The sequence below is a fragment of the Blautia sp. HCP3S3_B11 genome (genome assembly GCF_052064435.1).
Lineage (GTDB): Bacteria > Bacillota > Clostridia > Lachnospirales > Lachnospiraceae > Blautia_A.
On record NZ_JBQHVP010000005.1, the window covers coordinates 1 to 194900 of the forward strand.

Sequence of the window (194900 nt, forward strand, 5' to 3'; positions counted from 1 at the left end):
CTTCAAAACCTGTAAGTCCATGCTCAACCTGATTGGAGAGTGTCACAGTTTATCTTATGATGCACTAACTGCTCACGTAGCAATTGTGTTTACCAGATATATGCTACTCGCAACGGAACAACGGCAGAACGAAGACCAGAGAACGCTGGGAGAGCTATTCTTTTTTCTCGTTGATGAAATGGCAGATATTACTTTCAGCAGATCACTTGGCATCCTGATGGATGCCTTAATGGCGAGCCTTCAGGAAATCCTGAAGCTGAGTGACGAGCAGCTTTCTGCCCTTATTGCTGATTTTGAATCCAGACTGCCAGAATATCTGCGTAATGCACTCCATCCAGGGACTGCGATGGCATAAATTGCTATTTTGTTAGCTGAAATATTGAATTTTCAAGGTGCGAAGCCCATTTGGGGTATGGGAAGTCTTAGTTATTAAAATAAAAATATCCTGAACAAGTTGCAGAGCCAGAAAGCCTTGTAACTGTCAGGATATTTTTGTTTGGTGCTGTCAGTTCTAAAAAACTTTATTTACCGACAGCCCCCGTTTTTTCACTTATTCACATATTCATAAAACTTAATACAGCCCCATAATTGCCAGCAAAGCAGTAATCACTACAAGGCTGCACAGAATGCTCACGCTGTTTGCACAGCTTGCCATTCCTTCATCACCGCCACACATTCCGGTGTAGGCTGGTGCCACTGCACTCATAGGAGCAAAGCACAGTAAAACAAGTGTCTGTCTGATAACCAGATCAAACGGTAAAACAAAATAGAAGATTACAGCACAGATTGCTGCAAAGATATGACGGATTCCGATCAGTTTGAAAATCTCACCCATGTATTCTTTCTTGAATTCGATATGGAACAGAAGACCTAACATCAGCATGGCAACAAATGTGTTGGCCTTTGCCATTGGCTCGATCAGTGTAAGAATAACCGGTGGTGTGTCAATATTTGCAACAGCTAAAATAAACATAACTACATAGGCTACCAGTGGGGGACTGGTAATCAGACGTTTTGCAAAGGATTTAAGATCAATTCCTTTTTTGGAACCGGAAGCTGCTGTATACTCTGCAACGAATGCATAAGTACCTCCGGTACACATAATACTGTTTCCTACATCGAACATACAGGCAGTAACACTCCCCATAGCCGGAAGGAAACTCTGCACAAACGGCAGACAGAACGCCCCAATGTTAAATGCCGGAAGACAGAGCATATTTAACGCCTGTTCTCCTTTGGATTTTCTGCGTGTGATCAGTGCACCTACTGCGATCATAATTACATTCAGAAGAATTCCAAGTGCTGCTATTATCAGCATGTTAAATCCCATATCCTCTATTGCAGAGAAATTAGTGATAATAGATGCAGGAAGTGTTACATAGATCAGGAATTTCTTAACCGATGCACCTGCATCCTTCGGCACAAAGCCTGTAGATTTCATTACAATTCCGATAATAATAATCAGGGTAAATGAAAAAGCCCTCATTAGTACTGAAAACATAAAAACCTCCCTTTCTACACCCGAAGCCGGTTTTTCACATATGAAAGGGAACGGTTCACGATCAGTTCCTCCGGAAAATCTACTTCCTTAAGAATTTTTTCTGTCCTGGTAAAATCACCTACATCCTCTTCTCTGTGTGCATCGCTTCCAAGCATAATCTCTACCCCATATTTTACACACAATTTCAGGATTTGTATATCATTTTCATATGCCTGAATACGAAATCCCCTTGGATTAAAGGAAGCATTGTTCAGTTCGATCAGCACATCCTGAGCTTTTGCCTCTTTTATCAGGGCTTCATAATCTGTTGGAAAATGTCCATCGTCCGGATGTCCGATTATCCGCACCTTTGGATGCTGCATTGCCTGAAGCAATGCATAGGTATTTTCTTTTTTAGTTCCAGGTACCAGACATGTGGTATGAAGACTTGCAATGCAGTAATCCAGATCTCTGTAACTTCTTGAATCCAGATCTGTTGTTCCTTTCAAGTCGATAATGTTCAGTTCTGCTCCATATCGCACTTCAATTCCATATTTTTCTCTTTCCAGAATATTGAGATTCTGGAAATAATACACATTTGTACTTCCCGGCATAGCCGGTGCATGCTCCGTAATACCTATTATCTCAAGCTTCTTTTCTGAAGCTGCACGTATCATTTCATTGATTGTATTGTATGCATGCCCGCTTGCCAGTGTATGTGTATGCATATCCGCAACATATTTCATATATAATACCCAGCTTCCTATTATGAAACTGTGTGGCTTCAGCAGACAGTCTGTAACCTGCCTGCTGTTCCACTTCTCTTAACTGCTTTATTTTTTATAATCAATCAGAAAACTTTTCCGTTCATGTCCCCAGCTGCTGCTTATTTTTTTCGCAGTCTGTCAGGAGACTTCTCTGATTCAGTTAGATTGCATATAAGTTCTTGCTGTGGTCTTCTCCGTAGATACCCCATTTTTCGATTGCAACTTCAAGTTCTTTGCATTCTTTTGCTTTTTCACGAAGCGGTACATCGTTCATGCATGCATCGATTGCTGCTCTGAAAGCGATCGCACCTGCTCTCGGTCCCATTGGATGAGCATGGATGCCGGCACCTACACCAAGGAGTACATCGTTTCCTGCATCGTTCATGAATTTCGGAACAAGGCCCGGAACTACTCCGCCGCCAACGAATGGAAGCATTGGTTTCACATCATACATTTTTGCCTTGGATGTGATCATGTTGATGATGTAGTTGTCAAATGTGTTGTCGAATTTTCCGTATGGCGGCTGTGTAAGGTAGATATCGCATCCGGAAAGTCTTGCCAGCTTGTTTACAACCTTGGAGCTCATGCCCTGGTATGGGGAACAGGTGAATGCTCCGTTGAAGCAGGAATGTCCCAGGATCGGCACTGTGATCTCAGGATCTTCTGCAAGCATTCTGACTGCTGCATATCCAACACCATGTACGTCAACCATGATACAGTTACCGCCGTTGTTGATAACCTTCATGGCGTTTTCTTTCAGTTTGCTCACGTCATCTGTGATATTGCAAGCGTATAATGTAGGCTCTCCTTTGATCTCCTGTGCTTTTCTTGCTGCTTCCATGTTTGCTTTTACTCTGTCTTCGATTCTGTTGAACTCGCGGTCTCCGCCGATCAGCTCATCATCCTTGATGATATCAACTCCGCCTGCTGCTGCTTCGAAGAACAGTTTCGCACCAACTTCAGGAGTATATCCTGTACATGGTTTAATCATGTTGTTTAACAGCGGTCTATTCTCTGCTCCAAGATATTTACGGATTCCTTCGATACCGAATTTCGGTCCCTGGAAATCTTTTACAAAGCTTTCCGGGAAGTCGATGTCAAGGAGTTTCAGGAATGGCATTGACATGATGTTTCCTGTGATCGTTGCAAGTAACAGCGGGATGTTGTTCTTGATGTTTACTACCGGATATCCGATTCTCAGGATATAGAAACGCATTCCGTCCGGTGCAACCTGGATATCTACGTTTGTCTGGTTCTCGAAAGCAGGTACTTCATAGATGCCGATTACTTTAGATGCGTATTTTGCTCTTACCTCATCTGTTTCTTCCGGTACATCTACCCAGGAACCTGTTGTCTGCTCGATACCGATGCTCTGTGCTTTGATCACGATCTCTTCGTCTTTCTTTGCGCCTACAAGGTATGTAGCTACACAAAGCTCGTCCAGATCAACACCTTCGTATAATGGGTTTAAAAGTGTTCCATACATTCTGTTCTGTTTAATCATCGTAAATTCCTCCTGTGATTTGAATTTTCTTAGTTTTTGTTATTGCCCCAGTCCATTTGTTCCGGGCTGTTTGTTTTTGTGTTCCTCTTGATGTCTTTACTATAATCGTTTCTGCAAGTATTTTCAACATTGAAAATATTTTCACATCAAATGGATATCCATTCCACGCAATCCTTGTCAAATTCATAACCCTATTTTCTCTGAATTGCGGCATATTTTTCAACACTGAAAATAATTTCACTCTTTTCCTGTTGGAAAATATTCTCAACATTGAAATATTTTTTCATTTCTTATATCATATAGGTATCATCAATATGATTCGAATACCGTAATTGTTTTACATATCTGTTCCAGACCGCAAAACAATTACACAGTCACACAATATCTTATATAATATCTGCAGCCACACCAGGCGCCTTGTAGCTGCAGGTATTTCATTAAACAAGGTATTTCATCAAGCAAAAGAACACAGGAGGTTTTTATGGTTAAATGTGCAGTAATCGCAGATGATCTGACCGGCGCAAATGCAACAGGGGTTATGCTTAAAAAACAAGGCTATGTAACATCTACGATCATGAATCTTGTAAAAAGTGAATTATCCAATCTTGGAGACTGTGAATGTATTGCATTCACAACAGACAGCCGCGGTGTAGACGGCGAAACCGCCTATAACCGGGTTTACAATCTGACCAAAATGTTAACTGATCTGAATCTTACGATTCTATGTAAAAGAATTGACAGCACTCTCCGCGGCAACCTGGGATGTGAAACAGATGCAGCCCTGGATGCAATGGGTCCGGACTATGTTGCTGTCGTTGTTCCATGTGCGCCTGCTTCCGGCAGAATCACAGTCGGAGGTTATATGCAGGTAAATGGAACAATTCTTAACAAGACAGAGGTAGCTCTGGACCCGAAAACACCTATCCAGGATGCACAGGTTGCCGAGCTTTTCCTCAAACAGACAAAGTACCGCGTTGCTTCTCTCTATATGAAGGATCTCAGCCTTGGCAAGGATCATCTTGTACAGAAGATTAAAGATTACGCGGCTTCTGGAACCAAGATCATTATCTGTGATGCCATCACACAGGAAGATATTGATCTTCTCAGCGATTCTGTGATCGCAAGCGGAATCAAATTTATCGCTGTTGACCCTGGTGCTTTCATTGCCACACTGACACAGAAAATGATCATTCCGGGAGAAGCCAGACATTCTCAAAAGATTCTCACTGTAGTAGGAAGTGTTAACCCTGTAGCAAAAGTACAGATGGAAAACTTATGGCTGTCTCAGCCCGTCTATAATGTTTTTGTCAAAACAAAGCAGTTTCTGGAAGGCGAAGAAGCACGTCAGGCAGAGATTGACAGAGTTGTGCAGGATATCTTATCACATGGAAATGAGGGACGGCTTTTCAGTGTGACCGGTGATGGTATTAACCCGGAAAACCGTCTTAATTTTAAACAGTATTCCAGAAAACTGAAGATCAGCGTAGATGATGTCAGCGATATCATCAATCAGTCTATGGCTGATATTGCCTACAATATCTTAAAGGCAGATGATTCTTTCACCGGACTCTATGCAAGCGGCGGAGATGTAACTGCTGCTGTATGTAAGAAGTGTAATGCTGTGGGACTGAATCTGATCGATGAAGTTATTCCACTGGCAGCCTGTGGTTCCTTTATGAAGGGAGATTTCCCACATAAGCTGATCGTCACAAAAGGCGGCATGACCGGTGATCCGGATGCGATCAATACCTGTATTGCCCGTCTGAAAACATTATTAAATATGTAGAATTGATTATGGAGGTTATATCTTATGAAACCATTAATAGCTGTACCAATCGGCGATCCTGCCGGTATTGGTCCTGAAATTGTAGCAAAAGCTCTCTGTGAACCGGAAGTATTTGAAAAAGCACTCTGTATTGTAGTCGGTGACAGAAAGATCATGGAAAATGCCATGAAGATCACCGGAAGCAACATGAAGCTTCATGTGATTCAGTCTCCTGCTGAAGCTGTGGACAATGCTGAGCTTATGAATTTTATTGATCTTGACAATATCGATATGAGCAGATTTGAATTTGGCAAGGTAAATCCTATGTGTGGCAGGGCAGCTTACGAATATGTGGAGAAATCTATTCAGCTGGCAAATGCCCGCGAAGTAGATGCAGTCACAACCACTACCATTAATAAAGAAGCCCTGAAGCTGGCAGGTGTTCCGTACATCGGACACACAGAAATCTTCGGTGCACTTACAGGTACAGAAGATCCCCTTACCATGTTTGAAGTTCATGGTATGAGAATTTTCTTCCTCTCCCGTCACGTATCTCTGAGAAAGGCCTGTGATATGGTAACCAAAGAACGTATCAAAGACTATGTAAAACGCAGTCTTGAAGTACTTAAAAAATTAGGGGTCAAAGACGGAACTATGGCAATTGCAGGTCTGAATCCTCACTGCGGCGAACATGGTATTCTCGGAACCGAGGAACAGACAGAAGTAATCCCTGCTGTGCAGGAACTTCAGGCAGAGGGTTATCCTGTAGCCGGACCGATCGGAGCTGATTCTGTTTTCCATCAGGCTTTACAGGGACGCTATAACAGTGTATTATCATTGTATCATGACTAGGGACATGTTGCTGCCAAGACACTGGACTTTGACCGTACCGTTGCGATCACAGGAGGTATGCCGATTCTTCGTACTTCTGTTGACCATGGTACCGCATTTGACATTGCAGGAACCGGAAAGGCAAGCGCAGTCAGCCTGATTGAGGCGATTCTGGTTGCTTCCAAATATGCCCTGTCATTTACAGGAAAAGAAAAATAATACTACGAGGTGATTTCCATGGCTATTGACAAATATCATCAATCTGTTTCACTGGTTCTGAAAGTTGCATACCTTTACTATATTGAAAACAAACCTCAGAATGAGATTTCTTCCATGCTGGGAATTTCTGTAACAACCGTTTCCCGGTTACTTAATAAAGCAAGAGAAGATAAAATCGTCGAATTTGTAATACGTGATCCATATATCGAATGTATCCGTCTTGAAGAACAGTTAAGAAATCGTTTTCATTTAAAAGACATCATCATTGCACCTGTAATTTCCAATGATGACGGTTCGGAATCAGAAATGGCAGAGGAAAATGCCAAGAAGCTGGTGGCCATGGAGGGAGCCCGTTATCTTCAGCGTGTGATCAAAGAAAGTGATATTCTGGGCGTCACCTGGGGCAGTACTGTTTACCATATGATCAATTACCTCAATCCTTCCCAGAAGGTAAATGCGAAGTTTGTCACTCTTCATGGCAGTATTGCCTGCTGTGAAAATGAACTGGATGTGCGAACTCTGGTATCCCGCATGGCAAAGGCTTTCTTCGGAGAGAACTATTATCTTCTCACAGACGCTCTTATGAGCAGCAAAGAAGCCTCCCGGATCATGAAGGAAGAAAAGAATAATCAGCGGGTGTTCAAGATGTTTGACCACGTTACAATTTCTGTAAGCGGTATCGGAAGTTTCTATCCAACAGAAGAATCCGTTCTTGCATCTCCGGACTTTATGCCTACCGAAGATCTGGAGAAACTGAAACAGGAAAATGTTTCCGGTGATATTGCCCTTCGCTTCTTTGACGATGACGGACAGGAATGTAATACTACACTTAAAGAACGCATGATATCAATCAGCATGGATCAGTTCAAAAAAATCGATCGCAAGATTTCCCTTGTATCAGGTGTGTCCAAGGCAAATGCTGTATTAAGTGCTTTAAAAGGTGGTCTGGTGGATGTACTGATCCTGGACTCCAATCTTGCTGAAGCGCTGCTGAAACTTAGTAAAGATATGCCTTCACAGGAGTAATATTTTATGCCTGTATCTCTATAAAATAAACAAGAACCCTTCTGCCGACAATTTGTCCACAGAAGGGTTCTCTTATTCTGTTACTGTTCACTCCGTTCACAGTAACCTTATTCTTCATCCGCATGATAAATCCCAACATATCCCTGCGGTTCTACTCTGACAATCTGCTCGACTTCCTCTGTTTTCTCCGGGAAGTCCGCTTCTGTATGAAATCTCACATAGGTTCCGCAGGAGGAGCTTAAATCTCTTGGGACCGGCATGACTTCTGCACTCAGATTCATTGCCTGGCAGTTTCTTCGAAACTGGATAGCTCCATAATGGGAATAGAAGGTTGCTATATATGTGATCATTTTGTAAGTTTCAGCAGGATATCATCTCCCTGCTCTGTTGCCTGTACCTGATATCCCTGATGTGTTGCAAATCTGGATACATTCTCTTTTGCAACTACGTTATCAACCAGGATCTCATATTCTTTGTCTCCGGATTCCATTGCATTCTTTGCACGGATCACTGGTTCCGGACAGGATAAACCTCTTGCATCTACTTTCTTCATTCTCTCTCCTTTTAGAGTGCGTCTAAAAAAATACTTTCCGCAAAGTGAGCGTATTGATTGCGGAAATAATGTCTGCATTCCGACAATCAGGCTTCTTCTTTTCTCATGGAGTTCACTGCCGCAATTACAGCAACTATCACAATCCCAATAATAACTGCGATCTTTCCGTTTGCTGTAGGACCTTCACCGGAAGATGCCAGTCCGAAGTTATGGGCAAAGGCAGCACCTGCCATCAGACCGAGAACGGTCACAGCGGAGTCTGTATTTCCCTCGCCTGCAAGGATCAGCTGACGAAGCGGGCATCCACCGAGGAGAATACATCCAAAGCCTGCCAGATACATTCCCAGTGCGTTCCACAGTCTGTCTGTATGTGCAATCGGCTGTCCCGCAAATCCCGAATTGAAATAGGATGTTCCTGTAACTGCACCGAGGATCAGATTCATTACCAGTGCTGTCACAAGAATTGCAGCAAAGCCGAACAGTAATTTATATTCTCTGAAAAGTACCGCATCACGGATACCGCCGACCATACACAGACGTGTTCTCTGAGCCAGGATACCAACAATAATTCCTGCTGCCAGTGCAATAATGATTGCAGCATGTTTTGCTCCAGGTCCACCTTCCGGCTCTGTGAAATGGATAAATGCAGGTGCAGTTGGACATAACTGGGTTTCTGTGATCGTTCCCTGCCACAGAGTTATAGGTTCAGACGGAAGTCTTACCGGTTATGCCGGAGGGATTGAGCGAAAAATCAGACTGATTAATATTGAACAGCCTGATTTTATCCGGACAATTCGTGAATTTTAACCAAAGTCAGTACCACCAGCTCTGCTGGTGGTTTGTGTTAGCCCTTCCAGGGCTTGATTGCGTTTCCGCCTAAAGGCGGTCTAACAAACCAATCTTATTGTTACTGGTGGCCGCTTAAAAGCGGCATCTTTCTATTACTTCTCGGAATCTCCTTGCAGTCGATCCCTTTCATATTGTTCTTCTATATATTGCTTTATTGTTGCTTCATTTACATTACCGACTGTTTCGCAATAGTACCCTCTTGCCCAAAAATGTCGATTATTTCTCTCCCTATATTCCGGATGCCTATCGAATATCATTAATGCGCTCTTCCCCTTTATCCGTCCTATGGTCTTTGAAACACTTACCTTGGGTGGAATCGATACATACATATGCACATGCTCCGGGAGCGTTGCTGCCTTCAGTATTGTTACTCCTTCCATTTTGCATACTTTTCCCAATATCTCACCTACTTCTTTACGCAACGCTCCAAACATTACTTTTCTTCGATATTTTGGAATAAACACAATATGGTACGTGCAATTATAACGACTATGTGATAAACTTTGATTATCCATGGATACCTCCGTTGTATTTAATGTGGTTTGCTAGACCTACATTTATTGTACAACGGAGGTTTTTATTATGGTACTACGTTTATCGCCCCTTGCGTCCACGAGTCTCCCCAGCTCTGCTGGGGGGTTGAAAATGTTTCAATCAAGCAAATCCCGCTCTCTGCTTTACTTGCTATAAGTTCAGACAACTGCCATTCTTTTTCTTCTGTCTTTATATGCCAGAAACAGAATCGTCAGAAACGTAACTGTCTCCGCTGCAAGCAAAGAGATCCAGATTCCATTTAATCCAAATAATTTCGCAAGTATAACTGCACAGATAACAATTGCAACAATTCCTCTCAGGAATGAACCGACAATCGCAATTTTCGGTTCATCTACTGCTGAGAAATATGCCACCAGTACAATGTTGATTCCTGCCACTATAAATCCAAGGAAGTACAGACGCAGTCCTGTGTGTGCATAATTCAATAACTGAACATTGTTTTCACTGTTGAAAATGCCGATCAGCGAGTCAGTTGCTGTCCAGATAATCAATTGGATCAGTGCTTCTACTGCAAGGCATACGAGCAGACTCCATTTCAGAAGTTTTTTTACCTGAATGGGCTGAACTTTTCCGTAGCTTTCACTGATCAGGGGCTGTGCTCCCTGAGCCAGACCGTTGAAAATTGCAAACGCTACGATAGAAAGGTTTGCCACAACTCCATAGGCTGCTACACCCATATTTCCCGCGATTCCCAGGATCAGAAAGTTAAATACAATGGCGATCACACCGGAAGACAGTTCACCGACGAATGCGGAAACTCCCAGCTGACAGCAGGAAATCAGGTGTCTGAATGACGGTTTTTTCCAATGGAATCCTACATGGTTTCTGCTGCTTCTGTAGTGTATGGTACAGACGCTCATTGTTACGATCGGACAGATTGCAGTAGCCAGTCCTGCTCCGGAAAATCCCAGACCGACCGGGAACATGAATATATAATCAAATATAATGTTAAAGATACTTCCACTGATGGAACCGATCATTGCAATAGAAGGCGCTCCATCGTTTCTTGCAAATGCAGTAAATGTATAATTTGACATGAAGAATGGTGTTGCGATCAGAATAATTCTCATATAGTTTCGTCCAAGTCCGATCAGTCCGGCATCTGCACCCAGCAAGGCCAACGCTTTGTCTGGAATAAAGATTCCGATCAGCATAAATGGAACTGCAGCCAATATACTCCAGGTTACTGACTGTACGAAATAATGTTCTGTATTTTTTCCTTTTGCCCTGCTTATGGCATATCTGGTAGCGGAACCAATCCCGATCATAGCCCCAATCGCATAAATCAGCCCATAAACCGGCAGGATCAGGTTCAAGATTGCCAGTCCGTCAGCACCGGAATATACAGATATAAAAAAAGTATCTGCCAGAATATAAACGGAAATCCCGATCATTCCGGCAACACTCTGGGTTACATATCTGGTGAATCTTTTCAGCATAATACTTCGCTCCTTCGTTATATTGTCAGCATTGTCTTCCTTTCATCTGCAGACTTATCTCACCATTATACCCATATAAAACAAAAATGCAACCACAAAAACTCCAGACATAAAAATCTCCTTAAGCAGATTTTCTAACGCTGCTCAAGGAGACTCCCGTTGATCTTATTTATGTTTATTTCTTTGTCTTTTCTCAAAATTTCACTGATAACAACGACTACTTTTCCTGTACATTAATGATTACTTTCATTGTAGTTTCACGATTATCATCAATGTACTGATATGCTTTTTTATATTCCTTAAATGCAAATGTTTTAGAAATCAGCGGTCTTAAATGCACTTTTCCTTCATTCACCAGTCTGATTCCATCTACATAATCATCATGCCTGTACATCATTGTGCTCTTGATATCAAGCTCATGATCATTTGCAACTGCCAGATCGATCTCAGCCATTCCCGCAAAAACTGCAACCAGCACAATCACGCTTCCTTTTCTTGCATATTTGATTGCCTGTCCCATTGTAATGTTATTTCCTGCACAGTCATAGATAACATCTGCCTTATCCGGTCCAAAGGCTTCTACCATTGCTTCCCCGAAATTTTTATCCCTTGTGTTGACACATACGTCAATTCCACACTCTTTTGCTTTTTCCAGACGAAGATCACTGACATCTGTGATCATAACTTTAGCTGCTCCCATCCCTTTTGCAGACTGCGCTACCAGATTTCCGATCGGACCGGCTCCTATCACCACAATATTCATTCCTGTTACATCGCCCATCTGTTTAACACCATGAACAGCTACTGCCAGAGGCTCGATCATTGCGCCCTCTTCATAAGACATATCTTCCGGTATCGGTGTTACTTTTGATGCATCAACTGCAAAATACTCGGATGCAGTTCCTGTTGTCTGGAATCCCATTACTTTCAGCTCTTCGCAGAGATTGTATTTTCCGTGACGGCATGGATAGCAATGTCCACAATATACCTGTGGCTCAATTGTTACTTTCTGTCCCACATGAAATTCTGTTACTGCATCACCTGTTTTTACCACTTCTCCTGATACTTCATGTCCCTGGGTTACCGGATATTTTGTAAAAGGATGTTTTCCGTGATATACATGGATATCAGAACCACAGATACCGATATTCATAATCTTAACCAAAACCTGGTTGTCTTTAATCTCTGGTACGGGAACCTCTCTGAAAATAATTTCTCCTGGATTTGTCATAACCTGCTGTAACATAATATTTTCCTCCTTGTTTGTTGAATGTACTTTGAACCTCTAGTTTTTTATTATCTTTTATTAAATATTTTATTAAAGTAATTACATTATTATTCAAGTCTCTAAATTTGTCAATAAACATTTAAAAATATTTCTCATTTCTACCAGTTGCACAAAGTATAGATTTTATTTTTATGCAGATGTTACTATAACGCTCCTTATAATTATCTGCTGAATTCCCGCACAACAACAAAATACCCTGATCACAACATTTCTTTGTTGTAATCAGGGTATTTTTTATATTCAGATATTTGTTTACTATGGTATATCAGCAGATCATCAGTGATTTAAAATGCCCTCGGCTATATCTTTCCGATAAAATCCTGCAGGAAATGCTTTGCTGCACCTACAGCTGAGGCTTCTTTTTTATAAGAACAGTTTTTCAGATATCTCAGATCATGATCAAATCCATTATACCTCATTACTTTTTCCCCAAGAGGTATCATATAATCTGAGAGATATCCACCCATTTCACCTCCAAGAATGATATCCATATCATATGCCATGCGAAGATTGGAGATCAGGATCGCAAGGTAGTCAAGATATTCCTCCCATTTCTTCTCTGCCTTTTCATCATTGTTTTGAAGCAGCTGCATAAACTGTTCCACAGAATCCTTTGACTCACCAACAAGTGCACCTGCAGCGCAATAAGCATCTGCACAACCTGATTTTCCACAATAACACTTGCGGCCCTGAGGTACAAGTATCATATGTCCAAATTCTCCGGCCTTCTGATTTTCTCCGGAAAACAATTTTCCCCCTATGCAGAATGCACCGCCAAGAGTCTGATTCAACGAAAGATAAATTGCATTCTGATAGGTGTTCATATCTTCCGCCATCATTGCTGCATTGGCATCATTTGAAAAATAAACCGGGACAGAAAATGCCTGTTCTAGGAAACTGAGACTATAGTTTTCAAGTTTCAGTGCGTGGGATTTTATCACCAGTTTCTGCTCCTGATTAATGATTCCCGGAATAGAGATTCCAACACCCAGAAGCTTTTCTTTCTGTTCTGCATCATTCATATGATCCAGAAATTCCGCCGCAAAATCTGCCACCTGACTGCAATATGACATATCAGGTACAAATTTCAGACGGATCCTCTCTGATTTCACGATCTCATACTTCAGATTTACCAGCACCATTCCCAGATGATTTGCAGTGATCACAATTCCCATTGCATAACGATAGGATGGATTGATTCCAATGCTTTTAGCCTTTCTTCCTCCTGTGGATTCATATTCTCCAGTTTCTATTATGATGCCTTTTTCCAATAAATCTTTTACATTAGACAGAACTGTTGGCATACTCAGATTCAGTTCTTTGGATATTTCCACTTTTGATGTGGATTCTCTATTTGTAATATAATTTACGATTTTTGATTTCGTGGCAAATTTCTTTTCCAGTCCGCTCATTCTGTTTCTACCTTCTTTTATGAATGTATTTATAAAAGAATGATACCTGTTATTGTCATATTTGTAAATAGCCATTGTCTCCCAAGAGTGTATTGCAACAAATATGCGTTACTGTTCACACGCCACTATCCCGCGAGGTGTTTTGGCATGAGAATGCCAAAATCCCGAGACATACCGCGCGAATTTATGCAAATAGCATAAATTCTGTGCATCGTGAAGCGTGTTACTGGGCACGGAGTGAACAGTAACAAATATGCGGTTACGATAACAGATAAACTTATATCATCCGGATAAAATATTATATTTCATTTTTCGTGTTAATGGTATAAAATTATCAATGTAAATATCAGGGCATATTCGAAAAATTATTCTTAATCTTTTCAAATATGCTCCGGAAAGGAACTTTTATACTAATGAAAACCAAGATTCAGGATATGACCTCCGGTTCACCGGGGCGGTTGATCATTCTTTTTGCAATTCCCCTGATGCTGGGAAATATCTGTCAGCAGCTTTATACAATGATGGATACCATGGTTGTTGGCCAGATTGCAGGTGTGGAGGCTCTTGCCGCACTGGGTGCTGTTGACTTTCTGATGTGGGTTGTCACAGGAATATCCACAGGACTCACTCAGGGATTTTCCATTCAGCTCTCCCAATATTATGGGGCAAAGGATTTCGAAAATCTGCGTAAATCTCTGACTCACAGTTACCGGCTGACCGCATTCATCGCAGCCGGAGTATTGATTCTCAGCCAGTCATTTGCCTCGCTGGTATTAACATGGCTGCATACACCTTCCAATATTATCGGAATGTCTCTGTTATATCTGCGCATCATTTTCTGTGGAATCCCGGCCACAGCAGCCTATAATATGTTTGCCTCTGCTCTAAGGGCTATGGGAAACAGTAAAACACCACTGACTGCAATGATCATCGCATCTGTGCTGAATGTCTCACTGGACCTCCTTTTTGTGGCAGGCTTCGGATGGGGTGTGGCAGGAGCAGCAATCGCAACTGTAATCGCACAGAGCTTCTCTGCTGTTTACTGTTTTCTGATTTTACGCAGAATTGATATTGTTCATCTGACCAGAGCAGATTTTATGCCTGCCTCCGGTATGAATGTCCGCCTGATGAAACTTGGTATTCCTGTTGTATTCCAGAATATCATCATCGGTGTGGGCGGTCTGGTAGTCCAGTATGTGATCAATGGCTACGGTTTCCTTTTTGTGGCAGGATTTACAGCTACAAACAAGCTTTATGGTCTGCTGGAAATGGCTGCTATTTCCTATGGATATGCCATCGTTACCTATGTGGGTCAGAATCTGGGAGCCGGAAAGATTGACAGGATCAGAAAAGGCGTCCGCAGCAGTATGCTGCTTTCCCTGCTTACCTCACTGATCATTTCTGCTGCCATGTTTTTATTTGGAAAAAATATTCTCTCACTTTTCATCTCAGGTGAACCGCAGCAGACACAGCAGGTACTGGCAATTGCTTTTAAATACCTCTCTATTATGGCTGCCATGCTCTGGGTTTTGTACTTTCTGTACGTGTACAGATCTGCACTTCAGGGGCTGGGAGATACCTTAATGCCTATGGTAAGTGGTATGGCTGAATTTGTCATGCGTATCAGTGCTGCACTGATTCTTCCCCATTTTATCGGACAGGACGGTATTTTCTTTGCAGAGATTGCAGCATGGAGCGGAGCCACTGTGATCTTATGCATCAGCTATTATGTACGGATGCATAAATATCATTAAAACAAAACAGGCACATAGTCCCGGATATCCGGTATATGTGCCTGTGAAGCGTGTAAAATTATGTAAGATTCTTAATCCATTTATATTTCTTATAATGTTTATAGACCACCGGCAGTTTAATAATCTCGTCCAGATTGAGTACAAAGTAGACAACCATAACCGGCAGTTTCAGGATAAATGCGCAGATGCATCCCAGAGGAACAATGATACACCACAGAGTTACAGAATCACACAGCATTCCAAATTTGGAGTCTCCGCCTGCTGCGAAGATTCCTCCTATTGTCATACAGTTTACTGATTTTCCTGCGATGTAATAGGAAGAGATCAGCAGCATTTTTTGCAGATATCCGCGGGCTGTCAGGGTGAGATCTACCATTTTTGTGATAAATGGGGATAAGGCGATCAGGACAAGACCTGATACAATTCCTGCAATAATCGCAGTTTTGGTAAGTGTCTCGCCTACCTCTTTTGCTTCCTGCAAACGGTCTGCACCAAGACGGTTTCCCACTATGATACTGCCTGCATTTCCAAGTCCGAGGCAGAAGCATACAACAAGATTTTTGGAAATATTCGCTATTCCATTGGCGGCAACAGCATCCGTTCCCAGATGTCCCATGATCACAGAATACATGGAAAAACCTATTCCCCATGCAAGATTATTGATCAATAACGGAACGACTTTCTGCCAGAAACGGCCAAATAACTTTTTCTCACAGCTTCTGAGACTGAATTTCACAGCTCTAATCCTGCACAATACATAACCAACACTCCACAGGAACTGCACAACTGTTGCAAGTACGGTTGCCAGTGCAGCACCTTTAATCCCCATCTTCGGGAAGCCGGACAGGCCAAAAATGAAAACAGCATTCAATGCGATATTGAGAATTACCATAACCCCATTGATCAGGGTACTCATATTTACTGAACCACAGTTCTTCATGATTGCCAGGAAAGTCTGTGCAATTCCCGAAAACACATAGGAAATGCCGATGACTCTTAAATACTCACTTCCCAGAACGATCAGAGTTTCCTCATTTGTCAGGATTCTCATGAGCTGTTCCGGAAAGAAAAGGGTTCCTGCCAGAAATACTACTGCAATACATCCACAAATCTTTGTCACAAGGCTGAACACCTGGGAAATACCTATGTAATCCCCTTTTCCATAATATTGTGCCACAAACATATTCTCGCCTGCCATAAATGCAAACATAAACAGATTAAATACAAAAGTAACCTGTGTAGCCAGTGATACGGCTGACATGGCATCCTGACTTAACTTTCCCAGCATGATCGCATCACATGCTCCGACCAGGGCTGTCATGAACTGCTGAAGTGCGATCGGAAGTGCCAGCCTGACTATTTCTTTTCTTAAACTTCGTTTACGCTCATCCATTATCTTTTTTGCTCCTGTATAAAATATTAGTGATACTCATCAGTCAATTTTCAGAATCATATTCAGGATTCTTCTTGCGCTGCGACAGATTTCTTCTTCAGTAATAAAACCTTTTTCGTAAGCTTCTTTTATGCGTTCCGGATATCCTGCTGCCATCTTGATATCGTTTCCTGCCTTTGTTTCACGGTAATGCTCTCCGAAGGTCCACCAGTCTGTTGTAACCAGTCCGTCGAATCCCCATTCATCCCGGAGAATACCTGTCAGGAGTTCTTTGTTCTCTGAAGCGTGGATGCCGTTGATCAGGTTATAAGAGGACATAATTGTATATGGATGAGCCTCTTTTACAATGATCTCAAACTGTTTCAGATAAATCTCACGGAGTGCTCTCTCTGATACTCTGGAATCAGAATCCTTACGGTTTGTCTCCTTATTATTGGCTGCAAAATGCTTCACACTTGCTCCGATATGCTGAGACTGGATGCCTCTTACCATAGCTGCACCTGTCTTTCCTGCAAGGTACGGATCTTCAGAATAATACTCAAAGTTACGGCCACAGAGCGGGCTTCTGTGGATGTTGCAGGCAGGAGTAAGCCAGATACTGATATTATTTTCTTTTACTTCTTCTGCTCCTGCTTTACCAACTTTCTCTACCAGTTCTTCATCCCAGGTGCTGGCAAGAAGTGTGGCACATGGCCAGGCAGTTGTGTTCACTCCGCATTTCGGAAGAATACGAAGTCCGGCTGGTCCGTCTGCAGTCATCACATTCGGGACTCCGTATTCCGGAAGATTTCCCATTCCAAATGTATTGGCACATCCTGTGTTTGGCTGTCCGCCAAGGAGATTGATACAGTCATCCAATGTCAGGATATCCATAAACTCATCCAATGTCATTTTACCATCTGCTACATCAGAGAAGCGAACTCCCTTGGAATCAAGAAAATCAAGAAAGTCTATTCCTTTTTGTCCTCTTGTATCAGGGCATGGAAGACCGATGGCATATTTATCCTGTCTCGGAAGTCCTTCTTCTTCCACATATTCACGCTGTGGAAGTTCCTCATAAGAACCGTCCGCAAGCATACGTTTCTGAAGATGATATGGCGCTGCTTTCCGGCTTAACTGCTCAGTTACTGTGTCTTCTTTTACTACATATGTAAAGTCGATCTTCGCTGCATCTCTTACATTTGTACCGATATAGATCGCATATTCTCCTGCCTCCAGAACATAGGCTGATCTGCATACTTTACCCAGATCATCGTAGGATGCCATCTGATTCACAGGAATTTTCAGGGTAAGGATCTGACGTTCACCCGGCTGAAGAAGACTGGTCTTTTTGAATGCCCCCAGTACTTTCGCAGGCTTTCCAAGTTTCCCCTGTGGTGCTCCGTAATAGAGCTGGATAACTTCTTTTCCTGCTGTTTTTCCTGTATTGGTTACTTCAGTAAGAACCGTGATCACACCGTTTTCTTCGGAAGCACCAGTCATCTTCCAGTCGAAGTCTGTATAGGAAAGTCCAAACCCAAACGGATAATTTACTCTTTCCGCTGCACCCGGAATTGTTTCAAAGTAACGGTATCCCACATAGATATCTTCTGTGTAATCTACATAGAATGCAGACTCATGGAAGTTTGCTGTGGATGGATAATCTTCCAGATCTTTTGCATAAGTATCGGATAATTTACCAGATGGATTAACATCACCACAAAGTATATCTGCTGTTGCAAGACCACCTTCCATACCGCCCTGCCATGCCATCAGTACTGACTGAATCTCATCACAGTCTCTGAACCATTTCGTGTCCACGATACCGCCAACATTCATCACTACGATTACATGTAGGAATGCTTTCTTTACTTTCTCTACCATGGCATTCTCTGCATTTGTCAGGCAGAAATCACCGTTTTCAAAAATCTTCGCTGACAACTCGGAGTTTCTTTTTTCCTCTCCGTCAAGAACGTATCCATCCTGTGCTGCTTCACATTTTCTGTCCCATCCTTCGCCTGAAAAACGGCAAATGGCAATTACTGCAGTATCTGTATATTCTCGCGCTTCATTCAGAAGTTCATCCGGGAGCTCCGGCTCAACTGTCATACCTGGTACTGCACCATCTGCGTATTGTTTCTGAATATCTTTTTCATAATATTTCGCAAGTTTATCGAAAACTTCTACTTTTCCCTCATCCTCTTTAATCTTCATGCCCTCATAAAGATTACGGATATATTCTACAGTTACATCGCCACTTCCTCCGCCGCCTTTTACGTAGTCTACAGTACCCTTACCAAAGAGTGCGACTTTCGTCCCTCTCCGGATCGGAAGTGTATTTTTCTCATTTTTCAGAAGGACCATTCCCTCTCCTGCTGCCATTCTGGAAAGTGCAATGTGTTCTTTACTTCCTGTAACTCTCCGTCCATCTTCTCCCAGCGGAAGCACCGGCTGAAAAAAGCTTCTCTGCCATTTTGCCATTATTTTAATCCTCCCTTAATTCTCCTTAATCAAGCAGATAAAATCATCCGCTTCGCTACTTGCCTGATTTGGTTAAAGTTCTTCCTTCAAAAATGCAAAAGGTTCTTCATCCCGAAGGAAATGCATAAGCTGATATGCACACATGATTGCTACATTTTCTTCACGCAGAATCCTCTTTACTTCTTCTCTGTCAGCAAGTACAACTTCAATTTCCTCTGTGTCTTCCTGTGCATCTTTACTGATTTCACCTTCCGCATATCCATAAACAGTTGCGCAGGATTCATCTGTCATGCCAACCGTTGTGAAATAAGGTTTCTCAAATGCAGGATCTACTTTCAGCGGTGTGAATTTCAGTCCTGTTTCCTCATACATTTCTCTTACTGCACCCTCATGGAATTCTTCGTTCGGTTCTACCAGACCTGCCGGGAATTCATAGATGTATCCGCCGATTGCATATCTGTACTGACGTACCAATACAACCCTGTCTTTTTTCTCTCCGTAAAGACTGTAAATAATTACACCATCCGGAGTATTTTTACCTGTTTTTATTTTTAATTCGTTAATACTCTTCGCACGGGATGCCACAAAATATGACACAGGAATGTTGTGAATGCTTGTTGCATTTAAATGATACAAATTCAAAAATTTACAGTCTGTCAGTTTCTCAATATTATGTATCTGTCCCATAATGGATACTTCCTTTCGCTATTCATAAACCTCACATTCTGATGTTTATATCGTCTGTTTTATCTTACCATATTATCGTATCTTTTTTAAGTCTGTCTGAAAATTTCCGTAATTATTTTTTGCACATAAAAAGAACAGCCACAGATTTTTCATCATACGACTGTTCTTCTTTTTTATTTATTGGATTGCCAATTTATTCTTTATCAGATATAAAATCAATCTCCCTTGAGAACTACACGGATTCTCTTATAGATCAGGAATACGATCAGGGATGTCAGAGCATATTTGAATATGTTGAATGGGAAAATGATCATTGCTGCAAATGTAAGAAGATTATTTACAGAACTGTGTACTGCACTTCCCATTTCGATAAATGCTTCTACCGGCATTCCAAAAGCCTTTCCGTATGCCGGAAGTAACACGAATGCATTGATAAAGCATGCAACTACTGCTGTAAGTACGGTTCCAACTGCCATTCCGATCACTGCATGTTTTCTGCTCTTAACAGATTTGTAACGGTAGATCAGACCTGCCGGAACTGCAAATGTACATCCAAAGATGAAGTTTGCCACATCGCCTACACCTGCTGTCATAGAGCCCTTTGTTACCAGATGCACAAGAATCTTCACCAACTCGATCAGTACACCTGCGATCGGTCCCATTGCAAATGAGCCAACCAGTACCGGGATTTCTGAAAAATCCAGCTGATAAAAAGTCGGTGCCAGGAAAGGAAGCGGAAACTCCAGATTCATTAAAATTCCTGCGATAGCGCCAAGCATGGCTATCTGTGTGATAGTCCTCGTCTTACTTCTCGCCATCGCATTTCCATTTCTTAATACCTGTTCACTCATACTGTTTCTCTCCTTTGAAATTATTCTTTATGGATATATCTCATATCCTGTTAAAAGAAAATTCCACAAGCTTTTTATATAATGAAGATTTTCTTCAACATATAAAAAACCCCGGATTATATATCCGGGGTAATGAGCACGTATGGTAAATATCGCGTGTTCTTCTCTCATCCAGACTATACTGTCGGTCCTGGAATTCCACCAGATCAGCCGCCTAAGCGGGTCGCGGACTATAACCGCCGGTAGGGAATCTCAGCTGATGCTGATCACCACAACCCCGAAGAATTTTCTTTTATCTGCGTCTGATTATACTACATACAGGCATTTATTTCAATATCATTTGTGATTTTTTTCTGAGTTTTACCAAACTTTGAACAATATCCGATATTTTTGCAATTACAATAACTGGATTATCCTATAGATATAAATCCTTTAAGAGCAGAAGAAACTTTCTTTTTATATGTTGCATAGCTGACTCTTTTTCCGTTAATCTTATATCCCTGTCTGTACGCCGGATCAAATCTTCCATAACGGCCATTAAGATATTCTGCTTCCAGTGATTTTATTGCACTCTGTCCTTTAATCTTATAGATATATAAGGAATTTCCACCTGTATTAGCTGTAGGTAATGCTACCTGATGTTTTTTCTTAGAATACTGTGCCCGCATATTATATCCTTTTCCTACGCTAACACTTTTTACACATTTCTTTTTACCTGTACTTACATTATATGTATATACTTCGTTAGCCCATTTTGAACTATTATATACTACTAGTTCCGGCACTCCGTTTCCATCGAGATCTACAATCTTGTAGTCTCCTCCAGACTGCCAGATCAACTGCCTGTAACTTGCAACAGCAGTTTTATATTTTGACGAAGCTGCCACTGTTGGTATTGGCATACCTAAACACATTATCAAGGATAATAATATACAACATATCTGTTTCATTTTCTTTCGCATAGTGATTTCCTCCCTGTTTGATCTGCAATTTATTCGCTATAAAAGAATTATAACACAAATCAAGCAAAAGAGTTTAATAAACTCACTCTGCCTGATTAATATTATTGACCTTGCAGTCTGCTAATACAACAACCTGCATTTCCCCGCCATTGGTATTCCCAAATAAACTTTTTCTCAACGGTAGACTGGTTACTTCTACCGTGTCATCCTCGAAAATATTATCCAGTTCTCCATTATAATAAACAGAATACTGCTGTTCTTTTTCATCTATCAGATTTCGCTATATCAGTCAATGGTCATCTTCCAATTCACTCATTCTTCATTACACTCATTATACCCTTCTCTTATCAGCTTTTCATTCACTGGCAGTATATGTTTTACGCCACAGCAACAATAATTTTCTCACTTATGAACAAATGTTATTTTTGTTCCTTACAGTAACGTAGCCAACTATCGAATATAAAATTTATAATCTTCTTTGATAATTGACGAACTCCTGAGAATATGCTTTAATGGGTTTAGCATAAATACTTCAGGAGAACAAACATAGTTCTCAACTACACTTCTACACCAATGATACATGTATCATATCTCATAAAAAGAAATGGGGGAACACACAAATGGGACTTATAGCTGTCAGTAGTCTGATGCTCTTGGGCGGTATGTATCTGATGATCGCATTCGCATGGTGGCTTCTGCAGATCATTGCCAACTGGAGAATCTTTACCAAAGCAGGAGAGGACGGATGGAAAAGTATTATTCCAATATATGGCGATTATATTTCTTATAAAATCGCATGGCAGCCCGCATATTTCTGGCTGACTCTCATCCTGGGAATCATATCTTCTTATCTGCAGGGAACTCTGGAAATAAGCGAAAGCTTAACGGTCTACATGCTTGTCATACTGATCAAAATCATACTTGTCATCATCAGTATTGTGTACAGCATTAAGCTTGCAAGAGCCTTCGGCAGAGGCACAGGATTCGCCATTGGCCTTATCTTCTTACCGCCAATCTTCATGCTGATCCTTGGCTTCGGCGATGACAGATATTATGGGGCAGATAAATAAAAATACGCATAATAAAAAATCCTCAGAGCTTATGTTCTGGGGATTTTTTCATCTCATACAGGCTACAGCCTATTATAAAGTTCTGTTATCAAAATACTCTTTTACCGTTTCACAGCAGAAATCAACCACCTCATACCTGTTACTCACATCTCCGTCAAAAATCGGTTCAAGTCCGCCTGCTGCCGCCTCGAAGAACAGTTTTGCACCAACTTCAGGAGTATATCCTGTACATGGTTTGATCATGTTGTTTAACCGAATCAAGTAAGTCCCCTGCTTCAATTGCGAGAAGCAATAAGCAGTGGGTGGGACTTGCTTGTATCAGGAGGGGTACAAGCCCCTCCTGATAAACTGCGGAGCAGTTATTCGGTTATGAGCAAGTAGCGAAAGCGGATTGCGAATATCCGATTGACCAGCGGTCTGTTCTCTGCTCCAAGATATTTACGGATTCCTTCGATACCGAATTTCGGTCCCTGGAAGTCTTTTACGAAGCTTTCCGGGAAGTCGATGTCAAGGAGTTTCAGGAATGGCATTGACATGATGTTTCCTGTGATCGTTGCGAGTAACAGCTGGATGTTGTTCTTGATGTTTACTACCGGATATCCGATTCTCAGGATGTAGAAACACATTCCGTCCGGTGCAACCTGGATATCTACGTTTATCTGGTTCTCGAAAGCAGGTACTTCATAGATGCCGATTACTTTAGATGCGTATTTTGCTCTTACCTCATCTGTTTCTTCCGGTACGTCTACCCAGGAACCTGTTGTCTGCTCGATACCGATGATCTGTGCTTTGATCACGATCTCTTCGTCTTTTTTGCGCCTACAAGGTATGTAGCTACACAAAGCTCGTCCAGATCAACACCTTCGTATAATAGGTTTAAAAGTGTTCCGTACATCGGACACACAGAGATATTCGGTGCACTTACAGGTACAGAAGACCCTCTTACCATGTTTGAAGTTCATGGTATGAGAATTTTCTTCCTCTCCCGTCACGTATCTCTGAGAAAGGCCTGTGATATGGTAACCAAAGAACGTATCAAAGATTATGTAAAACACAGTCTTGAGGTACTCAAAAAATTAGGTGTCAAAGACGGAACCATGGCAATTGCAGGTCTGAATCCTCACTGCGGCGAACATGGTATTCTCTGAACCGAGGAACAGACAGAAGTAATCCCTGCTGTGCAAGAACTTCAGGCAGAGGGTTATCCTGTAACAGAACCGATCGAAGCTGATTCTGTTTTCCACCAGGCTTTACAGGGACGCTATAACAGTGTATTATCATTGTACCGTAGACAGATGTATTTGTCTGTGAATATGTCCGGCTATATTTTCACAAAATCATAAAAATAGAATTAGCAATATATATATTTCTTAGTAGCATTATCACTTCATTTTTAATATGCAGCAATGTATGGGCTGTAATTCACTATCCGTTTATATTACAATTCAAAGATTTCCAGATCATCCGGGATAAAAAGATTTCCTTTATAATATGGTTTTCCTTCCTCTGTGTAGAGTTCTTTTCGTCTGGAGATATTTTTATCTTCTGTATGATACAAAATCAGATTGTCAACATTCAGTTCCTGTGCGAGCTGACAGGCATCCTTTACTGTGGAATGATGTTTCTCATAAGGTTTAAATTTATCTGCCTGTGAAAAGAGACAAAATGCCTCATGGAGAAGCCAGGTACTATTCACTGCATATTTATGTTCACATTCATTATATGGCTCATCTCCACAGCAGGTCAGTTTCTTTCCGTCTGCATATTCCATGCAAAATCCGAACTGTTTTGCTTTTGTAGAAAGAATATCAAAGAATATTACCTTGTGTCCCAGAATCATTCTTTCTTCTCCATCTTTTACTTCTTCCAGATGTACTTTCTCACCAATGTATTTGGTTTCTTTTGCAGTCAGAAGCATCTGGGACATCTGCTTCAGAAGGCAGATCACTTCGTCATGTCCGTAGATTACTACTTCACCATCAAACTGTCCTCTTGCCATTCCCTGGCAATACATACGGAGCATCCAGATAATTCCCAGCAGATGGTCGATATGTTTATGCGTAACAAAAATCGTACGGATATCCTTCCAGCTGATTCCGGCATCTTCCAACTGTTTCAAAATGGTGCTTCCACCGCCGCCATCTATCATAAAATATTCTTTATCCTCGTTTAATGTAAAACAGGTATTATAACATTTCGTTACTTTTGCATTTCCGGTTCCCAGTATTGTAAGCTTCATCTTATATAGTACCTCCTGGCTATTCGTCTGAATTCTGTTTCCCATGTAGTATAACATTTTTCTTCTTTAATATATAGTAATTTTTATATCTCTGTCAAAATCAAATTACATTACTGTTCACTTCGTTCTCAGTAACGCAGCCAAAATTCCAGATTGCCTACTGCAATGGAATTTTGGCTTATATGTCTCGGGATTTTGGCATATGCATACCAAAACACCTCGCGGGATAGTGGCGTGCGAACAGCAACCAAATTACAATATCTGGTTTAACTAACGCAAAAGATATGGTTTGTCGTAATTATGAAAATCCATATACAGCTAGTGTACCGACAAGTTGATTTCTTGAACAATCTTACGTCTAAATTTCTTATTTCCGCGTTGTCGTCGGTCGCCGTAGCCACCGCTACGCCTCTCTCCTACGCCTTGAAATAAAAAAATTTATCCTGCAAGATTGTTTCAAGAATCAACTTGTCGGCACACTGGTCACGATTTTCATAACATGACATAAAATATAGAGTAAACAGATTTATAATAATGAAAGGAAATGTTTATGGAGAATTATCACATGGGACGTTCATGCGGCCGACCGTATAACAGAACCTGTGGCATGAACAGACCTCAACCTGTAGACAGAAAAATGAATGATCAGGGATATTCCTGTAAAAATAGAGAAAATGAAACCAGAGAGAACTGTAATTGTATAATGCCTGGAAGTAATGGAAAAAGTCATGAAATGTTTTCTCATTTGCAGCATCTGGAACCTGCAATGGCCTATGTACCATGTCAGGAATTTATAGAAAATTATCCTTTAAAATATGCATTGAACGTGGGAACTGTTTTTCCACAGCTATGTAAGCCATTTTGCGGAAAGAGAGGTGCGCGCAGATGAGGCAGAATTGTTCAAAGCGACAGATGTTAGAACGAATTGATCAGGTCAGCTTTGCAGTAAATGATATGCACTTATATCTCGATACACATCCCTGTGATGAGAAAGCGCTTGTTTATTGCAGAGAACTTGTGCAGGAACGAAAAAAACTCTTAAAAGAATATGCTGAAATGTTTGGTCCTCTTACTATTGACAGTACAGACCAAAGTGAAGAAACCATCTGGAAATGGATGGAACAGCCATTCCCATGGGAAAAGGAAGGAGCGTGCAGATAGTTTATGTGGAATTATGAAAAAAGACTTCAATATCCGGTAAATATTACACAGCCGAACGCAAAAATCGCACAGTATATCATGAGCCAGTATGGTGGCCCGGATAGCAATACCCTATAATATAAAAATACCGAAAAATGATACAATATCTTGTTGAGCCAGAGGAGTAAAATCCTGTGGCTCTTTTTTATATATTATACAGGTTAAACAAGCTTTTTGAAATACCCTGCCGGAACAAATTCAAAAACAAACCCTTCTGTCGGATGCGGGATCCGGATGAAGTACCACTTCTTGCCCTTTACGGTTTCGGTGTATTTCATCACATCTACAACCGCATTCTTTTTAATCACCGGGAACATTTTCGCCTGAGTCTTTCCGGCTGCACTGTAGCATTTGCAATCCTTAGTAATTCTAGCTACATAAGCTACTGTGTTCTGTTTCTTCTCCACATCAGATGTGACCGTATCTCCGGCATAGCGCAAAATGCAATTCCAAGGGTAATTTCTATAGCTGCGAATCAGAAACTCTTTTCCGGTCTGATCTCCCGGCTGTCCGCCATGTGCGGTATCTTTCTCATTGATGGATGCTTCTACCTCTTTGCCAGCTCCACAGTACATTGCAACATGGTGAGCTTCGTTCAGCAGCACGTCGCCACGCTTTAACCCTGTTCCGGTTCCTCTGTTGACAGAAGCGGTAATGTCTTTGAATCCATTCTTCAAGAACACATTTTTCATATCTCCTGTGTATGTAGCACCACCAGACTTAACCGGAACTCCGGCGTTCTGCCATGCCTGGATCACAGCAGATGAACAATCGTAATCTCCCTTTTCTCCCCAGCGGTAGTCCTGATCGTAACCATGGGAGTCATCTTTCGCCCATGTCTCCATCTGTCTTATTGCTTTTTCTGTTTTTGTCATTTCAACACCTTCTTCCTTATCTATGCTATCAGCATATGTACGGATCATGTTTATGACAGCCTTCTGTCTGTCTGTGTAATCCCCTACCTGATTTGGAGTCGGGTCTGTAGGATCCTGACACAGTGTTGCGTAAATCTTGTCTACGGTGTATGGTTCCAGAGTCTTAGATAAGACTCTTTTCAGTGCATCAAAGCCACCCTGGTGCAGGATATTGATGCATTCCATCATGGCGCTATCTGGCATAATTCCGTAGGCTTTTTCAATAATCGGAATATGCGCTTTTATCTGGTCTTCCATGTACTCGTCCTGGCATTTCTTTCCCAAGTCAGTGCTGATGATACTAATAATGCACTGACCTTTCGCGGATTCTGCTGTCACGGCGTATGTATCCCAGTTCTTCATCAGAAGATCAGATTCCATCCCGGCATTGTCCATATCCTTAAACAGTTTCGGATTGGCTCTCTGGATCCTGTGTAACAGTTCTTTTGCTTCTCCTGCGTACCACTGGCCTGCCCCGATGGTAATTGCAGTCTCATTGTCGCAATTTGCCCCTGCACCGGCGAAACAAGAATAGTCCTGCCTACCATATATCTGATCTCCCGATTCCACTGCATACAGAATTTTTCTCAGAACGGTTATGTTTTGCTTGTCCATAAGCATTTCCTCCAAAAGGGATGATTCCTCATCCCCTATTCGTCTTTATTCACCTGTTTTACAATCTGGTTCACATATGTAGAAAGACCAGCAATCAGGATTCCCTGTGTGATTGCTGTAAAGATTGCCATTGCAATATCCTGTCCGGTACCGCAAGTGCAGGTGGCAAACACATAGATCGCGCAGATTGCAATGCTGATTCCGCCAAGGATAAGCGGGATATACTTATCTTTTACTGCCTGTGCCTGTTTGAGTGCCATTCCTACAAAATATAAAGCAATAGCTACTACGATGAGTTCCGGTTTTACATAATTTGTGATCTGTTCCATAATCATTCTCCTTTTCTTTCCAGGTCTTCTATTCTATGATTCGCAACCTTAATCTGTTCCTCATGTACACTCATTTTTTCTTCCAGAGCATAAGTTCTTTTGATAAGGTTATTGTGTTCATTTACTCTTTTAGTCAGCTCTTCCAGCTTGTACTCCATAAGAGTTCGTGTCTTTTCCTGCTGTGCATTATTGCTGATCACACATACAATTAATGTAACCGCCGCACTGATGCAGGCTGAAATGATTGTTTCCATCTCTTTTTCCTTTCTGGCAATTGCGCCGGCGCAATTTAAAAGAGGCAGTGCGTCCCTTATTTGCACCACCCCTTTTGTAACTTTCTCACGCCGCTTCCAGCGCATCCAGGCACTCTCCTACTACAGCACGGAGATTAAATAAGTTCGGCACCTGTTCTCTTGTGTATACCCCAGTAAGCACCAGAGATACCCATGTTTTTACAAGACCACTGTTCTTTGTAAACTTCATTTGCCAGATCCTCCTTTCTCCAGAATTTTATAAACAACCTCACGCAGGTTTCCGATGTTCGGAACCTGTTCTTTTGAGTATTGTCCGCTTTCTACTAATCTTACCCAGGTCTTTACAAGACCGCTGTTTTCATCAAATTTCATTCTGTTGTTCCTCCCATTATCTGAGCCAGCATGATGCTCAGCTCTCCGATCGCGCTGTCATTTTGTTCCTGCATCTGAGCTAACATAATGCTCAGCTCTCCGATCGCACTGTCATTCTGAATCTGCTTCTCTGTATCTTCTGCTTTTCTGGTCTTTTTCACGTCACGCATTAAAGTACCCCCATTCCGATCGCTCTTAAGGCAATCTCTCCTGTTGAGTTGTTTGCTGTAACCTTCACTCTCGCCGCAACAGCCCATTTCTCTGCGGCCTTTGCAGCGTTCTGAAATGTATGATTGCCCGCTGAATCCGGAGCGTAAGTCTCCCAGACCGGAGAAGCATCGTTCGCATTGTTTGCGACCCAGATCTCTTTTGTAACCTTGTCATCTGCAACAAGGTCTAAAAGAACAACCATCTTCTGTGCTCTGTCGGCAGTTTCCTGTGGATGTGTCTGTACGTCCAGAATAGTCCCGATGCGGATATGCACTGCAGATGATCTTGCTTCAGAGAGGCTTCCTGAGTCTGTTGAAACAACTCTCAGATATACTTCCCCGGATGCCCCGGTTACTTTTATTCTGAATTTAGTTCCTACATCTTCGTTCGATGCGGATGCTGCAGATATCCATTGCCCGCCTGCGTTTTTTTCAAGGCTCGTAAATTCCTGGCTGTTTGAGAATCCTGAGTTCCCGGACATCTGAACCTTGAGCGTCTGTGTATCCCCTTCAGAATCTGCTCCGATGTTGAATTCTACATAGAAGTCACTGTCCCGGCGTTCTCCGTTTGCTGGAGATATGATCGTCGGAGCAGCAGCAGGGCCGTTCTTCTTTGTGAAGGTGTACGTGACTGTTGTTGCCGCGTTCTTTGTGTCTGTCGCACTAATCGCCACAGTGTGGCTTCCGATACTTAATGCAGACCAGTATTTGCTTAGCACAAGTGAGAAGCTCCCGGAGGACTGGCTTTGGTAGGATTCCTTTTGTGTTCCGTCGATCTTTACGCTGATGTTGAATTTATCACCATCGGAATCATTTATGGCGTAGTCAATGTTTATTGGTTTGTTCAGTTCGCCGTAACTTTTGCTGGCCGGGGTAATCTTTGGGGCAGCGTTCAGAACTCGGAGGGCGGGGCGCCAGCCGACACGGTCGTTGTAATAGTTCGAACTGATGCTGTACCAGTAGCGCGCGCCATCGCAGCCACGATAAGCCCTGTATGAACTTCCATTTGTTGTTGTGTTCTGACACCAGCTATAGCAACTGGCCCAGTTCCAGATCTTATTGTGAGCTGTTTCGAAGTTGGCAGATGAGCTGCTGTTCTGAAGATCCTGACTCTGTGGTGTCGGAAGTCCAGAGAACTTTCCAAGATTTCCAATGTATTTGTCCCATTCGTTTGATGCTGTGGTTTCTGATTGCGCAGAGGAACTCGCTCCGCCGGTCAACATGAACAATTCATACTGCTGTCCGTCAATGGTTATTTTCTTACCGCTCCCTTTTGCTCCACAGAATCCTAATGCGTTCAGTCTGTCCCATGTAATGTTACGCAGTAAATTCCTGTCGCAGATCAGAATCTTATCACTTCCGTCGTTAATCTCCACCCATTGCAATTTATAGGCATCATTTGAATCTGTGTCTTTGATTTCAATAGCATTCGATCCGTTTCCGTAGTCTAACAGGTCTCCTGTGGACGGTGCGGATCCGTTTGTGCTGTACCATGGCTTCGTAGGTCTTGCTTTCTTTGCATTCGCCACATACAGTGTACCAAGTTTATGTATGGTTCCGTTTGCCATAGTTTCCTAACTCCTTTCTTTTCTTGGGGCTTATATCCCCAAATTTCCAATCTTTATCTTCAATCTGAATGTAATCATATTTCTCGAATATTTTCTTGGCCAGGTTGTAGCTGTTGCTGTGTCTGGCATGTCCAAACCAGGCGTTTACAGCCTGCTGTGCCTGCTTCTTTGTCAGCCTTCCAGATTGCACCTTTTCATCAATCTTTTTGATCCTGCGTTTCATAGCTGTCTTGGAGCTGTTTCTTACTTCCAGATGCGTTGTATGAATCCTGAAGCCAAGGGTGTTAATTCCTTGGGCTAACGGATAGATGTGAGTCTTCTCGTTTAGTTCAAGATCAAGATGGTCTTTCACGTATGTTCTGATCTTTGCAAGAACATCTCTTGCAGTCTCTCTATCCTTAACAATAATGCAGATATCATCCATGTACCGGACGTACCACTTTAATCCCAGGTACCGCTTACAGAACTGATCCACTTCATTTAGGTAGATGTTCGCAAAATCCTGACTGGTCACATTACCCAGTGGCAATCCTCTCTCGCCCTCCGGGCTGCTGTCCACGATCATGTCCAGAATCCGGAGAAAATCCTGTTCTGATTCCGGTATTTTCTTTCTGTATATTGTTTTAAGGATGTCCCGGTTTATGGAATAGAAGAACTTTCTCACGTCAATCTTAACAATGTAAGGTTCTTCATACTTCCACTGCGCCAGGCGCATATAGTGCTGGATGCGGTGCACTGCTTCATGCGTGCCTTTTTCTTCCAGGCAGGCGTAAGAGTCTTTTATAAATACCGATCTGTAAATCCCCTGAAGCACAGTATGTATTGAGAACTGAACGATCTTGTCCCGGATATGCGGGGCATGTACAAGACGTTTCTTTGGCTCAAATACATAGAATTCTATGTAGCTGCCGGAGCGGTACGTTTTGTCTTGAAGCTCCTTCTGAAGGTCTCTGAGCTTTCTTTCCTTCGACATCGCGAAGTAAATTGCTTCTTTGCGATATTTTCTTTCAGCGCTCTGTGTCCGCTTGTATGATTCCTCCAGATTTCTTATGTCGTAAATTCTTTCGTATAGTGACATTAAAGCTTCCTTTCGATTCGGTTTAATGTCTTTGTTCATGTGTTTACGCTTCTGGTCTGAAGCGATGGATTATGTCTCCCCTATTCTTAATTAATAAGTCACGCTGTCAAAGCCTTAACCTTAGCAGTCGTATGTGTAAGATAGTGCGGGGCGCCAGCCGATATTGTTGTTGTAATTGTTCGAATTGTTGTTGTTCCAGTTGCGCGCGCCATTGTAGCCACGATAAGCCCAAACAGACATAACCCAATGTTTTTATGCAGTTTTCATCAGACCGCCGGTGATTCTTCCGATCTCCGCGATGCTGTCTTGCAGCTGTTCTGCCTTCTTCTGCGTGATATATTTCTGACCTCGTGACACAGAAGTTAAAACAAGCAGGTATTTCAACTCCGCATCGATCTGTTTCAGGTAATAGAGTTTATCACGCTTCAGTGCTGTTTGATACTGAATACTCTCCCGGATCATTCTGTAACAGCTCTGTTTCATCTCCTGGCAGAGAGCAAACTTCTCACTTTTGGGGAAATGAAGCAGCATCGGATAGATGATCGTGTTCAGAAGAACCTCGCCCTTTTTCTGCAGTGATAGAGGTTCAATCATATATATACCTTCTTGTCAGCATAAGTTCCGGAGATAATCACAACGGCGTCTGGAGAATCTATCTCATCAATAGTTACTTGCGTCATGTCTGAAGAATCAATCAGATCTTTTAATTGCAGCTGAAATGTTAATTTCGCAATATCAGACATACTCACAGCTAAATTATTTGTGTTCTTTTGAATTTGATGTGTATATGTTTCAATCTGCACCTTCATTTCTTGCGTTGTCTGTTTGACAACCGCCAGTTCCCCAGTTATCGCCACCGCTTTGTCAATTTCACTTTCCTGCTCATAAAATTTTGTGTCCAACTGGTCAAGTGCTTCGTTAATATCACTAATGTCGGCAAAATCCTCGTAGTCAGGCTTTTTAAACTTAAAATGTTCTGTGTACTGCATTACAATACCTCTTCTTTCATCATGCGCCATGTCTTCTGTAGTGCCTGCTGCCATGTCAGATTTTCATTTATTTTTTTCCACGTGTTGTATCTGAGTGCTACGGATATCAAATAATCCAATGGTACCATCTGATCAAGCATATCAATCACGCTTTTCTGCATCCTCTTTCGCGTCAGCTCAACAAGGCAAAAGACAGTTTTTGTATTCAAGTTGATTTTTAATACATACTGGTTCTCTCCCAGAGTTGCGTCCATTTTTTGTCTTAGTACAGTTTCTGTGTACAGAGGGCTGTCGTACCATCTGAGAAGCACTTCCAATCGCCTGTCTTCTATAGAATCTGTATCCCGTGGATTAATCCCGAGAATCTTTTCTCTATGTGCAATGCCAGACTCTTCAGAAGATCGTATGCAGATATCGTTGTCCAATTCGAACAGTGCTCTTTCCAGAATATCTCCAACTTTATCTCCAGCATCAATTGCCGCTTTAACATCCTTTATATTTAGTATCACTTCCGGATACTCAACGTTTACGTGCATGTGATATCACCTCTTACCGGTACCGTGCCATTTGTAATCTGCAGATTTTGTTCTGAATCATTTATTGTTGTCCCAGCAACATCAATAACTCCATCAATCTGTACAATTGCTGACTCTATCTGTAGAATACGAACTACAATTGCATTACTATCTTCCCATTTTTTTCGAAGTTCCAAAAGATAGTTGTCTACTGCCTTCGTAATATAGCTTTTTAAATCTTCGTAAGAGTATCCGGAATCATAAGTTATTTTTGTCTTTATATTGACCTCTGTCTCTCCTACTCCCGAAATAATAACCCTATGCCCGATTGGTGCAATGCCAACTCCATCACCACTATTCGCCACAGGATCCACTTTCGTCTGAACCGTATTAATAACGTCACTTGAAGGTGTACGATAATCACTACCTATGATTGTTATCGCTATTTTATCTTCCGGCGCTGATACTCTGTTAAGTTTGCATCCGTATACACCGCTCATTTCTTTAATTCGGCTTTTATAATATTCCCGGTTTCCTGCAAAGCCGCGATAATTGTATGTGTTCAGAATCCTGGCCCTATAGCTTTCCACTTCTTCCTGATCTGTGGCCTCAAGAGTGCATTTCAGAATTCTTCCCCATTCAAATCCATCCACGAATTCAATTGGTTCTAAATCCCCCAGCATTCGGTTGGGTTCAGATCCAGGACTATCGCATCCGATTCGATATGTGTGTTCTTCCTCACTGATTACATTGAATACTGTGTAATTATATTCGTCATAATTCCATCTGGACCCTTCTGGCACTGCACAGTTGAACTGAGCAGTGAATTCAGCATATGTAGCTTCATTGATATATACACCTCTTTCATTTCCATTTCGTATCAAATGTTCTAAGTCGGCTGTATCTGCATACATATTCTGTTCAAGCCCGGACAGGAGCAGATAAGCTTCTTCCAGGCGTACCGCCTGTTTCGCACAGGCATTAAAGATCAAGCTGCCTTCTGATGTATCTACATCATCAGGCATATCTTCCATCATTTCGCGCATGATAGTTTCGTAGGTCATATCCTCATACATTTGTGCTCACCTCCCCGTCTCCAAGTGATGTTATAAGCGAAAATGATATGGTTACTTTCTCATCATTTTTAACACATGAAAAGTTTTCAATTCCCGTAATGTATGGATTTTCCATTAAGCATTCCTCTGTCATGCGCTCCAATTCTGACTGTATTAATTCCTGCGAATAGCTTTTTCCTACAAGCTCATCATATTCTTGACCGTAATCATCAGAATATATGTAATACCTATATCGTGCGGTATGTAGTGCAATCCATGCCCATACAAGTATGGCATCAAAACCTTCCACAATTTTCCCGGAAAGTTGTCCTGTTTCGAAGTTGATTCCATACTCTTTAGGAATGTATTGCTCTTCCTGTATTTCATTTTCTTCCGCATCTATAAAAGGAAGCATCATTCTGGTTCCACCACCTTTGCAATTAGAATGTATTTTTCATAATTGTATAGTTTTAACATGAGAACGATGTCTCCTTCTTGTAAAATATTTTTCTCATATTTTTCCATGGTCGTATTATGACTGTAATCCGTCATATACTCAGCTGACGATTTAGGTTTTAATGTGTGCAGGAATACTTCCTTTTCAGAATTCAGGCGCAAATTACAATCTATTAGATAATCTTCTTTTTTTAATGTCATTGTGTCTATTCTGACCTTTCCTGACTCCATCATAATTCCAAGTTGAGGTACCGGAGCGTTATAGAATTTTCCAGCTTTTCTCATTTGCTCTACGAATCGTTCATATGTATTTATAGGCCTTGATATCTTCCTCCGTTAATAATAGTCGTTACCCTTTGACCTCTCCATTTATCCACGTTTGGAAATCCATACACCATCGATTCCCATTCAATTACGTCTGCCTTTCCGCCTCCGAGGTCGTGTCCCCATTCTGTGTAATTGCTGTCGCCTGGGTTCTTCTCATCTGCGATCATGCAATTTATTCTTGTTCCGTTTGCCAGTACCACGCATACAATATCTCCTACTTGTCCAAATTTCTGTGTTACAGCAATCAGATAATAACCATCTATGGTTGCTATGTTTTCAGGGCTTCCAGTCTTTCCTTTTTGTCCCCATATTTCAGAAATTCTTCTTTGTGTTGTTCCTGCGTTCCATCTTCCATAGAATTGCGGATAGCATGTGTAATTACCGGTAATTCCTGTCTGTGCCACAGATGACGGTATATTAACAGATGTACCGGATATAGCGGATGTATTGCCTGACGATACCGTTGTTGATGGATAGTCAACATAACAGAATCCTAATACTGTGCTACAAGATGGTCCGTTACTTCTTTTTACAGTGTCGCTCAGATTTCCTTCGATTGACACAAAATCTCTTGGCCCCGTTCCAGTTACACTTTCCACGATTCCAATATGTCCTTCTCCGCCATAGATAATCAGGGCGCCAACTCTCGGTGTGCTTCCAAACTTTCCTCTTGCCTGATACCAGTCTTTTACTGTAAAACAATAAGCTTCTTTCCCTCCGCCCATGAAAAGGTCTCCATGATGATATTCATCAAGGACCAGAAGTGCTGGGTTTGAACCGTCTCCGGATTTTCCATCATCTTTACTCAAAGGCTTTATTGTGCTCTTCGTCCTGATGTGGGTTACGCTGTCCCTGGTTATCTTGAATTTCGTTCGCAATGGCGATCCTTGTAACATTAGCCCGGCTTCTCCGAATACGATCTTGGACTGTTCCCGTTTTGTTCCAGCTGTGTAGATTTCGTATACTTCACCGTTTTTGGTCGACGTGACTGCCGCCTCATAAAGAGCGATTCCTGCTTCCTCCTGGGACTTTGCGTTTTTTCTGGCAACTTCAGTGAAATACTTCTTGAATCTTCTTGCTCCGGTTTCTTTATGAACCCATCCGTACAGCTGACAGATTCGGAATTTCTGCCAAGAAGTCAATTCGATCGGTTTTTTGGCAAGCACGCCTTTACTGTGTCTGAGGAGTTTAAACCACTCCACAATGTTCTCCGCCTGTTGTTCATTCCAAATGTACGGAAAGTCCGGCTGTCCTATTCTGTTTACATCTTTCAAGAATCTTTCGCAAGCCCATTTGTGTTTCTGACCGCTTATAATTTTCCCGGAAATGCAGTCTTGTGCATAGGTTTTAATATCTTCAAGTATCATATTGCTCCAAAACGGTTTGTGATTTCTTCCTGCTGTTTATTTACCTTAGCCGTTCCGGCTTTCAGCCTGGAATCGATAGTAAGACCGCACAAGCTAGCAAACCGGCGCATCTCATCAGCATATCCTTTCTGGATGTCTACCATAGGATTTTTGACCACGATAATGCCGGTCCTGGTCTCTCTCTCCACATAAAATGTCTGCTGTGTCAGAATCTCCGTTGCTTTGATATAGTTTGCAAATCTGCAAAAACTTATGCTTACTGATTCCATATTTCTTTTCGCTCACAGGTCTTACGTTCCCCACCGGAATCACCTCTTCCTAAATTTCTTGCCTGTATTTCTGTCCCTCATCTCTGTGATTTCCAACCCATGCAGCCCTGCAACAGTATTTAATGCACGGAATATGTTGTAAATGTGCGTTGGCATTCTCGCAGATTCGCGAATTGCCTCGCCTGCTGTCGGATCCGGATATCCTTCTTGATTTCTTCCTGTCATTCTTATGTCCTCCCGCATAATTTTAAAAACCAGTTTCTTCGCATTTCCCATTCGGTCCATATTGGATCCTGTTTTGCAATGGCTGTATCTACCACTTCTATTGCATATCTATGACCAATTGCATAATTTCCATTTTGTCTCTGAACATGTTTCTTCCTCCTGAACTCTTCTAAGCTGATCTACCGCCCAGTATGCGGATATCCCAAAGAGGATATTAAACCAGACTGGGATGTCTACATATTTCCCTGCAAGGATGCAGAGGGCTATGATTATGTACTGTTTCATAATGCTTGTCCTTCTTTCTCCGCCTTAACCGGCGGCTTTTCTTTCGTAATTCATGCTCAGAAGAAGTTCATCCTGTCTCTGGATGAGCAGGCATTTGATTTCTTCTTCTGACATATCACTGGCTTTATGCTGAATTCCATTAATACGGATATTTCTTGTTACCAGTTTTAGTTCTGACATCTTCCTCACCTCTTCTTTATGGTATGGGAAATGATATGTATGGGTTACTGTTTATAAAAATTTAAGCAGTTTGTCGAACGACCTTTGTTGACTTCTCTTTGTTTCTCTCCTATTCTTGTATTACATGGCACTGGCATACTAAAATTTATCGAAAGGAGATTGTTATGATTGACTCAGCTTCCTGCTCCTTATTAAAAAAATTTCTTAAACACCAATGGTCACTGCGTGAAATATCCGCAAATCTTGATGCCGATCCTGCATTTGTTGCAGATTCACTTTCTTATTTACTCGAAAAACGTTATATCCGTAAAACTCTTGGGCATCTTTCCGAAACAGATATCTACTTAGATGACTGTTTTTGTATTACCCACTTCGGCCTAGTGGCTATTCACGAATATCAAAGATCGTCCTTGCATTTTATATTCAGCGAAATACGATCGTGGATCGCTTTGTTAATTTCTTTTGCTGCTCTTATGATTAGCATCATTGCATTAGTGCAATAATGCTAAATATGATAGCAGCTATGGAAAATACTATGGTTGCTATCTGTGCTGCTTCACGAAGTGCCCTACGAATAATTTCATCATCTTCTTCCCATTGAGTTTTCCTTGTTCTCACCTCTTTCTGGATATCCAAATCATTTCTTCGCTGCAAGAATGAAGTCTTCTGTTGTATGTCGAAGCAAAGGTTCTAATGTATTAAGAAAATCGCAATTGCATTCCGGCATATATTGGCATTGGCTGCACACTTCTCCAAAATCTGCTTCTCTGTATTCTGCACATTGGCGAAATAATGTATGTATGTGGCGAATTGCACAGTCAATTGCTTTTTTCCCCTGTACAGATGCTGATGAGTTATGAGATGCTACATTATTCATTTTAGGTTCATCAAATTTATTTACCTCCCCGCTTGCGACAAGTTTTCCGTCTTTTGTCCAATACTGGATTACTATCTGCATAGGAGCTCCTTTTATATTAATTTCTTTTGCCACTAGTTTAACTTTAACCATTGGCACTTCTTTTACGTATACTAAGCCTAGTTCACTCACTTACTTCCTCACCTCTTTTCTTTTATCATGGTTGCTTATTTGTCTCATTCTGGTCTGACAGCTATTGAAACTCTGCGCAATGTGAATTGGCAACTTTTATCTGCTGTTCAGATGAAGATTCTATTCAATCTACATTTAAAGCAATTAAGGCGCTTCGTGAGAAAATGCAATAAACTCTCCTACTTTCGTGTCCTGCGCAATTTTGGTCTTAACGCAATCTAAAATTGCGTAGGATTGTGACAAAGAAATTTCTTTTTTATGTAACAATCGAATTATTTCTTCGCATGTTTTATAGTTTTCTTCTGTCGCATGCATATAGTTCACTTATCTCACCTCTTTTCTTTTATCATGGTTGCTCATTGGTCTCATTTATGCGACAAACTGACTAAAAAAAATATCATTTACTTCGTCACGAGAGAGATTAAGCTCTTTCGAAATCAAATCAACTTCTCTGATGGTAAGTGTCTCTCCATCTGCATTGAATTTCCTGTATAAGGTCGTTCTATCAATACCTATCAAGTTTGCAAGCTCAGAAGTGTTCAAGCCGCATTCCACTATTTTCCCTCTTAGTTTATTTACATTTACCATTTTCTTGCCTCCTTTTTTCTCATATCTGCGACTACATTTGCAATATCACCTTAATATTTCTTTGTCAACCCTGTTTTCTCATTTTTGAGATTTTTTACGCATATTTATCACTTATATGTTGCAAATTTGCGAATCATATGTTATTATACAAAGCATAGGAGGTGCCGATATGAATACAGGAGATCGGATAAAACAACGTCGAATAGAACTTGGTCTTACAGCTGATGATTTAGCTCAGAAAATTGGCAAGTCACGAGCCACAATATATAGATATGAAAACGGAGATATAGAAAATATGCCAACGCCCATTTTAGAGCCTTTAGCCAGAGCATTAGATACTACTCCTGCTGATTTAATGGGTTGGGAATCTACTGCTGACGTTCCTATGGAAAGAGTTCCCAATAAGGTAGAATCTGTTCGAAACTCTTCCATCTCTACTCAGTGTAAGGAGATTATAGAAGTATGCAATCAGTTGTCTCCTCACAACCAAAGAAAGGTTCTCGCCTACTCTAAGAACCTTCTCTCCACCCAGCAGATGGAAGAAGATCTTCTTGCCGCCCATGCCCGAACGGATGTAGAACAGACTCCTGAGGGTGTTCAGCATGATCTGGATATTATGAATGATGATAGTAAATGGTAATAGAAGGGAGATGTTATTATGCTTTATCCATTTATGACGCTAAACGACAATACAGAGATTGTTCATTCTGAATCGCTTCAGAAGGACGGTAAAGAGCAGGTTGAAGTTCGCATCGAAAAGCCTGTTTACGGCGGATTCCATTCCGCTTCATGTTGGTTGCCTGATTATAAATGGGAAAATATTGATGGATTCTCTGATGAAGAAATTAAATATTTTCAGGATTATCTGGCATCTGTTGCTCACATTATTATGCAGTTAGCCCGCGAAGGAGGATTTGAAGGAGGTATGGATAATGCCTCGAGTTTTTAAGATTGGTTCTTATATCATATATTTCTGGGTAAATGAAAATGACCCTTTAGAACCAGTACATGTCCATGTATGTGAGGGAGTTCCATCTCCTACCGCAACCAAAATATGGATTACTCGAAACGGTGGATCTCTTCTTTGCCATAATAAATCAAAGATTCCCGCTAAGCAACTACGATTTATCATGCAGACTATAGAGGCTCGAAGCAAAGATGTTCTTGACCTCTGGTATGCCACATTTCATCAGATCAGCTACTATTGCTAATCTGCATTATTTACTTGAAGGTGTGATCCCAATTGAACTACGAACAGTTGCTGACTGCTGCCGCTCAGGAAGGATTGTGCGTCAAAGAGCAGCCGCTTACCGGGCATGACGGCCTGATCCGCGGCAGTCGCATAGCGATCCGAAAGGATATAGAAACACAAGCAGAAAAATCTTGTGTGCTTGCCGAAGAAATCGGGCATTATCGCACCAGCTCCAGAAGCATTTTAGACCAGAATAAGGTAGAAAGCCGAAAGCAGGAATATCGAGCTCGGCTTTATGGGTACAATCTAAAGATTGGACTTACCGGTCTGATCAGTGCTTATGAAGCAGGATGCGGAAATCTTTATGAGATGGCTTAATATCTGGATGCTACGGAAGAATATTTGAAGGAGGCTATTGATTGCTACAAGTCAAAGTACGGATTATGTACATCTATCGATAATTACATAATTTATTTCGAGCCATTAGCAGTGATAAAGCTAATTTCTATTGAATAGTCAAAATAGCCTACACATCTTTATAAAGAAGATATTTCATCATTCTCTTCATTATACTTGTTTATTACGTTTTATAGTAGTAAAATGATTTATCATACAAGTTTTCACATATATTAATGAATTAATTCGCTTTGGCGTTTTAATAAAATATTCCATTCAGGAGGATCAAAAGATGAAAAAGAGAATTTTTGCCATCCTATTAGCTGGCACGCTTGTCTTATCTTCTTCACCACCTGTATTTGCAGATGAAAAAGATGATAAGATTGAACAACTCGAAGCTCAAATCTCAGAAATGCAAAAAACAATAGATGAGCTTCAAAAACAACTTGACGAGGCTTCATCCGGAGCCAAATCTACTTCCCAAGATACATATAAAATTGGAGAATCATATGTAGTAGAGGGACAGTGGAAAATTACAGTTGACTCTGTTGAGACAACTGATGATCGCAATGAATACAGCGATAAAAATCCAGTTGCTGTTTATCTTGTAACATATACTTATGAAAATCTTGGCTATGACGATGATATCATGAATGGATTGTACATAAGTCTGGACGATGGAATTGTTGACAGCGCTGGAAAAATGGGATATTCATATCCTGGAGACATCTCAATGTATCCACAAGAAACGCCTGTTGGAGCCTCCTGTCAGGCTCAGGCATGCATCGGTGTTGATAATGCCGGAAGTTTCAAAATTAACTTTTATAATTACGACAGCAATAATCAAAAGCAATCAGCTGTTTTTGAAATTGATGTTTAATTTAACACGGAGGGGATAAAATGAAAACTTGGAAATTAGTATCTGGAATCTTATCAATTGTATTGTTCTTTATGGTTGCATTTCAGTCATGCGCTGCTGGCCTTAGTAATTCTTTAAGTGAAACAGGTGAAGTAAGCGGATCTGCCGGAATCATCGTTGCTATCATGCTTCTTGCTGGAGGCATTGTATCTATTGCAACTCGCAAAGGCAGTAAAGGCGGAAACATTGCTCTTATCGTATTATTCGGTATTGCTACTTTCTTCGGATACACATTAGCAGGAAGTTTCTCTGATTTAAAAATCTGGGCAACTTGGTGTTTAGTCAATGTTATTTTAGCAATTGTATCTCTTGTAAAACAAAAATAATAAACAAAAAATCGCCCCTGTGTTACCAGCACAAGGACGGTGATCAGGATCTCCGAAGAGATACCCCTATTAACAAAGATATTATATCATCTTCGGAGCAGTTACACAAGTCGAACATTTGTATATATGTGATCATATCAATGGATTAACGAAAGGAGTTTTCATTATGCCATTACCCAAAGAACGGATTTATACAATAGATGACATCTACGCTCTTCCGGATGGCGAACGTGCAGAGCTGATTGATGGACAGATCTATATGATGGCACCACCTAATACCAGGCATCAGGTAATCGTCGGTGAACTGTATGCTACTATCCGCAATTACATTAAAAGTAAAAGCGGATCCTGTAAACCATATGTTTCTCCATTTGCAGTGTTCCTGAATGAAGATAACAAGAACTATGTCGAACCAGACTTAACAGTTGTCTGCTCATCGGACAAAGTAGATGAAAAAGGTTGTCATGGTGCACCTGACTGGGTAATTGAGGTTGTTTCTCCTGCTACCCAGAGTAAAGATTACGGAATAAAGCTGTTTAAATACCGTATGTCCGGAGTCAGGGAATACTGGATCATTAATCCTATGAAGGGGATTGTAAACGTTTATGATTTCGAAAACGAATCTGGTACCGGATTATACTCTTTTGATGATGAAATTCCAGTATGCATATATCCGGATTTATCAATTGTGATCTCTGAATTATTATAATAAAAACCGCCCCTGCTGGTAACAGGGACGGATCAAGAATCTCCGAAGAGATCCAGTACTTTGGCAAAGATATTGTATCATCTTCGGAGCAGTTACACAATCAGAACGTTTGTGTGGCTGTTATTTTTGTACTTAAAATTACATATTTTATAAAACCGAGGTGATATTTATGAGTAGTAAAGTGGCATGTCTTTACATCCGCGTTTCGACAGAGGACCAAACAGAACTTTCTCCTGATGCGCAGAAACGTCTTTTGCTGGATTATGCTCAGAAGAATGATATGATTGTTTCCGGAGATTTTATCTTTACTGAGAGTGTTTCCGGCCGGCATGCACAGAAGCGCCCGGAGTTTCAGAAGATGATCGCCCTGGCGAAGCAGCCCTCTCACCCCATTGATGTGATCCTGGTATGGAAATTCAGTCGTTTCGCCCGTAACCAGGAAGAGTCTATCGTATACAAGAGTATGCTCAAGAAGGATAATGTAGACGTGATCAGTGTATCTGAGCCGCTTGTCGAAGGTCCTTTTGGCACCTTGATTGAGCGTATCATTGAATGGATGGATGAATACTACTCCATTCGATTGTCAGGTGAGGTCTTGCGTGGCATGAAAGAAAAAGCCCTGCAAAAAGGCTATCAGACATCTCCCTGTCTTGGCTATACTGCAGTTGGACATGGAAAACCTTTTGTGATTAATGAATCAGAATATGCCATTGTCTCTTATATTATGGACCTGTATGATAATCAGAACTTAGATGAGACAGCTATTGCCAGGCGTTGCAATGATCTCGGGTACCGAACAAAACGCGGAAAACTCTTCGAGCGGCGCAGCGTTGACCGGATTCTTGGAAATCCCTTCTATTGCGGGACTGTTGTCTGGAACGGAGTGGAATTTGAAGGAAGCCATGAGGTACGTCTTTCCAGGGAACGGTATGAAAAACGTCAGAAGCTGATCACTTCCCGGAAACGTCCGGTCAAGGCACGGAATGTCTCTGCCTGTAAGCACTGGCTATCCGGTCTTTTGAAGTGCTCTGTCTGCGGGGCCACGCTTTCTTACACCGGTAATAATAAGTGTCCTTATTTCCAGTGCTGGAAGTACGCAAAGGGATTTCATAAGACTTCTGTTGCCTTATCGGTCAAAAAGGCTGAAGAAGCTGTGATAAGTTATTTTGATCAGATCTTGGATGGAGCAGAATTTACATATGTATGCAAAAAGAAAAAGACTGATCATTCCCTGCAGATCGAGCAGTTACAAAAAGAGATTAGTAAGCTCACCATGAGAGAAAGCAGAATCAAAGAGGCTTATGAGGCAGGCGTAGATACTCTGGAGGAATATAAGAATAATAAGGACCGTCTGGTATCAGATCGGTTAGAATTGACTGCTGCCCTTTCACAGCTATTACAGGAAGAACAGGCAGAGCAGCCTGACACAGAAGAAATCCTGAAAGAGATCCGTTCTGTTGCGGATGTCCTGAAGAATCCAGACGTAGGTTATGAAGAAAAGGGAAATCTGATCAGAAGTGTTGTGGAACAGATCATATATGATAAGGAATCCGGAAAAATGTCTTTTGACATCATTATTTCCTGAATTGAAAATCCCGCAAACCCGCATAAACACTGGGTTTGCAGGTCTATTATAGGGTACTGCACTCCGGTGGCCCGGACGGTGAGATTGGCGCTTCCATGAGATATCTTTCCCAACGCTTCACCATGCCAAACCGCATGGCAACAGCCGTCCTAAACGACATCGGCACTGAGGAACTTTCTCATTTAGAAATGGTATCCACCATCGTGCACCAGCTTACTCGAGATCTTTCTATGGAAGAAATTGAGAAATCTGGATTCGGTCCGTATTATATCGATCATACTGTAGGAGTCTGGCCGCAGGCAGCAGGCGGAGTGCCATTTAATGCCTGTGAATTCCAGAGTAAAGGAGATCCTATTACCGACTTATTTGAAAATCTTGCAGCAGAACAAAAAGCCCGCTCTACTTATGATAATATTCTTCGGGTAGTACGGGATATGCCGGAGATTGCTGATCCGATTAAATTCCTACGTGCGCGCGAGGTGGTACATTTCCAGAGATTTGGTGAAGCACTTCGTTCTATTCAGGAAGAATTGGACGCAAAGAACTTCTACGCATTTAATCCAAGTTTTGACAACCCATGCACTGCATCCTGCGACGGATGCAAATGATTGCATAAAAATTGTCATATGTCAATAAATACTGTTTAACAAATCACAAAAATTTCATATTTACAAATACCCCTAACAGTGCTATAGTACCTTTGCTTTAGCAACAACAAAAGAACAAAAATATGATATAAACGGGGCTGTTTCACATATAAATGTTTATGTGACAGCCCCCTTATTGGAGGAATTATGCAAATAATTATTGTTGGGTGCGGTAAGGTTGGGCGTACCCTGGCTGAACAGCTTCAGGAAGAAGAATCTGATATTACCCTGATAGACGTTTCTTCTAACGTAATCAACTCTCTTCAGGATGATATTGATGCCATGGGAATCGTCGGAAACGGTGCCAGCATTAATACTCTGATGGAAGCAGGAATTGAGAACGCCGATATTCTGATTGCAGTAACCGGCTCTGATGAAATGAATCTGCTGTGCTGTCTGATAGCACAGAAAACAGGTCACTGCCACACGATTGCCCGCGTCCGTAACCCTATTTATGCTAAGGAAATCAGTTTTATTAAGAAACGTCTGGGTGTCACTATGATCATCAACCCGGAACTCGCAGCTGCTCAGGAGATTTCCCGTCTTCTGCGTTTCCCATCTGCGATCAAGATTGACACCTTTGCCAGAGGTCGTGTGGAAATGCTGAAATTCAAGGTTCTTCCGGAATTCGATCTGGATGGCATGGCCATTTCACGGATTACCGAAACTCTGAGATGTGATGTTCTGTTCTGTGCAGTAGAGAGCCGCGACCGCGTTTCTATTCCGGGTGGTAATTATGTTGTCCATGATGGAGATATGGTCTCTATTCTGGCATCACCGGTAAATGCCGCAGCTTTTTTCAAAAAAATAGGACTTAAGACCAATCAGGTAAAGAACGCGATCATCGTTGGCGGAGGAACTATTTCCTATTACCTTACAAAAGCTCTGTTAGATATGAACATTTCTGTTAAGATTATCGAACAGAATGAGGCTCGCTGCGAAACCTTAAGTGACCTGCTTCCAGAGGCAACGATTATCAACGGTGATGGTACTGACCGTTCTCTTCTTATGGAAGAAGGTCTTACACGCGCAGAAGCTTTTGTATCACTCACCAACATGGATGAGGAGAATGTTTTCCTGGCTCTTTTTGCCAAAACAATTTCAAAGGCAAAACTGGTTGCAAAGGTAAACAGACTTTCCTTTGATGATGTGATTGATAACCTTGATATTGGAAGTGTTATTTATCCTAAATATATTACCGCTGATTACATCCTGCAGTATGTGCGTGCCATGCAGAACAGTATCGGAAGTAATATCGAAACCCTTTACCACATTCTTGATAATCAGGCAGAGGCACTGGAATTTGCAATCCGCGAGAATTCACCGGTAGTCGGCACTCCGTTATCTGAACTGAACCTGAAAAAGAATCTTCTGGTCGGATATCTGAACCGAAACGGAAAAGTTAAGATTCCGCGTGGACAGGATACAATTCAGGTGGGAGATACCGTAATCATAGTAACTACTCACAAGGGTCTGCGTGATATTACAGATATTCTGGAGAAATAAAGGAGCCGGATTATGAACTATTCCATTATTATTTATATTATCGGGATGATTTTAAAGATTGAAGCAGCTTTTATGCTTCTTCCGGCAGTTACTGCCCTGATTTATCAGGAAACTTCTGGAGTTGCTTTTCTGATCACGATCATTCTCTGTCTGGCTATCGGATTTCCGCTCACGCGCAAGAAACCGACACGTAAAGCATTTTACACAAAAGAAGGCTTTGTAACCGTAGCGTTAAGCTGGATCGTTCTGAGTATTATGGGTGCGATTCCTTTTGTGATCAGCCGCAGTATCCCGAATCCTGTGGATGCTTTATTTGAGACTGTTTCCGGATTTACCACAACAGGAGCCAGTATTCTGAGTAATGTGGAAGCACTTCCTCATTGTGTGCTGATGTGGCGAAGCTTCACTCACTGGATCGGTGGAATGGGGGTTCTTGTTTTTATCCTCTCTCTTCTGCCACTTACCGGTGGATATCACATGAATCTCATGAAAGCAGAGAGTCCCGGACCTTCCGTAAGCAAGCTTGCGCCGAAAGTACAGTCAACCGCTAAGATTCTGTACACGATCTACTTTGTAATGACTGTTATTCAAATCGTTTTACTTCTGATCGGAGGTATGCCGCTCTTTGATACAATATGTACTGCTTTTGGTACAGCAGGCACCGGTGGATTTGGTATCAAGAATGACAGTATGGCAAGTTACAGCACCTATCTGCAGGTTGTTATTACTGTATTCATGATCTTATTTGGTGTTAACTTTAATGCATACTTTTTTATTATCACTAAAAAATTTGCCCAGGCTTTCAAAATGGAAGAAGTACGATATTACTTTGGAATCATCGGCGTTGCAACTCTGATCATCACCTGCAACATCTACCATATTTTCGGCAGTGCAGCCAGGGCCTTCCAGCAGGCAGCTTTCCAGGTTGGTTCTATTATCACAACAACCGGATATGCAACTACCGATTTCAATATGTGGCCGGAAATCTCACGAACGATTCTGGTGATGCTGATGTTTATCGGTGCCTGTGCCGGAAGTACAGGTGGTGGTTTCAAAGTTTCCAGAATCCTGATTCTGTGCAAGACTGTCAGAAAGGAACTGCATATTTTCCTGCATCCTAACGCCGTAAAGAAAATAAAAATGGATGGCAAAGCCATCCCTCACGAAGTCGTTCGTTCTACGAATATTTTCTTTATTGTGTATGTGCTGATCTTCGCATCATCTGTTTTTCTGATTGCTTTTGATGACTTTGACCTGATCACAAATTTTACAGCAGTCGTAGCAACCTTTAACAACATCGGACCTGGTCTTGAGCTTGCCGGACCTACCGGAAACTTTGGTATGTTCTCCTGGTTTTCAAAGCTTGTCCTTACTTTTGATATGCTTGCCGGACGTCTGGAGATCTTCCCACTGCTGTTATTATTTGTAAGAGATACTTGGAGGAAATTTTAATACATTGTTTTTTTATGATGTACGAGTTATATCGAGAAAATATTTTTTTACATTATGTTCATATTTTTTTCACATTTATTGGATATAATAATATTTAGAAAGACGATGAGTCTTTCTTATAAATATTTTTCTTTTTCATACGCGCCGGTACGAAAGTACCGGCCTCCTTCCATTTATGGGAGTTTTTTATTTTACAGCTTTTTTTCAACTCCCTCATAATCAAATGCCGGAATGAAACTCTCTCTGGCAGTTTCCCCATCCTGAAAGAATCCGTTTTCAATTCCAATTTCAAACGCATAATCCAGAACTTTTTCATACTCTCTTTTTGTCACACGCCTGTTTAATTCCGTATACTCCTTTTGTTTGAAAATCGGTGTATATTGATTCATGATACTGATGTAAATCTGGTTTCCATATGTCTGGTGCAGAACTGTCAACGCTTCTTTTGAATTCTTCGTATGTCCCGGCAATATAAGGTGTCGTACAATCGTTCCCCGCCGGATATAACCATTCTCATCAAACTGTGCACTTCCTGTCTGTCGTAGCATTTCACCAATTGCACGCAATGCTGTTTGTGGATAATCCGACGCATGGGAATATTTTCGTGCCAGTTCACTTTGCGCGTATTTATAATCTGGCAGATATACATCTATGTATCCCTCCAGCATTTTCAATGCTTCTACACTCTCGTATCCGCCGCAATTATAAACAACAGGAAGATTCACTCCCTTTTCCTTTGCAATTTTCAATGCGGCAATAATTTGTGGAATATAATGTGTTCCTGTCACCAGATTTATATTGGCGGCTCCTTTCTCCTGAAGTTCCAGAAATATCTCTGCCAGTCTGTTTATTGTGATCTCAAGACCACTGTCACCAATGGCAATATCACGATTCTGACAAAAGCAGCAGCGCAGATTACATCCTGTAAAAAAGACTGCCCCGGAACCTCTGCTGCCAGAAATACAAGGCTCTTCCCACATATGCAGAGCAGCCCTTGCCACCCGCACAGTCTGATCCATACCGCAATATCCTGTTTTTCCTGCTGTCCGGTCCGCATGACACTTTCTTGGACACAGGCAGCAATCTTTTAATATTTCCATATTCTCTCGTCCTTTGTGTAATGATACTCATAATAAGTATACTACATCAAACAGACAATGTCAGGTGTCAAAATATGCAATGCGGTTTCATTCATATTTTACGATTTCTTTTTTCAATCTTTTCATGATTCTTTTTTCCAGTCGTGAAATATACGACTGAGAGATTCCCAAAAGATCCGCAACCTCTTTTTGCGTTTTCTCCATGCCATTATCCTTTCCCAGTCCAAATCTCAGACGTATGATAGTCTGTTCCCTTGGAGAGAGCTTACCAATGGCTTTCGCAAGCAGAGTGATTTCTACCTCATCCTCAAGACGTTTGGAAATTACATCTTCATCTGTTCCCAGAATATCAGAAAGCAGCAATTCATTTCCGTCCCAGTCAACATTTAACGGCTCATCTATAGATACTTCCATCTTAGTCTTGCTGTTGCGCCGAAGGTACATCAGAATTTCATTTTCAATGCATCTGGAAGCATAGGTGGCAAGCTTAATATTCTTAACAGGATTAAACGTATTGATTGCTTTGATCAGTCCAATCGTCCCAATTGAAATCAGATCTTCTACCCCAACCCCGGTATTGTCAAATTTTCGTGCGATATATACGACAAGTCTTAAATTATGCTCGATCAGAACAGACTTGGCTTCTTCCTCCTGCCCTGTTCCAAGTTTCTGAAGTACAAATGCCTCACGCTGTGGCTCCAGCGGTGCAGGTAACACATCATTCCCGCCAATATAAAAAACATCTCCTGAACGGTTCATTACCATTCTTGACACTACCTGAAATGGATAACAGCCCATAGTCACAACCCCTCCCGTTAAAATAATCTGGAATTCAAAAGTACGTCATATTCCTTACCAAAAGCGGATGTTTCAAATGAAAACGCGAATACTGGTCTGTCCACACAGATAACTTCCGTCGGAGTCTGAATACAAAGCTTTTCCAGTGTGACAGCCAGCATCATCCCATGTTCCCTGCCTATACTGTGAAAAAAAATAAAATGAGGATTCAGGCCGGCAGTTTCGGCTTCTTTTAATTCCTCCGGATTTTCTTTCAGGTGTTTTAAACAGTTTACTGTTTCTTCTGAACATATTTCAGACAAAATCTCTGTCGTACCTACAGATACCGGTTTTCCGCTCACAGAATCTATGAGAAGATTTCCGGAATCATAAAATCCATAGAAGGAATATCCTTTTCCGCTGTAAAATATCGTTATCGGGTAGATATTCTTTGTCCGTATTCTTATAGAATCAGCCAGATATGACCATGCCGCGCTTCCAAACCATGTAGCTGTGCCAAGAATCAGAAACAGTTTAGGTGTCAGATTCTCTCCGGCAATCACTTCCCAAAATCCTCCGCATAAAAATGCAGCAAAGTATAATGTAAGAATTGCCTTTAGCAGTAAACCACCTTTTTTCAGATTACATCCAATCACCAACATCCCCGCAGCACAGCCACCATGCAGCAGTACCAGCGCTGGAAGATAAACTTCAGACTTCAGATAAAAGCGAAGATATATGATACCACAGGAAAATAACGCCCCCATAGCAGCACCTGCAAACGCACGTTTTCTGTTTCCCGCGCATTTGAATAACGTTCCTATAAATCTGAGTAATATGTAATCTACCAGGAGATTTGTAAAGAAAACTACATCTATGTATATTTCGTAACGCATTTTCTGCCTCCGTCCGATACTGTTTCTTTCTCGCATCAGCCGCATTCCCCTGCTGTCTAATGCAATCTGTCCATTTTCATTTTCCGGCTTCTCCTTTACTTCGGTAAGTAATACTCATTATACGGAATCACCTGCGCGAATTTTGTCAAAAGAGTGTATCTGAGGCTTATAATTTATCGCATTAAATCGACGAAATTTTCTCTTTGGTTTTCTTGACATATGATTTAACTTAGAATAAAATGATAGATAATTTCTATGTATTACATAGGTGAATTTTATGATATTAAAATAAACTGGAGGATTTTAACATGAGTACAATTACAGGTCATACAAGTCTTACTGCGCTTTTAGGAAGCCCTGTGGCACACAGTATTTCGCCCTTAATGCACAATGAGGCGTTTAGACTTCTCGGGCTTGACTATGTATATCTGTGTTTTGATGTAAATGAAGAGACACTTCCTGCGGCAGTTGCAGGATTAAGGACTTGCGGCATTCGAGGCTTTAACCTTACCATGCCGAATAAGAATAAGATTGTAGAACTTCTTGATGAACTCTCCCCTGAAGCTCAGCTGATCGGGGCTGTAAATACTGTATTAAACGATAACGGGAAGCTGATCGGATATAATACAGATGGTTATGGATTCATGCAGTCTGTACGTGATGCAGGGCATGATGTAACAAATAAAAATATCACAGTTATGGGCGTAGGTGGAGCTTCTATGGCAATCTGTGCTCAGTCTGCTCTGGATGGTGCCAGTTCCGTACATATCTTCGCACGCCGTACCAGCAGATACTGGAACCGTACTCAGAAATTTGCTGAGAATCTCACAGCCAAAACCGGATGCCAGGTCTGTCTTTTCGACAATGACGATCATACAGCTCTGAAGGATTCCATCGCACAGAGTTATCTGCTGATCAATGCAACTTCTGTGGGTATGGTTCCTGATATTGACGATACGATCATCAAAGACACATCTTTGTTCCGTCCGGGACTTGTAGTAGCTGATGTTGTCTATGAGCCGCAGGAAACCCGACTTCTCAGGGAGGCCAAGGCTGCCGGCTGCCAGACTTTCAACGGAATGTATATGCTTCTTCACCAGGGTGCAAAAGCATTTAAAATCTGGACAGGACAGGATATGCCTGTTTCCATCATTAAAGAAAAATATTTTTCTGTAAAATAATCCTTTTTATTATACGCTATAAAAATCGTCTAATAGAAACATGATTCTTATATATTTCATTTCATTTTGAAATATAGCTGTTTTCAAAGATAAAAAACGTCATAAAATGATACAAACTCCGATTAGGGATAATATCATTTTATGACGTTTTTCAATTAACTATTACACTGTTTTTTCCGTATTATTTTATCTCTGAATTTTCTAAATTCACATATTTCCCATTATTTTATCTTTTATAATTGCCAGAATTTCCCTTGGAATATATATCAGTAGTCTCCAGGAACGGTATCTGGAAGGAATCGGGTAAATTTCTTTGCATCCACATTTTCTGCCGATAGCTGTTCCGCGAAATACATGAAAGTTATTCGTGACAACTCCTACTGAATGATCCAGACCAATCAATGCCAGACTGAATCTCAGGTTCTCTGTCGTACTGGTGGATTTTTCTTCTAAGATCAGACGGTCTCTGGCAATTCCATGCTCTGTCAGGTAATTACACATTGCCTGAGCTTCCGTAATTGCTTCTCCCTCACCTTTTCCACCTGATAAGACAGCTTTCGTATCAGGATTCTCTTCCAGATATTGCAAAGCCCTCCTGGTGCGTTCCAGAAGGGCTAATGTAAGCCGGGTGCCTTCTACATGGGCACCAAGCACGATAATATATTCCAGATTCGGATGCTTACGCATTCTTTCCGCAGCAGTATTTATATTTTTTACCGCTTCCGCATGGACACGGATCGTTACGTCCGATTTTCTTAGCTTTTACAACTGTTCCTGATTTCTTCTGTTCAAGATACAGTTCTTTTCTCTTCTCAGGTGTAAAAATTGCATCCCACTGTGGCAGTTCATACAGCCAGTCAGCTCTTGCATCTACCATGTTCTTGTAAAGAAGTTCTTTGTCGAAACACAGAGAAACTTTTGTGTTCTCATCCATTGTCTCGATCGGGTTCGGGATCTTTAAACTGTCATTGATTCCATCAAGGAAACCAACCATTGTCAGAACTTCCTGTCCATATTTCTCAGCCAGTTCTTTAACTGTACCGGTTACTACTTCGTCCGGATTAGTAAGAAGCTGCTCATAAATTCCTTTTTCAATATTAAAATAATTTGCCCAAAATCTCTGAAGTTTATTACGGTCTGCCTGCTGATCATAGGCGATGGAACGCCACTGCTCTAAGATTGTTTTATCGCTCATTTCCTTTAATCCTCTTTTCCAATATTTCATAGGTATTATGCCTGTGTGGAAACATATGGAAAATTTTCCTCTCACAAGCTTTATTATTATACCATCTTTTTCATAAAAATACAAACCATATTCTTTGTATTTTTGGTGAATTTTATTTCACGCCCAGCTTCTCCAGTTCTACAGCTGCCTGTTTGAAAGACTCAAACTGAATCGCATGAATTCCCTGTTTACGTGCTGCTTCACAATTTTCTTTTCTGTCATCCAGAAATACAGATTTCTGCGGTTCAAGATTATAACGTTTGATGAGTGTCTGATAGATATCTGGCTCCGGTTTGATCTGTTTGACCTGGCAGGAGAATACTGCTCCGTCTACATATTTGAGAAATGTAAGTTCTTCCTCTGTTTTCTCCAGTGTATAAGTTGCATAGTTTGAAAGAATATAGACATGATATCCCTTATCTTTCAGATATCGTACCCAGGTTTCCGCATAATCCATTCTCTCAATTGTTTCACCGGAGCGGCGCATTACTTCACGGATATCATCTGCATATTCCGGTGCATCTTTTATCATCTTATCCACGTAATACTGCTCATCTTCACTGCTTCTGTCTCTTTCATTCCAGGTTTCACTCTCAAAAACCGCCTTCGCAATCTTATCTCTTTTCTCTTTCGGAAATCCAAAACTGTCCAGATATTTTTCCCATTCAAATTTTACAAGAACTTTACCTACATCAAAAATAATATTTTCCATATCAGATTCCACCACTTTCTTATTTTTATTCAATAGCTTATACACCATCCATATTGCATAGGCAAGTATGGGAACCATGATAGCCACTGCAAGAGAGGCTTTAAAATAGTTCTGGGAATTCTCCCCGCTTACAAATGCAAAAAACATTGGTAAACAGCAGGCAAGAAGCAGGATTACAATTGCAATCCATGCACCTGCTTTCTTTAATTTATTATTATCTTTCTTCATAATCCTCCTGATTTATTTCAAACAAATACAGACAATCCTCTTTTGCCACATATCTCTGTATAAAATACACGCCGGAGAACCTCCCCGGCGTATAGTCATTTTTTATTTATTTCTGTAAATAATATCGTCACGTCCCGGACCATTAGAAATCATTGTAATCGGGAATCCGATATGTTCCTCTACGAACTCAACATATTTTCTGCAGTTCTCCGGGAGATCTTCATATTTCTTGATTCCACGGATATCGCATTTCCATCCTGGAAGAGTTTCCAGAACTGGTTTTGCTTTCTCAAGCAGTGTAGTAGTCGGGAACTCTGTAGTTACTTTACCGTCGATCTCATATCCTGTGCATACCGGAATCTCATCAAGGTATCCAAGAACATCCAGAACTGTGAAAGCAACATCTGTTGTTCCCTGAAGACGGCAGCCGTATTTAGAAGCAACGCAGTCAAACCATCCCATACGTCTCGGACGACCTGTAGTAGCGCCGAATTCACCGCCGTCACCACCGCGTCTTCTCAGTTCATCTGCTTCTTCACCAAAGATCTCAGAAACGAATGCACCTGCTCCTACTGCACTTGAGTATGCTTTACATACAGTAACAATCTGTTTGATCTCGTATGGTGGAAGACCAGCTCCTACTGCACCGTATCCTGCCAGAGTGGAGGAAGAAGTAACCATCGGATAAATTCCGTGATCCGGGTCTTTCAGAGAACCAAGCTGTCCCTCAAGAAGTACTTCCTTACCTTCTTTTAATGCGTTCCACAGATACAAGGAAACATCACACACATATGGCTCAACCATTTTCTTATATTCCATCAGTTCTGCAAACAGTTCATCCACATTAAGGAGTGGTTTGTGATATAAATGCTCAAGAAGAATATTCTTTGTTTCGCATACACTTGTAAGTTTTTCTTTCAGATGTTCTTCATCAAAAAGTTCGCTTACCTGGAAACCGATTTTTGCATATTTGTCAGAATAGAAAGGAGCAATACCGGATTTAGTAGATCCAAAAGATTTACCACCCAGACGCTCTTCTTCATACTGGTCAAAAAGGATATGATATGGCATAACCATCTGTGCTCTCTCGGAGATAAGAATCTTCGGAGCCGGAACACCTCTGCTTACTACTTCATTGTACTCTTTGAAAAATACCGGAATATTCAGTGCAACACCGTTTCCGATCACGCTTGTAGTGTGATTGTAGAATACACCTGATGGCAGAGTATGAAGAGCAAATTTACCATAGTTATTTACGATTGTATGGCCTGCGTTTGCACCACCCTGAAATCTTACGATAATATCAGCTTTTTCAGCGAGCATATCGGTAATCTTACCTTTACCTTCGTCTCCCCAGTTAGCACCAACAACTGCTTTTACCATTATATATTTTCCTCCTGTTTTTTGCACAACAGCACCGGGGTCATACAGATCCCGGCACAGCAACATTTTATCTTTTTTATTACGATCGTGTCTATATATCAGACATTAATCTCAGCTTTAACTCCCAGAAGTTCTTTATGGGAATTCAGAATCGGCCGAACTACTTCATTCACAAATCTCTCAGTCTGCTCTTTGGCACGTCCGATGTATTTCTTAGGATCCATGGACTTCTGAAGATCTTCCAGAGAAAGGTTGAATGCAGGATCTGCTGCGATCAGTTCGAGCAGATTGTTATCCTTACCCTCTACTTTTACAGTCTTACCTGCTTCCATAGAAAGCTCACGGATACGCTCATGAAGTTCCTGACGGTCACCACCTGCTTTTACAGCGTCCATCATGATATTCTCTGTAGCCATAAACGGAAGCTCAGCCATCATGTGTTTCTCGATAACCTTCGGGTAAACAACCAGTCCGTCTACAACATTCAGACAGAGATCCAGAATTCCGTCGATTGCAAGAAATCCTTCTGGAATGCTCAGGCGCTTGTTTGCAGAGTCATCCAGAGTTCTCTCAAACCACTGAGTAGCGGATGTGATAGCCGGATTAAGGGCATCTACCATAACATAACGTGAAAGGGACGCAATACGCTCACTTCTCATCGGATTTCTCTTATAAGCCATTGCAGAAGATCCGATCTGGGATTTTTCAAATGGTTCTTCTACTTCTTTCAGATGCTGGAGAAGACGGATATCATTTGACATCTTGTGCGCACTTGCTGCGATTCCTGCAAGAATATTAGCCACACGAGTGTCTACCTTACGGGAGTATGTCTGTCCGGATACCGGATAGCATTCCTTGAATCCCATCTTCTTCGCGATCATCGGATCAATCTTATCGATAGTCTCCTGATCTCCGTCAAAGAGTTCCAGGAAACTTGCCTGTGTTCCGGTTGTTCCCTTAGATCCGAGAAGTTTCATTGTTCCAAGAACATACTCCAGATCCTCCAGGTCAAGAAGAAATTCCTGTGTCCAGAGTGTTGCACGTTTACCGACTGTTGTCGGCTGTGCAGGCTGGAAATGTGTGAAAGCCAGAGTCGGCTGTTCTTTATATTTATCAGCGAAAGCAGAAAGTTCAGCAATAACATTGACCAGTTTCTTGCGAACAAGCTTTAATGCCTCTGTCATTACAATAATATCTGTATTATCACCTACATAACAGGAGGTTGCTCCCAGATGGATGATTCCTTTTGCCTTAGGGCACTGTACACCGTATGCATATACGTGAGACATAACATCATGACGTACCTGACGTTCACGTTCTCTGGCAACGTCATAGTTGATATCCTCTGCATGTGCTTTCAGTTCATCGATCTGCTCCTGTGTAATGTTAAGACCAAGCTCTTTCTCTGTCTCGGCAAGTGCGATCCAGAGTTTTCTCCATGTGCGGAATTTCATATCCGGAGAAAAAATATACTGCATTTCTTTGCTGGCATAACGTTCTGATAAAGGACTTACATATCTGTCTGTACTCATCTTCACTCTCCTGTTTCTTAATAGGATTTTTATCCTTTTTATTTCTCTTCAATACACAGCTTTAAGTTTTTTCACTGCGTACGTTGAAATTATATAACATCATTCTTCTAAAAGCAACCACAAAAAACTCATCCCTGATGGAATTTTCCAAGAAATTCTTTCATTCGGGCATGTTCTGACGCAAATACCTCCTGTGGACTTCCCTCAACAGCGATCAGTCCTTTATCCATGAAAATAATATGATCGGAAATATCTCTCGCAAATGTCATCTCATGGGTAACGATTACCATAGTAATGTGCTCTGCCGCCAGATCCTTGATAACTTTAAGAATCTCTCCTGTAAGCTCCGGATCAAGCGCCGATGTAGGCTCATCAAAAAACAGAATCTTTGGATTCATGCATAATGCACGCGCAATGGAAACTCGCTGCTGCTGTCCACCGGAAAGCTGGAATGGATATGCATTTTCTCTGTCGGCAAGCCCCATCTGTTTCAGCAGCACTCTTGCCTGCGCATATACTTCTTCTTTCTTTCTCTTCTGCACTCTGATCGGCGCATCTGTAATATTTTTTAATACGGAAAAGTGTGGAAAAAGATTGAAATTCTGGAATACCAGTCCCACATCTCCCTGCTTGACGATCTCACCACTATCCGGTGTTTCGAGTCCTGTTGCACAGCGAAGAAGTGTGGATTTACCGGAACCTGACGGACCGATAATACTTAATACTTCTCCCTCTTCTACCTGAAGCGAAATATCCTTTAACACTTCAAGACTTCCAAAACTCTTTTTTATGTGTTTCATTTCAAATAATACCATGTCAAGTATTCCTCTCAAATATGATACTTCGTTACTGTTCACTCGTAACTGTTCACACGCTACTATCCCGCGAGGTGTTTTGGCATGAAAATGCCAAAATTCCGAGACATACAAGCTAAAATTCCATTGCCGCAGGCAATTTGGAATGAATTTTGGCTACGTTACTGAGAACGGAGTGAACAGTAACGTTCACTCCGCGCCCGGTGATTCAGAAAGGTTTTCTGTGAACAGGTAAGCTTTCTGATCAGCGATAATAGTTTAACTTCTTCTCAATCTTATCCATCACGATTGCAACCAGAAGATTGAAGATAAAATAGAAAACTGCCGCGATCACAAATGGCATCATCGTTGTCTGCGCACTTGCGATCTGCTTTGCAATCGTAAACATTTCGGCGACCGCCACAACGAAAGCTAAGGACGTATCCTTTACCAATGTGATAACCTCATTTGTCACAGACGGAAGAATTCTCTTTATCACCTGCGGCAGAATAATTCTGAAGAAAGTCTGTACCTTACTGTATCCAAGAATCTTCGCAGCCTCATACTGTCCTGCTGAGATAGATTCGATTCCACCTCTGTAGATTTCTGCAAAATATGCAGCATAGTTGATACTAAACGCGATAAATACAGCGATCAGGCTGTATCCCATAGAAATACGGATTCCAAAAATAAAATACGGTCCGAAATATACAACCATCAACTGCAACATTAACGGCGTTCCTCTCATAACAGATATGTAGGCAGACACGATCCCACGAATCACCGGATTCTTAGCCATTCTGCCAAAGCAGATCAGAAGTCCCAGTGGAAGTGAAAAAATCAATGTCACTACAAAGATCTCCACAGAAACTACCATACCACTGGCAAGCTGCTGCAGCATTACACTTAAAGACATATCTTTTCCTCCTAAGAAATTTCTCCTGTACAGTAAGAAAAGAGGGTGCACAAAATGTACCCTCCATTCCTTTTATAATACAGACAGCTCTGTACAAGTCTGTCCTCTTGTATCTTTATCAGCTACCATTCACTCCGTAAACAATCGCCTCTATCATTCACTTCATGAAAAATATTTTTTATTCAGCATCTTCTGCTGTATCTTCTTCAGAAGTCTCAGCCTCAGAAGTATCTTCCTCTGCTGCATCATCTTTCTTGTCTGCGGATTCTTCGTCATCACTTCCAATACAAAGCATATCTGCAACTTCGTATTTCTCTGCCAGTTTGTCAACTTCGCCAGCGTCATAAAGTTTAAGAACTTCAGCCCATACAGTGTCTTTCAGTTCATCATTGCCTTTTTTGAAGCCGATTCCGTACTGCTCGCTCTGGATTGGCTCATCAAGGATTACGTATTTACCTTCTTCTCTCTGAGAAAGCTGATATTTGGCAACACCGATGTCAACTGCAATCGCATCTGCCGCACCGGAATCCAGATTCATAAATGCTGTATTATAATCAGGGTTCTCTGTCAGTGATCCAAAGCTTGCTGTCAGATCTTTATTATCATCGCTGTTTAAAGCATCCAGTGCTGCGGAAGCTGCCTGAACAACAACATTCTTGCCTGCCAGATCGTCTAATTTCTCAATCTTAGAATCAGCAGCTACAACCATAACCTGTTCATTATTCAGATATGGATCAGACCATGTATAATCATCTTCACGTCCATTAATTGTGAATCCATTCCAGATACAGTCGATAGAACCAGAATTCAGCTCCATATCCTTAGAATCCCAGTTGATTGGTTTCTTTACAAGTTCCCATCCAAGATTGTCACATACTTCCTGTGCAAGATCGAGGTCGAAACCAACATAATCTCCATTATCGTCTTTATATCCGAAAGGAGGATACTCTGCGTCAAATCCTACAGTTAATGTCTTGCTGTCAGCATCTGCATATACAGAAACAACGCCTGTCATCATAGAAGCTGCCATAACTCCTGCCATGAGTACTGCTAAAGATCTCTTTTTCATGATAAATATCTCCTCTTCATCTGTTTTGTCATTTACCACACAGCCACTCTACCATGTGAAAGTATGTTTTAATCCTAACACACCCATCCACTCCTGTCAAGCGCAAGTTACTGACACTTTTCATTATCTTACCTTACATCATTATTGTACAAAGGATGATTCTCAGTCATTGAAAGCACTGCCTGTCACGATCCCGTACTTCTGTGATATTCTTTCATAAGTTTCTCCAGAAGTGCATCCAGATTCTCTTCATCTATCTTCTTCTCGGGTACACTTGCAAACGTCTTCATAGACTCCTGGATTTCCTCTTTGATATCTTTCTTTACTTTATCATCCACGCCAAGTTCTTCCATGACTTTATCATAGTCCGTCTTATCGTGAATGCTGGCATACGCTGTCACATACGCCTTCAGCACTTCTGCCGACTGGCTCTCTTTATATGCCTGTAAAAAACATTCCTGTGCCTTCTCCATCTGGAAAAGATAGCTGTACGCACAGCCAAGGTTATATCTCACTGCAGCCGAAAAACCTTTTCTCTGCTGATTCAGGTCATCTCTTTCCAGAATCTTCTGGTACACCTGGATTGCATTTACATACATTCCATTCTCTACCAGAGCATCTCCTTTTCTCTTCTGCCGGACTGCCTGGCGTTCTTTTCCAAAATCTGCAAGACAGATGTTAAAACTCTTCATCTCTTCGTATGTCAGATAATTGATTTCTTTGAAAATCGGATAAACCATATCTTCTATACTTACATTTCTCTCCAGATTCTGTTTCAGCTTCGCTGCCAGATGTGGAAGTTCCAGTTCGTCCCGGATCCAGCTGCATAATTCTTCATTAAATATCGTATGGTCAGCCAGGTAAAGATTATGATAAAGATAATAGCACAGTTCCTCTATAGAATAGATATTCATACTGATGTTTTCTATATAATAAGGACGTTCTGCTTTTTTTGTCTGGCATAAAATATATCCGCTCATTCGTCCATCTCCTTTACCATTCCACTGTCTCTGTCCAGGTCTTACCGTTGGAAGGGAACAATTCTCCAAATCCCAGATCGGTTACTGTCACTTTACATTCTGTTGCTGAAATATACTGTAATTCCAGCAACAGTCTGGTCGTTTTATTCGGGCGCAAAGGAATACCAGGCAGCATCATACCTACTTTTCTCTTCTCCGGTCTGTCATAAGTGCTTACCGTAAACACCAGTTCCTCTGTATCATCAAGAATAATTTCGCAAGATGATTTACTGTCATACCAGTTATTTCCGGCCTCGATCATCGGATAATATGTCGGAGATCCCATTACTCTCATTTCCATTCCGACATCGGCCATCACAAGGTTATCACTTAAAAAACGATAACCTTTCAATGCCTTATTTTCCGTTCTCTCTTTGCCGGCAGAGCACGCTCCTTTTGCAAAAAGATTATTTCCATAGAAAACTTTTCGCTTCTGATAACATAACAGTCTGACAGACTGCTCTGCCCAGTCCTGGGAAAATCCCTCTCCTGTGATCTGAATACTGGAGAACAAATCTTTTCCCAGTGTTTTCTGGACGAATTTACAGAATTCAGAATCTCTTTCCTGTCCGTCAACAGGAAGTGTTGTTTCCACAGCCTCTTCCAGTTTCACAGTCACCGGTTTTGTCGCACCATTCATCGTCATCTTACGGAAAGATACGCTGTCCGGTTTAAATGCATACCAGGCAACACTGCGGTTCCATGTTTCTCTTTTCTGGGATAACACATAGTAATAGAAACTTTCCCCGTAATCCAGAAGCATATATTTCTCATGTGGAAATCCCAGCGATTCAAATGCCTTCTGGAAATTCTCTACCTGAATCTCTGTCAGATGAGGCAGTGTCACTGCTACACATTTTATATTCTTGACCAGCTCTGCTACTCCAAGAAACTTAAGCATTCCCTGCAAAAACTGTGCAAGAATTTCCCATGGTGCAAGCTTTCTTCCTTCTGACAATACGAAATCTTTTTTCTCGCAGATTCCATAGACATCATCAATCATGACTCCGCCCTTTTCGCGGGCAAAGTATTCAGCCTCCAAACCCACACAGTAATCCTTCTGTTCAGGTCTGTAACATACACAGCTTGGGGCTTCATACTGATTTCCACCAGCCTTCATGGAAAGAGATCTTGCCTCATCTCCCTTGCGGTCATAATAACATATCTGAGAATATTCTTTACCAAAATCAATTCCAACGATTAAATCACGAATTTCGTTCATCTGTTCCTCCTGGTTTCAGGGTTATCTGTTCCTGTTCTTCTTTTTCGATCACGAACATATTCTGTACGTACTGTTCCTGGCGAAGATAATTCTTTACCTGAGAAAGCACTTCCTTACTCTTATCCAGTCTTCGTGCAGAAAGCATCTGGTTAATCATATGATACTTGCTCACAGGAGCACCCTCAATCTTACTCATAGTGATCACGCGTTCCTGTGTTTCATTTACCTGATCTCCCACTTCTGATCTGAAATAATATCTCAGAGTTTCGCCATAAAACAAAGTAAACGCCTTCGCAAAAATACCTTCATACAGATTGCGGAGCGGCTCTGTCTGGTATTTCACCTGATTTCCAAGCCCTGCATCAAGTGCATAATATAAGGTTACTTTTGCAGATGGGTCTGCATGATACTCCACAAAAGTCTTGTCATCCAGCTGATATGGACTGAGAATAGATACCGGAAGCTTCTTAAAGAACGCAAAGTACATATCTTTTTTTATACATTCCTGCAGGATTTCTCTGGCATTTTCCAGCTGTTTTTCTTCCAGGTTCTTCTCCTTTGAATATGCCTCCAACAGTGCAAGACTGCATACAAAGTCAACCGGACTCTTTTGTTCATATGCATTCTCCAGCTGACTTCTCACGAAAATGCTCATTGGATATTCTCTTACAAATGTTCCAAATGCCACCTGTGTAAGATATGCCCCTGCTATGTTTTCTTTTCCGCTGTGATGTACGTAATCTTCAAAGACTTTCTCTCCTTCTTTACGATAATCAGCTGTAAACATCAGTAACTGAAGGAGTTTTTCCTCAAGCTCATACGTATCCATCTCGAAGCCCTGTGCACTTTTCCAGACAGATATCAGCTCATCTATCGGACCATATCTGTAATCCATCAGATATTTCAGAATCACTTCGTCATATTTTCCATGTCTGTAAACATCAGATGCAAGTGCAATCAGTTCATCATCCTCTTTCATCTCACATCGTGTCAGCATTCTGCTGATAAGCTTCAACTGACTTTCTACGCGGATTCCCTCGTATCCAAATTTAGAAACTACCACCATTGCCTGCTGATACAGTCCCTTTGCGATCAGCACTTCCAGAAGCCCTGTTCTGTCCACCTGGGCATATTTTTCGTAATCCATTTCTCTCAGATACTCATCCGTCACATCATCTTTGATATGTTCTGAATAGTAAGAAAGTAGTTTCTCTCTGACAGCTCTCTTATATTCGTCTGAGAATTCCTCTGTATCCGGAATCTTCTGGAATGCTTTCAGATTATCCTGATTGACTTCGGTATTCTCACTGCAGTGAAGCACCAGTCCCGGTTCTTCTATATCAAAGGCAAGAACCTTATCTATCAATTCCCGTTCATCAAACAGTTTCTTGATATTATAATCTACTGTTGAAGCATATCGTCTCTGGTTTGCGTCTTGAAACAGGATCACAGCATCATCCGTATAAATTCTCGGATATGCCACACCCTGCATACATGGATAGATTTCTTCTGTCCGAAGCTGCTCATGACGTACGATTACATATCGTATTTTCTTGTCATCACAGTAAAGTCTATTCGTAAACATCTTTCCGGCAATCAGAGAGGCCTGTCCCTCTGTTTTTGGATTACTTAAAAATTCCTGATAAAGAACCGCATAGTTCTCATTCATCTTTCCTTCTTTTGCCTTACGCATGGCAAAGACCTTCATGTGATCGCTGTAATCCGCATATGTCTGTGGCTGACGTCCTCTGTTACCCACGATACTTGCATAAATAAATGCTTTTTTATCATCACCAAGTGATGTGTTATTATATGCGAAATACATCAATAGAGGTTTCGGGAGTTCTCTTTGATAGGAAGTGTCCATAGTCTCCACATAATACTCATATAATCTCGTCAGGCGGATTCCCTTCTCCACTGCCAGTGAAAACCATCTGAAATACTCTTGTTTTCTTGGGTTTCCAAGCATGATATATCTGCAGATAGCTTCCAGGGTATCATCTGATTCAAAAGCATCATAACCCATCGCCAGTGCTCTGTACATACTTGTGTTAAACTCTCTCTCATATCCTGTAAGATAGGCAAATCTCATCACAAGTTCTTCTGTCAGAAGACCTTTCTCTCCTGCAAACAAGAACACCTGTGTCCAGAAACTGCTCATCCTGTGAAGAAGTGAAGTATCACTGCTGATGTAATTCCATGCTTTCAGATACAGGAAAGGACTTCTGCATCCCTTCTCAAAAAGTTCTTCCATCATAAATACAAGTCTTGATGAAGAACCTTTCTCTTCAACAGTTATTTCCTGCCAGAGTTTAAAGAGCAGGAAACTATCCTCTTTCTGTAAAAAGAAGCTGCGCAGACGTCTTGCCGCCTGTTCTCTGTCTTTATGCAATCTGGTAAGAACGCAAAGGTAGAGATATACTCCTGCCAGTTCCAGATTTTCTCTGGAAAAATTCTGGTGTTTAAATTTCTTAAGGATTTCCTTTGCCTGTTCTTCCTCTCCTTCCATATGAAAAATATATGCTTCATACATCTGGTATTCCGGATAATCACAGCCCTCTTCCTTCAGCTGATTAAGTACAAATCTGCTGCTGCCGATCCAGGTCTTACCATCCATTCTCTTACAAGAATATTCCAACAGATCCCGCATCAGTTCCAGCTTGTGGCGTTTGACATGAATCTCTGTCTTAAGCTGCACCTGCGGCTCCATTGATGCGGTGATCTGATAGACCAGCTGCTGATAAGGACTCTTTACAATGATCTCACCAAACTGGCATCCTTTTTTGAGTTTCTCTTTGTGTATCACATATTCTACCTGATAGTAGCTGCCAATGAAATCTTCATCTGTAACCACATGTCTGGAAACTTCCAGAAAATCTCCCTTTGCCTCAACGTCCAGTCTGAGATGTCCCCATCCGTTCTTTCTTACAGCAAATGATTCACGTACAGATTCATTAATATCATAAAAGCTGTTATGGTCTGCCTTTAATTCAATTTTTACAGCTTCCTTCCTGCCCGTCGCAACAAGAAATTCCTCTACATTCTGAAATGTCACAGGCTGTTTGGAAAGTCCTTTATAAAGGGCTTTCTCCTTCCTGCCGACATCTTTTAAAAGAAATTCAAATTTATGATCTGTAAAAATACGATATGCCTCTTTAAAATCGTCTTTCGCAATATTGACAAACGTATCCATATCCGGTATTTCACCGGCTATGCTCTTAAGTTCTGTTTTCTCTGCCTGAATCACAAATGGAAGCTTATATTCTCCAATATTCGTAGTAAAACAAATCCATCCTTCGTGTCTCTCCCCAGGACACATTCCCATACCGTCAATCCCATACTGCAGTCTCACAGTCGTCCCCGAAAACTTCTCTGTTCCAGGTACAACACGCCTGTTGGAAGAAGTAATATATCCTCTGATCTTTTCGTTATCCTCTGTTCCGAAATACAGTTCTCCTTTATACACTTCTCCCGCTTTCAGCGTTACTTCTATCTTATCCTGTGAAAAAAGAAGCTGTGGCTGCTCATGTCTGAATTTTCCGCTTAATAGTTCTTCTATCGTCTTTTTCAAAATTGTCCACCTTATATCCTTGCTTAAATTACTAAGCTGCTGTTCGCTTTATGACCAATACATAGTTATTTCGAAAACGATGTACCAAGTAACGTCACAAAGCCTATTGCGTCTAATTATACACCACAAACTGTATCCGCGCAACAGCCCTCACCTTGGGATTTTCGTGAATAATTTTTATTCGTTACCGGATACACAGCAAATAGCAGCCGTTATTTTATTTATTATTGCACAAAGTCAAATCATCTTATATAATAGTTTATATCTTATAATTGAAACAGGCAATTCTTCTGAAAATATTACTTTTATCAGAAATAAATGTGTCAAAATGTCTGTTTCCTGCAAGCGGATGAATTGTCCGCTTAAATCATTTACTCAAAACGGAGGTGCTCTATGAAAAAGCTAAAAGTATTTTCTGTATCTGCAATTCTTATTGCTATCTGCTGCTCTCTTTTCTTTTCAGCTTCAGTTTTTGCAGCATCAAAATACCGCGACAAGTTTAACCGCAAACCCAGCGGAAATATCTACTACTATGATGAGTCCGGACATACCGTAAAGGGATTCGTTACGATCCGCGGAAAGAAATACTACTTTAATGAAAAAGGAATCCAGCAGAATGGCTGGCAGAAAATAAAAGGCGACTATTATTTCTTCCAGATTCGCAGCGGAAGTGCTGCTTCCATGGTAACTTCCCAGCGCGTCAATGGTATTTATCTTACCAAGAATGGAAAAGCACGTTATAACAGCGAAGAAAAGCGAAAACTGAATCTTATGGTCACTGCTAATCAGGTAATGCGTCACGTAACAACAAAAAATATGTCCAAACCGGAAAAATTATGGAGATGCTATCTGAAGGCTGTCAGCTACGGATACGGCGGAACCGGCAACGACTATGATTTCCGCTATTACTATTCAAACTGGGATGTCAGCTATGCAGAGGACATGTTCTATCGCGGTCATGGCGACTGCTTCGCTTTTGCATCCGCATTCGCTTACCTTGCAAATGCAGTTGGATTTGAAGCCAAAGTTATTTCCTCCGGCGGACATGGATGGGCAGAAATAAAAGGCGCAGTCTGTGATCCAAACTGGGCCAAAGGCACCGGAAATATCGAAAGATATTATCGAATGAGCTATGATCTAAGCGGAGTGGACGGACGCCCTTATTATAAGGGAAACAGAGCTTATGTAATTACAATCTAAGCATCAAAAAAGTTTCGGACAAACCTGTCGCCCAGGTTCTCCGAAACTTTTTATTATTAACAATGGAGATATCATTATGCAAATAAAAATAGACCAGTCACTTGCCATGCAGATCGTAAACACTGTTAAAGACGTCTGCGGACAGGATATAAATTTTATTGACCAATCCGGAATTATTTTTGCAAGTACAAATCCGAACAGAATTGGAACTTTTCATGAAATCGGTCAAAAATCCGCTGCCACCGGGAATACTATTGAGGTATCTTCCGATAACAGTTTCTATGGTAGCCAGAACGGCATTAATCTGCCAGTCTACCATAATCAGTCACTTCTCGCTGTTATCGGAATTACCGGATAACCAGACAATGTCAGAAAATATGCACATCTGGCAGAACGCATCACCAACCTTCTTGTACGTGAACAGGAACTTAATATGATCAGCCGTAACCAAAACGACAAAAGACAGTACATTATAGATTCTCTGATTCAAGTAAATACCAGATATAACATGGCTAACCTCTCTCTTCTGGAGCAAAAGGTAACGCAGATGTTTTCTATATTTCCACTGCCTCTGTATGCATTTCATTATCCAAATGAATATCTGGCAGTTGCAGACACTGCGCTTTTTGAAAAAAATTCGTTTATCTTAAAGCAATTTGCCGCAGATAATAAGGTACTTTTAAAAATTGCTGTAGGAAAAAGCACTTCTATTTACCAGCTTTCCGATTCTTACTCTTCTGCTCGCACTGCTTTAAAAAGCATTAATGATTCCACAGAGGATTTTGTAATGTTCGATGATTTTATGCTGGAAATCATTCTTTCCGGATTAGGTGAACAGGAAAAAAAAGAGTTCCTCTCCCAGACTATTGCAAGTCTCACAGAAGAAGAACTCAAAATTATCACTACTTATTTTGAACAGGATATGTCCCTGCACGACACCAGCGAACAATTATTTCTACATAAAAACACTCTCCAGTACAAGCTTAATCACATTTATAAGAAAACTGGGTTAAATCCACGTAAGTTTAAAGATGCGGTTCTTTTGTATCTGGCTGAAAAAATGTAATACATAATTACCACTACAATTGCACCGGAGTTCTTATTTTCTTCTTATGTTCATCAGACGAAATACCTGTTCCACAGTATCTGTCATGTTTGCTTTCGCGTTTTCAGATTTCATGGCTTCTTCTAGCGTTATTACCCCTCTGAGAATCGGGAAGAAGGCATCGATTCCATTCTGATTACATGCAACTGCCTCTTTTGTAACACTTCCTGCAAAAGCAATGACAGGAATGTCATGTTTTTTTGCAAGACGTGCTACTCCGACAGGAGCTTTTCCCATTGCGGTCTGTCCGTCTAATCTGCCTTCTCCTGTAATCACAATATCTGCATTTTCCATATATTTTTCCAGGCAAGTTTCTTCTAACACAATTTTAATTCCTGACTCCAGAACTGCATTTGTAAAGCTTAAGAATGCAAAGCCAAGTCCTCCTGCCGCGCCTGTTCCCGCCTGATTTGCATTGGCTTTTGTAAATTTTTTTTCAACCAGTTTGGCATAGTGTTTCAGCCAGTTATCCATCTGCATAATCATAGACGGAGTTGCACCCTTCTGTGGTCCATACACCGCACTGCAGCCATTCTCTCCACAAAGAATATTGGTGACATCACAGGCAACCCGGAACTCACATTCTGCCAGTTCAGGAAGTACATATTCATCTGTAATCTCTTCCAGTACCTCAAGTCCTCTTGCTCCAAAAGGAACCTGTTTTCCGTCTTTATCAAGGAATCCATATCCTAATGCCTGAAGCATTCCGACTCCACCATCATTGGTTGCACTGCCGCCAATTCCTATGATAAATCGTCTGCAGCCTTTGGCGATTGCATCTTTAATCACTTCACCAACTCCATAAGTTGTCGTGTAAAGCGGATTTCTTTTTTCATCCGGAACAAGGGTGATTCCCGCTGCTCCTGACATTTCAATTACTGCTGTATGGCTGCTTTCAATGATTCCATACTCACAATTTACCGGAGTTCCAAGAGGTCCTGTTACCATTACATTCTGTGCAACTCCACTCATACCGCTTACCAATGCCTCAACAGTTCCTTCTCCCCCATCTGCCAGAGGTCTTACTACGATTTCCGTATCCTGTCCATGAACTCTGCGGATTCCGTCAGCAATAGCATATCCAGCTTCCATGGAGCTTAAGCTTCCTTTTAAAGAATCGATTGCAATTACCGCTTTCATACTTCATCTTCTCCTTTTGCATTTCTTTGTGTACAATTTGTTTTGATGTACACAGTATAACTAATTTGGGCTTAAATTAATATGTTATGTCGAACATTTATTTTTTGATATTTTTATTTTATTGTTATTTGTACTATTTAAGCTTGTGAAATCACTCTCCATGATACAAAAAACTGACCAATGCCTCTATCACATTTAGCCAGTTTCCTTCAATTCCTTTGATAATATCTTACAGTCAAGACCAGACAGATTCCAAATTACTGTCTCACCAATCCTATTGTTTCCTATGATTCCTACTATCATGTCATGGAGTTCTTTTCATCCAATCAATACTTTCTTTCCCTGAAAAGCAAAACCGCAGCACCGTATTCTCTCCTGTTTTATCCCTCTTGCTTCCAGTTCACTAATATAATATTTATCCTGTATTTGTTTTTTTGCCGCTTTTACAGTGTCTTCCAATGTATGTTCTCCTGCTTCGCATACCTTAAATTCCAGTTTTATCTACAAGAAAGCAGTTATTTTCTCTGATGTATGCAAAATCCTGCGCTCCCAGGGATACCGTCTGTCTCAAAGTGATCACCTCCATTTGAAAATCATGTATCAGACAGACCTTTCGTATATCCGTTACTCATTTTATTTAGTTTAACATGAAGCAACAGGCAAAACAAGTTATCGTCAGTCTTTATAAATAAAATGTTACTGTTCACAGATAGTATCCCGATTTCCTGCATCGCGAAGCGTGTTACTGAGAACGCAGATTAAAACAACTCACTAATTACTTCCTGCACTGTCTCCAGCCGGTCTGCTTTCCATGCTTTCGCACCGCAGAACAACAATCCATCATCCACATTTCCTTTTACTGCATTGATCAGGCCATCTGTAATGCAGTATGGAATTTCTTTTGGGCTGCATTTTACCAGGCATCCATGACATGGGCTGTGTGGTATCTGTTCACCGCTCATCACACGTTTCATAAATTTGTTCATGATTGCACGTCCAGGCATTCCTACAGGGCTTTTTACAATGGCAATATCTTCTTTTCTGGCATTTAAGTGCGCTTCTTTGTACCGGATATCTGCATCACATTCTTCTGTTGTTATAAAACGGGTAGCTACCTGGACTCCATCCACTCCCAACGCAGCTACTTTCTGCACGTCTTCTTTATCGCAGATTCCACCAGCTACAATTACGGGAACTTCTGTCTGATATTTCTCCGCATAGGATTTTACTGTTGCAATTATTTTCTTTATCTCTTCTCTGTATGATTCTTCTGTATATTTTTCCAGTTCTTCTTTGTGAAACCCAAGATGACCGCCTGCCTGCGGTCCTTCAATCACTATCAGATCTGCAGTTCTTTTATATTTTCTGTCCCAGTATTTCAAAATTACTTTTGCAGATTTATCTGTAGAAACAATAGGTGCAATCTTTGTCTGACTGCCCTTGACCAGTTCCGGAAGTTCTGTAGGAAGTCCTGCACCGGATATAATGATATCTGCGCCTGCTTTTACAGCTGCTTTTACGTGGGATGCATATTCTTTCAATGCGACCATAATGTTATATCCTATGATTCCATCCGGTGAAATTACACGGGCTTTTTTCATCTCACTACCAATTGCCCTCTCATTAGCTGCTGCCGGATTTTTATCAAAATCTGCTTCTCTGTAACCGATCTGCGCCGTAGATATAACACCAACACCGCCTTCTTTCGCAACCGATCCGGCAAGTCTTCCCAAGCTGATGCCAACTCCCATTCCACCCTGAATCAGTGGAATTCTTGTGATTTTATCTCCTATTTTAAAATTCTTCATCTGTTTTCTCCTGTTCTTGTTTTGCTATTTTATTTGTCTTTAAAATATTTTGATATTCAAAGTATATCATAAATTCCATTCTTGTCAAGAAAAACTATTTAATATAGTTTTTAATACTATATATGTGTATTTCCGAATGTTCTTACATCATACTTCTCATATTATCAAATAAATCATAAAATGTAGAATTACTGTTCACTCCGTACCCAGCGCAGATCGTAAACCTTTTTTTTATATTCAGTTGACATTTTGTACTTTTATATGTTAAAGTAATATCCATACACAAAAATCGCAGGAAGGACATCACTATTATGAATTCTGAATTTTACGAAGAAGTACCTGGTCTCTCCAGAGAAGAGGCTATCGCCATTTTAAACACCCCGAATGATGAACTTGATACACTAATCGACCGCGCCAAAAACTTACGATATAAATATAAGGGAAACCGCGTAAGCATTCATATTCTTACCAATGCGCGCAGCGGAAATTGTTCACAGGATTGTGCTTACTGCGCACAGTCATGTCGTTCTACTGCAGATATTGATAAATATAAGTGGGTAAATGAGGACAAATTATATCAGGACAATGATTTTGTAAACAACTATCATTTATCCAGACATTGTATTGGTCTGAGCGGCATGAAATTTACAGATAAAGAAATCGAAGAACTTGCCCGCCGAATCCGCAAGATGAAGGAACATGGAACGCATCTTTGCTGCTCTATCGGTTTTCTGACAGAAAAGCAGGCAAAGATGCTCAAAGAAGCTGGTCTGGACCGAATAAACCATAACTTAAACAGTAGCCGTTCCTATTACCACAATATCTGCAGTACGCATACTTTTGAACAGCGCGTACAGAATATCCATATGCTTCAGAGACTTGGATTTGAAATCTGCAGCGGCGGCATCATTGGTATGGGAGAGAGCAAAGAAGATGTTGTTGATATGCTTCTTGAATTACGTGAAATACAGCCAGAAGCACTGCCAATTAACTTTCTTCTTCCAATTAAAGGAACCCCGCTTGGAGATGCCGATATTTCCATTCTGACAACAGAATATTGTATGAAAGTCCTCTGTCTTGCAAGGCTTCTCGTCCCGAAAGCAGATATCCGCTGTGCTGCCGGAAGGGAAGTTTATTTTAAAGATGAAGAAAAGAAATTACTCAGTGTCGTTGATTCCATCTTTGCTTCAGGCTATCTGACTGAAAAAGGTCAGGGAATTGAAGATACCCTGAAAACTATCACTGATGCAGGATTTACTTATGAGATTGAATCAGCATAACCTCTGTATCTTTCATCATCTAAAGTCAATCTGCTTATGTGATCCATATAAATCTTAATAATATTTTTAAGGAGAATTTTCTGACATGAACCAAGTTAAAAGTATTACCGTACCCCACAGCAAAACCTACGATATAACCATGACCGCACTGATGGCGGCCGTTACCTGTATTCTTGCCCCACTGTCTATTCCAATCGGCCCGGTTCCGATCTCATTCACTAATCTGGCAATATATCTGTCTCTGTATCTTCTTGGATGGAAAAAGGGAACCGTCAGTTATCTGATCTATCTGTTAATGGGGCTCGTGGGACTTCCGGTATTTTCCGGATTCACTGGCGGTCCTGCGAAGCTGGCAGGTCCTACAGGTGGATATATCATTGGATTTATCATCATGGCAGTCATTGCCGGACTGGTTATAGATAACTGTCACAAATCATGGATACAATTTGTTGGTATGATTGTCGGAACTATTATATGTTATCTTTTTGGAACAATATGGTTCTGTATCGTTGCAGATTACACTTTTAAAGCCGCTCTTGCAGTCTGTGTAATCCCATTTATTCCTGCCGATCTGGTAAAAATGATTATTGCTATGATTATCGGACCGATGATAAAGAAAAGAATCCGATAATATAAAAAGCGACCATACAAAAATGTAATCTTCCTGTATGGTCGCTTTCTTTACCGTTTATCAAACGGATACTCACAATCTGCTTTCGCTATGTGATTCTACACCGAATAACTGTCTTATTTTACCTGTTCATTATAACGTTCCGGTGATTTTCTCTGAATCATCATTGCTATCAATCAACTGCTCGCAGCTAAACAATTCCCTGACTACACTTTCATATACAACACATTTCTCAGTTTTTTTTATTTTCTTGGCATACTTTTTATTATTTGTAAACATCGGTATCAGATAAGACCACAACTCTTTCATGCGAAATAGAATATTTCTGTCCCCGGACAGATCTTCACAGTATTCATTATACATAATATCATGAAATCTGCGGATTTCTTCTTTTGAGGCAGGTACACCACCACGTATTTCTCTGGCAAGTGCAGGATTTCTTAGTGTTCCTCTGCCTGTCATGATACATTCTAGCGCTGGAAAACGTTCTTTCAGGCTAAGATAGTCCTTTGCTGTGACGATATCTCCATTATAGCACACCGGGGTCTTTGAATGTTCCAGTGCCTCCCCAAATGTTTCAAGACGTGGTGTATTTTTATAATAATCCTTTTGCACTCTTGGATGAATGATCAGTTCCTCCAGCGGATATTTGTTATAGATTGCCAGCAAGTCCTCAAATTCATCCGGTTCGTCCATTCCCAGACGGGTTTTTATGGAAATCTTCACATCGCATTTACGAAATATCTCACCCAGAAATTTATCCAGTTCATCCGGTCTGTCAAGAAAACCTGCTCCTCTGCCTTTCGTTACAACAGTCTTTGATGGACAGCCGAGATTCAGATTTACTTCATTGTAGCCATATTCCTGCAGCGTTTCCGCTGTCCGAATAAAATCTTCTGCATTCTTTGTCAGAATCTGCGGAACTGCATACATTCCTCCATTGTTCTCAGGCGCAATGTCCTTCTTCTCTCTTGTGCTGAGATGACCTTTTTGATTCGGAAGAATAAATGGAATAAAATATTTATCAAATCCTCCAAAGCACTGATGAAGTGCACGTCTGTATGTGTATCCTGTGATTCCCTCAAGTGGAGCTAAATATATTTTCATGTGTTTCTCCTGTTTATTATATTTTTATATACTCATCTTCATAATGCTGACTACTGCACTCTGCAACATTTTATCTCATTCATGCAAACAAAGGTCAACAATCAACAATTACTATATACGTTTTCTCTACAATTATCGTTTTCCATTCTATCGTTTTATCCAATTCCCGTCAAATCATTTCTGGGAAAAGCACAGACTCCCTGTCCGTTACATAAACTATATAGAAATCCCCTTCGAGGTAAGAATTTGAAGGCTTTTTTGAAACCTTTGTCCATATCGCAGGAAAAATATTATCTTCAAAAATATCAGGAGGGTGATTCTCAGGCTAAGAATATCCTGATTGAACATAATCTCCGGCTGGTGGCTCATGTAGTAAAAAAGTACCAGGGAACCGGTGAAGATACAGACGACCTGATTTCTATCGGCACGATTGGGCTGATCAAGGCAGTCACAACCTTTGATCCACAGAAAGCTTCACGCCTGTCTACTTATGCTGCCAGATGTATAGAAAATGAACTTCTGATGTTCTTTCGTTCTAAAAAAAAGCATTCGAGGGAAGTGTCTCTATATGAGCCTATTGGCACAGACAAAGAAGGAAATGAAATTAATCTGCTTGATGTGATAGAGAGTACACCTGTAGATATTGTGGAGGATTGTTACATCAGAGAAAACACTTCTTATCTTCTGAAATCCCTGAAAAAAATCCTGTCAGAAAAAGAATACCAGGTAATCTGTTATCGATACGGTTTGTTTGGCATGGAAGAAGAAACGCAGCGCGAAATCGCACGAAAACTCTGTATCAGCCGTTCCTATGTCTCCAGAATCGAAAAAAATGCCTTGCAGAAACTTCGCGGACTTTTTCCTCAAATGCAGTAAACGCAGCCAACGTTAATTTTGTTGGCTGCGTTTACTGTATCTATCTCTATTCAGCTCTTCTGAGCAGATCATAAACATCAATCTCTGTTCCCAGATCTACGAACAGCTTCTGCTGTGCATGAGGTGCACTCTCCATCGGATTACCCTCTTCATCATAAATTCCCTTTACAGTAACAGATACATTCTGTCCGTCCGGTTTCATGATCTCAATCGTCTCACCTACTGAGAACTTATTTCTCTGTGTGATCTGCGCATAGCCACATTCGTCAACAGCTTCTGCAAATCCCAGATAAGTATATTCTTTCTGATAAGTATTATTATCGTAAATCTGTGTATTCTCATCCGGTTTTCCATAGAAAAATCCGGTCGTGAACTGTCTGTAAGTACAGTTGGAAATCTGCTCCTGATACCATGGCATATTTGCCTGATATTTCTCAGGACTCTCCATATAATCATCAATTGCCTTGCGGTAGGTTCTGGCAACTGTCGCAACATAAAGAGCAGTTTTCATACGTCCCTCTATCTTCAGGCTGTCAATTCCGCTGTTGATCACATCATCCATATGCTCGATCATGCAGAGATCCTTTGAATTGAAAATGTAGGTTCCTCTCTCATTCTCAAATACCGGCATATATTCTCCCGGGCGTTTCTCCTCAACGATGGAATATTTCCAGCGGCATGGATGGGTACAGGCACCCTGATTTGCATCACGACCAGCCAGATAATTGCTGAGCAGGCATCTTCCTGAATAGGAAATACACATAGCACCATGAATAAATGTCTCAATTTCCATATCATCAGGAATATGTTCTCTGATTTCTCTGATCTCTACAAGGGAAAGTTCCCTGGCTGTTACTACTCGTTTCGCACCCAGATTATACCAGAAACGATAGGTTTCATAGTTTGTATTATTTGCCTGTGTGCTGATATGTCGCTCAATCTCCGGACAGATTTCCTTTGCATACATATAAATTCCCGGATCAGCAATGATCAGGGCATCCGGCTTCAGTTCTTTCAGCTCTGTCAGATATTCTCTGACTCCCGCCAGATCATAATTATGAGCCAGAATATTTACAGTTACATAAACCTTTACTCCATGTTCATGGGCAAAGGCAATTCCCTCTTTCATATCATCATGGGAAAAATTCTTGGCTTTAGCTCTCAGTCCAAAGGCTTCTCCACCGATATATACAGCATCTGCTCCGAAAATAACAGCAATCTTTAACACCTCAAGGCTGCTTGCCGGAACCAGCAATTCTATTTTTCTCATATTGTTTACTCCTGTTTCACACTGACCGTAACTCCGTCTCCCAAAGGAATGATCGAAGTTATCAGGGCTGGATTATGTTTTAGTTCATACAGATACTCGCGCATCCGTTTATATATAGTTCTGTTTCTGCGCTCCACCAGATAATGGGATTCTATAATATCCCCCTCCTGAAGCACATTGTCAGAAATAAGAACACTGCCCTTTCGCATAAGACGCATTACATCTGGAAGCCAGTTAATATACTGTCCTTTTGCCGCATCCATAAAAATCATGTCAAAAGAACCATCCAGTTCTTTTAATATCTGTCCGGCATCTCCCTCCAGCAGAGTAATCTGTGATTCACGACCGGCTTCTTTGAAGTTCGCTTTTGCAATAGGAATCCTTTTCTCATAATTCTCTATTGTCACGATTTCCAGATCCTTCGTTCCATATTCACACATAAGAAGTGTGGAGAAGCCAATGGCTGTCCCCACCTCCAGAATACGCTTCGGCCGGTTTAAAGCCAGAAACATTTTCATAAAACTCTGCATTTCTCTCCGGATGATCGGTACACGTTCCTTTATGGCATACTGTTCCAGATTCTCAAGGAACGGTGTATTTCCCATATCCAGTGAATTGATATAGGTACGCATTCGCTCGTCAACTATCACGAATCACTTACCCCTTCCTGTTCATCATCTCCTGCCAGAATTCCCATGATACGGTTCGGTGTATATGCTGTACTCAAGAGATAAGTTCCCGGCTGAAGCTGACCATGATAAGTGGAAAGTCTCTCCTGCACATAAAAAACAGGAGCGCTCTCGATCAGTCCTTTTTTCTGAAGAGTTTTGGCAATTTTGTATAAAGAATCATCTTCCTTAATTACCACGGTAACTTCCTGTCCTTCTCCAGGACTCATTGCATGCTGATTAAATACATCATGTCCAAACTGAAAAGAAGACTTCCCGATCCAGAAAAGCAACACTACCACACAAACATAAAGTGCGATTTTAAAAAACATGCCGACTACAACAACGCCAGCCGCACCTGCACGTTCTTTGGTATCACTCATAAACTATTTCCTTTCTGCAATTCTAATGTTTACAGCAACTGTTCCGTACTCTCATAAATCCAGATTGACAGACAGTTACTACTTACGCTACTGTGCAGGATATCACCTGTCGGATGATTTCCTGTAATTTACAGTACACCAGGGATATCCATGTCGATGCCTTCTGCCAGTTTTACGCAAATCTTCTGCATCATTTTGCAGAGAGCAAGCTCTGCATCCAGATATGCATTTACTTCCGGATGTCTGCGAAGCTCTGCAGATTCCTTTCCCATCTGTTCTACAACATCGAACAGATTATCTGAGCCACATTCATTCTGAACTCTGTAGTTATCTCCTCTGAAAGCATCCACTCTTTCTTTCAGTTCAGGTTTTTGCTTCAAAATCTCATTCTGTTTCTGAAACTCCACATATTCAGGACTCTCCTTAAGGGCTTCCAGAAGGCTGCTGATATTTTCATCTATTGTATTTGGTTTCATTTTATGCCTCCATAATGATCGGCAGGATCATCGGACTTCTCTTGGTACGTTTCCATAAGAATTCGCTGAGCGCATCTTTTACAACAGTTTTGATCTTGCCCCAATCTGTAATATTACGTTCCAGACAAGAATCCAGTGCATTCTCTACTACTTCTCTTGCGTGATCCATCAGATCCTCGGACTCTCTTACATATACGAAACCTCGGGAAACAATGTCCGGTCCTGCAAGAATTACATTGCTGTGACGCTCTAAGGTTACCACAACGATCATGATTCCGTCTTCTGCAAGATGCTGACGGTCACGAAGAACGATATTACCTACGTCTCCTACTCCAAGTCCGTCAACCAGGATAGCACCTGTGTGTACGGTTCCTGTTATCTGTGCGCTCTGGTTATCAAGCTCCAGAATATTTCCGGATGCAAGAACAAAGATATTCTCTTTCGGAATTCCCAGTTCTTCTACTACATTCTTCTGGGCTGTCAGATGTCTGTATTCACCATGAACCGGAATTGCATATTTCGGTTTAACCAGAGAATAGATCAGTTTGATTTCCTCCTGGCATGCATGTCCGGAAACATGAACATCCTGGAAGATAACTTTTGCACCCTTCATGGAAAGTTCATTGATAACCTTGGATACCGCTTTCTCATTTCCAGGAATTGGATTGGAACTGAAGATAATCGTATCATTCGGTTTAATCACGATTTTCTTGTGGATATTCGCTGCCATACGGGAAAGCGCAGCCATAGATTCACCCTGGCTTCCTGTTGTGATCAGCACCACCTGCTCATCCGGATAATTCTTAACCTGATCAATCTCAATCAAGGTCTGATCCGGAATGCGGAGATATCCAAGCTCTGCTGCAGTAGTAATAACATTTACCATGCTGCGGCCTTCCACTGCAACCTTACGGCCAAATCGATATGCTGTATTGATGATCTGCTGTACACGGTCTACATTAGACGCAAAAGTCGCGATAATGATTCTGTTTGTCTTATATTCATTAAAGAGATTATCGAATACATGTCCAACAGAACGCTCAGACATCGTAAATCCACTTCTCTCAGCATTTGTACTGTCGCACATCAGTGCCAGTACACCTTTCTTGCCGATCTCAGCAAAACGCTGCAGATCAATAGCATCTCCAAATACAGGTGTATAATCCACTTTAAAGTCACCTGTATGCACTACGATACCTGCCGGTGAATAGATTGCCAGCGCAGATGCATCCTGGATACTGTGGTTTGTCTTTATAAATTCAATAGAAAAATCTCCAAGATTGATGACCTGTCCATGTTTTACTTCTTTTAATTTGGTGGTGCGGGTCATATTGTGTTCTTTCAGCTTATTTGCAATCAGGGCAATGGTAAGCTTTGTAGAGTAAACCGGAACGTTTACATCTTTAAGAACATACGGCAGTGCACCGATATGATCCTCATGTCCATGTGTGATCACAAAGCCTTTTACCTTAGAAATATTTTCTTTCAGATAAGTCACATCCGGAATAACAAGGTCAATTCCCAGCATATCATCTTCCGGGAAAGCAAGTCCGCAGTCTACTACCACAATGCTGTCCTCATATTCAAATGCTGTAATATTCATTCCGATCTGTTCCAGACCGCCAAGTGGAATGATCTTTAATCTGGATGTCGGTTTCTTGGGTTTACGTGGAACACTCTTTACCGGATTCTTAAATGGTACCGGCTTTCCGCTCTTCTCTTTATCCGTTACAGCTTTACGATCCTGTATCAGTTTTCTTCCATGAGTATTTCTGTGCTGCGGTTTATATTTATAATCCTTCGGTCGGTTATATGGTCTTCTCTGGCCATGACCGGACTGTCCTTCATAATTTTCACGTGCTTCGTTATTATATTGGTTGTTATTTTCGTTATTCAAGCATTATACCTCCCGGCTACATTTCAAGGTCTACGTCATCTAACATCTGTTCAAATACTTTAAAAACTGCCTGCAGTTCATCCTCGTCCTCGACCATCTCATAGCAGGCTTCCTGACTGTCATCCTCTGACACATCTTTAAAAATATAGGCAGTTGCCTCATCATCCATAGAGTCAGATACCAGAAGATATGTGATTCCTCCGATTCTGGTCTGCTCTTCTACATAAAACTCCGCTTCTGTTCCGTCCTCGAGCTGAAATTTAATTTTATCCATTTTATCAATCTCCTAACAGGACAGGGAATCCAGATATCCCTGCAAAATAAAAACAGCTGCCAGCTGATCCAGATACTGTTTACGATTCTCTCTGCGCACACTGGCTTCCATTAAAGTACGATTGGCTTCTACTGTAGTCAGACGCTCGTCCCACATGATCACTTCCAGACCTGTCCGTCTCTCCAGCATTTCCTTAAACTCCAGCGATTTCTGGGCACGTTCTCCAATCGTATTATTCATATTCTTCGGATAGCCAAGTACGATCCGTTCCACCTGATACTCCGAAATAAGTTCTTCTATACGGGCAAGTGTCTGGCGCAGGTGATTCTCCTGCTTACGCCAGATTGTCTCCACTCCCTGTGCGGTGATTCCCAGCGGATCACTGATTGCCACACCGACTGTTTTTGAGCCATAATCTAATCCCAGGATTCTCATATCAGCGTTCCCAGGATTTATTCTTAATATACTCGTTTAAAAGTTCCTCTACCAGTTCATCACGCTCTACTTTCATGATCATGCTTCTAGCGCCCTTATGGCTGGTAATATAAGTAGGATCTCCGGACATAATATATCCAACGATCTGATTAACCGGATTATATCCTTTCTCATCCATTGCTGTGTAAACGAGGTCCAGTACCTCTTTTACCTGAAGCTCCTGGTCTGGTTTTGTTCTGAAATATTGGGTATTACCCAGATTGTTCTCTGCCATTTTTTTCACGTCCTTACCTGATTTATTTTCGCAGAACCTTTCAGTTATCGCATTGTCTCGTACCTTCACGCACTTCGCAATAATATTACTGTTCACCCCGTTCTCAGTAACACGCTTCGCGATGCAAGAAATATGAACCTCCTTGTGCAAAGCCCAAGGAGTATCGTTTGCTTCGCAAACTTAATTTATGCTAATCGCATAAATTCGCGCCGTATGTCTCGGGATTTTAGCATTTTCATGCCAAAACACCTCACGGGATAGTGGCGTGTGAACAGTAACGCAATAATTCATCGTTTCTGCTATGTATTGCAAATTTCGTATACAATACACATATATTCTTCTATATTTTAATATAATTCCATCTATTCTGCAACCGCAAATTTGTTGCAGTCATTAGCAAGTTAATAGTTACTGTTCGCTTTGTACCCTATTCCGTACACAGTACTCCGCCGGTCAATGTATGATTTTTCAGAAATCTCTCAGCTTTTACAGTAATTATGTCATTTACTCCATAAGCATCCTGTTTTCTTACTGCTGTTTTAATATATTCCTTGCTGTGACCGATATACCACTGTTCTCCATTAATCTCTACTTCTTCCTCAAGAAGAACTCTCAGTTCACTGCCAATCATGGATTCCTCATATTCTCTTTCATGTTCTTCATTTAGTGCAAGCATCTTATCGCTTCTGACAGCTTTCTGCGCTTCTGTCAACTGACCTGACATGGCGGCAGCCTTCGTTCCATGACGACGGGAATATTTGAAAATATGTGTCTCATAAAAATGGATACTTTCCACAAAGTCATAGGAAGCCTGAAAATCTTCCTCTGTTTCCATCGGAAAACCAACAATCACATCTGTTGTAAGTGCCGGATTTTTAAAGTATTTTCTCAGAAGATCACATTTCTCTGCATATTCTGTGCTTCTGTATCTTCGGTTCATTCTTTCCAGAGTTGTGTCACATCCGCTCTGCAAAGACAGATGGAAATGTGGGCACATCTTCGGCATAGAGGAAATCGTTCTGGCAAATTCCTCCGTAATGATTCTCGGCTCCAGAGAGCCCAGACGGATTCTCTCGACTCCTTCTACCTCATGTACAGACTGGATCAGTGAAAGCAGTGTTTCTCTTTCTTCTTCCGGGAAATCTACTCCATATGAACTTAAGTGGATTCCTGTGAGTACCACTTCTTTATATCCCTTGGCAGCAAGTGCACGGACTTCATCCATTACCTGTGCAATTTTACGACTTCTTACACGACCTCTTGCATACGGGATGATACAGTAGGTACAGAACTGATTACAGCCGTCCTGAACTTTAATATATGCACGCACATGCTCTGCTGTGTGATTGATCGCCAGTTCTTCATATTCTTTTGTCTGATTGATATTTAATACATGCTTCTGCTTGGTGTGCTGCTGTTCATATTCCTGCAGCACCTGGACAATATTTCCCTTCTGGTTATTTCCAAGGATCAGATCTACTGCCTCGTCCTTATCCAGTTTTCCCTCATCTGTCTGAACATAACATCCCGTTGCCACTACAATCGCATCCGGATTCATTTTCTTTGCTTTATGCAGCATCTGTCTGGACTTACGGTCTGCGATATTAGTGACTGTACATGTATTGATCAGATAAACATCAGCTCCCGGCTCAAACGGTACGATCTCGTATCCCGCTTCTTCCAGAAGCTGCTGCATTGCCTCTACTTCATAGGCATTTACCTTACAGCCTAAGTTGTGAAGTGCAACTTTTATTCCCATTCTTTCCTCCTGTTTCTTATCTAAATTTGTAATTCCTTGTAACTTTATGACTATTCCGCATTCTGCTATTCTGAGATATGCAAGTCAAAAACTCATTGTCAAAGCTACTTTTCAATGAATTTTGTTTGCAGAATAAACGCCTGTTCCCGTACAATATTGTTCATTTTTTACAAAACTATAGAAACTTTCGTCATTGTTATACATTTTCACTAAATCTTTCTGGAAATTTTATCCGTTTTCACCTTGACTTTTTGCAATACTGCCGTTAAGATGAAAACTGTAAGCTGACAGGCTATTAGGTCAGCAAATAACTATTATTAAGGGAGGTTCTCATAATGAAAACATGTAAAATTTCACTGAACTCTATCGATAAAGTGAAAGCATTCGTTAATGAAATCAGCAAATTCGACTGCGATTTCGATTTAGTATCCGGAAGATATGTAATCGACGCAAAATCTATCATGGGTATTTTCAGCCTTGATTTATCCAAACCGATCGACTTAAACATCCACGCTGATGGCGCTGCTCTTGATACCGTTATGGCAATCGTTAGCAAATACGTTACAGAATAATTTTTTCGCAGTCATTGAGGAACTGGTTTACAGTTCCTCTTTTCTTTTAGTCAATCTCAATAATCTCAACTGTCTCCAGCGCTGTTTTCATCAGCTCATCGATCTTCTCTTCCAGTTTTGTTTCTGAACGATGGATCACATTCAGATTTGGCTTTGTAACCGGATGTTTTGCCACAAAGATCGTACAGCAGTCTTCAAATGGCTGGATAGACGTCTCGTAAGTTCCGATTTCCCATGATCTCTCTACAATTTCCTGCTTGTCAAAGCCGATAACCGGGCGGTATACAGGAAGTGTGCAGACTTCATTGGTAGCGGCAAGACTCTGTAATGTCTGACTTGCAACCTGTCCGATACTCTCGCCTGTGATCAGGCCAAGGCATTTGCTCTGTTTTGCAAAATGCTCTGCAATACGCATCATATAGCGACGCATAATGATAGTCAGCTCATCATGTGGACACTGATCATAAATGTAAAGCTGGATATCTGTAAAGTTTACTACATGGAGATGAATCGGTCCACTGTATTTTGCTACCTGTTTTGCCAGATCTACGACTTTCTGTTTTGCTCTTTCACTTGTGTAAGGCGGCGCATGGAAATATACCGCATCAATCTTAACACCACGTTTTGCGATCATATAACCGGCTACCGGGCTGTCGATACCGCCAGAGAGAAGAAGCATAGCTTTTCCGTTTGTTCCGATTGGCATTCCGCCTGCTCCCTTGATTGTCTGGGAATATACATAAATCTTGTCACGGATTTCTACAGAAAGAGTAAGCTCCGGATCATGTACATCTACGCTTGCATCCGGGAATTCATCCAGAATACGTCCGCCAAGTTCTGCACTGACTTCCATAGATGTGATTGGATAGGACTTCTTTGCTCTTCTTGTATATACTTTGAAGCTTCCATTGTAATTTGGATGACAGTTCTTCATGTAAGAAACAACATCCTTTGCCATCTGCTCAAATCCCTGCTCCTCATAGATCACTACCGGGCAAATTCCGACAATACCAAATACATGCTGTAACGCATCTACCGTCTCATCATAATCATACTGTTTCGGGCAGAACACATAGATTCTTCCCTGTTCTTTCTTTACTTCAAACCCTCCCTCAATTTTGGAAAGTGCGATGTTCATCTGCTTTACAAGGGCGTCTTCAAAAATATATCTGTTCTTACCCTTGATAGCGATTTCTGCGTATTTTATTAAAAATGCGTGAAATATCATTCTATTCTCCTTTTGTTCTTTCTATCATCTTAATTACACATTGCCTGCATTGCAATGTATCTGTGGCAGCATGCATATCCTGTCACTTTCTGAGTTTCGCCAGGCAGCGATGCATTATTGTCCACTGATAATATCCTACCGTCAATCTGTTATCTGCGGGCGTATCGTTTCAACATTGGAAGCACTTCATTTAATACCTCCAGGCAGTAATCAACCTCTTCAAATGTATTCTCCTCCGAGAAACTGATACGCACAGTATTCTCAATCTGTGCATTGCTCATTCCCATGGCAGAAAGCGTGGCGCTTGGTTTTCTCTTATGGCTGGAGCATGCGCTTCCCGCAGATACAAAAATATTTCTGTCCTCTAATGTGTGAAGCAATACCTCACTTCTGATTCCCAGAAAACTTACACTCAGGATATGAGGCGCACCTTCTATGACAGGCATTCCATTAATCACTACGTCATCTATTTTAGAAAGCCCCTTTGCCATACGTTCTTTCAGCTGATAAAGATGTTCGATCTTTTCATCAAAATTCTGATACATCATCTTCGATGCCACGCCAAGACCTGCGATTCCCGGCACATTATCAGTTCCGGAGCGCATTCCATTCTGCTGTCCGCCGCCCAGGATCAATGGCTGCACCTTTGCTTTACTGTTAATGTAAAGAAATCCGACACCTTTTGGTCCGTGGATCTTATGTCCGCTGACAGAAAGAAGATGGATTCCCCATTTCTTCGGATAGATCCGATATTTGCCAAATGCCTGAATTGCATCTACATGATACAATGCTTTCGGGCTCTTCTCCTGAACCATAGCACCAATTTTTTCTACAGGCATCACTGCTCCGGTCTCATTGTTTACCATCATTGTAGATACTAAGATCGTATCCGGTCTTAATGCCTTTTCAAGTGCGTCAAGTTTTACAACTCCGCGCTCATCCACCGGAAGAATCGTCACTTCAAATCCTTGTTCCTTAAGAAAAGCAATCGGCTGACTGACTGCTGCATGCTCTACAGCAGTCGTGATGATGTGATTTCCACTTCTCTTATTTGCAAGCGCGCCACCAATCAGTGCCAGATTATTAGACTCTGTTCCACCGGAAGTAAACAAAATTTCTTTCTCTGTTACTTTCAGTATCTGTGACAAAATTCTGGCAGATTCTTTGACATACCCTTCCGCATCGACACCCTTCTGGTGCATGGCAGATGGATTTCCGAAATCTTCCATCATTGTCTTAACCACGATATCCTTTACTTCTTCAAAGCAGCGGGTCGTAGCTGAATTATCAAAATATGCTTCCATTTTTACTCTCTCTTGTTTCTATATATTATCCTGATGTTACTATTCTCAGTAACACCAAAATACCTGAACTTTTCCCTGATCATACAACTTCATATTACTGTTCCCGGTAACAATTAATATTATCTAAGAAAAACCGCAGGTTTTCATTTTCAACTGTTTCTTATTATAACTTACTCATTCTCCAACTGAAACATCAGTACAGACAAAATCGCAAGTCCTGCTGTCTCTGTTCTGAGGATGCGCCTTCCAAGTGTAATGGCATGTGCTCCTGCCTCCAGTGCCTTTGACACTTCTTCTTCCTCAAATCCACCTTCCGGCCCGATGAAAATGCCGATAGACTGTCCCGGTCGGAGCTCGTTCAGGATTTCTCTGGTTTCTTTCATTCCCTTTGCAAGCTCGTATGGAATCAGCTTCACGTCTAAATGTCCGGCAAATGCCAGCGCCTCTTTATAAGTCATAACTTCGTGAATCTCGGGGATCAGCATTCGCTTTGACTGTTTTGCCGCACTCTCTGCGATTTGCTGCCAGCGGGCTACCTTCTTCGCCGCTTTCTTCGCATCCAGCTTCACTACACATCGCTTTGTCTCTACAGGAATCACTGAGAAAGCTCCCAGCTCCACTGCTTTCTGAATAATGAGTTCCATCTTATCTGCTTTTGGAAGTCCCTGAAAAAGATAAATCTTGTTTGGAAGTTCATATTCCGGTTCCTGTGCATAAAGAATATGAAGTAAAACTTCATCCTCTCTCAGTTCTTCTACCTGACAATGATATTCCTTATTGCCGCCATCGCTGATCCAGACATCCTCCCCACATTTCATACGAAGTACGTTTTTAATATGATTCACATCTGTTCCATTGATATGAATACGATGCGTTTCTTCCTCGATCTGATAAGGTTCCACAAAAAAACGCTGCATAAGATCAGTCCTTTCTTGCTGTGACAGAAACCCATTCGCCCTGATGTGTTACCTCTACAACCGTCAGTCCTGCTGCCTTCACAGCTTCCACTACTACCTCTTCTTTCACATCAAGAATACCGGAAGTAATGTAGTAAGCACCTTTCTTCATCTGATTAACAATCACCGGTGTCAGCGGAATCAGAACATCTGCAAGAATATTTGCTGTGACAATATCATATTTTTCATAGCCTGCCTGATCCTGGATTGCTTTGGCATCGATAATATTTCCAATAACCATGTCAAAAGTCTCATCTGCGATCTGATTTGCTTCTTTATTCTCTGCAACTGCCGGAACGGCACATGGATCCAGGTCTGTTCCCAGCACATGTTTTGCCCCGAACTTGAGCGCAACGATACCAAGAATGCCGCTTCCGGTTCCGACATCCAGCATCTCTGTATCCGGTGTCACATATTTCTTTAACTGGCGGATCACAAGCTGTGTAGTCTCATGCATCCCTGTTCCGAAAGCTGTACCCGGATCGATATGCAGGATCATTTTGTCCTTGTCCTCTTCTTTTATTTCTTCCCAGGATGGAACAATAAGAATATCATCTACATAGAACTGATGGAAATACTGTTTCCAGTTATTGATCCAGTCCTTATCCTCTGTTTGGGACTCTTCGATCGTTGCTTCTCCGATATCCATGAAATTTCTTAAATCATCCAGTGCTTCACGCACATCCTTAAGAATCGCGTCTTTATCAGCATCTTCCTCCAGATAGAAATTCAGATATGCAACACCGTCATCTGCAGGACCTTCCGGCATAATGTCTACAAACATCTGAGCTTTATCTTCCTCTGTCAGTGGCTGCTTGTCCTGAATCTCCACACCTTCGATTCCAACCTCTGCCAGTGTGCTGATTACGATATCTTCTGCTTCTGTTTTCGTTTTTACTGTAAAACGGTTCCACTTCATATATTATTCTCCATTCTTAATTATTTTGTATAATTAACATTTATTCTTACGGTTCGCATACCACTTTATATCTTAGTACAGCGAAAATTAAGTTTCTGCCATATTGACGCAGGATGATTTCTTCATCTGCAAGGCGGAGGAATGAGGCGTAGCGGTGGCTACGCCGATTGACGACAACGCCGCAGACGAAAAATCAGACAAGTCAATATAGCAGTTACTTAATATTTGCTGTACTTAGTACAGCGTTTCACCAATCGTACAGACAAGTAAGTGATATAGTTATTTCGAAAACAATGTACCAGAAATCTTTTCAAAAAACTTTCTGAAAATATCATGGTGATTTCCAATGCTGTAAAATCTCCACGCCAGTTCCACCAGTCCTACTCCGGCGATTGCATCCACCAGATAATGCTGCTTAAGTACCTGCGTGGAAATAATGATCAGTATTGCAAATATCAGAGAAAAATGCTGATACCACTTCGGTATCTTCTCTGATTTTCTGACTCCCCGCCAGCTCAGCCAGCTTACATAACAGTGAATCGATGGAAATAAATTTGAAGGAGTACTTGCCCCATCTATCATGTAAACAAACTTAAGCAACTGTTCAGACCAGGTATTTCCCACAATCTCAGGTCTTATATTCGTAGTCGGCAAAATCAGAAAAAACACAAAACAGGCAAAATGTACCGTCAGATCTGTCGCTACAAACCGGTAAAAACCATCCCTTCCTCTCTGCGACGCCAGAATATAATTCACCGCCCAGAAAGGAAATGCCAGCACATAGATCCAGATAAACTGTGGAATCAATGGCACTGCCCTGTCCAGTGATGTGGTAAAATCAAAATGATATCTGTTCGCTGTCAATATGCCACTGCCCCAGTAAATCAGACAATTCAGCACAAAAATACTTATCAGTGGCAAGATTGACCACAACGGGAGATATTTCTCCCGAAAAAATCGAATTTTTTCTTTTTTAGTCAAATATCTCTCCATTTCTCAGGAATCCCTGTCCCTGCAACTTGTTGGTACACCACATGGTCATACATTATTTTCTTCTGTTTTTTTTGCCGTTACCTTTCAATATACACGACCACGCAAAAAAAGAAAAGAGGTTTGACCTCTTTTCTTTAATTTTCTTTCATTTTTCTTTTAAAATCCAATTTTCAAATATCTGAAAATCAGTCCTCAAAAGTCTCTTTTAACTTATCCATGAAGCTCTTTTTCTTCTTTTCGGATTTCTCTGTCCCTTCGGAAGACTCCTTCGGGCGGTTGCCACATGCCTCATCGAATTTACGCAACGCTTCTTTTGCTTCTTCGTTGAGATTGGTCGGAACCTGTACAACGAATGTCACATAATGATCTCCACGTACATTCCTGTTTCTTAAGGATGGAACACCTTTTCCCTTCAGACGGATTCTTGTATCAGTCTGAGTTCCCGGCTTCACTTCATATTCCACATCTCCATCCACTGTGTTGATACGGACAGTACCACCCAGTGCCGCCTGCGCATATGTAAGAGGCGCAGTGGAGAAAATATTCATATCCTGTCTCTGGAAAATCGGATGACGTGCAACATTTACTTCTACAAGAAGATCCCCTCTCGGTCCTCCATTTGTACCCGGTTCACCCTTCTCACGGATACGAATACTCTGACCATTGTCAATACCAGCAGGTACAGATACCTGAATCTTCTTTCTGGAAGAGGTATATCCTGTTCCGCGGCATGCGCTACATTTATCTTTAATGATCTTACCAGTTCCATGACAGTCCGGACAAGTCTGTACATTACGCACCATTCCGAACATGGACTGCTGTGTATATACGACCTGACCTTCACCGTTACATTTCGGACAGGTTGTCGGTGAAGTACCTGGTTTCGCACCTGTTCCATGGCAGGTGGTACATTCGTCCTTCAGTACGATCTCCAGTTCTTTTTCACAGCCAAAGACAGCTTCTTCAAAAGTAATATTTACGCGTGCACGAAGGTTTGCGCCTTTCATCGGACCGTTATTGGCACGTCTGCTTCTGCCACCGCCGCCAAATAAATCACCGAAAATGTCGCCGAAGATATCACCCATGTCAGCACCGTTGAAGTCAAAACCTCCGAAGCCGCCACCAGCACCGCCACCGCCGTTTTCAAATGCTGCATGACCAAACTGGTCATACTGTCTTCTCTTGTCCGGATCACTTAAGATGGTGTAAGCTTCTGTCGCTTCTTTAAATTTCGCCTCAGCCTCTTTATCACCCGGATTTACGTCCGGGTGATACTTTTTGGCTAACTTACGATATGCTTTTTTAAGTGTTGCGTCATCGGCGCTTTTGTCCACGCCTAAGACTTCATAATAATCTCTCTTATCAGCCATGATTTATTTATTCCTATGCCCTAATTTGCTCTAAATTAAACTTCTTTGTAGTCAGCATCTACAACATCATCGTTGCTTCCTGCTCCAGTGTTTCCAGCTCCGCCCATGTTGTTCATGTCCGGACCAGCCTGGCCGCCTGCCTGCTGTGTCTGCTCATACATCTTAGCGAACAGTTTCTGAGCACTTTCCATCATCTTCTCCTGAGCAGCTTTGATATCAGCTACCTGAGAGTCTGTCATCTCTTCTGCATTTGCAGTCTGGGACAGTAAGTCTTTCAGTGCATTCAGATCTGCTTCTACAGCAGCTTTATCGTTAGCATCAATCTTGTCGCCAGCTTCTTTCAGTGCATTCTCAACCTGGAATACCATGGAATCAGCGTTATTTCTTGTATCGATTGCTTCTTTACGTTTCTTATCCTGAGCTTCGAACTCAGCAGCTTCTTTGACTGCTTTATCGATATCAGAATCAGACATGTTAGAACCAGCTGTGATTGTAATATGCTGTTCTTTACCTGTTCCAAGGTCTTTTGCAGATACATTTACGATACCGTTTGCATCAATATCAAATGTAACTTCGATCTGCGGAACACCACGACGTGCTGGCGGGATTCCATCCAGACGGAACTGTCCAAGGGATTTGTTGTCTTTCGCAAACTGACGCTCACCCTGTACAACGTTGATATCTACTGCTGTCTGGTTGTCTGCTGCTGTAGAGAAAATCTGGCTCTTTCTCGTAGGAATAGTAGTATTTCTCTCGATCAGTCTTGTTGCGATACCACCCATTGTCTCGATAGACAGTGACAGTGGAGTAACATCCAGAAGAAGAATATCGCCTGCGCCTGCATCACCAGCAAGTTTACCACCCTGGATAGAAGCACCAAGTGCAACACATTCATCCGGATTTAAGTTCTTGCTTGGCTCTTTGCCAGTTAACTGTCTTACTTTATCCTGTACAGCCGGGATACGGGAAGATCCACCAACCAGAAGTACCTGGCCAAGTTCAGATGCTGTGATACCTGCATCAGAAAGTGCGCGACGTACCGGTTCAGCTGTCATTTCTACTAATTCATGTGTTAATTCATCAAATTTAGCTCTTGTAAGGTTCATATCGAAGTGTTTCGGGCCTTCTGCTGTAGCTGTGATGAATGGCAGGTTGATGTTTGTAGTTGTTGCGGAAGAAAGTTCTTTTTTCGCTTTCTCTGCAGCTTCTTTTAATCTCTGAAGTGCCATTTTATCATTGCTTAAGTCAACGCCTTCTGCTTTCTTGAACTCAGCAAGCATATAATCTGTGATCTTCTGGTCGAAGTCATCACCACCAAGACGGTTGTTACCAGCTGTGGAAAGAACTTCGATAACGCCATCACCGATCTCGATAACGGATACATCGAATGTACCACCACCTAAGTCGTATACCATAATCTTCTGTTCTTTTTCATTGTCAAGACCATATGCAAGAGCTGCTGCTGTAGGCTCGTTGATGATACGTTTTACATCAAGACCTGCGATCTTACCTGCATCTTTTGTTGCCTGACGCTGTGCATCGTTAAAATATGCCGGAACTGTGATAACTGCTTCTGTAACTTTCTCACCAAGGTATCCTTCTGCATCTTTTTTCAGTTTCTGAAGGATCATAGCGGAAATTTCCTGTGGAGAATATTTCTTGTCATCGATTGTAACACGGTAATCTGTACCCATCTCTCTTTTAATAGAAGAAATTGTTCTCTCTGCGTTTGTAACTGCCTGACGTTTTGCAGGTTCACCTACAAGACGTTCTCCTGTTTTTGTGAAAGCGACAACTGATGGTGTTGTTCTTGCGCCTTCTGTATTAGCGATAACTGTTGGCTGTCCGCCTTCCATTACGGCTACACAGCTGTTTGTTGTACCTAAGTCAATACCAATGATTTTTCCCATAATCTTGTTCCTCCTGTTTATTTTCAACTAGATTTGATATATTCTATATTTTCATGTAAATTAGTTGGCTACTTTTACCATACTGTGGCGGACTACGAAATCCTTGTAGGTGTAACCTTTCTGGAATTCTTCTACCACAATATTCTCACCGGCTTCTTCATCCTCCACATGCATTACTGCGTTGTGGAAGTTCGGATCAAATTCCTTACCCACTGCTTCAATCGGTTTCACGCCCAGCTCATCTAATGTGGTGATCAGCTGTTTGTAGATCATCTTCATGCCATCTGCAAAAGAATCTCCTTCAGGTGCCTGTGCAAGACCTCTCTCGAAGTTATCCACAACCGGAAGGATTTTCTCAACAATATCCTTGGCTCCGATGATGTACATGCTGGATTTCTCTTTCTCCGTTCTCTTACGGAAGTTATCAAATTCAGCCATGTTTCGTTTCAGTCTGTCTGTCAGATCTTCGATCTGCTGTTCAAATTTATCTTTTTCTTTTTTCTTCTTACCGAAGAAAGAAGTTTTTGATTTGCTGTCTTTCTTGTCATCCTGGGAAGCTTCCTCGTCTCCATCCTCTACCGGGATTTCTTCTGCTTCTTCTTCACCATTCTCTACAACTTCAGGTTCATCCTCAACAGTTTCTTCTGTTACAGGAGTCTCTGTTGTTTCTTCCTCCAAAGCTGTGTTCTTTGTTTCTTCTGACACTCTCTATTACCGCCTTTCTAACTCTCTTTCTTAATCAGTTCGTCCAGCTGGACTTTCAAAGCCTTCAGGCTGTCAACTACATTTGCGTAATCCATTCGCTTCGGACCGATGATACCAATGGTACCATGCATTCCTTTTCCAAGTTCATAGGTAGCTGTCACCACACTGCAGTCCTTCATAGTCTGCACCGGCATCTCATCACCAATGTACACCTGAATTCCTGTGTTCTCGGTATCAGACATTCTCTCTTTCACCAGATCTACCAGATCCTGCTTCTCTTCAAATGCTGAGATCAGCTCACTTGCTTTACTTGTATCTGCAAGCTCCGGATATTTGAAAATGTTTGTTGCTCCTGAAGTATATATCTGCATATCGTCTTCATCTACCTGAATGGTATCTGCCACTGCATCAAGGACTGTTCCAACTACAGAACTGTGTACACCTGCCTGTTCTTTAAGGCGGGCGATCATTCCGAGGTTAATGTCCTGAATCGGCACACCATTTAAGTTGGTATTGAGAAGAAGATTTAATTTCAGGATTGTCTGATCGTCCATCTCCTCATCCAGATTGATGATCTGGTTTCGGATGACGTTGTTATCACTAACTACTACTGCCACAAGCTGAAGTGGTGTCACGCGGGAAAGCTGTATGAATTTAATCTTGCTTCCGCTGTACTGTGGCACAGAAATCATTGTTGCATAATTGGTATTGGAGGCGAGTACCTTCGCTACCTGTTTAAGCATCTTATCCAGTTTATCTGTTTTCTCAATCATGAGATCTCTGATTTCCTGGACTTCTGATTCCTTTTCTTTCATCAGCTCGTCAACGTAGAGGCGATAACCTTTATCAGAAGGAATTCTTCCGGCTGAGGTGTGTGGCTGTACGATATATCCCATATCGGTCAGGTCTGACATCTCGTTCCGGATGGTGGCAGAGCTTACATTTAAATCTGCAAACTTGGAAATGGTTCGTGAACCGACGGGCTCACCTGTTTCCATGTAGGTTTTGATGATGGCTTTTAGTATTTTCTTTTTACGATCATCTAATACCTGATCCATGAAGTTCCACTCCTTTTCTGCCTTTGTTTTCAGGCTGTTAGCACTCAACTTTTAGGAGTGCTAACAGCTTATGTTCATAAGATAGCACTCTTGATTGGGTTTGTCAATATTATTTTGTGAATTTTTTGTTATTTTATGAACAATGGAGATTATTAAGATTATGTTATAGAAAGGGACGCTAGGAGAAATTATTAATAATTTCTCCCCGCTGGCTGTTCATGACGATTATACAGGCGGGGCTCTCGCCTGGGAGGCGAATCGCCTCTTCTATAGCAATCCTTGTAAATAATGCATTTAAGACAGTTCAGCAAAGTGTGAAAGACAAGGAAGATATCTGCAGGCGTGTTGACGCACGGCAAAGATATCTGACGCAGGATTTCACACTCTGATGGGCTGGATTAAGAAACATTATTTGTCCAGCGTATCCAGGTTCTTTTTCAGGTCGATCATTTTGTCGCGGAGTTCGGCGGCCTGTTCGAAGTTGAGGTCTGCTGCGGCGGCGCGCATTTGTTTTTCTACCTGGGCGATGAGTTTGGTGAGTTCTTTGCGGGTCATGGACTCTGGGTCTTTCTGGAGTCGGACCTCGGTTTCAGCTACTGCTTTAGATACGGCGATGAGGTCGCGGACTGCTTTTTTGATGGTGGTGGGGGTGATTCCATGTTCTTTGTTGTAGGCTTCCTGGATGGTGCGACGGCGGTTGGTTTCGGTAATGGCTTTGTACATGGAATCGGTCATGTTGTCTGCGTACATGATCACGTGGCCTTCGCTGTTTCGGGCAGCTCGTCCGATGGTCTGGATGAGGGAGGTTTCGGAACGGAGGAAACCTTCTTTATCTGCATCCAGGATTGCTACCAGGGTAATTTCCGGGATGTCCAGGCCTTCCCTGAGGAGGTTGATTCCTACCAGTACATCAAAGACATCCAGACGCATATCGCGGATGATGCGGGCACGCTCTAAGGTATCGATATCAGAATGGAGATAGCGGACCCGAATTCCTACTTCTTTCATATATTCTGTCAGGTCTTCTGCCATTCGTTTGGTGAGAGTGGTGATCAGAATTTTGTGTTTCTTTGATACTTCTTTGTTTACTTCTCCGATCAGATCGTCGATTTGTCCTTCAATGGGGCGGACTTCTACTTTCGGATCCAGAAGTCCTGTTGGACGGATGATCTGTTCTGCGCGGAGGAGTTCGTGATCATACTCATATTGTCCCGGAGTGGCAGATACAAACATGACCTGATCCAGTTTGGATTCGAATTCTTCGAAGCTTAAGGGACGGTTATCCTTGGCTGAAGGAAGTCGAAAGCCGTAGTCTACCAGCGTCTGCTTCCGGCTCTGGTCACCGGCGTACATTCCTCCTACCTGAGGTACTGTGATATGAGATTCATCTATAATAAGTAAGAAGTCATCTCCAAAATAGTCCAGCAGTGTGTATGGTGGCTGTCCGGGCTTTAATCCTGACAGATGTCTGGAATAATTTTCGATTCCTGAACAGAATCCAGTTTCTTTCATCATTTCAATGTCGAAATTGGTGCGTTCTGAGATTCGCTGGGCTTCCAGAAGTTTGTCTTCACTTTTGAAATACTCTACGCGTTCTTTTAATTCTTCTTCTATTGCTACAGCTGCTCTCTGGATCTGTTCTGCAGGCACTACATAGTGGGATGCAGGGAAGATGCTGATATGAGAACGCTGGCATTTGATTTCTCCTGTCAGTACATCAATTTCTGAAATACGGTCGATCTCATCTCCAAAAAATTCTACTCTCACGGCTGTGTCGGAGCTGTTGGCAGGGAAAATTTCCAGAGTATCTCCGCGGACACGGAAGGTGCTTCGGTGGAAGTCCATCTCATTTCTGGTATATTGAATGTCAATCAGCTCCCGAATCACCTCATCCCGGTCTTTGGTCATTCCCGGACGCAGGGAAATCATCATGTCAAAGAATTCCTGAGGGGAACCCAGTCCGTAGATACAGGAAACGGAGGAAATGACCACTACGTCTTTCCGCTCTGACATTGCGGCTGTGGCAGAGAGACGGAGTTTGTCAATCTCGTCATTGATGGAGGAGTCTTTGGCAATATAGGTGTCTGAAGACGGGACATAAGCCTCCGGCTGATAGTAGTCATAATAGGAGACAAAGTATTCCACTGCGTTCTCAGGGAAGAATTCCTTCATCTCGCCGTAGAGCTGCGCTGCCAGTGTTTTATTGTGGGCAAGTACCAAAGTTGGTTTGTTGAGCCGGGCAATGACATTCGCCATGGTGAAGGTCTTACCGGAACCTGTAACACCAAGCAAAGTCTCAAACTGGTTGCCTTCCTTGAAGCCCTTGACCAGTTTTTCGATTGCCTGAGGCTGGTCACCGGTGGGTTTGTATTCGGAGTGTAATTTGAAGATTTGTTGTGAATTTTGCACAAAAGCACCTCCTGATTTTTATAGCAAAAAAGTTCATCTATCAGGCAGAAATTCGTCGAAGCGCATTTCCTGATTTTACCCGAATACACCTCTCGACGAATTTTGTTCACCACCTGACATTTTATAGACTGGTAAAAAGTAGTAAAACTAACGTGGACGAATTAACACTCAAATGTAAAAAATATTATATCATGGAAATTTGAAATTGTATATATGATGTGAACATTAGTTCTTTAAAAATTTATCTACATTTATCATTGTATCCAGAACAATTTCTGTATCAAGCTCCTTCTTTTTCAGGAAAACTTCTTCCATATAAAAAGCAATTCAGGCGGGATCTCCTCAGCTATAATATTTCCATTATCTCCATACACATCCATAGTTATCAACTATATCTGTGATATGCATAATTTCTATGCTGTCAGAAACCATGTTAAATTCGTTCTGCAATTATACCGTTTATGGTATGGAAATCACCCATCCGGGTATCTGCCACGAATAATGAAGCCGAAAGGCTTCTAAGGAATTATATACGGAAACAGGCGCAGGCCATGACATTTAGAAGTTTTGAAAGTATCGATCATCTCTGTCAATGCATGAGCATGTTTGTTTTGATGCGCCTTGAAGATCCGGCAAATATATATGACAGAGTGTCCGGGATATTTGGATAAAGAACAGTAACTAAAAAATCTGAAGAACCAGCTACAGTCCTTCAGATTTTTACGTCATTCTATGAAAAAAATGATCTGATTTTAATTGTTTTTGTTCAATCTGCAGATCATAACTGCCAGATGTCCGGCACAATTTCGGATTTCTTCTTCTGTAAGTTTACCTTCTTTATATGCCTGGCGAATATTCTTATCATCATCCGGATTTCCAGGCATGATAATGTCATTGCCTGCTGCCACACATTTCCATGGAACGCTTCCATTTTCCGGAACTGTTGTGTTCCAGTCTGACATAATTGCTCCGTCAAATCCCCATTCTTTTCTGGCAACTGTCATGCACAGATCTTTGCTGTTCGCCGCATGAATACCGTTGATAAGATTATAGGAAGTCATAATAGAAACAGGATTTCCTTCTTTTACTGCAATTTCAAATCCGCGGAGATAGATTTCTCTGAGCGCACGTTCGGATACACAGGAGTCAACACCCATGCGGTTATCTTCCTGATTATTGCATGCAAAATGCTTGATTGTTACGCCACATCCTGACTTGCTCTGAACACCCCGGGTCACTGCTGCTGCCAGCATCCCTGACAGATATGGATCTTCTGAATAATATTCATAATTTCTTCCACATAATGGATTTCTGTGGATATTCATGCCTGGTGCAAGCCACAGATTCACATGAAATTCTTCCATTTCTTCTGCGATTGCTTTTCCAAACTCTGTCATAAGATCTGTATCCCAGGTCTGTGCCAGTGCTGTTCCTACCGGAAAAGCAGTACAGTACTGATAATAAGTATCTGCATTCTCATGATGCACACCAGGTTCCAGAATTCCATTTTCCAGTGAACCAAGAACTCCCATTTCATAGATGCTGTCTGTCTCTTTATCTACCTCATACCACTGTCTGAGGCGGATTCCTGCCGGACCGTCTGCCATAACAAGAGACGGGATTCCATCCTCCTCCAGAGCACCACTGGTCTCACCTGCTGATCCCGGTACGCGGATTCCCGCTGCACCCAGAGTGCTAATATTCTCTGAAATTTTTCCATAAAGCAGAGGAATCAGTTCTTCAGCAGATCTGCCTTCCAGAACAGAAACAAATCTTTTTTCTTCCTCTGTCAGATTTTCCTGATTTTTTCCGGCATTTTCCGATTTTGCCGGTATCATCGCAGGTTTAAAATAATATTCCGGAACCTGCGCTGTTATCAGTTTTTCCTGTCTCTGCACAGATTTTTCTTTCAATTCTTTTGTCAAATGAATCTGTTCCAGTTCTTCCTGAAGCGGACAGATTTTATCCATCTGTTCCAGTACTGTATCATCTGAAACTACCAGAACTGCTTCCAGTTTCAGTTTGTCTGAACTGTTTCCGACCAGAATGCCATATTTGCCTTTTTCCACTATCCATGTATGTGTTTCCTCATTGAAAGAAGCCAGTTGTTTCTGTGGAATCTCAACAGTAAGTGTTTGTGTTTCTCCCGGCTTCAGAAGTCTGGTTTTTGCAAAACCTGCCAGTCTCTTATACTCTTTTTCCAGTTCTGTCTGCGGAAGCGTAACATAAATCTGTACCACTTCTTTACCAGCATATTCATTTCCTGTATTTGTAACCTGAACCTCTGCTCTGATCTTACTTTCTTCCATATTTATGCTGCAACACTTCATCTCAAACATAGTATAAGAAAGACCAAACCCAAACGGAAACATCACCTTTTTGTCAAAGCTGTCAAAATATCTGTAACCTACATAAATACCTTCTTTGTATTTTTCCTTTTCCAGATTGCCATTCAGATACCCATACTCTTCTGAAACCGGATAATCCTCGTATCGCCTTGCCCAGGTTGTTGTCAGTTTACCGCCCGGCACTTCTTTTCCCAGAAGTACATCAGCCAGGGCATCTCCCCCTTCCTGACCAAGCTGAGAAATATTTAAGATTCCTTTTATATTGTCTGTCTGTTCCAGAATATCTGTCAGCTCCACAGGACCACCTGCATTAAGAATAAGGATCACAAGTTTGTTCATTTCTGCAAGATAACGTAAATCTTCCTCTTCTCTCTCGCTTAAATAGTAATCTCCCTTTACTTTGCGGCGGTCTTTTCCTTCTCCTGAAATACGACTGATCACATAAATCACCACATCTGCTTCACAGATATCTTCCTCTGCCACCTTACGTCCCAGCGGCATTGCAAAAGGATTCTCTGCATAGGCATCAAAAGGATTATCTACTTTCTTAGCTTCTTCCAGAACTTTTTCTTTCCACGCCTCTCTCGCCTGCTCATAGCGATTGTGATAATCGCTGATCCAGTCTTCGCTTACAATTTTTACTCCTGCTTCTTTCAGTCCCTGATAAATAGAAATATTCTTTCTGTTGTTAACATCTCCAGAACCAATTCCACCCTTTACGGTTTTCTCTGCTCCATACCCAAGAAGTGCAGCAGCTGTATCTTTCTTTAAAGGAAATCTTTCCTAAAATCATGATCTTTCTGTTTTTTTATTAGTATTTTTGTATAAAAAGTACCATTTTTCTATAAATCAGCCAGATGAATATTCGTAATCTGATTCATTACCTGCTCATATATTTTTCTAAAATTGTGTTATTTTATGTCATGATTCTGATACTTACTTCATGTTTCTTATTTCCGAAAGATCTCAGTTCCGATATAATTTCCATACAATATTTATGGAAGGAGAAAAATGTTGAAACATATTAAGTTTATTGATAATCATGGAAGCTTTTGTGTGAACAGACCGGAAAATACCAGTTATCTTTATTTTCCTCTTGCATCAGAAGCAGGTCTGAAAAGTTCCGTTACACCAGTGCTTGGAGGTGACAGCAAAATTGATCAGGATACCTTCCTGCTGGAACCGGTCAGTTCCGAAAATCTTCATAACAATCGTTCTTCCAGAAATTTCTGGATCGTAAAAGAAGGACACATTCCTTATTCAGTAACAGGTTCCTCTACTCAGCAGGAAGCCGACCGTTTTACTGACAGGCAGGAAGACAGTGAACTAACCGCCGGATTCATGTGGCAGACTTTGAAAAGGACTTCCAGAGAACTTGGGCTCATCTCCACAGTTACTTCTTTTATCCCCAAAAGTGATAATGTGGAGATTATGTATGTGACGGTTGAAAACCAGACAGATACTGTACAGAAATTTACTGCGTATGGTGCAATTCCTGTTTACGGAAGAAGTGCGGATAACATTCGTGATCATCGAAATGTCACTTCCATGCTCCATCGTATCAAGACAACAGAACATGGAATCAACGTCTGCCCCACCATGTCATTTGACGAGCGGGGACATCAGCCAAATCATAAAATCTATTATGTAAATGGCTGTTCCGGAAAGGGAGAAAATCCGATTTCCTATTATCCGACTGTAGAAGATTTTATCGGAGAAGGTGGTACCTATACACATCCGCGCACAGTATATGAAGGATATAAAGGAGTTCCCGCACACAGTCTGGCAGCAGGAAAGGAAGCAATGGGTGCTTTCTGTTTCTCATCTTTCACACTGGCTCCCGGTGAAAAAACAGACTTTATTTTATTATCAGGTATTGCCGACAGTAAAGAAGAAATTGAAAATATTTTTGAAAAATACAATACTTCCGATAAAGTGAAAAATGCACTGGAAGAAACCAGAATTTACTGGAAAAAACAGGTAAACGTTGACTTCCACACACAGGATCCTGACTTTGACAGTTATATGAAATGGGTAAGTTTCCAGCCATTCCTGCGCCGTTTATTTGGCTGTTCTTTCCTTCCTCATCATGATTACGGACGCGGTGGACGCGGATGGCGTGATCTGTGGCAGGATTGCCTTTCTCTTCTGCTGATGAATCCTCAGAATGTAGGTGCCATGATTGAAAAGAATTATGGCGGCGTACGTATTGATGGTACAAATGCTACTATTATCGGAGACGGTGACGGCAATTTTATCGCTGACAGAAACGGAATCGCACGTGTATGGATGGATCATGCACTCTGGCCGCTAATCACGACCAGTCTTTATATTAATCAGACCGGAGATATAGAAATCCTTAAGAAACAGGTTCCTTATTTTAAAGATGCACAAACCATGCGTGGCACAGAAATTGATACTCTCTGGAATGACGCATATGGAAATAAACAGCGCACCGAAGACGGTCAGGTATATACCGGAAGTGTTCTGGAGCACATTCTGATCCAGCAGCTTGCCGCTTTTTATGATGTAGGTGTTCATAATATTTACCGTCTCCGCGGAGCTGACTGGAACGATGCCCTGGATATGGCAGCAGAAAATGGTGAAAGTGTTGCCTTTACCTGTGCTTATGCGGGCAATCTCCACACTCTTGCTTCCATATTACGCCTTATGGAATCTGCAGGCGAAACCAGTATCCCGCTGTCAGAGGAAATTGAAATCCTGCTGAATGACCAGACAGATATGTTTGACAGTGTATCTGAAAAGAAAAAGATTCTTACTGAATATGCCAAAAGCTGCAGGCATAACCTGAGCGGCAGAAAGAAAAAATTCTCTCTCTCCACACTTGCTGCCAACCTGATCCAGAAATCCAACTGGCTGACAGATCATATCCGTTCACAGGAATGGATTGATGGCAAAGACAGCGAAGAAGGATGGTATAACAGCTATTACGATAATCATGGAGAGGCAGTGGAAGGTTTCCACCATGAACAGGTGCGTATGATGCTCACGGGCCAGGTTTTCTCTATTATGGGAAATGTTGCCACTGATGTGCAGATCAGAAAAATCGTAAAAAGCGCAGATCATTATCTTTACAGAAAAGAAATTGGCGGTTACCGCCTGAACACAGATTTTCAGGAACTGAAGTTTGATATGGGACGTATGTTCGGTTTCGCTTATGGCGAAAAAGAAAACGGTGCTGTTTTCTCTCATATGGCAGTTATGTATGCAAATGCCTTATATCAGAGAGGCTTTGCAAAAGAAGGCTGGAAAGCATTGCGTTCTCTGTCTGATACAGCTCTCGACTTTGATACCAGCCATATTTACCCGGGAATTCCTGAATATTTCCGTTCAGACGGACGTGGCATGTATCATTATCTGACAGGTGCTGCAAGCTGGTATCTTTTTACCATGATCACAGAAGTCTTTGGTGTCCGTGGAGTTTTCGGAAACCTTCTGGTTCATCCAAAACTTCTGGCAGAACAGTTCGATGAAGCAGGAACTGCTTCTGTCTCTGTTACTTTTGCAGGAAAACAGTTCCATGTTACCTACCGAAACACAGACAGAAAAGATTATGGTTCTTATCATATCGCCGCTGCGGACTGCGACAAAACAGCAATAGAAATCGCAGAAGATTCCCATATTATGATCTCCAGAGAATTTATTAACAACCTCTCTTCTGATCTTCATGAAATTACAGTGACACTTGCCTGAAAACAATAGCTGCTCAGCCTCCATAAAAGCAGGCGACAGGCAGTTATAAATATTGTTCTGACAGAAAGGATTTACTATATGAAATACGGATATTTTGACAATGAAAACCGAGAATACGTGATTACTAATCCGGCAACACCTGCACCATGGGTAAACTATCTGGGTTCCCCGGAGTACGGTGCAATCATTTCCAATAATGCAGGGGGCTACAGTTTTGCAAAATCCGGTGCAAACGGACGTATCCTGCGCTATGTTTTTAATAACTTTGACCAGCCGGGACGTTACATTTACATTCGCGATGACAGATCATCAGACTTCTGGTCTGCATCCTGGCAGCCTGTAGGCAAAGATCTGGCTCAGTATAAGAGCGAATGCCGTCACGGAATCGGTTATACAAAAATTTCTGCCGACTACAGCGATATTCACTCAGAAGCCCTTTACTATGTTCCTCTTGGAAAAAGTTATGAAGTATGGGCATTATCTGTGACCAATCATTCTGATCACGAAAGGAATCTGACTCTCAGCGGATATGCAGAGTTTACCAACCACAACAATTACGAACAGGATCAGGTTAATTTACAGTACTCTCTTTTTATTTCTCGTACACTGTTCGAAGGAAACAGGATTACTCAGCAGATTCATGGAAATCTTGATGCAATTCCTGAAAATGAGAAAGTAGATGAGAAAAATGTGACAGAACGTTTCTTTGGACTTGCAGGTGCTGAAGTTTCTTCTTACTGTGGGGACAAAAATGAATTTCTCGGAAGTTACCATGGATATGGAAACCCTGAAGGTATTGTCTGTGGTGATCTTGGTGATAAGACAAGCTATAATGAAAACTCCTGTGGTGCTCTCTCCTGCAAAATAACTCTTAAAGCAGGTGAAACCAGAACAATTGCTTTTCTTCTTGGAATGAAACCGTCATCTGAAGCTGCTGAAGTAATCAGATGTTACGAAAATCCGGCTCCAACTGTAGCAGAAGAACTGGAAGCATTAAAAGCTGACTGGAACAGTAAGCTTGATAATCTTAAAGTCAGCACTCCAAGTCCGGAATTTGATACTATGATTAATACCTGGAACGCATACAACTGTTTTATGACTTTCATCTGGTCCCGTGCAGCTTCCTTCATTTACTGTGGACTCAGAAATGGATACGGATACAGAGATACTGTACAGGATATTCAAGGAATCATCCATCTGGCACCGGAAATGGCACTGGAAAAGATTCGTTTCATGCTGTCTGCGCAGGTAAATAACGGTGGCGGACTCCCTCTTGTCAAGTTTACTCACACACCTGGAAAAGAAGATACTCCGGATGATGCTTCTTATGTACAGGAAACCGGCCATCCGGCTTACCGTGCAGATGATGCATTATGGCTTTTCCCAACTGTATATAAATATATTTCAGAAACCGGAAACACTGCTTTTCTTGATGAAGTGATTCCTTTTGCCAACAAAGATGAAGCTACTGTATACGAGCATCTGAAACGTGCAGTTTCCTTCTCCCTTGATCACCTTGGACCTCATGGAATGCCCGCCGGACTTTATGCAGACTGGAATGACTGTCTCCGTCTGGGTGCAAACGGAGAATCTTCTTTTGTTGCTTTACAGTTCTATTATGCAATGACAATCCTGAAAATCTTTGCCGAATATAAAAAAGATACAGAATATGTACAGTATCTTGAAGAAACTCAGAAAGCATTTGGCGAAAAAGTTCAGGAACTGTGTTGGGATAACGACCGCTTCGTACGTGGTTATACAGAATCAGGAGAAAGAATCGGCGAAGCGGCTGCTCCTGAAGCAAATATGTGGCTGAATCCTCAGAGCTGGGCTGTCATCAGTGGTCTTGCCAGCCCTGAACAGGGAGACGCTGCACTGAACAATGTATACGAACGTCTAAACACAAAATATGGTGCGATCCTTATGGATCCGCCTTATCATGCACATGCTTTCGATGGTGCACTGGCAGTTATCTATAATCAGGGTACAAAAGAAAACTCCGGTATTTTCTCCCAATCCCAGGGCTGGCTGATTCTTGCTGAAGCACTCCGCGGTCATGGAGAACGTGCTTTTACCTATTTTATGGAAAATTCTCCTGCTGCGCAGAATGACTGTGCCGAAATCCGTCGTCTTGAGCCATACTGCTATGGTCAGTTTACAGAGGGAAAAGCAAGCAAACACTTTGGACGCTCTCATGTTCACTGGCTGACAGGAACTGCTTCTACTGTAATGGTAGGATGTGTGGAAGGTATCCTCGGGCTTCGCCCTGATCTTGAAGGACTTCGACTGTCTCCTTCTGTGCCAAAAAGCTGGAAACACTTTGAGATTGAGAAAGTTTTCCGTGAAAAACAGCTTCATATCTCTGTAGAAAATCCAGACGAAAAAGAATCTGGCTGCTGCAGTCTGGTTCTTAACGGACAGAAATTAGCAGATAATTATATCCCTGAAAAACTTCTTCAGGATAAAAACGAAGTCATATTAACTCTTTAATCCCCCGATATTACCAGATGAAAATAAGCGGCCGGCTTACAGAAAATTTATATTTCCTGTAAGCTAGCCGCCTGTTTTACTTATCTTAATATTTTGATTAATCCTGTTCTTTTTTCAGTTCCGACTCTGATGCGACACAAAGTTCTTTTTCTATATCCCAGTGTATCATATAATGTTCATCCCTGTATTTGCCCGGTGTCATTCCCGTAACTTCCCGAAACTGCTGGATGAAATGACTCTGGGAAGAAAAGGAAAGACGGTTTGCAATCTCAATGATCGGATAATCACTGTACTGCAAAAGATTTTTCGCCATTTCTATCTTCTGTCTGCGGATATAGGCACTGACCGATATTCCTGTTTCTTTTTTAAATAATCTGGAGAGATAGCTCGCAGATACTCCAAGTGAATCTGCAAGATCTTCTATTGTAATTCGTTCTTTGATATGAGAATAAATGTATTCTTTACTTGCATTGATATGTTTAGAATAAGTGTTGTCTCTGAAATATCTGCGCATTTTTTCAGTATAATCCATCACCATCTCATCATGAAGGCTCTGAACCTCTTCTACTGTATGAATGCCATCCAGCTTTTGAATATAAAAATCACTCAAGCGAAATGCCTGTTCCATCTCCATTCCATTTTGTTTACAGAGTCTGGTTATCATTGCGGTAGTGATAACAAAATGATATTTCATATTTGTGACCGCATTCTTTGACAGTACTCCCACACCATCACACTCTGTAAATCTCTGCTGTTCACAATTCTTCTTAACAGCTTTTATATCTCCACTTGCAACTGCACGATAGAACAATAATTCCTCTATCGGTTCTCTGTGCTCAATTTCATCAAACTCATCTTCTGCCTCAAAAAGAAGCCATTCATTCTGATAACTCATTTGTTTCTCCTATGCCAATGCCAGCAAATATTATTGTTCACTCCGCCTGCTTAAAACCCCACAAATAGTCTTCTCAACTTTTTCTGCATCAACACTTCGCTCATTCCGATACCTGTATCAATTACCTGAGTCCGTATCCGCACATAGTCTTTCCTGTCACAGTCAAGCTCTGTGATCCTTATGGTAACTCTTCCCCCTGAAGCTGTATATTTTACCGCATTACTGATCAGATTGAGGAAAATTTCCCTGTTCTTCGTCTCATCGCAGATTACGTGCTCATGCTTGACATCGTATTCCATCTTAAGGTGAATACATTTTTCTCCGCTTCCGTCTGGAAAATTTTGTAAATTCCCTGATAAATATCTCTGATCTTCACATAATCTTCATCCAGTTCCACCTTACCGCTTTCAATCCGGGCCATGTCCAGCACATTATTGATAATAGACAGAAGCAGATTTCCGGACTGTTCCATCTTCTCCTGATAATCCAGAAGTTTCGGATCAGTCAGTTCCCTTTTTATCAGCTCACTGTATCCCAGCAGGGCATTCATGGGTGTCCGGATATCGTGAGACATATTGAAAAGGAAATCTGATTTGGCGGCATTGGCCTTTTCTGCCTGAATCTTGGCTTTTCTCGCTTGTATCAGCAGATAAACTATAATCCACACAATGACCAGGACCACACTTACAAACCAAATGGAAACTACCCGCAGATTATCCTTTATGTATTCTGCCAGAGTAACCTTGCCAGGTGCGTTTTCATATACGCAAAACTGACTGGAAAGTCTGGAAGCAGGCAGAGTCTGAATGGTTTTGTTCAGGATATTCATTAATGTTGTGTTTTCCCTGGTGACCGCAAAGCAGGAAGCGCCGGATTTCGTAAGAAAAATACTGCGCATTTTGCTGTCCTCCAGTGTCTTTAATGACTGTCCTGCCTTCGCAACAAAGCAGTCTGCCTCTCCACTTTGAACTGCTTTATCGGCCTCAGCAGATGAGTCATATTCCTTTATTTTCCAAAAAGGATAGTTAAAAGAAATATACCACTTTCCCAGCAGGTTATTCCTGCTCACTGCTACTGTATTCTCTTTATTTTCATCAAACTTCTTAACACCGGTGAGTACTGCAACATTGAATTCAAAAACAGTATTTGACAATATAACATCGTTTTGCTCAGCTTCATATGGATTCTGATTCATATGAAAAATCATATCAATCCTGCTATCCTTTAATGCCTGCAGCTCTTCCTCCTGGGAATCAAAGCCTGTCAACTGAAATTCTATGGCTTGTTCACCCAGATAACCAGATACCAGACTAATATAATCGTTAATAATTCCTACCGGTTTCTCTGACTCCGTATCCACAAGGCTGATACCCACATCATTTTTCAGATATCCAATCCGGACCGCCCCATGCTGTTCCAGCCAGTTCTGTTCCTCATCCGTAAGAGTTTCAAGGGAATTTGCAGAGATACCTTTTATAAAGATCGTCTGTATAAAAAGGATTCTCCCTCTCTATCTTCTGCATTACCTGATCCAGCTCTTCTTTCAAATCCGGGCGTTTTTTGCTGACTGCAAAATAGTTATAGGAGCCGCCGATCAGAAGAGCTGGTGAAATGTTGTCTCTTTCCCACTGTGGAGATTCATTTAAAACAAATCCGTCAATTTCATAATTTTTCAATTTCTGACGAACATCATCTGCACCGGTAATATCAACCTGCTGCGTGTTCACTCCATGGCTTTTCTCCCACTCATGAAACATCTCGGTAGAAAGTGTATCCGGCATCATCCCGATTCTCTTCTCATTTAATGTAGTCAGATTTGAAGCAGAAATGTCTGTATTGGATGGATTCACATAGAGATAATATCTATCCTCGCCCATAGGCAGTTCCGAAAAAAGCATGGAAGTGGAACGTTCCTCTGTATAGGAAATGCCTCCCAGCAGATCGATCTGTCCATTTTTCAGCATGCTCATCAGTTCTGCCCAGCTTCCCTCCACATATTCATATTTCCATCCGGTATGCGCAGCTACTGCCTGCTGGTATTCGTAGCTGTAGCCTCTCCTCTGACCGTCTGGTCCTGTGGTATTATAGGTTCCCTCATACCAGCCTACTCTGACAACCTTAGATCTGTCCTCCTGTGCTGATACAGAAAGGGGAAGCACAGTAATATATAAAATAAGGCATAATAAAATGCAGATGTAACTCTGTACATTTAACTTAAACTTTTTCATTTATCGGTTATCCTTCTCACGCTGCTTTAATACCAGTGCATACACATCCGGCCATTTTTTCTCCAACTGCTCATCCAAAAGCCGCCTGCGCTCCTCGAACATTGCCACCAGCTCTGGATGCTCTTTCAGCATCTGTTCCCGAAGCTTCTTTCGATGCTTCTCAAAACGTACAGTCAGTTCCTGTTCATCCTGTCCGGAAATCTTTACAATTTCCTTCATGTGCTCTTCCAGATGCTCAATCCATGCATCTGCATCAAGTTCATCCATATGATTCCACTGGCCATGGAGCAACTCCTGCATATTTCCGTTCTCTTTCAGCTGTTCAATCTGCAGATGGATCTGCTTCTCTATCTCTGCCTCAGAATCAGAACCAAAAGCCCAGACAAATTCCTGTACACTGTTGTCCACACGCTTCCTGAACGGAGAACGTTCTGTATTATCTACATTGCCCTTCAAAGGATAAGGATAATGGATTCCCATATCCTTCAATGCAACATGTATAGTCCGGCGTACACGTCCCTCTTCAATCATAAATCCAAGTCCCAATGCACGCATCTGTTCATTCAGCTCAGCGATATGCTCTGTTATGTAGAAACGAATTCCTTTTGCTTTCAGAGAACGGTACAGAATTGCAAGCCTGTCCGCAGCTGTAACATCAATGCTGCCAATGCCGCTGGCATCCAGAATTACTGCTTTGGTATCCGGCCCAATGGCATTCTCAATATCCTGCTGTAAAATATCTATATTTGCAAAAAACAGGCTGCTGCTGAATCGATAGATCACCACACCCTCAATCTCGCAGTTATGCAGGCTTTCCGTAAGATCCTCGAAATGCCTGTGCCCCGGCTGTACTCCCAGAAAACAACGTGCCGGTTTTGCAGTACGGATGATCATCTCTGCAAAGGAGAGAATAATACCGATCAATACCCCATTGATGGTACCAAACATCAGCACTCCCCAGAATGCGCCCCAGTAGATCAGGCATTCCTTTTTGCTGATTTTTCTCAGACGTACAGCCAGATCAAATTCCGTTGCCCCCAGAAGTGAGGATATCACAATTGCAGTCAGCATGGGAACCGGCAGATAAGCGATCAGCCCGGTTGCTCCCAGAAGCACCAGAATCATGGAGATTCCTGCAACAATTCCGGTCAACTGTGTTTTTCCCTGGTACTGTTCACTGATGGCGGTACGTGACACCGAACCGTTGATCGGACAACAGCCGGTCAGAGCTGCCGCCAGATTTCCCATGGAAAAGGCTACCAGTTCCTGGTTGGCATTTACCCTGTAACCATTTTTCTGTGCAAAGCTGTTCTCACCAAGCAGAGTTTCTGCCATGATCACTACAGCAATGGACAGACTGTAGATAACTGCTTCCTTCAGACCGATGGCAGAGAAGTCAGGAATACTCCATACAGGCAGCCCTGGTTCTACTGCATCCAGTGTGCAGATTCCCCAGTTGGAAATCGGGACGAAATAAGATAATAATACACCTGCAGCCATCAGAACTACTACCATAGGAAACTTAGGCATGATTTTTTTCATCACCAGAAGAATGACCAGAGAAACCAGACCTAAAATCAGGGAAGGCAGATTGATCTGTCCCAATGTAGTCCAAATATGCTCTGCCAGTTCCGGCAATTCCCCGGTTCCTGCAGTTCCGCCCATTAATTTGGGCACCTGCATGAGAATGATCGTGGTGCAGATACCTGTGATAAAGCCTCCCATTACAGGTGCGGAAATATAGTTTACCAGTTTTCCTGCTTTAAAAAATGCAAATATAAACAGCCAGACTGCCACAAAAAATGTGAGCACCGGCACAACCGCCATGGCCTGTTCCGAACCACTCTGGATTCCCATTTCCACCAGTGCCGCCCCGATCAATGCTGCAGGTGCTGCATCCACTCCGAAGATGAACTGAGGTGATGTGGAAAACAATCCAAACAAAATAATCGGGAATACAGAGCCGTACAGTCCATAAACCGCCGGAAGCCCCGCAATCTGTGCATAGCCCATGGAAATCGGGATCGAAACAGCCATGATGATCAGCCCGGTGAGGATGTCCTTTGATAAATTTTTTCTGTCGTAATTTCGCAATGTTTTGGCTAACTCAAGGTGCATTTGTTTTATGTTCCTCCGCTTATAACTGTTCTCTGACTAACATTAACGCATATCCCAGAAGATTGCTGCCTTTCCATTTACTTCGCTCAAACCTGTTTGGATCTCCCATGGATAAACCTATTCCCCAAATCTGATCTCTTACTGCGCATTCAGCTAACACAGCATCACCTGTATCAACAAGTTGTCGTTTTAAGTCTGTGTTTTGACTGAATTTCGCTTTTAATCCCTCATAAACAATAAGTTGCCTTACACCATTCCAGGCATTTTCATCATAGTCATGTACTTTACGACCTAATTTCTTAATCTCAGCAACATCATCTGTATGAAGTATGTCATTAGCTATTTTTTCATCATGAAAGCGGCATGCTTTCTGATACATCATAAACTGCTCCATTGACGAAAAATCTATTCCGTTGACTGTGAAATGACTAAGATACCAGTTACTTAAATAGCCATTTTCTTCATCTGGGTTATGGAAACATATAACGTTCATTACATTTCACCTACTTTCTTTTTACAAAATCATTTAATTTAGATAAACAACTGTTCTAATTTTCTCTATGAATTTGCACTGCTCTCAAACAACAAGTGGCTGTTCTCTGGCGCTGACTCCAGTTTGATTCCCCTACGAATTTGCACTGCTCTCAAACATGGAAGTTATTCCTGTTCTCGAAAGTTCCGTTTGATTCCCCTACGAATTTGCACTGCTCTCAAACAGATTCGTAGCTTTCCCGGATTCGTTCAAGGTTTGATTCCCCTACGAATTTGCACTGCTCTCAAACAGTACGCATCTCCAGTTGTTTTACTTTCGTGTTTGATTCCCCTACGAATTTGCACTGCTCTCAAACCAGGCAGCAGAATTTCCAGAGATGGAAGCAGTTTGATTCCCCTACGAATTTGCACTGCTCTCAAACAGAGGATTTGATTATATATGCGATGCCATGGTTTGATTCCCCTACGAATTTGCACTGCTCTCAAACTTAATAGCTATGGGTAGAAAGGATTTTTTGTTTGATTCCCCTACGAATTTGCACTGCTCTCAAACCTCAAATGTTTGAAATAAATGATCTGCGAATCACTTGTGCAATTTCGCAAGTTGTATTTACTCACCCCTATACTAACACAAAATGCAGAAATCTGCATCTACAATATGTCTGCATTCCCATTCAAGAATTGGATGTTCGCTACTTTCCAGTATCAGTATCTGTATATCTCTTTCTATTATATTCTGCAGAAATAAATTCATCTCTGCATCTGAAAGATAACTCCGCAAATTTACCAGGATAAATAATTTTTTTCCATCATATTCCTGAACTAATTCAAAATAATCCAACAGTTGTTCTCCCAGGTTGTCATAATCATCGTCTACACAAATTCCCGCAGCTTTAATCAACGTCTCAATTGATATTTTTGAAAATCCAAAAGCTCCAACCATATCCAATGATAATTTCATGAGATATTGCTCCCACTTTCCAAGCATTTACTTTGTTTCCAGATAATGGCTCTCATCTATCGCAATATTCTGCATCCTTGTCGTCATTTTGGTAATAAGATTTTTCTGATTCATATCAAATGGTACAAACCTTGTAATCAGTTCAATATGTTTTGCCATAGGCAGAACCTTATTATCTTCTGACAGCACACTTATTCCTTCTTCTCCTTGAACCTGATTAAAAATATCTCGAATCACACTATAAAATAGTTTTTGATTTTCAATAACTATGCTACAGCATCGGCCACCCGCACAATCAAATATATGATCAATCTCAGATAAAATTATTTTCATAATATGATCAGCCTCTCTTCCGAATCTATGATATCACTGGTATATTCCCCCACTATATAATCCATTTTTACAAATTGTTTCTCCGTAATAGTTATTGTCTGAATCAATCCCTTAGGTGGTTTATTATTATGTACCATATTTTTCATAGATTTTTCCATAGATGGACTGGTCATCATTTTACAGTAAACAGATTCCTGTAGCATAATAAAACCATTTTTGATCAAAACCTTGCGGAACTTCCTATAATTACGTTTATCCTCATTGGTCAGTGTTGGAAGATCAAAGAAAACTATCATTCTCATAAACCGAAACCCACTCATATCTCTTTCTCCAAAACAAGTCACACTATACTATAAAATTTAATTTCCGCAGAATCTTTGTCGTTAATCGCATCTAAAACACTTTTGGTATATATTTTGATAGCATTCATTACAAATTGATTCTGACCGTCAATCATAACTTTCTGATCCAATAGAGTCCACATAAAATGTTTTTCATCCTGTTCAAATTTTGTTGGCTGCATACTATACACCATACGGTCTACCAGAATACGAAATGGCTCCATAAAATCACAGGAGAGGTTGTAATGATTAAACATGTTGTTATGGAATATTCCAAGCTGTGTCAAATACCCATTTGCACTGACTTCCCGGTTAATAGCCGATAGAACTAAACTATATCCATAGTTAAGTGCAGCATTTGCAGGTATATCTGCACTTCTGGTAAAATCCATACCAAACAGTGCATTAAAATATACCTTTGCAGCATGTCCCTCACGATTAGTCGAATCTGCCAGTTCTACTTGTTTCACGTATTCTGACAACATACCTGCCTGTTGTATTTTTCCAATTTCCATCAGAAACTCTGACTGCTTGCGGATCTTTTCACTGACAATATCTCTCCAGATAATATCTTTAATGTTCTGTTCCCAGACAATCTGCGTTCGTATTTTTGCTGCACTGTCATGACATCCATGATGAGGCATCAACTCAGCTACTGGATTCCGTTTCCGATCGCAGAAAATAACTTTGATTTTTTTCTCTGTTAATGCTTCAATCAAAATCCCAGTTAATGAAACTGCAGGATTCTCTATTAGAAGAATTCCAATTTCATCAAGCAAAACCCTTTTGGTTTCTAATCCTCTAACGACCATATATCCCATTTTATAATCCAGTTTTGCCTGATTTTCAATTACTACAATTCTCCAACTCATAATAACTCCAATATATTTTCTGAACGCTTTTCCCATATTCCGGATGGTGACTGATCAATAATTCTGACATCTGAGTATAGCTTTTTCCAATTTGATATTGTTGAACTGAAATTAACTGTTGCACCGCTATTAGACGAACCACCAATCAATGACAAATCACAGCCACTTGTCATACGACCAAATACTGTTTGAATATTCATCAAAACCACACATTGTTCTTTAATATTCAATTTTTCAAAACGTTCCTGTCCATCCATGAGAATTTGTACTGGTGAATTTACGCGCTTACTAAAAATTGTATTCTGTAATTTTTCAATATACAGTTCATAAAGTTTTTGATTTTCCTCTACAGATACCTTATCATATTCTTTATCATATATAAAATCAGGATTCTTCTTAAATTTTTCAGTAAATTTTTCCAACTTCTTCATATAGCCTTTCCAACAATCCTCTGAAGAAAACTGCATTACCGACTGTGCCACCAGACATTTTCCTTTGCCTCCAGTTCCAGTAATACATACTCTGAATCCATCTAACGATAGCATTGTATTAATCTTCCATGGACGCATACCCAACGGAAATGAAATTTCATCTACCTTCTTGCCTAAAATACTTTTTAATCTGTTAAACGTATATTCTCTGGCAAATGTTTCATCTTCTAAAAAATGTTTTCCATGAAGCAATTCTACCGGCATAATTATAATTGCACATTTTTTCCTGATTTTATATTTGACAGGCATCAAAAACATTATACCAGCTTTATTATACCCACCATATTTTTCAGTAGGCAATCCCGCCTTTAAAGGAATCAAGCCGGTTCCTTTCTTAACTGGATTCTGGTCAAACAATCCTCCTGTTTTAAATGTAGCAAACTTCACAAAATGTGCTGTGTTCTTCTTCGCGATTTTCTTGACCTTTGCAAGCATCGACGCTCCATCCCAAACTATGGTTCCCTGGCAATTCACCGGATGAGAAAAAACTGTTTTTGTTTTTATACTATATTCTGAATCAACACTAAACCATTTCTTTGAAAATCGCATATTATAAACATTTCCTGCCACAATATTTAAATATGCATCCACTGCATGGTGCAAATCATTATAAGTTCTGGACTTTGGCAAATCAAATTCGTGTCGAAAATCAGAAACAAGTCCTGCCTTTACATAAACAATGTCTATGTTCGGAAATCTTTCCTTCAACAAGCCTGCTATTAACTTTGTAGATTGAGATGTCTCTGTAAGCTGTCGATTAATAAATCCATATTTTTCATTATCTGTAAACGGTGTTGACCTGATAAGACGCTTATATTTTTCATCACTGATCACTCCAATATGATGCCACCAGGTCCATTGTCCCTGCATTCTATTACGAATTTCAGGACTAATAGGGTATACATTACCTTTTGTTCCATTTATCTTTGATAATACCAATACTTTGTTATTAATAATACTGTCATCCTTTACATATGCCTGAGGATATATGTGATCTATGTCGTATTCTTTTGAGCCAGACATAAGCTTTTCCAGTTCTATAGGCATTCCACTGTATGCACATTTTCCAAACTGTATAAAGTACAGAAACAGATGCTCTCCCTGGAGCCGACTGTCCACACGCTCTCCCATAGATTCTAGTTGCTGTTTTAAATCCCGTACATCTTCTTCTCTACATTTAGCGTAAAGCTCAAGAATCTGTTGTTTTCTGCTTTTTGTTCTCTTTCCTTTCTGATCGGCCCATCCGCCACGCGTCATTTCTACAAATATCTTATCTGGCTTTCCAAATGCCTTTTCAATATCTTTTACAACAGCAAGAGTTCTGTAAACCGGACGCCGCACTGAATTGGAAACACGCATTTCATCAAGACGTTCTTTTAAACTCTGTTTTTTCCCAGTGTAATATTCCTGTGTAAATGTCTCCACAGCTTCCCGAAATGTATATTTATCCGAAAGTATTTCCATTAAATTATCATTGGTTTCCCACATTATCCGCAGAATCGTTGTCATCTCTCCATCCTGCTTATTGCATCCCTTTAATTCTGTTAAAAATGTTCTGGATAATTTTCCAAACTCTTTAATTTTGATTTTAGTGATGTAGCGAATATCATCCTGTGAAAGATCAGGATATTCTTTTCTAAGCCATTTTTTTACACGACTCTTGTCCTCTGCATAAGAAGCCCTCTCTATAATTTTTTCTACATCATTTTCAGATAAAATTTCTCTGCTCAAAAGATTTCGAAATGCATAATAAGATGACAAACAGGAATGCACTTGCTCATCAATTCCGCTTATCAGTTCTGTCGAACCCTTAGCCAGATAATTATTGCTTATAAGATATTCTTCAATATCCTTTCGCCGCACTTTCTTTTTCTTTTCAAATAATTCATGATAGATTCCCTGTTTTACTTCAACAGGGACTTTGCGCCCATCAATCTTAAGATTATTAAGTTCATTCAGCACCATAAATTTCTGATAGCATAGAGAATCTTTTGGCAAAACATCTTCCCCTGGCAAATAGGTGCATTTATTTGTCATCCTTTTGATAAATGCATTCTCACTGGCATCCTCGTCTATCATGTCTTTGTAATTCCATGGAGTAATCTTTCCGGCTTTACGTGAAATCCATGAAAAATCTGATTTCTTATTTAACGGTCCTACATAATACGGAAGTTTATACCTGAAAATGGATACCACTTTGTCCATCTCACTGATTCCATTCCTGACTTCATTAAGAAAAGGCAAATATAAGGATGCATTTTTCAAAATTCGAATCAACTCATATTCATATAATTGATGTGGTATTACACGATTATCAGTATTCTTTTGTTTAGGCAAAAAGATATTCAGCTTCAGACGTTCACACATATCCTCATATGACTGTAAATCTGTTTTCTCCGGCTTTATTGGACTCATAAGTTTCAAGACATATTTTGAAAACTCCTCTGCTTTTGCTTTCTTTTTAATCTGACTTGCAGTATCTTTATCCATGTGACCTGTGTAAGCCACATAATTATCAGCTTTTGCTTTTCTGAATACTTCATTGTATTTATCAGGTACATATTTACGGACAAAATATTTCAATATCTGTAAATCTTTCCCATGCTGCTCATATATCTGTACTTTTGCCATGGAAATCGTTTCAGAATGACCGTTTAAAATATCTGCCAGTACACTCCAGTCATATAGTCCACGTAATGCTATGAGCAGGTCATAATCCTCTCCGATATTGCCTGAAATTTCACCAAACTTCTCCTCGTCCATCCCCAACGATACTGATCCCAAATCCAGATATTCTTCTTTGCAAAAAACGTCCTTTAATTTACACTGCCCGCCTGCCAGAAGTCGTATGATACTGTCCTGGCTAAAAGGAAACTCTTCAGTTCCGGATTTTTCCGGCTTCTTTCCTTCCAGAAGAATATTTTGTAATTCTTTATTTTTTACCGTTACACCTGTTTTTTGTTTCAATACCTCTGACAAAGCACTTACATCTATTTCACCCCATGGTCTTCTGTATCCATTTTCAGTAAAATAATTTATAAAATTTTGATACACTGAGCTGATATCCATGATTTCATCCAGTTTTTCCACATTGAGATTATTAAGGAAATGTCCTCTGTGTGTTATCAGCCATGCGCAGGCCAGATATATCAGGCGCACATCATGAGGATTCTTATTATTCATTAATTCACAGATCAAATGGTGAATCGTTGGATATTCTCCCATATACTGAACATCTGTATATTCCTCATCATTGAAAAAAACATACCGGTCCTGAACATCCTCTCTCCAACGATAGCTTTCCGATAATCGAATAAAAAAACGATCATCTACCTTTGAAATTTCTTTAGCAAAAATTTCCTGCAGCAGATTTATTCTTTGCTGTCTCCTGTCCAGTCTTCTTCTTGCAGAACGATGACTTCTTCTTTCATCGCTCAAAGAAGCTGCATCAAATATAACACTGCCCCATACATCATCCCCATGAACTCTCAAAAGATTATACTGATCATCTGTCACAGCATATCCGACTGAATCAGTTCCAATATCAAGTCCCAGATAAATTTTTTTACTTTTCTTTTCCATTTGACATTTCTCCTCCCATATATTATTATAAAGATGCAAATCGTAGTTCCCCTACGGATTTGCACTGCGAGTTCAAATAAAAGTAAACTCAACTCACTGGTTTTTCCAGTTGCACAGTGTGTGCATTTAAAGACTTCATATTATGTTATGAGGTCTTTTTCTTTTTTCCAAAATAGAAATAGCTTTTCACATATCCACCCTTTACCCTCCTGATAAAGCAGTTGATCATGCAATGTTTATAATGAAATGCTATCTCCTTCTTCTGATAATCTTTACAATTCCAAAGATCAGCAGCAGAATCACCCCAACAGCCACAATACAGATTCCCACAATCGCTATTGCAAATTTATTTGGATGTTTTACCAGATTTATGATGTTTTTGCTGTTGTCTGCAACTTTTCTTTCGTGTGTTGTATTATAATATTCCGGCACATTTGCAATTCCGTCTTTGTTTGTGTCTTCAAAGGATTGCATATACTCTGCAATTGCAGCCCAGGCTTTCAGTTCTTTTTTTCCATCCATAACTGCATAATCTTCCAGATTCTCTATGGGATTGCCGTTTTTATCTTTGGGGACGATGGATATCAGACCATAGGATTTGTCCAGAACAGAGCCAAGCATACGGCCAGTGTACAGGTCGGTGACAACATGATATAATTTATCGTCCTGTATTTCTTCCCTTTCCCCGTCCTTGCCTGTCAGATAACAGTCTGTTATTTTATTTAAGATCATGCGGTGGGGATTATAGGTGAAATTCATTCCACTGCAATATAATCTGGCTATTGTCATAAAATCTGAAATTGAGGCATCTACCTCTGCCACTGTTTTCAGTTCTTTTCCCGTTAAATATGCACTGATCAGAGGATAACCTGCAAGTCCGTCCTTTCCTGTTCCCAGCGAGAAGGAATTATATACCTGCTCCACTGTTATATCGCCTTTTGTATAAGTATCTCTTACAGTTCCGGCAGGTACGATTGCAACATCTACTTTTTCTCCGTCAGAGTCTCCTGTATTCTCTACTGCATATACATAAGCATCTGATATGATATCTCCCAGATTTAACTCCTCATGCTTTGTTTCCATCTCACTGAGGCTGTTAAATTCAATGTCATTCTCTGCCAGAATTTCCTCTCTGGTGTAACCAAAATTGGAAAGATAATTGGTGTCAACAGTATCTGACAATTCATCTATTTTCTTCTGTGTGGCTTCATCTGCTTTGATTTCATCCGTAACCGGAACAAGCTCATAGGTATCCGTTTCCCACCGTCCATTCTCTTTCTGAGTCATGGAAAGTGTTCCCAGGTTTTTCCCATATTCTCCACAGGATACGATGCAGGTATATCCCTGCAGGATTGGTTCTGCCAACTGTGTGTGGGTATGTCCGCTGACGATCAGATCAATGTCCGGAACATTCTTTGCAAGGATTTCGTCCTCTGATACTTTTTCGTCCTCCCATGTTCCGCTGTGTGATACACAGGCGATCATGTCTACATCTTCGTTCTTCTTTATTTCCTCTACTGTTTCTCTGGCTGCTTCTGACGGATCTTTGAAAAGAAGCTCGCAGGTAGGAGCGCAATCCAGAGAATCCTTGCCGAAAACACCCAGTACTGCAATCTTTACATCGCCTTTTTGAATTACCGTATAGTCTTTTACTCCATATGTCTGAAATGCTTCATAAATCTGTTTCTGTCCTTCACTGAGTCCGGCTTTTTTCATTGCATCCCAGTCCACATTACACACAACCATCCCGGGAAGATTTTCGCCTGAACTGACTGCGGCGTTCAGCATATCTGCCAGACCATCGGAGCCGTAATCAAATTCATGATTTCCCAGAGTTGTCACATCACAGCCCAGATATCCAAGCATCCGCAGTTCGGCGGCCTCAGTGTCATATACAGTCTGTATCAGAGTTCCCATGGAGAAGTCTCCGCCATCCAATATGAGTGTATCTGTATTCTCTTTCTCGTGCTCATTGATCAATGTTTTCAGCCGGGCAAACCCGCCGGTCTCCTGCTGTGTCCCGTCTACAATCATTTGAAAGCTGTTCAAATGGGAATGCAGGTCATGGGTGAACAGGATATCCAGATGTTTTGGCTCCTCTGAGGCGTTTACCTGATATCCTGTCAGTCCTGAAACGCTCAGCATAAATATAAATGTGAATGCGAATGCTTTTTTTAATAATTTCATAAAATTCTCCTGTAATATCAAAAATGGTTTCGCAGTATCATTTATTTTCCCGCAGGATAATGATACCATGAAACCATTTTACAAAAAAAACTAATTTATCTTTCATCTCCCACAAAGAACAAGGCCATTGTTCCCGGACCTGAGTGAGCGCCGATGGTGGCTCCTACCTGATTCATGATAATCGTGTTGATCTGGTATTTTTCTTTTACTTTCTCTGCCACATAATTTGCATCTTCTTCGCAGTCGCCATGACTGATAAATATGGTATGGCAGGTGTCATGATAGCTGCCGATTTTCTCATCCATAAGCTTTACCAGCTCCTGAAGGGATTTTTTACGGCCGCGGACTTTGCCGATGGCAGTGAGTTTTCCGTCATTGTCTACATGAAGAACCGGTTTAATATTCAGCATGCTTCCTACTACTGCAGTGGTTCTGGAAATGCGACCTCCGCGGTATAGGTGATTTAAATCGTTGACTGTAAAAAGATGTACCATATGAAGCCTGTTCTCTTCTGCCCATTTCGCAACTGTCTCCATATCTTCTCCCTGCTCTTTCTTCTCCTGTGCAAGGTAAACCAGAAGCCCCTGACCAAGGGAAGCGCCAAGAGAATCTACCACGATGATCTTGCGGTCCGGATAGTCCTCCATCAGTTCCTCTGCTGCGATACGGCTGCTATTGTATGTACCGCTTAAAGCAGAGGAAAATGCAATATGAAGAATATCTTTTCCTTCTTTCAGGTAAGGCTCCAGCAGTGCTTTTGCATTTTCAGGATTTACCTGTGCTGTGGTTGGCATGGAACCATTTCTCATTGCCTCATAAAATTCATGCTCCGGAAGGAAATTTCCATGCGTATAATTTTTTCCATCCATGGAATAACTGAGATACATGCAGCCTACTCCATGGTCTTTGAGATATTCCTCAGGAAGATCTGAATTGTTGTCGGTGGTGATCACATATTCGCTCATGTTGTCGCCCTCTTTTTCTGATATTTTTCACTTTCTGCACATTAACTGTTCAGTGTCTTCGCAGTTACAAAGCAAATCCGCTGCCTGCTCAGCAATGGGCTTTTCATCTTATCTATCAAGTCAGGGGCAAAATACCTTTCAACCCTGACATCATATATACAGTATAACATCAAACTATCAGCCAAACAACTACTTTTCCTTCTCAACTGCCTTAATCGCTTCCTGCAGCTGATTATCCTCATCATGGGTGATCTCGTCTTTATTCTTATTCAGCAGGCTGGTATCCAGAGAAACCTCTATATCAGGTTTGATTCCTGTTTTGTTGATGTTGTTTCCTTTTGGAGTGTAGTAGTTGGCAACAGTCAGTTTAATGGCACTTCCGTCTGAGAGCTGGCGGATGGATTGTACCACGCCTTTTCCGTAAGTAGTTGTTCCGACAATCGTTCCAATACCATAATCCTGCACTGCACCGGCAAAAATCTCTGATGCACTGGCGCTGCTTTCATTTACCAGGACTGCAAGCGGAATCCGGAGTTCGTTTTTGCCATCACATTTTTCCTCTTCTCTGTTTCCGTCCTTATCTTCGGTGTAAACGATCAGTCCTTCCGGAAGGATTTTCCGCAGGACATCACAGACAGAATCAAGAAGTCCACCCGGATTATCGCGGAGATCCACAATCATTTTCTCCATTCCCTGTTTTTGCAGGTCATCAAAAGCTTCCTGATACTGTTCGCCGGTAACGCCTGTAAACTGTGTAATGCGGATGTAACCGATTTTAGAATCCAGCATTTCATGGAAAACAGACGGTAATTCCACATCTGTGACAGGGACTGTGATTTCCATGGCATCTTCTGCACCTTCTCTGTGAACAGTAAGCACCACACTGTCTTTATCTGAATTGCGGACAATGTCTGCAACATCAGATACTTCATCCTCTGTGATATCTTCCCCGTCAATGGCACTGATGATGTCCCCTTCCTCCAGTCCTGCTTTTTCTCCGGGACCGCCCTCATAGCATTCAACAATCTTTACTCCGCCTTCTTTGTTCTTCTCCATAAGAATGCCGATCCCCACATAGCTTCCCTCATTGGAAGAATTCTCAGAATCGTATTCCTCTGCTGTATAATATCTGGAATAAGGATCATTCAGCCCATAGAGAAGACCTGCATAAAGCCCTTCCTGAAGCTTTTTTTCATCCTTATCTCCCAGATAGTATCTGTCGATCAGCTCTTCAAGATATGCCAGCTTTGATGTACACTTGCGATCACCAAGAGCTGTTCCTTTTGCTGCAAGACCTGTTCCCGCAAAGGCACCTGTACCGATGCACGTCACAACCAGTGCTCCTGCTACTGCACCTTTCCAAAATTCTTTATTTTTCATGTCTGCACTCCTGTAAAAAAAGCCGCCGGTTTATGATATGATATCATTGTTCCGGCAGCTTCATGCTTATCTGCTTTTTATTATACTCTTAAATGCTTTCTTGTTGTAAAGAAACTTCCGATCAGTCCGATTCCGATTCCAAGTGCCAGTCCTATAGGAAGCAATGTCTGGTAAATCTGCCATACCGGGATAAAATCAACCACACCGGTCAGCACATTAAATTTGTTCAGAATATAAGATACCGCTGCATTATAGCAGAAATAAAGTCCGACCAACGGTATAGCAGCACCGATAACTCCCAGCACAATGCCTTCCAGAAGGAATGGAGCTCTTACAAATGCATCGGTCGCTCCTATGTACTTCATGATTCCGATTTCTTCCTTACGAACCGCAATACCGACAGATACTGTATTGCTGATCAGGAAAATAGAAATGATAAGTAATAATGCTATGATTGCAATGGAAATATAGGAAACCAGTTTATTGACATTTCCCAGTGTCTTGGCTGCTTCCTCGGACTGATTTACCAGACGTACATGTTTCAGCCCTTCTATATATGAAACCAGCTCTGACTGTTTCGTGATATCGTTCATGTATACACTGTAGTTTGCCTGGTTTGCAAGCGGATTGTCATCTTTAAATCCGTCTGCCGCTTCAGATCCCTGGAAATATGTCTCTTTAAATTCTTCCCATGCCTCATCAGCGGATGTGAATTCAATTTTCTCTACTTCCGGGCGTTCCTTAATTTTCTTACCGATTGCCTTGATCTGTTTGTTCGTTGTTCCTTCATCAAAGAATACTGTGATCGGGACTTCCTGCTCTACTTTATGAGCAACATTGTTTACGTTATTCACGATAGAGAAGAAAATGCCAAACAAAAAAATACAGGCAGCCATGGTAATGATAGATGCCAGGGAAAACATCCAGTTTCTCTTAATGTTCTTGATACCCTGTTTCAGGGTATACCATATTGTGCTAGGCCTCATGATATTCTCCCTCTTTCTCGTCACTTATTATGGAACCTTCATGCATAGTAACTACACGTTTCTTCATTGCATTTACGATCTCTTTGTTGTGTGTTACAACAAGGACTGTGGTTCCTCTGTCATTGATCTGCTCCAGAAGCTTCATGATTTCCTCGGATGTCTTAGGATCGAGGTTACCTGTTGGTTCGTCTGCCAGAAGAATATCAGGACGGTTTACCAGAGCTCTGGCCAGTGCTACTCTCTGCTGTTCTCCACCGGAAAGTTCATCCGGGAAAGATTTGTATTTGCCGGCAAGTCCAACTTCCTGAAGTACCTCAGGGACACGTTTGCGGATTACTCGTGTCGGGCGGTTGACTACTCGCTGTGCAAATGCCACATTCTCATATACGTTTCTGTCTTTCAGGAGACGGAAATCCTGGAATACTACGCCTAATTTTCGACGGTATTTGGCCACTCGTCTGTGTTTCATTCCTTCCAGACGTTCACCGCTTACGATTGTCTGGCCGGATGTGGAATCCAGTTCTTTCATAAGAAGTTTGATCAGGGTTGTTTTTCCTGATCCGCTGTTTCCTACTACGAAGACGAATTCGCCTTTATCTATATGTAAGTTCGCATGGTTTACTGCCGGAAGGCCGGGGCCATAGGATTTACTTACATCTATAAGGTCTATCATATGTTTTGTCCTCCAAAGGGTTCATGTTTTTGTAACAATATTGTAATGTATGTTTTGGGGGATTGCAAGAGGTTTTTGTGGGTTCATTGAATGTTCATAGTTTTAATGCTCTCTAATCCCAGATTTCAACTATACACTGTGTAAAGAGATTTGTAAAGTAACAAAATGCCTGTCACAACGTGTAAGCTGTGACAGGCATTAAAGTTTTGTTTCCATTACAGTATATTTGTATTAGTACTCCAGTGTCTCCATGTATTTCATGTATCGTACTACCATGAGTGCTATCTTGAATGTGATGGCATCTTCAAAAACACGGAGATCTAAGCCGGTACTTTTCTGGAGTTTGTCGAGGCGGTATACCAGTGTGTTTCTGTGGATGTAGAGTTGTCTGGATGTCTCGGATACATTCAGGCTGTTTTCAAAGAATTTATCGATGGTTACCAGTGTTTCTTCATCGAAGTCATCCGGGGATTTGCCACCGAAGATTTCTTTGATGAACATCTTACAGAGCGGGATTGGGAGCTGGTAGATCAGTCGTCCGATTCCCAGGGAGCTGTATGCGATTACTTCTTTGTCTCCGAAGAAGATCTTACCTACATCGAGAGCCATGCGGGCTTCTTTATAGGATCGGGATACTTCTTTCAGTTCGTTGACAATGGTACCGTATGCCATATGGGTCTTGCCATCGTTACCCATTCCGAGGGTATCAAGGATGGTGTGTGCAAGCTGATCCATTTCCGGATAGTTCTCACCTTCATCGAGTTCCTTGACAACAATGATGCTCTTCTCGTCTACGGCTGTGATGAAATCTTTGCTCTTACCACCGAAAAGGCTTTTCACGCTCTCCATGGAACTGTGGTCTTTTTCATGAGGCATCTCGAGGATCATAACAACGCGGCGTACATCTGCTTCTATGTGCAGTTTCTTCGCACGGTTATAAATGTCAACAAGGAGCAGGTTGTCAAGAAGAAGGTTCTTGATAAAGCTGTCTTTGTCAAAGCGTTCCTTGTAAGCTACGATCAGATTCTGAATCTGGAAAGCTGCGAGCTTGCCTACCATATAAGTATCTTCATCATCACCATGAGCAACTAATATATATTCCAGCTGATAGTCATCACAGACTTTAAAATACTGGAATCCCTTTACCAGCTGGCTGTCTGCCTGTGATTCCACGAAAGCCTGCACATCTGGTGTTGCGATGGAAAAATCTGCAAAAGTACTTGCGAGTACTTTGCCTTCTGTGTCGAGTACACAAAATTCTGTTCTGGAAATTTCTTTTAACCCTTCAAGAGTATTCTGAAGCACCTGATTCGATATCATCCAATTTCAATCCCTTCTCATCTATAGTATTGTTCGTGCTACCGTTCACTACGTTCTCAGTAACGTTATTCCGTTTTAACCATAAAACCTTATACCTGTATTGTATTTTAATATATATTTACCAAAAATAAAAGAGGAAAGATTAAAAAATTTACAATTTTTTGTATATTTTTTTGTGAGTGTTCACCTTATCTCTTCTTTTTCTACTTTTTCTCTATGAATCCTTCTCCATGGACTTCTCTGGCATCTGTCACGATCACAAAGGCTGTCGGATCGATCTCATCTACTTTTTCTTTTAACATTACGATTTCTTTTTTATTTACCACACAAAAAAGCATCAGCTTGTCCTGTCCGGAGTACATTCCTTTTACGTTGATGCCGGTTACGCCTCTGTCCAGGTCATTGATGATCATATTTGAAATTTCATCCGGCTTTCCTGTGATGATGTAAGCAGCTTTGGAGAATTTCAGACCTTCGATCAGACCGTCAGATACTTTTGTGACCAGGTATACTGCAATGATCGCATATAATGCTTTGTGGATACCAAATACGTACATACCAACCAATACAACGCCTGCGTCTATAATCTGCATAATCTGTGCAATTGAATAATGTTTCAGATATTTCTGTATAATTGCAGCCATCATATCTGTTCCGCCGGTCGTTCCACCGCCAAGAAAAACGAGTCCGATTCCCACGCCCTGGATCACACCGCCGTAAAGAGCCGCAAGCAGGAGGTCATCACCGGCAAGATTCCATACCGGCTGAAAGGCCAGCCATACAGACAGAGAAATTTCTCCTATCAGTGCTTTCTTTACAAAAGAGAAACCATGTATCTTCCATCCGATCAGAAACAGTGGAACATTCAGTCCAATATTGGTTACCCAAAGCGGGATTCCACCGTCAATGACTCCTTTTGTCCAGGCCTTTACGATAATCGCTACACCTGAAAAACCGCCGGTAACCATTCCTGATGCATCAAATACAGAATTGATTGCCAATGCCATCAGTCCGGTTCCCACAATAATCATTAAGTATTCCAGTAATTTAGATTTCTTTCCATTTGCCAACTTCATCTTTCGCCTCCTGTTTCTATCTCTTATTCACTTCGAGCACAGCGTTTGCATTGTATCTTTTTCAGCCAGCATTTATCCACAATTCAAGCCGATATTCTCAGGCCATTTTATACTCAAATGCATCTATGATGCCACTTTATCACTGCGCCGTATTTATTTCCCCGTAAACTACAAGAACGGCAGCAATCCACGAAGGACTGCTCCCGCTCTTATTCTTACCTTATTTTTCAGGCTTATTGATAAAATTTACAAAATGATAACTCTCCATTATCTGGAAGTATTTAACGATCCTTGGATATAAAGGCTCTGCCTTCTCCCCAAATTCGTCTTTTACCAGTGCAGCAATATCTTCCACTGTCTTCCTGCCATCTATGAGTGGCCAGATAAATGTGCCATTGTCATCCAGATGTATCTTCGTATATCTGGGTTTTCCAAACAGCTTCTGGGCAATCGTGTTAAACGCGCCCTTATTCTCTATTTCCAGCACCATTCTCCCCCTGATATCAGTATGCCAGCGAAGCTGTGCACTGCGCTCAGGAATGAGATCCAGATAATTGATCTGTAATTCTTTTTTCTTTTTACTCATTTAAATATTATCATCTCCGCCTGATCAGGCTTTCTTCTTGTTCCAGATACTGAATTTCAGAAGGCTTAAGATCATAAGTAACATCAGGATCACGCCGCCTGCATTACCAAGGTTAATGCTTCCGGAGAGATCAAATACACTGCTTACGTTTACTACTGCAAGGATTGCAAGAAGGATGCCTACAAGACCTTCACCTGCGATCATACCTGCACAGTAAAGTGTACCGTCTGTTGCCTGTTCTTCTTTTGTCTTATCATCAACATTCTTTCTTCCGTCAACGAACATACGAACAACACCACCGATCATGATAGCAGCGTTGAGGTAGATTGGAAGGTAAAGACCGATAGCAAATGGCATAACCGGAATTCTTAAGATTTCCAGACCAATTGCAAGGAATACACCGATAAATACCAGTGTCCATGGAAGCTTGCCGCCCATGATACCTTCTACGATCATCTTCATCAGAGTTGCCTGAGGAGCAGGTACTTCTGCACTTCCGTATCCCCATGCAGTGTTCAGAAGATAAAGAACTCCACCGATAGCAAGACCGGCAACAACAACACCGATAAGCTCACCGATCTGCTGCTTCTTAGGAGTTGCACCAAGAAGATAACCTGTCTTTAAGTCCTGTGAAGTATCACCTGCGATCGCTGCTACGATACAGATTACGGAACCAATAGCAATTGCTGCTTTCATTCCGTCGATACCGGTATTGCCTGATGCTTTGATAACCATTGTTGCGATCAGAAGTGTAGCGATAGCCATACCTGATACAGGGTTGTTGGAGCTTCCTACAAGACCAACCATACGGGAAGATACAGTTGCAAAGAAGAAGCCGAAGATTACGATAATCAGCGCACCGATCGGGTTAACCGGGATAGCAGGAACAAGCCAGATGATCGCAACCATTGCCACAATACCGATCAGGATAACGTTCATTGGAAGATCCTGTGCAGTTCTTTCTGTACTTGTATTCTTGCCACCTTTCATGCTCTTCATGGAATCACGGAAGGTTGTAATGATCAGAGGCAGGGATTTGATCAGGGAAATAATACCACCTGTTGCGATAGCTCCTGCTCCGATATATTTTACATAAGTACTCCAGATTTTAGCTGCTCCGCCTGCTGCATAAAGAGCAGAAATTGTTTCTGTTCCGGGATACATAACTGTATCAGCTCCGAACAGACAGATTACCGGAATCAGCACCATCCAGCCAATAAGAGAACCAACAAACATAAAGGATGCGATTCTTGGTCCTACGATATATCCAACACCGAGAAGTGCAGGATAGCATTCCATACCAATTTCACCTTTGAATCCTTTAAATGCTACTGCAACGTCTGCAGGGATTACCTTTAAACCGTCAACGACAAATTTAAAGATCGCTGCGATTCCCATACCTGAGAATACTGTCGCAGCGTTTGCACCACCCTCTTCACCTGCAAGAAGAACATCTGCGCAGGCAGTTCCTTCCGGATAAAGAAGTGTTGCATGCTCTTTTACGATCAGTGCGTTACGAAGTGGTACCATAAAAAGTACACCAAGAACACCACCGCAAAGTGCGATTAATGTGATTTCCACGATACCCGGCATTTCACAAAGTCCTTCTTCTGCCCAAAGGAACAGAGCTGGCATTGTGAAAATTGCACCGGCTGCCAGTGATTCACCGGCTGAACCGATTGTCTGGACCATGTTGCTCTCCAGAATGGAGTTCTTTTTCATGATCTTGCGAATTACGCCCATGGAAATAACTGCTGCCGGAATGGAAGCAGATACAGTCATACCAACACGCAGACCAAGATAAGCATTGGCTGCACCGAAGATGACTGCAAGGATAACACCCATGATGATGGATGTCACCGTAAATTCTGGTGTGATCTTGTCAGCCGGAATATACGGTTTAAACTCTTTGTTTTCGTTCATGATTTCCTCTCCCTTTTGTATTAATTTATAAACATAAAACATTATAGCGAAATTTGTACAAAAAGGCAAGGTGAAAAACTGGTTTTTTATGCACTTTACCATATTGACGTGCTAATCTAATAATTTCTTAATATATCAGCACGTTCAAACAGCATATTTTCGCCCTGTTTTATCTGTCTATTCATCCGAATCCAACTGTTTAATCAGGTATCTCCCAACAATTCTGGAAAAATTCGAAATATCCCGGATATATGCGAAATCTTTTCCAAATATCTTTTTTTCTGTGGATAGGTCCTTTTCTTCCCCTGCAAACACTCCCAGAACACTTACTCCAAGGTTTCGCAGATGCCGTACTTCTGTTGCAGTGTCATTGACTGCATATTTTCCCATATAAGGTTCCGGATTCTTTGCATGAGGTCTGTTTACGATCACATCGTATGGTTTTCCATCACTTAATACAATGAGGATTTTTTTCTCCTCAGATCTCTGAAGCAGACCGTATCCTGCGGTTTTGATGGCAAGTCCATCCCTGTTATTGGAAGAAGTTACATAATTAAAAATATTTTCATTAGCTGACTGTGGATCATCGTACTCGCGGAATCTGTGAAGGATCGTATAGTCCCAGAATGTGCAGAAGCTCATGACACGGTGAGGCAGGTTTACATTACTTAATGCTTCACTGATGATGTAAGCCTGTAATGCCACATCCCCCTGCCTGGACATCTGGGAACCGCTGGCATCGATCAGCACATCTACTACGAAATCAGATGCATCAGATTTCAATTCTCTTTTAAACAGATTTGCTTCACTGCTTCTGCCCACACGCCAGAGTCTGGACGGAATGATCGTTCCTCTGTCTGACAGTACTTCCTGCGTCTCGCTTTTCAGCACCAGTGTCTTTCGCAAAAGGTCTGTAAGGGATGCGATGTTCTGCTTTACAATCCTGTGTTTGTCATGGTAGAGCCAGATATTCTTATTCTTTAATCGCACTGCATATTCGTACTGATAATTTCGTTTCACCGGATTCTTGAGAATTCCTTCTGTAAAATAAAGGCTGCAGTCCCTGTGAAGTTCCCTGCACATCAGATAATTCATTCGCTTCTCTTCTGCTGGAGTGAGATAAGTTTTTCCGAAATTCAACTCTACATAGGTGTATGCTTTCTCGAGTTCCTCCTCTGTAAGAATTGTAATTTTGTGTTTGGTCTGGCGCTGTTTTTCCATTTCTTCAGTGACAGCAGTATCTTCCATGTCCGTGATTTTGTTTGTCATCTGTTCAATGTAACTCTCCAGAGCTTCCTCATAGAGTTCTTCTGTAAGAAAATCTTCCCAGTCGTATTCTGTCAGTTCTTCCATGGTGACTGCCATAACCTGTTCCAGTGTTCCATGATCTTTCTCAAAATTCGGATCAATAATGGTGTTATAAAGACTGTCAATAATACGGATCAGTTCTATAGTGTCTGCAGCTGTTCTGGCTTTGTAAACCATGTCGCGGATTTTTCGAAGACGCTCTTCTACATAATGGTTTCCATTCTGTAAACGGTCACGCAGGATGGCAATCTTCAATCGGCCAAGAATATCTCCGTATGCGGGCATCTGTTCAAACTCCTGATCCAGGATATCCTCGAATGCTTCCTTCTGCATCTCCCGGACTCCCGGACGTTCCTGACAGATTTTGTCCCCGATTGCTTCTTCTACACATAGCTGTGCTACTGCAGTCAGTTCTCCTTCTCCTGCCTGGCAGAAAACTTTTTTTACCAGATATAAACCCAGCAGATTTCTGTCATAATATTTTGCCAGAGCGCCCTGCTTGATGCCGTCATACAGAGCGATTGCTTTTGAGCGCAGATACAGAGAAACATCTACTTTCATATTTAATGTGTAATCTCCGCTGATAGTCCAGAGGAGATTGCGGATCCTGTTTTCCAGTTCCAGACGGTAATCGTCGATTTCTACGATTTTCTCATCTTTCATATACATCATCCCTTGTCCAGTCTGCCGGAATTCTGGTTTTCACAATATCCTCTACGATTTCTTTCTCAAAAATGTCAAAGGTCTTGTTCACCACCCCCATAGTAACTGCTTTTCTCGGAGAAAGTCCGGTTTCTACAATCTTCATGGCTGCAAGGAGACCTCGCAGATCCAGAGGTTTGGTGGAAATTTCACTGTTTGTGGCTTTGAGCTGAAGATCCAGGAACACTCCGATGAACTGTGTTCTGGCGTTTTCTTTTATATTCGGGAACATCCGGCGGAAAATAAATTCCAGGGATTCTTCAGTCTGAGCCGGCATGTCTATGACCAGAAATCTGGATACCAGCGCTTCATTGAGTTCTTTGGTTCCTGCATAACCGTAATTCATAGTTCCAATAAAACGGGCAGCCGGATGAAGATCAATTTTGTCATAGCCCGGGACATCGATGGAACGGCGATAATCCAGGGTTGCATGGAGAACGGAAACTGCATCGTTCTTTGCCATATTAATCTCGTCAAGGATTCCGAAACCACCGTATTCTGCACACTGATAGATAGTTCCTTTGCGAAGCTTAACTTCGTTGTCCACGAAAGTGTCTGTGCCGATCAGATCTCCACTGTTTGTGTTTACATGAAAGGAAACATTATATGCGGGACGGTTGAAAATATATGCCAGGTTCTCTGCAAGGATATTTTTTCCTGTTGCCTTTGGACCGGTGAGTAACAGGTTCTCCCCTTTGAGCAATCCGGCAATGGCCATTTCCAGAATGTCTTTTCCGTAAAATGGAATGGATGGTTTCACAATCCTGTCTGCGGTCTCCGGTGCCACCTCATACCGGCTGCGGAATTCTTCTACTCTCTTTATCAGTTCAGGAGCTACCTGCTGCTCCTCCAGAAATTTCAGTTCTTCCATTTAGTTCTCCTTTATATAACTATTATAGTCCAGTTTGTGTTATAGAAAAAGGCCGCTTATCTTTTACAGATTCACGACCCTTTCATTATAGCATTCTTCTTTATATTTTTACAACATTATACTTCAAATACAAGATCTCCATAAGAAGGCATCGGCCACATTTCCTTATCTACGATCATTTCCAGTTCATCCACCGGCTCACGTAAAGCTTCCATTGCAGGAACCACCTTTTCTCTGCAGAATACGGCTCTGTCCCGTCCCTCTGCATATTCCGGGATCTTCTCAACCAGTTTGCTCAGCTTACTCATGGCACTGTTTGCAGCCTTTAAGAGTTTTGATGCTTTCTTGAGCAGATCAAGCTGTACACTTACATCGATCAGTCCTTCGCCCGCTGTTTTCACTGTATTGATAGATTCGCCAAGAACAGTGGTATATCTGATAACTGCCGGAATGATCTGCTTGGTTGCCATGTCGATCATGGTCTTTGCTTCAATATTGATTGCTTTAGAGTAAATCTCATATTTAATCTCTGCACGTGATTCAAGCTCAGCTCTTGAGAATACATCAAAAGATTCAAAGAGTTTCACTGCCTTCTCTGTAGTAAGTGCAGGGATTGCATCCACCATGCTCGGAAGGATCGGAAGTCCGCGGCGTTTAGCTTCTTCCTCCCATTCCGGCGCATAGCCGTTTCCGTTAAATACGATCTTCTGATGATCTGTGGCATATTCTTTGATCAGGTCATGTACCGCCAGTTCGAAATCAGGAGCTTTTTCCAGGCGGTCACATGCTTCCTTAAATACTTCTGCTGTGATCGTATTCAGGACTACGTTACATGCGGAAATAGAATCTCTTGAGCCCACCATACGGAATTCAAATTTATTTCCTGTGAAAGCAAAAGGTGAAGTACGGTTACGGTCTGTGGCATCCTTCATGAAATCAGGCAGAGTCTTAACACCTGTTTCCAGCTTACTTCCCTTTTTACTGTGAGTTGCTGTTCCTGTGCTGACCAGCTGTTCCAGAACATCCTCCAGCTGCTCTCCAAGGAATACGGAAATCACTGCCGGCGGTGCCTCATGGCCGCCAAGTCTCTGGTCATTTCCCACATCTGCCGCAGATTCACGCAGAAGATCTGCATGTTCATCTACTGCTTTCAGGATACAGGTGAGGACCAGAAGGAACTGAATATTTTCATGAGGTGTTTTGCCCGGATCCAGAAGATTGATTCCGTCATCTGTGGTAAGAGACCAGTTGTTATGCTTACCGGAACCGTTCACACCTGCAAATGGTTTCTCATGAAGGACACAGCGCATTCCATGACGACTGGCAACCTTTTTAAGGATACGCATCATCATCTGGTTCTGGTCTGCTGCGATATTGACCGGTGCATAGATCGGTGCAAGCTCATGCTGTGCAGGAGCAACCTCATTATGCTGTGTCTTTGCAGGAATTCCAAGCTTCCAGCATTCTTCATTTACCTCTTTCATGTATGCGGAAATTCTCTGACGGATACTTCCAAAGTAATGGTCATCCATTTCCTGTCCCTTCGGAGGCATAGCTCCAAAAAGAGTTCTGCCTGTATAGATCAGGTCTTTTCTCTGAAGCCATTTCTCTTTATCGATCAGGAAATATTCCTGCTCTGCTCCTACTGACGGAGTTACTTTCTTAGAAGTTGTATTTCCGAAAAGTCTCAGCAGACGGAGTGCCTGGGTGTTGATTGCTTCCATAGAACGAAGCAGTGGTGTTTTCTGATCAAGGGCTTCTCCTGTATAGGAACAGAATGCAGTAGGAATACAGAGTGTTCCGCCTGCTGCATCATGACGGACAAATGCCGGTGATGTACAGTCCCATGCTGTATATCCTCTCGCCTCAAAAGTAGCTCTTAATCCACCGGACGGGAATGAAGATGCATCCGGTTCACCTTTGATCAGTTCTTTTCCGGAGAAAGACATCAGGACCTTGCCGTTATCCATCGGAGCTGTGATAAAAGCATCGTGTTTCTCTGCTGTCACGCCTGTAAGGGGCTGGAACCAGTGGCTGTAATGTGTGGCTCCCTTTTCAATAGCCCATTCCTTCATCTCATGTGCTACTACATCTGCAATCTCCATAGACAGTTCTTTGCCCTCTTCTATGGTTTTTTTCAATTCCTTGTATACCTTCTTGGGCAGACGTGCCTGCATAACAGAATCATTAAACACATCACATCCGAATGTCTCTACTACATTGATATACTCACCCATTTCATTTCTCCTTTTTATTTATTAACGGGGAAATTCCAATTGATCTGGTTTCCTCATTTTTTGTACTTTTCAGATACAGATTCAGTGCTTCGTGGCAGTTTTCAATCTCTATCTGTGTATGACTGCCGCCGTATTCACCGTCCAGAGTCCATGGTACCGGTTCTTCTGAGGTAATGGTCACCCTGGCTGATTTAAAAGAATGGATCAGATCTGTATTGTCCTCTGCTGTCAGCATTGCAGTCATGATCTCCTGCAATTCCAGCGGATTCTTCGGTCTTGTGATCATGGTGACTTCAAAAAGTCCGTCATTCATATCCACGTTCTTGCCTGTAAGGTTCTTGAACCCTCCCACTGAACGGGAATTGGTGATCATTCCAAAGATGAAGTCATCCTCCACAGTTAATTCTTCGGATTCAATTCTCATATGGTATGATTTGATATCAAAAAGGCGTTTCACTCCCTCAAGAAGATAGGCTACATGGCCAAGGATGTTCTTGAGATCCTGATCTGTCTGATAGGCTACATCTGTAAAAAGACCGAAAGCTGCTATATATGTAAAGCTCTGGTTATTGAATCTGCCGATGTCACAGTGATAAAGTTTCTCTTCCATAATCATGGAAGCGGCATCTGTCATGCTTTTCGGCATAAAGAGACTGTTTGCAAAGTCGTTGGTACTTCCTGCCGGAATGTATCCGATGGGAATGGAGCTCTTCTTTTCCATTACTCCGGTAACCACCTCATCAAGAGTCCCGTCTCCGCCGCTGCATACGATAAGATCTACTTTGGATTCGTATTCTTTGGCTTTCTCGTAGGCATCTTTTGGTTTCTGTGTGGAATAGATAATTACTTCGTAACCGCCTTTATTAAAAATGTCCACTATATCAAGCAGGTTTGCTTTGATCTTACCTTTGCCTGCTTTTGGGTTGAAAACAAAGAGCATTTTCTTATCCATTTTTATGCATTCCTCCTTCTTTTTCAGAGTTTGAACGCGTAGGTTTATGGGTACGCGGAATTCTATTTATATAATATAAAAAAAAAGAGGGGAAAAGTCAATGGGATTCATGGTGCAAAAAAAGTTTGGGGACGGCAGGAAATATTTTTGTTTTCAGGTGCGGTTTCGCGGGCTATGGGACTGCCGGGCTGTTACTGCTCACTTCGTTCACAGTAATGCGCCTTGCAACGACAGGCTATGCAGATGAGATTTCCTCACAGAACATTTTGCAGGATGGTAACGCATGAACCGGGACTGGTGAATAGTTGCAATTTTTCTAAATTTTTTATGGCAAGTTATATTTTGGCGTGATAGAATGAGAATTACATTTATTATAGAAGGAACTTATTACAAAGAGAATTTATAAAATAAATTTTTATAGAAAGGATTTCTTATTCATATGATTAAATTGATTGCTTCAGATATAGATGGAACTTTGGTAAAAGATGGGACTCTGGCGATTGACAGGGAGTATATGGAGGTTATCAGAAAACTGATTAATAAGGGGATTGTGTTTGTGGCATGCTCCGGACGGCAGTACAGAAGTGAGAGAAAACTGTTTGCCCCTGTCGCAGACAGACTGCTTTATATCTCTGACGGAGGAACTGTTGTACGGACTCCGAAGGAGATTCTGAAAGTGGATACTCTGCCGGACGAAATCTGGAAAGGAATGTGTTCTATGGTAAGAGAGAATATGCCTTCCTGTGATTATTTTATTTCCACACCTGAACGCTGTTTCGCAGAAGACGGAGGCAGCCAGATGTTTCACTGGCTGAGAGATTCTTACGGATATGATATCCATGAAGTTCCGGAAATGTTAAAACTCGAGGGGCAGCAGGTAAACAAATTTGCTGTCTACCACCCCAACGCCTGTGAGGAAATGTGCGCCCCTTTATTCACTCCCACCTGGAAAGACAAAACAGTTATGGCTGCCGCCGGCAAGGAATGGATGGACTGTACTGCCCCAGGTTCCGGCAAAGGTCCTTCCGTTGCTTTCCTTCAGGAATATCTGGGAATTTCACCTGACGAAACCTGCACTTTCGGAGATAACCTCAACGATATTGAAATGCTTCAGAATGCTGGTCTCAGCTACGCAGTCTCCAACTCCCGCCCCGAAGTCCGGGCTGCCGCCAAAAATACCTGTCCGCCCTACTGGGAAAACGGAGTTCTGCAAATTTTGAGGTCTTTCCTGTAAAAGATACGAATTACTCCAGTTCATACCAATACACAGCGCAGAAATATGTTTCTGCGCGTCCCCTTTTCAATATTTAAGCTTCCATTACCGCATCCTTCATAGCTTTCACATACTCTTTCACATACGGTACACAGTCCGCTCCATGTTCTGCACACAACTTAACAATAGCAGATCCCACAATAGCCCCGTCCGACTGTGTTGCCATCTTCTTCGCCTGTTCCGGCGTAGAAATTCCAAATCCAACTGCACAATGAATATCTTTCGCCTGTTTTACCAGCTTCACCATTGCCCCGATATCTGTAGTAATATTAGTTCTTGTTCCTGTAACACCAATAGAAGAAACACAATACACAAACCCTTCCGCATCCTTTGCAATCTGTGCGATCCTCTCATGAGAAGTCGGCGCGATCAGAGAAATCAGATCAATACCGTGTTTCTTGCAAACACTGTCAAATTCCTCTTTTTCCTCATACGGCACATCCGGCAGAATCAGACCGTCCATTCCGATTTCTGCAGCTGTTTTAATAAACCGCTCCGTTCCGTAAGAAAATACCACGTTTGCATAAGTCATAAACACCATAGGAACAGAACTGTTCTTTCTGATCTTTACCACCATGTCAAATACCTTGTCTGTAGTCACACCACCTGAAAGTGCTCTCTCATTTGCTCTCTGGATCACCGGTCCCTCTGCTGTAGGATCAGAAAACGGAATCCCAAGCTCGATCAGGTCTGCACCAGCTTCCTCCATTGCATAGACAAGCTGCTCTGTCACTTCCAGAGACGGATCTCCACAGGTAATAAACGGGATAAATGCCTTTCCTTTTTCAAATGCTTCTGTAATTCTCTTATTCATGAATATCCTCCCCTCTGTAACGCGCGATTGCTGCGCAGTCCTTATCTCCACGTCCGGAAATTGTAATGACCACGATCTGGTCTTTTCTCATCTGCGGAACAATTTTCTTTGCGTAAGCTACTGCATGAGCACTCTCAATAGCAGGAATGATTCCCTCTGTTCTGGAGAGATATTCAAATGCCTCTACTGCTTCTTCGTCTGTGACAGGTACATATTCTGCACGTCCTGTATCATAGAGATGCGCATGTTCCGGTCCGATTCCCGGATAATCCAGACCTGCGGAAATGGAATATACAGGTGCGATCTGACCATATTCATCCTGGCAGAAATAAGATTTCATTCCATGGAAGATTCCCAGTTTGCCGGTTGCAATGGTAGCTGCTGTCTCTGCCGTATTTACGCCACGTCCTGCTGCCTCACATCCGATCAGACGGACATCTTTGTCATTGATAAAATTGTAGAATGTTCCGATTGCATTGGATCCGCCACCTACACATGCAAGAACTGCATCCGGAAGTCTGCCCTCTTTTTCAAGGATCTGCTCTTTGATTTCTTTGGAGATCACTGCCTGAAAATCGCGAACAATTGTAGGGAACGGATGAGGTCCCATTACAGAACCGAGTACATAATGTGTATCGGAAATACGGTTTGTCCACTCTCTCATTGTCTCGGAAACAGCATCCTTCAGTGTTGCAGTACCGGAAGTAACTGCATTGACCTTTGCACCCAGAAGACGCATTCTGTATACATTTAATGCCTGACGTTCTGTGTCTTCTTTTCCCATGAAGATTTCACATTCCATACCCATAAGAGCTGCTGCTGTTGCTGTTGCCACACCATGCTGACCTGCGCCTGTTTCTGCAATGACACGGGTCTTGCCCATTTTTTTTGCAAGAAGTACCTGACCAAGTACATTGTTGATTTTGTGAGCACCTGTATGGTTTAAGTCTTCTCTCTTTAAGTATACTTTTGCTCCACCCAGATCTTCTGTCATGTGGGATGCAAAGTAGAGACGGGATGGTCTTCCTGCATATTCGTTCAGAAGCTCTGTAAGCTCTGCGTTAAACTCCGGGTCATCTTTATAGTGGTTGTAGGCTTCTTCCAGTTCGATGACAGCATTCATCAGTGTTTCCGGAATGTACTGTCCTCCATGGATGCCGAATCTTCCTTTTGACATCTGTATATGTCCTCCTTTTATGTATGTAATCCCTGGCCTGTCAGATGGTCGGTCAGAGTATTCTATGTTCTTTCTGAATTATTATCTTATTTCATATGCACCAATTGAACTGCCTTCAAAATCTTATCTCTGTCTTTCATTCCATCCGTCTCCACACTACTGCTCAGATCTACTGCATAAGGATGAATAGTCCGGACGGCTGTTTCCAGATTATCTGCACCCAGTCCTCCTGCCAGGAAAAACGGTCTGTCTATCTCCGGGATCAGTGACCAGTCAAAGGTCTGTCCGGTTCCACCGCCACCCTGATCAAGCAGTATATAATCTGCCGGACTTTTCAGGGCATTTTCAATATCCTGAGCTGTTTTTACGGAAAAGGCCTTTATAACCTGATGACCTGTATTCTTTTGGATTCTCCGTATATATACCTCATCTTCCTGTCCATGAAGCTGTGCAATATGGATAGTTCCGTCAAGAAGCAGTTCCTCCACACGCTCAGGTGCTGCATTTACAAAAACACCTACAGGGATAATGTCCGGATTAAGTTTTGCAGTAAGTTCTCTCACCAATGCACCTGTAACATTTCTGCTGCTCTTCGGAAATTCTATGATAAATCCACAGTAATCAGGTTTTGCTTCATTTACATAGGTAATGTCTTCCGGGCGTTTCAGACCACAGATTTTGATTTTGGTTCTTTGCTGTTGTTCTCTGGTCATATTCTATCCTCTCAGATAATATTCGATCTTTCAGCGTAACGGGCTGCCATTCAGGCTTTCCAGCGCTGCTTTCTTGTCCGGGCTTCGCATCAGTGTTTCCCCGATCAGTACCGCATCCACTTTATTCTCATAAAGAAGCCGGATATCCTCCGGGGTGCGGATTCCGCTCTCGGAAACAAAAACCACATTGTCCGGTGCCATTTTTCTCAGGCGAATGCTGTTGTTCATATCTACATGAAAGGTTCTCAGATCCCGGTTATTGACTCCCACGATCTCTGCCCCGAGATTTAAGGCCCTGTCCACTTCGTACTCATCGTGTGCTTCTACCAGTGCATCCAGTCCCAGCTCTTTTGCAAGCTGTCTGTATGCTCTTAATTCTCCGTCATCCAGGATGGCGCAGATAAGCAATACCGCGGAAGCACCAAGGGATTTCGCCTGATAGATCATATATTCATCTACTGTAAAATCCTTGCGGAGTACAGGTATCTGTACAGTGGCTGCGATTTCTCTCAGATACTGGTCTGCTCCCTGGAAATAAAAAGGTTCTGTGAGACAGGAGATTGCACTTGCACCTGCCTGTTCATATTCCTTTGCAATTGCCAGATATGGAAAATCCGGTGCAATCAGTCCCTTTGAGGGGGAGGCTTTCTTTACCTCGCAGATATAGGACATACCGTCTTTTTGTAATACCTGGAGAAATGTAATTCTCTTCCCTGCATTTTTATTTACTTCCTGAATCCGGTTCTCCAGCTCCGAAACAGAAATACAGGATTTTTCTTTTGCAATTCTTTCTCTTGTTCTGGCTGCTATTTCTTCTAATATATTCTTCATAATCTCTATGATTTTTCTGTAACTGTTCTGTATATCCACAGTCAGCAGATTACCGGACAGTTACAGATTTCCTTTACATTAGTAATTGGGGGTTGCTTTTTATTTATTTGTCTCTTCTACAAATTCTTCCAGTTTTTTCAGTACTGCACCGTTGTCGATGAGGGATTCTGCCAGCTTCACTCCTTCTTCTATGGAAGCGGCTTTTCCTGCGATATAGAGTGCTGCACCTGCATTTAAACATACCGCCTGACGCTTCGGACCTTTTTCCTCACCTTTCAGGATTGCTTTTGTGATCTCTGCGTTTTCTGCAGGTGTACCACCTGTCAGGGCACCCTTCTCACATCTCTCATATCCAAACTGTTCCGGTGTGATCTCATAGGAAGTAAATTTGCCATCCCTGATCTCACATACAGAAGTAGGTGCGCACATGGAAATCTCATCCAGACTGTCCTGTCCATAGACAACCATTCCTCTGTTAACGCCCAGATTTGCCATAACCTGTGCCAGTGGCTCCACCAGTGACTGATCGTAAACTCCCATCAGTTCCATGTTTGCACCTGCCGGATTACTTAACGGTCCAAGAATGTTAAATACAGTACGGATTCCTAGCTCTTTACGGATCGGTGCCACATATTTCATTGCAATGTGATAATTCTGCGCAAACAGGAAGCAGATGTTGATCTTTTTCAGGATCTCTGCACTGCGTTCCGGCGTCAGTGTAATCTTCACTCCCAGTGCTTCCAGAACATCTGCTGCACCGGATTTGGAGGATGCTGCCCTGTTTCCATGTTTTGCAACCGGAACACCGCCTGCTGCGATCACCAGAGAAGAAGTAGTGGAAATATTGAAGGAATTGGAACCGTCTCCGCCGGTACCCACGATTTCAAGCACATCCAGGTTGTGGAGAAGTTTGATACAGTGAGCTCTCATACCTGCTGCGGAAGCTGTAATCTCATCAATTGTCTCTCCTTTTAAAGCTAATGCAGTAAGATAAGCAGACATCTGTACAGGTGTTGCCTGACCGCTCATAATCTCGTCCATTACAGCTTCCGCTTCCGCATAAGCTAAATCCTGTTTCTTTGATAATTTAATAATGGCTTCCTTAATCATTTCTCACTACCTCCATAAAGTTCTCTATCATCACTCTACCATCCGGTGTCATTACCGATTCAGGATGAAACTGTACTCCGAACACAGGATATTTTGTATGTTCCACTGCCATGACCTCTCCGTCCTCTGACTCTGCTGTCACCTTAAGTTCTGCAGGCAGGGTATCCTTTAACGCTGCCAGGGAATGATATCTGGCTGCTGCAAAGGTATCCGGCAGGCCCTTAAAAAGCTGACTTTCTCCTGTTTTATACATCAGTTTTTTCTTTCCATGCATCAGCTCTTTTGCATAGGAAACTGTTCCTCCAAAGGCTTCGCAGATGGACTGATGTCCCAGGCACACACCCAGGATGGGGATTTTTCCTGCAAATTCTTTAATCACCGGAATACAGATACCTGCATCCTCCGGCCTTCCCGGACCAGGGGATAAAATGATGGCTTCCGGTTTCATCTCTGCGATTTCTTCCAGTGTACACTCATCGTTTCTCACTACTTTGATGTCCGGTTCCACTGCGCCGATGAGCTGATATAAGTTATAGGAAAAGCTGTCATAATTATCGATCAGTAATATCATTCTAATCCCTCCTGTGCCTGTTCAATTGCCTGTACCACAGCTCTTGCCTTGTTGCAGCATTCCTGAAATTCCTTTTCCGGTACACTGTCTGCCACGATTCCGGCACCTGAACGGATACAGATTTCTCCGTTTTTCTTATAAACCAGGCGGATGGCAATACAGGTATCCAGATTTCCTGCAAAATCCAGATATCCGATGGCGCCTCCGTAAATGCCTCGTTTGCTCTGTTCCAGTTCCTCGATGATCTGGCAGGCTCTGAATTTGGGTGCTCCGGAAAGGGTTCCTGCCGGAAGGATTGCGTCTACTGCATCCACAGCGTCTTTATCATCCCGGATGATTCCTGTTACTGTGGAGCCCAGATGCATTACATGGGAAAAACGTTCTACGCAGAGATACCTTTCTACTTTTACAGTTCCGATCTTGCTGATCTTTCCAATATCGTTTCTTCCCAGGTCTACCAGCATATTGTGTTCTGCCAGCTCTTTCTCATCTTTCAGAAGTCCCTCTTCAAGTTCTTTATCCTCTTCTCTTGTCTTTCCTCTTGGTCTGGTTCCTGCCAGAGGGAAGGTACTTAAGGTGCCATTTTCCAGCTTCACAAGGGTTTCCGGGGAAGCACCTGCCAGTTCAATGTCATCACTGGAGAAATAAAACATATAAGGAGAAGGATTAGATGCCCGAAGAACCCGGTAAGTATCAAACAGGCTTCCTGTTGCTTTCGCACGCATGGGATTGGAAAGTACTACCTGGAAAATATCACCTTCTCTGATGTAATGTTTGGCTTTCTCCACCATCTCTGCATATTTTTCTTTCGGAAATTTCGGCTGTATTTCTGACTGAAGTCTCAGCGGTTCAAATTCCATATGCTCCCCGTTTCGGATCAGCTGCGCCATTTCCTCCAATTTCTTTACTGCTTTCTCGTAGGAGGCTTCCAGATCATCTGTCATCACACCTGTGATCAGAAGTACTTTCTGTCTGAAATGGTCAAATACGATCACCTGATCAAAAAGCATTAAATCCATGTCCCTGAAATCCTGCTGTTCCCTGTCCTCCAGTTTCAGCTTTGGTTCACTGTATTTGATATAATCGTAGGAGAAATATCCTACCAGACCGCCTGTAAAAGGAGGCATCTTTTCCATTACCGGAGTTTTATATTTCCGGATGATTTCTCTGAGAGTATCACCGGGATGTGTGACCTGCCTTACGGTTTCCTCTGTTTTTCCCTCAGCATCGGTTGTCCGGATCTTCAATGTTCCGTCTGTACAGGTAATCTCCATGGACGGTTCATACCCCAGAAAAGAATACCTGCCCCACACTTCTGTCTGGCTGGCACTTTCCAGCAGGTAACAATGGCGGCTGGCTTTTCGCAAAATGCGCATTACCTCTACCGGTGTATATCTGTCTGCATAAAGTTCTCTGCACAGAGGAATACGACGATATTCTTTTGTCTGTGCAAGCCGCCTGATGGTTTCTAATGTTGGATACATGGGAACACCTCCTGTGATTAATTCAGTTTCTGCCAGGAACATAAAAAAGCCCGCCCTTGACAGAATTATCGTTTCTGTCAAGGACGAGCGTATATACTTCACCCGCGGTGCCACCTTGATTTACGGTTTGAACCGTACTCTTTGCGAAATACCTTCATATTCCCGGCAACTGACGTATGCCTCACGTCACAGGATACTTAGTCTGCTCTGTAATCTTCAACCTTTCACTGTGCCCTCAGCGGCCCATTTGGCAGACTGCATTTCCACCCGGCTCTCACCTTCCCGGATTCTCTGTGCGCGCATGACTGCTTTGACTTCCGCTTCATCGGTTTAATCTGTTAAATTTACACTTAATTTACCACTGGAAACTATATTTGTCAACCCTGAATTTCATTCAATAACATATTTTTATCATTATCAGTTACTGTTCACTGGTAGTATCGAAATCTCAACAGGCTTCACATCCAGACTTATTGTTCCTGCGCATTACAATGCCATATTTTTTTCTACTGCCTGCATTCTGTTCTCAAGATTTGCAACATGTTCTATCAGATAACTGGTCTGTACTGTATTCACATGATTATTATGTGCTGCTTCTACGGCTTCATTGAATTTTTTCACCAGATATCCATGATTTTCCGCTAAAATTGAAATATTTCTGTCAGTTACATTTTCAAGATGAAGTTTAACACCGTTTACTTCTTCTTTTAAATCGCAAATATCCTGCTGTAACGGTTCAATAGCTTTCTGAACAGTAGCTTCTACTGTTTCTTTTACCGTATCTTCCATCATTTCCCTTAACATTTTCATATCGTTTTTGTCCAGCATGTTTCTCACCTCCTGATCTGTTTACTTATCATTTCGTTCTTTTTCTGCTGATTATAACAAGTTCCGGATGTGAAGTCTATTCAATTTTCAATATTCCATGTATAACCATTTTCCATATTTACGTTTCTATAGTACATTTCATAATTCTTCTGTATCATAATTGTTTTCAGGGTAAATATCATAAAGAAACAATTTGTCAATCGGATATTCGCAATTGAAGCAGGGAACTTACTTGATTCAGTTAAATTGATTTATTCAGAAATGAAAAAAAGCCCACAAACCCCTATCCAGGTTTATAGACTTATCTTTCGTAATTAGTAGCGAGAGGGGGATTCGAACCCTCGACACCACGGGTATGAACCGTGTGCTCTAGCCAACTGAGCTATCTCGCCATTTTCTTTTAAGATATGGAACCTATAGGGCTCGAACCTATGACCCTCTGCTTGTAAGGCAGATGCTCTCCCAGCTGAGCTAAGATTCCATATTTGTTGGTAACAGATTTCTCTGTCAAGTAGCGAGAGGGGGATTCGAACCCTCGACACCACGGGTATGAACCGTGTGCTCTAGCCAACTGAGCTATCTCGCCATTTTCTTTAAGATATGGAACCTATAGGGCTCGAACCTATGACCCTCTGCTTGTAAGGCAGATGCTCTCCCAGCTGAGCTAAGATTCCATATTGTGCTTGTTTCAGGCGGCTTATTTGTTGTCCGCTCCGTAACTTGCTTTGCTATTATATAATGGATTTTGTCGGATGTCAACACCTTTTTTGAAACTTTTTTAATTTTTTTTATTTTTCTAATTGTTTATACATTTTTAATCCATCTTATCACCTGAATTTTCCAAAGAAATACAGGTAAATGAAACCCGGAAACAGAATTGCTCATGACAACAACTCTGATGTACCGACAAGTTGATTCTTGAAACAATCTTGTCGGTACACTAATTCCGGGCTTCTTCTTCAAGAACTGTCTTTTCATGTGTAGCAGAAATTTTTACTGATTCTGCCTCTATATAATTTTAACTGTATGGTTTTAGCTATATAATCTTTGTTTCTATTTCTTATTTTGTAATCTTTACAGAATTTTTCTGTCCTTTGCCCTTGAAAAGCTTCTGGTATGCACTTAATTTTGCTGCCGGAACTTTGATTACTGCCTTAGCAGAAATTCCCTTTAATGCAGATGCTCCTACTGTTTTGAGCACTTTAGAATTAACTGTAATGGAAGTCAGCGCTTTACATCCGTTAAACGCCTGTTTTCCAATTGTGGTTACTTTGGATCCTATCGTGACTTTTTTCAGTTTTGTGCAGCCATTAAATGCTTTATCACCAATTGCTGTTACATTAAATGTATAACCATTAATTTTTACTGTTGCAGGAACAGATGCACTTGTAAGAGTTTTCTCCTCTGCCGGAGCATAAACGCTTACTGTTCCATTCTTGTATGCGGATTTAGTTACCTTGTATTTCAGGTTTCCGGATGTGTATACCTTTCCTTTTGCCGGAATCTCCGCAATTTCAAAATTCTGGATCGCTGTGCCAACATAATTGCCTTTACCTGTAATGATCACAGATGCTGTGGAGCCGGCTTTTGTGTTATTTGCATAGGAAACGGTGTAGTCTGTTCCGGCTTTCAGTTTCTTGCCGTTTAAGGTTACTGTTACTGACGGTTTAAGCGCCTTACCTGCATAAAGTTGAGTCTTGATTGTAGAAATTTGTGCAGATGCGATGCTGTTCAGAGATTGACCTGAGAACTCATAGTATGCAGGAATCTCAACAGCTTTTATTTTCTCTTCATTTGTCCACCAGTCTACATAAAATAAACGATGTTTATTTCCATCAATTCCGGCTGTTAAACCTTCGAATTCATCCAGATGAATGTATCGGGGAAGTACTACTCCATATTTTTTCTCACCATTTACATCAAATCTAAACTGCGCCAGAAGTCTGTTTGTAGAATATTCTTCATCCAGACTAGCATTGACTGTAACAAGATTTATTTCTTCATTCTTGTATATTTTTGTAAAGTAAAACCAGTCATTATCCTCTGTCTCATCCCATGCATACCTATATGTTGGATCAAAACAGTCTTTCGATACAGGAACGCCTGCTGCCTGCGCTTCTTTTGTATCAAACTGTCGAACGATCAGATTTCTTGAATATGTCTCACCTTCCGTTTCATATGTACCAAGTTTCAATGCTCCACCTATATACAGCTGCGCTGTCTGTTTTCCGTTTGTTCCAAGATAAATCTGCGGAATTGCTGTCTGAGAGTATTCTGCACTGTCAATTTCACCAAATTTCAGATAAGCTCCCGGCTGTCCATAAATGGTTATTTCCGGATTAATCACTGCTTTCTCAAAATTCAGATATTCAGATACAACCAGACATACACCCTCTTCTGATGTCAGTTCTTTACAGTTCAGGCTCTTCACTACAGCATCCGCAATCTTAATTTTATCTGCTGTTACATTTGCATTTAATCTGGCATTCATAAGTTCCACTTCTCCAGAGCCTGTAAAGGTTAAAGTATTCGCCTTTACAAGAATCCTGGACAGTGACAGTTTCTTGCCTGCCGGAACATTTACAGAAGAAATTGAAGCCGGAACAAAATTATCTGTATCTGTGCTTTCGTCATAATTATTCTGTCCCTCTATCTTCAGTGCTTTCGCAGCACTTGGAACAGTAAGCGTTCCACTGATCTTGGTGTTAGCTTTCATATTCATCAGATAATAGCCACTGGCATTGTTCTTCTTCTGATATGCATTTATATATCTTTCCGCCTGTGCTGTCGGTGCGACATTAATCCACACACATCCTCCATCAGGGAATTCTGCCCTTCCGTGTGCCTCGAAAATCTCCTTTGCTGACATTCCTTCACAATCCCGGAATTCCTGAAGATCAACCGCATTATCTTTATCCGGATTCCAGATTTTTCCATTCATATCCTGAGTCGTACCATCTTCTGAATAGACCCAAATTCTGGAAAGCATTTCCACGATATCTTCATCAGACATATCATATTTCACTGCCTGTGTACCAGCCGGAACAGGAATATCTTCCCATTCACCTTTCTCATCTGATGTCTTATATATAATTCCAATTCCGTAAGGACTGCTCCACTTCTCTCCATTTTCATTTTCAAACTCGCCAGTACCCCAGTCAAATGTTTTATGGAATACCGGAGCAGTCTTACTGTTTATAATGTGTATAAAAAAAGCATTTTCATCCTGTGGATTGTTTTTGATATTATCCGTTTCATTGTAAATATTAAAAAATTCACTGGCACCAAATACCTGCAGATCATGGCTGTTATTTCTCAGATATATATTTTCTACTCCGGAAATACCACCTATCGCATTATTCTGCCCACAAAAGATCACTTTATCATCGGAACCTGTTCCTTTTAATACGCTTCTCATATCCTGACAGAAGAAAGTTGTCGTTCCTTTTCCTTCTTTGATTTCAATCGTCTCTGGCGGATCTATCATACCCCAGAATACGATGTTTCCGTTCGGTGTAATACTTCTGGCTCTTGCATTCTCCACCAGTACTATCATCCCTTCAGGAGCCACAAAGTCTGCTGCGTCTTCCAGATCCTGGACGCTTACAAAACAGTATCCTGTATTTTCTCCTTCGATACTGTTTAACGCATTTAAAAAAGTAGTGTCTTCTACTGTTTTCATGTCCACTTCCGGACGTTCTTCATTCTGCAGGGCATTATTGTACTGTTCCTCTGTTATATATGCCACTTCAAAAGATCCTTTTACCTGTTTAGCACCTGCTGCGTCTGTCGATGCCTCTGATTCTTCTGATGTAAATCCGTCCACTTCCGGCGCTTCGTCCGTATCAAAATCTGATACTTCTTCCCCGGATGTCCAGATTTCTGCCGTATCCTCTGCTTCGGCTTCTTCCTCTGTGCCCTGCATCTCTACAGTTTCTTCCCCCGAAGAAAATTCTGCGCCCATAACAGCTGCGCTTTCTGCCATAGGTGTTATGCACATAAGTGCTGCCAACAATAATGCAACTTGTTTTTTCTTCATACGTAAAACCCTCCTTTTTCTGGATTTGAGTGTAGTCAATCGGATATTCGCAATCCGCTTTCGCTACTTGCTCATAACCAAATAACTGCTTCGCAGTTTATCAGAAGGGGCTTGTACCCCTTCTGATACAAGCAAGTCCCCACCCACTGCTTATTGCTCTTCGCAATTGAAGCAGGGGACTTACTTGATTTGGTTAAAAAAAGCACCCTGCAAGATGTAATCGCAGCTTGCACAATTTGCGAGAATGATTTTTTTAGTACCTCTGTAATTTTATACACTGCCATCTTCATTTTTGACAGCGTTCAGAATCCCTTCAGGGATATCTTTCAAAAATATTTTACAGTAAAATCTCTTCCCCTATTTCATCCAGGAAGCTGTTCATCTCTTCTAGTGTCATCTTCTCTTCCAGTCCATAAATAATTGCTGCATCGTAACGTACGCGCGGATAAAGTCTCGGCTTCTGACCGATATCCAGAAGCCTTTGTGTATCCGACAGATCAAGAGAAAGGAGAAACGCACACTGCAGTAGTATTTTCCTTGTGGGGATTCGCTGACCGCCAAACAGTTTTCGTGCATAGGATTCTTCCAGATTCAGCTTTCGCACAATGTCTTTCTTTTTCATTCCACGCTCTTCGATTATATGCTCAAGATAAAGCCCTACCTCTACCTTGTTTCCTCGTTCCCTTGCAAAATATGCGGCGCCTTCCTCTTTTATCATTCCCATGATTTCTTCTGTTTCTTTCATTTCTTCTGTTTCTTTCATTTCTTCTCACACCTCTTTCCTGTTCATATCTCCCTTCTGCCAAAACCCGAGGTTATATTTTTTGATCTTTACCACTATCCGTTATCTGATGACTGATCCATAAGTCAATCGGATATTCGCAATCCGCTTTCGCTACTTGCTCATAACCAAATAACTGCTTCGCAGTTTATCAGAAGGGGCTTGTACCCCTTCTGATACAAGCAAGTCCCCACCCACTGCTTATTGCTCTTCGCAATTGAAGCAGGGGACTTACTTGATTTGGTTAAAAAGCAGATATGATACTGTTAAGTGTACCATATCTGCCCATTTTAGAGCGGGACAATTTTGTCCCTTTTTATGTATAAATTTCAAAATCAGGGGAAGAATCTATCTTCATGATTTCTTCTTTTTGTTCCTCTGTACAGTGTACCTCCGTCAGTCCCGAATGTCCAAACAGCGGTTCAAAATTTTTAATATCTGCATTGGAAATATCTATTACCTGCAGATTCTTTGCTCCTGTGACAGGAGACAGATCTTTCACCGGACTGAAACTCACTGACAGGAAATTTAATGAAGGAAACTGTTCGATTCCTTCCAACGAAGAAATCTGTGTTGTGAATGCAAGTGTCTCCAGCTGTGTCATCCCTTTCAATGGTTTCAGATTCTCCAGTATGGTACTATCCCCCCACATGAACAGCGCCTTTAAGGTACTCATCTGCGAAAGAGTTTCGGCAGCCGCCTCATTTACATCACACATGCACAGAGTATCCAGTTTCTTCATCTCTGTCAATGGCTCAAATATATTGTTTTCTACTTCCACATTACTCATATCCAGGTAATCCAGGCTCAGATTTTTCAGAAAGTCTATATCTGTCAGATTCATCCCCTGTATATTTAATCTTAAAATGCCTGTGCATTCTCCAATCACTGACAGATTCTCTGCCGGATTCTCCATAATACAGAGGGTATCCAGATCTATCAGATTCAAAAGCACAGAGAAATCTGTGATCATATTCTTGCTCAGATAAAGTTTTTTCAAAGGCAGCTCTTTTAGCCCGGAAATATCTTCGATTTTCTGGTTACACAGCGCAAGTTCCTCCAGATTTACCATTTGTGCCAGATCCGAAAGATCTGTAATATTTCCGCGCACAGATCCGAAGCTGCTGTCCTTTCCATCCACATGGTGGCCTTCACCCCAGAATGTGTCCTCATCATCAAGAATTTCTTTTCCGACAATGCGGAGTTTCCTTACATTCTCCAGCATAGAGGCAGTTATTTTGTCTGTCTTTGAAAGCCCCAGTTCCTTGCGCACGGCTTCTTCTATCAATTCTTCTCTGAAGGTTATCTCTGCCTGTATCTGTTCTTCTGCCGCACTCTGTTCTGCCGTTTCAATCCTTTTGTTTTCAATCACTGTGCCATCCGGGGAAAAAATTGCCAGTATATAACCTGCTGCAATCAGTCCAAAGACTGCGCCTGCCTTTTTATAAACCTTTTTTCTATTGTTCGCCTGACATTTCTCAACTGCTCTCCTTAATTGCGCAGCATCCCCATATCTTTTATCAGGCTCAAAAGAGCAGGCCTTCTCTATGATCTTTTTCATTCTCCGGCTCACTGCACACTCAGAAAGCTGATTCATTTCATAGCTCTCTGAAACCATATACAGCATTGTCTGTCCGATTGCATACACATCTGTACGCTGGTCTGTCTGTGTATAGCCATACTGCTCTGGCGCCGCAGTTCCTCTGGTACCCACCACAAAAGTATCACGCGACCCATCTTTTTTATAACTGCGCATAGTACCGAAATCAATGAATACCACCTCACCACCAGGTGTGACCACTATATTCTCCGGTTTTATATCCCGGTGTATCATAGGCTCATCCGGATTCTGAAACTGCTCTGCTGTCTGGCATATCTTCCTGCTGATCCTGCAGATTTCCGCTTCTGATATGCCACCTTTTTGCAGAACCATCTGAGCCAGAGACATTCCCTCTATATATTCCCTTACCAGATACACTTCGCCATTTTCTTCAAATATCCTGTATGCCTTTGGAATCCCGGACAATTTCCTGTCCGCCATTTTTTTCATGATTTCCATTTCATTGCGCAGAAACTCCGTCTGCCTGTTACGCCCCCATTTAAGCACGCACAGGATTCCGGTAGCTGTCTCTTTCACCAGGAAAGTGGATGAATCTTCGCTTTCCTTCAGACATTCATATACAGTCCAGTGTTCTTGCATGTCTTCTGGCAAATAATCGTTCCATATCTTGTTCTCTTTCATACAATCTCTCCTGCTTTGGTATAACCGATCGCCGACAATCAAAAATGGGTCACATTTTTTCGCGTCACTATGATAATTTTATATCAGTTTCCCGATAAATCGGATTGTCTGTCGCTTTTTATAGAATTACTATAGATTGTATCAGAAAACTTATGGAAATCCTATATGTTTTTGCACAAAAAAAAAGATTCCCTCTCCAGTTTTACCTGAAAAAGGAATCTCCTGTTATCTTTACTTATTCAGCGTCTTCTGCTGTGTCAGTTGTATCTGCATTTTCTTCTGCTGTGTCATCTGCATTGTCTGCGTCTTTGCTGTCTGCATCATCTGCATCTTCTGTATCTGTTTCTTCTGCATCTGAGCTTTCTTCAAAAGGAATTACTGCACCATCATATTTCTCATTGATAAAATCTTTAATCTCATCAGATTTCAGTACATCTACAAGTGCCTGAATCTTGTCGCTGTCTTCATTGCCTTCTTTTACTGCGATTACGTTTACATATGTCTTTGCTGCTTCAGAATCAGATTTCTCATATGCAAGTGCATCTTTCCCTACTGAGAATCCTGCTTCCAGAGCATAGTTTCCGTTTAATACCACATAAGCTGTCTCACCTGTAACACGTGCTACCTGTGCTGCTTCCAGCTCTACGATTTCTACATTGTGAGGATTCTCTGCAATATCCTTAACAGTTGCATTTAATCCTGCACCCTCTTTCAGTGTGATGATTCCGTTATCCTGGAGAAGAAGAAGTGCTCTTGCTTCGTTTGTGGTATCATTTGGTACTGCAATGGAATCTCCGTCTTCCAGATCATCCAGGCTGTCTTTTGTTCCAGGATAGATTCCGAATGGCTCATAATGAATGCCACCTGCATTTACAAGGTGTGTACCCTTCTCCTCATTAAACTGATCCAGATATGGAATATGCTGGAAGTAGTTCGCATCAAACTCTCCGCTCTCAACTACCTCGTTTGGTCTTACATAGTCATCAAATACAGTAACTTCAAGTTCATATCCTTCTTTCTCAAGAAGCGGTTTTGCCTCCTCAAGGATCTCTGCGTGAGGTGTTGCAGATGCTGCAACTGTGATGGTTTTGTCATCATCCTTTGCATAAACGCCTGTGCTTAATGTTCCTGCCACTAATACTCCTGTTAAAACTGCTGCCACTAATTTTTTCATAATAATTGTCCTCCTGAATTTTATATTTTAACTTTTTTCATAACCATTTTATAATCAACGATTTCTTAAAACTACTTTCTTCTGTCAATCTTATTTGCGATCATCATTCCCACTGACTGGAAAATCTGCACCAGAACTACCAGCAGAATAACTGTGACGATCATAATATCTGACTGATATCTGTAATATCCATAGCGGATGGCGATATCTCCAAGTCCGCCTCCTCCTACTGCACCGGACATGGCTGAATAACCAAGGATAGTTCCGATTGCAATCGTTGCTCCTGTGATAAGTGAAGTTCTGGCTTCTACCAGAAGAACCTTCACGATGATCCTTATATTGCTGGCACCCATAGCTCTGGCTGCCTCGATCACACCTGCATCCACCTCTTTAATAGAAGATTCCACCATTCGTGCGATAAAAGGAATGGCTGCCACTACCAGTGGCACTACCGTTGCTGTAGATCCATAGCTCTTTCCCACCACTGCTCTGGTAAAAGGAATCAACAGGATCAGTAAGATCAGAAACGGAATACTTCTCACAATATTTGCGATGGCATCCAGTATCTTATACAACACTGCATTTGGTTTCAGTCCCTCTTTATCAGACACTGCCAGCAGCACTCCCATAGGAAGTCCGAACAGGTATCCCAGAACTGTGGAAAGAACTGTCATGTAAAGTGTTTCTCCCACACCCTGGACGATCATCATTATTGTCTCATGATCCCACATATTCTGTCACCTCCCCGATTGCTAAACCTTTTTCTTTCAGATACTGTTTCATCATTTCTGTCCTGGTACTGCCCTCCATAAACTCCAGTATCATCTCTCCCTTGGCTACACCACCTACATTCTTGGTATCTGCCTTCAGGATATTTACCGGTTCTCCGAAGGTAAGGATCAGATTTGCGATCACAGGCTCAAAAGCTGAATTCTCAGAGAATACGATTCGTATCTTCTCACCGCTTTTAATCTCTGCCTGTCCTTTTTCCCTGCCTGCATCCAGTCTGCTGTCTGCGTCGATATCAGAGCCTGTATCCTTTCGGATCAGTTCTTTGGCAACCTCTGACTGAGGATTTGCAAAAATATCTGCAACCAGTCCTTTCTCAACCACTTCACCCTCATACATGATCGCCACATGTGTACAGATTTCACGCACAACCGACATCTGATGAGTAATGATCACTATGGTGATTCCAAACTGCTTATTAATCTTTTTCAGCAATTCCAGAATGGAAGAAGTAGTCTGCGGATCCAGTGCACTGGTAGCCTCGTCACAAAGTAAAATCTTCGGATCCGATGCAAGTGCTCTTGCAATGGCAACCCTCTGCTTCTGACCACCGGAGAGCTGTGCAGGATAAGCATTCTGCCTGTCTCCCAGACCAACGATCTCCAAAAGCTCTGCTGCCCTCTTTCTGGCCTCTGCCTTCTTCTTTCCTTTTATATAAAGTGGAAAACAGACATTATCAATCACCGACTTCTGCATCAGCAGATTAAAATGCTGAAAGATCATACCGATCTCTTCCCTCTGTTTTCTTAATTCCTTCTCTGTCAAATCTCCAAGAGCCTTCCCATCTATCAGAACCTGTCCCTCTGTAGGAACCTCCAGAAAATTCATACATCGTACCAATGTACTCTTACCTGCCCCCGACATACCGATAATTCCATATATATCACCGGAATCAATATTCAGGTTCACATCCTTCAAAGCCTCGACCACGCCATCCTTCGTGTCAAAAGACTTCCGGACCTTCTCAATCACAATCCCAGACATCTCATTCTCCCTCTCTCTTATTCCCCGCTCCGTTGAGCATGAACATACTATACCACTACACTTCTGATTATGCCAATTCATAATACCTAGTGCCAGTTATAGTTTAAAGCTATATTTTTATCGCTTTAACGCATTAAAATCTATATCTCTTGAATTTCTTTCAGCTTACAGAAACAATATTATTTTTAATCTCCAATAAAACAGTCATATCTAATTATTGTGGATTTATTCAGAAAAAAGCAGCAGGAGAAAGATCATATTCCTTTCATCCTACTGCTTATTGCTTTTCGCACCCCCCGCAAGGGACTTACTTGATTCGGTTAAAGACCATATTCCTTATATAGTTGCTCACGTCTTTTAGAATCTGTTGATACAATCGGGATTTCTTCAGTTCTCTGATCCTAAACCAGTCGAGTAATCAGGCTTCCCAGTCGAGCTTCTCCCTCTGCTTTAAGTCTTTCAGATTCCAATTCCAGAACTTTTCCTCCCATAATATCACCTATTCCCTTCCGAGCATTGTCATCTTCGCGGAAAATATAATCCGCAATTTTTATAATTAGTTTTGTCAAATCTGTATTTACCATTAATAATGGTAAATACAGACAAATAATTGATTTTCTCCGAAAGGCATCTGCAATTAGTGAAAATTGTAATTTTTAAATCCTAAAGTTAGCATCAACACTTGCCATCACAAAAAGAAAGGCGCTGGATTATACCCAGCCATCCATACAAGGAATGCTGTACATTAACCAGCGTTTCCATTATTTATCACAGACTATTTTTCATAATTTCCATATAGTTTTCCGGAAATCCAATCAAGTTCAAATCAATATCATCACTATACTCACTTATCACATTTTCCACGTTTTGAATCAAAGATTTTTTACTACTCTCATCTGGTAATCTTTTTAACAGGACAAGCGTATACGCAAATAATGAATTATTCTTTATTTCTGGATGTTTTCTCAAAAATGATGTTGTAAACTTTGCCGGAGGATTAAAATCTGTATTATACATTCTAGCCGCATGTGCACATTTATTTCGTAAAACCGATAAACAATGAAGATGATTTTCTAACGTATCTCTTCCAGTACCAACCATATGAGCAATAGCATCTTTTTCTGAATAATACATAGAACTATATAATTTAGACATATTAGAAAAAGACATTAATTCCACAATAACCCACAATGGCATTTTACTAGAGTATTTTATTTTATGATGCTTCACAATCAGACTATCTTTATAATAATTTTTCTCCCTGCTGAAATTTTCCATAAGAAGGATCTTGTCTGAATTGTAAAGCATAACCCGTAAAACGATAATAATTTACTCTTTTCAAAATATCTTTTGCTTTTTCTCTGTCTCTGATAATCATCCCATGGGCAGCTAACTTATCCAATTGCTCATCAAAGGTCAATGGCTTTTTCAAATCCATAAAATCACTCCTTAACGTAAAAAAGCTGAGCACAAGTCTCAGCTTGGTCCCCAATGCCAAAAAGGCTTCGGGCAACTCTGTTACATATAGTATATTCAAAAAGCCCCGAAATTGCAATAGTTTTTATTATTTTCATCAATAAAAATCTATAACATTGCATCTAAGCAGTTCATTACTACTATAGTAATTTCCTCAAATGCCTTAGTAGTCTAAACTGCAACAAATTCAATGCTTTCCGGCATATTCTGCCCCGTGGCGACCTTCACACTCAAAAAAGGGCGCTGCCCAAGCAGCCGCCCTTTCGTTAAATCATATCTTTTTTTAGAGACTATACTCTAATCTTCTTCACTTCCCACTTCACAACCTACCCAACCAGGCAAATCCGCAAAGTTAATACTCTCCTCCACACCACAATCCCAGCGCTCCCAAAAAGAAGCGCAAGGGTGGAGTCCAGAGGAGGGACAGCGCTTTCTGTCCTTCCTCTGGGAACCTTCCGTCTGGAAAATATTTTACTTAAAATATTCCACACCAGACTCGAATATTTTAATATCCTGCTCCCCATAGATATTAATAGCAACTCCGTCCCCGCGACGTTCGCTATGTGCCATCTTACCAAGGATACGTCCATCCGGGCTGGTAATACCTTCAATGTTCATATAAGAACCATTGACATTCCATTCTTCATCAACACTGAGCTGTCCATCCGGAGTTACATACTGAGTTGCAACCTGTCCGTTTGCAAACAGCTTCTGCAGCCATTCTTCATTTGCAACGAAACGTCCTTCACCATGTGAAGCCGGGTTACAGTATACACCGCCAAGCTGTGCCTTCTGCAGCCAAGGAGATTTATTACTAACAACCTTAGTATAAACCATCTTGGAGATATGGCGTCCGATAGTATTAAATGTCAGTGTAGGAGAATCTGCTTTCTGTCCGCAGATTTCACCGTAAGGTACAAGACCAAGCTTGATCAGAGCCTGGAATCCGTTACAGATACCAAGTGCCAGACCGTCTCTTTCATTGATCAGCTTCATAACAGCTTCTTTGATCTTCGCATTCTGGAATGCAGTTGCAAAGAATTTCGCAGAACCATCCGGTTCGTCACCTGCGGAGAATCCGCCCGGGAACATGATGATCTGTGCCTGATCGATTGCTTTCTCAAAAAGCTCTACAGAATCATGGATATCTTCAGCAGTCAGGTTCTTGAATACTTTTACATCCACTTCCGCACCTGCGCGTTCAAACGCACGTGTGCTGTCATACTCGCAGTTTGTTCCAGGGAATACAGGAATAAATACACGTGGTTTTGCAACTTTGTTCTTGCATACATAGATGCTGTCTGCACGATAAAGCTTCTCATCTCTGTCAGCCGCCTCTTTGTCATTCTCAGAAGAAACTGTCTTAAATACTTTTTCCAGAGTACCTTTCCATGCATTTTCAGCTTCGTCTACAGTGATCACTGTATTTCCATAGGAGAAGTTACCGTCAGCAGTTACTTCACCGATCACTGTATAAGTGATGGAAAGCTCACCAACCTTACCATCCGGAACTTCCAGGATAATATCACCAAATCCAGGTGCAAAGAAATCTCTCGGATCAAGGTTATGCTCGATCTTCACGCCCATGCCGTTACCAAATGCCATCTTTGCAACTGCAGCTGCAATACCATGGCGGTCAAGTGCATAAGCAGAAACAACTTTGCCGTCCTGCATATCTTTATGAAGTTTTTCATACTGATCCATGATTCCTGCATAATCCGGCAGATCATACTGATCCTTCGGTGCGCGAAGCCATACCAGTTTGTTTCCTGCTTTCTTTAATTCCGGTGTGATCACATCCTGGATCTTCGCAACGTCAACAGCGAAAGATACCAGTGTCGGAGGTACATCAATATCATTGAATGTACCGGACATACTGTCCTTACCACCGATGGATGGAAGTCCGAATCCCATCTGTGCTGCATAAGCACCGAGAAGTGCTGCGAAAGGCTGGCTCCATCTCTTAGGATCTTCTGTCATACGGCGGAAATATTCCTGGAATGTGAAACGGATTTTCTTATAGTCACCGCCTGTTGCCACGATTCTTGCAACGGACTCTGTCACTGCATAAGCAGCTCCGTGATATGGGCTCCAGGAGGATAAATACGGGTCAAAGCCATAGCTCATCATGGTTACAGTATCTGTTTTACCATTCTGTACCGGAACCTTGGCAACCATGGACTGAGTCTCTGTAAGCTGATATTTACCACCGTATGGCATAAATACGCTGCCAGCTCCGATAGAACCGTCGAACATTTCCACAAGTCCTTTCTGAGAGCATACATTTAAGTCTGCCAGAGTTTCCATCCATTTAGCTTTTACATCAGCTACATCCGGGCGCTCTTCAAAGAGGTTGCCTTCTTTGTTGGGGATTTCTACTTCTACAGTTGTTTCCTGATGTGCACCGTTAGTATCCAGGAATGCACGGGAAATATTTACAATTTCTTTTCCTCTCCATACAAGTACCAGACGAGGATCCTCTGTTACAACTGCGACAGGAATTGCCTCCAGGTTTTCTTCATTTGCATAGCCAAGGAAAGTATCTACATCTTTCGGGTCAACTACTACAGCCATACGTTCCTGAGATTCGGAGATTGCGATCTCAGTTCCGTCAAGACCTGCATATTTCTTCGGAACCTTGTCAAGATCTACCCTCAGACCTGCTGCCAGCTCACCGATAGCAACGGAAACACCGCCTGCACCAAAGTCATTACATTTCTTGATAATATGGCTGACTTCTTCACGGCGGAACATACGCTGGATCTTACGCTCAGTAGGAGCATTACCTTTCTGCACCTCAGCGCCGCACACTTCGATAGAAGCTTCTGTATGAACCTTGGAAGAACCGGTAGCACCACCGATACCGTCACGTCCTGTACGTCCTCCAAGTAAGATAATGATATCTCCCGGATCAGAGTTCTCACGAATAACCGCACGTCTTGGAGCAGCACCCATAACAGCACCGATCTCCATACGTTTTGCCACATAATTTGGATGATAAACTTCTTTTACATAGCCTGTTGCAAGACCGATCTGGTTTCCATAGGAGCTGTAGCCATGAGCTGCGCTTCTTACCAGTTTCTTCTGCGGAAGTTTACCCTTGAGAGTTTCTTTTACAGAAACAGTAGGATCTGCCGCACCTGTTACACGCATTGCCTGATATACATAAGTACGTCCTGAAAGCGGGTCACGGATTGCACCGCCAAGGCAGGTAGCTGCACCACCGAATGGCTCGATCTCAGTAGGATGGTTATGTGTCTCATTCTTGAAGTTGATCAGCCATTCCTCTTCTTTACCGTCAACATCTACAGGAACTACAATACTGCAGGCATTGATCTCATCAGATTCTTCCTGATCAGCAAGCTTTCCTTCTGCTTTCAGTTTCTTCATAGCCATCAGAGCCAGGTCCATCAGGCAGACAAATTTGTCCTTACGGCCTTTGTAAAGTTCTTCTCTGTCAGCAAGATATTTCTTGTAAGTATCTACGATCGGTGCTTTGTAATCACCTTCGTCAAATTTTACATCTGTCAGTTCTGTGGAGAAGGTTGTGTGACGGCAATGATCAGACCAGTATGTATCAAGTACACGGATTTCTGTCATGGACGGGTCACGTTTCTCTTCTTCTTTGAAATAATGCTGGATATGCTGGAAATCCTTGAATGTCATGGCAAGATTTAAAGAATCATAAAGTTCCTTTAATTCTGCTTCCGGCATTTCCTTAAATCCGTCAAAAATCTTAACATCTTCCGGTTCCGGGAAAACAGTTACCAGTGTTTCCGGTTTCTGCAGACCTGTCTCACGGGAATCTACAGGGTTGATGCAGTGATGCTTGATAGCATCAAATTCTTCATCTGTGATAGTTCCTTCAATTACATAAGTAGTTGCGGAACGAATGATAGGCTGTGCATTCTCATCCAGGAACTGTACACACTGAACAGCAGAATCTGCTCTCTGGTCAAACTGTCCCGGTAAAAATTCTACAGAGAAGATGCGGGAGCCTTCTGCTGCCTCAAAATTCTCCAGATATAAATCATCTACAGGTGGCTCTGCAAAAACAGTTTTGCATGCTTTATCAAAAACTTCATCAGAAATATTTTCTACATCATAGCGGATCAGCACACGTACTGCTGTTACAGATTTAATTCCCAGATAGCTGCTGACCTCATGTTTTAATTCCTTTGCCTGTACAGCGAAGGCCGGTTTCTTTTCTACATAGACACGTCTTACGTTACTCATAATATAATAGAAACTCCTTTCTTCTGTGTATCATATTCTCATACATCTGCTGTTGCAATCCTTCCTTCTGCGATCTGCATGCATCTCTCTTGTCAATCGGATATTCGCAATTGAAGCAGGGGACTTACTTGATTCGGTTAAATACACATTGCTGTATATAAAGCAATATACTTTTTACGCCTGCCATCACAGCTTGAACATTTGCTTTCTATATAGTATCATAAGAAATATCATTAGTAAAATTAATATATCTTATATCATTTATCTGTATATCTAATAAATATTGTAAACAATAAGAAAAGGAGTAAAACCATGGATATCAATCTGGAACTATATAAAGTTTTTTACTATGTTTCCACCACATTAAGTTTCTCCGAGGCCTCCAGACAGTTATTTATCTCTCAGTCAGCCGTCAGCCAGTCTGTCAAAACTTTGGAGAAAAAATTAAATCAGACACTTTTTATCCGAAGTACCAAGAAGGTAGTACTGACTCCCGAAGGTGAGCTATTGCTTCAGCATGTAAAACCAGCTTTGCAGCTTCTGGATGAAGGAGAGTCACTCCTGTCCGGCGATAATCTGATAAAAGGCCAGCTGCGCATTGCCGCCAGTGACACGATCTGCCGCTATTTTCTTATTGACTATCTGCAGAAATTTCATCAGATGTATCCAGATGTCAGGATCAAAGTTATCAACAGCACTTCTATCGGCTGCGTGGAGCTTCTGGAAAAAGGCCAGGCTGATCTGATTGTATGTAACTACCCAAATTCCAGGCTTGGCAGTCATTTTCGGATTCGTATATTAAAAGAATTTCAGGATGTATTTGTTGCAAACACAGACTACTTTCCTGTGCATATCGTACAGACTAAATTACAGGAGCTATTAAAATATCCCATTCTTATGCTCTCCCAGAAAAGCACGACCAGTGAATATCTGCACGAGGCATTTGCCGCCCACAATCTCAAGCTTCTTCCGGAAGTAGAGTTAAACAGCAATGACCTGCTTCTGGATCTGGCACGGATCGGACTTGGTATTGCCTGCATCCCTGATTATATGCTAAAAGAAAATGATCACCTGACACCTCTGTCATTAAAAGAGCCTCTGCCCAAACGCCAGCTTGTGCTTGCACAGCATGATAATCTATCTGTTTCACAGGCTGCAGAACGTTTTATAGAAATATTTTAGAGCGTATACACACTTTGTTTTATCAAGATAAATCCCCTGTCAGTTTGCAAAAAGCAATACCAAACAGGGGACTTGTCTGTATCAGATTATCTGATAACCATGATTAAATTTTTTAACAGCTGCCTTATTTCGGCATAACTGCCAAAGCATCTGTAATATACTGATTGTCAATTGCTGCAAAGAAACCGCCGTCTGCCTTTGTCGCATAGTCTATATCGATTGGCATTTTTCCAAGTACCGGAACGTTCAGCTCTGCTGCAATCTCGTCAATATGGCTCTCACCAAATACTTTGATCTCTTTTCCGCAGTCCGGACATTTCACATAGCTGTAGTTCTCCACGATTCCCAGTACCGGGATTTTCATCATTCCAGCCATGTTGAAGGCTTTCTTTACGATCATCTTAACTAGATCCTGTGGTGAAGTTACGATCACGATTCCTTCGATTGGCAGGGACTGGAATACAGTCAATGGAACATCACCTGTTCCAGGGGGCATATCCACAAACAGATAGTCTACATCGCCCCAGATAACGTCTGTCCAGAACTGTTTTACCATATTTGCAAGAACCGGTCCTCTCCAGATTACTGGAGTATCTTCTGTAGGAAGCAGAAGGTTGATGGACATTACCTTGATTCCGTTCTTCGTGATCATTGGATAAATGCCTTCATCATTTGCCATTGCTGCGCCTTTTAATCCATACATTTTCGGGATAGACGGACCTGTGATATCAGCATCCAGAATACCTACCTTGTATCCCTGAGCTGCCATCATATTTGCCAGAGAACCTGTTACGAAGGATTTACCTACGCCGCCTTTGCCACTGACTACTCCGATCACACGTTTTACATTTGAGTGAGCATTCATTTCCGCAAGGAAACTCTGTGGTCCGTTTGCTTTGGAAGAACAGCCCTCACAGCTTGATTTGTCACATGAAGTATTGCTACATTCTTTTGCCATAGTTACATTCTCCTTTATATTTACGTACCATGTAAGTACGCATATTACTTTTTATTCTGTCATTTTTCGATTTCTGTTCGCATGCCACTGTCCCGTCAACCATATTACTAAGAACAGGCTGAACAGCAGCTAACAGTTTTCAATAAAATGATACTCTCATCCATACACTGAAGCGACCGTTTATTTCATAAATCTATCGATTGCAATCTCAAGTTCCTTAATCGCATCTTTGTCACCATGTTCCACTGCATCTACAATACAATGCTCAATATGATCCTGCAGGATAATCTTGCCTGTATTATTAATGGCAGATTTTACTGCTGAAAGCTGTATCAGAACTTCACTGCAGTCTCGTCCTTCTTCTATCATACGTTTGATAGACTCCATGTGCCCGATTGCCCTAGACATACGATTCAATACTGCTTTTGTATGCGCATGACTATGGTGATGTACATGCTCTCCATGAGAATGCTCAACTACTGTACCATCCTCAAGCACATGTACATGTGTCTTTTGTTCTTCACCCATAATAGTTTCCTTTCTTTCTCAGAATAATCTGATTACGTTACTCTTCACTCCATTGTCAGTATCGGAATGCGAACAATAACCGGATTATCTATCAGACGGATCATATATTCAAAGATACAGTTCCATCTGCTTTACTGTCTGTACAGCATAAATATTACTGTTAACTCCGCGTCCAGTAACACGTAAATAATATTATACCACATTTATCAAATTTCTGTAAAGGAACAGCGCTGTTTTATTTGAGAAGTTATGATATCAAAAATAATCGTACCATCTTCCAGTACGGTTTTCTCGTAAGAAACCTCTTTACCCTTAAATTTGTTCTTAATGTATTCTTCCGGATCGTCCAGTTCCAGTTCTTCCACAAAAACATCCCGCATCTGATTGCGCGGACATTTATTAAAAATTTCCCATATTAATTCATATTCTTTCATTATCTTTCCACTTTCTGTATTTGAATATTTGTAATTTATTTTGACTTACAAATTCATAACCGAATAACTGCTCCGCAGTTTATCGGTTAAATTATATTGTTTGAAATATTTTTGTGCATCCATTTTGAACTCATTATAATTATTTTTAGATTTTTTGTCAAAAATAATTGCATGAAATCAAATTATAGCGTATGATAATCTATAATTATCAAAATAGCAAATGTTACTGTATATCTATTGCCGTCAGATTTTATTATCTTCCGGCATATTTGTTATATTCAGTAACTGCAAAATTACATATATAAAGGAGAGAAATCTATGAAACTTTTAAAAGACCGAATTCTTAAGGATGGAATTGTAAAACCGGGAAATATTTTAAAAGTAGACAGCTTCTTGAATCATCAGATGGATATCACTCTTATCAATGAAATCGGCAAAGAGTTCAAACGCCGCTTCTCTGACTGTCCAATTACCAAAATCCTTACAATTGAAGCATCCGGTATCGGCATTGCCTGTATCACAGCTCAGTACTTTGATGTACCTGTCGTTTTCGCAAAGAAAGCACAGAGTGTCAATCTGGATGGAGAAATGTACACAACTAAGGTAGAGTCTTTTACTCACAAGAAAGTATACGATGTTATCCTTTCCAGGAAATTCCTTGGTCCGGAAGATCATGTTCTTCTGATTGATGACTTTCTTGCCAATGGATGTGCACTTCTCGGTCTGATCGATATCGTTAAGAAATCAGGGGCTACACTTGAAGGTGCCGGCATTGTAATTGAGAAAGGTTTCCAGCATGGCGGCCAGCAGATTCGTGATATGGGAATCCGTCTGGAGCCTCTTGCAATCATCGATTCTATGTCTGACGATTCTTTAACATTCAGAGAATAATTTTTCTCCTGTAATTTTCATTTTTTTAGGGCAGAAAAGATAGTTTCTTCTATCTCTCCTGCCTTTTTATATTTCCCTATTAATTTTTGTATTACTGTACACAGAGTAGGCTGTAATATTTTTGCCACTTTCTGATTCGATGTTTTATCTGTTCTTTAATCTTTTGCCAGCTTCAGTGTAGTCTCCGGAGCTGGTGTTGGTGTTGTTTTCGCTTCCGAATCATCTTTCGACGAATCTTCCGGGGTTGATGTTGCTTCTGGTGTATCAGTTACCTCAGGGGTTGGTGTTGCCTCTGACGTTGGCGTTGCCTCTGGTGTCAGCGTTGGATCAGGCGCAAGTTCATCTTCTGTATAAGTTCCGTTATCCACCAGAATCTGATAGTTATCTTTATCGATCACCTGCGCTCCACAGGTAAATGTTCCCACAATTTTCATACCATTATCATACTGTGAATAATCTTTTACATCAACTTTCTCACCCGTCAGATAATCAATTGCCATCTGAGCTGCGCCCTTCGCAAGCTCTTCACGATCCATAAACATGGTAAACGACATCTTACCTGCTGCAATATCTTTTACTACCCGAACTTCACTGCCATAGCCAGTGATCATCGGCCATTCTTCGCTTCCAGATTCCAGATCATTATCGCTTAGTACTTCCTCTGCTGCATATGCAAATTCATCATACGCTGTACAGATAATATCTGGTGTTTTCTCTTCCATATAGAACTCTTTTATTATCGATTCCAGCTTTGACTTTGCAGATGTCTCACTCCATCTCATGATCGCAGTGTCATCAAATGATGTATTTCCTGATTTACATACAAGAGTTCCATCATCCAGATATTCCTGAAGTCCTTCCTGGATTCCATTGCACAAAAACAGCGCACTGTTGTCATCCGGAGATCCCATAAGAAATTCTATGGTATAAGATTTCTTATCTTCCCTTGCCTTATCCAGATCCATCTTCTTGACTATTTCAGCAGCAATATCTTTTCCGATTGCTCTGGTATCATATGAAGCATAATAATTAATATCTGCAGTATCGCGAATCAATGTATCATAGGAAATAACTGGTATCTCCTGCTCCTTTGCAGTTTTTAAGATATCTGTCAGGCCATATGGATCTACAGGATCAATAATAAGAGCTGAAACCTGCTCATCAATGAACTCCTGTATCTGAGAAATCTGAAGTGCTGAATCTCCGTTTGCATTCTTAACATCAGCCTCATATCCACCATCTGCAATCTGCGAAGTCATTGCCGCACTGTCAATCTTTGCATTCTCATCTTCTTCTGAAAGGAGCACTCCGATTTTTCCAGCCGGAGCTTCTGTCACCTCATCGTCTGAAGAATCGTCTGACTGATCCGAATTATTCTCAGAAGAATCCTTGCCTGCGGATTCGCTCTCAGACGCATCTGAATTCTTTTCTTCTGATTCTTCGCTGCCCTCTGTTTTGCTACTGTCATCAGCATCAGAGGTCTGTTTATTTTCTGCTTCTACTTTCCCGCCTTCCTCTGTTACCTCACCTACGCCCTCTTCTTCTACCTGGACACTTTCATTAGCTGCTTCTTTTGCATCATTCTTTTCACATGCGGACAGGAACATGGAGGATACCATTATTCCAAGCAGAATAGCAGTTGCTCTTCTTTTCATAACATGATCCTTTCTATCTTTATTTATCGGCTTATTTGTCAATTCCCTTATAATCCCTCGCAATGTTTTTGAGATAGTCACGATAGGCAACGGCCACTTTCTTAGGCTTCAGGATATGTACGTTTCTGCCCATTGAAGCCAGCCAGCCAAATAATGCCTTGTCGACTCCTGCCTCGACTGTCACAGTAAAACTATCTACTCCTTTTTCCTTGTAGACAACTTCCGGACCAAATGTACGCAGGATTTTCTTTTTTGCCGAGTTCTGACATATAAGCTTCAGCTCTTTCTTATTCTCGGCATTCTGATCAGGTACCGGTGCCGGAACACGTCCTGACAGAGTCTGCTCTTTCTGAGCTGTCGCTTTTGCTGTTATTTCTCCTGTCTCTGACACCGCTTCCTGATGTTTCGTCTCTTCACCTTCATTGGTTATAGCTGAGGAACCTTCTTCTGTTTTTTTCGTATTTTCTGTAAAATATCCGCCTTCGCGGCCTCTTCTATAGTGTATTTCCATTCCAAAATCACGTAAAGTCTCCAGATCATCATAGATACTCTTTCGCTCTGCGCGTATTCCCCGTTCTTCTAACTTTGTCAGAATTTCCTGCATGGAAACCGGCTTCTCACCGGTAGTTTCAGATAACATTCTCTCCAGATACAGGATTTTTCCTTTTTGATTACATGATTTCGCCATAATTATCCTCTCACAAATCTATGGTATATATAGTCATTTGCTTCTTTTTCCTGACTGTCATCCAATGGTGTAAGTTCTACTTCTTTTCCATACTTTCTTTCCAGCGCATGTCTGATAAGCCAGTCCGCAAGCTGTGGATTCTTCGGGAGTAACGGTCCGTGCAGATAAGTTCCAATCACATTTTTATATACTACTCCTTCGTATCCTGACCGGCCATCGTTGCCTTTTCCATAAAGCACTTTTCCTAATGGTTTATTGCCATTGATGCAGGTTCTGCCACCATGATTTTCAAATCCTACAATTGGCATGTCAAACAAGTCACTTTGCAGAACGATATTCTCGATCAGTCTTCCTTCGCCCTGCTCTGTATAAAGATCTACCAGATCAAGGCCTTTTATATTCCCCTGTTCTGTTTTATAATACTTTCCAAGCAGCTGATAACCACCGCAGATTGCAATGACAACGCCATTATCCTCCACATAAGCCTTAAAGTCCGGCTGAATCTCCTGGAGCTTCTCACATACGATCATCTGCTCTCTGTCTGAGCCGCCGCCGAGAAGTACGATATCAAGCTTTGAGAAGTCTATTTTATCATCCAGCTCAAATGGAATCGTCTCTGCTTCTATTCCCCTCCACAGGCATCGCTTCATCAGGCACTGAATATTTCCCCTGTCGCCATAAAGATTCAGAAGATCCGGATATAAATGTCCAATCGTGATTTTCATTATTTCTCGCCCTCCAGTTTCTTCAGAATGTTTCTGGTACTAAACAATGCTGTATAATTTACCAATACATACAGATTACCCACACCATCCTCTACTCTGTCCCGGATGGCTTTCTCTACCTCTCCCTCCAGAATAGACGGAATATCTACATATTTCAGACGCAGACGCATATCCTGACAGCGGATTCCGCTTACCGTAATAGATTTTACTGTGGAATTGCCAAGGAGGTCAAAGTCTACATCCCAGAGCCAGGAAATATCTGTTCCATCCTGCGCATTATCATTGATTGTGATAATAATATCTTTTGGAGACTGATCCTGCATCACCGCAGAAATATTCTGGTTAAATCCCGCCGGATTCTTGGCAAGATTTAATGTCACTCCGGTACCTTTGATGCGGAACTGTTCCATACGGCCATTCTCCGGATTGAACTTGCTAAGCATATCCTCAAAATGTGTTCCATCAAATCCCGCCGTTCTCACACCGGCATATGCTGCCAGTATATTATATACATTGTAGAAGCCCTTATAGTTTGCCACAATATGCTTTCCTTCTACATTAAAGCTCAGCTGGTCACCAACCTTTACATCCTCTGCATCAAAATTCAGCTTAGGTCTTGCAAAACCACATTTCGGGCAGTAATAATCTCCAAGCTGGCTATAATGATAGAATCTGTATTCCAGCTTCTCACCGCAGCATTTACAGAAACGTCCCTCTCTGATCTCGTTTGCTGCAGATTTGATCACAGGCTTGCTGATTCCATAAGTTACATATGAATTTCCTGAATCCATGGCAAGGTATGCGGATAATGCATCATCACCATTTACAATGATCTGCATTTTCGGCACTTTACGCATCATTTCTTCCAGAATATTCATGGTAATATCAATCTCACCGTAACGGTCAAGCTGATCTCGGAAAAGATTTGTCAAAAGCATATAATCTGGTTTGATTCTCGGAAAAATATGTCTGGTCGACGCTTCATCAGCCTCAATGCAGGCATAATCTGCGTCAATCTTTCCATTCCATTTCGCCGCCAATACAAAAGCTGCCACAACACCATTAAGCATATTGGAGCCTGTATGGTTACAGATTACCTTCTGTCCCTCCGCCTCTAATGCCGCACAAAGCATATTATTGGTAGTTGTTTTTCCATTAGTACCGCAGGTTGCAAAGATTGCCTTTCTCACCTGCGAAGAAAGCTGCTCCAGGATATCCGGACAAATCTTAATTGCCACTTTTCCCGCCCAGGTTACACCCTGTCTTCCCATTTTCTTACATACATATCCTACAAATTTCGCTGCCAAAACAGCAGCCATTACTCTTATTTTCATTGTGTATTATATTTCCTTTATAATATGATCACCGTTATTATTTCGCTGTACCGACAAGTTGATTCTTGAAACAATCTTGCCGATACGGTCGGTGAAAACCGTCAGGATTTCCAAAACAATAATAAACAGTTGTTTTATTCAAAATCTGTATCCTGCAGATAATCCGAACACACACCGGCCGCACCTTTCTGTATATAACCCTGCGCTTCCTTCAGATTATTTACAGTATAAATATATAGCTTTATTCCTTTTTTGTCAAAAATCTCCTGGACTTCCTCTGACCAGTATTTATAATAAACCGTTGCTGCCTGAATATTTTTCTCTTTGCAAAATGCTGCAATCTCTGTCAGATCTTCTTTGGAATATTCCTGCCATAACGAATAAATATAAGCAGGAAAATTATATAGCAGCGCAGTTCCTGCGAACATGGCCTGATTGTAAATTTCCGGTATGACCTGTCCCATCACATCAGGAACACCTGCCTCCTGAGCTAATTCGATATAATCGGCATAATCTTCAAGTGTTTTCTGGTAATTCCGGACAGAATACTGCTTAGAATCCAGCATCACAAACGCATCCGGATAATCACTCAGCAACATTAACAAATCTTTAAATGTCATCGGAGTATATTTTCCACAGATAGGTCTGGATATAAACTCTTCTGAGGACAACACATTCTTTCCAACGCCTTCCCACTGATCCAATGATTGATTCCAGCTATGGCGACATACCCAGACATTGTCAGAAGTCTTCACAAGGTCGACTTCAAATAATCTGCATCCCATCTGATAACTCGTCAGGAAACTCTCTTTTGAATTTAAATATGTCTTATCGCCAATACCGCCTAAGGCATGTGCGATCGTCTTATAATTCTCCCATTTAAATTCAGGGGTAGTGGCAGATATGGAATTGATATCATTCCCCCATAGGAAAAGTGTAACAGCCAGTAATTCTACTAACAGCAGAAATAATCTGATGTAATAACCTAATCCTGATTTTTTCTTTGTAGCATTCTGGCTCAATTTCTTATTCTCCTGGCTGTCATTTGTATTCCTCATCTAGTACAGCGAATATTAAGTAACTGCTTATTGCTCTTCGCAATTGAAGCAGGGGACTTACTTGATTCGGTTAACTCAACATTTATATACTCTACGATTTTACGCTATCTGGCATAAATAATCAAGGGCAATAAATAGCAAAAAAATCCGCTAATTTCAGATAAAATAAAAACTGCACATACATGGCCGACACCATATATATGCAGTCTCATTATCGTTTGGACAAATATAAGTCAGATATAATTATACTAACTCGATCAGTACTTCCATTGCAGCATCGCCTTTACGCGGTCCAATCTTAACGATTCTTGTGTAACCACCGTTACGGTCAGCGTATTTTGGAGCGATCTCATCGAACATCTTAGCAACCATATCTACGTCTTTTGTGTTTTTCTTTCTTCCAGCGCCTTTTGCAGGTACTTCTTTAACTGGATAGAAAACTTTCATCATCTGACGACGAGCGTGAAGTCTGGAAGGAGCATCTTTCTTGATCTCTTTCTGTACTTCATCGTATACAGTTTTCTTCTTTCCGTCAACAACTTCTTTTACTCTCTTGCCTTCAGCGTCTTTACGAGCTACTTTAGCAGTTACAGTAACAGTTTCGAAGTTATCTTTTTCACGAACAGCCATAGCTACAAGGCTCTCAGCGATTTTACGGATTTCTTTTGCCTTAGCTTCTGTAGTAACGATTTTTCCATTGTATAACAGATTTGTTACCTGATTTCTCAGTAATGCTTTTCTCTGATCAGAAGTTCTGCTTAATTTTCTATATTTTGCCATTTAATTTTCCTCCATCTGTGGGACAGCCGGGCACGCTTGTTCGGTCTTACTGTCCGACTGCTTAGGCATTCCCACCGTATAATATCTTTTCGTTAGATGTTCTTACTCTTCTGTAGGCTGAAGCTGTAATCCCAGCTCTTTCAGTTTCGCAAGAACTTCTTCTAATGATTTACGTCCAAGGTTACGAACCTTCATCATATCATCAGAAGTCTTGTTACATAATTCTTCAACCGTATTAATGCCGGCTCTCTTCAAGCAGTTATAGGAACGAACAGATAACTCAAGTTCATCAATGCTCATTTCCAGAACTTTTTCTTTCTCATTGTCTTCTTTCTCGATCATAACCTCAGCGGTCTTTGCATTCTCGGAAAGGTCAATGAAAAGGCTTAAGTGCTCGCTTAATACTTTTGCTGCAAGGCTTACAGCCTCGTCCGGATCAAGTGTACCGTTTGTGTACACATCCAGTGTCAGCTTATCGTAATCGGTTACCTGGCCAACACGAGTATTCTCTACAATCATGTTAACTCTTTCTACAGGAGTGTAGATTGCATCAACTGCAAGTACACCGATAGGCATATCATCAGATTTACCTTTGTCAGCACTGATATATCCACGGCCTTTTGTAATAGTAAGCTCCATAGCAAGTCTGCAGTCCTTACCACCATTTAAGGTAGCAATTACCTGATCAGGATTCATGATCTCAATATCCTGATCAGCCTGAATATCAGCTGCAGTTACAACACCTTGGCCTTCACACTCAATGTATGCAGTCTTAGGCTCATTGTCCGTGCTGTGGTTCTTAATAGCAAGGCTCTTCAGATTCATGATAATATCACTTACGTCTTCTTTTACGCCCGGAATGGAGCTGAATTCGTGAAGCACACCATCAATTTTAACCTGGCTTACAGCTGCACCCGGCAGGGAAGACAGCATAATTCTTCTTAAAGAATTTCCAAGTGTAGTTCCATATCCTCTTTCCAGAGGCTCAACTACGAATCTGCCAAATTTTTTATCTTCAGATAATTCGGTAATCTCGATTTTAGGTTTATTAAAATCAAACACTATAAGGTTCCCTCCTTCTGGGTTAATAAAAGTTTGAGGGTATTCATTCAAATACTACAATTCAGCGGATGATAAAATCAGCCACTGAATCGCATAATGCAGAAATATTACTAGGTAATCTTCTACGATATAATCCTATGGATTACTTGGAGTACAACTCGACGATAAGCATCTCGTTTACAGGAACGTCGATTGCTTCTCTGTTAGGAAGTTCTTTTACAGTTCCTTTTAAATTCTCCTGATCTACATCAATCCATTCCGGAACAAGACGTCCACCAGTTACTTCAAGGATACCTTTGTATCTTTCAGAACCTTTGGATTTCTCTCTGATTTCGATCTCGTCACCAGCTTTTACAAGGTAGGAAGGAATGTTTACACATTTTCCGTTTACAAGTACATGCTTGTGGTCAACGATCTGACGAGCTTCTTTTCTTGTTCTTGCAAATCCCATGCGGAATACAACATTGTCAAGTCTGCTCTCAAGAAGGATCATAAGGTTTGCACCAGTCTGTCCCGGCATTCTGTCAGCTTTGTTGTAGTAGTTGTGGAAAGGTTTTTCCAGAACTCCGTAGATGAATTTTGCTTTCTGTTTTTCTCTTAACTGTAAACCATACTCAGACATTTTACGATTAGCACGTTTTAACTGTCTTGTGGATTTTTTATCAATTCCTAAATAAATCGGATCCAGGCCAAGGGATCTGCATCTTTTCAGAACAGGCACTCTATTTACTGCCATTTCTCAAATACCTCCTAAATTAGACTCTTCTGCGTTTTGGTGGACGGCAACCATTGTGTGGTACCGGAGTTACGTCACGGATGCTTGTTACTTCCAGTCCGCAAGCCTGAAGGGCACGGATTGCAGCTTCACGTCCTGATCCTGGTCCTTTTACCATAACGTCTACAGTTTTTAAACCATGAATAAGTGCAGCTTTTGTTGCAGTCTCAGCTGCCATCTGTGCTGCATAAGGAGTAGATTTTCTTGAACCTCTAAATCCAAGACCACCAGCACTTGCCCATGAAAGAGCGTTTCCTTCATTGTCAGTCAGAGTAACAATTGTATTGTTGAAAGAAGACTGAATATGTGCCTGTCCGTGTTCAACGTTTTTCTTGACACGACGTTTTATAGTCGCTTTCTTAGTCACTTTAGCCATTTTAAAACTAACCTACACTTTCCTATTTATCAATCAAATATATGTTACAAGAAACACCATGTTCACTAAATTCATTTCCTCGCTTTACTCGTCATTCATTAAGTGACCATGCAAGCTTCCTCATAAGATCAGCTTACGCTTATCAGATGTTTAAAGCTTTATTTATTTCTTCTTATTAGCTACTGTTCTCTTAGGACCTTTACGTGTTCTTGCATTGGTCTTAGTCTTCTGACCACGAACCGGAAGTCCTTTACGATGACGGATACCTCTGTAGCATCCGATTTCCTGCAGTCTCTTAATGTTGAGGGCGATTTCTCTACGAAGGTCACCTTCTACTGTCATTGTTTCATCAATAACTGCGCTGAGTCTCTTTACTTCGTCATCAGTCAGATCTCTGACACGTGTGTCAGGATTAACTTCTGCCTTTGCAAGGATTTTGTCTGCGCTTGGTCTACCAATACCATAAATGTAGGTAAGACCGATTTCAATACGTTTTTCTCTTGGTAAGTCTACACCAGCTATACGAGCCATGTACTGTTTCCTCCATCTTCTACTTTGAAAGTCCCTGATGCCTGTACATCACTTACATTCGTAAAATACACTCCTGTAAGGTGAAATGGGATGTATCTGTCACTTCACTTTCTTATTTCTTAGTTCCTAATTGGGGTGCCTCGGTAAAACACCCAGCTGCAATTGGCGAAAAGCAGCCTTTCCGAATTACTGCGGCCAACGGGCCAACGTTGCCTCTCGGTATTAGGCAATACATGCTAAAACTATCTTAACAGTCTGAACAACCCTTCCGGGCGTCTCACACTGCAGCCGCACGTTACACAAACTTTAAACTGTCAATCAACCCTGACGCTGTTTGTGTTTTGGATTCTCACAGATTACTCTGATAGATCCTTTTCTTTTAATGATCTTGCATTTTTCGCAGATCGGCTTTACAGATGATCTTACTTTCACTGGAAATCCTCCTTCCGTAAATTCATTAAAATCTGCAGTTTTTTGAGCGCACAAATACATACTACTCACGCGTTCGGCTTACATATTATCACACCAAAATATAAAATGCAAGCACTTTTTTGCGTAAAATCGCATTTTTTCATTTTCTCCCCCATTTTCACGCACATAACATCTCAATTTCATCCCCATCCTGCCCCAAATCCACAACTTTCCATCCCTCACTCAACTACTACCTTTGATTTTCATTTTGTTTCATCAATTTATAAACAGAAAAATGCCGCCAGGTCCGGCGCCAATAATTACTACGTCATATTTCATATATCTCTACATTTATCTCTATCTATATCTACATCTCTTCTATATCTCCAGAAAAATTCTAACTCCTACCCACAAAAACACTCCCCTCACTTACCAATAACCAGCATAGAAAAATAATTCATTTCCTGTGCATTTGCAGGCGTCTTAGATATTCTTAGTACTTAAAAATCTGCGTTATGAGAAGAAAAGTCACTGTCTGAGCGCAGCGAGTAATCCAGACTTTTCTTCTCATGCTTTTAGCAGATTTTTAAATACTTAGAATATCTTAGACACCGAAATCGCACAGGAAATGAATTATTTTTGCGTCCCTTTATATAAATAAAAAAGAGAGCCAGATTTCTCCAACTCTCTTAGCAGTATAACTATAATCTTCCTATTTATCTCTCCAGATAATTCTGCCCTTAGACAGATCATACGGAGACAATTCAATCGTAACTTTATCTCCAGGAAGAATACGAATAAAATTCATACGTAACTTTCCACTGATATGTGCAAGCACCACATGTTTGTTCTCCAGTTCCACTTTAAACATCGCATTAGGCAGCTTCTCCAGAACAGTGCCTTCCACTTCGATTACATCTGCTTTTGACATTTTAAACCTCCTGTATGTCGTCCAATTATTTCGTAAGAGTCAGAATCTCCGGATCTCCGTCTGTAATAAGAATCGTATTCTCATAATGAGCAGACAAAGAACCATCCATAGTTACAACAGTCCACTCATCATCCAGCCATGCCACATCTGCACGTCCCAGATTGATCATAGGCTCTACAGCAAGTGTCATACCCGGCATCAGACGAACTCCTCTTCTCTTCTGCGGAAAATTCGGGATCTGCGGATCCTCATGAAGGTGAGTGCCGATTCCATGTCCAACCAGGTCACGGACAATTCCGTAATGATATTTTGCAGCGTGTGCGCCGATTGCCTTGGAAATATCATTCAGATGATTTCCTGCACGAGCAACCTTAAGTCCTTCAAAGAAACACTCTCTGGTCACATCCATCAGCTTACGCGCCTCCGGTGAAACCTCACCGACCGCATAAGTTCTCGCTGCATCAGAATGATACCCCTTATAAATAAGACCGGCATCAATCTTTACAAGATCTCCCTCCTGAATAATCTTCTCCTCAGAAGGGATTCCATGAACTACTTCATCATTCAGACTGATACAAAATGATGCCGGAAAACCTCCGTAGTTCAGGAAATTCGGGATACAGCCCATATCACGTATCATCTGTTCTCCGATACGGTCAATCTCCTTGGTGCTCACTCCCGGTTTAATGTACGGGATCAGGCCATCATGCACTTTCTCAAGCAGATGTCCTGCCTCTCTCATAAGTTCAATTTCATGTTCTGTCTTGATAGAAACCGACATTTTACCTCCAGATGGTGTTTAAAAACACCCGATTACTCTCCCAGGATGGCAACAATATCTGCGAAAACTTCTTCGAGATCCTTTGTGCCATCTACTGATTTTAAAATTCCCTCTTTAGTATAATAATCGATCAGCGGCTGTGTCTGCTCATGATATACATTCAGACGTTTCTGAACTGTTTCAGGCTGGTCATCATCACGAAGAACCAGTTTCTCTCCACAGGTATCACAAACACCCTCTACCTTCGGTGCAGCATGTACAACATGATAAGTAGCACCGCATTTTAAGCAGGCACGTCTTCCGGACATACGGTTTACAATATTGGAATCCGGAACATCCACATCGATTGCATAGTCAACTTTACTTCCCAGTTTATTCAGAGCCTCTGTTAAACACTCTGCCTGAGGAATTGTTCTTGGAAAACCATCCAGCACATAACCATTTGCCGCGTCCGGCTGCTGAATTCTGTCTACAACCAGATCACAGGTCAGTTCATCAGGTACAAGAAGTCCCTGATCCATATAAGTTTTTGCTTTTTTACCCAGTTCTGTCCCATTCTTAATGTTTGCGCGGAAAATATCTCCTGTGGAGATGTGCGGAATCTGATATTTCGCAGCAATTTTCTTCGCCTGAGTTCCTTTTCCTGCTCCCGGTGCACCCAACATAATAATTTTCATAAGATATACCCTCCGTTTTCTTTTTTAGCAAATCAAGGCTGTGATGCAATGCACCACAACCTCTCATTTTTAATTGTTCAGGAAGCCTTTGTAATTACGTACGAGAAGCTGTGACTCAATCTGCTTCACAGTTTCGAGGATAACACCAACAACGATGATGATGGATGTTCCACCGAATGAAACATTTGCCCCAAATACACCATTAAAGATGAATGGGATCACGCACACAATAATAAGACCTACTGCACCTATAAATATAATATAATTTAAGATATTAGTCAAATAATCTGACGTAGGTTTTCCAGGACGAATACCTGGAATAAATCCACCCTGCTTTTTGATATTGTCTGCAACTTCCAGCGGATTGAATGTGATGGAAGTGTAGAAATATGCAAAGAAAACACAAAGTACGATGTAAAGAAGCAGACCCCATGTATACTGAAGCTGTTTCGGATTACACCAGTTATTAGAAGAAAGACCACGAAGAATCTCACTTCCGATTCCTGTACCATTACCTTTTCCTGTTAACTGTGCAATTACAGTCGGGAAAGACATAATGGAGGATGCAAAGATTACCGGGATAACACCTGCTGTGTTAACTTTCAGCGGAATGTTAGTGGACTGGCCACCCATCAGTTTTCTTCCGACCATTTTCTTGGAATACTGAACCGGAATTCTTCTCTCTGCTCCGTTAAGGATAAGTACCAGAACTACTACTACAAGGATAACAGCTGCAATAATGATTCCTGCAAGAGTACCTTTTGCAATTGTTTTTCCTTTGATAAAGTTCTCATACAGTAATGACAAGTCGCTTGGCATTCTGGAGATGATATTAATAGTAAGTACGATGGATATACCATTTCCAACGCCTTTTTCTGTAATACGTTCACCGAGCCACATCAGCATAGCTGAACCAGCCGTAAGGCAGGCAACAACTACAACACCTTTGAAGAAGTTCAGATCCGGAATCATACCCTGACGTCCGAATCCGATTGACATTGCAATTGATTCAAATAAAGCAAGACCTACAGTTACATAACGAGTAATTGCAGTCATCTTCTTTCTTCCCTCTTCACCATCTCTCTGCATCTCTTCCAGTGCCGGAATTGCAATTGTGAGAAGCTGAATGATAATGGAAGATGTGATGTAAGGTGTGATGTTCAATGCGAAAATTGACATTCTTTCAAATGAACCACCAGTAAACGCATCAAAGAAATTGAATGCGTCTCCGGCGTTGCTGCTGAACCACTGTTTGAAGAAGTCACTGTCAACACCCGGTACCGGGATCTGGCAGCCGATACGGATGATAAAAATCATCCATATCAGATACAACAGCTTGCGTCTCATTTCTTTCACTCTAAAAACATTTTTAAGAGTTTCAAACATTAGATCACCTCTACTGTACCACCAGCAGCTTCAATTTTTGATTTTGCAGTCTCGCTGACAGCGTTTACTTTGACATTAAGTTTCTTTGTCAGCTCACCATTTCCAAGAATTTTAACGCCATCTGCGATCTTGGAGATTGCACCGCTTGCAAGTAAGCTTTCTGCTGTAACTTCTGCACCATCTTCGAAACGGTTCAGTACGTCAACGTTGATTGCAATAATCTCTTTTGTATTTCTGTTTTTGAATCCTCTCTTAGGCAGACGTCTGTATAAAGGCATCTGACCACCTTCAAATCCCGGTTTCTTGTGACCGGAACGAGCTAACTGTCCTTTGTGTCCTTTACCGGCTGTTTTACCGTTTCCAGAACCATGTCCACGGCCTCTTCTGAAGTTATCGCTGTGCTTAGAACCTTCTGCTGGTCTTAAGTTTGATAATTCCATGTTGGCACCTCCTTATTATTATTTCAAATCTATAAGTTCAGATCGTATCTTTTCTGAATATGTTTCTGTATGTTCCCGCTACTCTTGTGAATAACAGGCTCATATCAGATCCATATCAGAGTTCTCTCTGGTTAAATCGCAATTAAGCTTCTTCAACCTTTACCAGGTGCTGTACCTGCTGAATCATTCCTCTTGTTGCTGCGTTATCCGGCATTTCAACTGTTTTGTGCATTTTTGTAAGACCCATAGCTGCAACAGTTTTTTTGTGCTTCGGAACTGCACCAATAGGAGATTTTACTAATGTAACTTTTAATGTGTTTGCCATTTTTGTATTTCCTCCTTAAGCCAGAATCTCATCAACAGATTTTCCGCGAAGTCTAGCAACTTCTTCCGGAGTTTTTAACTGTCTTAAGCCTTCGATTGTTGCAAGAACAACGTTCTGTTTATTTCTGGATCCCATACATTTTGTACGGATATTTTTGATACCAGCTAACTCAATTACCGCACGGGCAGGACCGCCGGCGATAACTCCAGTACCTTCCGGAGCTCTCTTCAGAAGCATTTCAGCGCTTCCGTATTTTCCAACGAAGTCATGTGTAATAGAGTTGTTCTCGTCTCTTGCTACTGTTACTAATTTCTTCATAGCATCCTCTTTTCCTTTGCGGATAGCTTCAGGAATTTCAGCTGCTTTACCTAAACCTGCACCAACGTGTCCGTTGCCGTCACCTACAACAACTAAAGCTGTGAAACGGAAGTTACGACCACCTTTAACAACCTTGGTAACACGCTTGATTGATACTACTTTATCTTCTAATTCTAACTGACTAGCATCAATAAGATTACGTTTCATGTGTTTCGCTCCTCCTTATTAGAATTTCAGCCCAGCTTCTCTTGCTGCGTCTGCCAGTGCTTTAACTTTACCGTGGTAGATATAGCCTCCTCTGTCGAAAACAACGCTTTCAATGCCAGCTTCAACAGCTTTCTTACCAATAACGGTTCCTAAATGTGCAGCTGCTGCTACATCATCAGTGTTCTCTAACTCAGCTCTTACTTCTTTCTGAAGAGTAGAAGCAGATACTAAAGTTTTTCCTACAGTGTCATCAATAATCTGAGCATACATATGCTTGTTGGAACGAAATACTGCTAAACGAGGTGTTGTTGCAGTTCCGTTTAAATGATGACGTAATCTTCTATGCTTATTCTCACGAATTTTCGCTCTAGATGCCTTATTTACCATTTTCTCACCCTCCTAAATTATTTCTTACCAGTCTTACCAACTTTACGTCTGATAACTTCATCAACATATTTGATACCTTTACCTTTGTATGGCTCAGGTCTTCTCTTGTCTCTGATCTCAGCTGCAAACTGGCCGACTTTTTCTTTACTGATACCAGATACGATAATCTTATTACCATCAACTTTGGTTTCGATTCCGTCTGGATCTTCCATTTCTACCGGATGAGAGTATCCAAGGCTGAGTGTGAGTTTCTTGCCCTGTTTTGCTGCTTTATAACCTACACCGTTAACTTCAAGCTCTTTTGTATAGCCTTCGCTTACACCAACAACCATGTTGTGGATTAAGCTTCTTGTTAAACCGTGAAGAGATTTCATTTTCTTTAAGTCGTTTGGTCTGGAAACTACTACATGACCATCTTCAACTTTGATTTCCATTTCTGTAGGAAGTGCTCTTTCGAGTGTTCCTTTTGGTCCTTTTACAGTTACTACGTTGCCTTCAGCGACAGTTACTTCTACGCCTGCAGGAATAGCAACCGGAAGTCTACCAATTCGTGACATATGTTTGTCCTCCTTACTTAGATTATCGGAGAGGATGCTACATCCTCTCTGTTTTCAGTTTGCTCTCTATAAAAAATCTTGGTTCAAATTACCAAACGAATGCTAATACTTCGCCGCCAACCTGAAGTTTGCGAGCTTCTTTATCAGTAATAACACCTTTGTTTGTAGAAAGAATTGCGATTCCAAGTCCACCAAGAACTTTTGGAAGCTGATCCTTACCTGCGTAGATACGAAGACCAGGTTTGGAGATTCTCTTTAAACCAGTGATGATTTTTTCGTTTTTATCTTCACCGTATTTCAGTGTGATATGAAGAGTTTTAACAACTCCATCTTCAACTAAATCGTATTTTGCAATATATCCTTCATCAACAAGGATGTTAGCAATTGCAATTTTCATCTTAGATGCCGGAACATCTACTGTGTCGTGTTTTGCAGTGTTTGCGTTACGAATTCTTGTAAGCATATCTGCGATTGGATCGCTCATTGTCATGTTAGTTTCCTCCTATTTATTTCAGACTTTACATGTGCATATATATTAATAATTTACATTGTTACCTAATTTAAAATCTCGTTTGGACACATGATCGGACTGATAAAATCAGCCGATCGTTTATTTATATTTAAATCCGGTTCCTACCAGGAAGCCTTCTTAACGCCCGGGATCTGTCCCTTGTAAGCTAATTCACGGAAGCAGATTCTGCAGATTCCGTATTTTCTTAAAACAGAATGTGGACGTCCACAAATGTTGCAGCGTGTATATTCTCTTGTGGAGAATTTCTGTTTGCGCTGCTGTTTGATTTTCATTGCTGTTTTAGCCATGAATCGTTCCTCCTATTACTTTGCAAACGGCATATTGAATAATGTCAGTAATTCACGAGCTTCTTCATCAGTCTTAGCTGTAGTAACGAAGATGATGTCCATACCTCTTACTTTGTCAACTTTATCATATTCAACTTCCGGGAAGATAAGCTGCTCTTTGATACCCAGAGCATAGTTTCCACGGCCATCGAATGCGTTCGGGTTGATACCACGGAAGTCACGTACACGAGGAAGTGCAAGGTTGATCAGACGATCAGCGAACTCGTACATTTTTTCTCCTCTTAATGTAACTTTACAACCGATCGGCATACCCTCTCTGATTTTAAAGTTAGCAACAGATTTTTTAGCTTTAGTAGCGATTGCTTTCTGTCCTGTGATAAGTTCCATATCTGCGATTGCAGCATCAAGAAGCTTAGCGTTTTCTTTGGCTTCACCAACACCCATATTGATTACGATCTTGTCGAGTTTTGGCACTTCCATAACATTTTTGTATCCAAATTTTTTGGTCATGGCATCCATGATCTCATTTTTGTACATTTCTTTTAATCTACTCACTTGTCATGCCTCCTCTCTTAATTAATCGATAACCTTACCGGTCTTTTTAGCAACGCGGACTTTTTTGTCGCCGTCCATCTGGAATCCTACTCTTGTAGCCTGTCCATCAACAACCAGCATAACGTTGGAGATGTGCAGTGGAGCTTCTTTTGTGATGATTCCGCCCTGCTGATTTGCAGCAGATGGTTTGCTGTGTTTTGTAACTTTGTTGATATTCTCAACAACAACGGTATTGTCTTTTGCGTTAACTGCAAGGACTTTACCCTCTTTGCCATTATCTTTACCAGCGATAACTTTTACAGTATCACCTTTTTTAATTTTCATAGCTGACATTAGGCACCCTCCTATAATACTTCCGGAGCTAAGGAAACGATCTTCATGAATTTCTTCTCACGAAGTTCTCTGGCAACTGGTCCAAAGATACGTGTTCCTCTCGGAGTTAAGTCGTCTTTAATGATTACGGCAGCATTTTCATCGAAACGGATGTAAGATCCGTCTTTACGACGAGCGCCTTTTTTAGTTCTAACTACAACAGCTTTTACAACGTCACCTTTTTTAACAACGCCGCCTGGTGTTGCATCTTTAACAGTAGCAACAATTGTATCGCCAATGCTTGCATATCTTCTTGTAGAGCCGCCCATAACACGAATACAAAGGATTTCTTTTGCACCAGTGTTGTCGGCAACTTTCAGTCTAGTTTCCTGCTGGATCATACTGGTCTCCTCCTTATTTAACTTTCTCTACGATTTCAACCAGTCTCCATCTTTTATCCTTGGATAACGGTCTGGTTTCCATAACTTTTACGGTATCACCGATATTGCACTCATTGTTTTCGTCATGAGCTTTTAATTTATATGTTCTCTTCACGATCTTTTTGTAAAGAGGATGTTTTACATGGTCTTCAATAGCAACTACAATGGTTTTGTCCATCTTATTGCTGACAACCTTACCCACGCGGGTTTTTCTCAGATTTCTTTCCACGATAGTTTCCTCCTATTATTTGGAAGCGTTAGCCTGCTCAGTAATTACTGTCTGGATTCTTGCAATGTTCTTGCGAACCTCTTTAATGCGGCTTGTATTCTCTAATTGATTAGTTGCATTCTGAAATCTCAGATTGAAAAGTTCTTTTTTAGCAGCTACTAATTCTTCATTTAATTCTGCAGCTGATTTTGCCTTTAAATCTTCCACGAATTTATTAATTTTCACTGTTATCACCGCCTTCTAAGTCTGCACGAGAAACGATTTTACATTTACATGGTAACTTGTGCATTGCAAGACGTAATGCTTCACGAGCGATTTCTTCTGAAACGCCTGCAATTTCGAACATTACACGTCCTGGCTTAACAACTGCTACCCAGTATTCAAGGGCACCTTTTCCGGAACCCATTCGTGTTTCTGCTGGTTTCGCTGTTACTGGTTTATCTGGGAAAATCTTAATCCAAACCTGACCACCACGTTTGATGTAACGTGTCATAGCAACACGGGCTGCCTCGATCTGATTGGAACGGATCCAACACGGTTCGGTTGCAACAAGTCCGAATTCACCATAATTGATTTTATTACCTCTAAGGGCTTTTCCTCTCATGGAGCCACGGAATTGTTTACGACGTTTTACTCTTTTTGGCATTAACATTATTTATCGCTCCCTTCCTTAGTTCCTTTTGTTGGAAGTACTTCGCCATTGTAGACCCAAGCTTTTACGCCAACTTTGCCGTATGTTGTGTCTGCTTCTGCGAATCCATAGTCAATATCTGCACGAAGTGTCTGAAGCGGGATAGTTCCTTCGCTGTAGAACTCTGTACGAGCCATATCAGCACCGCCAAGACGTCCGGATACGGATGTTTTGATACCTTTTGCTCCGGCCTTCATTGTTCTCTGCATTGTAGATTTCATAGCACGTCTGAAAGAGATACGGTTCTCAAGCTGTAAAGCAATATTCTCTGCTACTAACTGAGCGTCTCTGTCTGGTCTCTTTACTTCTTTGATATCTACGATAAGTTTTTTGTCTGTGAATTTCTTTAATTCAGCTTTAACTTTTTCGATCTCAGCGCCGCCTTTACCGATTACGATACCAGGTTTAGCTGTGTAGATGATAATCTTAACTCTGTCAGATGCTCTTTCGATTTCGATTTTGGAAACACCTGCGCTGTATAATTTCTTTTTAAGGAATGTTCTGATGTTGTAGTCTTCTACCAGGTAATCAGCGAAGTCTGCATCAGCATACCATCTTGAATCCCAATCCTTGATAACACCGACTCTAAGGCCATGTGGGTTAACTTTCTGTCCCATGCTTTTCCTCCTTATCTTTCATCCAGCACGATGGTGATATGGCTTGTTCTCTTTTCGATTCTGTAAGCTCTACCCTGTGCTCTTGGCTGAATTCTCTTCATTGTAGGTCCTTTATCTGCATAGCAGGCTGCAACGTAGAGGTTGTCTGCATTCATTCCGTTGTTGTTTTCAGCATTTGCAATTGCTGACTCAAGAAGTTTCTTGATAACGCTGGAAGCGTATCTTGGGTTGTATGTTAAGATACCAAGTGCTGTCTGCACATCTTTACCGCGGATTACATCTAACACGTAGCAGGCTTTCTGAACAGAAATTCTTGCGTAAGATAATTTTGCAGACGGTCTTGTCTCTCTATTACTCTCATTTCTGGCTCTTTTTATCTGGCTTCTATGTCCCTTTGCCATTTTAAAGTGCCTCCTTTCCTTTTTCTCTCAATATCAGGTTAACCTGTCCGCTGTCTCACGGGCAGCAGACAGAATATAAAGTCAAATACTAGCGAACACCGGATTTCTTTTCGTCTTTTCCGTGTCCTCTGTAGGTTCTGGTTGCAACGAACTCACCGAGTTTGTGGCCAACCATATCTTCTGTTACATATACCGGCACGTGTTTTCTTCCGTCATGGACAGCGATTGTGTGTCCTACGAAGGACGGGAAGATTGTAGAACGGCGTGACCAGGTTTTGATAACGGATTTGTCATTTGCAGCGTTTAATGCGTCTACTTTTTTAAGTAAGCTGGCATCTGCAAAAGGTCCTTTTTTCAGTGAACGAGACATGCTTAATCCTCCTTATTATTTCGATAATGCTTTTCCATCGCGTCTTCTTACGATGAGCTTGTTGGACGGTTTGTTTTTCTTTCTTGTCTTCAGACCAAGAGCAGGTTTTCCCCATGGAGTGCATGGACCTGGACGACCGATACCGGTCTTTCCTTCACCACCACCATGTGGATGGTCATTCGGGTTCATTACGGAACCACGAACAGTAGGTCTGATACCCATGTTACGTTTACGTCCGGCTTTACCGATGTTAATCAGGTTGTGATCTCCGTTTCCGACAACGCCTACAGATGCGCGGCATACGATCGGAACCATTCTCATTTCACCAGATGGCAGACGCAGTGTTGCGTATTTGCCTTCTTTAGCCATTAACTGAGCACCGTTTCCAGCAGAACGAACCATCTGTCCGCCCTTTCCAGGATGAAGCTCAATGTTGTGTACCATAGTACCAACCGGGATAAGCTCTAATGGTAAGCAGTTACCAACACGAACTTCTGCATCAGCTCCGTTCATAACTTTCTGACCTACTTTTAAGCCTTCCGGTGCAAGGATATATGCTTTCTCGCCATCTACATAAGAGATTAAAGCGATGTTTGCTGTTCTGTTTGGATCATACTCGATGGAAACTACTGTTGCAGGGATTCCATCTTTTCTTCTCTTGAAGTCGATGATTCTGTATTTTCTTCTGCTTCCGCCTCCGCGGTGTCTAACTGTGATCTTACCCTGGTTGTTACGTCCAGCGTTTTTCTTTAAAGACACGGTAAGAGATTTCTCTGGTGTAGATTTTGTGATCTCTGAGAAATCGGAACCAGTCATATGTCTTCTAGACGGTGTATATGGGTTATAACTTTTGATTCCCATTTTTGTTCTCCTTTCAAATTTGTCCTCACGCTTTTGAATGCGTATACTCGCGATAATCAGAGTGCCGGGGATTCATAAGAAGCAGACCGTCATGCTCGCATGTAAGGTCGGATTCTTGTGAAGACTCATAAGCGTGTAACGCGGCTGAGGAAGCAAAGCTTCCGAAGTGGCACCCGTACCGCTGAAGCCATCAATTAAAGTCCTTCAAAGATTTCGATGTCTTTGCTGTCTTCTGTCAGAGCTACGATAGCTTTTTTGGTTTTAGCAGTTGTTCCAACTGTCATACCACGGCGTTTTTTCTTTCCATCCATATTCATGGTGTTAACGCTCTTTACTTTTGTTCCTTCGAACATTTTCTCTACAGCTTCTTTGATCTGAGATTTGTTTGCTTCCGGATGAACTAAGAAAGTGTATTTCTTTTCAGCCATTGCATTCATAGATTTTTCTGTAATCACTGGTTTCTTGATTACGTCATAGTACTTGATATCAGCCATTATGCATATACCTCCTCGATGGATGCTACAGCATCTTTGGTTACGATTACGGTGTTGTGGTTCATAACATCGTATACGTTGATAGTACTTGGAGTTGCAGTCTGAACATCAGTGATGTTTCTTGCGGAAAGGATTACATTCTTGTCATCTGTTGCTGTGATAACCAGAGCTTTCTCAGCTTTCAGGTTTGTAAGAACTTTCTGCATTTCCTTTGTCTTAACATCTGCTAATGTAAGAGCATCAACAACTACTAATTTATTGTCCTGAACTTTGGAAGTCAGAGCAGATTTTAAAGCAGCTCTTCTTTCTTTCTTGTTCATTTTCACTTCATAATCTCTTGGTACCGGAGCGAATACAACACCGCCGCCAGTCCACTGTGGTGCACGAATGGAACCCTGTCTAGCATGACCTGTTCCTTTCTGTCTCCACGGTTTTCTTCCGCCGCCGCTTACTTCAGAACGTGTTTTAGCTTTCTGAGTACCCTGGCGATTATTTGCAAGCTGACGAACAACAGCAAGGTGAACAAGATGCTCATTGACTTCTACGCCGAATACTGCATCATTCAGTTCCATTGTTCCAACTTCGTTGCCTTCCATATTATAAACAGTTACGTTTGCCATTTGTGTGCTCCTCCTTTCTTATTATAAGGACTTTACTGTCTCTTTGATTGTTACCAAAGATTTCTTAGGTCCTGGAACAGCACCTTTAACTAACAGTAAGTTATTTTCTGTATCTACGCGTACGATCTCAAGGTTCTGTACAGTAACCTGAACATTTCCCATATGACCTGGCATGTGTTTTCCTTTGAATACCTTGCTCGGATCAGAACAAGCACCATTGGAACCTGCATGACGGTGATATTTGGAACCATGAGCCATAGGTCCTCTTGACTGACCATGTCTCTTGATCGCACCCTGGAAACCTTTACCTTTGGAAACAGCTGTTGCATCAATGTGATCGCCGTCTGCAAAGATATCAGCTTTAATTTCCTGTCCTACTGTATATTCAGCAGCGTTATCAAATCTGAACTCTTTAACGAATCTCTTTACTGCAACGCCAGCTTTGTCAAAGTGTCCTTTTTCCGGTTTGTTAACAAGGCTTTCTCTGATGTCTCCGAATCCAACCTGAACTGCTTCGTATCCATCGTTCTCTTCTGTCTTAACCTGAGTTACGACACAAGGACCAGCCTGTAAAACTGTTACCGGAATCAACTGGCCGTCTTCATTGAAGATCTGAGTCATTCCGACTTTAGTAGCTAAAATAGCTTTCTTCATTCTTTCTTCCTCCTTATAGCGGATTACCGATTACCGGCAATCATATAGTAAATAGCTTAATGCTTATAGCATTATCATAGTTGAGACACCATCGTCACCAAATTCGCTCTCGCTCATTAAGTGTCGAGGTGGGCTTTCTCACTAAATTCGCATTACATACTCATTAAGTGTTCAATGCCTTATTTAGTCTTCATTTTGATATCGATGTTAACACCTGCTGGCATTTCCAGTCTTGACAGAGCATCTACTGTCTTCTGTGTTGGTGTAAGGATATCGATCAGTCTCTTATGAGTTCTCTGTTCGAACTGTTCTCTGGAATCTTTGTATTTATGAACGGCTCTTAAGATTGTAACAACCTCTTTCTTAGTTGGAAGTGGAACCGGTCCGCTTACCATTGCTCCGTTCTTTTTAACAGTTTCGATGATTTTTGCTGCTGATGCATCTACTAACTGATGATCATAAGCCTTTAATGTGATTCTCATTACCTGATTTGCCATAAAAAAAGTCTCCTCCTATTCGTACTTTTCAAGCAGTACGACAAGCGGCGACTGTACACATCTCCGTGTGTGTCTTTCGAATTTTTACCACACACGCCATCCCTGGATGGTCTTCTGAACTTGTACAGTGACTTGTCGTCAGTTTTCAAACTTGACATTCGCTCCACGGAAAACCTGCCATCTTTGTGGCAGCAACCTCGCGCTTCATTGCTATCAATGTCACAACAATTGAGAGTATACACGACCTCTCAGAAAAATGCAAGTGTTTTTTTCACTTTTTTATCTTTTTTTTGTATTTGATTCCGTACAATATTTTTAAGACTTTTTATCCATCATATATGATGTTTCTATATAATTATGTTTAGTCAAGCGGATATTCGCAATCCGCTTCGCTACGTAGCTCTACACCGAATAACTGCTCCGCAGTTTATCAGAAGGAGCCTGCACTCCTCCTGATACAAGTAAGTCCCACCCACTGCTTATTGCTTTTCGCAATCGAAGCAGGGAACTTACTTGATTCAGTCAACATTACTGTCCATTGGTCAATTACTGTTCGCGTGCCAAACTCTTTTATATTGTATGTATGTCACTAAAGATAGAACGAACAGCAGCCATTAACTCCGATCTTTGCAGCTATAATCATCAATATTAATATAGAAAGAACGTGTTTCTTCTATATTATATAGGAAGAAACACGTTCCATTATTATTTCATTCTTCTGTTTTATTTCTCCACTGTCTGCTCTTCTGCTCTGACAGGCTTCTCATCTGCAATGATATCAGAATAATCAAACAATGTGACCTTTGTCACATCATCTCTCACGATATCCGGGGCATCCCCCTGATTCTTTGCACTCTCTGCAATCTGCGCTGCTGACCATGACGGAATTACCATTCGTTTGATTTCTACAGGTTTCTCTTCATCTGCTTCTTCCTCTTTCTCTACAGGCTTTCTGTCAGAAGCGCTCATCATCTGTTTGAGCTGTTCTTTTACCTGTGGCACGATCACCTCAGTTTTTCCGGAAATAACTTCCCGCCGCGCCTGTGGCTGCTGCACCACTGGCTGCACTGGTTTTTCAGTTTTGAGTTGCTCATCTGCGGTAGCCGCTGCAATCTCTTTTTTAAGAAGTTCATGTGCTTCGCTTGTAGCTGCCTGTACTGCTGTTGGCTGTTCTGGCTGTGTCGGTTCCAGATCGTCTTCATAGATCTCATCTACAAAGCCACCTGTCTTAATTTTCTTTCTCTCCGGCACTTTGCCCTTCTTACGCGCACGTTCTTCTTTCTTTATCTGACGTTCTTCTTCTTTGTAGCGTTTTTCTCTTGCTTTCTCTTCTTTCTTAAGTTCCTTTTTGCTCTTGACATAACCTGGTTCTGTATCTGTGTCATCATAATCATCCTGTGGTTCTTTCTTCAAAAGCTCCGCAACTATGTAAAGGATGATAAGGAAAAGAACGGCAAGTCCAAGAATAATAAGACCTTCTATACTCTCTGTAGCAGTCAGAAGATATCCTACATATCCAATCGTGATGACAACCTTCGGAATATACTTCTTTACTTCAACAGTAATAGGTTCTGCATCCTTATCTGTAGAATCTACCACTTTAAAAATATTATTCTCTTTATCCATCTCTGTGATCATATATCGATATGCTTTAGAATCACTCTGATAAAGAATAAAATCGCCTACGGCTGCTTCTGAAGCTTTCGCAGGGATTGCATAAGTAACGGATCCTATCGGCAGGTTTGTCTTCTTGCCGGAATCATCCATTATTTCTGTTGTGATTCCAAAGAAAGGCGGAACTGCCAGACCAACAACACAGACAATGGTGCATATCACTATAAAATGTACAATAAATTTCAGAAATTTTGACATCTGTTACGCTCCTCATTTTTATTCTTTCGCATAACTGTTCAACACTTCGCAGTTATCTTTTCGCTCATTATAACCTTTTTTTTTCGTACGGTCAACTTATAATCACCCATAATACGACAAAACACACCCGGAAAGCGGTCTTCCCTTCCGGATGTGTCCGATATTCTGAGAAATCATTTTGAGATTACTGATTACTTAAATACTCCTCAATGCTTGTCATAGCAGCCTCTTCATCATCACCATTTGCAGATAATGTAATTTCTTCTCCCGCATCAAGTCCAAGAGTCATCATGCCCATAATGCTCTTTGCGTTCACACGTTTCTTTCCAATCTCTACATAAATCTCACTGTTAAACTGGCTTGCAACCTGCACCAGCTGTGCTACCGGACGTGCTTCCAGACCTGTGGATAAATTAATGGTGATTGGTTTTTTGATCATAATAATTCTCCTCCTTCTTTCTCCCGCAGTTCGTCAGCCATTGCACTCAGCTTTCTCAAGCGGTGATTGACTCCCGATTTGCCCACCTGCGGGCTCAACATCATTCCTAATTCTTTTAATGTAGCTTCCGGATATTGCATCCGGAGTTCTGCAATCTGTGCAAGCCCCTCATTAAGCTGTTCAAATCCCATTCTTTGCTGAATCAGCCTGATGTCCTCTATCTGCTTGACAGCTGCATTTACGGTTTTATTAATATTCGCAGTTTCACAGTTAACTTTTCTGTTTACAGAATTTCTCATTTCTTTCAGTATACGGATGTTCTCCAGGTCCATCAATGCTACGTTAGCCTCCATAACTGCAAGCATGTCCACGATCTGCGCACCTTCCTTCACATAGACCACATATGATTTCTTGCGCTGTACGATCTTAGCATCTACTGAAAAACTACGAATGATCACCTGTAACTGTTCTGCCTTTCTTACATCAGGACACACAATTTCAAAATGATACCCTTTCTCCGGATCACTGATCGAACCCGATGCCAGAAAAGCTCCCCTGATAAACGCCCGCTTGCAACAATTCTGCTGTACCAGCAGCATATCCGCCAGCATAAGCGTACCATGGCCGACACTGTCCGCGGCAAGCCTTAACGCCTGAAGAATTACCTGGATCTCTTCGGGATCAGATATCTCAATCACATATACCTTTACCCGCTTCAGGTGGCTGTTCTCACGTACAGATACTTCGCTCTCTATATTAAATGTTTTTTGTAATAATGTAAAGCACTTTCTTGCAACTGCTTCATTTTCCGTCTGAATCTTTAATTTGCTCTCCCCTGAAAAATATTCCATTTTTCCACAGGAACACAACATTGCAGCCAGTTCCGCCATTTTACAATGTCTGGCAGATCCAATCTGTCTGAAAAGTTCTTCCTTCACCATCCCCGAAAAAGACATCTTTTCTGTATCATCCTTCCTGTTTTTTTACCAGACGGTCTTTCTCTACATCTCTGTGTTCCAGCCTGAAACCATATTTTGTATTCTTTGAAAGTCTGGAGTATAATTCTCTCGCCAGTGTAACAGAACGATGTTTTCCCCCGGTACATCCAATTGCAATCACAAGATTTGTCTTTCCTTCTTTCACATAATTAGGAATAAGGAAGTTTATCATATCCTCCAGTTTATCTGCAAATGCTCTTGAGGTATCACAGTCCATTACATAATTAAAAACACGTTCATCCAGCCCTGTCAGCGGCCTTAATTCATCTATATAATACGGATTCGGCAAAAAACGAACATCAAATACAAGATCCGCATCCGCCGGAATTCCATATTTAAATCCAAATGATAGTACAGAAATCATCATATTGCAGAATTCCTGATTATCAACGAATATCCTGTCGATCTCCTGTTTCAGTTCCCTTGTCAGAAGATGGCTGGTATCAATAATGTAGTCTGCGCGTTCTTTCAAAAAACGCATCTTTTCTCTTTCCAGCCGAATCCCATCATCAACTCTTCCGCCCATAGCAAGCGGATGACTCCTTCTGGTCTCTTTATATCTCTTAACCAGAACGCTGTCCTGGGCATCCAGAAACAGGATTTCAAAATCATATCCTGCCTTCTTCATTCTGTCCAGAACAACTTCCAGTTCATCTAATGAACGTCCGCTTCTGGCATCGATTCCCAGTGCAACATTCTGTACATCTTCTCCATGTATCTCCGGCATCAGTGATGCAAATTTCTCCAGTAAAGGAATCGGAAGATTATCTACGCAAAAATAATTTGCGTCCTCCAGCATTTTTAATGCAGCGGTTTTTCCGGCACCTGATACTCCTGTAACTATTACAAAACGCATTTTTTATCTCCTGTCACCTAATACATCGTTTTCGAAATAGCTATACCACTTACTTGCCTGCAAATCTGATTGCACAGATAAAAAAGCCTCAGCGTAGCCCGCTACGCCTGCGTTTTTTTATCTGCACACTCAAATCCGCATTCTGCGTAATCGGTATAGTTATTTACGAAACGATGTACTAATCTGTAAGTCTGTATCTTCGAAGTCTCCAAGGAACTTTACTTCCGGTTCAAGAGTCACGCCAAACTGCTCTTTTACTTTATCCTGCACATCCTTCATCAGTCTGCACACATCTGTCGCAGTTGCATTTCCCTTGTTAATCACAAATCCGCAATGTTTCTCTGACACCTGTGCACCACCAGTCTGATATCCACACAGTCCTGCATCCATGATCAGTTTTCCTGCAAAATATCCCTCCGGGCGTTTAAACGTACTTCCTGCGCTCGGATACTCTAAAGGTTGTTTGCTGACTCTCTGCTCTGTCAGTTCTTTCATTCTCGCCTTAATTACTTCCTGTTCTCCCTGTTCCAGAACGATTACTGCGCCAAGCACCAGATATCCTTTTTTCTTAATGATACTTGTACGGTATCCCATTTCCAGTTCTTCCGCCGGAAGTGTAAGAATTTCTCCTTTTTCAGTCATAACGGTTACTTCTTTCAGGATGTCTTTCATCTCACCGCCATAAGCACCCGCATTCATTACAACTGCGCCGCCTAATGTTCCCGGGATTCCTCCGGCAAACTCAAAGCCTGTCAGAGATGCATTCTTAGCTGCAGCGGCAATCTGAGATAACAAAGCGCCCGCCTTTGCACGAATCATATTTCCCTCTGCCGTAATCTCACCATAGTTTCTGTAAAGCTGTATGATCACGCCTCTGTAGCCGGCATCACTTACCAGAAGATTGCTTCCATTTCCCAAAATAAAATATGGCAGTTTTTCATCACTGCATACCTTAATAATCTCCTGCAATTCTTCCTGTGAAGAAGGCAATAAAAAACAATCCGCCGGACCACCAATGCGAAACGTCGTGTGACGGTTCATCGGCTCATTTACCTTGACTTTCTCTTCACCCAGCAGATCAGTAAATTTCTCTATTATATTCTGATTCACAGATTTCATTCCTCAATCTTTCTATTTTATTATTTTGTCACTGAGAACGGAGTAAACAGTAACATTATTTTTTGTATCTGTGCTTCCTGTCAGATTTTCCAAGCAAATCTTTAACCACCACACCGGCCAGCATCATTCCTGCTGCTCCCGGCACGAAAGAAATACTTCCATGCATCTGTATATCTGATATTTTCTCTCTCGAAGAAAGCACCTTTACTTTTCGGATTCCTTTTTTACGCAATTTCGTTCTTATCTGTTTCGCTATCGGACACAGAACACTTCTGGAAATATCCATGATCTCCAGTTTTGACGGATCCATCCTGTCGTCTGTACTCATACAGGATATGATTGGCGTTTTACTGATCTTTGCATTCTCAATCAGTAAAAGCTTAGATTCCACAGTATTCATGGCATCTATAATATAATCATAATTTTTCAGATCAAACATTCCGGCTGTTTCATTATTATAAAACGTTTCGTATGTGTTCACCAGAATGCCCTCATCAATATCTCGGATCCTCATCTTGGCAATCTGAACATTATTTTTCCCAACAGTAGATCGTAGCGCATATAACTGTCTGTTAATGTCAGTAACAGACACGATCCCATTATCCACAAGTGTAAGGCTCGCCACACCACATCTGGCCAGCGCCTCAGCAGCAAAAGAACCTGCTCCGCCAAGCCCGAAAACAGCGATTCTTGCTCTGCCAAGTTTATCAGCCCCTGCATCACCAAGCAGCATTTCCATTCTGGAAAAAGCATCCGGCATACAAAAACCTCCTACGAATCAATATCTGTACAGGATATTATACTATTTTTCTCCCCAAAAGTACAGTTCTTCATACATTCTTTAGAATTGATGTATATAATTTTATGATTCCGCCATAATACCTATCACAGGCACAGCAATTCGTCATCTTATTCAGGAGGCAGACATGCTACAGCAGATCTTTCTCGGATTTATCGGACTATGCTCCGGTTTTATCATTGCCGGAGGACTGATCGGGCTTCTGATCGGACTCTCTATTGTACCGCGTTATGCAGGCATTACACATACTGCAGACCATATCATGCTATATGAGGACATTACATTATTCGGAACAGAGCTTGGAAATCTGTTCTATCTCTTTCAATGGAACGTCCCTGCCGGTACTCCTTTTTTGATTTTGTACGGGCTCTTTTCAGGAATCTTTCTCGGAGGATGGATCATGGCACTTGCAGAAATGGCAGATATTTTTCCCATTTTTGCAAGAAGAATCCGTTTCCAAAAGGGCCTCTCCTTTACCATTTTGTGTGTCGCATTCGGCAAAGCAGTCGGCTCACTGATTTACTATTATAACGGATGGCTTCCATGATTTCCAGTTAATTATCATAAAAGAAAGGAGAACATAGAAAATCTTATGTCAGGTAATATTTCAACTCAAAAACAACAAAAACAATATCAGGACTACGTAAAAAAAATCACCCCTGTTCACAGCCTGGGGCTAAATATGTGCAAAGCCTTTCTCACAGGCGGTATCATCTGTGTTCTGGGACAGTTTATCCTAAATTATGCCAAAAGTCTCGGACTTGACAAAGATACTTCCAGTTCCTGGTGTTCCCTTATTCTGATACTGATCAGCGTTATCCTTACCGGCCTTAATCTTTATTCCAAAATCGGAAAATTCGGAGGAGCCGGAGGTCTTGTGCCAATCACCGGGTTTGCCAACTCTGTCGCCTCTTCCGCCATCGAATACAAAGCAGAGGGGCAGGTCTTTGGCATCGGATGCAAGATATTCACCATCGCAGGTCCCGTAATTCTGTATGGAATTTTAAGTTCGTGGATTCTTGGTGTTATTTACTATCTTTTCACATAACTGTTCCATGCTTTTGTAGATACAAAATCAATCAGATATTCGCAATCCATTTTCGCTATGTAGCTTTACACCAGATAACTACTCTATCATTTGCTTTAAAATATTTTGCGAAACAGCCGACTACCGAATATTTATCTTTTCAGATTTATCTCACAGGAGGTTTCATATGAAGAATCAACTAACTCTCGGTACATCCAGTGTCTCATTTAAAAATCCCATCTTTATCCAAAGCTGTGCCTCGATTGTCGGTCAGAAAGAAGGCGAAGGCCCATTAGGATCCTGTTTCGACAAAGTATGCGAAGATCCCTTGTTCGGTACGGATACATGGGAAGCAGCCGAAAGCACTATGCAAAAGGAAACCGCATTGCTGGCAATCCGGAAAGCCGGTCTGCAGGCATCTGATATCCGTCTTCTTTTCGCCGGTGACCTACTAGCCCAGACTGTTGCATCTTCTTTCGGAGCAGCAGATCTTGGAATTCCGTTTTATGGCCTTTTCGGTGCATGTTCCACTATGGGCGAGTCTCTTTCCCTTGGCTCTTTGTGTGTAGCAGGCGGCTACGGAAAGCACATCCTTTGCGCTACCTCCAGCCATTTTGCCAGCGCAGAAAAGGAATTTCGTTTTCCCCTGGGATATGGAAATCAAAGACCCCTATCTGCTACCTGGACGGTCACTGGTTCCGGAGCCTGTGTACTCGGATCCGAACCTCCATCCCGTTCTGCTGCCGAAAACTCCAACTCTCTCCGGCATCAAAATACCTGTGCCGTCATAACAGGAATCACCACCGGCAGACTGGTTGACTTCGGATTTAAGGATTCCTTTAACATGGGCGGATGCATGGCTCCTGCCGCGTGCGATACCATAGCCCGGAATCTAAAAGATTTCAACCGCAAGCCTGAAGATTACGATGCTATTTTCACAGGTGATCTCGGCATGATAGGTAAGAAAATCCTCTTCGACCTTCTCTTAGAAAAAGGAGTTGACATCTCTTCCATACATCAGGACTGCGGCATGTTGATTTACGACTCAGAAACTCAGGACACACATTCCGGTGGCAGCGGATGTGGATGTGCTGCTTCTGTTTTAGTCGGACATATATTACCAGGTATCATAAATAATAACTGGAAACGAATTCTGTTTGTCCCCACCGGAGCATTGTTATCAAAAGTAAGTTTCAACGAAGGGGACTCTATTCCCGGAATCGCACATGCCGTTGTTATTGAACAATATAAAGTTCCTGAGATGATGTAAATAGAAGGAGGAAAAACATGGACTATTTTAATGCTTTCTGGACGGGAGGACTCATCTGTGCCCTGGTTCAGATTCTGCTTGACAGGACAAAACTTATGCCTGGCCGTATTATGGTACTTCTGGTCTGCACCGGTTCTGTTTTAAGCGCCATTGGCATTTATCAGCCGTTTGTAGAATTTGCAGGAGCAGGCGCATCTGTTCCTTTGCTCGGATTTGGCAATGTATTGTGGAAAGGAATGAAAGAAGCCCTCGATGAAAACGGTCTGATCGGACTTTTTATGGGTGGTTTCACCGCATGTGCGGTCGGTGTCTCCGCATCTCTTATTTTTTCTTATCTCGCAAGCCTTATTTTCAAGCCGAAAATGAAAGGATGATTTGACATGAGCGATACTCTCTATCTGCAATTAGATCAGAATATCCATGTAACCCACCCGCATATTTACCTGCAGGACATAGCGAAACTCTCCTGCAGCAACAGCAAAATTTTAAACCGTCTGCGTGTAATACCTGTAGTAAATCTCGCACCTGATAAACCCGGCCGTTACGTGATGTCTGTCATGGACCTGATCACTGAAATTCAGAAAAAAGAACCAGATCTTGAAATCAATACGATTGGTGAAGAAAACTTTATCATTACTTTTAAGAATAAGCCTGGTCCCGGCATCATCTGGCAGTGGTGTAAAATTATTTTCGTCGGTCTGGCTACTTTTTTCGGTGCCGGATTTTCTATTATGACATTTAATAATGACGTAGACGTTGGCAGCCTTTTTGATCAGATTTATACACAGGTTACAGGACAGGTTTCCAATCATTTTACTGTTCTGGAAATCACATATTCCATAGGAATCGGGCTTGGCGTCCTGTTCTTCTTTAACCACTTTGGTCATATGAAGATCACCACCGATCCCACTCCTATGCAGATACAAATGCGCCTGTACGAAGATGATGTCAATAAAACTATCATAGAAGATATTGACCGGATGCAGAAAAAGTGATATACTCTCAGCCGAGTGTTCGAAACCTTCCACTCGTAAAAAAAATACTAAAGGAGATAATTGAATATGAAAAACAAAGGTACACAGTTTCTTGTAGAGGCGGCTGCAATCGGAGCTATTTATGTAGTTCTGACAGTTTTATTTGCACCGCTTAGTTATGGCGAAGTCCAGATCCGCTTTTCTGAGGCACTGACAATTCTGCCATTCTTTACACCAGCTGCAATCCCAGGGTTATTTGTCGGATGTATCATCGCCAATCTTTTTGGTGGCGCGATTCCGGTAGATATCATCTTCGGAAGCATCGCAACCCTGATCGGTGCTGTATTTACTTACAAGCTTCGCAACTGTAATCGTTTTCTTGCACCGATTCCGCCAATCGTGGCGAATGCAGTCATCGTACCATTCGTACTCCGTTTCGGATACGGAGTGAATCTTCCGATTCCGCTTATGATGCTGACTGTAGGTGTCGGAGAGGTTGTTTCCTGTGCTGTAATAGGACTGATTCTTCAGACAGCTCTTCTGAAATACAAGAATGTAATCTTCAGATCTCAGAGAACCATGTAAGTCGTCGAAAACAAACCAAACCATAACCAATATAACTTAACGTATATATGCAAACACAAAAAGAGTATGCAAAACAAGTGATATTTACCTGCTTATCGGGAAATATCACTTGTTATATGCATACTCTTTTTCTATTCACC

198 protein-coding genes, 4 tRNA genes, 7 pseudogenes, 1 CRISPR repeat array and 1 riboswitch are annotated in these 194900 nt (G+C 41.5%); of the genes and pseudogenes, 42 read left to right on the forward strand and 167 right to left on the reverse strand.

Annotated elements, in window-relative coordinates:
* Nucleotides 1-355, forward strand: a pseudogene (locus tag ACTNC0_RS04630) (IS4 family transposase); the annotation flags it as partial.
* A gap of 216 nt (nucleotides 356-571) precedes the next feature.
* Here the strand turns inward: ACTNC0_RS04630 and ACTNC0_RS04635 are convergent.
* The 4 genes from ACTNC0_RS04635 to ACTNC0_RS04650 all read right to left on the reverse strand — a co-directional run bounded on the left by ACTNC0_RS04635 (nucleotide 572) and on the right by ACTNC0_RS04650 (nucleotide 3992).
* Nucleotides 572-1501, reverse strand: coding sequence for an AEC family transporter (locus ACTNC0_RS04635; RefSeq protein ID WP_441086506.1), 930 nt, complete (start codon nucleotides 1499-1501; stop codon nucleotides 572-574).
* A 14-nt stretch (nucleotides 1502-1515) separates the two neighbouring features.
* On the reverse strand, nucleotides 1516-2226 hold the full coding sequence (locus ACTNC0_RS04640) for a phosphatase (protein WP_441086507.1): 711 nt from the start codon (nucleotides 2224-2226) through the stop codon (nucleotides 1516-1518).
* A 181-nt stretch (nucleotides 2227-2407) separates the two neighbouring features.
* Complete coding sequence (locus ACTNC0_RS04645; RefSeq protein ID WP_294650380.1) at nucleotides 2408-3751, reverse strand: RuBisCO large subunit C-terminal-like domain-containing protein; 1344 nt, start codon at nucleotides 3749-3751, stop codon at nucleotides 2408-2410.
* Nucleotides 3744-3992: a hypothetical protein gene (locus ACTNC0_RS04650; RefSeq protein ID WP_441086508.1), complete on the reverse strand. Its 249-nt coding sequence runs from the start codon at nucleotides 3990-3992 to the stop codon at nucleotides 3744-3746. The genes ACTNC0_RS04645 and ACTNC0_RS04650 overlap by 8 nt, the downstream gene beginning before the upstream one ends.
* Before the next feature lie 240 nt (nucleotides 3993-4232).
* Here ACTNC0_RS04650 and ACTNC0_RS04655 point away from each other — a divergent pair, with 240 nt between their 5' ends.
* The 3 genes and pseudogenes from ACTNC0_RS04655 (at nucleotide 4233) to ACTNC0_RS04665 (ending at nucleotide 7592) form a co-directional block, all read left to right on the forward strand.
* The gene (locus tag ACTNC0_RS04655) at nucleotides 4233-5537 is read left to right on the forward strand and encodes a four-carbon acid sugar kinase family protein (RefSeq protein WP_441086509.1); all 1305 of its coding nucleotides are present in this window, start codon (nucleotides 4233-4235) and stop codon (nucleotides 5535-5537) included.
* Nucleotides 5538-5561: 24 nt separating this feature from the next.
* Nucleotides 5562-6566: pseudogene (gene pdxA, locus ACTNC0_RS04660) on the forward strand (4-hydroxythreonine-4-phosphate dehydrogenase PdxA).
* A gap of 18 nt (nucleotides 6567-6584) precedes the next feature.
* Nucleotides 6585-7592: a sugar-binding transcriptional regulator gene (locus ACTNC0_RS04665; RefSeq protein ID WP_441086510.1), complete on the forward strand. Its 1008-nt coding sequence runs from the start codon at nucleotides 6585-6587 to the stop codon at nucleotides 7590-7592.
* 107 nt (nucleotides 7593-7699) lie between these two features.
* On the opposite strand, the gene ACTNC0_RS04670 is transcribed toward ACTNC0_RS04665, so the two are convergent.
* The 3 genes from ACTNC0_RS04670 to yedE all read right to left on the reverse strand — a co-directional run bounded on the left by ACTNC0_RS04670 (nucleotide 7700) and on the right by yedE (nucleotide 8846).
* Nucleotides 7700-7942: a DUF3343 domain-containing protein gene (locus ACTNC0_RS04670; protein ID WP_441086511.1), complete on the reverse strand. Its 243-nt coding sequence runs from the start codon at nucleotides 7940-7942 to the stop codon at nucleotides 7700-7702.
* A complete protein-coding gene (locus ACTNC0_RS04675; protein ID WP_022380030.1) occupies nucleotides 7939-8145 on the reverse strand; it encodes a sulfurtransferase TusA family protein in 207 nt (68 codons plus the stop codon). The genes ACTNC0_RS04670 and ACTNC0_RS04675 overlap by 4 nt, the downstream gene beginning before the upstream one ends.
* Nucleotides 8146-8231: 86 nt before the next feature.
* Nucleotides 8232-8846, reverse strand: a complete 615-nt coding sequence (gene yedE / locus ACTNC0_RS04680) for a YedE family putative selenium transporter (protein WP_441086642.1) — start codon at nucleotides 8844-8846, stop codon at nucleotides 8232-8234.
* Between yedE and ACTNC0_RS04685 the strand changes: the two are divergent.
* Nucleotides 8794-8952 (forward strand): annotated as a pseudogene (locus tag ACTNC0_RS04685) (methylated-DNA--[protein]-cysteine S-methyltransferase); the annotation flags it as partial. The gene yedE and the pseudogene ACTNC0_RS04685 overlap by 53 nt on opposite strands.
* A gap of 134 nt (nucleotides 8953-9086) precedes the next feature.
* Here ACTNC0_RS04685 and tnpA read toward each other — a convergent pair.
* From tnpA to ACTNC0_RS04705, 4 genes are all read right to left on the reverse strand, one after another.
* Complete coding sequence (gene tnpA / locus ACTNC0_RS04690; protein ID WP_441086512.1) at nucleotides 9087-9509, reverse strand: IS200/IS605 family transposase; 423 nt, start codon at nucleotides 9507-9509, stop codon at nucleotides 9087-9089.
* 177 nt (nucleotides 9510-9686) lie between these two features.
* Nucleotides 9687-10988 carry an MATE family efflux transporter gene (locus ACTNC0_RS04695; protein WP_441086513.1) on the reverse strand — a complete coding sequence of 434 codons (1302 nt, stop codon included), beginning with the start codon at nucleotides 10986-10988 and terminating at the stop codon, nucleotides 9687-9689.
* A gap of 217 nt (nucleotides 10989-11205) precedes the next feature.
* Complete coding sequence (locus ACTNC0_RS04700) at nucleotides 11206-12234, reverse strand: zinc-dependent alcohol dehydrogenase (RefSeq protein WP_441086514.1); 1029 nt, start codon at nucleotides 12232-12234, stop codon at nucleotides 11206-11208.
* A gap of 341 nt (nucleotides 12235-12575) precedes the next feature.
* Complete coding sequence (locus ACTNC0_RS04705; protein WP_441086515.1) at nucleotides 12576-13688, reverse strand: ROK family transcriptional regulator; 1113 nt, start codon at nucleotides 13686-13688, stop codon at nucleotides 12576-12578.
* 413 nt (nucleotides 13689-14101) lie between these two features.
* Between ACTNC0_RS04705 and ACTNC0_RS04710 the strand changes: the two genes are divergently transcribed.
* Nucleotides 14102-15442 carry an MATE family efflux transporter gene (locus tag ACTNC0_RS04710; protein ID WP_441086516.1) on the forward strand — a complete coding sequence of 447 codons (1341 nt, stop codon included), beginning with the start codon at nucleotides 14102-14104 and terminating at the stop codon, nucleotides 15440-15442.
* Between the two features lie 58 nt (nucleotides 15443-15500).
* On the opposite strand, the gene ACTNC0_RS04715 is transcribed toward ACTNC0_RS04710, so the two are convergent.
* From ACTNC0_RS04715 to ACTNC0_RS04735, 5 genes are all read right to left on the reverse strand, one after another.
* Nucleotides 15501-16835 carry an MATE family efflux transporter gene (locus ACTNC0_RS04715; RefSeq protein ID WP_441086517.1) on the reverse strand — a complete coding sequence of 445 codons (1335 nt, stop codon included), beginning with the start codon at nucleotides 16833-16835 and terminating at the stop codon, nucleotides 15501-15503.
* Between the two features lie 39 nt (nucleotides 16836-16874).
* Nucleotides 16875-19295 (reverse strand): glycoside hydrolase family 3 C-terminal domain-containing protein, encoded by a 2421-nt coding sequence (locus ACTNC0_RS04720; protein WP_441086518.1) that lies wholly within the window; start codon nucleotides 19293-19295, stop codon nucleotides 16875-16877.
* Between the two features lie 72 nt (nucleotides 19296-19367).
* Nucleotides 19368-19982, reverse strand: coding sequence for an NUDIX hydrolase (locus ACTNC0_RS04725; RefSeq protein WP_441086519.1), 615 nt, complete (start codon nucleotides 19980-19982; stop codon nucleotides 19368-19370).
* Nucleotides 19983-20197: 215 nt separating this feature from the next.
* Nucleotides 20198-20833, reverse strand: a complete 636-nt coding sequence (locus tag ACTNC0_RS04730) for an ECF transporter S component (RefSeq protein ID WP_026649844.1) — start codon at nucleotides 20831-20833, stop codon at nucleotides 20198-20200.
* 155 nt (nucleotides 20834-20988) lie between these two features.
* Nucleotides 20989-21122, reverse strand: a riboswitch (FMN riboswitch).
* A 121-nt stretch (nucleotides 21123-21243) separates the two neighbouring features.
* Nucleotides 21244-21735: a hypothetical protein gene (locus ACTNC0_RS04735; RefSeq protein WP_441086520.1), complete on the reverse strand. Its 492-nt coding sequence runs from the start codon at nucleotides 21733-21735 to the stop codon at nucleotides 21244-21246.
* A gap of 680 nt (nucleotides 21736-22415) precedes the next feature.
* Between ACTNC0_RS04735 and ACTNC0_RS04740 the strand changes: the two genes are divergently transcribed.
* A complete protein-coding gene (locus ACTNC0_RS04740; protein ID WP_441086521.1) occupies nucleotides 22416-22865 on the forward strand; it encodes a DUF5684 domain-containing protein in 450 nt (149 codons plus the stop codon).
* Nucleotides 22866-22937: 72 nt separating this feature from the next.
* Here the strand turns inward: ACTNC0_RS04740 and ACTNC0_RS04745 are convergent, their stop codons facing one another.
* Nucleotides 22938-23126, reverse strand: a complete 189-nt coding sequence (locus tag ACTNC0_RS04745; protein WP_441086522.1) for a hypothetical protein — start codon at nucleotides 23124-23126, stop codon at nucleotides 22938-22940.
* 98 nt (nucleotides 23127-23224) lie between these two features.
* Entirely contained in the window at nucleotides 23225-23662 is a 438-nt protein-coding gene (locus ACTNC0_RS04750; protein WP_441086523.1) for a hypothetical protein, read from the reverse strand.
* Nucleotides 23663-23749: 87 nt separating this feature from the next.
* On the opposite strand from ACTNC0_RS04750, the pseudogene ACTNC0_RS04755 reads away from it, so the two are divergent.
* Nucleotides 23750-24172: pseudogene (locus ACTNC0_RS04755) on the forward strand (4-hydroxythreonine-4-phosphate dehydrogenase PdxA); the annotation flags it as partial.
* A gap of 131 nt (nucleotides 24173-24303) precedes the next feature.
* Here ACTNC0_RS04755 and ACTNC0_RS04760 read toward each other — a convergent pair.
* On the reverse strand, nucleotides 24304-25104 hold the full coding sequence (locus ACTNC0_RS04760) for an MBL fold metallo-hydrolase (RefSeq protein WP_441086524.1): 801 nt from the start codon (nucleotides 25102-25104) through the stop codon (nucleotides 24304-24306).
* Nucleotides 25105-25669: 565 nt separating this feature from the next.
* Between ACTNC0_RS04760 and ACTNC0_RS04765 the strand changes: the two genes are divergently transcribed.
* The 3 genes and pseudogenes from ACTNC0_RS04765 to ACTNC0_RS04775 form a co-directional block, all read left to right on the forward strand.
* Complete coding sequence (locus ACTNC0_RS04765; RefSeq protein ID WP_441086525.1) at nucleotides 25670-25993, forward strand: spore coat associated protein CotJA; 324 nt, start codon at nucleotides 25670-25672, stop codon at nucleotides 25991-25993.
* On the forward strand, nucleotides 25990-26265 hold the full coding sequence (locus ACTNC0_RS04770; protein ID WP_117675056.1) for a spore coat protein CotJB: 276 nt from the start codon (nucleotides 25990-25992) through the stop codon (nucleotides 26263-26265). The genes ACTNC0_RS04765 and ACTNC0_RS04770 overlap by 4 nt, the downstream gene beginning before the upstream one ends.
* 3 nt (nucleotides 26266-26268) lie before the next feature.
* A pseudogene (locus ACTNC0_RS04775) lies at nucleotides 26269-26367 on the forward strand (manganese catalase family protein); the annotation flags it as partial.
* Nucleotides 26368-26465: 98 nt separating this feature from the next.
* On the opposite strand, the gene ACTNC0_RS04780 reads toward ACTNC0_RS04775, so the two are convergent.
* The 19 genes from ACTNC0_RS04780 to ACTNC0_RS04870 form a co-directional block, all read right to left on the reverse strand.
* Nucleotides 26466-27833 (reverse strand): peptidoglycan amidohydrolase family protein, encoded by a 1368-nt coding sequence (locus ACTNC0_RS04780; RefSeq protein ID WP_441086527.1) that lies wholly within the window; start codon nucleotides 27831-27833, stop codon nucleotides 26466-26468.
* A gap of 35 nt (nucleotides 27834-27868) precedes the next feature.
* A complete protein-coding gene (locus ACTNC0_RS04785) occupies nucleotides 27869-28162 on the reverse strand; it encodes a phage holin family protein (RefSeq protein WP_441086528.1) in 294 nt (97 codons plus the stop codon).
* 2 nt (nucleotides 28163-28164) lie between these two features.
* On the reverse strand, nucleotides 28165-28521 hold the full coding sequence (locus tag ACTNC0_RS04790; protein WP_441086529.1) for a hypothetical protein: 357 nt from the start codon (nucleotides 28519-28521) through the stop codon (nucleotides 28165-28167).
* Entirely contained in the window at nucleotides 28502-28645 is a 144-nt protein-coding gene (locus ACTNC0_RS04795) for a hypothetical protein (RefSeq protein ID WP_182465816.1), read from the reverse strand. The genes ACTNC0_RS04790 and ACTNC0_RS04795 overlap by 20 nt, the downstream gene beginning before the upstream one ends.
* Complete coding sequence (locus ACTNC0_RS04800; RefSeq protein ID WP_320856657.1) at nucleotides 28642-28788, reverse strand: hypothetical protein; 147 nt, start codon at nucleotides 28786-28788, stop codon at nucleotides 28642-28644. The genes ACTNC0_RS04795 and ACTNC0_RS04800 overlap by 4 nt, the downstream gene beginning before the upstream one ends.
* Entirely contained in the window at nucleotides 28785-28958 is a 174-nt protein-coding gene (locus ACTNC0_RS04805; protein ID WP_182465818.1) for a hypothetical protein, read from the reverse strand. Before ACTNC0_RS04805 ends, ACTNC0_RS04800 begins: the two co-directional genes overlap by 4 nt.
* Nucleotides 28958-30565: a hypothetical protein gene (locus ACTNC0_RS04810; RefSeq protein ID WP_441086530.1), complete on the reverse strand. Its 1608-nt coding sequence runs from the start codon at nucleotides 30563-30565 to the stop codon at nucleotides 28958-28960. Before ACTNC0_RS04810 ends, ACTNC0_RS04805 begins: the two co-directional genes overlap by 1 nt.
* Nucleotides 30543-31682: a reverse transcriptase domain-containing protein gene (locus ACTNC0_RS04815; RefSeq protein ID WP_441086531.1), complete on the reverse strand. Its 1140-nt coding sequence runs from the start codon at nucleotides 31680-31682 to the stop codon at nucleotides 30543-30545. Before ACTNC0_RS04815 ends, ACTNC0_RS04810 begins: the two co-directional genes overlap by 23 nt.
* A 213-nt stretch (nucleotides 31683-31895) precedes the next feature.
* Nucleotides 31896-32237, reverse strand: coding sequence for a four helix bundle protein (locus ACTNC0_RS04820; protein ID WP_320856653.1), 342 nt, complete (start codon nucleotides 32235-32237; stop codon nucleotides 31896-31898).
* The gene (locus ACTNC0_RS04825; protein ID WP_320856652.1) at nucleotides 32234-32632 is read right to left on the reverse strand and encodes a hypothetical protein; all 399 of its coding nucleotides are present in this window, start codon (nucleotides 32630-32632) and stop codon (nucleotides 32234-32236) included. The genes ACTNC0_RS04820 and ACTNC0_RS04825 overlap by 4 nt, the downstream gene beginning before the upstream one ends.
* Complete coding sequence (locus ACTNC0_RS04830) at nucleotides 32632-33168, reverse strand: putative phage tail protein (RefSeq protein WP_320856651.1); 537 nt, start codon at nucleotides 33166-33168, stop codon at nucleotides 32632-32634. The genes ACTNC0_RS04825 and ACTNC0_RS04830 overlap by 1 nt, the downstream gene beginning before the upstream one ends.
* Nucleotides 33159-34223: a baseplate J/gp47 family protein gene (locus ACTNC0_RS04835; RefSeq protein WP_320856650.1), complete on the reverse strand. Its 1065-nt coding sequence runs from the start codon at nucleotides 34221-34223 to the stop codon at nucleotides 33159-33161. The genes ACTNC0_RS04830 and ACTNC0_RS04835 overlap by 10 nt, the downstream gene beginning before the upstream one ends.
* Nucleotides 34216-34620 (reverse strand): DUF2634 domain-containing protein, encoded by a 405-nt coding sequence (locus tag ACTNC0_RS04840; protein ID WP_441086532.1) that lies wholly within the window; start codon nucleotides 34618-34620, stop codon nucleotides 34216-34218. Before ACTNC0_RS04840 ends, ACTNC0_RS04835 begins: the two co-directional genes overlap by 8 nt.
* A complete protein-coding gene (locus ACTNC0_RS04845; RefSeq protein WP_441086533.1) occupies nucleotides 34617-34943 on the reverse strand; it encodes a hypothetical protein in 327 nt (108 codons plus the stop codon). Before ACTNC0_RS04845 ends, ACTNC0_RS04840 begins: the two co-directional genes overlap by 4 nt.
* A gap of 26 nt (nucleotides 34944-34969) precedes the next feature.
* Entirely contained in the window at nucleotides 34970-36187 is a 1218-nt protein-coding gene (locus ACTNC0_RS04850; protein ID WP_441086534.1) for a terminase large subunit domain-containing protein, read from the reverse strand.
* Nucleotides 36188-36348: 161 nt separating this feature from the next.
* A complete protein-coding gene (locus ACTNC0_RS04855) occupies nucleotides 36349-36621 on the reverse strand; it encodes a P27 family phage terminase small subunit (RefSeq protein ID WP_441086535.1) in 273 nt (90 codons plus the stop codon).
* A 39-nt stretch (nucleotides 36622-36660) separates the two neighbouring features.
* Entirely contained in the window at nucleotides 36661-36846 is a 186-nt protein-coding gene (locus ACTNC0_RS04860; RefSeq protein ID WP_441086536.1) for a hypothetical protein, read from the reverse strand.
* A gap of 108 nt (nucleotides 36847-36954) precedes the next feature.
* Nucleotides 36955-37131 (reverse strand): hypothetical protein, encoded by a 177-nt coding sequence (locus ACTNC0_RS04865; RefSeq protein WP_441086537.1) that lies wholly within the window; start codon nucleotides 37129-37131, stop codon nucleotides 36955-36957.
* 24 nt (nucleotides 37132-37155) lie between these two features.
* Nucleotides 37156-37311: a hypothetical protein gene (locus ACTNC0_RS04870; RefSeq protein ID WP_173697640.1), complete on the reverse strand. Its 156-nt coding sequence runs from the start codon at nucleotides 37309-37311 to the stop codon at nucleotides 37156-37158.
* A 164-nt stretch (nucleotides 37312-37475) separates the two neighbouring features.
* On the opposite strand from ACTNC0_RS04870, the gene ACTNC0_RS04875 reads away from it, so the two are divergent.
* Nucleotides 37476-37814 (forward strand): hypothetical protein, encoded by a 339-nt coding sequence (locus tag ACTNC0_RS04875; protein WP_441086538.1) that lies wholly within the window; start codon nucleotides 37476-37478, stop codon nucleotides 37812-37814.
* Nucleotides 37815-37948: 134 nt separating this feature from the next.
* Here ACTNC0_RS04875 and ACTNC0_RS04880 read toward each other — a convergent pair whose 3' ends face one another.
* Both ACTNC0_RS04880 and ACTNC0_RS04885 read right to left on the reverse strand, forming a co-directional pair.
* On the reverse strand, nucleotides 37949-38359 hold the full coding sequence (locus ACTNC0_RS04880) for a hypothetical protein (protein ID WP_441086539.1): 411 nt from the start codon (nucleotides 38357-38359) through the stop codon (nucleotides 37949-37951).
* Nucleotides 38360-38728: 369 nt separating this feature from the next.
* The gene (locus ACTNC0_RS04885; RefSeq protein ID WP_441086540.1) at nucleotides 38729-38947 is read right to left on the reverse strand and encodes a helix-turn-helix domain-containing protein; all 219 of its coding nucleotides are present in this window, start codon (nucleotides 38945-38947) and stop codon (nucleotides 38729-38731) included.
* A 169-nt stretch (nucleotides 38948-39116) separates the two neighbouring features.
* On the opposite strand from ACTNC0_RS04885, the gene ACTNC0_RS04890 reads away from it, so the two are divergent.
* The 11 genes from ACTNC0_RS04890 to ACTNC0_RS04940 all read left to right on the forward strand — a co-directional run bounded on the left by ACTNC0_RS04890 (nucleotide 39117) and on the right by ACTNC0_RS04940 (nucleotide 47679).
* Nucleotides 39117-39587 carry a helix-turn-helix domain-containing protein gene (locus tag ACTNC0_RS04890; protein WP_441086541.1) on the forward strand — a complete coding sequence of 157 codons (471 nt, stop codon included), beginning with the start codon at nucleotides 39117-39119 and terminating at the stop codon, nucleotides 39585-39587.
* 18 nt (nucleotides 39588-39605) lie between these two features.
* On the forward strand, nucleotides 39606-39896 hold the full coding sequence (locus tag ACTNC0_RS04895; RefSeq protein ID WP_118571526.1) for a hypothetical protein: 291 nt from the start codon (nucleotides 39606-39608) through the stop codon (nucleotides 39894-39896).
* Entirely contained in the window at nucleotides 39880-40158 is a 279-nt protein-coding gene (locus ACTNC0_RS04900) for a DUF4160 domain-containing protein (RefSeq protein ID WP_118629244.1), read from the forward strand. The genes ACTNC0_RS04895 and ACTNC0_RS04900 overlap by 17 nt, the downstream gene beginning before the upstream one ends.
* Before the next feature lie 32 nt (nucleotides 40159-40190).
* Nucleotides 40191-40517, forward strand: a complete 327-nt coding sequence (locus ACTNC0_RS04905; protein ID WP_441086542.1) for a hypothetical protein — start codon at nucleotides 40191-40193, stop codon at nucleotides 40515-40517.
* 310 nt (nucleotides 40518-40827) lie between these two features.
* Nucleotides 40828-41415: a coiled-coil domain-containing protein gene (locus tag ACTNC0_RS04910; protein WP_441086543.1), complete on the forward strand. Its 588-nt coding sequence runs from the start codon at nucleotides 40828-40830 to the stop codon at nucleotides 41413-41415.
* 20 nt (nucleotides 41416-41435) lie between these two features.
* On the forward strand, nucleotides 41436-41780 hold the full coding sequence (locus tag ACTNC0_RS04915) for a hypothetical protein (RefSeq protein ID WP_055059540.1): 345 nt from the start codon (nucleotides 41436-41438) through the stop codon (nucleotides 41778-41780).
* Between the two features lie 166 nt (nucleotides 41781-41946).
* Complete coding sequence (locus ACTNC0_RS04920; protein ID WP_441086544.1) at nucleotides 41947-42489, forward strand: Uma2 family endonuclease; 543 nt, start codon at nucleotides 41947-41949, stop codon at nucleotides 42487-42489.
* A 169-nt stretch (nucleotides 42490-42658) separates the two neighbouring features.
* Entirely contained in the window at nucleotides 42659-44074 is a 1416-nt protein-coding gene (locus ACTNC0_RS04925) for a recombinase family protein (protein WP_441086545.1), read from the forward strand.
* 35 nt (nucleotides 44075-44109) lie between these two features.
* Nucleotides 44110-44682, forward strand: coding sequence for a manganese catalase family protein (locus ACTNC0_RS04930; protein ID WP_441086546.1), 573 nt, complete (start codon nucleotides 44110-44112; stop codon nucleotides 44680-44682).
* A 186-nt stretch (nucleotides 44683-44868) separates the two neighbouring features.
* On the forward strand, nucleotides 44869-46227 hold the full coding sequence (gene trkA, locus ACTNC0_RS04935; RefSeq protein WP_441086547.1) for a Trk system potassium transporter TrkA: 1359 nt from the start codon (nucleotides 44869-44871) through the stop codon (nucleotides 46225-46227).
* Nucleotides 46228-46239: 12 nt separating this feature from the next.
* Complete coding sequence (locus ACTNC0_RS04940) at nucleotides 46240-47679, forward strand: TrkH family potassium uptake protein (protein WP_441086548.1); 1440 nt, start codon at nucleotides 46240-46242, stop codon at nucleotides 47677-47679.
* Between the two features lie 191 nt (nucleotides 47680-47870).
* Here ACTNC0_RS04940 and ACTNC0_RS04945 read toward each other — a convergent pair whose 3' ends face one another.
* The 3 genes from ACTNC0_RS04945 to ACTNC0_RS04955 all read right to left on the reverse strand — a co-directional run bounded on the left by ACTNC0_RS04945 (nucleotide 47871) and on the right by ACTNC0_RS04955 (nucleotide 50452).
* The gene (locus ACTNC0_RS04945) at nucleotides 47871-48779 is read right to left on the reverse strand and encodes a radical SAM protein (RefSeq protein ID WP_441086549.1); all 909 of its coding nucleotides are present in this window, start codon (nucleotides 48777-48779) and stop codon (nucleotides 47871-47873) included.
* Between the two features lie 87 nt (nucleotides 48780-48866).
* Complete coding sequence (sigE, locus tag ACTNC0_RS04950) at nucleotides 48867-49577, reverse strand: RNA polymerase sporulation sigma factor SigE (RefSeq protein ID WP_117675066.1); 711 nt, start codon at nucleotides 49575-49577, stop codon at nucleotides 48867-48869.
* A 17-nt stretch (nucleotides 49578-49594) separates the two neighbouring features.
* Complete coding sequence (locus ACTNC0_RS04955) at nucleotides 49595-50452, reverse strand: sigma-E processing peptidase SpoIIGA (RefSeq protein ID WP_441086550.1); 858 nt, start codon at nucleotides 50450-50452, stop codon at nucleotides 49595-49597.
* Between the two features lie 308 nt (nucleotides 50453-50760).
* On the opposite strand from ACTNC0_RS04955, the gene ACTNC0_RS04960 reads away from it, so the two are divergent.
* Nucleotides 50761-51633, forward strand: a complete 873-nt coding sequence (locus ACTNC0_RS04960) for a shikimate dehydrogenase (protein WP_441086551.1) — start codon at nucleotides 50761-50763, stop codon at nucleotides 51631-51633.
* 207 nt (nucleotides 51634-51840) lie between these two features.
* Here the strand turns inward: ACTNC0_RS04960 and ACTNC0_RS04965 are convergent, their stop codons facing one another.
* The 11 genes from ACTNC0_RS04965 to ACTNC0_RS05015 form a co-directional block, all read right to left on the reverse strand.
* Nucleotides 51841-52320, reverse strand: coding sequence for a YdcF family protein (locus ACTNC0_RS04965; protein ID WP_118609284.1), 480 nt, complete (start codon nucleotides 52318-52320; stop codon nucleotides 51841-51843).
* A complete protein-coding gene (locus ACTNC0_RS04970; protein ID WP_117675072.1) occupies nucleotides 52313-52828 on the reverse strand; it encodes an SEC-C metal-binding domain-containing protein in 516 nt (171 codons plus the stop codon). The genes ACTNC0_RS04965 and ACTNC0_RS04970 overlap by 8 nt, the downstream gene beginning before the upstream one ends.
* A gap of 142 nt (nucleotides 52829-52970) precedes the next feature.
* Nucleotides 52971-53798 carry an HAD family hydrolase gene (locus tag ACTNC0_RS04975; protein WP_441086552.1) on the reverse strand — a complete coding sequence of 276 codons (828 nt, stop codon included), beginning with the start codon at nucleotides 53796-53798 and terminating at the stop codon, nucleotides 52971-52973.
* A 102-nt stretch (nucleotides 53799-53900) separates the two neighbouring features.
* On the reverse strand, nucleotides 53901-55181 hold the full coding sequence (locus tag ACTNC0_RS04980; RefSeq protein ID WP_441086553.1) for an adenylosuccinate synthase: 1281 nt from the start codon (nucleotides 55179-55181) through the stop codon (nucleotides 53901-53903).
* Between the two features lie 98 nt (nucleotides 55182-55279).
* Complete coding sequence (gene purB, locus ACTNC0_RS04985) at nucleotides 55280-56713, reverse strand: adenylosuccinate lyase (RefSeq protein WP_441086555.1); 1434 nt, start codon at nucleotides 56711-56713, stop codon at nucleotides 55280-55282.
* 128 nt (nucleotides 56714-56841) lie between these two features.
* Nucleotides 56842-57528: an amino acid ABC transporter ATP-binding protein gene (locus ACTNC0_RS04990; protein WP_441086556.1), complete on the reverse strand. Its 687-nt coding sequence runs from the start codon at nucleotides 57526-57528 to the stop codon at nucleotides 56842-56844.
* A 244-nt stretch (nucleotides 57529-57772) separates the two neighbouring features.
* On the reverse strand, nucleotides 57773-58423 hold the full coding sequence (locus ACTNC0_RS04995; protein WP_117675080.1) for an amino acid ABC transporter permease: 651 nt from the start codon (nucleotides 58421-58423) through the stop codon (nucleotides 57773-57775).
* Between the two features lie 178 nt (nucleotides 58424-58601).
* Nucleotides 58602-59492, reverse strand: a complete 891-nt coding sequence (locus ACTNC0_RS05000; RefSeq protein WP_178413239.1) for a transporter substrate-binding domain-containing protein — start codon at nucleotides 59490-59492, stop codon at nucleotides 58602-58604.
* Nucleotides 59493-59677: 185 nt separating this feature from the next.
* Nucleotides 59678-60472: a hypothetical protein gene (locus tag ACTNC0_RS05005; protein ID WP_441086558.1), complete on the reverse strand. Its 795-nt coding sequence runs from the start codon at nucleotides 60470-60472 to the stop codon at nucleotides 59678-59680.
* A gap of 13 nt (nucleotides 60473-60485) precedes the next feature.
* Nucleotides 60486-61733: a DUF5716 family protein gene (locus ACTNC0_RS05010; protein ID WP_441086559.1), complete on the reverse strand. Its 1248-nt coding sequence runs from the start codon at nucleotides 61731-61733 to the stop codon at nucleotides 60486-60488.
* Nucleotides 61717-65304 carry a DUF5717 family protein gene (locus ACTNC0_RS05015; protein WP_441086561.1) on the reverse strand — a complete coding sequence of 1196 codons (3588 nt, stop codon included), beginning with the start codon at nucleotides 65302-65304 and terminating at the stop codon, nucleotides 61717-61719. Before ACTNC0_RS05015 ends, ACTNC0_RS05010 begins: the two co-directional genes overlap by 17 nt.
* A gap of 393 nt (nucleotides 65305-65697) precedes the next feature.
* On the opposite strand from ACTNC0_RS05015, the gene ACTNC0_RS05020 reads away from it, so the two are divergent.
* The 3 genes from ACTNC0_RS05020 (at nucleotide 65698) to ACTNC0_RS05030 (ending at nucleotide 67570) form a co-directional block, all read left to right on the forward strand.
* Entirely contained in the window at nucleotides 65698-66504 is an 807-nt protein-coding gene (locus ACTNC0_RS05020) for a transglutaminase domain-containing protein (RefSeq protein WP_441086562.1), read from the forward strand.
* 76 nt (nucleotides 66505-66580) lie between these two features.
* Complete coding sequence (locus ACTNC0_RS05025) at nucleotides 66581-66862, forward strand: sugar diacid recognition domain-containing protein (protein ID WP_441086563.1); 282 nt, start codon at nucleotides 66581-66583, stop codon at nucleotides 66860-66862.
* Nucleotides 66863-66937: 75 nt separating this feature from the next.
* Complete coding sequence (locus ACTNC0_RS05030; protein WP_441086564.1) at nucleotides 66938-67570, forward strand: PucR family transcriptional regulator; 633 nt, start codon at nucleotides 66938-66940, stop codon at nucleotides 67568-67570.
* A gap of 33 nt (nucleotides 67571-67603) precedes the next feature.
* Here the strand turns inward: ACTNC0_RS05030 and ACTNC0_RS05035 are convergent, their stop codons facing one another.
* The 3 genes from ACTNC0_RS05035 to ACTNC0_RS05045 all read right to left on the reverse strand — a co-directional run bounded on the left by ACTNC0_RS05035 (nucleotide 67604) and on the right by ACTNC0_RS05045 (nucleotide 70557).
* Nucleotides 67604-68749 (reverse strand): glycerate kinase family protein, encoded by a 1146-nt coding sequence (locus tag ACTNC0_RS05035; protein WP_441086565.1) that lies wholly within the window; start codon nucleotides 68747-68749, stop codon nucleotides 67604-67606.
* Nucleotides 68750-69067: 318 nt separating this feature from the next.
* Nucleotides 69068-69208, reverse strand: a complete 141-nt coding sequence (locus tag ACTNC0_RS05040; RefSeq protein WP_441086566.1) for a hypothetical protein — start codon at nucleotides 69206-69208, stop codon at nucleotides 69068-69070.
* Between the two features lie 299 nt (nucleotides 69209-69507).
* Nucleotides 69508-70557, reverse strand: a complete 1050-nt coding sequence (locus ACTNC0_RS05045; RefSeq protein WP_441086567.1) for an NAD(P)H-dependent flavin oxidoreductase — start codon at nucleotides 70555-70557, stop codon at nucleotides 69508-69510.
* A 311-nt stretch (nucleotides 70558-70868) separates the two neighbouring features.
* On the opposite strand from ACTNC0_RS05045, the gene bioB reads away from it, so the two are divergent.
* Nucleotides 70869-71837 (forward strand): biotin synthase BioB, encoded by a 969-nt coding sequence (gene bioB, locus ACTNC0_RS05050; RefSeq protein WP_441086568.1) that lies wholly within the window; start codon nucleotides 70869-70871, stop codon nucleotides 71835-71837.
* An 85-nt stretch (nucleotides 71838-71922) separates the two neighbouring features.
* A complete protein-coding gene (locus ACTNC0_RS05055) occupies nucleotides 71923-72468 on the forward strand; it encodes a biotin transporter BioY (RefSeq protein ID WP_441086569.1) in 546 nt (181 codons plus the stop codon).
* Between the two features lie 132 nt (nucleotides 72469-72600).
* Here the strand turns inward: ACTNC0_RS05055 and ACTNC0_RS05060 are convergent, their stop codons facing one another.
* Nucleotides 72601-73575 carry a tRNA dihydrouridine synthase gene (locus ACTNC0_RS05060; RefSeq protein ID WP_441086570.1) on the reverse strand — a complete coding sequence of 325 codons (975 nt, stop codon included), beginning with the start codon at nucleotides 73573-73575 and terminating at the stop codon, nucleotides 72601-72603.
* A gap of 246 nt (nucleotides 73576-73821) precedes the next feature.
* Between ACTNC0_RS05060 and sigK the strand changes: the two genes are divergently transcribed.
* On the forward strand, nucleotides 73822-74451 hold the full coding sequence (sigK, locus tag ACTNC0_RS05065) for an RNA polymerase sporulation sigma factor SigK (protein ID WP_117675098.1): 630 nt from the start codon (nucleotides 73822-73824) through the stop codon (nucleotides 74449-74451).
* Nucleotides 74452-74497: 46 nt separating this feature from the next.
* Here sigK and ACTNC0_RS05070 read toward each other — a convergent pair whose 3' ends face one another.
* From ACTNC0_RS05070 to mtaB, 9 genes are all read right to left on the reverse strand, one after another.
* A complete protein-coding gene (locus tag ACTNC0_RS05070; RefSeq protein ID WP_441086571.1) occupies nucleotides 74498-75721 on the reverse strand; it encodes a peptidase U32 family protein in 1224 nt (407 codons plus the stop codon).
* Nucleotides 75722-75726: 5 nt separating this feature from the next.
* Nucleotides 75727-76371 carry an O-methyltransferase gene (locus ACTNC0_RS05075; protein ID WP_441086572.1) on the reverse strand — a complete coding sequence of 215 codons (645 nt, stop codon included), beginning with the start codon at nucleotides 76369-76371 and terminating at the stop codon, nucleotides 75727-75729.
* Nucleotides 76368-76772 (reverse strand): endolytic transglycosylase MltG, encoded by a 405-nt coding sequence (locus ACTNC0_RS05080; RefSeq protein ID WP_441086573.1) that lies wholly within the window; start codon nucleotides 76770-76772, stop codon nucleotides 76368-76370. The genes ACTNC0_RS05075 and ACTNC0_RS05080 overlap by 4 nt, the downstream gene beginning before the upstream one ends.
* A gap of 128 nt (nucleotides 76773-76900) precedes the next feature.
* A complete protein-coding gene (locus ACTNC0_RS05085; protein ID WP_441086574.1) occupies nucleotides 76901-77248 on the reverse strand; it encodes a YlbF family regulator in 348 nt (115 codons plus the stop codon).
* A 1-nt stretch (nucleotide 77249) separates the two neighbouring features.
* Complete coding sequence (locus ACTNC0_RS05090; protein WP_117675304.1) at nucleotides 77250-78884, reverse strand: ribonuclease J; 1635 nt, start codon at nucleotides 78882-78884, stop codon at nucleotides 77250-77252.
* 277 nt (nucleotides 78885-79161) lie between these two features.
* Nucleotides 79162-79419, reverse strand: a complete 258-nt coding sequence (locus ACTNC0_RS05095; RefSeq protein WP_441086575.1) for a DUF1292 domain-containing protein — start codon at nucleotides 79417-79419, stop codon at nucleotides 79162-79164.
* 12 nt (nucleotides 79420-79431) lie between these two features.
* On the reverse strand, nucleotides 79432-79854 hold the full coding sequence (ruvX, locus tag ACTNC0_RS05100) for a Holliday junction resolvase RuvX (RefSeq protein WP_117675110.1): 423 nt from the start codon (nucleotides 79852-79854) through the stop codon (nucleotides 79432-79434).
* A gap of 1 nt (nucleotide 79855) precedes the next feature.
* The gene (locus ACTNC0_RS05105) at nucleotides 79856-80128 is read right to left on the reverse strand and encodes an IreB family regulatory phosphoprotein (protein WP_020994102.1); all 273 of its coding nucleotides are present in this window, start codon (nucleotides 80126-80128) and stop codon (nucleotides 79856-79858) included.
* 427 nt (nucleotides 80129-80555) lie between these two features.
* A complete protein-coding gene (gene mtaB / locus ACTNC0_RS05110; RefSeq protein ID WP_441086576.1) occupies nucleotides 80556-81887 on the reverse strand; it encodes a tRNA (N(6)-L-threonylcarbamoyladenosine(37)-C(2))-methylthiotransferase MtaB in 1332 nt (443 codons plus the stop codon).
* 335 nt (nucleotides 81888-82222) lie between these two features.
* Here mtaB and ACTNC0_RS05115 point away from each other — a divergent pair, with 335 nt between their 5' ends.
* Entirely contained in the window at nucleotides 82223-82459 is a 237-nt protein-coding gene (locus ACTNC0_RS05115) for an HPr family phosphocarrier protein (RefSeq protein ID WP_117675114.1), read from the forward strand.
* A gap of 46 nt (nucleotides 82460-82505) precedes the next feature.
* On the opposite strand, the gene thiI is transcribed toward ACTNC0_RS05115, so the two are convergent.
* The 11 genes and pseudogenes from thiI to ACTNC0_RS05170 form a co-directional block, all read right to left on the reverse strand.
* Nucleotides 82506-83687 carry a tRNA uracil 4-sulfurtransferase ThiI gene (gene thiI, locus ACTNC0_RS05120; protein ID WP_441086577.1) on the reverse strand — a complete coding sequence of 394 codons (1182 nt, stop codon included), beginning with the start codon at nucleotides 83685-83687 and terminating at the stop codon, nucleotides 82506-82508.
* A gap of 149 nt (nucleotides 83688-83836) precedes the next feature.
* On the reverse strand, nucleotides 83837-84991 hold the full coding sequence (locus ACTNC0_RS05125; protein ID WP_441086578.1) for a cysteine desulfurase family protein: 1155 nt from the start codon (nucleotides 84989-84991) through the stop codon (nucleotides 83837-83839).
* Between the two features lie 170 nt (nucleotides 84992-85161).
* Nucleotides 85162-85908: a 16S rRNA (uracil(1498)-N(3))-methyltransferase gene (locus ACTNC0_RS05130; RefSeq protein ID WP_441086579.1), complete on the reverse strand. Its 747-nt coding sequence runs from the start codon at nucleotides 85906-85908 to the stop codon at nucleotides 85162-85164.
* A gap of 4 nt (nucleotides 85909-85912) precedes the next feature.
* Complete coding sequence (prmA, locus tag ACTNC0_RS05135; RefSeq protein WP_441086580.1) at nucleotides 85913-86866, reverse strand: 50S ribosomal protein L11 methyltransferase; 954 nt, start codon at nucleotides 86864-86866, stop codon at nucleotides 85913-85915.
* A gap of 279 nt (nucleotides 86867-87145) precedes the next feature.
* Entirely contained in the window at nucleotides 87146-87730 is a 585-nt protein-coding gene (locus tag ACTNC0_RS05140) for a phosphatase PAP2 family protein (protein WP_441086581.1), read from the reverse strand.
* Nucleotides 87731-88044: 314 nt separating this feature from the next.
* The gene (dnaJ, locus tag ACTNC0_RS05145) at nucleotides 88045-89229 is read right to left on the reverse strand and encodes a molecular chaperone DnaJ (protein ID WP_441086582.1); all 1185 of its coding nucleotides are present in this window, start codon (nucleotides 89227-89229) and stop codon (nucleotides 88045-88047) included.
* Between the two features lie 35 nt (nucleotides 89230-89264).
* Complete coding sequence (dnaK, locus tag ACTNC0_RS05150) at nucleotides 89265-91139, reverse strand: molecular chaperone DnaK (RefSeq protein WP_441086583.1); 1875 nt, start codon at nucleotides 91137-91139, stop codon at nucleotides 89265-89267.
* A 60-nt stretch (nucleotides 91140-91199) separates the two neighbouring features.
* A complete protein-coding gene (gene grpE, locus ACTNC0_RS05155) occupies nucleotides 91200-91844 on the reverse strand; it encodes a nucleotide exchange factor GrpE (protein ID WP_441039142.1) in 645 nt (214 codons plus the stop codon).
* Nucleotides 91845-91861: 17 nt separating this feature from the next.
* Complete coding sequence (hrcA, locus tag ACTNC0_RS05160) at nucleotides 91862-92902, reverse strand: heat-inducible transcriptional repressor HrcA (protein WP_441086584.1); 1041 nt, start codon at nucleotides 92900-92902, stop codon at nucleotides 91862-91864.
* A gap of 408 nt (nucleotides 92903-93310) precedes the next feature.
* Nucleotides 93311-95311, reverse strand: a complete 2001-nt coding sequence (gene uvrB / locus ACTNC0_RS05165) for an excinuclease ABC subunit UvrB (protein ID WP_441086585.1) — start codon at nucleotides 95309-95311, stop codon at nucleotides 93311-93313.
* 752 nt (nucleotides 95312-96063) lie between these two features.
* Nucleotides 96064-98433 (reverse strand): annotated as a pseudogene (locus ACTNC0_RS05170) (glycoside hydrolase family 3 protein); the annotation flags it as partial.
* Between the two features lie 240 nt (nucleotides 98434-98673).
* Between ACTNC0_RS05170 and ACTNC0_RS05175 the strand changes: the two are divergent.
* Together ACTNC0_RS05175 and ACTNC0_RS05180 are read left to right on the forward strand one after the other, a co-directional pair.
* Entirely contained in the window at nucleotides 98674-101373 is a 2700-nt protein-coding gene (locus tag ACTNC0_RS05175) for a GH36-type glycosyl hydrolase domain-containing protein (RefSeq protein ID WP_441086643.1), read from the forward strand.
* Nucleotides 101374-101451: 78 nt separating this feature from the next.
* On the forward strand, nucleotides 101452-103863 hold the full coding sequence (locus ACTNC0_RS05180; RefSeq protein ID WP_441086587.1) for a GH36-type glycosyl hydrolase domain-containing protein: 2412 nt from the start codon (nucleotides 101452-101454) through the stop codon (nucleotides 103861-103863).
* Between the two features lie 97 nt (nucleotides 103864-103960).
* On the opposite strand, the gene ACTNC0_RS05185 is transcribed toward ACTNC0_RS05180, so the two are convergent.
* From ACTNC0_RS05185 to ACTNC0_RS05295, 23 genes and pseudogenes are all read right to left on the reverse strand, one after another.
* Entirely contained in the window at nucleotides 103961-104758 is a 798-nt protein-coding gene (locus ACTNC0_RS05185) for a helix-turn-helix transcriptional regulator (RefSeq protein WP_441086588.1), read from the reverse strand.
* Between the two features lie 50 nt (nucleotides 104759-104808).
* A complete protein-coding gene (locus ACTNC0_RS05190; protein WP_441086589.1) occupies nucleotides 104809-105057 on the reverse strand; it encodes an ATP-binding protein in 249 nt (82 codons plus the stop codon).
* On the reverse strand, nucleotides 105027-106118 hold the full coding sequence (locus ACTNC0_RS05195; RefSeq protein ID WP_441086590.1) for a histidine kinase dimerization/phospho-acceptor domain-containing protein: 1092 nt from the start codon (nucleotides 106116-106118) through the stop codon (nucleotides 105027-105029). Before ACTNC0_RS05195 ends, ACTNC0_RS05190 begins: the two co-directional genes overlap by 31 nt.
* An 88-nt stretch (nucleotides 106119-106206) precedes the next feature.
* The gene (locus tag ACTNC0_RS05200) at nucleotides 106207-106986 is read right to left on the reverse strand and encodes a substrate-binding periplasmic protein (RefSeq protein WP_441086591.1); all 780 of its coding nucleotides are present in this window, start codon (nucleotides 106984-106986) and stop codon (nucleotides 106207-106209) included.
* Nucleotides 106987-109104 carry a SulP family inorganic anion transporter gene (locus tag ACTNC0_RS05205; RefSeq protein WP_441086592.1) on the reverse strand — a complete coding sequence of 706 codons (2118 nt, stop codon included), beginning with the start codon at nucleotides 109102-109104 and terminating at the stop codon, nucleotides 106987-106989.
* Nucleotides 109105-109123: 19 nt separating this feature from the next.
* Nucleotides 109124-109597 carry an NADAR family protein gene (locus ACTNC0_RS05210; RefSeq protein ID WP_441086593.1) on the reverse strand — a complete coding sequence of 158 codons (474 nt, stop codon included), beginning with the start codon at nucleotides 109595-109597 and terminating at the stop codon, nucleotides 109124-109126.
* 121 nt (nucleotides 109598-109718) lie between these two features.
* Nucleotides 109719-110149: direct repeats of the CRISPR family, unit length 36 nt; unit sequence GTTTGATTCCCCTACGAATTTGCACTGCTCTCAAAC.
* 72 nt (nucleotides 110150-110221) lie between these two features.
* Nucleotides 110222-110890 (reverse strand): annotated as a pseudogene (gene csn2 / locus ACTNC0_RS05215) (type II-A CRISPR-associated protein Csn2).
* On the reverse strand, nucleotides 110887-111210 hold the full coding sequence (cas2, locus tag ACTNC0_RS05220) for a CRISPR-associated endonuclease Cas2 (protein WP_441086594.1): 324 nt from the start codon (nucleotides 111208-111210) through the stop codon (nucleotides 110887-110889). Before cas2 ends, csn2 begins: the two are co-directional and overlap by 4 nt.
* A gap of 20 nt (nucleotides 111211-111230) precedes the next feature.
* Nucleotides 111231-112103, reverse strand: coding sequence for a type II CRISPR-associated endonuclease Cas1 (gene cas1, locus ACTNC0_RS05225; RefSeq protein WP_441086595.1), 873 nt, complete (start codon nucleotides 112101-112103; stop codon nucleotides 111231-111233).
* Nucleotides 112100-116176, reverse strand: a complete 4077-nt coding sequence (cas9, locus tag ACTNC0_RS05230; protein ID WP_441086596.1) for a type II CRISPR RNA-guided endonuclease Cas9 — start codon at nucleotides 116174-116176, stop codon at nucleotides 112100-112102. The genes cas1 and cas9 overlap by 4 nt, the downstream gene beginning before the upstream one ends.
* A 249-nt stretch (nucleotides 116177-116425) precedes the next feature.
* A complete protein-coding gene (locus ACTNC0_RS05235) occupies nucleotides 116426-118363 on the reverse strand; it encodes a bifunctional metallophosphatase/5'-nucleotidase (protein WP_441086597.1) in 1938 nt (645 codons plus the stop codon).
* A gap of 95 nt (nucleotides 118364-118458) precedes the next feature.
* The gene (locus tag ACTNC0_RS05240; RefSeq protein WP_008707361.1) at nucleotides 118459-119328 is read right to left on the reverse strand and encodes a DegV family protein; all 870 of its coding nucleotides are present in this window, start codon (nucleotides 119326-119328) and stop codon (nucleotides 118459-118461) included.
* A 189-nt stretch (nucleotides 119329-119517) separates the two neighbouring features.
* Nucleotides 119518-120708 carry a S41 family peptidase gene (locus ACTNC0_RS05245; protein WP_441086598.1) on the reverse strand — a complete coding sequence of 397 codons (1191 nt, stop codon included), beginning with the start codon at nucleotides 120706-120708 and terminating at the stop codon, nucleotides 119518-119520.
* An 80-nt stretch (nucleotides 120709-120788) separates the two neighbouring features.
* A complete protein-coding gene (gene ftsX / locus ACTNC0_RS05250) occupies nucleotides 120789-121694 on the reverse strand; it encodes a permease-like cell division protein FtsX (RefSeq protein ID WP_441086599.1) in 906 nt (301 codons plus the stop codon).
* Nucleotides 121684-122367: a cell division ATP-binding protein FtsE gene (gene ftsE / locus ACTNC0_RS05255; protein WP_117675169.1), complete on the reverse strand. Its 684-nt coding sequence runs from the start codon at nucleotides 122365-122367 to the stop codon at nucleotides 121684-121686. Before ftsE ends, ftsX begins: the two co-directional genes overlap by 11 nt.
* Before the next feature lie 231 nt (nucleotides 122368-122598).
* Nucleotides 122599-123687, reverse strand: coding sequence for a PucR family transcriptional regulator (locus ACTNC0_RS05260; RefSeq protein WP_441086600.1), 1089 nt, complete (start codon nucleotides 123685-123687; stop codon nucleotides 122599-122601).
* A gap of 203 nt (nucleotides 123688-123890) precedes the next feature.
* Nucleotides 123891-124763 carry a YitT family protein gene (locus ACTNC0_RS05265; protein WP_441086601.1) on the reverse strand — a complete coding sequence of 291 codons (873 nt, stop codon included), beginning with the start codon at nucleotides 124761-124763 and terminating at the stop codon, nucleotides 123891-123893.
* Nucleotides 124764-124983: 220 nt separating this feature from the next.
* The gene (locus tag ACTNC0_RS05270) at nucleotides 124984-125349 is read right to left on the reverse strand and encodes a PqqD family protein (RefSeq protein ID WP_008707355.1); all 366 of its coding nucleotides are present in this window, start codon (nucleotides 125347-125349) and stop codon (nucleotides 124984-124986) included.
* A 24-nt stretch (nucleotides 125350-125373) separates the two neighbouring features.
* Entirely contained in the window at nucleotides 125374-127272 is a 1899-nt protein-coding gene (locus ACTNC0_RS05275; protein ID WP_441086602.1) for an OPT family oligopeptide transporter, read from the reverse strand.
* A gap of 177 nt (nucleotides 127273-127449) precedes the next feature.
* A complete protein-coding gene (locus ACTNC0_RS05280) occupies nucleotides 127450-129243 on the reverse strand; it encodes a cobaltochelatase CobT-related protein (protein WP_441086603.1) in 1794 nt (597 codons plus the stop codon).
* Complete coding sequence (locus ACTNC0_RS05285; RefSeq protein ID WP_195565585.1) at nucleotides 129233-130153, reverse strand: AAA family ATPase; 921 nt, start codon at nucleotides 130151-130153, stop codon at nucleotides 129233-129235. The genes ACTNC0_RS05280 and ACTNC0_RS05285 overlap by 11 nt, the downstream gene beginning before the upstream one ends.
* 116 nt (nucleotides 130154-130269) lie before the next feature.
* Nucleotides 130270-132390, reverse strand: coding sequence for a glutamine synthetase III family protein (locus ACTNC0_RS05290; RefSeq protein ID WP_441032567.1), 2121 nt, complete (start codon nucleotides 132388-132390; stop codon nucleotides 130270-130272).
* A gap of 1 nt (nucleotide 132391) precedes the next feature.
* Complete coding sequence (locus ACTNC0_RS05295; RefSeq protein ID WP_055150387.1) at nucleotides 132392-133342, reverse strand: diacylglycerol/lipid kinase family protein; 951 nt, start codon at nucleotides 133340-133342, stop codon at nucleotides 132392-132394.
* A gap of 439 nt (nucleotides 133343-133781) precedes the next feature.
* Between ACTNC0_RS05295 and ACTNC0_RS05300 the strand changes: the two genes are divergently transcribed.
* Nucleotides 133782-134576, forward strand: coding sequence for a Cof-type HAD-IIB family hydrolase (locus tag ACTNC0_RS05300; protein WP_441086604.1), 795 nt, complete (start codon nucleotides 133782-133784; stop codon nucleotides 134574-134576).
* A gap of 73 nt (nucleotides 134577-134649) precedes the next feature.
* Here ACTNC0_RS05300 and trpA read toward each other — a convergent pair whose 3' ends face one another.
* The 21 genes from trpA to ACTNC0_RS05405 all read right to left on the reverse strand — a co-directional run bounded on the left by trpA (nucleotide 134650) and on the right by ACTNC0_RS05405 (nucleotide 157864).
* The gene (trpA, locus tag ACTNC0_RS05305) at nucleotides 134650-135429 is read right to left on the reverse strand and encodes a tryptophan synthase subunit alpha (protein WP_441086605.1); all 780 of its coding nucleotides are present in this window, start codon (nucleotides 135427-135429) and stop codon (nucleotides 134650-134652) included.
* A complete protein-coding gene (trpB, locus tag ACTNC0_RS05310) occupies nucleotides 135422-136606 on the reverse strand; it encodes a tryptophan synthase subunit beta (RefSeq protein WP_055058796.1) in 1185 nt (394 codons plus the stop codon). Before trpB ends, trpA begins: the two co-directional genes overlap by 8 nt.
* Nucleotides 136607-136692: 86 nt before the next feature.
* Nucleotides 136693-137319, reverse strand: a complete 627-nt coding sequence (locus ACTNC0_RS05315; protein WP_441086606.1) for a phosphoribosylanthranilate isomerase — start codon at nucleotides 137317-137319, stop codon at nucleotides 136693-136695.
* 30 nt (nucleotides 137320-137349) lie between these two features.
* Nucleotides 137350-138150 carry an indole-3-glycerol phosphate synthase TrpC gene (trpC, locus tag ACTNC0_RS05320; RefSeq protein ID WP_441086607.1) on the reverse strand — a complete coding sequence of 267 codons (801 nt, stop codon included), beginning with the start codon at nucleotides 138148-138150 and terminating at the stop codon, nucleotides 137350-137352.
* A gap of 99 nt (nucleotides 138151-138249) precedes the next feature.
* A complete protein-coding gene (gene trpD / locus ACTNC0_RS05325) occupies nucleotides 138250-139260 on the reverse strand; it encodes an anthranilate phosphoribosyltransferase (protein WP_441086609.1) in 1011 nt (336 codons plus the stop codon).
* Nucleotides 139253-139831 (reverse strand): anthranilate synthase component II, encoded by a 579-nt coding sequence (locus ACTNC0_RS05330; RefSeq protein WP_008707336.1) that lies wholly within the window; start codon nucleotides 139829-139831, stop codon nucleotides 139253-139255. Before ACTNC0_RS05330 ends, trpD begins: the two co-directional genes overlap by 8 nt.
* Complete coding sequence (gene trpE, locus ACTNC0_RS05335) at nucleotides 139828-141315, reverse strand: anthranilate synthase component I (RefSeq protein WP_441086610.1); 1488 nt, start codon at nucleotides 141313-141315, stop codon at nucleotides 139828-139830. The genes ACTNC0_RS05330 and trpE overlap by 4 nt, the downstream gene beginning before the upstream one ends.
* 486 nt (nucleotides 141316-141801) lie before the next feature.
* Complete coding sequence (locus tag ACTNC0_RS05340; RefSeq protein ID WP_441086611.1) at nucleotides 141802-142143, reverse strand: hypothetical protein; 342 nt, start codon at nucleotides 142141-142143, stop codon at nucleotides 141802-141804.
* 318 nt (nucleotides 142144-142461) lie between these two features.
* A tRNA-Met gene (locus tag ACTNC0_RS05345) sits at nucleotides 142462-142535 on the reverse strand.
* 16 nt (nucleotides 142536-142551) lie between these two features.
* Nucleotides 142552-142624 (reverse strand) — tRNA-Val (locus ACTNC0_RS05350).
* A 31-nt stretch (nucleotides 142625-142655) separates the two neighbouring features.
* Nucleotides 142656-142729, reverse strand: a tRNA-Met gene (locus ACTNC0_RS05355).
* A gap of 15 nt (nucleotides 142730-142744) precedes the next feature.
* Nucleotides 142745-142817, reverse strand: a tRNA-Val gene (locus ACTNC0_RS05360).
* Nucleotides 142818-143203: 386 nt separating this feature from the next.
* On the reverse strand, nucleotides 143204-146182 hold the full coding sequence (locus ACTNC0_RS05365) for a leucine-rich repeat protein (RefSeq protein ID WP_441086612.1): 2979 nt from the start codon (nucleotides 146180-146182) through the stop codon (nucleotides 143204-143206).
* 337 nt (nucleotides 146183-146519) lie between these two features.
* Entirely contained in the window at nucleotides 146520-146945 is a 426-nt protein-coding gene (locus ACTNC0_RS05370) for a hypothetical protein (protein WP_441086613.1), read from the reverse strand.
* A gap of 334 nt (nucleotides 146946-147279) precedes the next feature.
* Nucleotides 147280-149205, reverse strand: coding sequence for a protein kinase domain-containing protein (locus tag ACTNC0_RS05375; RefSeq protein ID WP_441086614.1), 1926 nt, complete (start codon nucleotides 149203-149205; stop codon nucleotides 147280-147282).
* Nucleotides 149206-149440: 235 nt separating this feature from the next.
* Entirely contained in the window at nucleotides 149441-150379 is a 939-nt protein-coding gene (locus tag ACTNC0_RS05380; RefSeq protein ID WP_441086615.1) for a MetQ/NlpA family ABC transporter substrate-binding protein, read from the reverse strand.
* A 71-nt stretch (nucleotides 150380-150450) separates the two neighbouring features.
* The gene (locus ACTNC0_RS05385) at nucleotides 150451-151110 is read right to left on the reverse strand and encodes a methionine ABC transporter permease (protein WP_008707324.1); all 660 of its coding nucleotides are present in this window, start codon (nucleotides 151108-151110) and stop codon (nucleotides 150451-150453) included.
* Entirely contained in the window at nucleotides 151097-152152 is a 1056-nt protein-coding gene (locus ACTNC0_RS05390; RefSeq protein WP_019162464.1) for a methionine ABC transporter ATP-binding protein, read from the reverse strand. The genes ACTNC0_RS05385 and ACTNC0_RS05390 overlap by 14 nt, the downstream gene beginning before the upstream one ends.
* 768 nt (nucleotides 152153-152920) lie before the next feature.
* Nucleotides 152921-153430, reverse strand: coding sequence for an Abi family protein (locus ACTNC0_RS05395; RefSeq protein ID WP_441086616.1), 510 nt, complete (start codon nucleotides 153428-153430; stop codon nucleotides 152921-152923).
* Nucleotides 153396-153590, reverse strand: coding sequence for a hypothetical protein (locus ACTNC0_RS05400; RefSeq protein ID WP_441086617.1), 195 nt, complete (start codon nucleotides 153588-153590; stop codon nucleotides 153396-153398). Before ACTNC0_RS05400 ends, ACTNC0_RS05395 begins: the two co-directional genes overlap by 35 nt.
* 509 nt (nucleotides 153591-154099) lie before the next feature.
* Nucleotides 154100-157864, reverse strand: coding sequence for a phosphoribosylformylglycinamidine synthase (locus ACTNC0_RS05405; protein WP_026648311.1), 3765 nt, complete (start codon nucleotides 157862-157864; stop codon nucleotides 154100-154102).
* 312 nt (nucleotides 157865-158176) lie between these two features.
* Here ACTNC0_RS05405 and ACTNC0_RS05410 point away from each other — a divergent pair, with 312 nt between their 5' ends.
* Nucleotides 158177-159046, forward strand: a complete 870-nt coding sequence (locus tag ACTNC0_RS05410) for a LysR family transcriptional regulator (RefSeq protein WP_441086618.1) — start codon at nucleotides 158177-158179, stop codon at nucleotides 159044-159046.
* Nucleotides 159047-159170: 124 nt separating this feature from the next.
* Here the strand turns inward: ACTNC0_RS05410 and ACTNC0_RS05415 are convergent, their stop codons facing one another.
* The 3 genes from ACTNC0_RS05415 to ACTNC0_RS05425 form a co-directional block, all read right to left on the reverse strand.
* Nucleotides 159171-160004, reverse strand: coding sequence for a P-loop NTPase (locus ACTNC0_RS05415; protein ID WP_441086619.1), 834 nt, complete (start codon nucleotides 160002-160004; stop codon nucleotides 159171-159173).
* A gap of 180 nt (nucleotides 160005-160184) precedes the next feature.
* Entirely contained in the window at nucleotides 160185-160532 is a 348-nt protein-coding gene (locus ACTNC0_RS05420; protein WP_118136634.1) for a metal-sensing transcriptional repressor, read from the reverse strand.
* Nucleotides 160533-160738: 206 nt separating this feature from the next.
* Nucleotides 160739-160966 (reverse strand): hypothetical protein, encoded by a 228-nt coding sequence (locus tag ACTNC0_RS05425; protein WP_117675225.1) that lies wholly within the window; start codon nucleotides 160964-160966, stop codon nucleotides 160739-160741.
* A 318-nt stretch (nucleotides 160967-161284) separates the two neighbouring features.
* Between ACTNC0_RS05425 and ACTNC0_RS05430 the strand changes: the two genes are divergently transcribed.
* Entirely contained in the window at nucleotides 161285-161857 is a 573-nt protein-coding gene (locus ACTNC0_RS05430) for a xanthine phosphoribosyltransferase (protein ID WP_441086620.1), read from the forward strand.
* 155 nt (nucleotides 161858-162012) lie between these two features.
* On the opposite strand, the gene ACTNC0_RS05435 is transcribed toward ACTNC0_RS05430, so the two are convergent.
* The 42 genes from ACTNC0_RS05435 to ACTNC0_RS05640 form a co-directional block, all read right to left on the reverse strand.
* Nucleotides 162013-163512, reverse strand: coding sequence for a substrate-binding domain-containing protein (locus ACTNC0_RS05435; protein WP_441086621.1), 1500 nt, complete (start codon nucleotides 163510-163512; stop codon nucleotides 162013-162015).
* 31 nt (nucleotides 163513-163543) lie between these two features.
* On the reverse strand, nucleotides 163544-164200 hold the full coding sequence (locus tag ACTNC0_RS05440) for a WYL domain-containing protein (RefSeq protein ID WP_441086622.1): 657 nt from the start codon (nucleotides 164198-164200) through the stop codon (nucleotides 163544-163546).
* Nucleotides 164201-164202: 2 nt separating this feature from the next.
* Nucleotides 164203-164925: a type 1 glutamine amidotransferase gene (locus ACTNC0_RS05445; protein ID WP_441086623.1), complete on the reverse strand. Its 723-nt coding sequence runs from the start codon at nucleotides 164923-164925 to the stop codon at nucleotides 164203-164205.
* Complete coding sequence (locus ACTNC0_RS05450; protein ID WP_441086625.1) at nucleotides 164925-166259, reverse strand: MurT ligase domain-containing protein; 1335 nt, start codon at nucleotides 166257-166259, stop codon at nucleotides 164925-164927. The genes ACTNC0_RS05445 and ACTNC0_RS05450 overlap by 1 nt, the downstream gene beginning before the upstream one ends.
* A 134-nt stretch (nucleotides 166260-166393) precedes the next feature.
* The gene (locus ACTNC0_RS05455; protein WP_441086626.1) at nucleotides 166394-167281 is read right to left on the reverse strand and encodes a phosphatidylinositol-specific phospholipase C/glycerophosphodiester phosphodiesterase family protein; all 888 of its coding nucleotides are present in this window, start codon (nucleotides 167279-167281) and stop codon (nucleotides 166394-166396) included.
* Nucleotides 167282-167560: 279 nt separating this feature from the next.
* A complete protein-coding gene (locus tag ACTNC0_RS05460; RefSeq protein WP_117675239.1) occupies nucleotides 167561-168097 on the reverse strand; it encodes a bL17 family ribosomal protein in 537 nt (178 codons plus the stop codon).
* 102 nt (nucleotides 168098-168199) lie between these two features.
* A complete protein-coding gene (locus ACTNC0_RS05465) occupies nucleotides 168200-169159 on the reverse strand; it encodes a DNA-directed RNA polymerase subunit alpha (RefSeq protein WP_441086627.1) in 960 nt (319 codons plus the stop codon).
* A 142-nt stretch (nucleotides 169160-169301) separates the two neighbouring features.
* Complete coding sequence (gene rpsD, locus ACTNC0_RS05470; RefSeq protein ID WP_117675243.1) at nucleotides 169302-169895, reverse strand: 30S ribosomal protein S4; 594 nt, start codon at nucleotides 169893-169895, stop codon at nucleotides 169302-169304.
* A 19-nt stretch (nucleotides 169896-169914) separates the two neighbouring features.
* The gene (gene rpsK / locus ACTNC0_RS05475; RefSeq protein WP_441086628.1) at nucleotides 169915-170310 is read right to left on the reverse strand and encodes a 30S ribosomal protein S11; all 396 of its coding nucleotides are present in this window, start codon (nucleotides 170308-170310) and stop codon (nucleotides 169915-169917) included.
* A gap of 162 nt (nucleotides 170311-170472) precedes the next feature.
* Nucleotides 170473-170841 (reverse strand): 30S ribosomal protein S13, encoded by a 369-nt coding sequence (gene rpsM / locus ACTNC0_RS05480; protein WP_008707282.1) that lies wholly within the window; start codon nucleotides 170839-170841, stop codon nucleotides 170473-170475.
* A 318-nt stretch (nucleotides 170842-171159) separates the two neighbouring features.
* Nucleotides 171160-171273, reverse strand: a complete 114-nt coding sequence (rpmJ, locus tag ACTNC0_RS05485; protein ID WP_003497809.1) for a 50S ribosomal protein L36 — start codon at nucleotides 171271-171273, stop codon at nucleotides 171160-171162.
* A 691-nt stretch (nucleotides 171274-171964) separates the two neighbouring features.
* Nucleotides 171965-172183 (reverse strand): translation initiation factor IF-1, encoded by a 219-nt coding sequence (gene infA, locus ACTNC0_RS05490; protein ID WP_005428560.1) that lies wholly within the window; start codon nucleotides 172181-172183, stop codon nucleotides 171965-171967.
* Nucleotides 172184-172208: 25 nt separating this feature from the next.
* Complete coding sequence (gene map, locus ACTNC0_RS05495; protein ID WP_117675245.1) at nucleotides 172209-172964, reverse strand: type I methionyl aminopeptidase; 756 nt, start codon at nucleotides 172962-172964, stop codon at nucleotides 172209-172211.
* A 32-nt stretch (nucleotides 172965-172996) separates the two neighbouring features.
* Nucleotides 172997-173641 (reverse strand): adenylate kinase, encoded by a 645-nt coding sequence (locus ACTNC0_RS05500; protein WP_008707277.1) that lies wholly within the window; start codon nucleotides 173639-173641, stop codon nucleotides 172997-172999.
* Between the two features lie 69 nt (nucleotides 173642-173710).
* Entirely contained in the window at nucleotides 173711-175027 is a 1317-nt protein-coding gene (secY, locus tag ACTNC0_RS05505; RefSeq protein ID WP_441086630.1) for a preprotein translocase subunit SecY, read from the reverse strand.
* Nucleotides 175027-175467, reverse strand: coding sequence for a 50S ribosomal protein L15 (gene rplO, locus ACTNC0_RS05510; protein ID WP_008707274.1), 441 nt, complete (start codon nucleotides 175465-175467; stop codon nucleotides 175027-175029). Before rplO ends, secY begins: the two co-directional genes overlap by 1 nt.
* Before the next feature lie 142 nt (nucleotides 175468-175609).
* A complete protein-coding gene (gene rpmD / locus ACTNC0_RS05515; RefSeq protein WP_008707273.1) occupies nucleotides 175610-175792 on the reverse strand; it encodes a 50S ribosomal protein L30 in 183 nt (60 codons plus the stop codon).
* Nucleotides 175793-175807: 15 nt separating this feature from the next.
* Nucleotides 175808-176317, reverse strand: a complete 510-nt coding sequence (gene rpsE / locus ACTNC0_RS05520; protein ID WP_117675251.1) for a 30S ribosomal protein S5 — start codon at nucleotides 176315-176317, stop codon at nucleotides 175808-175810.
* Between the two features lie 18 nt (nucleotides 176318-176335).
* Nucleotides 176336-176704, reverse strand: a complete 369-nt coding sequence (rplR, locus tag ACTNC0_RS05525) for a 50S ribosomal protein L18 (protein WP_019162491.1) — start codon at nucleotides 176702-176704, stop codon at nucleotides 176336-176338.
* Nucleotides 176705-176721: 17 nt separating this feature from the next.
* Nucleotides 176722-177261 (reverse strand): 50S ribosomal protein L6, encoded by a 540-nt coding sequence (rplF, locus tag ACTNC0_RS05530; protein WP_008707270.1) that lies wholly within the window; start codon nucleotides 177259-177261, stop codon nucleotides 176722-176724.
* A gap of 88 nt (nucleotides 177262-177349) precedes the next feature.
* Nucleotides 177350-177751, reverse strand: coding sequence for a 30S ribosomal protein S8 (rpsH, locus tag ACTNC0_RS05535; RefSeq protein WP_019162493.1), 402 nt, complete (start codon nucleotides 177749-177751; stop codon nucleotides 177350-177352).
* A gap of 143 nt (nucleotides 177752-177894) precedes the next feature.
* Entirely contained in the window at nucleotides 177895-178080 is a 186-nt protein-coding gene (locus ACTNC0_RS05540) for a type Z 30S ribosomal protein S14 (RefSeq protein ID WP_008707268.1), read from the reverse strand.
* Nucleotides 178081-178095: 15 nt separating this feature from the next.
* A complete protein-coding gene (rplE, locus tag ACTNC0_RS05545) occupies nucleotides 178096-178635 on the reverse strand; it encodes a 50S ribosomal protein L5 (protein ID WP_117675253.1) in 540 nt (179 codons plus the stop codon).
* Between the two features lie 21 nt (nucleotides 178636-178656).
* Nucleotides 178657-178968, reverse strand: coding sequence for a 50S ribosomal protein L24 (gene rplX, locus ACTNC0_RS05550; protein ID WP_008707266.1), 312 nt, complete (start codon nucleotides 178966-178968; stop codon nucleotides 178657-178659).
* Nucleotides 178969-178979: 11 nt separating this feature from the next.
* Nucleotides 178980-179348: a 50S ribosomal protein L14 gene (gene rplN, locus ACTNC0_RS05555; protein ID WP_008707265.1), complete on the reverse strand. Its 369-nt coding sequence runs from the start codon at nucleotides 179346-179348 to the stop codon at nucleotides 178980-178982.
* Nucleotides 179349-179361: 13 nt separating this feature from the next.
* The gene (rpsQ, locus tag ACTNC0_RS05560) at nucleotides 179362-179616 is read right to left on the reverse strand and encodes a 30S ribosomal protein S17 (RefSeq protein ID WP_008707264.1); all 255 of its coding nucleotides are present in this window, start codon (nucleotides 179614-179616) and stop codon (nucleotides 179362-179364) included.
* Nucleotides 179617-179631: 15 nt separating this feature from the next.
* A complete protein-coding gene (gene rpmC / locus ACTNC0_RS05565) occupies nucleotides 179632-179841 on the reverse strand; it encodes a 50S ribosomal protein L29 (RefSeq protein WP_020994114.1) in 210 nt (69 codons plus the stop codon).
* Complete coding sequence (gene rplP / locus ACTNC0_RS05570; RefSeq protein ID WP_008707261.1) at nucleotides 179831-180268, reverse strand: 50S ribosomal protein L16; 438 nt, start codon at nucleotides 180266-180268, stop codon at nucleotides 179831-179833. Before rplP ends, rpmC begins: the two co-directional genes overlap by 11 nt.
* Complete coding sequence (gene rpsC, locus ACTNC0_RS05575) at nucleotides 180268-180924, reverse strand: 30S ribosomal protein S3 (protein WP_117675254.1); 657 nt, start codon at nucleotides 180922-180924, stop codon at nucleotides 180268-180270. The genes rplP and rpsC overlap by 1 nt, the downstream gene beginning before the upstream one ends.
* Nucleotides 180925-180935: 11 nt before the next feature.
* Entirely contained in the window at nucleotides 180936-181325 is a 390-nt protein-coding gene (rplV, locus tag ACTNC0_RS05580; protein WP_008707257.1) for a 50S ribosomal protein L22, read from the reverse strand.
* Nucleotides 181326-181413: 88 nt separating this feature from the next.
* Nucleotides 181414-181695 carry a 30S ribosomal protein S19 gene (gene rpsS / locus ACTNC0_RS05585; protein ID WP_008707255.1) on the reverse strand — a complete coding sequence of 94 codons (282 nt, stop codon included), beginning with the start codon at nucleotides 181693-181695 and terminating at the stop codon, nucleotides 181414-181416.
* Nucleotides 181696-181710: 15 nt separating this feature from the next.
* Nucleotides 181711-182556, reverse strand: coding sequence for a 50S ribosomal protein L2 (rplB, locus tag ACTNC0_RS05590; protein WP_008707253.1), 846 nt, complete (start codon nucleotides 182554-182556; stop codon nucleotides 181711-181713).
* Nucleotides 182557-182750: 194 nt separating this feature from the next.
* Nucleotides 182751-183050, reverse strand: coding sequence for a 50S ribosomal protein L23 (gene rplW / locus ACTNC0_RS05595; protein WP_008707251.1), 300 nt, complete (start codon nucleotides 183048-183050; stop codon nucleotides 182751-182753).
* Nucleotides 183050-183670 carry a 50S ribosomal protein L4 gene (gene rplD, locus ACTNC0_RS05600; protein WP_008707249.1) on the reverse strand — a complete coding sequence of 207 codons (621 nt, stop codon included), beginning with the start codon at nucleotides 183668-183670 and terminating at the stop codon, nucleotides 183050-183052. The genes rplW and rplD overlap by 1 nt, the downstream gene beginning before the upstream one ends.
* A 21-nt stretch (nucleotides 183671-183691) precedes the next feature.
* Nucleotides 183692-184324, reverse strand: coding sequence for a 50S ribosomal protein L3 (gene rplC / locus ACTNC0_RS05605; RefSeq protein ID WP_008707247.1), 633 nt, complete (start codon nucleotides 184322-184324; stop codon nucleotides 183692-183694).
* 179 nt (nucleotides 184325-184503) lie between these two features.
* Nucleotides 184504-184821: a 30S ribosomal protein S10 gene (gene rpsJ, locus ACTNC0_RS05610; RefSeq protein ID WP_008707245.1), complete on the reverse strand. Its 318-nt coding sequence runs from the start codon at nucleotides 184819-184821 to the stop codon at nucleotides 184504-184506.
* Between the two features lie 723 nt (nucleotides 184822-185544).
* The gene (locus ACTNC0_RS05615; RefSeq protein WP_441086632.1) at nucleotides 185545-186693 is read right to left on the reverse strand and encodes a hypothetical protein; all 1149 of its coding nucleotides are present in this window, start codon (nucleotides 186691-186693) and stop codon (nucleotides 185545-185547) included.
* A 184-nt stretch (nucleotides 186694-186877) separates the two neighbouring features.
* Nucleotides 186878-187132 carry an HPr family phosphocarrier protein gene (locus tag ACTNC0_RS05620; protein ID WP_441086633.1) on the reverse strand — a complete coding sequence of 85 codons (255 nt, stop codon included), beginning with the start codon at nucleotides 187130-187132 and terminating at the stop codon, nucleotides 186878-186880.
* Nucleotides 187129-188088: a DNA-binding protein WhiA gene (gene whiA, locus ACTNC0_RS05625; protein WP_441086634.1), complete on the reverse strand. Its 960-nt coding sequence runs from the start codon at nucleotides 188086-188088 to the stop codon at nucleotides 187129-187131. Before whiA ends, ACTNC0_RS05620 begins: the two co-directional genes overlap by 4 nt.
* A 10-nt stretch (nucleotides 188089-188098) precedes the next feature.
* Nucleotides 188099-188986, reverse strand: coding sequence for an RNase adapter RapZ (rapZ, locus tag ACTNC0_RS05630; protein ID WP_441086635.1), 888 nt, complete (start codon nucleotides 188984-188986; stop codon nucleotides 188099-188101).
* A 159-nt stretch (nucleotides 188987-189145) separates the two neighbouring features.
* Nucleotides 189146-190105, reverse strand: a complete 960-nt coding sequence (murB, locus tag ACTNC0_RS05635) for a UDP-N-acetylmuramate dehydrogenase (protein ID WP_441086636.1) — start codon at nucleotides 190103-190105, stop codon at nucleotides 189146-189148.
* A 55-nt stretch (nucleotides 190106-190160) separates the two neighbouring features.
* Nucleotides 190161-190865, reverse strand: coding sequence for a tRNA threonylcarbamoyladenosine dehydratase (locus tag ACTNC0_RS05640; protein ID WP_441086637.1), 705 nt, complete (start codon nucleotides 190863-190865; stop codon nucleotides 190161-190163).
* A gap of 166 nt (nucleotides 190866-191031) precedes the next feature.
* Here ACTNC0_RS05640 and ACTNC0_RS05645 point away from each other — a divergent pair, with 166 nt between their 5' ends.
* The 6 genes from ACTNC0_RS05645 to ACTNC0_RS05670 all read left to right on the forward strand — a co-directional run bounded on the left by ACTNC0_RS05645 (nucleotide 191032) and on the right by ACTNC0_RS05670 (nucleotide 194760).
* Nucleotides 191032-191451 carry a stage V sporulation protein AB gene (locus tag ACTNC0_RS05645; RefSeq protein WP_118775034.1) on the forward strand — a complete coding sequence of 140 codons (420 nt, stop codon included), beginning with the start codon at nucleotides 191032-191034 and terminating at the stop codon, nucleotides 191449-191451.
* A 45-nt stretch (nucleotides 191452-191496) separates the two neighbouring features.
* On the forward strand, nucleotides 191497-191952 hold the full coding sequence (locus ACTNC0_RS05650) for a SpoVA/SpoVAEb family sporulation membrane protein (protein ID WP_441086638.1): 456 nt from the start codon (nucleotides 191497-191499) through the stop codon (nucleotides 191950-191952).
* Between the two features lie 166 nt (nucleotides 191953-192118).
* On the forward strand, nucleotides 192119-193201 hold the full coding sequence (locus ACTNC0_RS05655) for a stage V sporulation protein AD (protein WP_441086639.1): 1083 nt from the start codon (nucleotides 192119-192121) through the stop codon (nucleotides 193199-193201).
* Between the two features lie 17 nt (nucleotides 193202-193218).
* The gene (locus tag ACTNC0_RS05660; protein ID WP_441086640.1) at nucleotides 193219-193575 is read left to right on the forward strand and encodes a SpoVA/SpoVAEb family sporulation membrane protein; all 357 of its coding nucleotides are present in this window, start codon (nucleotides 193219-193221) and stop codon (nucleotides 193573-193575) included.
* 6 nt (nucleotides 193576-193581) lie between these two features.
* The gene (locus ACTNC0_RS05665; protein ID WP_441086641.1) at nucleotides 193582-194196 is read left to right on the forward strand and encodes a stage V sporulation protein AA; all 615 of its coding nucleotides are present in this window, start codon (nucleotides 193582-193584) and stop codon (nucleotides 194194-194196) included.
* Nucleotides 194197-194262: 66 nt separating this feature from the next.
* Nucleotides 194263-194760 (forward strand): QueT transporter family protein, encoded by a 498-nt coding sequence (locus tag ACTNC0_RS05670; protein WP_117675275.1) that lies wholly within the window; start codon nucleotides 194263-194265, stop codon nucleotides 194758-194760.
* The last annotated feature ends 140 nt before the right edge of the window (nucleotides 194761-194900 follow it).

Bases quoted from the DNA above. Each gene is read 5' to 3' on its own strand.
- ACTNC0_RS04915 (WP_055059540.1), top strand. From the start codon at position 41,436: ATGAAAACTTGGAAATTAGTATCTGGAATCTTATCAATTGTATTGTTC.
- rplX (WP_008707266.1), bottom strand. From the start codon at position 178,968: ATGTCAGCTATGAAAATTAAAAAAGGTGATACTGTAAAAGTTATCGCT.
- rpsH (WP_019162493.1), bottom strand. From the start codon at position 177,751: ATGACAATGAGCGATCCAATCGCAGATATGCTTACAAGAATTCGTAAC.
- ACTNC0_RS05400 (WP_441086617.1), bottom strand. From the start codon at position 153,590: ATGGATTTGAAAAAGCCATTGACCTTTGATGAGCAATTGGATAAGTTA.
- ACTNC0_RS04705 (WP_441086515.1), bottom strand. From the start codon at position 13,688: ATGAGCGGACTGGAAAAGAAATTTGCCACGAAATCAAAAATCGTAAAT.
- ACTNC0_RS05055 (WP_441086569.1), top strand. From the start codon at position 71,923: ATGAACCAAGTTAAAAGTATTACCGTACCCCACAGCAAAACCTACGAT.
- ACTNC0_RS05650 (WP_441086638.1), top strand. From the start codon at position 191,497: ATGTCAGGTAATATTTCAACTCAAAAACAACAAAAACAATATCAGGAC.
- rpsM (WP_008707282.1), bottom strand. From the start codon at position 170,841: ATGGCTCGTATAGCTGGTGTAGACTTACCAAGAGAAAAACGTATTGAA.
- ACTNC0_RS05410 (WP_441086618.1), top strand. From the start codon at position 158,177: ATGGATATCAATCTGGAACTATATAAAGTTTTTTACTATGTTTCCACC.
- ACTNC0_RS04770 (WP_117675056.1), top strand. From the start codon at position 25,990: ATGAGGCAGAATTGTTCAAAGCGACAGATGTTAGAACGAATTGATCAG.
- rplP (WP_008707261.1), bottom strand. From the start codon at position 180,268: ATGTTAATGCCAAAAAGAGTAAAACGTCGTAAACAATTCCGTGGCTCC.
- trpB (WP_055058796.1), bottom strand. From the start codon at position 136,606: ATGTCAAAAGGAAGATTCGGCATCCATGGAGGACAGTACATTCCGGAA.
- rpsK (WP_441086628.1), bottom strand. From the start codon at position 170,310: ATGGCTAAAGTGACTAAGAAAGCGACTATAAAACGTCGTGTCAAGAAA.
- ACTNC0_RS05425 (WP_117675225.1), bottom strand. From the start codon at position 160,966: ATGAAAGAATATGAATTAATATGGGAAATTTTTAATAAATGTCCGCGC.
- ACTNC0_RS04730 (WP_026649844.1), bottom strand. From the start codon at position 20,833: ATGAGTGAACAGGTATTAAGAAATGGAAATGCGATGGCGAGAAGTAAG.
- dnaJ (WP_441086582.1), bottom strand. From the start codon at position 89,229: ATGGCTGATAAGAGAGATTATTATGAAGTCTTAGGCGTGGACAAAAGC.
- rplO (WP_008707274.1), bottom strand. From the start codon at position 175,467: ATGGAATTATCAAACTTAAGACCAGCAGAAGGTTCTAAGCACAGCGAT.
- ACTNC0_RS04735 (WP_441086520.1), bottom strand. From the start codon at position 21,735: ATGCCAATACCAACAGTGGCAGCTTCGTCAAAATATAAAACTGCTGTT.
- ACTNC0_RS05045 (WP_441086567.1), bottom strand. From the start codon at position 70,557: ATGAAGAATTTTAAAATAGGAGATAAAATCACAAGAATTCCACTGATT.
- ACTNC0_RS04910 (WP_441086543.1), top strand. From the start codon at position 40,828: ATGAAAAAGAGAATTTTTGCCATCCTATTAGCTGGCACGCTTGTCTTA.
- ACTNC0_RS05245 (WP_441086598.1), bottom strand. From the start codon at position 120,708: ATGAAAAATAAAGAATTTTGGAAAGGTGCAGTAGCAGGAGCACTGGTT.
- ACTNC0_RS04635 (WP_441086506.1), bottom strand. From the start codon at position 1,501: ATGTTTTCAGTACTAATGAGGGCTTTTTCATTTACCCTGATTATTATT.
- ACTNC0_RS05010 (WP_441086559.1), bottom strand. From the start codon at position 61,733: ATGAACGAAATTCGTGATTTAATCGTTGGAATTGATTTTGGTAAAGAA.
- ACTNC0_RS04835 (WP_320856650.1), bottom strand. From the start codon at position 34,223: ATGTATGAGGATATGACCTACGAAACTATCATGCGCGAAATGATGGAA.
- sigE (WP_117675066.1), bottom strand. From the start codon at position 49,577: ATGGGCTGTTATCCATTTCAGGTAGTGTCAAGAATGGTAATGAACCGT.
- rplV (WP_008707257.1), bottom strand. From the start codon at position 181,325: ATGGCAAAGGGACATAGAAGCCAGATAAAAAGAGCCAGAAATGAGAGT.
- ACTNC0_RS04925 (WP_441086545.1), top strand. From the start codon at position 42,659: ATGAGTAGTAAAGTGGCATGTCTTTACATCCGCGTTTCGACAGAGGAC.
- rplW (WP_008707251.1), bottom strand. From the start codon at position 183,050: ATGGCTGATATCAAGTACTATGACGTAATCAAGAAACCAGTGATTACA.
- ACTNC0_RS04955 (WP_441086550.1), bottom strand. From the start codon at position 50,452: ATGCGTTACGAAATATACATAGATGTAGTTTTCTTTACAAATCTCCTG.
- trpC (WP_441086607.1), bottom strand. From the start codon at position 138,150: ATGAAGAATATATTAGAAGAAATAGCAGCCAGAACAAGAGAAAGAATT.
- ACTNC0_RS04800 (WP_320856657.1), bottom strand. From the start codon at position 28,788: ATGAAATTTGATGAAAACAGCGGTCTTGTAAAGACCTGGGTAAGATTA.
- ACTNC0_RS05130 (WP_441086579.1), bottom strand. From the start codon at position 85,908: ATGCAGCGTTTTTTTGTGGAACCTTATCAGATCGAGGAAGAAACGCAT.
- ACTNC0_RS04670 (WP_441086511.1), bottom strand. From the start codon at position 7,942: ATGATCACATATATAGCAACCTTCTATTCCCATTATGGAGCTATCCAG.
- ACTNC0_RS04965 (WP_118609284.1), bottom strand. From the start codon at position 52,320: ATGCGTAAGCATCCGAATCTGGAATATATTATCGTGCTTGGTGCCCAT.
- ACTNC0_RS05060 (WP_441086570.1), bottom strand. From the start codon at position 73,575: ATGAAAATATATTTAGCTCCACTTGAGGGAATCACAGGATACACATAC.
- ACTNC0_RS04695 (WP_441086513.1), bottom strand. From the start codon at position 10,988: ATGCTGAAAAGATTCACCAGATATGTAACCCAGAGTGTTGCCGGAATG.
- rplC (WP_008707247.1), bottom strand. From the start codon at position 184,324: ATGAAGAAAGCTATTTTAGCTACTAAAGTCGGAATGACTCAGATCTTC.
- hrcA (WP_441086584.1), bottom strand. From the start codon at position 92,902: ATGGATCAGGTATTAGATGATCGTAAAAAGAAAATACTAAAAGCCATC.
- ACTNC0_RS05115 (WP_117675114.1), top strand. From the start codon at position 82,223: ATGAAAACATGTAAAATTTCACTGAACTCTATCGATAAAGTGAAAGCA.
- ACTNC0_RS05180 (WP_441086587.1), top strand. From the start codon at position 101,452: ATGAAATACGGATATTTTGACAATGAAAACCGAGAATACGTGATTACT.
- rplD (WP_008707249.1), bottom strand. From the start codon at position 183,670: ATGGCAAACGTAACTGTTTATAATATGGAAGGCAACGAAGTTGGAACA.
- ACTNC0_RS04815 (WP_441086531.1), bottom strand. From the start codon at position 31,682: ATGAACAAAGACATTAAACCGAATCGAAAGGAAGCTTTAATGTCACTA.
- ACTNC0_RS04960 (WP_441086551.1), top strand. From the start codon at position 50,761: ATGAGTACAATTACAGGTCATACAAGTCTTACTGCGCTTTTAGGAAGC.
- ACTNC0_RS05500 (WP_008707277.1), bottom strand. From the start codon at position 173,641: ATGAAAATTATTATGTTGGGTGCACCGGGAGCAGGAAAAGGAACTCAG.
- ACTNC0_RS05080 (WP_441086573.1), bottom strand. From the start codon at position 76,772: ATGAGTGATACCAAAGAACGTGCAGGTGCGGCTGGCGTTGTTGTAGTC.
- ACTNC0_RS05340 (WP_441086611.1), bottom strand. From the start codon at position 142,143: ATGCTGGACAAAAACGATATGAAAATGTTAAGGGAAATGATGGAAGAT.
- rplF (WP_008707270.1), bottom strand. From the start codon at position 177,261: ATGTCACGAATTGGTAGACTTCCGGTTGCTATTCCTGCAGGCGTAGAA.
- ACTNC0_RS04810 (WP_441086530.1), bottom strand. From the start codon at position 30,565: ATGGCAAACGGAACCATACATAAACTTGGTACACTGTATGTGGCGAAT.
- ACTNC0_RS05420 (WP_118136634.1), bottom strand. From the start codon at position 160,532: ATGGGTGAAGAACAAAAGACACATGTACATGTGCTTGAGGATGGTACA.
- trpE (WP_441086610.1), bottom strand. From the start codon at position 141,315: ATGTATCCAACATTAGAAACCATCAGGCGGCTTGCACAGACAAAAGAA.
- ACTNC0_RS05655 (WP_441086639.1), top strand. From the start codon at position 192,119: ATGAAGAATCAACTAACTCTCGGTACATCCAGTGTCTCATTTAAAAAT.
- ACTNC0_RS05290 (WP_441032567.1), bottom strand. From the start codon at position 132,390: ATGGGTGAGTATATCAATGTAGTAGAGACATTCGGATGTGATGTGTTT.
- ACTNC0_RS05190 (WP_441086589.1), bottom strand. From the start codon at position 105,057: ATGGAATACGATGTCAAGCATGAGCACGTAATCTGCGATGAGACGAAG.
- prmA (WP_441086580.1), bottom strand. From the start codon at position 86,866: ATGAAGTGGAACCGTTTTACAGTAAAAACGAAAACAGAAGCAGAAGAT.
- ACTNC0_RS04665 (WP_441086510.1), top strand. From the start codon at position 6,585: ATGGCTATTGACAAATATCATCAATCTGTTTCACTGGTTCTGAAAGTT.
- ACTNC0_RS05200 (WP_441086591.1), bottom strand. From the start codon at position 106,986: ATGAAAAAGTTTAAGTTAAATGTACAGAGTTACATCTGCATTTTATTA.
- ACTNC0_RS04860 (WP_441086536.1), bottom strand. From the start codon at position 36,846: ATGACAGGAAGAAATCAAGAAGGATATCCGGATCCGACAGCAGGCGAG.
- rplB (WP_008707253.1), bottom strand. From the start codon at position 182,556: ATGGGAATCAAAAGTTATAACCCATATACACCGTCTAGAAGACATATG.
- rpsC (WP_117675254.1), bottom strand. From the start codon at position 180,924: ATGGGACAGAAAGTTAACCCACATGGCCTTAGAGTCGGTGTTATCAAG.
- ACTNC0_RS04655 (WP_441086509.1), top strand. From the start codon at position 4,233: ATGGTTAAATGTGCAGTAATCGCAGATGATCTGACCGGCGCAAATGCA.
- rpsJ (WP_008707245.1), bottom strand. From the start codon at position 184,821: ATGGCAAATCAGGTAATGAGAATCACATTAAAGGCTTATGATCATCAG.
- trkA (WP_441086547.1), top strand. From the start codon at position 44,869: ATGCAAATAATTATTGTTGGGTGCGGTAAGGTTGGGCGTACCCTGGCT.
- infA (WP_005428560.1), bottom strand. From the start codon at position 172,183: ATGTCAAAAGCAGATGTAATCGAAGTGGAAGGCACTGTTCTGGAGAAG.
- ACTNC0_RS04970 (WP_117675072.1), bottom strand. From the start codon at position 52,828: ATGAGCGATAAAACAATCTTAGAGCAGTGGCGTTCCATCGCCTATGAT.
- ACTNC0_RS04840 (WP_441086532.1), bottom strand. From the start codon at position 34,620: ATGATGCTTCCTTTTATAGATGCGGAAGAAAATGAAATACAGGAAGAG.
- ACTNC0_RS05415 (WP_441086619.1), bottom strand. From the start codon at position 160,004: ATGGCAAAAGAATGTAGCAATACTTCATGTGACAAATCAAGCTGTGAG.
- ACTNC0_RS05085 (WP_441086574.1), bottom strand. From the start codon at position 77,248: ATGAAACCAAATACAATAGATGAAAATATCAGCAGCCTTCTGGAAGCC.
- ACTNC0_RS05000 (WP_178413239.1), bottom strand. From the start codon at position 59,492: ATGAAAAAGAGATCTTTAGCAGTACTCATGGCAGGAGTTATGGCAGCT.
- rpsS (WP_008707255.1), bottom strand. From the start codon at position 181,695: ATGTCTCGTTCACTGAAAAAAGGACCTTTTGCAGATGCCAGCTTACTT.
- ACTNC0_RS04795 (WP_182465816.1), bottom strand. From the start codon at position 28,645: ATGAAGTTTACAAAGAACAGTGGTCTTGTAAAAACATGGGTATCTCTG.
- ACTNC0_RS05300 (WP_441086604.1), top strand. From the start codon at position 133,782: ATGATTAAATTGATTGCTTCAGATATAGATGGAACTTTGGTAAAAGAT.
- ACTNC0_RS04760 (WP_441086524.1), bottom strand. From the start codon at position 25,104: ATGAAGCTTACAATACTGGGAACCGGAAATGCAAAAGTAACGAAATGT.
- ACTNC0_RS04715 (WP_441086517.1), bottom strand. From the start codon at position 16,835: ATGGATGAGCGTAAACGAAGTTTAAGAAAAGAAATAGTCAGGCTGGCA.
- rpsE (WP_117675251.1), bottom strand. From the start codon at position 176,317: ATGAAACGTAATCTTATTGATGCTAGTCAGTTAGAATTAGAAGATAAA.
- ACTNC0_RS04940 (WP_441086548.1), top strand. From the start codon at position 46,240: ATGAACTATTCCATTATTATTTATATTATCGGGATGATTTTAAAGATT.
- trpA (WP_441086605.1), bottom strand. From the start codon at position 135,429: ATGAATAAGAGAATTACAGAAGCATTTGAAAAAGGAAAGGCATTTATC.
- ACTNC0_RS05270 (WP_008707355.1), bottom strand. From the start codon at position 125,349: ATGAGTAAAAAGAAAAAAGAATTACAGATCAATTATCTGGATCTCATT.
- ACTNC0_RS05665 (WP_441086641.1), top strand. From the start codon at position 193,582: ATGAGCGATACTCTCTATCTGCAATTAGATCAGAATATCCATGTAACC.
- ACTNC0_RS04825 (WP_320856652.1), bottom strand. From the start codon at position 32,632: ATGCAGTACACAGAACATTTTAAGTTTAAAAAGCCTGACTACGAGGAT.
- ACTNC0_RS05330 (WP_008707336.1), bottom strand. From the start codon at position 139,831: ATGATATTACTGATCGATAATTATGACAGCTTTTCCTATAACTTATAT.
- ACTNC0_RS05125 (WP_441086578.1), bottom strand. From the start codon at position 84,991: ATGGAAGCATATTTTGATAATTCAGCTACGACCCGCTGCTTTGAAGAA.
- map (WP_117675245.1), bottom strand. From the start codon at position 172,964: ATGTCGGTTTCTATCAAGACAGAACATGAAATTGAACTTATGAGAGAG.
- ACTNC0_RS05020 (WP_441086562.1), top strand. From the start codon at position 65,698: ATGAAAAAGCTAAAAGTATTTTCTGTATCTGCAATTCTTATTGCTATC.
- murB (WP_441086636.1), bottom strand. From the start codon at position 190,105: ATGAAATCTGTGAATCAGAATATAATAGAGAAATTTACTGATCTGCTG.
- whiA (WP_441086634.1), bottom strand. From the start codon at position 188,088: ATGTCTTTTTCGGGGATGGTGAAGGAAGAACTTTTCAGACAGATTGGA.
- ACTNC0_RS05660 (WP_441086640.1), top strand. From the start codon at position 193,219: ATGGACTATTTTAATGCTTTCTGGACGGGAGGACTCATCTGTGCCCTG.
- ACTNC0_RS05095 (WP_441086575.1), bottom strand. From the start codon at position 79,419: ATGGATAAAATTAAATTTCAGCTCGAGGACGGAACAGAAGCGGAGTTT.
- ACTNC0_RS05235 (WP_441086597.1), bottom strand. From the start codon at position 118,363: ATGAAATTATTAAAAAAAGCATTCGCATTCACATTTATATTTATGCTG.
- trpD (WP_441086609.1), bottom strand. From the start codon at position 139,260: ATGATTAAGGAAGCCATTATTAAATTATCAAAGAAACAGGATTTAGCT.
- ACTNC0_RS04725 (WP_441086519.1), bottom strand. From the start codon at position 19,982: ATGGGACAGATACATAATATTGAGAAACTGACAGACTGTAAATTTTTG.
- ACTNC0_RS05025 (WP_441086563.1), top strand. From the start codon at position 66,581: ATGCAAATAAAAATAGACCAGTCACTTGCCATGCAGATCGTAAACACT.
- ACTNC0_RS05105 (WP_020994102.1), bottom strand. From the start codon at position 80,128: ATGGCAGAGAACAATCTGGGTAATACCCAATATTTCAGAACAAAACCA.
- ACTNC0_RS05275 (WP_441086602.1), bottom strand. From the start codon at position 127,272: ATGAACGAAAACAAAGAGTTTAAACCGTATATTCCGGCTGACAAGATC.
- ftsX (WP_441086599.1), bottom strand. From the start codon at position 121,694: ATGAGGCCTAGCACAATATGGTATACCCTGAAACAGGGTATCAAGAAC.
- ACTNC0_RS05070 (WP_441086571.1), bottom strand. From the start codon at position 75,721: ATGAGAAAAATAGAATTGCTGGTTCCGGCAAGCAGCCTTGAGGTGTTA.
- ACTNC0_RS04890 (WP_441086541.1), top strand. From the start codon at position 39,117: ATGAATACAGGAGATCGGATAAAACAACGTCGAATAGAACTTGGTCTT.
- ACTNC0_RS04845 (WP_441086533.1), bottom strand. From the start codon at position 34,943: ATGAGAAAAGCTGGAAAATTCTATAACGCTCCGGTACCTCAACTTGGA.
- ACTNC0_RS04640 (WP_441086507.1), bottom strand. From the start codon at position 2,226: ATGAAATATGTTGCGGATATGCATACACATACACTGGCAAGCGGGCAT.
- ACTNC0_RS04740 (WP_441086521.1), top strand. From the start codon at position 22,416: ATGGGACTTATAGCTGTCAGTAGTCTGATGCTCTTGGGCGGTATGTAT.
- ACTNC0_RS05240 (WP_008707361.1), bottom strand. From the start codon at position 119,328: ATGAGCGAATATGTGATCACCACCGACAACAATTCAGATCTTCCTGAG.
- ACTNC0_RS04785 (WP_441086528.1), bottom strand. From the start codon at position 28,162: ATGGAACAGATCACAAATTATGTAAAACCGGAACTCATCGTAGTAGCT.
- ACTNC0_RS04820 (WP_320856653.1), bottom strand. From the start codon at position 32,237: ATGATTGAACCTCTATCACTGCAGAAAAAGGGCGAGGTTCTTCTGAAC.
- ACTNC0_RS04765 (WP_441086525.1), top strand. From the start codon at position 25,670: ATGGGACGTTCATGCGGCCGACCGTATAACAGAACCTGTGGCATGAAC.
- ACTNC0_RS04945 (WP_441086549.1), bottom strand. From the start codon at position 48,779: ATGGAAATATTAAAAGATTGCTGCCTGTGTCCAAGAAAGTGTCATGCG.
- rpsD (WP_117675243.1), bottom strand. From the start codon at position 169,895: ATGGCAGTAAATAGAGTGCCTGTTCTGAAAAGATGCAGATCCCTTGGC.
- ACTNC0_RS04700 (WP_441086514.1), bottom strand. From the start codon at position 12,234: ATGTTACAGCAGGTTATGACAAATCCAGGAGAAATTATTTTCAGAGAG.
- dnaK (WP_441086583.1), bottom strand. From the start codon at position 91,139: ATGGGAAAAATCATTGGTATTGACTTAGGTACAACAAACAGCTGTGTA.
- ACTNC0_RS04805 (WP_182465818.1), bottom strand. From the start codon at position 28,958: ATGCGTGACGTGAAAAAGACCAGAAAAGCAGAAGATACAGAGAAGCAG.
- rplR (WP_019162491.1), bottom strand. From the start codon at position 176,704: ATGGTAAATAAGGCATCTAGAGCGAAAATTCGTGAGAATAAGCATAGA.
- ruvX (WP_117675110.1), bottom strand. From the start codon at position 79,854: ATGAGAATCCTGGGATTAGATTATGGCTCAAAAACAGTCGGTGTGGCA.
- ACTNC0_RS05430 (WP_441086620.1), top strand. From the start codon at position 161,285: ATGAAACTTTTAAAAGACCGAATTCTTAAGGATGGAATTGTAAAACCG.
- ACTNC0_RS04900 (WP_118629244.1), top strand. From the start codon at position 39,880: ATGCCTCGAGTTTTTAAGATTGGTTCTTATATCATATATTTCTGGGTA.
- thiI (WP_441086577.1), bottom strand. From the start codon at position 83,687: ATGATATTTCACGCATTTTTAATAAAATACGCAGAAATCGCTATCAAG.
- ACTNC0_RS05365 (WP_441086612.1), bottom strand. From the start codon at position 146,182: ATGAAGAAAAAACAAGTTGCATTATTGTTGGCAGCACTTATGTGCATA.
- cas9 (WP_441086596.1), bottom strand. From the start codon at position 116,176: ATGGAAAAGAAAAGTAAAAAAATTTATCTGGGACTTGATATTGGAACT.
- purB (WP_441086555.1), bottom strand. From the start codon at position 56,713: ATGAGTACAGACAGATATGTAAGTCCTTTATCAGAACGTTATGCCAGC.
- ACTNC0_RS05260 (WP_441086600.1), bottom strand. From the start codon at position 123,687: ATGATATCGAATCAGGTGCTTCAGAATACTCTTGAAGGGTTAAAAGAA.
- ACTNC0_RS05395 (WP_441086616.1), bottom strand. From the start codon at position 153,430: ATGGAAAATTTCAGCAGGGAGAAAAATTATTATAAAGATAGTCTGATT.
- rplN (WP_008707265.1), bottom strand. From the start codon at position 179,348: ATGATCCAGCAGGAAACTAGACTGAAAGTTGCCGACAACACTGGTGCA.
- ACTNC0_RS04720 (WP_441086518.1), bottom strand. From the start codon at position 19,295: ATGGCAAAATGGCAGAGAAGCTTTTTTCAGCCGGTGCTTCCGCTGGGA.
- ACTNC0_RS05375 (WP_441086614.1), bottom strand. From the start codon at position 149,205: ATGAAAGAGAACAAGATATGGAACGATTATTTGCCAGAAGACATGCAA.
- secY (WP_441086630.1), bottom strand. From the start codon at position 175,027: ATGTTTGAAACTCTTAAAAATGTTTTTAGAGTGAAAGAAATGAGACGC.
- ACTNC0_RS05280 (WP_441086603.1), bottom strand. From the start codon at position 129,243: ATGAAAGATGAGAAAATCGTAGAAATCGACGATTACCGTCTGGAACTG.
- ACTNC0_RS04895 (WP_118571526.1), top strand. From the start codon at position 39,606: ATGCTTTATCCATTTATGACGCTAAACGACAATACAGAGATTGTTCAT.
- ACTNC0_RS05265 (WP_441086601.1), bottom strand. From the start codon at position 124,763: ATGAAGTTGGCAAATGGAAAGAAATCTAAATTACTGGAATACTTAATG.
- bioB (WP_441086568.1), top strand. From the start codon at position 70,869: ATGAATTCTGAATTTTACGAAGAAGTACCTGGTCTCTCCAGAGAAGAG.
- ACTNC0_RS05210 (WP_441086593.1), bottom strand. From the start codon at position 109,597: ATGAACGTTATATGTTTCCATAACCCAGATGAAGAAAATGGCTATTTA.
- ACTNC0_RS04980 (WP_441086553.1), bottom strand. From the start codon at position 55,181: ATGGTAAAAGCAGTTGTTGGTGCTAACTGGGGAGACGAAGGTAAAGGT.
- ACTNC0_RS04975 (WP_441086552.1), bottom strand. From the start codon at position 53,798: ATGAAGAAAGATAATAATAAATTAAAGAAAGCAGGTGCATGGATTGCA.
- ACTNC0_RS04780 (WP_441086527.1), bottom strand. From the start codon at position 27,833: ATGGACAAGCAAAACATAACCGTTCTGAGAAAAATTCTGTATGCAGTG.
- ACTNC0_RS04675 (WP_022380030.1), bottom strand. From the start codon at position 8,145: ATGAAGAAAGTAGATGCAAGAGGTTTATCCTGTCCGGAACCAGTGATC.
- ACTNC0_RS05450 (WP_441086625.1), bottom strand. From the start codon at position 166,259: ATGAAAATAAGAGTAATGGCTGCTGTTTTGGCAGCGAAATTTGTAGGA.
- ACTNC0_RS05035 (WP_441086565.1), bottom strand. From the start codon at position 68,749: ATGAAAGCGGTAATTGCAATCGATTCTTTAAAAGGAAGCTTAAGCTCC.
- ACTNC0_RS05390 (WP_019162464.1), bottom strand. From the start codon at position 152,152: ATGTCTGGGATTGTGATTGAGAAGGTCCGGAAGTCTTTTGACACGAAG.
- rapZ (WP_441086635.1), bottom strand. From the start codon at position 188,986: ATGCGTTTTGTAATAGTTACAGGAGTATCAGGTGCCGGAAAAACCGCT.
- ACTNC0_RS05640 (WP_441086637.1), bottom strand. From the start codon at position 190,865: ATGCCGGATGCTTTTTCCAGAATGGAAATGCTGCTTGGTGATGCAGGG.
- ACTNC0_RS04870 (WP_173697640.1), bottom strand. From the start codon at position 37,311: ATGTCAGAACTAAAACTGGTAACAAGAAATATCCGTATTAATGGAATT.
- ACTNC0_RS05445 (WP_441086623.1), bottom strand. From the start codon at position 164,925: ATGAAAATCACGATTGGACATTTATATCCGGATCTTCTGAATCTTTAT.
- ACTNC0_RS05295 (WP_055150387.1), bottom strand. From the start codon at position 133,342: ATGGATAAGAAAATGCTCTTTGTTTTCAACCCAAAAGCAGGCAAAGGT.
- ACTNC0_RS05005 (WP_441086558.1), bottom strand. From the start codon at position 60,472: ATGAGCGGATATATTTTATGCCAGACAAAAAAAGCAGAACGTCCTTAT.
- cas2 (WP_441086594.1), bottom strand. From the start codon at position 111,210: ATGAGTGGGTTTCGGTTTATGAGAATGATAGTTTTCTTTGATCTTCCA.
- ACTNC0_RS05405 (WP_026648311.1), bottom strand. From the start codon at position 157,864: ATGAGTAACGTAAGACGTGTCTATGTAGAAAAGAAACCGGCCTTCGCT.
- ACTNC0_RS05540 (WP_008707268.1), bottom strand. From the start codon at position 178,080: ATGGCTAAAACAGCAATGAAAATCAAACAGCAGCGCAAACAGAAATTC.
- ACTNC0_RS05460 (WP_117675239.1), bottom strand. From the start codon at position 168,097: ATGGCAAAATATAGAAAATTAAGCAGAACTTCTGATCAGAGAAAAGCA.
- ACTNC0_RS05185 (WP_441086588.1), bottom strand. From the start codon at position 104,758: ATGAGTTATCAGAATGAATGGCTTCTTTTTGAGGCAGAAGATGAGTTT.
- ACTNC0_RS04710 (WP_441086516.1), top strand. From the start codon at position 14,102: ATGAAAACCAAGATTCAGGATATGACCTCCGGTTCACCGGGGCGGTTG.
- ACTNC0_RS05435 (WP_441086621.1), bottom strand. From the start codon at position 163,512: ATGAAAAGAAGAGCAACTGCTATTCTGCTTGGAATAATGGTATCCTCC.
- ACTNC0_RS05380 (WP_441086615.1), bottom strand. From the start codon at position 150,379: ATGAAAAAATTAGTGGCAGCAGTTTTAACAGGAGTATTAGTGGCAGGA.
- ACTNC0_RS04830 (WP_320856651.1), bottom strand. From the start codon at position 33,168: ATGCACGTAAACGTTGAGTATCCGGAAGTGATACTAAATATAAAGGAT.
- ACTNC0_RS04920 (WP_441086544.1), top strand. From the start codon at position 41,947: ATGCCATTACCCAAAGAACGGATTTATACAATAGATGACATCTACGCT.
- ACTNC0_RS05440 (WP_441086622.1), bottom strand. From the start codon at position 164,200: ATGGCGAAATCATGTAATCAAAAAGGAAAAATCCTGTATCTGGAGAGA.
- ACTNC0_RS05615 (WP_441086632.1), bottom strand. From the start codon at position 186,693: ATGTCAAAATTTCTGAAATTTATTGTACATTTTATAGTGATATGCACC.
- rpmD (WP_008707273.1), bottom strand. From the start codon at position 175,792: ATGGCAAACACATTAAAAGTTACATTAGTAAAATCTCCTATTGGTGCA.
- ACTNC0_RS05030 (WP_441086564.1), top strand. From the start codon at position 66,938: ATGATCAGCCGTAACCAAAACGACAAAAGACAGTACATTATAGATTCT.
- ACTNC0_RS05315 (WP_441086606.1), bottom strand. From the start codon at position 137,319: ATGACCAGAGAACAACAGCAAAGAACCAAAATCAAAATCTGTGGTCTG.
- ACTNC0_RS04865 (WP_441086537.1), bottom strand. From the start codon at position 37,131: ATGAAACAGTACATAATCATAGCCCTCTGCATCCTTGCAGGGAAATAT.
- cas1 (WP_441086595.1), bottom strand. From the start codon at position 112,103: ATGAGTTGGAGAATTGTAGTAATTGAAAATCAGGCAAAACTGGATTAT.
- mtaB (WP_441086576.1), bottom strand. From the start codon at position 81,887: ATGGGAATAAAAGTTGCACTTCACAACTTAGGCTGTAAGGTAAATGCC.
- ACTNC0_RS05205 (WP_441086592.1), bottom strand. From the start codon at position 109,104: ATGCACCTTGAGTTAGCCAAAACATTGCGAAATTACGACAGAAAAAAT.
- ACTNC0_RS05285 (WP_195565585.1), bottom strand. From the start codon at position 130,153: ATGGAAGAACTGAAATTTCTGGAGGAGCAGCAGGTAGCTCCTGAACTG.
- ACTNC0_RS04990 (WP_441086556.1), bottom strand. From the start codon at position 57,528: ATGGTATTATTTGAAATGAAACACATAAAAAAGAGTTTTGGAAGTCTT.
- ACTNC0_RS04995 (WP_117675080.1), bottom strand. From the start codon at position 58,423: ATGTCTTTAAGTGTAATGCTGCAGCAGCTTGCCAGTGGTATGGTAGTT.
- ACTNC0_RS05370 (WP_441086613.1), bottom strand. From the start codon at position 146,945: ATGAAAGAAACAGAAGAAATGAAAGAAACAGAAGAAATCATGGGAATG.
- ACTNC0_RS05385 (WP_008707324.1), bottom strand. From the start codon at position 151,110: ATGTGGGATCATGAGACAATAATGATGATCGTCCAGGGTGTGGGAGAA.
- ACTNC0_RS05620 (WP_441086633.1), bottom strand. From the start codon at position 187,132: ATGATCAAAAAACCAATCACCATTAATTTATCCACAGGTCTGGAAGCA.
- ACTNC0_RS05645 (WP_118775034.1), top strand. From the start codon at position 191,032: ATGCTACAGCAGATCTTTCTCGGATTTATCGGACTATGCTCCGGTTTT.
- ACTNC0_RS05670 (WP_117675275.1), top strand. From the start codon at position 194,263: ATGAAAAACAAAGGTACACAGTTTCTTGTAGAGGCGGCTGCAATCGGA.
- tnpA (WP_441086512.1), bottom strand. From the start codon at position 9,509: ATGGATAATCAAAGTTTATCACATAGTCGTTATAATTGCACGTACCAT.
- ftsE (WP_117675169.1), bottom strand. From the start codon at position 122,367: ATGATAGACCTTATAGATGTAAGTAAATCCTATGGCCCCGGCCTTCCG.
- ACTNC0_RS04885 (WP_441086540.1), bottom strand. From the start codon at position 38,947: ATGGTAAATGTAAATAAACTAAGAGGGAAAATAGTGGAATGCGGCTTG.
- ACTNC0_RS04855 (WP_441086535.1), bottom strand. From the start codon at position 36,621: ATGGAATCAGTAAGCATAAGTTTTTGCAGATTTGCAAACTATATCAAA.
- ACTNC0_RS04645 (WP_294650380.1), bottom strand. From the start codon at position 3,751: ATGATTAAACAGAACAGAATGTATGGAACACTTTTAAACCCATTATAC.
- ACTNC0_RS04875 (WP_441086538.1), top strand. From the start codon at position 37,476: ATGATTGACTCAGCTTCCTGCTCCTTATTAAAAAAATTTCTTAAACAC.
- ACTNC0_RS04790 (WP_441086529.1), bottom strand. From the start codon at position 28,521: ATGCGCTGGAAGCGGCGTGAGAAAGTTACAAAAGGGGTGGTGCAAATA.